Source organism: Ruegeria sp. YTSA135 (genome assembly GCF_059610165.1).
Map to the genome: position 1 here is coordinate 113,676 of NZ_JBXWNC010000003.1, position 230,686 is coordinate 344,361.

The following is a 230,686-nucleotide window of genomic DNA, read 5'->3' on the forward strand; positions in this document are numbered from 1 at the left end:
GGAAATCAGGTAGCCGAAGACCGACGCTCCGACCAAGCTGAAAAGCGAGAGCGACGCCAGCCGTACCGTTGCACTGGATGCTTCCAAAACCTTGCGCCCGTTTAAGGTGCGGTACACGACAAAGCCCAGGAACAACGCATAGAGAACCGCGATGACGGCAGCCTCGGTCGGGGTGAATATACCGATCCGGATACCTCCGATGATGATAACCGGGATAGCTGCAGCAAGCAGACCATCGCGCGCCGACGACAGAACCTCGCGCATGGGTGCTGGTTCGTGAACCGGGACGTCGTATTTGCCGACAAACCAGTAATTCACGGCAAATTGCGATAGCCCTAGCAAGAGACCGGGCACAATTCCCGCCAGAAACAACCCACCGATCGACGTGTTTGTCAACGCGCCCCAGACGATCATGTTAATTGAGGGCGGTATGATAATTCCGATCACCGAAGAAGCGGCCGTTACCGCAACGGCAAATGCGGTGGGGTATCCTTCGCGTTTCATCGACGGAATAAGGATTGCGCCAACCCCGGCACTGTCCGCGGTGGACGAGCCCGAGACCCCCGCAAACATGATCGAAACAGCGACATTCACATTCGCAAGCGCACCCTTGAACCTGCCGAAAATGTTCAAGGCAAAGCGGATGAGCTTGTCGGTAACTTCGGCCTTATTGATCAGGTTTCCGGCCAAAAGAAAAATTGGAACGGCCAGAAGGACAAAGCTGTCCATACCGTTGTACATCCGTTGAAACACGACCCAGGCGGTGACGCGATCATCCAGGAACACCATGGACATCGCCGCAAGCACAAGGCTGAAGGCAATCGGAATACCAAGCGTGATGTATAGAAACAGCAGGCCAAAAAGCAGCCATGGAAAGATGAAGTAGAAGTCAGGACCCAACATCTCAGCGATCCTCTGATTTAGTGTCAACGGCAATGCTGGGGACTGCATCGCTTTCCTGTAACGCCACTTCTTCTGGTGGTGACGCGTTCAGCTCATGCTCCATCGCGTCCAACCCTTTGGTCACAAGCGTCAGCAGTCTTTGAAGCGAGAACAAAGCCATAAGAACGCCGGATGCGAAAAAGCAGACATAGACCCAAAACATCGGAAGCTGTGCCGCAGTAGACCGACGCCGCCAGCCGGTCTCGGCGAATTCCCAGCCGCACCAGATGAAAAAGACCGCGATGATGACAAGGACGATTTCGCGTGAATACCGCGTGAACCGGTCAATCCGCGAATTCTTTGGGAAAGCATCCAGCACAAAGTGGTCGAAGTGATAAACACCAAGCGCCGTGCCCAACATGATCGCCCATTGGAAGGAAAAGCGCGAAAACTCTTCGGTCCAATAGATCGTAGGCAGGACCGGCAGGTTGCGACTGACGACCTGATAGAGAATGAGGCTTAGAAACAGTCCCAGCAGGCCGAGCAGAACCCACTCCAAGACTTTTTCCAGCCATTTGTTAAAGGCGTCGAGACCACGAAGCATGACGCACCCTCCTTGTCATCTGCATGTGCAGACGTCCGCGAAGTTTCGTTGTTATGAAAAGTGGGCCAACCCGCATCTGGGGCTAGCCCGAAAGATCAGGACGACTTAGCTGCCGCTTGCGTCGTCAGCCGCGCTTGCCTGAATCCGATCATAAAGTTCCGCCAGCCCCATGCGTCCGGCAACGTCGAGCACTGCGGGGCGAACCATTTCCTGCATTTTTTCGCGATCCATTTTGTACAGGATTGCGCCTTCGGCTTTCAAAAGCTCCATGGCTTCTGCGTCCTGGCGAAGTTGAACCTCGCGGGCGAGGGCAGACGCTTCGGCACCTGCACGCAGGACGACGTCGCGCTGTTCGTCGGTCATACGGTCCCAGGTCGCACCCGAGAATGTAACCAGACGCACAGTGATGTCATGTTCGGACAACCCGATATGCGGTGCCACTTCGTGGAACCGCATCCGGTGAATCCACTCGGCTTCGTTCAACAGCCCGTCGATCGAGCCCAGTTGAAGACCTGTGTAGATTTCTTTCCAGGCAAAGTTCGTCGGACGGGTGCCCAAAGCACTCCAGGACGCAATCAGCGGGTCGGTCGGGTTGGTCCGCAGTTTCATATCAGCCAGGTCTTCAAGCGACTCGAGCGGACGGTTGGACACGACCTGCCGCTTACCGCCACCGAAATACCCGATGACCTGAACGCTGCTTTCCTCTTTCAAAATGTCGGCAATGTCGCGGCCAACTTCACCCGAAAGAACGGATTTCCAATGGGCTTCGTCCTTGTAAAGGAAAGGAAACGTAAAGATGTTCGCGGTCGGCGCGAAGTCCGTTATGTTTCCTGGGTTGATGACCGAGACATCAAGAGCGCCTGCCATTTGTTGTTCAAACATCTGGCTTTCACCACCCAGAACGCCGTTTGGGAAGATCTGAACCTCAATGGCACCATCCGAATACTCTTCGGCCAGCCGTTTGAACTCCAGCGCACCCGCCTGGTAAGCCGTGTCTTCGGCGCCAAGATGGCCAAATCGCAACGTCAGGTCTGCTGCGCTTGCGCTGCCAGCGGCAAAGGCCAGCGTCGCGCTCGCAACGAGCATTGAGAGTTTCTTGGATAATTTCACAGTGGGTCCTCCCTACTTGTGGATTGGCGTTATTGCCTAAGCGAAAGTGCGGTGTGTCGGTCTGGATCAGGTCTCGCCTGTTCCCTCAATGTCTCTGGACGCAAGCGTCGCGCCGCAGGACTCTCGGATGATCAGCCGTGTGGGCACGATGATCCTTTCATTCGACATGGTGGGGCCTTCAATACGACGCAACAGAAGCCGCCCGGCCTCACGCCCGATATCACGCGCATGTGTTTCGACAGTCGTGAGGGCGGGGTATGCTTCGGCACCGGCATTGATGTTGTCAAAGCCTGTCACTGCAATGTCGCGCCCGGGTACAAGGCCCGCTGCACGTACCGCTGCCATTGCGCCAAGTGCGACGCGGTCGTTGAAACATGCGATGGCCGTGGGTGGGTTCTTGGAACTCAACAACTTGGCCGCGCCGTCGCGCCCTCCGCTACTGTCGCTTGCCGTTTTCACGATCAAATCCGAAGGCAGTTGAGCCCGGTCGAGCGCGGCCTTGAAGCCTTTGATGCGCTGGCGCGTGGCCGAGTGATCAAGGTTTCCGCCAAGAAATGCGATACGCTTGTGGCCAAGTCGGATCAGGTGAGCGCACAGCGTCTCGATGCCGGTTTGGTAGTCCGCGCTGACGAAGTCACCCTTAGTGTCAGAAACAGAACGCAGCATCTGAATGACGGGTATGCCCCAGTCATGCATCGTATCAAGAAGGTCGCTGCGTGTTCCAGGGGCCGGACACAGGATCAGCCCATCAACCGATTGCTCACGCATCCTGACAAGTAATTCTTTTTGACGCCCTGCGTCTTCGCGGGTGTTCAGAAGAAACGAGATTTTTCGCGCTTCGCCGATTATCTCGTCGACACCACAAACGAGCTCACCGAAGAAGCTATTGGACAACGTCCCAATCACGACCCCAACGGTATTTGATTGACCAGTGCGTAGACGCGCTGCGCCCCTGTCGTAGACATAGCCCAGTTCCTGCGCTACCGCTTCGACCCGCTGTTTCGTCGCCTGAGAGACGCCCGAGCCGCCACGTAACGCCATCGAGACCGCAGCAGTCGATATACCGAGGCGCTGTGCGATGTCGCCAAGCTTTATCCGTCGGGCGGGATCGGAGGAGGACTTCATCGGTTAAACTGTTTGCCTTCATGCTAGGCGGTCTACGTTGGGTGAGTTTTGGTGAATTAACTTAAACGATTAATGTTGTCAATCACAGGCCCGAAAACAGTGTGACCAATGGTGAGCTGAGGGGAATGGCCCTGCAATCCCAGTAACGTTATTATATTTAAATCAGCAGGTTGCGATGGTGAGACTGTCACGGAACGGTGGTTCACGAATGCTTTGGTTTCTAAAGTCTTCGGCCGCTATCGGTTCACCTTCCATCGTTGAGTCGGAAATTACTCGGTCGGTCGGGTTGCCTTTTCGCCAGACCTAATTCCTCTGGAGCATGACACTCAAACTGAATGTAAACGAGTCGCCCGCCAGCCCCCTTGGTGCAGCTGGGAATCTGCCAGCGCGCTGAACTGCGGCCACGGCGGCTTGATCGAGTTTTGTGTTTCCTGACGACCGGACAACGTTAACAGCCAAAAGACGACCATCGCTGCCTATGGATATTGTCAAACTGACTTCGCCTGGCTCGCGCGCGCCGCGTGGAAAGCGCTTGGCCTGCTCAATCCGTAATCGAATTTTAGCCCCCCAGATTGCCTCAAGCTCTGCCTGCTTTCCTGTTGATGCAGTCGTTGCCTGCGCCGAGCCGGAATTGCCGGCTTGGGCGCCACCCCCTGTCCCGGCGGCTTTTTGGGCTGCGCGCCCCGCGCTGGCTTGGTTGGCTTTCTGTGCTGCTTCAGGCTGCGGTTCAGGTTCCTTTTTTACCCGCTGTTCGGGCCGCTCCGACGGCCTCGGAGACGAGTCAGGAGCAAGCTCCGATGGTTCACGCTCGGTTGGGGGCGAAAGTGGGTCAGGCTCTTGTGTTGCGGCTTCTTCAACTTCGAATTGGGGTTCGGTCGGCGGTGGAGGTGGTTGTGGAATATCCAGATTCAACTCATCCGGCTCAAGCGTAGGCAAAGCAGCAATTTTCAGATCAGCGCGCGGGGCCTCGGGAAGTTCAAGATTGGGAGCCTGGAGGGAGTCCAAAGGGTCAGGTAAAAAAGGTGCATTGATCGGCTGTGGAATTTGGGGAACAGGGCGTTCCCACTGTTCGACCATCTCTGTTATGGCGGGTGTAGCCCCTTCGATCGAGATAGTGGCATCACCGTCGACGCCACCGGCCTCAACTCCGCCTGTGGGCCTCAAGCCGAACAATATGACGTGGATGGACAGCGCCAGGGCGACAAAAACGGCAATTTCGATCCACCGGCTCATTTCTTTGACACCACGAGTTCAACGCGGGACAGCCCGACAGCAGCAAGGTTTTGTAGAATTCGCGCAAGCACAGCGGCTTTTAGATTTGCATCAGCGCGAATCCGGATGACATCCGATGCATGGCTTTGCGCGGCGATGGCGGCAATTGCATCCTCGCCTTCGGCGCCTTCATAAGACAGCCGCCCCTCAGAGGTGACAAACAAAATCGGCTCGGCCTTCACCTCGGCCTGGGTGGCAGCCTCTGGCAGGGTGACTTCGAATGGTTCGGGGCGCAACAGCTGTGATGTCATCAAAAAGAAAATCAACAGCAGAAAAACCACGTTAATCATCGGCACGATGGATTCGGCACGTCGCTTCTTTGGTGGTTCGTTCAGATCCATCCCGGTTATTCCACCAATACCAGCGATGTGAACCCCGCCGCACGCAGTTGTTCGATGACTGTAACCACACGCTGCAGGGTCGCATCGTCCTTTCCGCGTAGGATGATCAAGTCCGTGGGCTGCATAATCAATGGCTTGAGTGCCTCAGGCAGGTTAGCAACCGGCTGCCCATTCAACATCACACCATCCGGCAAAATATCCACAAGGCGGGGCGGACCATTGTAACTTGCCCCTCCGGACGAGGCCAAGGGCAGCGGCAACATCGCTTCAACGCCAAAACGGGATGCCAACATGAAAAACACCAACAGCAAAAAGACCACATCGATCATGGGGGTCAAGCTGGGTTTGCGCCGGGGACGAGCGGGTTCGGTAAGATTCATGACTCACGCTGCCGCTGTACTTATTTTGTCTGGGCGAGCCGCAATAAAAATGCGCGTTGCATTGTCTTCCACATCTCTTCGCATACGTTCGATGACTGCCTCAAACCATGTCAGCGACGCAGATGCAGGTATCGCCACAGCCATGCCAGCGGCGGTGGTCAGCAACGCCTCCCAGATGCCACCGGCCAGCAATGCCGGGTCAGCTTGCGACCCTGCTGCCTGCAGCGCCTGAAACGCGGCAATCATGCCAAGCACTGTGCCCAGAAGGCCCAATAGCGGTGCAATTGTCGAAATCAGTTCCAGTGCACCCAAGCCGACCCTCGCCGATGCCAGTTCTCGCTTGGCAACACGTGCGGTTTCTTCTCTTACGCTGTCTTCGGGCAGGCCTTCGAAACTCTTGAGTGTCGTTTCCACAACCCGCGACCGTATTCCGCGGCGTCCTTCTACAAACCCAAGCGCTTGTGCTTTGTCCCCCCGCTCAAAGGCTTCGACCGCGTCGATCGCCTTGCCGTGCGACCATGCGCCGACAAGCGCCAATCGCCAGGTTTTCCAAAAGATAAGCGCAAGCGTAACAACCGAAAGGGCGAAAATGGCCCAAATCGCCGGGCCACCGTTTCGAAGGAAGTCCATCATCCGCTTTATGGCTTGTTCAGCTTGGAAAACAGGTTCACTCGGAACTTGCTGTTGATTGTCTTGTGTCAGAGTTTCCCCAGCCGCATCCTCACCCAGATTAATCAAAATTTCCGCAGGATTTACAGCTTTGGGCTGCTCTGTCAGGGGCGCCTCTGGTGGTACTTGTGGTTCCGTGGGCAAGACAGAAGTTTCCTGGGCATGCGCAGCGCCCGCGCACAGAACCGCGATTGCAACCATTAAGCGCGCCCATGTTGTGACTTTCATAACTTGCCGTGCCCCTCTTTTCACCTCAGATGTGCTGAATGTATTCGCGCCATCGACCACATCACCGTTGTTGCCAAATGTGCGGTGGGCCCTGCAAGTCCTGCTTGCCTAAATACTGGACTGGCTTTGTTTGCAGGCGTTGCGATAGTCAACTTGACTATTATTGTCAAGAAATTGAGGTCTACTGTATCCCGGCATTCAATGGGTGCAAAGCCAATCAAAGATGAATTATCGACGCCAAGAACACGTAAAGAGACATCCTTGTTCAAAAGAATACGACCTGCGGCAGGTTATGAAAGGCCGTGCGACGGGGTCGGCTGGCCCATGACCTTGTTCGGGTTATCAAAATTCATTTCAACTGGATCACTCGGTGGGGCTTCAAACAAAGTGATACCGGAATCTTCGCCGCGACTACTTTTTAAGCGGTAGCCATGAATGTGTTGCGAATAGCTGCTTTCATGGCGTCCCGAGGCCCGGTATCCTGCGAGTTGCTTGCCGCCATGACAAGTTTCGATGTCGGCACCTGACCGAAGCCCAGGGAATTGCTTACAATGGAAAGACCAGGATGAAGCGCGGATCGGCCCATCAGACTGACCGCAATCCCCGCTTCAACTGCAGCCATGACGCCATGGACGCTTGGGCTTGAATACACCACCCGATAGGGTTTTTCCCTCTTATTCAAGGATTTAACCGCCACGTCACGCCACCAGCAGGCGTGGTCGAACAAGGCCACCGGCAGGACGCTCTCTGTGGTAAAGTCCCTATGCACAGATGATACCCAGGACGTCGGGTCTTCGAATAGAACCTCTTCATTCTGTGCCGGATTTTCCACTTCATAAATTGCAAGGTCCAGCGATCTTTTCGCCAGCGCGTCCGGAAATCCCGTGCTTGATGCGCAAGTTACCTCTAATTCCACTTTCGGATGCTGCCGGGTGAATGCGGCTATGATTTCGGTCAGCTTCGCCTTGCCGTGATCGTCCGGTATGCCAAGGCGCAGTTTCCCGGTTACCGCATTGAGCGAGATTTCTTGCAGCAGCGTGTCAAGGCGTTCTGTCACGTCCCGCGCGACCGGCAACAATTGACGGCCAGTATCGCTCAGCGAAACTCCACGCCCGTGTCGTTCAAAGACCGGTTGCCCGAGAATGGCCTCAAGACGCTTTATCTGAAGGCTGGTGGCGGATTGAGATCGGAAAATACGGCTGGCACCGTCGGTAACGCTGCCGGCTTCCGCCACGGCGACGAAGGTGCGCAATAAATCGCTGTCCAGATGTTCCATTCGTTTTCTCGATAGCCGAAATTAGAATTATGCGTTTCTCAAATGTCAGTCTCGTTACTACTTTTCAATGCCGAAGGGGAAGCCAATGACCGATATCACCGCTGATTTCAAGAAATCGCCAAGGAAATATGTCCTTTGGGGCCTGTCATTTGTACTTTTAGCGGCGCTTGGCCTTACCTGGCCGAACCACATCGGGAGTGTTGCAAGATTCGTTTTCTGGAGCCTTGTTGTCGTCGCCCCGATCGTCATTCCGGGAATTCTTGTTGCAGCATGGATCATCGCCAGCGGAGCCGATGCACACATATCCAAAGCGTTTGAGGGAAAGACGTTTCGAACCGTAGTGGCGGCATCCTTGATTGGCGCTATTACACCCGTCTGCGGTGTGACCGTTTTGCCGTTGATGGCAGGATTGTTGGCGGCGGGTGTACCGCTTGCCCCGATTATGGCGTTTTGGCTGTCCTCCCCGATTACAGACCCAGCAATGCTTGCAACAACGGCTGCGACCCTTGGTCTGAGCTTTGCAATTGGCAAATCCCTTGCAGCAGTAGGGTTGGGCTTGTTCGGCGGCGCAATCACAGGATTGTTCGCCAGATCACCTTGGGCGCTGAACGCGCTGCGCGACAACGGATTGGCACGACAACTCAGCGCTGCGCGCTGTGGCGGTGAAGAACCTTTTGATCCGTGGGTTTGGCGAACAGAGACGCGCCAACGGTCCTTTTTTGTTCAAATCCGGGCGACGACGCGGCTCATACTGATCTGTTTGATCCCCGCGTTCGCGGCAGAGTATGCCTTGAATGCGGCGCTCACCCCGGGATCGCTTGCTGTTTATGTGGGCGAGGATCAGTGGTGGGCGATACCGGTTGCAGTTTTCATCGGTGCCCCGGCCTATGTAGATGGGTATGCGGCGTTACCGTTGACGCGTGGATTGCTTGACAACGGAATGTCACCCGGTGCCGCCATGGCCTTCCTGATCTCGGGTGGTGTTGTCAGTATTTGGGGGGCACTGGCGATTGCGCCCATTCTCAAGCCTAAACCGTTCTTGCTTTACCTTCTGCTCGCGGTTCTGGGATCACTTCTGGCGGGATATGTGTTCGGCTGGGTGATGTGAAATTCGCACGGATGCTGCAAAGGCCCATGAAATCTCAGAGGCTTGAGGTGGTGATAGCAAACTTGTTTATCTGGAGAGAGTTTTCTTCCCGACCATTAGCATCACTGCGGCGCTTGACAGTATGATCAGACACCCGCTGACAACGGGCCACGACAGTGTTTCACCGAAACCGACGTATCCGATGACTGCCGCGTAGAACAGGGAAACGTAGAAGAATGGGGCCAGGAAGTTTGCGTCCGCAAGCTTTGCCGCGCGGATAAAGCAGGCTTGGCCAAGGATCGCGACTGAACCAAGCAGCACCAGAACAATTACTTGATGCAGCGCGGGCCAAACAAAGTCCGAAAGCATGAACACCGCCGAAACGAAGGCGCCCGTTAGATTGCTGAAAAACAATATGGTAACCGGCCCGTCCGTCGTTTGAGCCAACCATTTCACACTGACGATTTCGGCACCCATGAATGCCGCCGCAGCAAGCGCGATGAAGGCACCACCGATTTCGATACCGGAAGACGGCGATGCGATGATCAATGCGCCAATAAGCCCGATGGCTGCTGCCGACCACCTGAGTTTCGGTACACGTTCTTGTAAGAAAAGGGCGGAAAAAACCATCGCAAAGATCGGGCTGGTAAAACCAATCGCAGTCGCAGACGCGAGCGGGATTGTTTGAATCGCTGCAAACATGAGTGCAATCCCCCCAAATCCCGCAATTGTCCGGACAAGGTACCGCGATGGTGACACAATACGGAACCGCTTGGACCGGAAAAACATGAACGGTAGCATGGCCAAGGCCGCGACGGCATAGCGTGCAAAGGTGATCTGGAAAACGGGTATCGACTCGACGGTGTCTTTGACCTCTGATGCAGTTTGCTGACCTGAAACGCCAAGATGCTTGGCTACCGCATTCATCAAGGCAAAGAACAGCGCACCCAGCAGTGTCCAAATCGCTGCCCGGACGTACGACCCTGATAGTGAAGAGCCTGTAGAAGGTTGAGGTTCTGATACCATCAAGCGCAATACTGCCCAAAGGGACGCATCGGTCCGGCTGTGTATCTGTTGCCACTACCGGCGTTCAAGGCCACGGACAGAAAGGCTTTGTCAGTTGCAAGCCATAGAATGCAAAATAATCTAGCGCCGGTACAAGCTTCAAAGTCGGTTCCGCGACCCTCTGTGTAGGCAGCGCAAACTGACACAGTCTTCGACCAATTCAAAACATGCATTGTTCCCTCAAGATGGGGTTCTTCAACAGTCGCATCGCGAGCGAGATGACAAACCCCTGTGCAGCGGTTTGTCCTTGAATGCGTTACACCATAGGTAAGGTCACCGTCGAAATTTTAGAAATGGGTCCTTCCAATTTCAGAAATTTGAATTCCGAATATCACGCAACTGGCTTGTGAGTTTCTTGCACGGTATTGACTTCGTGACGGGCCACAGCCGGTACGATCACTTTTGCGGCCGTTTCCCATCTTCTGCCCGGCATATGTGGCGGTTGCGTCGTCATACAACGCGCCAGCTGTCCTGATACAGGTTACACAATCCGTTAGATGGTATCAAAGAAGGTCGAGATCCATTCGCTGAACCAACTGCCATCGGCTTGTTGGCGGAGAATGACCGCATTCAACAAACATTGAGATTGCGCAGGAAGCTCAGGATGCACCAGGCCAGTATCGTCTGTTTCCAGCAGGGCTGTTTTCACCTCTCCGCCCTCTGACGGGCGGCAATACAGCCAAGCAGGCTGGTTTTCGACAGTCTTTCGCCCAGAGTAGAGCCGGAACCCGACTTGCTCGCGCACCCACTCCTTTTCCAGCCCTACGCGTTTGTCAGACTGGTTCTTGCCATCGAAACGTACGAGAGTCTTTGCATAGCGCTGGTAAGATTCGTGAACGTACCCGTCCTCTGTGACGCTTGGTTGGGCTGTGTTCACATGGCCTTCAAGCCCGACAGATCGTATAAACTTCAGAAACGCGCTCTCGGTAGGATACAAGTGCTTGCCCGGATAGCTTTGCAATGCGAGGATGTGCAGCCCATCCCCAAAAGCAACAAGTTGCACGTCCCCCTGCGATCGCGCGTTTGCACGTAAATCATTTGTTGTCTCTGGCCCGGCCCAGATGGCCTGTTCAAACTTGACCGGATCAAAGAAATAGCGTTTTCCTTCGAGTTCTTCGCCAATGAAGACAACGGGTGTTGTATAGCGGCCTTGAGGCGAAGTCATGGCGGGGGCCTCGATCCACATTTCATGGGCCGTAACCGGCAAAGCACCTATGCAAACCCAAAGAATGGCCCAGACTAGATTATACATCCTGCAACGCTCCTACTGCGATGACGGCGCCGGTTGGTGCTCCGGTGGGTGAACCGCCCTGCGGTTCAATGCTTACGGCAAGCGTTGAACCCTCTATAAGCGTTAAACGAAGGGGCAGGGACCCATCGTCAACAAAAGTTCCCAGCGAAACAGGCGGTGCACCGTCCTGCACTGTCCACAGTTCAAAGACCGACCCACTGGGCAGCCCGCTTAACTGTGACGAGATCTCGTCGACGCTCTGATGGGTGAAGGTCCGTTCACTGTATTTGCCCCAGTCAACGCCGCTTTTGATGCGTTGCCCGAAGGTACGGTCGAAACGCTCTTGAAACCCGAAAACAAAGACACCCTGACTAAAGTGCTGACCGCTCATGTCGTTGCGGGCAAATTGTCAGGTGCTGATCTGATGAAAATGGCCAAGCAAAACCAAGACGGCTTTGTGCATCTGGACACCCTTTCCGGTGATGCTTTGTCAGCGCAGGTGCGGGGAAACACTCTGTTTGTTTACGATGAAAGCGGCAACGCCGGAAAGATCACAATTGCAGATGTTAACCAGTCCAACGGCGTCATTCACGTAGTGGCCTCGGTTCTGGTCCCTAAATAAGCAAATGCTTTGACACAGGTTGAAGGCGGTTCCCGCCTTCGCCCATCTTTTTGTTCTAAGGCCAGTAGAACCCACCTCTGGCTAGTCCCCCAAGGCCTTAACTCGACACACAGCATGCCGCAATGCGCTAATCACGCACCACGCTTCGAAAAGCCGCAGCAAGCGCCGCGATCGCTTCTTTGGGCTTGCCATCTTTGAGTCTGGAGTGAAGCAGGACGGGCAAGCGCGGCAGTTCCGGAAGCCCCAGTTCTCTTCCGACATCTTTTGCGCCCAACGGCAACATCCTTTTCGCCAACGCTGAAACACCCAGCCCGGCTGTCACGGCGGCTGAAACGGCAGCTACGCCGCCCCCAACAAAAACCTCGGTCCAGGGAACGCCTGCATCATCCAAAAGCTGTCCTGCCAAGACCCTGACGCCACAAGGTTCCGCCAGTGTTGCAAGGGGCAGCGGCTCTCCCGCGCGGCGCTTCCAAGTTGGTGCCGCATACCAGCCGAATTTTTCTTGGGCAATAAGCTGACCGTCGCTTCGACCGACATGCAGGCGCAAAATCGCCGCATCAAGTTCGCGGCGGTCATAACTCTGTAGCAGATCGCCTGAAGACCCGATCCGTACTTCGATCAAAAGCCGAGGGTCTTGTGCGTTCATTCTTGCAATCAATGTCGGAAGTTCCGGACCAGCAACGTGATCGCTTATTCCAATGACAATCCGTTGTCTGGCCTCGGCAAAGGCTGCGCAAGCGCGGTCGTGGGCCGCCAAAAGCTCGCGGGCATGAAAAAGGAATGCCTCTCCCTTCGGTGACAATTGCACGTGACGGGGGGATCTTTCGATCAATCGACAGCCAAGTCTTTCTTCCAGGCGCTTAAGCTTCAAACTTACTGCTGATTGCGTCGTGCTCAAAGCGCCGGCTGCGCGCGTGAAACTATCCAGCTCGGCTATGTAAACAAATGCCTGCACAGCATCGAGATCAAGGCGGCGTTCTATCATTTCCCACACTTATCTTTGATGTTCTTATGGATCGCGTTTTTTAATGTATAAGCTCTTGATCCTGTGGGCCAGAGATTATCGAGATGATGAGCGCCCCAATAAGATGCGCGAGACAAAAGTGACCTGAAACATGATTGGTGCTTCATACCCTGCAATTGCGAAAATTAAGTGCCATCCAATTGATGTCACAACGATCGAACTCTGATCATCGCCGCATCAAAATCTCCCAATCCGAAACAACAAACTGCAAGCAGAAAGGAACAGAAATGCCGCTAGTTCAAATTTCGCTTCGCAAAGGGAAGTCCGATCATTACCGCCAAGCTATTTTCGATGGCGTTTACCAAGCGATGCGAGACACGTTTAGCGTGCCGGAAGATGATCAGTTCATGACGATCACAGAGTACGATCCATCAAACTTTCGCTACGGCGCGAGTTACCTGAACATCGCTCGAAGTTATGATGTCATCTATATCCAGATCAGTGCAATGAACAGCAGGACCCCCGAGCAGAAAAAGGCTTTGTACGCGAGGACGGTTGAACTGCTTTGCCAAAACCCCGGTATGCGCGCCGAGGATGTTTTCTTCAACATCGTGGAGGGGGTCAAAGAAAACTGGTCGTTGGGCAATGGAGTTGCGCAATATACTAACCACCAGGCCCAAAACCTTTGATCAGTGTCAGCCGTCTTTCTGCGTCCTGCGCTCCGCGCCGCGACGGTCAAAATATGCATGGATGGGGGAGGGCCAAGATCGCGTTCCGCCAGTTGACGGAACGTGCGGATTTCCCGTGAAAGCTTAGACGGCCCTTGGCAAAACTTTGCAACAGATCATTGGTTTTTCAGTGCTGACTTCAACGCATCGGCAATTGCATTGTTTTGCGCTGTGTTTGCAGATTTTGCGTGTTGTGGTCTGTTGGATTTTGACTGCGAGACATTCTTTTTTGCGCCCCGGCTTGCCCGATCTTCGCGCGCGGACCTCCCTCCGTCCTTGCGCATAGTTAAGCCAATCCGTTTGCGGGCCACATCCACCTCGACAACGGTCACCTTCACCACTTGGCCGGTTTTAACCACTTCGTGAGGGTCTTTGACGAACCGGTCCGCCAGTTGACTGACATGAACCAACCCGTCTTGATGCACCCCGATATCGACAAACGCGCCGAAGGCCGCGACATTTGTCACAGTGCCCTCAAGCACCATTCCAGGTTTGAGATCGGTGATGTTCTCGACGCCATCGGTGAAAGAAGCGGTGACAAAACCGGGGCGGGGATCACGGCCCGGTTTTTCCAATTCTGCGAAAATGTCCTGTACGGTTGGCAGGCCAAAGGTGTCGTCAACAAACTGCTCAGCGCGCAAGCCTTTCAACGCACCCTCGTGCCCCATGATTTGACGGATGTCCCGGCCGCATGCCGAAACAACCCGACGCGCGACGTCATAGGCCTCGGGGTGAACCGACGATGCGTCCAGCGGCTCTTGTCCATCACGAATACGCAAGAAACCTGCGCATTGCTGAAAGGCGCGCGGGCCAAGGCGCGCCACCTTCAGCAATTCTTTGCGCGATTGAAACGCACCGTTCGTATCGCGGTGCATCACGATGGCCTCGGCCAGCCCCGGCCCAAGGCCCGAGACATGCGAGAGCAGGGGGGCAGACGCTGTATTCAGATCGACACCCACCGCGTTCACCACGTCTTCGATCACAGAGGCAAGAGATTGCGTAAGCCTGTGCTGATCAACGTCATGTTGATACTGGCCAACCCCGATGGATTTAGGCTCGATCTTGACCAGCTCGGCAAGTGGATCCTGCAACCGGCGCGCGATCGAAACCGCCCCGCGCAGTGACACATCAAGATCGGGAAACTCGCGCGCTGCCAGTTCTGAGGCGGAATACACCGATGCACCGGCCTCGGACACGACAACCTTGGTCGGTGCGGTCACGGCCTTGGGCAACAGTTTCAGTGTGTCAGCCACCATCTTCTCGGTTTCGCGGCTGGCCGTGCCGTTGCCGATTGCGATCAACTCGATCTTATGTGCGGCAATCAGGTTCAGAATGGTCGCCTGTGCACCGCGCAGGTCATTCTTGGGCTGGAAGGGATAAAGCGTATCCGTCGCAACAACCTTGCCCGTGGCATCGACAACCGCGGCTTTGACACCCGTTCGAATGCCGGGGTCCAAACCCAATGTCGCCCGTGCCCCCGCCGGCGCGGCAAACAACAAATCCTTTAGGTTGCGCGAGAATACTTGAATAGCCTCTTCCTGCGCACGGCTGCGCAGATCGGCCATAAGTTCAACCATCATGGACAGAGACAGCTTTACCCGCCAGGTCCACCCTGCCACTTTGCGCAGCCAGACATCGCCAGGCCCGTCACCACGCGTTTGCAGATGGGCCGCAACGATGGCCTCGGCCCGGGCGGCTCCAGTCTCAGGCTCTGGCGCGATATCGAGCGTAACTATTCCCTCTTTCGAAGCGCGCAGCATCGCCAGCGCACGATGCGAGGGGGTCTTGGCCCAAGGCTCTGAATGGCTAAAATAATCGCTGAACTTCGCGCCTTCCTGTTCCTTGCCGTCGATCACCTTGGATGTCAGCAAAGCTTCACGCTGCATGAAGCTGCGCAGCTCTCCTAAAAGTGCGGCGTTCTCGGTCAGGCGTTCCGTGATGATATCCCTTGCGCCGTTCAGCGCGTCTTTGGTGGTTGGCACAGCCTCGGACATATAGCGCTGCGCCATCACTTCGGGGTCGGCTGAGCGATCGGCCAGAATGGCATCAGCCAGCGGCTCCAGCCCGTTTTCCCGAGCGATCATCGCCTTGGTACGACGCTTGGGTTTGTATGGCAGGTAGATATCTTCCAACTGCGCCTTGGTTTCAGCCTGCGCGATGGACCGGGCCAACTCATCGGTCAACTTGCCCTGATCCTTGATTGAGCCAAGGATGGTTGCGCGCCGCGCATCCAATTCCCGCAGGTAGGTCAGGCGGTCAGACAGCGTGCGCAGTTGCGTATCGTCGAGGCCACCTGTCACCTCTTTGCGGTAGCGGGCGACAAAGGGCACGGTTGCCCCTTCGTCCAACAGTCTCACCGCGGCACCGACCTGTTCCGGGCGGGCGTTGATCTCGGTGGCGATGGTGCGGGCGATGCGGTCCAAGGGGGCCTCCTGCAAGTAACTGGAGGCACTTCTTAGCCAGCCGCATCACCAAGGGGAAGAGGGTTTTACACTGCCCGGACGTCTTCGGCCAATGCTTGCAGATCGTCATGCAGGGTTTTGGCGATTTCGACATATCCGCGTTCGGTATTCCGCGCCCGCGCCGCGAACCGTCTTTGTGAGGGCAAGCGGGCCCCCTGATCGGTAATGTCGGCAAACAAACGCTCGGCGCGGGCATCGTTGTCGGACGCCCGGCCGCCGCTGAACTGCGCAGGGTCGAACGCAAGGATGATTTCGCCGTGATAGGGCGCGCCGCCTGCACCTTGGGCAAACTCCATGCTCTCAAGGCTGGTAAGGTCGTCGATCAACGGGCCTGCCAGCAACTCGATCATGATCGACAAGGCCGAGCCCTTGTAGCTGCCAAATGTCAGCATCGCGCCATCCATTGCCGCTTGTGGGTCGGTGGTCGGATTGCCGTGTTTATCAATGGCAACACCCTCTGGCAGGGGCTTTCCAGCACGGCGGTAGAGTTCGATTTCACCGCGGGCAAAGGCGCTGGTGGCAAAATCAAAGGTGAACGGATCTTTGCCACTGCGCGGCCAGCTAAAGGCCAGCGGGTTGGTGCCAAGGCTACCGCGCGTGCCACCTGCGGGGGCAACCCAGGAATGGCTGGGAACCATCGCCATCGCTGCAAGACCGACCGAGGACAGGCGTTCCACCTCGGGCCAAAGGGCCGAGAAGTGAAAGCAGCGGTTGATTGCCATGGCGGCAATACCGTGGGCGCGGGTCTTTTCAATCAAGAGCGGCAGCGCCTTTTCAAACGCCAACAAAGACATCCCCGCATTTGCGTCCACCCGAGCAATGGCATTGTTCGATGGCACCAGAACCGGGGCAGCATGGCCGTCGACCTTGCCTGACTTCATAGTGTCATGACACATGAACAGACGGAACAGACCGTGAGACTGACAATCGTCGGTCTGGCAGGTGGTCAACGTATCGGCGATAGCTGCGGCATGCTCGGGCCCAAACCCGGACTTGGTCAGGATGGACAGGCTGAGCGCCCGAACCTCATCCAATGTCAGTTTGACAATCTCGCTCATGCTCTACACCTCCTCTGCCGTGCGCGCGACTAGGGATAACGCGGCAGGATGGGAAAAGGGAACAAGGTTTCTATAAGATACGTGATCATTCCTGAGACTTCGCCTGATATTGAATAACCGGACAGACGATGTGCGGGTCATCCGAACGACACACGGCATGTTGTAAGCGGGAATTGTTGACACAATCCGTTTCCTATTGGCCGGAAAAACGCCTTGTGAACTTGCGCAAATCGCCGAACTATAGAGGCCATGACAATCAAGCCCGTCACACCTGATCCGGACGAAGATGCCGATAACGTCGGCCCTCGCAGTATTTATGATGTAGATCCGCCAGAAGATGACGATCTATGGTTTCTGCCGCCCGAGGATGAAGAGCGGATCGAGGATTTTCAACCTCCCGGTCCGATGGCCGATCGGCGTTTGCTGTTCGATCCCCGAGACTGGCGCGCGGCGCAAGCGGATCTGTCTTTCGAGCTGGCCGATCTGGCGGCGATCTTTGGCGCCCTGGATGAACGGCTAAGGGCCGGGCCGGATGGATGGACCCATCGACTAGCCCTTATGGACGTATCCGATCTGGGTTGGTGGACGGGCGACCGGATCAGCGTGGACCGTCTTGCCCTGTGGACTGGTTTGCGGATCGGTGCAACCGGAGACGACGTTCAGGCCTTGTTCCGGGCTGGATGGGCGGTGCGTCGGTTGACATCCGGTCCTGGCCCTTCGGACGGGGGATGGGACTCGGGGCTTACTGCTTTTCTGGATCGCCTCGCGCAAGGCATTGAGGATATCCCCGAAGCCGTGGCCGACCTGGCCGAGGTGATGCGAAATGCCGAAGGATTACACCCGGTCACGCAGGCGGCGATCGGGTTTCACGCCTGGCGTGCCCTGTCCCCGGGGATTGGACAGGATACTGAGGCCGCGATTATTGCGGCACGTCACGCGGCCTCCATGGGGCGGGGCGGGGCAAAATTCATGCCATTGGCGCTGTCTGGGCCAGGCGCTTTGCGCGGAGTGGGCGAGGTTGACGAAAAGCTTGCTGCGTGGATTCGCGGGGCGGGGCAGGCAGCTTTGGCGGCGTTGATGCACCTGGATCGTGTCAGCGCATGGGAACAGCGCGCCCGCGCGGCAACCGATGGGCTTAGCGGCAGGACACCGCCGTTGTTGATCGACGTCCTCACAGCGTGGCCGATGGTGTCCGCGCCGTTGGCCGAAGAATTGACAAAGGCGTCGCGTGCAGCAGTGCAACGCAACATTGACCGTTTAACCCGACGCGGCCTGATCCGCGAGGTAACGGGGCAGGGGCGTTACCGGGTTTGGACCGCCGCGCTGTGATCCAGCAACCAGTCGCGAAAGGCGCGCGCGGGTGGTCGCAAGGCTGTGCGGGATGGGTAGACCAAGTGATACGCCTCTTGCCCTGCAACGTGAATGTCGGGCAGGCAGGGAACAAGGCCGGACAGGTGCATGATCCGATCCGATGCAGGCGCGCGGGCCAGGGCGATGCCTCCTCCGCTGGCTGATAGCTCGGCCGCCATGATCGAATTGTCGGCGAAAAAATACCGCGCCTGACCGGTGGGCAGCCGCAGAGTTTCGAACAGATGCGGCCAACTTGCGCGATGGGTCGAAACCTCGATCAAAGGGAATTGGAACAGGTCTTGGGGCTGGCGTATCTGCGCTGCGACATCAGGTTTAGCAACCGGATACAAGTGTTCGTGCAACAATGGATCGCTTTCTGTACCAAACAGGGTCGGGTTCCCGAACACGATCTGCAAATCGGTGAATTGGTTGGCGAAATCCGATACCAGGTTACCAGTGGTCAGAGACAAACCGATCTGCGGATGTGCTGCGCGGAAATCGGGCAGGCCATTGGCAAGAACCCCATGCGCATAAAGCAGAACGGATTGCACGAAAAGCCGCTGCTCGCGGGTTTCCCCGAAAAGGCCTGTGGTGGCGGTTTCCAGCATGAGCAGGGATTGTTGAACGGACGGCAGATAGGCGCGGCCAGCCTCGGTCAGCGTCACCGCATGTGCGTGACGGTGAAAAAGCGGTGTCCCCAGCCGGGATTCTAGCGCTTTGACCTGCTGGCTGACAGCCGCCGCTGACATGTTCAACTGCGTGGCGGCACGGGCAAAGCTTTCGGTCCGCGCGGCAGCCTCGAATACGCGGAGCCAGTTGAGGGAAGGGATACGGGACGACATGCAGACAGGCTAAGCTGAACTTAGCCTTACCGGCAAGAGGTGCCACGCTGCTTTGTAATTATCTCGGTTTAAGCTGGGTGGACCAAATTTCATGAGGCTCACCATGCTGCAAACCGCTCAATCTTCACACGCCCTAACAGCCGACCGAACCGCGCAGTACTGGGAAGACGGCTATCTATTTCCCATGACGGTCTTCTCGGAAGCAGAAGCCGCTGAGAGCCGTGCAGAATTTGAACGGCTTGAGCGTGACTGGCTGTCTGCCGATCTGCCGCTGCCGCTGAACACGTACAAACGCGTCAATGCTCACCTTGTGATACCGCTGGCCGCACAGATCGCCTTGGATAAAAGGGTTCTGGACGTGGTTGAGCACATTTTGGGACCTGACATCATGGTTTGGTCCGCCGAGTTTTTTGTCAAAGAGGCCCATACTGAACACACTGTAGGCATGCATCAGGATCTGACCTATTGGGGCATGGGCGAAACTCCGGATCAGGTGACAGCCTGGATCGCGCTGTCGCCCGCCACGGTCGCAAGCGGATGCATGGATTTCGTTCCGGGCAGCCACAAGAACCCGATCCTTCCGCACACCGACACGTATTCTGACACAAACCTGTTGTCGCGTGGGCAGGAAATTGCTGTTGAGGTCGCAGAAGAGGAAAAAACCCATATTGAATTGGCTCCCGGTCAAATGTCGCTGCATCACGGGTTGACCATCCATGGCTCGGGGCCGAACCGGTCCGATGACCGTCGTATTGGTTTGGCAATCCGGTATCTCAACCCGAATGCGCGACAATTGGTTGCCGATCGCGACTATGCGATGCTGGCACGCGGTCGGGACGGGCAGTCGAACTTTGTGGCGGTTGGCCCTCCGCAAGAACTGTTTTCAGAGCAGTCACTGGCCTTGTATGAACAGGTGCGCCGCGATCAGAGCAAAGCGTTGGCAGCTGGTGCAAAAAACGCTGTCCCGCTGTACGGAGGGACCTGACACGCCCTGAGCGACCGTACAGGCCGAACCGGCCTGTCCTTTCATGTTTTGTGAAAGCTATCTTATAGGTCAAATTTCTTGATGGGTTTACAGGCAGGAAACAGCCGCTGACACTCGTGGTGTTCATAGCCTTGGGTTGCATTCTGGGACGTCTTGCTGTTTTTGAGATGGCAATGCTTCAAAATGGATTCCGCGGGAAAAGAAGATGACAAAAAAGGCGTTGATTACCGGCATTACCGGGCAGGACGGATCTTATCTTGCAGAATTTTTGCTTGAGAAAGGATACGAGGTTCACGGGATCAAGCGCCGGGCGTCTTCATTCAATACGCAGCGGATCGACCACATCTATCAGGACCCGCATGTTCCGAACCCGAAACTGCATCTGCATTACGGGGACCTGAGCGACACGTCGAATCTTACCCGGATCGTCCAAGAGGTGCAGCCGGACGAAGTATATAACCTGGGCGCGCAGTCGCATGTTGCGGTCAGTTTTGAATCGCCGGAATACACGGCCGATGTTGATGCCATTGGCACATTGCGCTTGCTGGAAGCGATCCGGTTTCTGGGGCTGGAGAAGAAGACACGGTTCTATCAGGCTTCGACGTCGGAACTTTATGGTCTGGTGCAGGAGACTCCACAGCGCGAAACAACGCCGTTCCACCCACGTTCGCCTTACGCGGTTGCCAAGCTGTATTCCTACTGGATCACCGTGAACTATCGCGAAGCGTATGGCATCTATGCCTGCAACGGTATTCTTTTCAATCACGAAAGCCCGCGCCGTGGTGAGACATTCGTGACCCGCAAAATCACACGCGGGCTGGCGAATATCGCACAGGGCCTAGAGGACTGTCTTTACATGGGCAATATCGACAGTCTGCGCGATTGGGGCCACGCGAAAGACTATGTACGCATGCAATGGCTAATGCTGCAGCAGGAAAAACCCGAAGACTTCGTCATCGCCACCGGCGTGCAATACTCGGTGCGGCAGTTTATCGAATGGTCGGCTGCCGAGCTTGGTATCACGTTGGAATTCACGGGCGAGGGCGTCGATGAAATTGCGACTGTAAAAGCGATCCAGGGTGAAAATGCTCCGGCGCTCCAACCGGGGGATGTGATCATGCGCATTGATCCGCAGTATTTCCGCCCTGCCGAGGTTGAGACGCTGCTGGGGGACCCATCGAACGCCAAGACCAAGTTGGGCTGGGAGCCTGAGCTGACAGTGCAGGAAATGTGCGCCGAGATGGTCGTCGAGGATCTGAAAACCGCCAAACGCCATGCGCTTTTGAAAGAGCATGGGTATGAATTGCCGGTGAGCCTGGAAAACGGCTGAGGAGAGCGCCATGCGCAAGATCTATGTAGCTGGCCACCGCGGAATGGTCGGCGGCGCAATTCTTCGACGTTTGCAGGATCGTCAGGCCGCGGGTGACGCGCTTGAGCTGATAACCCGCACCCATGCTGAATTGGACCTGACAGATCAGGCCGCCGTGCGGGACTTCATGCAGACCGAGCGACCGGATGTGGTGATTCTGGCCGCCGCCAAGGTTGGTGGAATTCACGCGAACAACACCTTTCCGGCGGATTTCATCTACGACAACCTGATGATTGAATGTAACGTGATCCATCAGGCGTTTGCGGCGGGGGTAAAGAACCTGCTGCAGTTGGGCAGCTCTTGCATCTATCCGAAGGCTGCGACGCAACCGATGCGAGAAGACGCTCTGCTGACCGGTGTTTTGGAACCCACAAACGAGCCTTATGCGGTAGCTAAAATTGCAGGGATCAAGCTGTGTGAAAGCTATAACCGGCAGCATGGTGTCGATTACCGCTCGGTCATGCCGACGAACCTTTATGGTCCCGGGGACAATTTCCACCCTGAAAACAGCCACGTCCTGCCCGCCCTGATCCGCCGTTTTCACGAGGCAAAGCGGGACGGGTTAGCAGAGGTGGTGATCTGGGGCACCGGCAAACCCCGCCGTGAATTCCTGCATGTGGATGACATGGCCGAGGCATCTTTGTTCGTGCTCGATCTTCCGCGCGACGTCTACGAAGCAAACACCCAGCCCATGTTGAGCCACATTAATGTGGGGTGTGGCGAGGATGTTTCGATCGCGGAACTGGCAGCTTTGGTGGCTAAAACGACCGGCTTTACCGGGCGCATTACGCAGGATGTCAGCAAACCAGATGGCACCCTACGCAAATTGATGGACGTGTCCCGTCTGGCCGATATGGGTTGGCGCGCGCGCATCGGGTTGGAAGACGGTATTCGAGAAACTTATGCCTGGTACCTTGCCCAGGCAGATGCGGATCTTCGGGCCAAGTGACGGCCCGGACAGGCGTCCGGGCAGAATTTCAGATCAGAACCAGCGGCCTATTGCGACGCCCGTTGGGGCCAGTGCTGTTGTATCAAGTGTGGTTGCCATGACCTTGAAGCCCACATCTGTCGCGGTCGGGGCGTCAAAGCCGATGAACCGGGTGCTTGCCCCACCTCCGCCGCTAACCGAAACCGCCGGGCCGGATGCGAAAGCAATCGGGAAAACCCAGACTGCGGCGTCGCTTGTAAACAACGCCCCATCGGCATTTGCACATCCCGTTGCAGGCAGCTTTGTAGTGCATATTTGTGTTCCATCTGCAAAGCGTACGTAGTCTCCATCGGCAGTCGACCCGCGTTCAATCACGGCACCGGTCGGCACGCCGCCGCTTTCCGATACGAGACCGATAAGGTTACCCGGACCATAGCCGAAATCCGCCCGCATCAGGCGACCAACAGTTGTGTCGTCAGGGCTGTTCTGAACGGCGGCACCGCTTGCGGTACCCGTGGTCGGGTCAAAGCTGAGCGCGTCGGTCCAGGTGCCGCCGTCAGGCGAGACCTTGATCGAAAAGCTGGTATTGCCGGACAAACCCATCTCGGCGTGACCGGTCCAGTTGGACTGAAACAGCAAAGACGCTGTTTCGCCTGCGCTGGCCTTGTTGATTTTTAGCTGATGCCCACCGCCTTCGTGGCTGAGCAACGTCGCTGGCGACCGTACGGACAGGCGGTTCGTGCTGTCAAAGCTTGCCGCAATTCCCACGCCATCAAGATTCTGCGTCGCGACCGGCGGCTCGATCCACGCGCTGCCATCCCAGACAGTCAGTTGCCCGTTGGTTTCATCCCACGCGCGCCAGCCGATGCGGGGGGCGACGAAATGCCAGGAGTTGTCCAGCCACGCGGCAAGCATCCCGGCCTGGCCCGTCCAATCCCCGGTCGGAGCAGAACCGAGGGCGTGAACCTCACCCTGATCAGGAACGGTCGGAGGGGTCGATGCGTTTGTCGAGGCTAGGCTAAGTTGGGTAACAAGATCCAACTGCCGCAATGCCTCGTTATGGGTCACGTGTTTCTGTGCCTGCGATGGTTGCAGAAACGGTAGGTTCAATCGGGGTGAGTTCTGTGACAAGAGCGTCCTCCAGTGGCTTTCGGTGCGACAATTGAATTGCGCGCCACATTACCGGGTGGTGGATGAATCCCGTCTGACCGGGGCGAACGCCTAATAAACATTTTGCTAACCGTGTTCTGGGCGATAAAAAATGGGCCAAAGCGCAGAACGCTTTAGCCCATCGGAGCATCTTGCACATTCACCGCAAACGCGCATGTGCTGCGGAGAATGCGTCGGTTACTCAGCAGCCTGCCCTGTGGCGACAATATCGTGCAAATATTGGCTCAGGTCATCACGCAGGTCGCTTCGGGCCAAGGCAAACGCAACCGTTGCTTGCAAGAACCCGGATTTCGAGCCGCAATCGAACCGCTGACCATCAAATTTGTAACCAAAGACCGGCACGCCGTTGCCAATGTCTTCGGCAATGGCATCGGTCAGCTGAATTTCTCCGCCGCTGCCTTTTTTCATCTGGTTCAGGTTGTACAGAACCGACGGACCAAGCACATAGCGACCAATAACGGCGAGGTTCGAGGGTGCCTCTTCCGGTTTTGGCTTTTCGACCATGCCCCGCGCGCGTACGACAGGGCCGATATTTTCACCCACATCCAGCACACCGTATGCACTGGTTTTTTCCAAAGGGACCTCCATGGCTGCAACCATGTTGCCGCCAGTTTCCTCATAGGCTTCGACCATTTGTTGCAGACATGGCTTGTCGGCGGCTATCACGTCGTCGGGCAGCATTACCGCAAAAGGTTCATCACCAATCAGGCGACGGGCACACCAGACTGCATGGCCCAATCCCAGCGCCTTGTGTTGGCGGATATAGGCTATGGCCCCGCTTTCCATATTGGTGGCGCTCAACGTCTCCAGCAGGTCATCTTTGCCTTTGGCTTTAAGCTCCTGTTCAAGAACCAGGTTGTGATCGAAATAGTCTTCTAGTGCGGACTTGCCGCGCGACGTAACAAAAATGAATTCGGTGATGCCGGCAGCACGAGCCTCGTCGATAGCGTACTGCACCAGTGGGCGGTCGACCAAAGTCATGATCTCTTTCGGAACGGACTTCGTGGCGGGCAGGAACCGGGTGCCAAGCCCTGCGACTGGAAAGATCGCCTTTGTGACCTTGCGTACCATATAACCTCTCAAGCTAGTAGAACAGTGTCGTTGGTTAGTGTCCCACGCGGACCTCTTAGGGGCTACACTGCTAACAATCAACGCCCACAATCAACCCGTGCAAATTTCCCAAAGATGGTGCCACCCAAGGGGGTAGAAGTCAAAACGATCACGTTTCGACCACGAAAACCCAGCGGTGTTTTGCTGCGATATGCGGCAAAAGAAGGCATCAAGTTCCGGCGTACCGAGGTCGTTCTACTAACTACCGTTCTGTAAGCGGGACCAAAGACGCCCCGAAGCTGTGTAAATTGGCTTCGGGGCAGGGCCCTCAAACACCGTTCAAAATGGCATCCAGCGGATCGTGCTCGGCCACAAAGTGATCCGGTCTCACCTCGCTCAATTGGGGGACATAATCGGACTGACCCGCAGCTAAACGACTGGGCAGAAACCGCAATGCCGCCCTGGGATCCATGGGCGAGGGCAGCTCACCAGGCAGCTTCAACCGTCGCCGCGTGCGTTCGACGTCGGGGTCCGGTATTGGAACGGCCGAGATCAGGGACTTGGTGTAGGGGTGGATCGGATCAGAGCAAATTACTTCGCCATCCCCAAGTTCGACAATCCGGCCAAGATAAAGGACCATGATCCGGTTCGAGACCGCCCGCACCACAGAAAGATCATGGCTGATAAAAATCATCGACAGCCCGAACTCTTGTTGCAGTTCTCGCAACAATTCCACGATTTGCGCCTGAATGGACACGTCTAGCGCCGAAACCGCTTCGTCGCAGATAATTAACTTGGGTTTGTTGATCATTGCCCGGGCAATGCCGACTCTTTGGTTCTGCCCGCCGGACAATTCATGCGGATATCGGTTGATCATGTTGGATTGCAAGCCCACCCGCTCCATCATCTGCGCGACCATGTCTTTGCGTTCGCGATCCGTCAGGTCAGGGCGATAGGTTTTAAGAGGTTCCGCAATCGAGGCGGAAATCGTCATCCTCGGATCAAGGCTGGCCAGCGGGTCCTGGAACACGATCTGAAGGTCCTTGCGGTATTTGTTCAGTTCGGCTCGTTTCAATCCGACGATAGGATGTCCTAGCCAGCTGACATTCCCCGCACTGGGTTCAATCAGTTGCAGCACGGCGCGGGCGAGGGTGGATTTGCCGCAACCGGATTCACCCACAACGCCCAGCGTTTCACCCTTGCGGATGTCAAAACTCACGCCATCCACGGCCTTCAACGGCACCTTGTGGCCGAACAGCCCGCCCGAGACATGGATCGGGAAATGGACTTTGACGTCGTCGACCTTCAGCAGAGGTTCTTCGGTTTTCTCCAGCGCTTTGGGCGCATCGCCTGCATCAATGCGGGGCATCGCCTCCAGCAGAGTTCGTGTGTATTCGTGCTTTGGCGCGCGGAAGATTTCACGCGCGTCTCCGGCCTCGACAAACTGACCCAGACGCATGACCTGTATTCGGTCACACATCCGTGCGACGACGCCCATGTCATGTGTAATCAGGGCAATTGCGGTGCCTTCGTCTTTTTGCAGCCGCACCATCAAGTCCAGAATGTCGGCCTGAACCGTGACATCTAGCGCAGTGGTTGGCTCGTCCGCGATCAGCAGTTTTGGATTGCACAGCATGGACATGGCGATCATCACGCGTTGGCGCATCCCGCCCGATAGTTCATGTGGGTATTGATCGAGACGCCGATTTGCCTCGGGGATACGCACACGGTCAAGCCATTCAAGGCATCGCTGTCGGGCGGCAGAGCCTTGTAGCCCTTCATGCACTTGCAGAACTTCGCGCATTTGCTGGCCGACCCGCAGATGCGGGGTCAAAGCGGTTAGTGGGTCCTGAAAGATCATGCCGACATCCGAACCACGGATTTTGTTCAGTTTGCCAACGGGCAGGTTGAGGATTTCCTTCCCATTCAGCATGGCCGAGCCCTCGGCCCGCCCCGCTGGCGGCAACAGCCCCATCGCGGCCATGAAGGTCTGGCTTTTTCCCGATCCGCTTTCGCCAACGATGCCAAGGCATTCGCCCGGGTTGATATCGAAACTGATCCCTTTGACAGCCTCGACCACGCCGTCCGGGGTTTCGAACTGGACGCTCAGGTCTTTTATGGAAAACAGGCTCATATCAGCGATCCTTCGGGTCCAATGCGTCACGCAGACCATCGCCGATGAAGAACATCGAGATGATGATTGCGACATAGAATGTCAGGGGGAACATAAGCTGCCACAAGGTGCCATAGGCCATCGTCCCGGCACCTTCGGCGATCAGTCTGCCCAACGAGGTGTAGGGTTCTGAGATACCCAGCCCCAGAAACGAGATGAAGCTTTCGGTCAAAATCATCTCAGGCACCAGAAGCGAGGCATAGACGATCACCACCCCCAGTAGATTGGGTAGGATATGACGGTACATGATCGTGAATTCGCTGACACCGGCGGCGCGGGCAGCCTCGATGAACTCGCGGTTTTTCAGGGTCAGGGTTTGCCCTCGAACGATCCGTGACATGGTCAGCCAGCCGACCGCGCCAAGAGCGAGAAACAACATGAAAAATGACCGTCCAGCCACGACCAGCAACAGGATGATGATCAAGGTTGCGGGGATCGCCAGAAGAATATCGACAAAGCGCATCATCACGCTGTCAACACGCCCGCCGATGTAACCGGCGGCGATGCCGTAACAGGTACCGACGATCAGCGCCGTGGCCGCCCCGATCAGGCCAACCAAAAGCGATGTGGTCGTTGCCTGAATGACGCGGCTATAAAGGTCGCGTCCCAGATCATCGACACCGAAAAAATGCCCGGTTTCGAAAGAAGGCATCCCCATCCCGCGCACGTCCCCCATGACGTTCCAGTCGATTTCTTCATTGTCCCAGACAGCGAAGTACGGTCCGATGATTGTGAACAGAACAATCAGGCTTAGAACAAAAACGCTGGCCATTGCGGCCTTGTTGCGAACAAACCGCATCCGAGCGTCCTGCCACAGCGAGCGCCCCTGAATGACCGTATAATCGGTGACATCATCAGCCAGTTGGGCGGCTTTTTGTGATTTTCCTAGCATTGGTTCGCCCCTCAGTACCGAATTTTCGGATCAAACCAGGCGTAGGCCAGGTCCGTCAGCAGGTTCACGACGACAGTCAACGCGCCATAAAGGATCGTGACCCCAAGCAGCACGGCATAGTCTCGCGACAGGGCTGACCCGACATAGGCTTGCCCCAGCCCGCCGGTCGAAAAGTAGATGTCGACGAAAACAGAACCTGTCAGCACATAAACAAAGACCGGCCCAAGGTATGAGACGACCGGCAACAGCGTTGGTTTCAACGCGTGACGCCAGATCACGGTTCTGGTCGGCAGACCTTTGGCCCGCGCGGTCCGGATGAAGTTCGAGTTCAGCACCTCAAGCATCGAGGATCGCGTTATTCGCGCGATGGATCCCATATACGATGTCGCAAGCGCAATCACGGGCATGATGAGGTAGGGCCATTGCCCGCCATTCCAGCCCCCGCCCGGCAGCCATCCCAGCCATAGGGTAAAGGTCAGGATCAGGATCGGACCCATGATGAAGTTCGGCAGCGCTTGGGCCGCGATGCCCAGCCCCACGGCGAAATAGTCGATCCAACTGTTGTGTTTGATCGCGGCGGCAATTCCTAGACCGACACCAACGGACGTCGCGACGAGGAATGACAGTGACCCATAAGTCAGCGAGATCGGAAAGCCCTGCGCGATGATGTCATTCACGTCCCGGTCCTTGAACTTAAAGGACGGGCCAAAGTCGAAATGCACGACGATATTGTAGAGGTAGTCCCACAACTGCTTCCACAGTGGTTGGTCCAGCCCGTACCGCGCCTCGATATTCGCCAGAACCGCCGGCGGAAGAGGTCGCTCAGACGTGAATGGCCCACCGGGCGCGAAGTGCATCAGAAAGAAACAGGCGACGATCAGCAGCAGGATCGTCGGAATGGCAACCAGCAGTCGCCGCAGACTATAGGCAAGCATTTCATGCCCCCATGCTTATTGGCCCTGCCCCGGACGCTTCCGGGACAGGGCGTGGTTCAAAGACGATTATTCAGCAAGCTTGTAGAGGTTTTTCGAGTACCAGTTCTGCTCGACATTGTTGATCGGCCAATTCCCGACATCGGTGTCCATCATGTAAACACCCGCATAGTGGTAGATCGGGATCACAGGCGTTTCCTGTGCGATGATGCGCTCAACCTCGGTGTACAGAGGCGCCGGATCGTCAGCAGTTTTGGCCTGTGCCAAAAGCTCGTCAACGCGGGCATTGCTGAATTTGCCATCGTTGTAACCAGAATCCGACTGCAGCAGGTCCAAGAAAGTCGAAGCTTCGTTATAATCGCCGCACCATGCGCCACGGGCCAGTTCGAAGTTCTGATTGCCGCGCTCTTCCAGGAACACTTTCCATTCCATATTGGCCAGTTCGACATTCACACCCAGCTTCTGCTTCCACATCTGGCTTACAGCAACTGCGACCTTTTTATGGTCTTCGTTGGTGTTGTAGACCATTTCAAAGCTCAGCGGATTATCCGGGCCATACCCGGCACCGGCCAGCAATTCCTTGGCCAGTTCATCCCGTTCAGCTTGGGTCATTGAGGCCATCTCAACCTCGGGAACGGTAAACCCTGCCGTCGCTTCGGGCGCGAATGTATAGGCCTGCGGCTGACCTCCGGCCATTACTTTTTCAGTGATGATTGCACGATCCACCGCCAGCGACAGGGCCTGACGCACGTTCGGGTCTTTAAAGGCCTCGGGGCCATCTTCCGTCAGGTTGAAGGTGTAATAATAGTTGCACAGGCGCGGAAAGCTGATTGCTTCGTCCGGATGCTCTTGGCTAAGGCGGGGGAATTGGCCTGCTGGAACTTCCGTGCGGTCCAATTCACCAGCCATATAACGCGTCAGGGCAACGTTTTCGTCATTGATGATCAGCGCGACCACCTTGTCGAGAATTGTGTTCTCGTTGTCCCAGTACATTTCGTTCCGTTCACGAACCGAACGTTCCTGCGGTACGTGCTCGGTCAGGATGTAGGCACCATTCGACACGATATTTTCGGGGCGGGTCCAGGCGTCGCCATGTTCCTCAATGACCTTCTGCGGAGCCGGGAAGGTGGTTGAATGCGTGGTCATCTGCGGGAAATACGGCAGCGGTGCGCTGAGCGTGACTTCCAGAGTGTGATCGTCGATTGCCTTGACACCCAGCTCGTCAATCGGCTTTTCGCCGGCGATAATATCGGCGGCGTTTTCAATCGACATCAGTTCCATGAACCAAGCATAGGGTGACGATAGTTCGGGGTCGACGGCACGTTTCCATGCATAAACAAAGTCACCAGCGGTCACCGGGTCGCCATTCGACCACTTGGCGTTGTCACGCAGAGTGAAGGTGTACACATCCTTGGTGTCATTGGTTGTATAGCCTGTGGCGACGCCCGGAATCAGGTTGCCGTCTTCGTCCTGATTCATCAGGCCTTCGAACAAATCCCGTGTGATTTCGGCGCCGTAGGTATCTTCGACAACCTGCGGGTCGACCGAACTGTGCTCATCCCCAAGGCGATAGATAAAGGTCTGGTCTTCGGCCAGCGCTTCGCCGGTTTCCGGGTGAGTGCCAGCGGCAAAGGCAGCACCGGTGATCATGGTCGAGGTCATGAGCCCCGCCAGAGATGTCCGAATATACTTGTTCATTTTTGTCTCCCATTTTTTAGGTGGCAAAGCGCGCGCCATTCAGGATGGCCGCTGCCACCATGTTTGTCCGACCTTGAACAGGACTGACACGGATTCAGATTTCGCTTTTTCAGATCGCACTGAACACCGCATCACAGTCATTTGGTTTGCAGTCAGGAACGTGTTTGCGAAAGTCGCCTCTCACTGGCGCAGAAGGTGACATTATTTCAAATCGGGATAAAGATGCTGCCTGCGATTAAAGCAACTATAGGTGGATAGTGAGCGAAACCGGCGTTAGTGCTGAAATTAAATAAGGAAACTTGACCTGATCGTGACACTTTCGTGAAGACGTATGTTCAAACTTGACCCGAGGGAAATGCAGCGATGGTCGGTAAAGGCAAGAAAAACCGGCGAATCGCTACTGTGTGAGGGCGGCTTTCATACCTTGTTTTGGAAAGCAGGTCGGCGGTTGCCCTTTGCCCTCTTGCCACCGCCCGATTGAGCGTCGGGTCTTGTACCCGGGCAACCCATCGACACCGCCGACATCATGCCCGCGGCTTTCAAGCGCCTGTTGCATGGCGGCGATTTCAGATCGGTACAGGGTGCCGATGTTGTCCCAGCCCGTAATGAAGTCCTGGATGCCGAATTGAATGCGGTCGCCGACATGACCCACAAACAACGCATAAAGGTCGCTTTTGTTGTAATCTTTCAGCACATAGAAATTCGGTGTGACGATAAAGGCTGGCCCATGGCGTCCAGCGGGCATCATCAAGTACACCTCACCTTGTAATTCGTGCTGGGGAAACGGCTTACCCGAGACGCGGGTTATTCCCATGTCGACCCAGTCCTGAATGGGCCGCCCTTGGTCTGGTCCCTCCAATGCGCAGGAAACGTGAGCTGGAACCGATACTTCAAACCCCCAATCCCTTTCCGCAGCCCAACCATGCGCCGACAGAAAATTCCCGATGGATGCAATTGTATCCTCAACCGAGCCCCAGATATCGAGCCGCCCGTCCCGGTCCCCGTCCACTGCGTAGGCCAGAACGTTCGAGGGCATGAATTGCGGTTGACCCAACGCGCCTGCCCAACTGCTTTTGAGTCTTCCCGGCGGAGCGTGTCCGGCTTGGGCGATTTGCAGCGCTGCGATCAATTCTTCGGTGAAATAGGCCGACCGGGTGCTCATGAACCCCTTTGTGGCTAACACCTGAAAGGCGTCGTGCCGAATGGCTACTTGGCCATAGCCGCTCTCGCGTCCCCAAATCGCAAGAATGATCCGTCCGGGTACACCAGTTTCCGCCTCGACCTGCGCAAGGATCGTCGCGTGACGCCGGGCCATTTGCCGACCAACCGCAGTAGCGCCTTGAACCGAGTTTGCGTTGAAATATCGCCCCGGCGATCCGAACTCGGCCTGTTTATGCTGTTGGGGCGTTTTGGCAATCGACCCCGGCGGTACAAGATCAGACAACTTCCAGTTGAGCGTCACGCCCTCAAAGGCCCGCTGCATCGTCAGCCGAGAAACGCCCTTGGCCTTGGCCCGCGGCCAGACCGTTTCCTGTAGCCAGACTTGGAACTGATCCTCAACCGCAGAACGATCCTGTGCGCGCGCGTCTGTAAGAAGGCATGTCAGGCAAAAGGCGAAAACAATCCAACGCATTGTTGGAATATGTCATTAGACTAAGAGGGTGTGTCAACCGCGTCATAGACACGCTCTTACGTATCCGCTTCTTCAAGGGCTGCCCGACAGCGTGCGCGAAAAACCGAGACGTTAGGAAAAACCTTGAGAAAACTGGCGTCCCTGCCGATAGTTGGCAGAAACGAAGGCTTCAGAGGATGAATTGGCGTGGCCTTACTCAGACCTTCAGCATGGCTATGGGCAGGATCGGCTGCGGTTGTGCTTGTGGTCGTCTCCGGGCAGGTCTCATGGGCCAGTGACAGTTTCTTGGACCCTCAAGGCCCGATTGCTGCGGCACAAAAAACGCATTTGCTGCGGGCGACCGCCCTCATCCTGATCGCAGTGATCCCGGTGCTGGTTCTGGTGCCGCTGATTGCTCTGCGATACCGGCGGCGTAAGGGCGGGTCTGCACAGTACAGGCCCAAGTGGGACTTCTCGGCAAAGCTGGAATTTGTAATGTGGGGTGTCCCGGTCGTAATCGTGGCGCTCTTGTCGTTCTACTTATGGAAGGCCACGCACCGTCTGGACCCATACTCAAGCAGTTTTGGTGAAACTCCGGCTTTGGCTGTTCAAGTCGTCGGTCTGGATTGGAAATGGCTGTTCATCTACCCGGATCTTGGCATTGCCAGCGTCGGTGAGCTGGGCATCCCGATCAAACAACAGGTCGCGATGACGTTGACCACGGATACGGTGATGCAGTCCTTTATGATTCCCGCTTTGGCCGGTCAGATCTACGCCATGCCGGGAATGACGACCAAACTGCATCTCGTTGCGGACACACCCAAGACGATGCAGGGCAAAAACACGCAATATAGCGGGCGCGGGTTTACCAAGCAGAAGTTTCAGACCCTTGCGATGCAACCCAATGAGTTCGATGCCTGGGTCGAAGGGGTCCGTGCCAATGGTATTCCCCTTACCGCCGAAACCTATCGGACCCTTGCCATGCGCACCGACCGGGATGAGGTTCAAGCCGCGCTTGGGACCGCAAAAATGCCAGAGCGTGCGTTATACTTTACGCTTGAAGATGGTGATCTGTTCCAGTCCATCCTTCACCACTATCACGGAGGGCAGCCGCTGCCGGTTGATCAGCAACCGGGCACCGTTCAGTTTGGCAAGAAGGGCGCGCAATGACCGAAACCGGTTTCTTTGGCCGCCTGACCTGGGACTCTTTCCCGATTGCTGGTTTAATGAAAGACCCCAATGCCAATGAGATCGTGGCAAACGCAGCCGCAGGCGTTGTGATTGTTGGGGTCATCGCAGTCGTCGGGTTGCTGACCTGGTACCGATTGTGGGGGCCATTATGGCGCAACTGGCTGACCAGCGCAGACCATAAGAAAATCGGGATTATGTATATCGTCTTCGCCATCGTCATGCTGGCACGTGGGGTGCTGGAGGGCGTTGTCATGCGTGCCCAACAGGCGGCAGGTCCGGGCGAGGGTTTCCTTGAGGCCGAACATTTCGCCGAGTTGTTCAGCACGCACGGCACCATCATGATCTTTTTCGTGGCCGTTCCCTTCGTTTTTGGGATCGCGAATTTCCTGATACCACTGATGATTGGTGCGCGGGATGTAGCCTTTCCAGTGATGAACCAGATCAGCCTTGGCCTCACGGTATCGGCTGGCATGATGCTGATGGTGTCGTTGGTCGTGGGGCAATTCTCGACCGGTGGCTGGACGGCCTATCCGCCTTACACGGGCGCGGCATTCAACCCCGGAGTGGGTCCGGACTATTGGATTTGGGCCATCGTCGTTTCCGGCATCGGAACCACGCTGACCGGGATCAACTTTGCGGTCACGATCTATAAACTGCGCGCACCTGGCATGACGTTCATGCGGCTGCCGATCTATTGCTGGACGATCATCAGCAGCTCGATCCTAATCGTCTTTGCCATGCCGCCGCTTGGTGTGGCGGCGCTGATGCTGGCCGCAGACAGGTATCTGGACTTTCACTTTTTTACCAACGACCTGGGCGGTAACATGATGAATTATGCCAACTTGTTCTGGTTGTTTGGCCACCCCGAGGTATACTTGCTCGTCCTGCCTGCCTATGGCATTTTTTCCGAGGTTTTTGCCACGTTTTCGGCCAAGCGCCTGTACGGCTACAACTCGTTGGTCATCGCCACCATGTGCATCGCCGTTTTGTCATTTACCGTCTGGCTGCACCATTTCTTTACTATGGGCCAAAGCGCTCTGATCAACGCAGTGTTTGGCATCGCCACCATGTTGATTGCGATCCCGACCGGGGTCAAAGTCTATGACTGGATGGCGACCCTGTACCGTGGTCGTATCCGGTTTTCGGTTCCTATGTTGTACGGTTTGGCGTTCCTGATGCTGTTTGTCATTGGCGGTTTGTCAGGTGTGATCCTTGCCAATCCCACGGTTGATTATCAGGTGCACAACACGCTGTTCCTGGTTGCCCATTTCCATAACGTTCTGCTGCCCGGTGTGCTGTTCGGGTTGCTGGCCGGGTACAACTACTGGTTTCCCAAGGCTTTTGGCTTTCGTCTGAACGAGCTGTGGGGCCGGATCTCGGTCGTCTTGTGGACGGTCGGCTTCATGCCGACCTTCCTGCCGCTTTATTTTGTTGGCCTCATGGGTATGCCGCGCAGGTCCTACAGTTGGGAGGACCCCAGTTTCCACCCCTTCATGATCGTCGCCGTTGTTGGTGCATTTGTGATCCTGTCAGCTCTGTTCTCAGTGATCATTCAATTGTGGGTCAGCATCCGCGACCGCGAGAAAACCCAAGTACCCGTTGGCGATCCCTGGGATGCGCGCACGCTGGAATGGTCAATTCCGGCACCGCCGCCGCCCTATAATTTCGCTGTTATCCCACAGATCACAGACCGGGATGACTTTGCCGCCGCCAAAGAGCGGGGCGAAGCCTATCCGAACCCCGACCAGTACGAAGACATTTCGATACCACGCAACACCGGGATTGGGTTTGTCCTATGCGTTCTCAGCGGTATCTGGATGTTCGCGTTGGTCTGGTGGATCTGGTGGCTGGCTGCGCTGGTGACGGTGCTGATACTTTTGTCATTCATCCTCTGGACCTTCCGGCTGAATACCGAAGAGGTCATTCCGGCCGAAGAGGTTCGCATACAGCACGAGGCCTGGCTGGATTTGGTAAACAGAGCCAAACCGGTCGACCGCGATCACGAAACTTCCCCGGAAAACCGCGGTCTCGCCCGGCCTGATCTGAAGGCGGTGACATGAAGCGTGCACCAACCCATAGCTACCCGGGCCTGAACCTCGGGCGACGTCATGCCAGTGCCGACAAGGCTAGCGAAGTCGTCACCTTCGGCTTCTGGGTCTTTCTGATGAGCGATCTGGTCTACTTCGGGCTGATGTTCGCGATCTACATCACCATGATCGACGCGCAGGCTGGCGGGCCCGGCCCACATGATCTGTTCAACATGACCAGCGTATTTGCCCAGACCCTGATCTTGCTGACCAGCAGCCTGACCGTGGGCCTCGCGATGCTTGCACTGAAATACAATCTGCCCCGGTGGCGGATCGTGTTCTGGTTCAGCGTCACTCTGGTGTTGGGAATTTGCTTTTTAGTGCTGGAAATCCGCGATTTCATGGACATGGCCGAAAAGGGAGGCATCCCTCAGCGCAGCGGGTTCCTGTCCGCGTTTTATGGTTTGGTTCCGTTGCACGGGTTGCACGTGGCTGCGGGGTGCCTGTGGCTTGTCGTTCTTGGCATTCAGCTGCGGGTTTTTGGTCTGACAGACCTTGTGATGTCGCGCGTCGTGCGGCTTGCACTGTTCTGGCATTTCCTCGATCTGATCTGGATCGGAATCATCACCATCGTTTACTTCGGAGGTCTAGCCTATGGATAAGCGCAGCGAGATGCATCGGCGCGAGCAACGGCGCTATGTGATCGGTTATGGCTGCTCTCTTCTGCTGACTGGGACGGTTTTTACAATCGCCTACGTGTTCGGGATTGAGACTAAAGGCGTCTACCTTGCCATCGCGATGCTAGGGTTGGCGCAACTGGTCGTGCAACTGGTCTATTTCCTGCATATCGACCGTCGCCGCAGCAGCCGTGAAGACCTTGACCTGATTCTGTTCTCGGTGCTGGTCCTTTTGATCATCATACTCGGGACTGTCTGGATCATGGGAAATCTGGCGGTACGTATGCATACTTACCCAATGTAACAAAACGCGGCTTCCGCCAACTCTCTGCACGTGGCCGAGTACCGAAGCGCAAACTGTTGGTCTACTCCCTAGCGTATCATCACGAGACCTAGCCAAAACGCAAACCAACACAAACCAAGGCTAAGCAGAATATTTCCGGCAGCCAGCATAATCGTGCGCTGGCGCCGAAGTTCAAGCGACTGGTATGCAAAGCTTGAGAACGTTGTGAACCCGCCACAAAAACCAAAAACCAGCCGCTTTTCTTCTTCGCCCATGTCGACTGGCCCGCCCAGATATCCGACCCAAAGTCCCAGTAGAAGACTTCCCAGAACATTCACGATCAAGGTTGCAAAAGGCAGGTCATGCCGGACCCGCAAGGCAATCCAATGGCGTAGCACAGCGCCAAGACCACCACCCAGCCCGAACATGGCATGAAGATAAAATTGGCTCATTCCGGCACCTGCTGGTCGTGCAAACGCCGCCCCAAACCCTCACCCAGCATCGCGGCGCCGAGGCCGATGGCAATCTCCAACCCTGCAGCAGACACAGCACCCCAAAGGTTGGAGACGGCCAAGCGTTCAAGCTCGGCCACGAAGGACGAAAACGTGGACAGCCCGCCGCAAAAACCAACCGCCCCAAGATGAACGACATGCGCATGCACGCGATGCCGTACCGCATACAGCCATCCGAGAATGAAGCAGGCGAAAACATTGATACCAAACGTCGCCGTCAGGATCGGGGCACCAGGAATCTGCGACGCGAACGCTTCGCGCAGCAGCGATCCTATTGCGCCACCCACAAAGACGGCGGCGAACATGATAGCCGTGGTCCGGACGGTGGGTGAGGTCTGTGTCACGGTCAATCATCCTGCCCAAATTCGTCATTGTTTTGGCATATATACTGCCGCTCGGCGGATCAACAGTGGTCAATATCCGTGGACATATCGCAAACCGGCCCATTCGCATATTGCCGGGCACAAATGCTTGCAATCAAACGCCGATTTGATCCACGTTTGTCACAAGCCAATCCGGCGACACCTTGGGAGAGCACAACATGGTTGTACGCAGACTCTATTTCTTTCTAAGTTTCGTTTGTCTGCCGCTGACCTTGCTGCTGGGGTTTTACTGGCCGCCCGCCTATTGGCTTTTGGTTGTTCTCATCCCCTACGCCATAGTTGGCATGTACGACATGCTGACCACCAAGCACAATGTACTGAACAATTATCCTGTTTTGGGCCACTTCCGGTACATGCTGGAATTCGTCAGCCCAGAAATCCGCCAGTATTTCGTGGAAACCAACGAAAACGGCCGCCCTTACAACCGGATCATCCGTAGCCTTGTGTATTCCCGCGCCAAAGGGCAAATGGATACGCAGGCCTTTGGCACCCAGTACGATATCCTGTCAGCGGGCTATCACCGGGCCAACCACTCGCTCGCGCTCAAGGACGTGCCGGAAAGTGAGGAACGTGTCATGCTTGGTGGGCCGCAATGCACCAAGCCTTACAACGCCTCGCGCCTGAACGTATCTGCCATGAGTTTCGGTGCACTCAGCGCGAACGCGATCCGGGCCTTAAACGGCGGTGCGAAGGATGGCGGTTTTGCCCACAATACGGGCGAGGGCGGTCTGTCGCCCCATCATTTGGCCGAGGGCGGTGATATCATTTGGCAGATCGGCACCGGCTACTTCGGATGCCGCACGCAAGACGGCGGGTTTGATAAGGATAAATTCGCCGAAAAGGCACAAAAAGACGTGGTTAAGGCGATCGAGATCAAACTTTCACAAGGCGCGAAACCCTCTCATGGCGGGGTGCTGCCTGCGGCCAAGGTTGATGAGGAAATCGCTGTAATTCGCGGTGTCCCTGTGCACCAGGATGTTATCTCGCCACCCACCCATTCAGCCTTCGAAGGCCCAACGGGTCTGATGCATTTTGTTCAGCACCTGCGCGAAATGTCGGGCGGAAAACCCATCGGGTTCAAACTGTGCATTGGCCGTCGATCCGAGTTCATGGCGATCTGCAAGGCAATGCTGGAAACCGGAATCCTACCCGATTTCATCACTGTTGATGGTGCGGAAGGAGGGACCGGGGCAGCACCGGTTGAGTTCACCAACCGACTTGGCATGCCGCTGAACGAGGCGCTGATCTTCGTCAACAATTGCCTGCGCGGGGTTGGTCTGCGCGACAAGATCCGGATCATCTGTTCCGGCAAAGTGGCGACCGGCTATGATATGGTTGAGAAATTCGCGCTTGGTGCCGATATGTGCAATGCCGCACGTGCGATGATGTTTGCTGTGGGCTGCATTCAGGCGCTGCATTGCAATACGAACCGCTGCCCGTCGGGTGTGGCAACGCAAGACCCCATCCGGGGCCGGGCGGTGAATGTGCCGCAAAAGCGTAAGCGGGTGCAGCGGTATCATGACGCCACCTTAAAGAGCTTTCGTGAGCTCCTTGGGGCCATGGGCAAGGAAAAGGTCGCGGACCTTCATCCGGGCGACATCCACCGTCGCACGGCGGATGAAACGGAACGGTCTTATGCTGACCTTTATGCGTTTGTTGACGAAGGCGTCTTGCTGAACGGTCCAGTCCCAGACGTCTTTGCAGCAGATTGGAAAACGGCTTCAGCGCAACATTTTTAAGCCATCGGCTCTTACCGCTACGGCTTGGCCATGAAACAGTCCGGTCCGGATGTAAGTAAATCCAATGGGTTTGGAAATATGATAGCCGGCCATTCCGATGGGGGTATTTCGGCCAGCTATTCTGGAATTACGAACCCTCAACATCGAATGTCCCAGCGGCGCGGTCTTCGGGGGTTGGGGTTTCAAAAAAGGTCACGCAGGTCTGAGCCACTGACCACGCCAGATCCGACACGACGTGTATGCGCTCATGCTGTATGGCGGCACTGCAGCCGACCGAATTGCCAACGACATTGCCCGACAAGCAGTTCTCAACAACGCGAATTCGGGCTTGTCGGCCAAGTCTGTTAGAGTAGCGTATTAAGAGGCGTAAGTATGATCCCCGTACCGTGAAGGAACGGCCATTCGTCGTGGACCGGTCGTAGACGGGACATTAGGTCAAGGTTTATCTCCATTGCGGATACATGAAACAGGACCGCGCCAGCCGATCTCAAGATCACAGGCAGTTGACCTTGCGCCCACCACTCTTCATCCTTCCAAAAAGCCTGTAACTGAGGGGCCAAGATGCAAACTCGTAGCCTGCTGTCCACCATTCTTGTGGCAGTTTCGATTGGGAGTGCGATTCCTGTCGTTGCGCAGACTGTCGCGCAAGACCCACGTGTTTGTGTCGTGCAGCATGTCGACGGCATAACAGAGGTATCGGACCGAGGCGCAAATGTGCGCCCTGCATCTGTCGGGCTGGGATTGGGGCGAAACGCAATACTACGCACCGAAGCCGGTGCGCGTGTTACAATGAGCTGTTCCGGCGGTCTAAAGGTCGTTTTGGGCCCTGATAGCGAAGTAGAAGTGTTTGGCCTTTTATCGGGGGGATCGCGACCATTTGGCCTACGCTTAATCGACGGTATTGCTGGCTTTCTGTTCTCCAGCGATGCCGGAAACGGAGTGCAGGTACGCACGCCCTCGGCAGTCGCGGCCGTGCGCTCTACGGAGTGGGCTATGCAGGTGAAGGACCGAGCGAGTGCAGTTTTTGCGCGCGAAGGTATCGTCTTTGTCTTCGCTAATGGGGAAAACAAGCGACTTGACCCGGGCGAAGGGATAGATGTGGCGCCGTCTGGCACGATGGGAAATGTCACAGCTTGGGGGCAGGCGCGCATTGATCAGTTTGATGCTTTGCTTGGCTCGGATTGGTAGGGCGCGACAAGTTTTCGTTCGAAAGGCGCATTGTCGGCGCATTTGTGACGCTGTTGAGCTTGGCCGTTGCCCTTTGGCATCCGGGTGATCGGAACGCGTTTTGGCAGGGGATCGAAGGGCGCTTGCTTGACGCCCGGTTTATTTGGCGCGGGGAAACGAAACCCCCACCGAATGTCGCCATAGTTACTTTTGACGATCTGGCGGTTTCTCAACTTGGCAAGTTTCCACCAACGCGCACAGCGCTGGCAGCGGCAATTTCAGATATTTCCGAGGCCGGAGCGAAGGTGATTGCCTTGGATTTCCTGTTGGTGGAACCACGTGAGGGCGACGAGGATCTTGCCAGAGTTTTGTCGGAAACCGATGCGATACTGGCTGTTGCCGAGGCAAATTCGGGAACGCCCTTGCACGATCTCGATGGTGGCGATTTCAGTGTACTTGTAAATTCGGCTTATCGTAATGCATTACCCGCGCTGGTGCCGGCAGTGACCTTGCGCAGCGAAACAACACTTGGGCACGTGATCATACAGCATGAGTCCGATGGCTCAGTGCGCAGAATTGACGCCGCAACACCATTTCTGACTGAAAATGGCACTTCTTGGCACCCGTCACTTGCAATTGCAGCCGTCGCAAAAGCGGCTGATCAATCGGACTTGCAACTGCGAACGTTCCGCACTGGCGGGCTTTTGTCTGTCGGTGACACTTTCGTTCAACTGGACAGACAAGGAGCAATTCCCTTGGTGTTTTACGGCAAGGCAGGCACGATACCGACCTTTTCAGTCGCGGCTGTCAACGAGGCAGAGCTGGACGGCAAGGTGGTGTTTCTTGGTGCATCAGCGACCGGGTTCGGTGATAGGCACGCGACGCCCTTCGATTCAGCTTTTCCCGGAGCAGAGCTGCATGCGACGCTGGCAGCAAATATTATCGAACAAAGGTTTCTGCGCCGCGATGCTACCTCGTGGATGATGGATATCGCTTTGGCGCTTACCGCAGCCGTTCTTGGCTTCATTACCGCAGGGATGGACCGACCGTGGTTTGTGGTCTTGGCGACCGGGTCCCTGACCTTGGCGATCATGATCGTTTTGCAAGCCGCATTTAATGCCGGGTGGTGGCTGGATGCGACCACGGTTTTTCTTTCCCTTTTTCTTGGCGTCGGTTGCGGTGGTGGGCTCCGGCTATTGCAGCACCGGCGACGGGCCGCCAATCTGGCCTTGTACCAATCGCCTTTGATTGTTGAACGGCTTGCCAGTGCGTCCGAGCCCCATTTCGAGGCGACGGCACGGCCCGCTGTTGTCCTGTTCGTCGATGTAGCGGGCTTTACCGCGCATTCAGAAAGCCTTGGACCAGAAGGAACAGCTGAATTTTTGCGCGTCTTTCACGAACTTGTCGAACGGGCCGTAGATCCTTTGGGCGGGATTATCGCGTATTTTGCCGGCGACGGAGCCATGGTCGTGTTTGGGCTGCCAGACCCCCAACCAAACGATGCGATACAGGCGTTGCGATTTATTGATGCCTTATACGCCGCTGTTCGTGCCAGCCCCAAGTGGCCTGGACTGGGGTTGCGCGTAGGTGGACATAGCGGACCCGTCAAAGCCGGGGTTGTCGGTGGCAGACGTCACAGGCAAGTGACCGTGAGCGGCGATGTCGTCAATACAGCCAGCCGCCTGCAAGACTTTGCAAAATCCCAAAAGGCGGCAATAGCTCTTTCCAATGCGCTTGTTGAGGCTAATCCGGAAACTCGGTCTTGGGCTGTCAATGCTGGGATGCGGAACACCGGTGAACACACGCTGCGCGGACGGCACGCGCCGATTGGCGTTTGGACGTGTCCTCCTCCGATAAATTGACGCGGGATTATGGCAAAGACCTGAACGGCCAAAGTCCACGTCAACTGGGCGCTAATGATGTGAATACCCTCTGATCCAGCCTTGGTGGCTGCAACCGTGAATTGCGGCGGTTTGGAACTCAATTTACCGCAAAAACCCACGGGCCCGTCCCAATCCGAATAGCCGACGACCAAAGGCAAACGACCAATCCCTTGAGCCGGGAAAGGGCAGAGAGGTTCAGCGTTGTGTTTGGCGGCACTGTCGAGCTGGCATCAACACCCTGCCGATAGCGATTAAGGCATTTCTTTTCACAAATAGCAGGATCGTCGGGCGTCAGGGTAGGGCAGACCACCCGCAAGGATCAGGGGTCGAGGCCAGCAATACCAACCTTCTGAATATCTTGTTAGATGTTGACTTTATCCTCGGGAACTTTTCACATTGATAAGACATTTTATAAAAATTCACAGAAATATGACTAGACAAATTTAAAACCCCGTTCGAGGTCGTCATGTCCAAGTTCAAGTTTCCAACGGCGTTTACAATCTTGTTTGTGTTGATAGCCGTCGTTGCAATTCTGACATGGATTATACCTGCAGGCGAATACGAACGTCAGATGAACGAGGCGCTTGGCAGCGAAGCCCCCGTGCCGGGCACCTATCGCGAAGTGGAGCCTAACCCCCAAGGAATTACATCAATTATTCTTGCTCCAATTGCGGGCATGTACGACCCAGGAATTCTTGGCAGTTCGTCTAGCGCCGCAATTGATGTGGCACTTTTTGTTTTGATAATTGGCGGGTTTCTGATGGTCGTGACCAAAACCGGTGCAATTGATGCTGGTATCGGATGGTTGCTGCACAAACTCGCCGGTCGCGAAATCCTGATGATCCCGCTCCTGATGGCCGCATTTGCATTTGGCGGCACCAGCTATGGCATGGCGGAAGAGTCGCTGGCTTTCTATGCCTTGATCATTCCGGTCTTCATACGTGCGGGTTATGACTCGCTTACGGGTGTGGCTGTGATCTTGCTGGGCGCAGGAATTGGTACGCTGGGCTCGACCTTCAATGCGTTCGCGACTGTCGTGGCCTCTCAGGGCGCCGGTATCCCGTTTACTGATGGGATCGTTTTACGGTTTATCATCCTGGTGCTGTGCCTTGCGGCGGGTGTCGCATATGTCATGCGTTATGCGACCCGGGTGAAGGCTGATCCATCTGCTTCGGTGGTCGCGGATCAGGCCGAAGAGAACAAAACGCATTTTCTGAAAGGATCTGAAGGCGATGATGCCTTCCCCGAAATGACGTCGACGCGGTCCGTATTGCTGGCTCTGTTTGGCTTGACGTTTGCCATCATGATTTACGGTGTGGTCGCCCTGGGGTGGTGGATGGGGGAAATGTCCGGCCTGTTTCTTGTCATGTCGATCATTGTCTGGTGGGTCGGAAAATTCGACGAAGGCTCGCGTATGGATGAGGCCACGTTTGTGGAAACATTCGTGGATGGCGCTCGGGACCTGCTTGGGGTTGCCCTGATCATCGGTGTCGCGCGGGGTGTCGTTGTGGTCATGGACGCCGGTAAGATCACGGACACGATCCTTGCCGGGGCCGAAGGCTTTGTCACTGGCCTAAGCGAGTTTGCCTTTATCAACGCCATGTTCGGCATTCAGGTTTTGATGTCGTTCCTTGTTCCTTCGTCGTCGGGGCTTGCGACCTTGTCGATGCCGATCATGGCGCCCCTTGCAGACTTCGCCGGAGTAGGGCGCGACCTTGTGGTGACTGCCTATCAATCGGCCAACGGATGGGTGAACCTGTTCAACCCAACCTTCGCCGTGGTCATGGGCGGGTTAGCGATCGGGCGGGTTTCCTATGATCGATGGCTAAGGTTTGTATTCCCCTTGTTGGTAATACTTGCGGTCATCATCTGCGCCGCACTCACGGTTGGAGCGTTGGCTGACCCGGGCATTGACGGACCCGCGACAGAGACGTCTGAACCCATCGCGAACTGAGCTGGCGTCATGACCGATCGCCCCCTATCAGAAGCAACTTCAACCTCCGGAGCACTCGGGCTGACGGCTTGCATCGCGCTGGTGGTGGGAAACATGATCGGGTCCGGAGTTTTCCTGCTTCCGGCGTCTCTCGCACCCTTTGGGCCAATAGCGATAGGCGGGTGGATACTGACGTCGGCCGGAGCGCTGGTTCTGGCAATCATCTTTGGTCGATTGTCGCGTGTCGTCTCCAAGCCGGGCGGTCCCTACGCATACTCGCAGGAAGCCTTTGGTGACTTTGCGGGCTTCATCATCGCCTGGGGTTACTGGATCGCGCTTTGGACCGGGAATGCCGCCGTCGCAGTGGCTTTGGTGGGATACCTTGGGTTCTTGTTTCCGATAATCGCCGAAGTTCCGATGTACGGGCTCGCCACGGCATTGGTCGCTATCTGGTCACTGACTTTGATTAACATTCGTGGGGTCGAGGAGGCCGGGCTGGTTCAGATTGTAACCACCGTGCTCAAGCTCGTACCGCTTTTCCTGATTGGTACGCTGGGCATCTTTTGGATCAATCCCGAAAACTACGTGCCGGTCAACCAGAGCGGGACAACTGCAGTTTCTGCGATATCGGCGGCTGCGGCTTTAACTCTTTGGGCTTATCTGGGGCTCGAGTCCGCCACCGTTCCGTCCGGCGATGTGATTGAGCCCGAAAAAACCATTCCACGCGCCACCGTCATCGGCGTCATCATTGCCGCATGTGTGTACATATCGGTTACGGCCGTTTCGATGGGGGTCCTTCCAGCGGAAACCCTGGGCGTTTCGGCAGCCCCGCTGGCCGCGGTCGGCGAGGTGATGTTTGGAACGCTCGGCGGCATCCTCGTGGCCTGTGGCGCAGTGATTTCGACTTTTGGCACCCTTAACGGCTTTACGCTTCTCAGCGGGCAGGTCCCATATGGCGCGGCATTGGATCGTGTTTTTCCTGCTGCCTTGGGTCAAAAATCCAAATTCGGCACCCCGGCCAACGCATTGATCCTGTCGAATGTACTGGCATCCATACTGATTATCCTGAATTTTGCGCAGGGTCTGGTCGCGGCTTTCAACTTTGTCATCTTGCTTGCCGTTGTTGCCAGCCTTCTTCCCTATGCCATTTGCGCGGTTGCCGAAATCATGATCCGTCTTAATGGCGGGGAACTTCTGCGCGGCCCGGAGTTGGCTAAAGTTGTCGTACTGGGCGGGCTTGGGTTCGTCTACTCGGTTTGGGCGTTCATCGGGTCCGGTGCTGAAACTGTTTTACTGGGCTCGGTCCTTCTTCTTGCGGGCGTCCCCATCCACGTCTGGGTCCGCTGGAGTCAGGCCAAAAGTTTTGAAGACATTCAGAAAGATGCAATTTCAAAAGGAGAGTAGCCATGAAGCTTGGCGTTCATTCCGAGATCGGAAAGCTCAACAAGGTGATCGTTTCGCGCCCATCCCTTGCGCATGACCGCCTGACACCACGCAACTGCGAAGAGCTGTTGTTCGATGACGTCATCTGGGTCGAACAGGCCCGGAAGGACCATGCCGAGTTCTGCTCGTTGATGCGCGAACGCGGGGTCGAAGTTTACGACATTCAAGATCTGTTGGCTCAGGCCATTGCGAAAGATCCAGGCGCACGCGCTTTTCTTTTGGATCGTTTGGTTACCCCAAACATGGTAGGATTGGGCTTTTCTACCGAGATGCGTGCCTGGCTAAACGAGATGGATGCCAAGCTGCTGGCCCGGCACATGCTAGGCGGCATCATCTTCGCGGACCTGCCGCAGGGCATGATTGACGAGCAATTCAAAGACCTTATCGCGCTAGGCGATTTTATCCTGCCTGCGATCCCGAATGCGCAGTTCCAGCGTGACCCGTCCTGCTGGATATTCAACGGCGTGACCACGAACCCGATGTTCTGGCCAGCCCGCAAGCCGGAAACGCTGATCATGCGCACGGTTTACAAGTTCCACCCGATGTTCAAGGAAGCCGACTTTGAAATCTGGTGGGGCGACAGTGACGAAGATTTTGCCCATGCCTCTGTCGAAGGCGGCGATGTTCAGCCCGTTGGCAATGGCACCGTGTTCATCGGCATGGGGGAACGCACGACCCGTCAGGCGGTTGCTCAGGTTTCCAAATCTCTGTTCGAAAAAGGCGGGGCAGAGCGTGTGGTTGCATGTGCCATGCCAAAAAGCCGGGCCGCCATGCATCTGGACACGGTATTCACCTGCTTGGACCACGACAAGGTAACCGCATTCTCGGAAGTTGCGGATCAGATCACCTGCATCTCGATCAGGCCCGGAGAGCGTGGAGACTTGGATATCCGCGTCGAAAAGGGTCATTTGTTCGACGTCTACAAAGAGGTTCTGGGCCTGAATTCGCTCGAAGTGATTTCAACCGGCGGCAACGAGTTTCAGGCCGAACGCGAACAGTGGGACGATGGCAATAATGTCGTTGCTTTGTCACCCGGCGTTGTCGTGGGCTATGCGCGTAACACGTTTACGAACGGCAAGATGCGGGATGCGGGTATCGAGGTGATCGAGATCTCGGGTCAAGAATTGGGCCGTGGCCGGGGTGGGGGGCATTGCATGACCTGTCCGATCGACCGCGACCCGGCGTACTGAGTTTCAATTCGGCGCCAGTTTGGGCGCTACCTTTTTCGATAGGGAGAAGTAAAATGGCATTCAATCTCAAGGGCCGCAGCTACTTGAAAATCGCGGACTTCAGCCAGCGTGAAATGTTGTACCTTCTGGATTTGGCGCGCGACCTGAAACGCGCCAAATATGCCCGTGCTGAACAGCCGTCGCTGAAGGGCAAGAATATCTGCCTGATTTTTGAGAAAACCTCGACCCGTACCCGGTGCGCCTTTGAGGTAGCTGCCTATGACCAGGGCGCGAACATTACCTATCTTGATCCGTCGGGGTCGCAGATCGGCCACAAGGAATCCATGAAGGATACAGCCCGTGTGCTTGGACGCATGTTCGACGGGATCGAGTTCCGCGGTGCTGGGCAGAAAATGGTCGAAGAGCTTTCTGAATACTCTGGCGTGCCCGTGTATAACGGCCTGACCGATGATTGGCATCCGACGCAGATGCTGGCCGACATGCTGACTATGATCGAGCACGCGGATAAACCACGCAAGGATATCGTCTACGCCTATTCCGGCGATTGCCGCTCGAACATGGGTAACTCGCTACTGATGCTGGGCGCGTTGATGGGGTGTGATGTTCGCATGATTTCGCCGAAGGAAACACAGCCCCATGAAGATGTGCGTGAACTGGCGATGAAGAGAGCCGAAAAATCCGGAGCACGCGTAACCATCACCGACGATACCTCAGCGGTTGAGGGCGCGGATTTCATCCACACCGATGTCTGGGTGTCGATGGGTGAAGCTAAAGAAGTCTGGGCCGAACGCATCAAATTGCTGAGCCCGTATCAGGTCAACATGGATCTGATGAAAAAGTCCGGCAACCCCAACGTCAAGTTCATGCATTGCCTGCCTGCATTCCATAACCTTGAGACGAAGGTGGGGCAGGACATCCATGAGCAATTCGGCATCTCGGAAATGGAAGTTACCGATGAGGTTTTTGAAAGCGACATGAATATCGCCTTTGAGCAAGCTGAAAATCGGATGCATACCATCAAGGCGATCCTTGTCGCCACACTTGGAGCATGATCCATGGGACGCATTGTTGTAGCACTTGGCGGCAACGCGCTTCTCAAGCGGGGTGAAGAAATGACAGCGGACAATCAGCGCAAGAACGCTAGGATTGCCGCCCAGGCCCTTGCCCCCCTATGCGAAGCGCATGAGACCGTCATCACCCACGGGAACGGGCCGCAGGTCGGGATGCTGGCCCTTCAGGAAATCATGTATACTGATGTCAAGGAATACCCGCTTGATGTGCTTGTCGGTGAAACGATGGGTATGATCGGTTACATGGTCGAACAGGAGTTGGGAAACATCCTACCATTCGAGCATCACATAGCCACTTTGCTGACAATGATCGAGGTCGACCCGGACGATCCTGCCTTTGACAACCCGACCAAGTTTATTGGCCAGGTTTATTCCGAAGCCGAAGCCAAGAAAGAAGCAGCCGAAAAAGGCTGGACCGTAAAGCCGGACGGAGACTACTGGCGCCGTGTGGTGCCTTCTCCAAAACCGAAACGCATCTTTCAAATCGAACCGATCCGCTGGATTCTGGAAAAAGGCGCGACGGTGATTGCCGCCGGTGGTGGAGGGATTCCTACGATGTATGAAAAAGGTGGTGAACGAAAATTGGTGGGTGTCGAAGCCGTTATAGACAAGGATTTTGCATCTTGCCTGCTTGCCCAAAACCTCAACGCCGATTTTTTTGTCATCGCAACAGATACTGACGCCGTATATCTGGAATGGGGGTCACCTGATCAAAAAGGCATCAAATCCATCACGCCTGATGCACTTAACGCATTTGATTTCCCGGCAGGTTCCATGGGTCCAAAGGTTCAAGCAGCCCAAGACTTTGCAAGGTCTACCGGGGGCCGCGCCATCATCTGTTCGTTGGCCGATGTACCCGCGGCGGTGAATGGAGAAAAAGGGACGACTGTGTCCAACAATGCGGGAGATACGCAGTTTCATTAGATGTGACTGACGTTTACCTTTAGGCGATCGCCCATCCCACGCTCGATTTCTCTGCCTGTTACAATTACAGGCCAGAGTGACGCTGCTGTATTGCTCATGGCTGACATATTGGAATTGCTGCTTCATTTCTCATAAGGAAGATTATGTTAATTTCTTGAGGGCGTAACTCTTTAATATGTGTGGAACATGCTAATCAGCAGTACGCAGAAGTCGAAATCGGACAGTAGACCTTCGCCCAATCTGAAAAAGAAACGGTCTCGTTACGACGTGCAGAACGTCCCGCGGTCACCAAGCTGAATACCGCAGCAGTTGACCAAACGGGTATGTTCCATCATCTTGAACGCTAACAGACTGAACCGGCGATAGTATTTTCACGTCGGGATCAATTATTAATTCACAAGGCCCGTAGCATGCCCGATGGATCGCAAAAGCAATACGTGCTGGACACGCATCGGTTGCGCGATCCCGAACAGACGTTGGAAATCGTAAAACCGTTTCTGAAGGAAATGGGCATCACACGTATTGCCAATCTGACCGGTCTGGATCGGATCGGATTACCGACGGTGATGGTCGCCCGGCCCAACTCCCGGTCGGTTGCGGTTTCTTTGGGTAAGGGACTGTCCCTGCGCGCGGCTGAAGCCTCGGGCGTGATGGAGGCAATCGAGTCGTGGCATGCAGAACGCGTACGGCTACCACAGCGCCTCGCCAGATATGCCGAGCTTTCCGATGATACGACCGTAGTTGACGTGGCAGGGCTGCCGCGTGTGACAGGTCGGCAGTTTGATCCGCATGCCAACATGTTATGGGTACAGGGGCACGATCTGTGCGCAGGGTCGGCGTGCTGGGTTCCGCTTGAAATGGTCGATACCGACTATACCAGCGCTCCGGTTGGCGGTCAGGCGGCCTTCCCCCGCACAACCAACGGATTGGCCTCGGGGAACAACCTGACTGAGGCAAGCTGCCATGCCATCTGTGAACTGATCGAAAGGGACGCGACAACGCTCTGGCATCATCGCGCGGGACAATCGCGTCTTGATCCGGACAGCGTTGATGATCCGCGTTGCCAAAAAGCCATGGAAATGATGGCCGCAGCCGGGTTGGAGACTGGGCTTTGGAACACGACATCGGATATCGGCATCGCCAGCTTTCGCTGCGTGATTTGCGAGGGCGGTGGACAATTCGGTCATATTGGCATCGGGGATGGTTGCCACCCGGATCGGGCCATCGCCTTGCTACGGGCCTTGACTGAGGCAGCGCAGACGCGGCTGACCTATATCTCGGGTGCGCGGGATGATCTGGACCCCGAAGAATTCACGGATCAGGCCAAAATGGAACGGGGCCGTTATGTCCGTGATCTGATTGAAAGCACCCAAGCTGATCAAAACTTTCGCGATTGCCAATCGCACGTGACCGGGACATTTGAAAATGACCTGGGTCTGATACTGGAGCGCCTTTCCTCAGCGAATCTTTCGCAAGTTGTGACAGTTGATCTATCGCGCCCGGAATACGACGTCGCCGTGGTCCGGGCCGTTATTCCCGGGCTTGAGGCACCGCATGATGATCCGGACTATGTACCTGGCCCGCGGGCGCAGCGTATTCGGGAAGGTCTGGCATGACTGCTATGGTTTTCGTGGGCCCAACACTTTCGCCCGAAACCGTGGCAGACCATCTGGACGCCACTATTCTGCCACCTGTCCGGCAGGGTGATGTGTATCGTGCAGTTCAGCAAAACCCGTCCGCCATTGGGATCATAGACGGGTATTTCGAAGGCGTCCCATCGGTTTGGCACAAGGAAATCCTATGGGCCATAGAGCAAGAAATACCTGTTTTTGGCAGCGCCAGCATGGGTGCCCTGCGCGCCGCTGAACTGGCCGACTTCGGGATGATCGGAGTTGGGCGCATCTTCGAAGATTACTACTCCGGCGTTTTAAAGGATGATGACGAGGTCGCAGTATTGCACAGCCCCGCCGAGCTGGGATTCCAGCCGCTTAGTGAACCGATGGTATCGATCCGTGCGTCGGTAGCACAGGCGCAGGCTTTAGGCTTATTGCCCTCGGAAACGGCGGCAGAAATTTTGCGCGCTGCCAAAACGATGCAGTACCGCCAGCGTATCTGGGCTAATATTCTCACTTCGGTAAAGGACTTACCGGGCGTTGCGGAATTCAGTGATTGGTTGCCTACTGGTCGTATCGACGCCAAGGCCGAAGACGCCCGTGCAATGCTGACGCGAATGGCCGACCATCTCAGTACCTCTCCCCTGCCCCTTCCAAAACCAACGCGCACCGAACCAACACTGATGTGGAAAGCGTTGCGTGCACGGGTGGATGCCGGTGAGCCGGGCTCTGACCGCTCGGTAATTGACGAGTTGCGACTAAACCCCGAGCTGTATGCCCGATACCGGGATCGGGCGGCCCTGGCTGTGCTTGCGCGCGAGGATGCGGCTAGCTGCCAGTATACTCCGACGCGCGACGATTTGGTCCGGTTGATGACCGATCACAGAGCGGATACAGGTCTGTCGCGGCGATCAGATCTGATGGACTGGATCAAGGCAAACGACCTAAACCCCGAAAGCTATGAGAAGATGCTTGCCGACACCGCGCGGGTCGAGGCCGCTGTCGCGTCGCGGGCGGATCAACTCGAGACGCAGCTCTTGTCAGAGTTACGCCGGACAAACCAATACTCAAACCTGCGGGATCGTGCCGCCAACAAGCAAGACTCAGTACGTCCGATTGGGTCGCCGGGGGTGGATCGTCTTCGTGCGCTGATGTGGTACTTTGAATACCGTCTTGACCAAGAAGTGCCCGATGATTTGGACGCATACGCGCAAGCGCTCGGTCTGACTGGGCGCGACGCCTTGTTTGAACTGATAGAAACAGAATTTTTGTATTGTAATAAAGGTGCCGATGCCGGAGCCGCAGAATAAAGGCCAAAGATTTTAACGGGCACGCAACGGGAGGGTATTCAGTGACTAACCCCGAACAAATCGAACAGGAAGAACCTGGAACCCGGTTCTTGCTTTACCCGCAATCGCCCTTTCTAGAGCCGAATGCCCCGTTGGAATTGGTCGAAATCTCGGCACCACAGGGCAGTATCGGCCCTGGGCCATCGGGGCCGCGAATGTACACGGTCAATCCCGTTGGCAAATCCACACCCTATGGCGCGATCGTTCCGGGACCAGGCGGCCCGGGCATGTACCTGCCACCCTGGGATGGCTATATCCAACCCCCCGCGATGCCGGATGAGTTCGGTAATTTTATCCATATCGACCCGACAGACCCCGCTTTTGAGGCCGCGCATCTGTTTGGCTCTGCGCATTTCACGATGGATGTCTGGCAGGGATATTTTGACCGCCCGATCCCATGGCATTTCGCCCGTGACTTCGACCGTCTTGAACTGTCGCTTCTGCCCAGCCTCGACAACGCTCATATCGGTTGGGGGTTTTTGGAAACCGGGGGTACACACGAACACGGCAACGAATATCGACCCTATAGCCTGAACTTCGATGTCGTCGCGCATGAGATCGGCCACGCCATAATTTACAGCGTGATCGGGATGCCGACAGACGGAGATGCCGCGGGAGAGTATTATGGGTTTCATGAATCCGCCGCTGATCTGGTGGCGCTGCTTGCGTCTTTGCATTTCGGATCGGTGATTGACGCGCTGCTGGAAAACACGCGAGGGAACCTCTACACTTTCAACCGCCTGAGCCGGTTTGCCGAGTTGTCAGACAATGCCCAAATACGCATTGCGGCCAATGATCGCCCGCTTTCGGATTTTGCCGCCGGATGGTCCAGCGAGCATGACCTCTCTGAGCCCTTGACCGGCGCGATGTTCGATGTGTTTGTCGACATTTACCACGAACGGCTGCTGGTACATGGTCTGATCACGGCCGAGGAAGAAGACCTGTCGGATCAGCTTGAAGGCTCGCCTGATTACAGCCGCGTCATGCAGAGCATTTTTGACAAGCGTTATGCCGAAAATCCCGAAGGATTCCGCATTGCACTGCTTGAAGCGCGCGATTTCCTTGGGTCGTATCTGGCAGATGCGTGGGAAAGGCTGGACGCGGACATGCTCAGCTATTTCGGGGTTGAAAAGGCTTTGCTTGCCGTGGATCAAGAGGTCACCGGAGGCGCTTTTCGCCGCATCATCGAAGGCAACTTCCGTATGCGCGATATCGGTCTGACAACGGCAGGCCCGCGCCTGCCCGACCCCGATAAGGACAGTCATTCGAATTCGGTCCGGACGCAAGTACCAGACTGAAACTGAAAAATCTTTATTTTTAAGCGGTTTCATGGCATCTAGTAACGGGATGATTTTTTGGATTTTCTGATCCGGTTTACAACTGGGTCTCATTGAGGGGGGTTCAGTGACCAAACTGCTGAACCCGCAGATGGGAGATGAGTTTATGGCAGAGACATTACTCAGTTTTTCTGAAGTGCTGATTTACGGACGTGAGCTATCAGACTTGATTTACAACCGCGTTCCAAAAGGCGGTAAGGGCGATAACAAACATTTGGATAAGCAGTTTGCGGTTCAGGGTAATGATAAGCCTCGATTTGCAAAGATTTACGGCTTCGCGTTTGAGGGCACTTACTACGATTTGCCTGAGCCCGTGATTTTTATGGTGCATGGCGACGGAGAAGAAGTCGCCAAAACGAATGAACCGCCCAATCACGCCTCTCGAGCGCCGCAAGAGCCCGGCTTGGGCGGCGTGGCAGCAGCGGATTATCAAATGGCCGACGACATCAGGGTCTGGCGGTATGACAAAGCCGACCAGACAATGCGTATGGACGTTATGACGGGTCAGTTCGAGCAAGTCTTGCTGGATATCTACTTCGGTTTCGACAGCCCGGCGATCAGCGGAGCCAAGGTTTCGGGCGCAAAGGTAAGCGGCGCAAAAGTCTCCGGCGCAAAAGTCAGTGGCGCTAAGGTGAGCGGAGCTAAAGTCAGCGGTGCGAAGGCGCGAGGAGGCGATTGAGCCCGGTTTTCATTGCAAAAAAGATGGGCGCGTGAATGACGCGCCCTTTTTTGGGTCATCAGAATCCGGCCTTTTTCAAACCTTCCACGAAATGCTGAGTGTCTTCCTCCAGTCGGTCTGGCAGAACCGAACCCCAACGCTTAAGAGAGAAATTAGGATGCACGGCGCGGTGTTTCTCGGCGATCTGACGGGCCAACTCGGTTTGACCAAGCTGCGCGTAACTGGCAGCCAACATCCGCTGCCCTTCGGTCGGGTTGTTCATTTTGTTGACGGTCTCAATCACGTCTTCATAGCGTCGCAGATTGTAATACGCGCCGCCCAGGTGCCACAGATATTGGTCAGGGAAATAAGGGTTCAGGCGCATCGCCTGCTGGATATGCGTGATCGCCGTTTCGTTGTCTCCGGAATGCGCCAAAGCATCAGCAAAGTCCGAATGCATGTCCGCGTCATTCGGGTTCAACGCCAGTGCCCTCCGGTAAGACTGTATCGCGGCGTCATGTTCCTTGCGGTAAAGATGCACATAGCCCAATTCTCCAAAACCACGTGCATCGGTTGGATCGAGTTCGATCGCGCGTTGTGCAAAGGTCAAGGCTTGGTTTAGGGCGTCCGAGGGGTCCTCAGTCCATGAATAGCGCCAATCGATGTTCAGCGTGCGTGACAGAGCGGCAGCAGCGCGCGCATAACCTTCATCTCGTTCAAGCGCGTTTTTGTAGAAATCCTGCGCCTTTCGGTTATCGTTTCTTGTGTATTTGAAAATGTGGTGTTGACCCTGAAGGACAGAGCCATACGCCTCAAGGTCGGATGGCGCCGACTGGATCATCCGTTGCTTTTCATGTGACTCGATCATCACCGCAGTTGCGGCAACTATGCATTCCGTCACCTCGTCCAAAATATCAAAGATATCGTCAATCTTACGGTCAAACCGTTCGCCCCAGATCGTCCGCTCAGTGCTGGCATCGACCAGTTCTGCGGTGATTCGAATGCGGCTGGCCGAACGGCGCACGCTACCGCGCGCGACATAGCGCACATTCAGCTTTTGCGCGGCCTCTTTCGGAGGCATAGCCTGTGTTTTAAAGAAAAAAGATGAGTTCCGAGCGATCACGAACAGATTGCGGAACTTGGACAGGTTCATGATGATGTCGTCGGTCAGACCTTCGGCGATCCAGCTGTCTGTTTCGTCCCCGCCGTGGCTGGCAAATGGCAATACAGCGACCGAAGGTGCATCCGGGCGTTCAAGAATATCGCCGGGCATACCGGGCCGCATGGTTCCCGCCATGGTGGCCCCGGCGACTTCGCTGCGGACACAATAGGTCGATACAGGCGCAAGAATGTTCTTGAGCTGTTTTGGCCCCAGGAACTCATAGCCATAGCGCAACCTGTTGCAGACCTGGTCGTAGACGGCAGAACTGACATATACCCGTTCAGGTTCGGCAATTTCCTGTAGGCGGGCGGCGATATTTACATTGTCGCCATGAATGCCTCGATCGTCGATCAGAATTTCGCCCAGATGGACGCCTGCACGAAACTTGATTCGCTGGGTTTCGGGGAGCGTCTGGTTGTGCTGGCTGGCGATGCGGTGCAGCTCAATCCCGAATTCAACGGCGCTGGTGGCGGTTTCGAACAGGGCTAAGATGCCATCTCCGCGCACCTCAATCACCCGGCCCTGGAAACGAGCACAGCTTTGTTCGAGTTTTGAAATCAATGATTTCAGCGCGTTATATGTATCCAACTCATTTTCGCTCATCAGGCGCGAATATCCTACGACGTCGGCAAATAGGACTGCGCCCAGTTTCTGCGTCATGGAAGAGTTTGGACTCGTGGTGTTCACATTCATAACTCGCCTCAGGGGGTGCAATTGAACCCTACGATAATTTGTATCAAAAAGTGCTTTTGCATTCTGAGAGCAAAATCACACCCCAATATCCGCATTTGATAATGTCAAACTTGTTTAGTCAAACTTATCAACCTGTGGTGGCCAAGACCAGAGCGGGCACCCGTATGACCCGAATGTTACTACCGTGTCCGATTTAAGCTCTTTAGCCAGGGTCAAGCGCCGGGCCATCCAGTCTTGCCTTAGAAGACCAACCACGACCATATCGTGAAATGTTCCGTCTGAATACCACGCCTGACGCAAGACCCCTTCAACCTGGCATCCCATGCGCTCTACGAGGTCGCGACTGATCGTGTTGTCCTGCCTGTAATAAGAGGTCAGCCGGTTCAGACCAAGCTGGCGAAACGCAAAGTCTCCAAGCAGTGCCGTGGCCCTGATCCCAAGACCCAACCGTCGCGCTGATTTCGCGACAAACATCGCAATTACAGCGTCACGGTTGATCGGAGAAATGGCCTCAAGCCCGCTCATTCCCAGAATTTCACCGCTTTCGGACTGAACGACGAACCAACATTTGCCACTGTTGCCAGAGGGATTGAAAGCATCACGCCAAGCGTCCTCGGTCTGCGCCAGGTTGAGCGGAACCCTTGATGTTCTGTCAAATCGGCCAAGATCCTCAATATCTTGAAACCAAGGAGAGATAACCTCTAAATCGGCCTTTTCTAGCGGGCGCATCCTGAATACGCGATCAGACTGGTCTTCCACCGGGTCAACTACCTTAAATGAAAATCTGAAAATATACACTATTTTAGACATTAGCACAGATAGGAATAAAACACGAAATGAGAAAACCAAAATGCTTAAGACAGAGACTCCGATAAGTGGAAGGTGGCTGACCTGGCTTTGTAAACAATCCTATCAACCATGAATGGAATAATGGTCAGCCGTGTAAGGTTCAGGACTCATAGTCAATAGATGACGGTTGCCGCGGCTCAGACCCGGTATGACCAAGGAATCGGTTCTTCCGCTGGTTAAGAGTTTCATCGCCTCAAGGACGCCTTCTTTGGGTTTACCACCACTGTCCTTTATGCAGCCGAGTGGAGACATTTCGACGCGATGGCCGGATTGTTCCGAGATATTCCGGGATCAGACGTGCAGGTTGTTGTTTCAGGCAAGCCCGCGGTTCAAATCGTTGGTGCAAACACCCGAGGACCGGCGGAACTCAGTGCCGTTCGATATTTCCATACCCTTGGCGTCGTCACGCGGCCAACGAAGGATGGCTACGATGGGGCCAAAACTCTGATCCATCATCAGCACGCTGTTATGCCGCACCTTGTCGACGACGATGGGTGGACGAGGCGCAGGTTACCGGCCCTGAAGGCACGTTTTCCGCACAGCTCGGCAGCATCGCCATGATTCATGCAGTCCAACTGGGCCTCGGTGTCCTTCGGATCACCGAACCTATCGGCCACAGTCTTTTCCAAAACCATCGGAAAGAATTTATTCACCATCCTGTTTTGCACGAGACTGCGTTTGATGAACGGTCATATCTTGGTCAATTGGCAAGATAATGCAGGAAAAAAAGCCTACGCTTGATTAGGGCAACTGGGCTGGCGTAATTTTGTGCTGGACTCAGTCAAAATAGGAACAAGATACTACAGTTGCTGCGTCTTATCTGTTTTGGGGATGTGTGCGTTTGTTTATCCTGCTCAGCCCGAGTGCTAATTTCGCATCCGGCGGGGAATTCGTGTCGATGCTTTCATAAGGACCTCGGTATCTGGGGTCATATTGGCGGAGGGTCTCTGTCTGCAATGCAAAAAACAAGATGCTCAGCCCGCCGGGTTCGGTCCCAAACATCCTTGTCCAGAATGCGAAATATTGCTTCGGTTTTACCAAAACGCGCTTGTCCGGTGCTGATTTCAATCAGATATGCCCCGTTTCACCCCGGCAATGAACGAACCGCAATCACAACTGTGACCAGGCGACTCAGTTGCAGGGGCAATAGGTTGAGCGATGCGCGTTTTTGATGTTGCATTGATAGGCGCAGGACCGGCGGGGTACGCCGCGCTGACCGCGTTACGGAGCTTCTCAGGGTCGGTGGCTGTCATAACCGGCGCGACGCCGGACCCGCTAAAGGGCGGCCCTGCAAAAGTAGTTTCAGTGGCTTTTGAGCGGCAAAAACCGGCCTGTTTGGCGGATCGCTTGCCGGTATCCGGTGATGCACCGCCCATGTATGCCGCCGCCGAGGTGGGTGGTCTAGCTAACTACTGGGGCAAGCAGTTGCAAGTTTACGGCAGCGACGACCCATGGGGCCAGAGCCTGTTCCTGAAAACCTGGAAAGCTTACAAAGCTGCGTGCGATGCAGTTCAGGCGGATCTCGAGGTTATAGGTGGTACGCAACAAAAAAGCCTGGATAGCGACTTTGAAGCCAGCGCCCCTCGCCTGCTGGTTGGAACCAAGGATGCGCCGGACAGTCAGCTAAACGCCATGGCGCTGGCCATCGAAAAGCGCCTGCAAGAGATCACGAGTGTCGAAGTTCTGTCCGGCCGCGTGCAGCAGATCGAAGCTGAACAAGATTACCTGCGCCTCGACCTTGGCGGAGGCACCCAGGTGCGTGCACGACGCGTGTTTCTGGCAGCGGGTGTCCTGGGAACAGCCGCCGCCTTGGCCCGCAGCATCCCAGAGGTGTCAGAGATCGGATTTCGCGATCACGCTCCGTACACCATAAACTGCTTCCGGCTCGACCGTATTCTTGGGCCGACGTACAGCTATGCAAACAACGGGAACTTCAATGCTCTGACCGTAACGATGAAGAACGGCGGGCGCTGCGATCTGTTCGCCTCGGTCTATGCGGTTTCGCAGGCCCCGATCAGTTTGCTGACGACAAATTTCGGGCTGGGTCCACACTTCCGCGGGCGGCGGATTGGCCGGATATTCGACTTTGTGCAACCGATCCGTCTGTGGACTCCGAAAACCCAGGTACAGTTCCGACACTGCCCCAAGGCCAGCCAAACCAAGGCCACCCCAACACTGGACAGCGAACCGGACCCAACCCTTCAGCAGTTTCTGGATTGGCTCATCGCACATGGGGTTCGCCTCAAACTGGGACAAACGGCACCGGGCCAGGGTTTTCACTACCACAGGCTGACGCTGGGTGCCGATCACAGCGGCGTTGACGATGTCGTCGAGTCCGCCTTTAGCGGACGGCTGCGCGTTATCGACGCCTCGTGCCTGCAGACGATTGGCTGCCCACCCCATACTTTGACCGCAATGGCTCAGGCCTATGCCCGCGTTCGGCACGATCTGGATCGTCCTAACCATCACTAAGGAAGTCCGGCTCTGGGTATGGACTTGCCTGACCTTGATCCAAACCCCATTCCTTCGCATGATCTATTTATGGGTTCCAAGGTAGAAGACTGGCTGAAAGAACAGGGGTTGGAGCAATATGTGGACGCATTTGCCCGCAACGACATCGACGCGCGTGTGCTGCCCCTTCTGACCAATGATGATCTGCGTGAAATCGGTGTATCGCTGGGGCACCGAAAAATCCTATTGGCCGCGTTGCAGGGATTTGATGTCGATACGCCCTCGCCTACCGAGCCTGACAGTACGTCCGTACGCCCAGTGACGCAGCACTCGACGGTTGCCGAACGTCGCCATCTGACCGTTCTGTTCGCCGATTTGGTGGGGTCGACCGAATTGACGAACCGACTCGACGCTGAAGACATGCGTGGTCTCTTACAGAGTTATCAAGATGCAGTGGCCGGCGCGGTTACGAGATACGGCGGCTACGTCGCAAAATACCTGGGCGACGGATTATTGGTTTTCTTCGGCTGGCCCCGGGCCTACGAAGATCACGCCATTCGCGCCGTAAAGGCGGCGCTGGATGCGGTAGAGCGGGTAAAGGCCTTGCACACCCCTGATGGCGAACCTCTTTCTGCTCGGGTCGGCATTGCCAGCGGCGATGTTGTCGTGGGTGATACGATCGGCGAGAACACCTATGAAGAAGGGGCGATGACGGGGCCAATCCTGAATCTTGCGGCCCGGATACAAGAAAAAGCGGCGCCAAACACAATTGTTGTTCCGAAAGAAGAAACCGAAGCTGCACTGCACAGCATTTTCAAGTTCTCATCCTTGGGAAGCGTTTCGCTGAAAGGGTTCGACAGCCCCCGTACCCTACTGCAGGTCGTGGCAGAGCGGAGCGCGGAAAGCCGCTTTCGCGCCGTACATCATGATGATGCCAGCAGCACTCTGATCGGGCGGGACTCTGAAAAGGGTATTCTGCACCAGATCTGGCAACGCGCAAAGGGTGGGTTTGGTGAGGTGGTTTTGCTTGCGGGCGAGGCCGGTATCGGCAAGTCACGTCTGACCGAAGAGTTTTTGACGGAACCCGAAATCGAGGCAGAGGCAGACATCATACGGCTGAATTGTTCGCCTTACATGACCAGCAGCCCGTTTCATCCGGTCGCGGAGCGTATTGCGCAGGATGCCGGTGTTGGCCCGGACTACGAGGATGATCAGGTTCTGAACCATGTTCGCGCCATGTTGGAAACCCGACCGGGGATCGAGTTGGAGAATGTGCTGCCAGTGTTTGCAGCACTGGTCGCCCCCGGCAGTGAGTTGGCGCAAGAAGTGCTAAGCCTGTCGCCACAGGAACAGCGGGACATGACAATTCAGACCCTGATCAACGCGGTCAAAGCGCGCTCGGTCTTTCGTCCAGTTATCCTATGTGTCGAAGATGCCCATTGGATTGACCCTTCAACCAGTGCTTTGCTGCATCGGTTTAAGTCTATTTGCGCCGATTTGCCGCTCATGATGCTGATTACGCATCGCCCGGGATGGGATCTGGAACGTGGCGACGGGGATGCCCATGTACAGACGTTGAATTTGCGCCGGTTCGATACGGGTCATGTTGCCAATTTGATCCGAAATATCTTGGGGAAAGAGCCTGACGATCATCTGGTGGACCTAATTGTCGAAAAGACAGACGGTGTACCCCTGTTCGTCGAAGAGCTGACTCGCGCCGTCATGGCCTCGGACGGTCGAGGACAGATCGCTGTGCCCTCCTCACTTAAAGGTGCTTTGATGGCGCGGCTGGACGCCGTTTCATCCGGAGCCAAACAAGTTGCTTTGACCGGGGCCGTCATAGGCCGTGAATTTGAACCTGCATTGCTGCAAGCTGCCATGGGTGCCGATGCGACCACCATGCACGCCGGGTTAGATGAGCTTTGTAAATCCGGGCTGATATTTGAAAGCGGCCACAACAAAGATCATTTTGTTTTTCGCCACGCCCTGATCCGTGATACCGCCTATCAATCGATGCTCAGCAGCACACGTCGTAAACAGCATGCGGCAGTGGCCAACGCATTGACACACCTGCGCGGGGCCGAGATTGCGCGCCGCCCGGAACTTGTTGCGCATCACCTGACGCAGGCCGAAGATTGGGCAGCCGCCTTTCCACGCTGGCAATCTGCCACCGAAATGGCCTTGGCGCGCTCAGCAAGTCACGAAGCGATGGCGAATGCACAAGAGGCCTTGAACGCGGCACAGAAACTGGGGGGAGAGAATTCGATTGAAACGATCCGCGGGCAAATTCTGATCGGGCGAAGCCTGGACAGCGTTGGTCGGCTGCAGGAAGGGATCAGCATTCTCAAAAAGGCATCAGACGCCGCCCGTGCAATCGGAAATGTGAAATTGGCAGCAGATGTGGCCGAATACTTCGCTGATGCTTGTATGATGTCCGGTCAACGGCATAGCGAAGCCATAGATCTTTGTATGGACGCGTTGCAAAACCTGCCCGAACGGGATGAGGTTCGAAAATGCCGGCTTCTAAGTCAACTGGCGCGGGCCTGCATGTTTATAGGTCAGCACGCTGAAGGCGCGCGTTTTGGCGAGCAATCAATGGAATTGGCGGCGCGGCTCGGTGACAACAAGGCCCAGTTTTCTGTCATGATGACGCAATTTGGTGCGCCATTTATCGCACGTCGCGAACATGAGGCACGCAATTGGCGTGAAAACCTTGAAGCCATGCACGCGGTGGCCGAAAAACTGGGCTCGATCGATCAGGGCCGCGATCGAACGCTCAGCTTGTTTGTTGGTGCAGAAATGGCCGACAGGGCGTTGATGGACAATTCGTTGGACTTGCTGACCGAGATTTCTCAAAAGGACAATCACAGGCATCTCTACTGGGTGCAGACCCACGCGCGCGCCATGGTTTCGATCATGGATGGCGAGTTCGAGCAGGCCGAAAAATTCGCAAATGAGGCTGTCCGAATTGGCAAGCAAACGCATGGTAAACATGTCGAGGGTGTTTTTGGGGTTCAGATGTTCACCATCCGCCGCGAACAGAACCGATTGCACGAGGTTGCACCCGTCATCAAGCAACTTATGTCCGACAGCCCAGGCGATCAGGCCTGGAGACCCGGTTTCGGCCTGATTGCGGCTGAACTTGGCTATAAGGAGCCCGCAGAACGTATTCTTAACGAGATTGCAGAGAATGGTTTCACACTGCCACTTGATGCGATGTATTCAACAACACTGTCTTATCTGGCGGATATCTGTGTTGCTGTTGATAACAAGCCACATGCACAGACATTGCGGGATATGCTGTCACCGTTCGAGGATATGACGATAACGGCAGGGGCAACGACTGTGTGCACAGGTTCGGCCGCGCGGCGGCTGGGTAGTCTGTCTGCATTGTTGGGTGATTGGCCAACCGCCGAACATATGTTCACAAAAGCCATTGAGATCGACACCGCAATGGTCTGCCCACCGTGGATTGCGCACAGCAAAGCTGCATTTGCGCGGGCCTTGCGCATGCGGGGTCGCAAGCAGGATCACGAGCAGGCGCTGGGTCTGGAAGCCGACGCATTGGCAACAGCCCAGAAATTAGGTATGGTTTCCCTGAGGTCAAAACTTGAAGGACCGGTGAGTTAGAACCCTGTCTGCATGCTCTGGGGGGTGCATATGCCTAGGTATATTATCGAACGGAATTTCGCTGAACAGCTTGATATCAGCGACGATGACAAGATTCACATCAAAGAAATAAACGATGACACTGGCGTTGAATGGATTTTCTCATTTCTCAGCGCCGATAAACGCAAGACTTACTGCCTCTATGAAGCACCCGATGAAGAAAGCCTGCGACGGGCAGCAGAGCGGCTCAATATACCTGCGGACGTCATCACGCCTGTTGATAAGATCGACCCAGGTATCTTTGCCTGACGCGGTCACTGCGCGGTATCACCGGAAACAGGTGAGCGCTAAGCCTATGCAACCGTAATGAGGCAGCCAGACAAGAAATCTTCCCTATTCACGGAAGGTTTGTATTCATGTTTGATCTGAGAACATTGGATGGCCACTCGGCCACCGTTGATCAGGCCGCGCTGGACTCGTTGGACGCATCGCTTAGGGGATCGGTCTTTTTGCCGGGCAGCCCGGACTATGATGCAGCGCGTGTAACCTGGAACAGTATCGTCGACAGACGCCCTGGTTTTGTTATCCGTGCCCTCGGTGCCAGCGACGTCCAAAAGGCAGTGAATTTCGTGCGTGAGACCGGGCTGATTATGTCTGTTCGGTCCGGTGGCCACCAGATCGCAGGTCACGCTGTTGCGGATGATGCGGTCATGCTTGACCTGTCGCATATGCGGTCGGTGCATGTTGATCCACACGCCAGAACGGCACGCGTGGCGCCTGGTGCTGTACTGGCCGATGTTGACCGCGAAACACAGGCGCATGGCTTGGTGGTGCCGGTTGGGATCAATGGCACCACGGGGATCGCTGGCCTGACCCTTGGCGGGGGATTCGGCTGGACGACTCGCAAATTCGGCATGACCATCGACAATTTGATATCCGCCGAAGTGATCACGGCAGACGGATCCATTGTGACTGCGTCAGACAGCAGCCACCCTGATCTGTTTTGGGCCATTCGCGGTGGGGGCGGTAATTTTGGCGTGGTGACTTCGTTCGAGTTTCAATTACACCCGCTTGGACCCGAGGTCCTATCGGGGCTTGTGGTCCACCCGATTGAGGAAGCGCCCGGCCTGCTGGCGGAATACTCCCGTATAGCCGACACTGCGCCAGACGAACTGACCGTCTGGAGCGTGATGCGAAAAGCCCCTCCTCTCCCCTTTCTGCCCGAAGAATGGCACGGGCGCGAGGTGCTGATTTTTGCGGCGTGCTATGCAGGCCCGATAGCAGATGGTGAAGCGGCCCTTGAAGGATTGCGCAGCCTTGGCGACCCAATTGCGGATGTGATCTCACCCCATGCGTTTGTCGACTGGCAGGCGGCGTTTGACCCGCTGTTGACAGCGGGCGCGCGGAACTATTGGAAAAGCCACGATTTCAGCACCCTGCCCGCCGAGGCGATCTCGGGGCTGCTTGAAGGGATCGCGACCCTGCCAGATCCCGCATCCGAGGTGTTTGTCGCGCATGTGGGCGGTGCAATGGCCCGTGTTGCCGCCGATGCAACAGCGTACCCGGAACGGTCGGCGCATTTCATCATGAATGTTCACACCCGGTGGGAAGACCCTGCAAAGGACGAGGCCTGTGTTACGTGGGCCCGTGCCCTCTATGAACGAATGACTCCGCATGCTAATGGAAGCGCATATGTCAACTTCATGCCGGCGGATGAGGCCGACCACATGTCCGGTGCTTATGGCGCTAACGGCAAGAAACTGGCGCAGATCAAGGGGCAATACGATCCGGATAACTTGTTCAGGATTAATCATAATATCCAGCCCGGCTGAACCGTCTGACTGATGCGTCGCCCAAGCTGGTGTTTTCCAGCACCCCACCCCAGCCTGTCAATGGGTCGATCCGGGTCGCGACGGGTACGGCCCTTATGGGATACTGCTGTCAAACAAGTTGGGAGCCTATATTTTTTAGCGCACTACTGGCGCAGCCGTGCTTTGGTCGTTGACAGCCAGAGGCTTGTAGCTGATCCAATAAATCTTGCATTTTATGAATATCTCCAAAACTTTAGAATACAGCTAAGTGCAAGGATTCTCGCTGCGCTCAAAATTGGACACCAAAGGCACTTAACGTGACTAACGAAAACCGCATGATGATACCGCGCCGCCACGAGTTACGCGGTGTAAGCAGTAAGGGAATTACGTCTTTGGCGCTGGCGTTTTTGTTCAGCATCTTCGTAAACCTTCTGATGCTGACCGGACCATTGTTCATGTTGCAGGTCTATGACCGGGTTCTTAGCTCGCGCGCGGTTGAGACGCTGACGGCGCTGTTTTTGCTTGTCGCACTCCTGTACGCCCTTATGGCAATGCTGGATTTTGCCCGTGGCAGAATCGTGGCCCGATTCGGAGCACGGTTCCAATCGCAACTGGATGAACGTGTGTTCGATGCCACCATGCGTCGATCATTGTTCCCGCAGGTGCGGTCAGCCCCGGCGACAGCACTTCGGGATCTGGAGTCCATTCAGAACCTGTGTTCCTCACCCGTTCTGCTTGCCGTGATGGATATCCCATGGACCCCGGTCTTTCTTGCCGCAATTTTCTTGTTTCATCCGTTGCTTGGTTGGTTGGCCGTCGCAGGTGGAACTTTGTTGATACTGATCGCCCTTTTGAATCAATGGCTGACACACCGAAAGGTGGCCGAGGCGCAAAAGGCTGCAGCGCAGGCCAATGCATTTTCCGAACATGCAAGGCAAGCAGCCGAAGTGGTGCGGTCCCAAGGCATGCAGGGCGATATTACCCAACGCTGGCAACGGCAGCGCATCAGTGCCCTGCGCCAGACCATTTCTGCCAGCGACTGGACCGGCAGTTTTACTTCTTTGACCAAATCGCTACGGCTGTTCCTGCAATCGGCGATGCTGGCTCTTGGTGCGTGGCTGGTGCTGCGCAATGAGCTGACGCCCGGCGCGATGATTGCCGGGTCAATCCTGCTGGGGCGGGCGCTGGCACCGGTTGAACAGGTTATCGGTCAATGGGGAATGGTCGAGCGCGCCCGGATGGCGTGGTTCTCGCTGAACCGTTTTCTGGATGCAACCCCGCCCGAACAGCCGCGCACCAAGCTGCCAGTCCCTGCGGCCAGTCTGACGGCCAAGGGCCTGACGGTTATCCCGCCCGGTGCAGACAAACCGACTTTGCGCAATGTCACGCTGCGCGTTGAACCCGGCAAGGCGCTTGGTGTTATCGGCAAAAGCGGATCGGGTAAATCGACAATGGCCAAGGCTTTGTTAGGTCTGTGGAAGCCAGCGGCTGGAGAAATCCGGTTGGGGGGTGCCACGCTGGATCAATACGACCCCATCGATCTGGGGCAGCATATCGGATACCTGCCCCAAGAGGTTACCCTGTTTAACGGATCAGTGGCTGAAAACATCGCTCGCATGTCGGAAAACCCTGATCCAGAAGCGGTTGTGGCCGCAGCCAAGAAAGCAAACGCACACGAGTTGATCCTGTCCCTTAGCAAAGGCTATGACACGTTTTTGGAGGGCAATGACAGCCAGCTCTCGGGCGGTCAGAAGCAGCGTATCGCGCTGGCCCGGGCCTTATATGGGAACCCGGTTCTGCTGATCCTTGACGAGCCGAACTCGGCCCTTGATGCCGATGGGACCGAAGCGCTGAACGCCGCGATACGTGACCTGAAATCCGCCGGTAAATCTGCTATTATTATGACCCATCGCCCTCAGGCGATCTCGGAATGCGACGACCTTGCAGTTGTCGAAAACGGGCAAGTCGTGAAATCCGGCAGCCGGGATGAAGTATTAGCCGCCATGGTACAAAACGCCGGTGCCATAAAACGGGGCTTCAGCCAGGTGAACAAAAATGCAGGATAGTGCGGCGTTTGATACGCGACCGGTTTGGCGCATAACGGTCCCAGCCATTATAGGATTTGTGGCGCTGGTGATCTTGGTCGGAGGGTTGGGCATCTGGGCTGTACAGACCCGGTTGGCCGGTGCGATCATCTCGCAAGGTGTAATTGAGGTTCAGAGTAACCGACAGGTGGTTGAACACCCTGACGGCGGCGTTGTTGGTGAAATCTATGTGCGCGACGGAGATGCAGTTTCTGATGGTGATTTGCTGGTGCGCCTGGACGACACGTTTTTGTCGTCGGAGAAAACCATCGTTGAAACTCAATTGTTCGAGTTGCTGGCGCGCAGAGCCCGATTGGAGGCAGAACGCGATGGGGTCAAGGCCAAGGCTCTAGCGGACAATCTGGCAGAAATTCAACAGCAGGAGAACGTGGATCCTGACCTGATCGCTGGTCAACAACGTCTTTTTGAAGCCCGATTGGACACCTTGAACCAACAAACGGAACAGCTTGGCAAGCAATTGAATCAAATTGAAAGTGAGATTGAGGGCACCGAGGCGCAACTTGTCTCGCTACGCCGTCAAGTTGACCTGATCCAGAACGAACTCAAGGACCAACAAAGCCTGTTTGACCGCGGCTTGACCCCAGCCAGCCGCGTGTCGGCCTTGCAGCGAGAAGAAGCCAGCCTCACAGGTGAAATCGGGCGCCTTGAAGCTGCAGTTGCGCGTTTGGCGGGCCAGATTGCGGCGACCGAGATCGAAATTGTCGAGCTGACAGCCACCCGCCGCGAGCAGGCCATCACCGCGTTGCGGGACGTTCAGACCCAAATCTCGGAACTGGCCGAGCGCCGCTTGTCTCTTGACGTGCGGCTGTCGCGGCTGGATATTCGCGCGCCGGTCTCGGGCACGGTCTATGGCAGCCAGGTTTTTGCGCTGCAATCCGTAATTCAGCCTGCCGAGCCGATGATGTATGTGGTACCGCAGGACACCCCCTTGCTGGTTGCCGCGCGCGTGGATGCAATCCATGTGGATCAGTTGCACATAGGTCAGCCCGTTTCCCTGCGCTTTCCTGCTTTTAACCAACGCGAAACGCCCGAGATTGATGGCCGGGTCGTCACTGTCTCGGCCGACACTTTTACCGATGATCTAACGGGGCAGACATATTATCGTGCCGAGGTCGCGCCCGAGGAAAATCAGATTGATCGCCTACAAGGCCAGGCCTTGCTGCCGGGCATGCCAGTTGAGACCATGATCAAGACCGACGAAAGAACACCGTTATCGTATCTGGTCAAACCGATGACTGATTACTTCAACCGGGCCTTCCGCGAGTAGTCTTGATCGCGGTTTCACCCGGGTTCCAGATTCCCGAGTAGGATTGAGGTCATGTCCGTGGTCAGGATATTGTCCATAACGGTGACATCAGTTCCGGTTTCATAGCGCACGTTTCTTGCGGTTATGCCTGACAGGTCTGCATCATCGTCCAGAAACACCCATTTCGCATCATATGCCGTCGGCAGTTGAACAACGGTCTGCAGAATCACCAATGCATCCAAGGCCGTGACCCTACCGTCCTGCGTAATGTCAGCTGCAATCAGGTTTTCGGGTGTCGCTGGCCCCCAGGTCGGGTCCAGTCCGACCGAGATTCGCAGAACCTGCAAGGCATCCAACGCCGTGATTTTCGAACTGGCTGTTGAGTAGGTTTTGATCATATCCAATTCACCCTCGAATGTCCCAGAGGGCAGGCCAAGATCAAACCGGCCATCTTCGTCAGCCCGAACGCTGATGGTGCCGCCACCATCTGGGGTGAACCTGATCTCAGCGTCTGACAATCCGGTGTTCCCGGTCTCAGAGTTGATCGTCACGTCACCGAGCACGCCGTTCGAACTGCCCGGGTCCAAACCGCCAAAATCCCCGAAGTCGACAGGTATGTGATCTGGCCCCTCAAAGTCCGCCCCGAATACTTCGGCGCTTGTTAAAGGACCGCCGGATGACGAGTTAAGCAAAACGACTTCGTCATAATATTCGATCCGCGCACCTTTGGCCGTGGCTGTGAACGACAGTTGACTGGGTGAGCGCAGCAGCGGATAGTCGAACATATCCAACCGGTCGACGTCAGCTTCAAACCCGTTGATCGTTGTTGGATCGCTTCCATACGTCATCACGAAAATATCCGCGCCAGCACCCCCGTTCATGGTGGTTGCACCAATGCCAGCGATCAGAATGTCATCTCCTGCGCCACCAAAAAGGGTGGTGTCGAGGAAACTGCCGCTTAGCATATCGTTCTGCGCCGTACCGGTTATCGTGCCAAACCCTTCGCGGACGATACCAAGGTCTGCGATTGAAACGCTAAGCTGCGTCAGCCCTGCATCCTGCTGCGAACTTACAAGAATTTGCAGCTCGTTCCCAACTTGGGCAACGCTCAACGTTTCGACATTTTGCAGTCCGCTATGCACCGTGTCTTCGAAACTGTGCAAATGCACCAGCTGACCCGTGGGCGTCAGTGTGAAAAGGGATACGCCGTCATCTCCGCCACCGGCGACGGCAAACACATGCCCGTCTGCTTCGATGATCGCAAGGTCCTGCACCGACTCAAAACGTGTATGCAGCGAGTCCAGTACGTGGTCCGTGGGAACCAGACGCCCGTCACTGCGAAGCTCCATCACGCTAAGCGAGTTGCTACCCGCCCCCGCCACCACGACCCAAGACCGGTCGTAGGCCTGAACCACTTCGACCGCCGTGGGCATCGTAATACCGAGTGTCGAGATTGCATCACTGTTGTCGACCACTGACATCGCCCCGGTCGTCTGATCAACATTGAAGGTGCTGATCGTGTTACTGGCGGCATCTGCCGCAATTACATAATGATTCGCCCCAGCCCTGAGCACCTGCATCGAATCCGCCAATCCCGAGATTGATGCCGACAAGGTCAAATTGCCATTGGTGCCAACGGTATATGTCGCAAACTGCGCTGTTTTTTCATGTGCAACTGTCAGAACGTCTCCGAACTGAACAAGAGTTGAGATATCTCCGCCACCGGACAGCGAATCTACCTCTGTCAAAGCACCCAACGTTCCGTCGGGGTGCATTTCAAATCCCACCAATCCGGTCGCCAAGCGTACATCCAGTGCAAGCAGATCACGCCCCGCCAGTGATACAGGCACACCGATTTCACCAACCTGAAACGTGATCGTACCGCTGAAATACTCGGTATCCTGCAGCTGCGGCAGAGCACCTTCGACCAGTTTCCAAACCGCAATTCCGCCCCCCGGGCCGGTCACCCCATACAGGTACGTTTCGCCATTAAACGTTTTTAAAGCCGTATCAGCGATACCTGTATCGAGCGCTGCGCTCCCCGTTGCAACCACACCTTCGAACTGAAGCATCATGTTCAATTACTCCACACCACACCTGACACCGACTTAAGGATGATCTGATGCGCCGCGCGAAACCAAAGCTGGATTGTGGAAAAAACGAGAAGTTCGGCTTCAGTTTGTCTCAAATTTTCTACTCGGACCGCATGAGCCTCAGAAGGCAAAGACAGACGAAAAAACCTGAATCCATCCGGCAAATGCGGACACCACACGTGAGGGCAAGATGACCAAAGCACCTGAAACCCAGATCACCCCGAATGACGTTCAGCCTGATTTCGAGCGTAAGCAAAAAATCCGTCAGTGGATCGACGGCAAGATGCGTCGATGGGCCGGGCGCAGCATTGCAGGTGGGCTTGGCTCGACGATTCTGGCGCTACCGGCATTGGCACAGGCCACAATCGAAGAGCTGTATGCATTTCAATTCGCAGAGACCATTCCAGGCGTGCGATCGGTCAAGCTGTTGGACAATGGGGATGTCGTTTTGAAATTGGCGGACGGCCGAAAGATGATCGTTGCGGCCGAAAATGTCCAAGTGCTGGACAGCGGCGCAATCATGATTGCCGAAGGGGCAGTCTCCGAGATTGTGCAGTTGAGCCTTGCCGAAGCCGGCGGTGCCGCTGCCGCTGCTACAGGTGGTGTCAGTGGTGCAACCGTGGCTCTGGGCGGGATTGGTCTTGCTGGTGCCGCAGCGGCAGCAGCTGGTGGCGGTGGTGGAGGGAGCGATGATCCAGTCGCCGCACCGACCTATCCGGTTCTCAACCTTGCAGGCGCGCAAAGCAATACCCTAAGCAGTGCCGGCACGGGCTTTGTTGCGCCAGCAGATACCGACACTATCGAAATCACCATCGGGGCGATCACCAAGACTGTGACACCCGATAGTGAAGGCATGTGGACCATTTCGCTGAGCGCATCCGAAGCCGCCAGCCTGCCGCAAGGCGTTCAGTCCGTGACGGTTCGCAATCTCGACTCCGAAGGCATGGAACTGGCGACCGAGATGTTTACATTCGACGTCGATACAATTCCTCCGACCCTGACCATCACGGGGTTTTCCGATGGGCCGGTGATGAACGCCTCAGAGCAGTCTACCGACCTGGCGGTAACCGGTACAACAGATGCCGAAGACGGACAGAGCGTTACGGTTACGATCAATGGGCAGACCTATTCGGGCACCGTTTCCGGAGGAGCGTGGAGCGTGACCGTTCCCGCCGCCGATCTGGCTGGCCTTCCAGACGGCGCAACCGTTGCTGTCACTGCTGACATCGAGGATCAAGTCGGCAACCCCGCAATGCAGGCCAATGGCAGCTTTGATACAGATTTCACCGCCCCCACCATCTCACTCGACCCGGTTGCGGGCGGGTCCATTGAACTGATCGACGTTAGCAGCGACCTGATCCTTACCGGATCGACCAATGCGGTTGACGGTCAGCCAGTGACGGTTGTCTTCGACGGTCAAAGTTATTCCGCGATAGCGTCTGGCGGTGCTTGGAGCGTAACAATCCCAGCCGCCGATATTGGAGGGTTGTCAACCGGTGTGCCTGCTGCGGTCAGTGTTTCGGTAAGCGATGCGGCCGGCAACATATCAGTCCCTGTTTCAGCCTCGGTGCCGGTGGACCTGACGGGACCGTCCGTCGCGATCTCCCCCCTGTCTGTCGGCGAAGTTCTGAATGCTGTCGAGATTGGATCGGATCTGACCATCTCAGGAACCACCGACAAAGTAGGAGACGGACAGCAAGTTACTGTCACCCTGAACGGTCAAACCTATACCGGCTCAGTCACAAGCGGCAGTTGGAGTGTGGTTGTACCGGCTGCGGACCTAGGGGCGCTTGCGGACGGTGGAAGCTTTTCCATCACCGCGGACGTCTCAGACGCTGACGGGCTAGTGGCACCTCAAGCCAGTGTGCCTCTTTCCAAAGATGCCACCGCTCCGATCCTGTCGATCGACAGTTTCTCAGGGGGTGCCTTTTTGAACGCGACTGAGCAGGGTATCGATCTCACCATCACAGGGTCTACCACTGCAGAAAACGGTCAGACAGTGACCATTTCGACGAACGGTAGCACCTATACAGCCACGGTGTCCGGCGGGGCTTGGTCAGTCGCCGTACCTGCGGCTGACCTGGCTGCTTTGTCCGATGGGGCGACTGTGTCAGTCACAGCAGACGTGTCAGATGCGGCAGGGAATCCTGCCGTTCAGGCCACAGGCGACTTTGACACTGATTTCACCGCACCGTCGATTAGCATCACAAGCGTGCCGGATGGCGCTGTCATGAATGCTGCGCAACAAGGGACAGACCTGATTGTCACTGGTCTTTCCGATACCCCGGATGGCACTGTCATCACATTCGAAATCACGCGACCCGACGGGACAGTTGACGTCAGCGGCACCGCAACAGTTAGCAGCGGCGGCTGGGCCTATACCGCCTCGGCCGCAGATCTGAGCGCTTTGCAGGATGGCGTTGCTTATGAAGTCGCGGCTTCGGTGTCTGATGCAGCAGGTAACAGCGCGGTCGGTACTGCGAGTTTCAGCACGGATTTTTCCGCGCCAACCGTTACGATCGACCCCCTACCCGTTGGATCAGAACTGGACTTAGTCGAGCAAGCAAGTGACCTCGTGATCACGGGAACAACCAGCGCGGAAGACGGGCAAACTGTTACTGTTACTTTGAACGGTCAAAGCTATACCGGAACCGCTTCCGGCGGAGTCTGGTCCACAACTGTGCCATCAGCTGATTTGACCACGCTCTCAGACGGTATAAGCTATCCGATCTCGGCCAACGTGTCTGACCTCGCAGGGAATCCGGCGATACTGGCCGCGACAGCGTTCACCACGGATTTTCGCCCGATCTTGACGATCAACGCTGTTGGAACGAACAATGCGGTTTCGCTGGCCGACGCACAGGCTTCGGGTGTTATGGTTTCCGGTACCTCGCTTGGGCTAAGTGCAGGTCAGATGGTGGATGTTACGCTGAACGGAAATTCGGTCGGCCCCGCGACTGTTGGCGCCGATGGAACCTGGTCTCTGGCGGTCCCGGACACAGAGTTTACCAACATCAATGCTGGCGATGATTTGAACTTCACCGCGAACGCCGCAGTGTCCGGTGGCCCGGATTCGTTGCCTGCGTCAGATCAAAATGCGGCGCATGAATCGGCGGCCTATGTGATTGCGCAGACAGGGATGAGCGGAAACACCCTGACGTTCGCAATCTACGCCGATGCTGACCGTGATATATCGACCGGCTTAGACTTTACGGCTGACCTCGGCTTTGACCCATCCGTTGTGACCTTTAACACCGGATCGGACATAGGCAATGCGTCGTTCGACTTGTTTACATCCAACCCTATTGGTGGCTCGATGATCAGCTTCGGTGCCGCTGCAACAACTTTCACTGACCTCAGTCAGCCTCTGGTGACGTTCGACATGACCGTAGTCGACCCCAGTCAGCCTATTGAGCTGTCGATCACCACCCCCGAAGGCGGGCCATCCGTCCTCCAGATCGGCACAAATGGGGACGATACGTTAGTTGCAACCGCCGTCGACAACGTCATTCGCGGACAAGACGGGGATGATATGATTGACCTCTCGGAAGTCGGGCGCGACCTCGTTGTGTTCGAAGCTGATCCGGCTGCAAACGGTGTTGATACCATCACGGGATTCACAATCGGCGACGCAAGCGATGTGACTGATGGGCTGATGTTTAGTGGGCTGAACGCAGAGGACCTGCGTGGTAACGGAACCGGATTTGAAAGCCTGGCCGATGGAGACGCAGTTGGCGCAGATACCGGATTTGTTGGCCTGACAACGGTCCTAGGCGATCTGTCCGAAAACACAATCGAAACCGCCGTTGAAAACTTCGCTGGAATTCAGGCCGGTGATGAGCTTTTTGTGATGGCTACAGACGGGTCGGACAGTGCCCTGATCAAGGTCGATTACACTACTGCGGATTCTGCGTCGGTTGAAACGATTGCACATTTCAGCGGGCTTGATGCCCTGAATGGTCTAAGTGCGGACAACATCCTTCATACAGACCCCACCGGCGCAACTGCTTAACCATTTTAATCGGCTGCCGCTCAACCTGATCGGCAGCCAATCATTTTTACAGGGAACAACATGGCGCAGAATGGCCACGTTCCAGTTACTTTCACCCGACATGGGCGTATGTACTGGAGACGGTTCACCTCTTACGAATTCGCGGTGGACCGCACTGATTACGCAATTGTCCTTCAAGAAGTCTTGCAGGCAGCGTCGGCTTTTCCAATTTTTTTCAAAAAAGACCAAGCTGGTTTCGAGCCGCACGTTATATTGTCGTTCTTCGCGAACATGCCCACCCCTTTCGTATCCCGAGATGGACGATGGATGGCAGCCTATGTTCCATCAGATTTGCGCTGCTATCCATTTCGGGCTGAACCGGTTGGGCGAGATTCGTCAGATAGTAAATCGATGTTTAGGTTATGTGTAGATGAAGCATCAGGCCTAATCAGCAACGATCCAAACGACGAAACGTTCTTTGACAAGACCGGTGCCTTGTCACCCGCCCTACAAGAAGTACAAGCCTTTTTGGGTGCTCGCGCAGCTGCGCGAGAGGCAACCCAAGCCCTTTGTCAAATGGTGAACAAGCTTGGGCTGTTTGAACCACTTGCTGCATATGACGGGATCGACTTAGCCCCCGGAACGTTTGCAGTGTCGGTACAGCGACTAAGCACTTTGACGCAAGCTGAAAAACTTAGGCTGGTCGATTCTGGCACGTTGCAATTGATCCACGCGCATCAGGTTTCCCTTGCGCATTGCAGGTGGATAGCACAGGCGCAGCAACAACTAAGGCAGGAAAAATCGCAGGAAAAATATACTAAAAATTTACAAACTTCCAGTTTCCTTCACGCCATGGCTAACGCGCCGACTGACGATTTTCTCGGAACTAATGGGGTGTGAAGCACCTATGCTAATAAGCAACCGCAATGCTAGTTTTGCACTCTTTATCGGCTTTGCCACACTGTGTTCGGCGTGCACATCCACGCCAGACCTGACCGGGGTTGAAATGTCACTGTCCCGTGGATCTGTCGGCGTTGGGGCAAGCGTTCCGTCGCCTCAGCTTGCGCAAAGCGCATTTGGGCAGCGTGTTCGGGCCGCTGTTGAGTCGAGTCCCGAATTGGCACAGAGTGCCACGCGACTTGAGGTAGCTGCAGCCAATGAAGACGCCGCCAAAGGCGCTTTCCTGCCGGAATTTTCCGTAGGCGTAAATGCCAGGTCCGAGCGAATCGACACAAACACAGCCGACGTTACTCCGTACCTGCGCATTTCGCAGCTTGTCTATGACGGCGGTGCTGCATCGAATGATCTAGCTGCGGCGAAAGCAGGTGTTCTGCAAAGCCGTGGCGATCAATTGCAAACCGCTGCAGCACTCGCGCTTTCGGCGATCGAAGCGTATGTCGTGGTTCTGGACAGGCGCAAAATCTTGGAAATATCTGCCCGAAATGTCACGGTTCTCGAAGAGTTAGAGCAGCAGATTACGGAGCGGACGGAACAGGGTGTTGGGTCCAGCGCCGATGTTCTGACAGCCCGTTCGCGTATGGCTGACGCGCGGACAAGGCTGGCAGATGCCCAATCGCGTATGGATCGCGCGGATGCCCAGTTTCGTGAGCTTTTTGGCTCCACCCCGACAACGCTACCGCCGCCTGTCGCCGCACCCTCATTGCCCAGAACCGATGCGCAGATTGTCTTAGACAGCCCACAGGTTCGCCGGGCAGACGCAGCGTTGCTATCTGCGAAGGCGGCGCAAGCGGCTGCCCTTGCGCGACGCCAACCTGAGGTTCAGCTGGCAGCCTTTGCCGATATGGACAACACCAGTGATGCAAATTTCGGTGTCGATCTATCGCTCAACTACGAAATCGACAGCACAGGCCAGCGTCGCGCCACGATCGCTGCCGCCGAAGCGCAGGTCAAAGAGGCTGAATTCGCCCGTGACTCGATCATTCGGGGTATCCGTCGCGAACTCGAACTCGTTCGGTCAGATCAACAGGCAGGCGCGGTTCGTTTGCAGACCGCTCGGGTTGCAATTCAAGCTAACGCCGACAGTGTGGCTGCGGTGCGGGCTCAATTCACAATTGGACGGCGCAGCCTAATCGAAATCCTTGATGCCCAAAGAGACTACGTAAACGCGCAGGAAAGATTGATCCTGGCCGAGCAGAGCTTTTTTCTTACCAATTACGCTGCGCTTAGCCTGACGGGCGACATTCTGGATTTGCTGGGCATTTCAACAATCGAATGGCGTGAGGACGGCCCATGACAGAGCCAGAAACCATTTCGCACGGCGCTGAGCTTTCGCCTCTTGAAGCCTGCCTTTTACACGTCGCGGCCCAACTTGACCGCCCGATAACACTTGCAACTTTGTATGCCGCGCAATCTGGACCGACAGGAGAGCTTACCCTTCGCAACGCCATCGAGGTTTCTCAGAGAGCGGGTTTGCAGGCCGGATATGGCAAACGCAAGTTGGGGGATTTTGATGCAAACTTGGCACCTGCGTTATTGGTTTTGGAAGATGAAAAGGCCATTGTCTACCATGGCCGCACAAAAGATGGGCACCTCTTAGTATTTGATCCGGCTCTTGGTGATGGAATCGGCGAAGTTTCGGAAGACAAGCTAAGGCAAATATACACCGGATATGCCATATTGTTTCGTCGCAATCATCAAGAAGACGTGGCAACTGGCGACGCCCCTGTTTCCGGCCACTGGTTCTGGTCGGCAATGGCAGCGAACCGATGGTCCTATACACAGGTGGGTCTTGCCGCAGCGCTTGCCAACTTGCTGGGCCTGTCGACCTCGATCTTCATCATGGTTGTTTATGACCGTGTGTTGCCAAACGAGGCCACCGAGTCCCTTATCGCTCTGACGGTCGGGGTCGGCCTCGCGCTTGGGTTTGATTTCGTTTTGAAACTTTTGCGTGCAGGGTTCATTGATCGCGCCGGACAAAAGGCCGATCTGCTGATGGGACGGCGCGTGTTCGATCAAATTTTGAACATTCGCATGAAATCCCGAACCGGATCCACCGGCGCCATGGCAAGTACCGTTCGTGAGTTCGAAACGCTGCGAGAATTCTTCACTTCGGCAACACTCGTTGCATTAGTTGATCTACCATTCATCGCCCTGTTCGTCTTTGTCATTTACCTGGTTGGCGGACCATTGGCGCTTGTCCCGGCGCTCGCTGTTCCGTTTGTCCTGCTGACCGGTGTCGCAATACAGCCCCTGTTGTCGCGCCTTGCAGAAAAGAGTTTCTCAGACGGCCAATCCAAACAATCCGTCCTTGTAGAGACCGTATCAGGGCTTGAGACTATCAAAACCACCTCAGCCGCCCGGCAAATGAGGACACGCTGGGAAAACGCGATGGAACGCCAGTCTTCTCACGGCATTCGCAGCCGGACGGTGACACAGTTCGCATTGAATTTGACTGGTTTCACCCAACAGGCTGCGCAGGTGCTGATCGTCTTCTTTGGCGTTTTTCTGATAACGGACGGTCAGGCCAGTATGGGGGCATTGGTCGCTTCGGTGATGCTGACGGGGCGCGCCCTGGCCCCATTGGGCCAACTTGCCCAGACGTTGACACGCGTCAATCAGGCGCGAAGTGCCTACCGTAGCCTGAATGAACTGATGCAGGCCGAAAGCGAAAAACCGCCGGGGCGCACCTGGGTCAGTCGGGACGGTTGCGAAGGTCGTATCACCTTCAAGGATGTGCATTTTGCTTACCCGGATCAGCCCCACGACACATTGGCCGGAGTTTCATTCTCGATCGAACCGGGTGAGAAAGTCGCGATCTTGGGACCAATCGGCTCCGGGAAAAGCACTATTGGTCGCCTGTTGCTTGGGCTGTACGAAGCGCGTGCGGGGTCGGTCATGTTGGATGGGGCAGATATACGTCAGATTGATCCCGGCGATTTGCGTAGGAATATCGGATCCGTGCTACAGGATATCTGGTTGTTTTCCGGCACTGTACGCGAAAACATAAAAAGCGGTGCTGTCAGAGCGCGTGATCAGGACCTGATCCATGCAGGTAAGGTGGCAGGGGTTGAAGACTTTCTAGCCGATACACGCAGTGGATATGACCAGAAAATAACAGAGCGGGGTGAAGGCCTTTCAGGGGGGCAGCGACAAGCCATTGCATTGGCCAGGGCGTTAGTCGGGCGTCCTCGGGTTTTGCTACTGGATGAACCGACCAGCGCGATGGACGTAAAAACCGAAGCAAACGTGATCCAACGCCTTAAACAAGCGACGCAAGACACAACAATGGTAATAGTGACACACCGCACCAGCCTGTTGGAACTCGTCGACCGAGTCATTGTAGTCGAGAACGGACGCATTAGCGCTGACGGGCCGAAAAGTATGCTTTCCCAACATGCCCGCAAATCACGGAGGCACCTGAATGTCGCGGCATCCTGACCTTGCCACGCTCGCCCGTGAAATGCGCGGTCGCTCACCCATACGTGGATCCTTGCTTTTGTTGGTTATCACTTCTTGCCTAGGCGCACTGGGACTCTGGGCGCATCTGACCGAGCTGGACGACGTGACCCGCGTTGACGGCCGAATTGTCCCCTCGGCAGACATTCAGGTGATTGAAGCCACTGAACCCGGCGTTCTGCAGTCATTGAAGATACGTGAGGGGCAAGTGGTTGAAAAAGGCACACTGCTGATGGAGTTTGAGACAACCCAAATCGACAGCCAACTGGGCCAGGAACAGCAGCGCGCATTTGGCTTGATGGCGCGCACTCAACGCTTGCAGGCCGAGATTGATGGTACTGACCTTCAGTTTACGGCGGCCCTGGTCCAAGGCGCTCCTGAGGTCGTGCGATCAGAAACCGCACTCTATCAGGGGCGACAAGCCGAGCTGAGAGCAGAAATCGCCATTCTGCAACGTCAACGGCAGCAACGACAACAGGAATACGAAGAAGGCCTTGTGGACCGTGTCACCGCGGACCAAACGCTCAACTTGCTAGCTGAAGAACGCGCTATGATGGAGCCGTTGGTCCAAAAGCGCATGGAGCCAGCCACAACGCTTCTGACCCTTCGCCGTGGTGAGGCCGAATGGGAGGGTCGTCGTACCCGGGCCATCGCCGCAACCAACAGGTTGAAAACCGGGCTTGAGGAAATCGATGATCGCATCCGCGCAACCCGCAGCCGGTTTCGGAGCGCGGCGCTGACTGATCTGGCGCTGGCAACCACGGAACTTGCTGCCTTGCAGCCAGCTTTGCCCGCCCTGCGCGATCGGGCTGAACGGGCGCAGATAAGATCTCCGGTCCGCGGCATCGTTAACCGCATTCATCGCAGCACGATCGGAGGGTTGGCACGCAGCGGTGAGGAGTTACTGGAAATTGTTCCTTTGAACGACACTCTGCTTGTCGAAGCCTATGTGCGACCGGATGACATCGCTTTTCTGCATGCCGGACAATCGGTCAAGGTCAAAATAACCGCCTATGACTTTGCACGTTACGGTGCATTGGACGGTCAGATCACTCGTATCGGCGCCGACACAATCACACGATCCGAGCGCAATGACGAAGAGGTTTTCGTTGTTGAGATTGAGACCAGCAATTCGATGTTGGACGCCGATGGACTGGCCGTAGAAATAATCCCCGGAATGATTGCAGAAGTCGACATCCTGGCAGGCCGGAAAACGGTTATGGAGTATCTGCTTCAACCGGTTGTCAAAATCAAAGACAGGGCCCTGCGTGAATAGAGAAAAGCGGTTGGAACCCATTCTAGCGCGGCAAATGAACGGGGCCTTGTACACCGAACGATTGCTCCCTTAGGAAGCTGGTTGCCTGAACTGTTTGTCGAACAATTGCCGGAACACACTATCATTCTCGATCAGGGTGTCCAGATTGCCTTCTTCGATGACGGCACCCTCCTGAATGACAACGATCTTGTCCGCCTCAAGCACCGTCGACAGCCGATGAGCGATAACAATCGTTGTTACATTCTCGGTCAGCTTTTCCAGCGCCGTTTTCACTAGCGTCTCGGATTCCGCATCAAGGGCACTGGTGGCTTCGTCCAGCAACAGGATTTCGGATTTGCGCAAGATCGCGCGGGCAATGGCGAGCCGCTGTTTTTGCCCACCGGACAAAAATGCCCCGTTTTCGCCAACCTGCGTGTCGTAACCATATTCCATCTTACAGATGAATTCGTGCGCATGGGCCGCACGCGCCGCTTCCACCACTTCGTCGTCTGTCGCATCTGGACGCGCGAACCTCAGGTTCTCCATGATTGAGGCTGAGAACAGGAACGTCTCCTGCCCTACATAGGAAATTTTTTGGCGCAACGACTCAAAAGTTGCGCCTTGCAGATCCTGGCCATCTATTTCGACCGCCCCGCTATCTGGATCGTAAAACCGCATGATCAGGCCGAAGATTGTCGATTTACCGCCACCGGACTGACCGACCAGTGCCGTGGTTTTCCCAGCTTCAAACGTCAGGTTCATATCCGAGATGACGTTGGGTTTTCCCGCATACCCAAAGGTCAGATCCCGAAGGCGGATTTCCCCGGGACCAGGGGCAAGGGGCTTAGCGTCAGGGCTTTCCCGCATCGGCTCTTCTTCGTCCAACAATTCGAACATCATGCCGATAGGAATCAACGTCGTTTCGATGACGACTCGCATTTTTGAAAGACGTTTTGCCGGCTCATACGCCATCAACAGCGCGGTGATAAAGGACATTAACTGACCGGCGGTCGTGGGCTCGCTGCCTGCGAAGCCAATCGTGCTAACCACAAGTATGGCAGCGATCGCGAGACCCGCAAGGAACTCCATCAGCGGGCTGGCGATTGACTGCAGTTTCGCAATCGAATTCGCGCGTTTTTCAACCGAACGGACAGCGGTGTTCATACGTCCCGCCATGTGGTCTTCCAAGGCAAAGACCTTGATGATCGTGATACCACCCGACGTTTCCTGCAGGACCTTGTAGATCTCGGACAGTGACTTCATCTCGGATTTCATAATCGACCGAACTTGTTTGAGCAGGAAACGTACGCTGATCAATGCCACTGGGCCAACGACGAAAAACAGCACCGAAAGCAGCGGCTGCTGATAGATCATCACAAAAACCAAGCCGATCAATGTCAGCAAATCGCGCACAAAGCTAGTTACGATGACATTAACCAAACGCCGGGCCGCCTGTGCACCCTGTGTGACGCGCATCAAAAGGCTGGACGACTCGTTCCTTGAGAAAAAGCCGACACCGCGTTTGATCAATTTCGCATATAAACGTTCCTGCTGAACGGCAATTATGCGGTTGCCTGCCCGCGCCAGAAAAATAGCCTGAACATAGGACGCGGCGGCCTTGCCAAAAAACAGGGCAAGCACAGCTGCTGCAATTAGAAAGACCTGAGCCCGCATCTCGGGTTCGGTCATCGCGTTGACGATGTTTTCCATCATCCACGCGGTGCCAGCCGTGGTCGCGGCGACCACGACCATGGCAATCATCGCGATTCCGTATAGCCAACCCTGGCTTCGGAAACTCTCGCCCAACAGACGACCAATATGGCCCGACTGCCATTTGGCCCAGGTCTTTTTGATCATTTCGTTCTCCAAAACCTTATGAACGCTCTTTTCCGAAGCACAGTAATGGCCTTATTTCTTTACCAACCCACGACGGCTGGACAAGTTGCTGCTTGTTACGCCCGACCGCTGCAAGAATCCATAGCCCGCGCCCAGATTGTCTACGCGCTGTGACTCGGTAAACATCAGGTATGAGCGACTTTATCCCGTTTAATACTAAAATACTGTCTTTTAACATAAAACTCACCTCATCGGCTTTTATGTTTAGCTGTTCCACGGGAGTTTATAGGCGCTTTATCGCCATTCGACATCACCCAGGAATATATACCCGGCCCCGTAGATTGTCTTGATCAGGCGTGGGTTTTTGGGATTCTCCCCCAGCTTGGTCCGCAACCGAGAGATGCGAACATCCATCGCGCGATCAAAGCTGTCTCCAGCTGCACCGCCAAGGGCTTCTTGCATCTGTGCCCGGCTGATCAGACGTTTGGGGCTGTCTAAAAACAGGCGCAGAACTTCGCCCTCGGCATGACTAAACGGTGTTTCTTTGCCGCAACCATCGATCAGAACATATCGGTCAAAATGCGCAGTCCAGCCATTGAAACCGGCCACGTTCGACTGAGAGTTCTGTATTCTGGGGGATCGCAACCTGGCACGGATGCGGGCCACGACCTCAGCCGGGTCAAACGGCTTGGTGATATAGTCATCTGCCCCAAGCTCCAGCCCTGTCACGCGGTCTTGCACCTGCGCCCGGCCAGAGATGATAATCACAGCTGCCCCCCGCTCTAACGCCAGTCGATGCACAAGCGCCAGCCCGTCCGTATCGGGCAAAGACAGATCAACCAGACACACATCCGGCGTCACACGTTTCAGCGCAGCCTCAAACTCCCTTGCCCGCGCAAAGCTTTGGGTACGAAATCCTGCCTCTTCCAAAGCATCGGTCAGAACGCGACGAATTTCTGGTTCGTCATCGACAATTGTGATCAACGGTTGCGTCATGAGGGGGCCTCGGTACGGATTAGTGCAGACAGTTGCGCACGGGTGAACGGTTTACTCAGGACCGGGGCCAGAGTCAGCGCCTGCTGGTGCAACGGGTCAGAAAACGGCAAAGACGTCATTAAAATACACTGCAAACCCGGTTTAAGCTGTGCCAGCAACTCAAGGCCGGTTCCCTGCCCTTCCAGCCGAATGTCCGACAACACCAAGGCGATATCCTGTATATCGGCTGTCAGGGCCAGCGCTTCGTCGACGGATGTGGCCTCGATCACGGAAAACCCCAACTCCACAAGCATGTCACGGAACTGCCCGCGCAGATCGTCATTATCTTCGACCAGCAGAACCAACCCGTCCTGAATTGGCGGAGCAGGGCGATAAGGCAAACGCATTGATACCATCGCACCCGAAGGCGTGTTACGCAGGCTCAAATCGCCGCCCGCCAGTTTTACAGTGTCGTACACCATCGGCAGACCTAGCCCCGAGCCCTTGCTGCCCTTGGTCGTAAAGAATGGGTTCAGCGCTTTTTCCAACCCTTCCTTTGAAAATCCCGGCCCCGTGTCCGAGACCGAGATTTCGATCCAGATGTCACCAATCTTATGCGAACTGATTGTGACTTGTCCGAACCCGCCACATGCATCGCGTGCATTCAGAACAAGGTTCAACAGCGCGTCCTGAACCATGCCCGGATCCAACAGCAGCGCCTCGTCCGGCAGGGTGTTTACCATCGATAGGCCGACACCGCGCGGCAAAGAAGGTGAGGCGAGAACACGCAAATCTTCCAACAAGCTGCGCATATCGGTTGCTTTGGGCTGAAACGTTCGGTTTCCGGTCATATCCGCGATCCGGTTTAGCAATTGTCCACCCCGTCGGGCGGTTTTTTGGGTCGCGGCCACCAGTTCATGCGCCTCTGTGGGAAGATCCATTTTTTCCAGTCGGGACTGCATGCCCAAAATGATAGTCAGAAGGTTCGAGAAATCATGCGCCAAACCGCTGGTCATTTGCGCCGCCATTGCCCGGCGTCGTGTCTGTTGCAGGGCCACACGTGCTTGCGTTTCCTCGGTGATGTCGACCGACATGACATAAACGCCGCCCTCTTCATCCGGAGAAAACGAAACGCGGATACGGCGCGAATCCTGATCCTCGGTAAACTCAAACACTGACGTTTCGCCGCCATAGGCTTTTTGCAAGTGGGGTTCGACGCGGGCAAAAGCCGAAGCGCCCAGTGCTTCCGAGATATGCATGCCCAGGATTTCGGACGGGCGGCCCGGCATGACCGAGCTGAGACGGCGGTTGGAATGATCATACCGCCCGTCGGAATTTAGATGCGCGATATGGGCCGGCATCATTTCGGTCGTCATACGGGTCCGGGCTTCGATCTCGATCAGTTGGCGTTTTGCTTCCTCGAGGGCTGTGTTTGTTGCGGCAAGCTTCCGGTTGGCGGCAGCAAGTTCCTCGGCCCGGACAAGCAATTGGCCTGACAGCACCTCGGAACGCGCGCGCAGCAGTGCCTCGGCCTTTTTGGTGCTTGTAATATCGGTGTAAACGGACACCCATCCACCTTTGGGTAGCGGCGCACCTTCGACTGAGATCACGCAGCCATTTGCCCGGACACGCTCCAAGTAATGCGGCTCAAAGGTCAGCGCCTGTTGAACGCGCTGATTGACGGCTTCTTCTATGTTGATATCCGTGCCGTACTCACCCTGTGACGCAAGATAGCGGATCGTTTCGGCGAACAACGCTCCGGGCTGAACCAGTTCATCCGGCAGATCAAACATATCCTGAAAGCGGCGATTACTAACCACCAGGCGCAGCTGACTGTCATAGATCGACAGCGCCTGTCCGATCAGGTTCAAGCCCGCGCTTGTCATAGACTTTATCTGTTGATCTGTAATGTCCAACTTCGCCCTCCCGACAAGTTATGCGTAGCATTGGATTAATCGAGGGTGTAGGGGGCAAGAACACCGCAGGTTGCGTTAGTAACGCGGTTTGGATTTTGCGCCGTCCGGCGTTAGCGAATGCAGCGACAACGTGTGATCCATATTGCGCATCCGATGTCGCAGCATCTGCCGCCCTAAACGCGCCAAGTCCGCGGCATAGGCCGGGTCGTCCGCAACATTCTGCAATTCTCCTTCGCCCTCATGATCGAACAACAGTGGCGGTAGGTCAGCGGCGAACTCGACCAGCGTAAAGCGCTCGTTGCGCAGAATGCCCAGGCACGACTCGCTGAAGCCTGTTCCCAGCTTTTGTTGCCACACCGATGGGGCTTCAGGATCGGCGAAATCCAATTCGCTGAAAGTATAGCCGCGCCAGTCTTCAAGTTCCTCGCCTTGTAACAAGGGCATCAATGACCGCCCGTCCATTGCGTTCGGGGCAGGTTGACCGACCCATTCCAGAATAGTCGGAGTGATGTCGATCGACTCGGTCGGTGCAGTTACCACCGATCCTGACAGCGCTTCGTTACCTGGCAGCCGGATGATCAAAGGCGTATGATAGGCCGCGTCATAAACGGTCATTTTGCCCCAGCTGTGGCGATCACCCAGCATCTCTCCGTGATCTGACGTGACCACCAGCAGCGTGTCGTCGTATTGACCGCTTTCTTTGAGGAACTGGATGATGCGCCCGATATGGTGATCCACTTCGGTCGCGAGCCCCAGATAAACGGATCGCAGAATCTGGATATTCTCAACATTGGGATCAACGCTTTCGAAACCCAGGACGACATCCGCAGCCGTTTGCTTGTCTATTGCCGGACCAAAGAAGGGATGCATGGCCAGTTCCTTGGCCTTATCAGGAAACCCGGCCGGTTCAGGCAGCGCGGCTGGATCGTACATATCGTTATAAGGCGCGGGCGCGACAAGCGGCGGGTGTGGCCGGATATAGGTTAGATGAGCGAACCAGTTCTGGTCTTTGTAGGCCGCAATACTGCTGAGAAACGCGTCCGTCAAAAACGCCGTGTCGCTGTCTTCGGCCCGATAAAGGGCCGGGTCGTTCAGGCGCGGCGTACCACCGTTGGGGGCGGTCGGTTTGTGCACATCCCAATAGGTGTCAAAGCGGTAGCCCCGCCTCATCAGATGCGATCGCCAGGGATAGGATTCCTCTAACCGCATTTCGAGAAATTCATCGAATCCTGCCATGGGGTTTTCATAAGATTTCAGAACCGGATCGTTCGGATCATGCACGCGGGGATCGGCAGAGGTGTCGGTATAACCGAACAGCATGGGCAGGTAGCCGGCCTTGCGCATTTCAGTTGCAAGATTGGGCGTGTCGTGCCGCAGTGGCGTGCCATTGCGGACGGACCGGTGGTTCATCGCGTACTGCCCGGTCAGGATTGAGGCCCGCGACGGCCCGCAGGGATTGGTGACGGAATAGTGGCGGTCAAAACTGACGGCTTCGCCCCGAAGCGCGCGCAGGTTTGGCAGATCGACATGGGCCGCCAACGCACCGTGCAGGCAATCCGCCCTCAACTGATCAATGATAATGAACAGAATATTTCCCGGTTTCTGCATTCTGCCAACTCTGATTCTAACACTGTGCTCCTGCCGCAAACCCTGTCTTGGTTCTCTGGTCTCCACAAGCGCTTCGGTGTGCTGAGTTTTGGGTGACCCTAAACTCTGCGCCCTTCGGAAAACAGCTCGGTCGAAATGGGTGTTTAAACAGGCACGGGCCGGGCACAAATTGTTACACCACTGCCTATGCGCGGCGACGAATCCTCAAACATTCTAAAAATGCGTTGCAGCAAGGCGCTGTTTCACATCACATACACCCATGACGCAACCCATGATACATTCGGACAGTGACGCAGATGGCGTCTGCCTGCGTATTTCGGGTGAGATGCTGACCCAATCGCTGGACACCGTCGAACAGGCTTTTGCCGCAGTTCAGCCGCAAGGGGGCAACATTACGTTTGATCTGTCCAAGGTCGAGGCGTTGGATACTGGCGGCGCGTGGTTGATTGCCGATCTGGCGCGTCGCTCGCGGAAACTTGGCGCTGAGATCCGGTTTGAAGGGTTAAGCCCTGCACAATCCGCCCTGCTTGACACGGTGGCCGAGAATATTCCGGACGAACCGGGTACCGAGGTCCAACCCCGCAGCTTTGTCGATTGGGTAGCTGCCGTCGGTGAACGCACAGCCGGAGCATGGAAGGACACCATGTCCATGCTGGGCTTTTTGGGTCTGACATTGCACCGGTTGACCCGTACGATCGTTATGCCATGGCGACTGCGTCAGGCGGCATTGGTGTCGCAGATGGAAGAGGTCGGATTAAAAGCCATCCCCATCGTTGCCCTGATGGGGTTTCTGATCGGCGTTGTGCTGGCGTTTCAGGGCGCGACCCAGCTAAAACAGTTCGGAGCCGAGATTTTTGTGGTTGAGCTGATCTCGATCTCGGTCTTACGCGAACTGGGTATCCTGCTGACCGCCATTATTGTCGCGGGCCGCTCTGGGTCTGCATTCACCGCATCCATCGGCTCGATGAAAGTGCAGGAAGAGATTGACGCCATGCGCACGCTGGGTCTGGACCCAATCGAAGTGCTGGTGATCCCGCGAGTTGTGGCCTTGCTGATCATGCTGCCGATCCTTGGATTTATTGCTGATATGGCCGCCCTGATCGGTGGAGGCTTGATGAGTTGGATCGACCTTGACATCAGCCCAGGCATGTTTGTGACCCGTTTGAAGGAAGGCACGGGCATCTGGCATTTCGCCATCGGCATGATCAAGGCACCGTTCTTCGCTGTCGTCATCGGTGTAATTGCTTGCTGGCAGGCGATGCAGGTCAAAGGTTCGGCTCAGAGCGTTGGTCAAAGAACGACGGCATCTGTGGTTCAATCAATCTTTATGGTCATCGCCTTGGATGCCCTGTTCTCGATCTTTTTCGCGACGTTGGATATCTGACATGGACGGGACCGTGCTGCAGCAGACTTCGGGCACCGATACTCAGCGCGAGGCAGTGATCCGTGTGCGCAACCTGACCAACCAGTTCGGGTCGCAGGTTGTTCACCAGAACCTGAACTTGGATGTCTGGCGGGGCGAGGTGCTGGGCATCGTGGGCGGTTCGGGCACAGGCAAGTCGGTTTTATTGCGCACGATTGTCGGGCTTAACAAACCCGCCGCTGGCAGTATCGAAGTGCTGGGTGTCGACGCACTGAACGGCCCCGAACAAGAACGGCGCAGGATAGAAAAACGCTGGGGTGTGGCGTTTCAGGACGGGGCGCTGTTTTCCTCTCTGACCGTATTGCAGAACGTCATGGCCCCGTTACGCGAACATACCGGGCTGAGCGAAAAGCTGATGCAGGCTTTGGGGAGCCTGAAGATCAGCCTGGTGGGGTTACCGCAACTCAGCTGCGAGAAATTTCCATCAGAACTGTCCGGTGGCATGCGCAAGCGTGCTGCTCTGGCGCGCGCCCTGGCGCTGGATCCCGAAATCGTATTTCTGGACGAACCCACCGCCGGATTGGACCCCATTGGAGCCGCTGCTTATGACGAGCTGATCGGTGAATTGCAGCACGCATTGGGATTGACGGTTTTCATGGTGACGCATGATCTGGACAGCCTGTATGCCATTTGCAACCGCGTTGCCGTACTAGCAGAAAAACGCGTGCTGGTTGAGGGGCGGATTGAAGAAATGACCAAAGTCGACCATCCTTGGGTGCAAGAGTATTTCACCGGCCCCCGGGCGCGCGCAGCGCAAGAGAAGGGGCACGATAGGTAGAGATCATGGAAACCCGAGCGAATTACATCCTGATCGGCGCTTTCACCCTTGCGGGTATCCTCGGGGCATTCGGATTTTTCCTATGGCTCGCAAAGTTCGAGGTCTCGCGACAATACGCTTATTATGACGTTTTGTTTGACAACGTTTCGGGACTTTCAGCAGCAGGCGGCGTAAGTTTTAATGGCCTGCCGGTTGGGCAAGTCATTTCGTTGACCCTCGACGATGACGACCCATCCAAAGTGCGGGTCAGGCTTGAGATTGACGCGGAAATCCCGGTGACCGAGGACACGATTGCACAGCTGCAATCCCTGGGTGTGACCGGCGTCAGTTATGTGGAATTGACCGGCGGGTCCGCCACTGGTGAACGGCTGCCCCAGAACAGTGTCATCCAAAGCAGACGCAGCGCCATCCAGTCGCTGTTCGAAGGCGCACCCAAGGTGCTGGATGAGGCTGTAACCTTGTTGGAAAACCTGAATGCCGTCGTCGACGAAGAAAACCGCCAGAGGGTCAATAACATTCTGGACAATCTCGGCGCAGCCTCGGGGCGGTTGGACAGGACACTTTCTGATTTTGAGAGCCTATCCGGGGATCTAAGCGGCGCTGCCAAGAAGATCGGGGATTTCACCGATGGGTTGGATAATCTGGTACAGACCGCTGAAACAACACTAAACACAGGCAACGACACACTGGAAAGCGTCAAAGCAGCGTCTGACTCTGCCACTGCGGCTTTGGACAGTGCAAAAACTGTGATTGAAAGCGCGGGTGAGGTGATACAAGACGATGTAAAACCGTTCATCGACCGGGCCTCAACCCTGGCTGAAGACCTGAACGTGCTGACGGATGAGGCCGAGATGTCGCTGGACGTCATTACCGAGACATTCGAGAATGCAAACAGCACCCTTGGTTCGATAACGGTTGCGATGGACTCGACGAAAGGCACGCTCAGCGCCGCCGAGCGCGCCTTTGACTCGGCCAACAGGATTCTTGATGAAGATGTCGGTGTCGTGATGGACGATATCCGAACAGCGGCCAACGAGGTTTCTGCGACCGTGAAGAATGTCACCGAACGGCTGGATGACATCTCGGCCGATGTACTCAGCGCCTCACAATCAGCCTCAGAACTGTTGGGAACGATAGATGCCATAGTGCAGGACAATCGACGCCAGCTATCGACTTTTTTGCGAGTCGGCCTGCCGCAATTCACCCGCTTTATCGAAGAGTCGCAACGGCTGGTCATTAATATGGATCGCCTGGTCGACAGAGTTGAACGTGATCCCGCGCGTTTCCTTCTGGGCACACAAGCATCGGAGTTTGGCCAATGATAAGGCATTTTCTTGTGGTCCTTGCCCTTGTGTCGCTTGGGGGATGCGCAGGTCTGGGAACACTGCGGCAGGCGTCCAAGCCGAACGACCTGTATCTTCTGACGCCCAAAAGCACATTTTCTTCGGCTTTGCCGCGTGTTCAAAAGCAGATCGTGGTACAGGAACCGACGGCGACGGCTGCGGTCAACACGGATCAGATCGCAATCCAGCCGACGCCGTTTCAGGTGCAATACCTGCCGCGCGCCCGCTGGGTGGATCGCGCGCCGCTGATCGTTCAGGCGTTGCTGGTCGAAAGTTATGAAAACAGTGGCAAGGTGGCGGCCGTGGGCCGGTCAACGGTCGGTTTGCGCCCCGACTACGTCATCGCGCCTGATATTCGGGAATTCCAGGGGCTGGTGGTTAATGAGACCGAAGGCACCAAGACCATTCGGGTCGAAGTTCGCATCAATATCAAGATCATTGACGAGTTTGACGACAAGATCATCGCATCCAACTCGTTCCGCGAGTATGTGGTTTCGGCCAGCGACCAAACCCCGGATCTGGTCAAGGCGTTTGACGACGCTCTGGGTAGAACCATGCGGGATGCCGTCGAATGGAGCGTGCGCAGGATCAGCGCCCATGCCGCCAACAACCCTCGGCAAAGCTGAAGCCACCAGCGCCCACCATCTTGCCAAGAGGCCTTTGCGTCCGCAGCGTGAAACGCACATCATGAACCAGACGGAACTTATGTTGCAGTCGGATACTGAGCCGGCACCCCGGCTCAGATTCCAAGTGTTTTGAGAGGCCTCAAGGCATCATGTGGTTGGCCGCTAGGCTGCGTTTGTGAATTCCCTGACGAACTGTGGATAGTCGGTATAACCCGTCGACCCGCCCTTGTAGAAAGTCGACTTATCAACCTTGTTGAGCGGCAACCCCTCCTTAAAGCGGCGTACCAAGTCCGGGTTTGAAAGGAACGCGGCTCCGAACGAGATCAGGTCGGCGTGACCGCTCTGAATGGCCTTTTCCGCGCGTTCTTTGGTGTAGCCATTGTTGGCAATATAGGGGCCAGAGAAAAGCTTACGCAGTTTGCCGTAATCAATAGTCCTGGATGCGCCAGCAACATGCCCACCAAAATCCATGCTGGTTTCCAGTACGTGAAGATAACCCAGACCTCTTCCAGAGAGGACGGCGACAATTTCCTCGAAATGCCGTTGCGGATCAGAATCCGACATGCTGTTGAAGGTGTTTTCCGGCGATAGCCGCACACCGATCCGACCTACCGGTAAGACGTCAGTCACAGCATCAAGAACTTCGTTCAAAAAACGCATCCTGTTTTCGATGCTTCCCCCATAGGCATCTTCGCGTTTGTTCGTGCCATCGCGCAGGAATTGATCAATCAAATAGCCGTTTCCGGCATGAACCTCGACTCCATCGAAGCCAGCCGCCAAGCAATTCTCGGCTGCTTGCCGATACTGCGCGATAACATCCTTTATTTCCCCGACTTCCAAAGCCCGTGGTGTTTCAAAAGGTTGATATCCCGTCGCGGTAAACGCAACGCCATCCGGCAAGACGGCAGATGGTGCGACGGGCACGCAGCCGTTGGGTTGGTGACTATTGTGCGAAATCCGGCCGCAATGCTGCAGCTGCGCAAAAATTCGGCCGCCTTGCGCATGGACTGCATTCACGACGCGCAACCATCCTGCGGTTTGCTCGGGCGTGTACAGGCCGGGTGTGCATGGGTATCCAACCCCTTGGTGCGATACGGGTGCAGACTCTGTGATGATCAAACCGGCTGATGCGCGCTGCCGATAGTGCTCGATCATAAGGGGGGTGGGGACGCCCTCGGGGGTTGCGCGGCTACGCGACAACGGTGCCATTACCATTCGATTGCGAAGTTTCAGATCGCCGATTTGGGTGGGTGAGAACAAGTTGGGTGTCATAGTCATCTTTCTTAGGTCATTTGTCCTATTTTTTTAATAGGTCAAGCGTCCTAGGTTTGTAAAGTTCTATTTTGAAATACTTTTAACGATTGACTCCTTAGGACAGTAGACCTAATACCCACTACAACAACTAAGTTCGGTTCAGACTGTATTATGGTCAAGCTTGGAAGGACGCGGGCATGAAAGCATCGGATACGCGCGAAAAGATTGTAACCGCTGCGGACAAGCTGATCTATGAACGCGGGTTCGACTTTACGTCTTTCGCAGATATTGCAAGCGTCGTGGGAATCTCGCGCGGCAACTTCTATTACCACTTCAAGACCAAGGATGAGATTCTGGATGCTGTTATCGAGCGTCGAATTCGCGACAGGTCAGAAATGCTGGGAGGATGGGTCGAAGCCGGCCATTCCCCTAAACAGTGCGTCGCAAACTTCATCCGAATCTTGTTGATGAACAACCAAAAGATCCGCTCCTACGGGTGCCCCGTCGGGACGTTGTTTCTGGAATTGTCAAAGCTGAACCATCCCGGCGAGTCCGGTGCGCGCGATCTGTTCGATCTGTTCCGAGTCTGGCTGGCTCGGAGGTTCAAGGAAATGGGCAGAGAAGAGGATGCCGATGCACTGGCCATGCATATTCTGGCGCGAAGCCAAGGTGCGGCAACCCTTGCCAACGCCTATCCCGACGAGCCGTTCCTTGAACAAGAAGTGCAACAAATGCTGGCCTGGCTTGATGCGGTGGCCGATGGCGCAATTATCAAAACCTAGACGGAAATATCATGTATATCATCACCCTCAACCTGACAGAAAAGAAAAGCAAAGCGGCAGAGTACATGGCTGCACATAACGAGTGGATTGCAAAAGGGTTCGATGACGGGACTTTCCTTATTGTCGGCAGCCTGAAACCTCAGGGTGGCGGTGCAATACTTGCCGTTGCGAGTAGTCGGGACCAACTTGAAGAACGGGTGGCGGCTGACCCGTTTGTTGCGGAAGGCATTGCGACGCCCCACATTCAAGAGGTCGCACCCGGCCGAACTGACGCGCGGTTGGCGTTTCTGAAAGGCGCCGCTGCATGAGCGCGCTTTTTGTTGGACCTGATGGGCGCACAAGATGTAAATGGGCTGGCGCCGCACCCGAATTCTTGGACTATCATGATAGGGAATGGGGTTTTCCCGTTGCAGACGATACCCGTCTCTTTGAAAAGCTGTGCCTAGAAAGCTTCCAATCAGGGTTGAGCTGGCGGACAATCCTGAACAAGCGCGAGGGCTTTCGCGCCGCCTTTGACAGGTTCGATTTTCGGAAGATAGCAACATATGGGCAAGCGGACGTAGATCGTTTGCTAACTGATGAATCCATCGTGAGACACAAGGGCAAGATCGCTGCGGTGATCAACAACGCCGGGCGTGCTGTTGAAATGGTTGAGGCCGAAGGATCACTGGCCAGCTTTTTCTGGCGCTACGAACCGCGACCTGAAAATCTCGCACCGCCGCAATCCCGGTCAACCAGCCCGGAATCCGAGGCAATTGCACGAGAGTTAAAGCGCAGGGGGTGGAAATTCCTGGGGCCAACAACGGTCTATGCATTCATGCAAGCCATGGGGTTGATCAATGATCACGCTGAGGAATGCTTTGTGCGCGCCAAGGTTGAGGCGGCGCGGCGCGTATTCAAACAGCCATAGCACCCGATGTCGCCTGGCAACAAATGCGCCCAATAATTAGGCGTTCATGCCGGAGTTGACCGGAAATTCGTCAGCCCGCATTTACAATGTGCATCCGCGATCCTTTACTTTCAGGCAAATGAACGACTCAGCCGCACATGCCCTGCCCCTATTGGTGTTTTCTGATTTGGATGGGACGCTATTGGATCATTGCGACTATGGCTGGGACGCGGCCAAACCCGGTCTTGAGCGATTGAGAGATCTGGGGGCCGGCCTTGTTCTGGCCAGCAGCAAGACAGCGGAAGAAATTCGTGTCCTTCAGCAAGAGATGGGTCTGACTGATATGCCCGCTATCGTCGAAAACGGTGCAGGCATCCTCTGGCCCGGCAAACCCGATTCAAAAGACGACGATTATACTCGCCTGCGCGCCGTTGTTGAAATGCTGCCCAAGGGGTTTCTTGGGTTAGGAGACATGACAGATTTCGACGTCGCGCGGGAAACGGGCCTCAGCCCGGCGCAAGCGGCCCTTGCACGCCGACGCAGGTTCAGTGAACCCGGTCTCTGGACGGGGTCTCAAGCCGGCTTGCAGGCATTTTTGAAAGAAGCGGCACGTAACGGAGTTACGGCTCGGCAAGGTGGTCGCTTTCTGACCCTGTCTTTTGGTAGAACCAAAGCTGACGCGATGGCCGAAGTGATCCGGCACCTTAAACCCATCCGCACCATTGCGTTGGGTGATGCACCAAACGACGCGGAAATGATCCAGGCTGCCGATCAGGGCGTTGTTGTCGCCAATCCAGATGGACCGTCAATTCCCCCTTTTCCACCAGACGTAGAAACACAGATACTGAGAACAACACATACCGGGCCGCAGGGCTGGTCAGAGGCGATCCTGACCCTGACTGCGGACCTCTGATCACAAAAGGCATTCGGCATGGCGGATTTTCATCAGAACGGTAACATAACCACCCTGCACAACCTGCGCAGCCGGCCTGCCGGACATCTGGCCCATGAAATTTCGGTTTATGCCGAGACCCGCAAAATCACCCTGATCCTGCCGTGCCTTTACTCCGAACTGGAAGGCCCGGCGCTGGCGGGTATCTTGGACGAATTGGCGCAGGTGAGCTATCTTCACCGTATTGTCGTCGGGCTGGATCAGGCCGACGAGACGCAATACCGTCATGCACGCGCGTTTTTTGCAAAGCTGCCGCAAAACCACACCGTGATCTGGAATGACAGCCCGCGCTTGACCGCACTGCAATCGCACCTGAACGATTTGGGCCTCGCCCCGCAGGAACCCGGCAAAGGCAAGAATGTCTGGTCCTGCATTGGATATCTCTTGGCCTGCGCAGACAGTTCGGTTATGGCGATTCACGATTGCGATATCGTGACTTACGACCGACAGATGCTGGACCGTTTGGTCTATCCGGTCGTGAACCCTACCTTTCCGTTCCAAATGGCCAAGGGTTTCTACCCGCGCATTGGTGATGGCAAGCTGAACGGCCGTGTCACGCGCCTTTTAGTCAGCCCGCTGTTGATTGCATTGAAGAAGGTGGTCGGAGATCGGGATTACCTCGACTACCTGCGCAGCTTTCGTTATCCGTTGTCGGGCGAGTTCGCGATCCGCACCCCTACCCTGCCCGATCTGCGCATCCCGTCAGACTGGGGGTTGGAGATTGGCGTACTGTCCGAGGCCTGGCGCAATCTGGCACCAAAATCCGTCTGCCAGGTCGAAATCGCCGACAACTACGATCATAAGCATCAGGACCTTTCGCCCGAAGACGCCAATCAGGGTCTGAGCCGCATGTCCACCGACATCTGCAAGGCAATCTTCCGCAAGCTTGCCGCAGATGGGACAGTCTTTACCCCGAACACGTTCCGCACTCTGAAGGCAACCTACTACCGCTCAGCGCTGGATTTGCTTGAAAGCTACTACACCGATGCAAGGATGAACGGGTTAGAACTGGATCGCCACAAGGAAGAAAAATCAATCGAGCTGTTTGCCGAAAACATCATCCGCGCCGGTCAGGTTTTTCTGGACAACCCGCATGAGACGCCGTTCATCCCGACCTGGAACCGTGTCCATTCAGCGGACCCTGAATTCCTGCTGCGTCTCAAGGCGGCGGTGTCCGACGATCTTGCAGAATTCACCCCGCATTCGTGATCCAGCGGCATTGATACGGGGCCAGCACGATATCCGGGCCGTTAGTTGCAAGGATTTCCTCAGTTAAGGCATCGGTCCAGGTTTCTTCGGCAATCATGTTAAACTCGGTCGGGCTGACATTCACTGGCTCTGACGAGACATTGTGTAAAGCAAAAATCGACTGGCTGCGATCCAGGCTCTGCCGCCAGATGCCAAAGACACGATTGTCCAACCGCAAGGTGAATTGCGTCGCGTTGGGATGAAAGGCGGGTTGCTGCGCGCGTAGTCGGAGGCGTCGCGACAGTTCCGACAACACCAAGGCCTGATTTGATCCCGGATCAGCCAATCGCGCCAGCAGCTCTGGGTAGTGCCAGCGATGTCGGTTGATTGCCCGATTCATGCCGCGCCGAGCGACCCCCTCATGATCGTTGGGCGTTGCCAGCAGGGAATGGATGTAGAACGCCGGTATCCCCTCCAGCGACATGACAATCGTCTGAGAGCAGATGAAACGCGCCAGATGGTACTGATCCTCTCCGTCAAACGTTTCTCGCATCGCCTCGAAATACCCGCAGTTCAGCTCATAGGGTTCCTCGCGCCCGTCCGGCAGTGCCCGCATTGAAACCAACCCGCCAATACGTCGGACAGTGTCGATCATACGTGTTTTTTCATCAGGCGGCAGAACCCCTTCGGCGGGGCGCATGCCGATGCCGTCATGGCTGGCCGTAAAGTTCAAATAGGCGCATCCCAACTGCGCAGGAGGCATCGCGGCCTGCCATTCACGCAGATATTGTGCTGTCCCCGACTGCATCGCATGCAGGATCAGCGGCGGCAGAGGGAAGTTGTAAACTGCATGCGCCTCATTCCGATTGCCGAAATAGCTGAGGTTCTCAGTTCGGGGAACATTGGTTTCGGTCAACAGGACCAGTGTTTCCGTTGTAAAGTCGCAGAGCAGCCGCAGCAACTGAACGATGGCGTGGGTCTGTGGTAAATGAATGCAGCTGGTACCGATCTCTTTCCAGACAAAAGCCACCGCATCCAGCCGCAGAATCCGCACCCCTTTGTCTATGTGGAGGCGGATGATTCGCAACATCTCCAGCAATACCTCGGGATTTGAAAAATCCAGATCGACCTGATCGTGACTGAAGGTACACCAAACGTATTTCTCGCCCTGATTGGTTTCGACCTGCCGCAACAGGGGCGTGGTGCGGGGGCGCACGACCTGAGACAGATCATCCTCGGGCGAGGCTTCGACAAAGAAACGGTCGTGTGGGGGTTTTCCCTGCAGGTAATTGGTAAACCACGCTCCTTGGCTGGACACATGGTTCAGCACTAGATCGGACATCAGATGAAAGTCGTTCGCAATCCGCGTGATGTCGGGCCAATCGCCCAGCTGAGCACTGACGCTATAGAAGTCAGACACCGCAAACCCGTCATCCGAGGTAAAAGGAAAGAATGGCAGGATATGCACACCGTTGACGACACCTCTGAGGTGGCGGATCAGGAAGTCGTGCAAAAGGTCCAGCGGTTTATGGGCCTGATCTTCGATCGAGTTTCCATAGGTGATCAGGACGCTGTCTTTTTCCGACCAAAGCTTATTGCCGGGCTTGCGGCCTTGTTTCCGCCGATGCGTGCCCGCGGGCCAGAAAGCATCTGTGATCTGCCGCGCCAGTTCAGTCTGATCGTGTTCAGGATAGATCTGAACAAGCAAGTCGTTTAAACGTTTGGAAAAATTGGCAGTCGCACGGGTCAAGGGTCATAGAGCCTCTGCTTTATCCGCTTGATGGTTTTCCAGAATTCGCCACCTGTCAAACATCAATTTCGCCATTGGCGCTTGTTTCAGCGAACGCTTGCGCGGCTGCTCAAATCTTGGTCGTGCCCTCTTGGTCAGACACCGTATCGCGCCATGAACATATCCACGGCCTGTAGCGCGATCTCGTCGATTTCCGATTTGCTGAAACTTGTCTGAATGCCCAATGCTGCCTTGGTCCAGATGCGGACCTTGCACAACTCTGAAAACTGTTCCGCCGCGATCTGCACATCTTCGATGGCGAGTTCACCCTTTGCGACGGCCTTCTCAAGATACTCTACCATGTGGCGCTGACCGTTCTGCGGCCCGGCCTCAAAAAAGGCCATACCAAGTTCCGGGAACCGATCCCGTTCAGCGACGCAAACTCGGAACACCTGCTGCGAGAAATCGGACACCAAGAACGCGGCCAGCTGAGTTGCCGCGATTGTCAGGACCTCGCGCGCAGGTTTGGAATCGTCGATCATCGAAATGACGTTTTCAGCCAGTCTTTTGCACTCGGTCTGGGCCACTTCGGTGAACAGCAATCGCTTGTCCGGGAAATAGCTGTACAACGTTGCCTTCGAAACGCCAGCCGCCCGCGCGATGTCATCGACGCTTGCGCCTTCGAACCCATCCGCCATGAAAACCTCTCGGGCGCCGCGCAGCACCTGATCGAATTTGCGGCCCGTCCGAAGGATGGCGGCTGTCTGAGTCATGGGCTCTCCTTGGGTAGCTGATCCCAACAAACTATAAACCGATCAGTTCAGATACAACGATTCGCGCAGTTTTGTTTGGAAATGGCTAATAGTCACTCATTGTTTTTACGCTAGGGCGCTTTGATTTCAGGTGATTTGCTGCGCGGCAAAACAATGCTAACACTCTGCCCATGGTCGAGATTTTTCTGCGCACCCTTCCGTTCTTTGCGATCATCGGCCTGGGGTACTGGGCCGGGCGCAGCCGCTTCTTTACCGAAAACGCGACGGCTTATCTGACCAAGTTTGTTTTCTATTTTGCGCTTTCAGCGATGCTGTTCCGCTTTGCCGCAACGTTGCCTTTTACCGAAATCTTCAACGGGCGGCTGGTTTTGGGCTATCTGCTGGGCACCATGGCAGTCTATCTGTTGGCCACATTTGTGGCTTGGATACGGGGGCTTGATATCCCCACCGCCGCAGTCGAGGCGCAATGCGCGGCGATTGGCAACGTTGGCTTTTTAGGCTTGCCGATGTTGGCCCTGCTGTTATCCGAAGCAGCCATCGGACCCGTTATGCTGGTATTGGCAGTTGATCTGGTGGTTTTTTCCTCACTCATCGTGATCTTGATCAATGCCGGGCGCGACGGGCGCCTCGGCTTGGCGACTCTGCGTCTTATCGGTTTGGGGTTGGTGAAGAATCCTATGATCGTGTCAATTTCTGCGGGCATGCTGTGGTCGGCCTTTCAGATGCCGGTCCCTGACCCGCTGAACGATTTTCTGACCCTTCTGGGCGGGGCAGCAACGCCCGGTGCATTGTTCGCGATCGGAGCATCGCTGGCGTCCAAATCCGCCGAGCGGGTCCAGATCGCGGCCTGGCTGAGTTTTTGCAAGCTGGTCATTCATCCGGCCTTTGTGGCCATTGCCTTGATTTGGCTGATCCCGGTTGCAACTTTTCCAGCCTCGGTCGCTGTTGCTGCAGCTGCGTTACCGGTTGCGGGCAATGTCTATATGCTGGCGGCACATTACCGCGTGGCCCCGCACCGCGCATCAGCGGCAATTCTATTGTCGACCGCGGCCAGCATCTTGAGCGTGCCTGTTGTAATAGCCTGGCTCACAACACTCTGAAAACTGACTTTCAAAAAATGCGTGCGTCCGCCGCCGGCGGTCTTTACGCCACGACCGCGGGTCGTTAGCCATGTCGCAACCCAAGTGAAGGATTTTGCCAGATGGAAACCCTTTCTGAAAATGCCTGTTTCGGGGGTGTTCAGGGCGTTTACCGCCATGCCTCCTCAGCCTGCCAATGCGATATGACCTTTGGTCTGTTTCTGCCCGCCGAGGCCAAGGACGGCCCTGTGCCTGTGCTGTGGTATCTGTCCGGTCTGACCTGCACCCATGAAAACGCCATGACAAAAGCAGGTGCGCAGGCCTGGGCGGCAGAACAAGGCATCGCCGTTGTGTTTCCCGATACCTCTCCGCGGGGTGGAGGTGTCGCGGATCACGAAGACTACGATCTGGGTCAGGGTGCAGGGTTTTATGTCAACGCGACGCAGACGCCGTGGGCACCGCATTTCAAAATGTGGGATTACGTGGCCGAGGAACTGCCCGGCTTTCTGACTGAAAACTTCCCCATCGACGGGGATCGACAGGCGATCACCGGGCATTCGATGGGTGGCCATGGCGCCTTGACGCTGGCGATGAACCTGCCCGGGCGTTTCCGATCCGTTTCGGCCTTTGCGCCGATATCGAACCCGACACGCGCGGATTGGGGTCGCAAGCAGTTGAGCGCCTATCTGGGTGATGACGAGGCCGCATGGGCCAAGCATGACGCCGCGCTACTTATGAAAGAAAAGGGTTTTGATGGCCCGATCCTGATCGACACTGGCGCGAATGATCAATTCATCGACCTTCTGCGCCCCGAGGCGCTCGCCTCTGCAATCGCTGAACGCCGCCAACAGGCCACGTACCGTTTGCAGCCGGGGTATGATCATTCCTATTTCTTTGTGTCGACCTTCATGGAAGACCACATCACCTTTCACGCCGAAGCGCTGTATGGGGATTAACGGATGAGCAAATACGACTTTGACCTGATCATCATCGGGTCGGGCCCGTCGGGACGTTCCGCAGCGATACAGGCGGGCAAGCTAAAACGGCGCGTTCTGGTCATTGACCGCAAGGACAGGTTCGGCGGCGTGTCCGTTCACACGGGTACTATTCCTTCGAAGACCCTGCGGGAAACCGTTCTTAACCTGTCCGGCTGGCGCGAGCGCAGCTTTTATGGGCGCTCATATCGCGTCAAGGATCAGATCCGGGCCGAAGACCTCAAGGCGCGTCTGCATATGACTTTGGACCACGAGGTCGACGTGCTGGAGCATCAGTTCAACCGAAATCACGTGGAAACCCTCAATGGTCTTGCAAAATTTGTCGGCTCGCATGAGGTTGAGGTGGCCACTGATGCCGGGGACAAAACCCGCTTGACGGCGGCCAAGTTTCTGATCGCAACGGGCACCAAAACCTATCGACCGGATTACGTGCCTTTCAACGGCAAGACCGTGGTCGACGGCGACGATTTTCTAGAAATGGCAGAGATCCCGCGATCACTGGTCGTGATTGGGGCCGGTGTTATCGGGGTGGAATACGCCACCATGTTCTCGGCCCTAGACGTGAGGGTGACGCTGATCGAACCGCGCGAAACGTTTCTGGATTTCATCGACAAACGGCTGATCCACGACTTTACCCATCAAATTCGCGAAAACGGCGTCGATCTGCGGTTGGGATCGGCGGTAGAAAAAATCGACGATGCGGGCGATCATGTCGAAGTGACCCTAGACAACGGGCGGCATGTTCGGGCGGAAATGCTGTTGTTTGCAGCCGGACGCATGGGTGCAACCTCGGCGCTTAATCTGGATGCGGTCGGGCTTGAGACGGACCACCGCAACCGGATCAAAGTGGATCGCAAGACCTATCAGACCTCTGTGCCGCATATCTATGCGACGGGGGATGTAATCGGGCATCCCTCGCTGGCCTCAACGTCGCTGCAACAGGGGCGAGTGGCTGCCTGTCACGCTCTGGAAACGCCGACGCTGCCAGAAAGCCCGTGGTATCCCTATGGCATTTACTCGGTGCCCGAGATTTCGACCTGCGGCATGTCAGAGGAAGAGCTGCAAGAGCGCGGTATCCCGTACGAGGTTGGCGTAGCCCGCTTTCGCGAGACATCGCGCGGTCACATTATGGGATTGGAGCACGGGATGCTGAAAATGCTGTTCTCGTTGAAAACCCGCCGGGTTCTGGGCGTGCAAATTGTTGGTGAAGGCGCGACAGAGCTTATCCATATTGCGCAGGCCGTGCTGAACCTCAAAGGCACCGTGGACTATTTCGTCCAGAATACGTTCAACTATCCAACCCTGGCCGAAGCCTACAAGATCGCCGGTTTGGACGCGTTCAACCGAATGCCAATCCCCGAGGAGTTCAAGGTACGCAAGAAACCCGCTGAACCTGAAAAGAAAGAGGCAAAGAAGGCGTGACCACGCTGTACGTCGACGGCGATGCCTGCCCTGTCAAGGCCGAAGCCGAACGGGTGGCCACACGACACAAGGTGCCGATGGCGCTGGTGTCGAACGGCGGGTTGCGGCCATCGCCGAACCCTCTGGTGCAGGTCGTGGTCGTATCCGAAGGTGCCGACGAGGCGGACAAATGGATCGCGGAACGGTGTGGGGATGGTGACGTTGTGATCACTTCGGACATTCCATTGGCTGCGAAATGCGTGGAAGCCGGTGCACGAGTCCTGCGCCCGAATGGTGAGGCGTTTACAGCCGCCAATATCGGCCAACAACTGGCGATGCGTGATCTGATGGCAGACCTGCGCGCAGCCAACCCCTTGGGAATCGGCGGTGGCGGTAAACCTTTTGGCAAGGCGGATCGTTCGCGCTTTCTGGACGCCTTGGAACGCGAGTTGCGTGCGGCGCGGCGCGGGTAGTACTCCCGCCCGTCGGTGACGCATCAAAGATGCATCGCCTCCCGTTGGGCGAGGCAGCGCTGCGCGCTGCTGTTCCGTCTTGTAAATCCAGTCCCGGATTGGTTCAGTCGGCGCGAGCAAAGGTAAATCGACAGGGGCGCTACATGCCAATTGAAGCCGTAATTTTCGATGTCGGAAATGTTCTGATCGAATGGCAGCCTGAACGCTACTATGACAAGGTAATCGGCGTGGAGCGTCGCCGCGCTATGTTCGCAGAGGTTGATCTGCACGGGATGAACGATTTGGTCGATCAGGGCCATCACTTCACCGACACAATCTACAACTGGGCCGAGAAATACCCCGATTGGCGCGACGAGATCAGGATGTGGCATGATAAGTGGATCGAATTGGCCGCGCCGGACATCCCACACTCCGTCCGTCTCCAACGCGCTTTGCGTGCTAAGAAAATTCCCGTTTTTGCACTAACCAATTTCGGCGTACAGAATTTTGACTACGCCACCACGATCTACCCGTTCCTGAACGAGTTTGACCGGCACTACGTCTCGGGCCGAATGAAAACGGTGAAGCCGCATCCACCGATTTACGAGATGGTCGAGGCCGATTGCGGCTTGCCACCCGAGGCGTTGCTGTTTGCGGATGATCGGATCGACAACATCGAGACCGCGCGCAAGCGGGGGTGGCAAACGCATCTCTTCACGGGGCCGCAAGGCTGGGCGGACCGGCTGGTGGCCGAGAGGTTGTTGACTTCGGAAGAGGCCAGATAGGTCAGGCGGGAATTGCAGCGGTCCGATTTTCCCGAATAGGAAGGTGAACAATTGCGCTAAAGGCACCCACGGCCACACCGATCCACCACACCATCGTGTAGTCGCCGTAGATATCGTACATCCGCCCGCCAAGCCAGACACCGAGGAATCCTCCGATCTGATGGCTGAGAAAGATAAACCCATAAAGCGTTCCCATGTATCGCAGGCCATAAAGATGCGCGACGAGGCCTGAGGTCAGCGGCACCGTCGCCAGCCAGAGCGACCCCATCACGATCGAAAATACGATAACCGACATCGGTGTGATTGGCAGGATGATGAAGATCGCTGCCGCAAAGGTTCGGCACGTGTAGATCCCCGCCAACAAGTATTTCTTCGGGAAGTGGTTTCCAGCCCAGCCCGCCAAGAGGGTGCCGCCGATATTTGCTAATCCGACCAAGGATATTGCCACGGCACCCAATGCAGAGGTGGTGGTAATGCCCAGCGAATGCAGGACGCCCCCGGGCTGGATGGGGCCGCACATTTCGGTCACGAAGGCAGGAAAATGGGCGGTTATGAAGGCCAATTGGTATCCGCAGCTGAAGAACCCAAGGAATATCATGGCATAAGACGGGTCGCGGAAGGCACGTCCTATGATCTGGCCCATGCTCTCTTCCAACTCGGCTTTGCTGACCGGTTGTGGCGCGCGCATGAAGGGTAGCGTCAGGACCAGAGCCAGAACCGCAACAGCAAAGACAATAAAAACCTGTTGCCAGGGCAGGAAAGTTAGCAACCACTCGGCTGTCGGTGCACCGATTACCTGCCCAAAGCTTCCCGCCGCCGTGACAATCGCCAAGGACATTGAGCGGTTCTTGTCGGACGAGGCGCGTCCGACCACGGCCAGCACAACGCCAAAACCGGTGCCCGCGATACCGAACCCTACCAGCCACGCATACATCTGATGCCCAAACGGTGTGATCGACCAGGCCGACAACACCATGCCGGCAGCATAAGTCAACGCTCCCAGAATAATCGCTTTCCTGTCACCGATTTTCTCGGCAATCGCAGCGAAGATTGGTTGACCGATCCCCCAGGCCAGGTTCTGAATTGCAATTGCCAGCGAGAAATCGGTGCGGAGCCAGCCAAATTCGCTGGCAATCGGAATCTGGAACACCCCGAACGAAGCGCGCACGGCAAAGCTAACCGTGATGATGATACATCCAACGATCAGGATCGGGTTCAGCAGGCGTGCTGTATGCGGCATTGGGGCCCCGGAGTTATGCTTCGACGGACGTTAGCGAAATTGAACTGCCGGTCAATTCAACAGATTTGAGGTCAAGGATAAGGAAATTTGATGTGTCAGTGAGAATGCCCGCTTTTCAAGGGGCAACGTGGGCGGTATGGCTCGGCCCCATGACGGATTTGATTTCGCTTTACGACGCTCGCATTGCCGAAGGATCCCTAACGCGGGATGATGCGCAAGAGGCCGTCTTGCCCCAGTTCGAGCGTATCCGGGCAGAGCTGTCGGCCCCGGTCAAGCGAGGGTTCTTTCGCAAGGCGCCGCCACCGCCAAAGGGGTTATACCTTTGGGGGGGTGTGGGGCGCGGGAAATCCATGCTGATGGACATGTTCGTTGACGCGATGGATGACATTCCAGTGCGGCGGGTGCATTTCCATGCCTTCATGCAGGAAATTCACGCAGGCATGCACAAGGCACGTCAAGACGGGGTCGAGGATGCTTTAGCCCCGGTCGCACAAACGATTGTTAAATCAGTCAAGTTGCTGGCCTTTGACGAAATGCAGATCACCGATATCACTGATGCAATGATCGTCGGACGTTTGTTCGATATGCTGCATGAGGGCGGCGTTGTGGTTGTGACCACCTCGAACCGGCACCCGGATGATCTGTACAAGGACGGACTGAACCGCCAGCTTTTCTTACCGTTCATCGCCCATATCAAGGAACAGCTTCAGGTTTGGGAGCTGGTCTCGCCAACTGACTACAGGCAAAACCGGTTAAAGGGCGCGCCTGTTTACTTTACTCCGATCGGGCCTGAGGCGCGACAGGCCATTCGCAGCGTATGGAACGATCTGTCAGGTGGTGTCGCGGAGCCTTTGATGCTGCAGGTCAAGGGCCGGACGGTTGAGCTGCCCGCATTTCGAAACGGTGTCGCCCGCGCATCGTTCTATGATCTGTGCGGCAGGATGCTTGGGCCAGCAGATTACCTAGCAATTGCAGAGGTGCTAAAAGTTCTGGTGCTTGAGGATATCCCGCTCCTGTCACGCAACAATTTCAACGAGGCAAGGCGGTTCGTGACGCTGATAGATGCCCTGTACGAGGCAAAGGTGCGCCTCATTTGTTCTGCCGCTGCCCAGCCGGAAATGCTTTATGTTGAAGGCGAAGGCACGTTCGAGTTTGAGCGCACCGCCTCGCGTTTGCGCGAAATGCAGGATCAGGATTGGGGCAGGTAAAACACGCCGCTCCTATCAACCACCGATAGGTTCAGCCGTTTTCGCGCAGGATATTGCCCGCAAGGTACAGCGAACCGCAGATCAGAACGCGGGCTTGCGGGTTTTGTGCAACAATCGACTTGAGCGCATCCGTAACGCTATCCGCGGTTCTTGCCGGCAGGTTAACCTTGGCAGCGGCAGCTGCGGTCTCTTCCGCACTCAGCGTAGCTGCCTCACCCGGTATGGAAACCGCAGTCAAGCTTTCGGCTTGTTTGGCCAGCGGGGCCAGATATCCGGTCACATCTTTGGTGTTGAGCATTCCGCAGATCATATGCGTTGGACGTTCGGGTAATTTTGCCAGCACGTCGGCCAAAGCAATACCGGCGGCGGCATTGTGGCCACCGTCCAGCCACAACTCGGCCTGCGGTGCGGCTTCGACAAGCAGGCCGGTTTTCAGGCGTTGCATCCGCGCGGGCCATTCGGCCTTGGAAACGGCGGCTTCGTAGGCATCATCGCCGAGGTTCAGGTAGCGCAGAACAGCAAGCGCGGCGCCTGCGTTTTGAATCTGGTGTGCGCCCAGAAGGCTCGGCATTGGCAGATCGCGCAGACCAGTCTCATCCTGATAGATCAAGCGCCCGTTTTCTTCATGCACATGCCAATGCTGCCCGTGGATCAACAACGGTGCCCCCAGACGCGCAGCTGTATATTCGATAACCTCAAGTGCTTCATCTTCTTGAGGGCCAACGATACAGGTAACGCCGGGCTTGATTATACCCGCCTTTTCCGCTGCGATTTTTCCCAGAGAGTTGCCAAGAAATTGCTCGTGATCGATCGAGACCGGGGTAATTACCGTCACAGCAGGTTGAGGAACGACGTTGGTTGCGTCCAGGCGCCCGCCAAGACCGACCTCAAGTAACGTGTAATCCGCCCGCTCTCGGGCAAAGGCCAGCAAAGCCGCACAGGTTGTAATCTCAAAATAGGTGATATTCTCACCATCATTGGCAGCGTAACACTCATCCAGAACGGCGGTCAGGGCGGGCTCCGAGATCAGCTTTCCCGCCAAGCGGATGCGTTCATGGAACCGCGTAAGATGGGGCGAAGTATAGGCATGGGCCGACAGCCCTGCCCCCTCAAGCCCGGCGCGGATCATTGCCAGGGTCGAACCCTTGCCGTTGGTCCCGGCAATGTGGATCACGGGCGGCAGACTGTCCTGCGGATTGTGAAGGGCCGTAAGCAAACGCCAGACACGATCCAAGGTCAGATCAATGATCTTGGGGTGCAGCGCCATCATCCTGTCGAGGATGAGGTCAGATGTCTGGCCAGTCATTATTCGGCTGCGTCTTCGGTCGACGCCTCGACCTTGGTGTCTTCGGGCGCCGGGGCAGGCAAGTCGCCTTTGACCGCAGGCGGCTGTTTGAGCAGCATGCGCGTGATGGTGATCAACTCATCGCGCATCTCGGTCCGTTTGGTGACGCGGTCCAACATGCCATGATCCAGAAGGTATTCGGCGCGCTGGAAGCCTTCGGGCAGTTTTTCGCGAATGGTCTGCTCGATCACACGGGGTCCGGCGAAGCAAATCAGCGCATTGGGTTCCGAGATATGTACGTCGCCCAGCATCGCATAAGACGCAGTCACGCCGCCGGTGGTCGGGTGGGTCAGAACGACGATATAGGGTAGGTTCGCCTCTTTCAGCATCTCAACGGCCACAGTCGTGCGGGGCATCTGCATCAGGCTGAGGATACCTTCTTGCATCCGCGCACCACCTGCGGCTGAGAACAGGATCAACGGGCGTTTGAGCTTTACCGCCTCTTGCGCGGCGGCGATAATCGCGTTGCCGACGTACATGCCCATAGATCCGCCCATGAACGAAAAATCCTGCGCAGCAGCTACAATCGGGGTGCGCCCGATTTCACCAGTGGCCACAAGCATCGCTTCTTTCTCGCCGGTCTTTTTCTGGGCGGCTCGCATGCGATCCGGGTATTTCTTTTGATCCCGGAACTGCAGCGGATCGGCAGTTGGCACAGGAACGTCAACCTCGGTGAAAATACCGCCGTCAAACAGGTGCCTGAACCGGTCACGCGGCGTGATCGCCATATGGTGACCGCACTGCGTGCAGACGTTCTGATTTTCCGCCAACTCGCGGTGGAACAGCATCGTGCCGCACTCGTCGCACTTGTGCCATAGGTTTTCGGGCACCTCCCGGCGCGAGAAGATCGAGTTGATCCGGGGGCGGACGTAGTTTGTGATCCAGTTCATGTCGGAACCTTGTTATGCGGCATTGACGTCAAATAAAACGCCGGAGAAGGAATTGCAATCAACGCCTGAGCGCAAGACGCGCAGTTAGCCAACTCACGATCATCACAACGAAATCCACCAGCAGCCATTGGCGCAGCATGCCGGTCCCGGACATATCGTAGGGCAACAGGTACAGGGCTAGGCCACTGAGGGTTTCGGGCAACGAGATAAACACCAGCGCAACGGTATTATTCAGGAAATGCATCGCGATAGCGGGTCCGAGCGTCCCTGCCCTTGCAGTCAGGTCTGCTGCCAGAACGCCAAAAATACACGCCCAGAGCGCGACCAGCAGCGCGTTTTCACCACTCACACCTGGCGCATAATGCCCCGCGGCAAACAAAACCGAAGGGATACCTATCCAAATCACCGGAGACCTAAACCGCGCCGCAAGGGATTGCTGTAGATAGCCGCGAAACAGCACTTCTTCGGCACTAGTCTGGATCAGCACCGCAAACAGCGATAGCGGTAGCAACAAGAGCCATTTAGAAAAGGACAGGTTTTGCGTCAGGGGCTCACCCATCCCATAGGGTGGCAGGGCCATCAACACCAACCCAAGAATCACCAAGGCCCTGAGAACGCGCCAGAACTGTTGAAGGCACAGATCGCGCGGGCCTAAAATCCCGATCAATGACCTTTTTTGCATTTGGCGCGCCGCCAATCCGACGCCCAGCGTCAGGAACCCGAAACTCAGCAGCAGAACCAGGGTTGCAAGGCTTGAGGAGCCGCGCAGCAGGGTCTCGGCCTGACTCGGTTGCAACATGTTGCCGATGGCCGCAAACAGGATAGAATTGAGCGCCACATACAGTACAACGACTACGGCCAATCCCACTGCAAGACGCCACAGTTCAGGCCGCGCGCGGGCGTCACGAACAAGCTGTTCGTGGGCGGAGTAGGCGCTGGTGTCACGCATTATTGCCTGTGCTCTCGCCTTGGATGGGTTGCGGTGCCTCTGGGAAAAGGTCCGAAGGGTTCTGGGCCGTGTTGATCCTGTTGGACAGTTTCGAAAAATATCCGGCCACAGTTTGCAGCAATTGAACCGCGACCGAAACATCGCTTTCGATCACGGCGCGCAATTCTTCGGCGCCAATGCGCAGAAAGATACAGTCCGTAGTTGCAGTAAGGTCCAGTTGACGCAACTCGCCCGTGATAATCGAAAGGTCGCCAATCAGACGACCGGGTTCAATGGTGGAGATCACGCGATTTCGTCCGTCTTCATCCGACCACTCCAGCGTGGCATTCCCTTTTATACACAGGTAGGCAGCATCTGGCGCCTGCCCACGAGAAAAGATCATCTGGCCTTCCGCGACCTCGTACCATTGTGCCGAGAACGCCAGAAGCCGCTGGTTCCGTGCGTCGATACCGGAAAACAACTCGGTCGATGAGATGATCCGCAGTTTGTTGCTCAGGTCAGCCGTCGTGCTGTCTTCCGGCTGGGTCCGCGTACGTGAAACGCCATCAATGCGACCTTCCTTGATTTCGACAAACAGATCATAAGCTTCTGGATGTGCAAAATGATCTTCCATGAAAATCATTATTGAATCGGGCAACAATTCTCGCAACCGCAGACGCGTGCGCAGGCGGCTTTCGGAGTCGTGGCTTGCCAACGCCTTATCAAGGATCAGAATATCGGGGCGCTTGATACCAGCACGGGAAAACGCCGCACGTTCCTGAAACACAGTCGGTAAGTTGTTTCCGCCCAGCCCGGTTGGCAGATCGAACATTGTGGACGCAGCCCTGCGGCGCAGACCGGCCTCGTTCATCGCCTCGGCAACAACATCCTCGATCTCGTCTGCGTGGGCGCCCGCCATCAGCGAAACCCGGCCATAAAGCGCGTTCTCCATAACCGTGAGTCTTGGGATATAGCTATCTGGCGACAACTGCACGAACATGCCTTCAAGCGCCCCGCGCAGCCTTTCAGCCTGCTCTTTACGGATGGTGAGGATCTTTTCCTTATATTCTTCCGGGAAATCCGGTCCGATTTGTTCGGCCGTCAGCAAAAACGGAATCGTCAGCAATAAAGCGCGTTCTGCCTCGCTTATCCCACCCTCACCCTTCGACTTGCGGCGATCCTTGATGTCCAAAAGGCGATGAAACATCTCTTTCGACATGCCCAAACGCAGGAACAGGGGGTGATCGGTCCCGTCGCGGCCAAAGGCTTGATCCAGCGTTTCCACGACCGCGCTGGCCATCGCCATTGCGTCGTTGGCCAGATCATACATCCCGAACATTTTTTTAAAACGGGCATCATCGGCCAAAGATTCCGGGTTAATATCCCGCGATGGTGCAGCAAACAGCAGGTTGCCGCCAAGCGGAACAGCCGGGTTAAAACGCTCAGGGTCAAAGCGGTAAACATGCCGATCCAGCCCGCGTTCCTTTAGTCGCTCGGCAACGGTGTCGCGCAGCTTGACGATATCTTCCGCCAGCGAGGGGTGCAGATCAGGATCAAAGCGCGTCCGCAAGGTGCGCCGCAGCATGAATTCGTCGATTCCCATCGCTTCGACCAGTTGGAACCACCACGCGCGAATATCATCGATATCCTCAAGCCCGGCTATTCCTGGATCAATCCACTCCTCGCTCAGCATATCAGTCGAGTTGCCCGCGCGGGCGGCTTCGATCTGCCACCGGGTTGGATTAGCCTCTGCCCCTTGCTGCGGGTGGGTACGCAGCGGCATCATAAGATTGCTGCCCAACGTACCGCTGAACAGGTAGGGCCGCGAATAGGCATAGCCGATCCGCGCGGCGATTACCGCCTGATGCAGGTCTTTCAGGTTGTGCCCCGCTATGATTACCTCGCCCCGGGCTGGCAGGACTTCACGCGTCAGCACCTGCGCCAACGCATTGCGTTCCGAGGCATTGGTGGACTTGATCGCCACCCGCGCGCCCTTGGGGATTTTTAAGTCGACATCCTCAAGTATGGTCTTCCCGTCATCGTCGCGCACCGTCACGTTGCGCAGCTCGATCTCACCGGTCAGATGTGGGATCGCCTCGGGTTCACCTTCAAACAACTCTTCCGGAATCATGTTCGAGGGCGCAAAGCGTTCTGTCACTACCTCCCACCGCAGCGACATATCCTGAACCTGATTGTAGTAGGTCAACAGGTCCTTCCACGGGCCGCTCAGGTCCTTGTACGCACCAAGCGCCGCTACAAGCGCACCGACCGTCACCTCACCCGTAATCGCCAGATAGCCACCGACCGAATAGAACAGGAACGGTGTCATCTGCGTAATCAGGTTGTTCAGAAACTTCATGAAGAATTTCTTGTTGTAGATTTTGAACCGGATCTCGAACAAAAGCCCCAACCGGTGACTGAACTGCGCCAGCCTGTAGCGCCAACCGCCATTGGTGCGCAGATCGCTAATACCCGCCGCGCTTTCACCAATCTCGGAACTAAGGCTGCGGACCTCTTGAATACGCTCTTTGTTCAGCAGGTTGATCTGGCGTTGCAGCTTAGGAATCAGCCAGGCCTGTAAAGGGATCAGCGCAATACTGGCGAGGCCAAACCACACGCTTTGCATAAACAGGAACGTGACGATGGTCATCATCTGCCCAAACTGGAACACAGGCTGCGCAATCGCATCGCCCATCAGCCCGCCCATAGGCTCAGCCTCAGAAGTGATCATCGACACCAGCTCACCCTGGCTGGTTGTGGCGAAATAAGATTTCGGAAAGCGCATGGTGCGTTCAATCATAGTGAACCGCAACCGGCGCAGCATGCGTTCGGCCAAAATGCCCTTCATCGTGTTGATGCGCATCTTCATCAGCCCGCTGGCAATGACTGTGGCCAGAAACGCAAAACACAGGATCATAAGATACTGCACCTGTGTCACGGTAACGCCAAAAGTTGTCACCGTATCACTGGGGGCACCGATGGCCCCGTTGATGATCTGCTTAGGCAATTCAAGCGAGGCGTATAGGAATGGAAATGACAGAACCGTCAGTAACAGCAACACAAGCTGTTGTTTTTTTGAGTATTTCCAGATGAAAGCAAAAAGAGTGGGTTCCATGCCCCGGCCCTGTCTCAAATTAAGTGGATGCGTTTGTCGAATAACCCCTTGCGACCAGGTGCAGACGGTACGCACTGACCCGTGTGATTGCAAGAATGGCGCTGCTAACAGGTTTCGCAGGGTTTGCCCATCCGTCTTTGCCTTCACGAATTAGCGATTCTTGACCCAAGGTTTCGGTTATTTGTCTTTAAACCCTCTGCGGTTTTTGACTAAACAGAAGCACAATCCAAGTGATGGGGACATGGGCAGGCTTCTGGATCGCTATATCCACCGCAAGGTCGTTGAGCGTTGGCGCAAGGCTGTGCGCGGCGCGGCGGATTCGCCCGAACCGAAGCTGCGCCGACAACGTGACCAAGCACGGAAACTACGCTTACATCTAGATATGTTACTTCATGAAGCCGAAACACGGCTTGCCCGCCCCAGGATAGGCTCTAACCAAATCCCCAAACCTTTAGGGGCGGACTGGTGTTGGCGGCCCGACTTGTGGCGCGGACCATTGGCGCGCCCGGGTGTCGCCTCGGCCCCGCGCAGGGCGCGGATAGATCGGCAGGTCACTTTGTTCCACGACTGCTCTCTGGCTGAGATTGGCATGCGGCAAACCAGAAACAGCCAAGATCAGGATTTAGCCGCCTTTGGCCTGCAGGTTGAGGTGTTCGGCTTTGCCGGTGCATTTCTGTCGTTGTCGGTCGATCTGCCCACTGAGGCCGCGAAAGACCTGACCAAACAGCACTTGATACGTGTGGACGTTCTGATTGACGCAGAACTGCCGGTTGAGCTGTTTGCGCGCCTCAACATTCTTCATGGCCCAAACACCGATCAGGTTTTGCGTACGCTGGATCCTTCTGCGCAGTCCCACTCGGTCGATTTCGACCTGGCGCACTTACCCCTGAACGAGGCCCGGATTGAAAAGATATGGCTGGACCTGATTTTTGAAAATCCACAGATGAACTGCATTTCGCTACGTGATCTGACCTTCTGCCGCCACCACCGCGCTGATTTGTGAGAGTTCTGGCATGACGTCACCAACACTGACACCCATCCGCTTTGAAAACGGCCTTTGGCTCGGGCACATAGAGGCAGAAGCCGACCCGAAGGTTCGCGTACAGTATCTGGGCAAACCCCTCGCGGATGTACGCGTTACGCCCTCAGATAGCGGATGGTCCGTGGAAATTCCTGTACCACAGGCGGCCTTGTCCGATGGGGTGCATTGCTTTGTGATCGAGAACGCCGAAACATCAGAAAAACTGGGGGATTTCACGGTTATCGCGGGCGTCCCGGCAGCGGATGACTTGCGCGCCGAGGTCGAGTTGTTGCGCGCCGAAATGGACATGCTAAAGCGGGCATTTCGGCGGTCGCAGAACGCAAGCGACTGATCTGCGCGCGGCAAATTCCTATCTTTTCCACCATTTCCGTGCATCATTGAGCGATCCAAGGCAATCTGGACAAGCTCATGGACCGCAGCAGTATCATCAAAATCATTGCGCTGATGGTGACAGGGTTCGGGATCGGGATCGACTTCACCGGCGCATTAATCCTTGTTCCGGCAATCGAAAACAGTTTCGACACCGATATTACCAGCACGCAGTGGGTCCTTAACATCTATGCACTGTTTTTCGCCATGACTATGGTCGCCGGAGGTCGTCTGGGCGACATGTATGGGCATCGCAAGATGATGCTGATCGGGCTTTCGATCTTCTTGTTCTCTTCCATCATGTGCTTCGTATCGCCAACTTTGGATTTCCTCATTGTCGCCCGCGCGCTGCAAGGAATTGGCGCAGGGTGTGTCTGGCCATGCACGCTGGCCTTCGGTGCAACCAAGGTTTCACGCCCGGAACATCGGGCAATGATCATGGGTCTGATCCTGGCGGGTGTAACCTGCGGCAATGTCTTTGGTCCGCTGATCAGCGGGACAGTTGTCAACCTAGGGGATTGGCGGTTGTTCTTCCTTGCAAACGTCGTGTTCTCCACCATCTCGATGGTCACGGCCTTGCTGCTGATGCAACGTGAAACCCATCACAAACAGGGTGAACATATCGATTTCACGGGTATAGGCATTCTGTCTTTTGCCGTCTTGCTGCTGCTTTATGCACTGGATGTTGGCGCAGATTGGGGTTGGAGCTCACCCCCATTGCTGATGTTGTTTTTCGTCAGCGCCGGGCTTTTCTTTCTGTTCCCCAAAGTGGAAAAACGCGTGAAAGAGCCTCTGCTTCTGCCGCAGATGATTGCAAACCGAGAGTTTCGTATCACGCTGGGCCTGAATATGTTTAACGTGTCTGCGGCTTTTGTGGGATTGATGTATTTCCCCCAATACATGCAAAAGGTTCTGGGGTGGTCGACCCTGCAATCAGCTTTTGGTTTGGCGCCTTTGACGGTGTTGCTGGCTGTAGGCTCAATCGTATCAGGCAAGCTATACAATGATTTCGGCCCCAAGCGGTTGTTGTTCTGGGGATATCTCTGCGCCACCATTGGCGCGGCCAGCGTCGTCGCGATGCCGGCAACATTAGGGTACTGGCAGATATTGCCCGGTATGGCCATGATCGGCTTGGGGGCCACACTGACAGTTGGGCCCTCGGGCACTGCTGCCGTCTGCGCGGTAAAGCCGGAACGCGCTGGCTTGGTCGGCGGGCTTAGTTTCATGACCCATCTTGTCTACGGTGCCATTTCAGTCGCGTGCGCGACGGCAATCATGTTCCTGGTCAGCCTACGTAGTCTGGGTGAGCAGCTTACCGCCGCAGGGATTGATATGTCCGCTTCTGATCAGCGGGCTATCAATGGCGGCACTCTGACTACCGCGACAGCCCGCGACGTCATGCAAAAACTGACCAGGCCAGAGGTTGAAAAGGTCAAAGACGCAATCGCCTCTGCCTTTGATACAGGAATGAATATGGCATTTATCTTCGCGACCCTGTCCGTTTCAGTAGGGATTGTGCTGGCCATGTTGCTGGACGAAGACAAATTGCACAAAGTCGAGAACTGATCGCGACACAAAAACGGGGCCGCCCCTCGGGACGGCCCTTTTGTGTTATTGCGACGGCCCGCTTGGATTGAAGGCGGACAGACCTTTGAGGATGTCGATCGCATAAGCCAGCTGATAATCCTCTTCGCGGAGTTCGGCAGTGGCTGCCGCACGTGCGCGGTCTTCCTCGATCTGGCGGATTTCGTCCTCGCTCAGGCTGTCATTGTTCAGACTTCCACGCAGGTCTGCCTCTGAGCGCGTCCGAGCATCCGTTTCTTCGTCATCCGCGGCGGGCGTTGGGCGGGGTTGTTCCACTATGATGTCGGGGCTGACACCAAGCGCCTGAATCGAGCGACCCGACGGCGTGTAATAGCGCGATGTTGTCAGACGCATCGCACCATCCCCACGTAGCGGCATCACCGTTTGCACCGAGCCTTTGCCAAAGCTTTTGGTTCCGACGACGATGGCCCGGCGGTGATCCTGCAGAGCGCCCGCCACGATCTCGGAGGCCGAGGCAGAACCGCCATTGATCAACACCACAATCGGCTTGCCTTCAGCCAGATCTCCGGCTGTGGCGTTAAAGCGCTCACCCTCGCCCGGATTGCGGCCGCGGGTCGAGACGATCTCGCCTTCGTTCAGAAACGCGTCGGACACTTTGATGGCTTGCGTCAGCAGACCACCGGGATTGTTGCGCAGGTCCAGAACAAATCCGTTGATCTTGTCGATGCCACCAGCCTGTTCAATCTGTTCTCTCATCCCCTCTTGAAGGTTGGGGAAGGTCTGGTCGTTAAATGTGGTGACACGCAGCACGACGCTGGGTCCTTCGGTCCGGACGCGCACGGCTGTGAGCTTGATCGTGTCACGAATGATGGTGACGTCGAACGGGTCTGCTTCACCTTCACGAACGACGGTAATCACAATCTCAGACCCGACCGGACCGCGCATCAATTCTACTGCCTTGTCCAGTGTCAGGCCCAGAATGCTTTCACCATCGACATGGGTGATAAAGTCGCCAGCCTCGATACCCGCAGCATCTGCCGGGGTGTCATCGATGGGCGAAACGACTTTTACAAAACCCTCTTCCTGCGTCACCTCAATGCCCAGGCCGCCGAACTCTCCCCGCGTTTGCACGCGCATCTGTTCCGCATCGTCGGGCGACAAATAGCTGGAATGTGGGTCCAGCGAAGTCAGCATTCCGTCAATAGCAGCTTCGATCAGCTCTTCGGGCTCAACCTCTTCGACATACTGCGCGCGAATGCGTTCGAAAATGTCGCCAAAAAGATCAAGTTGTTCATATACGCTGGCCTTGTTCGCGGCCTCTTGGGCGAGCAATGGGCCTGCGATCTGAGTCGTTGTTATTACACCTGCCACGGTTCCGGCCAGAGCGGCCATCACAAATTTCTTCATATGTTCTTATCCATCCTTGCCGGTCCGAAACCAAGATTCCGGGTCCACGGGGCTGTTGTCTTGTCTTACCTCTATATAGAGCGTTTCTGACCGATCAGTTCCAGTGCCATCACCGCTTGTTGACAAAATAGCGCCGATTCCCGGAGTTTCACCCGGCATCAAACCAACCGGTGTACCTTCGGGAATGACTTGTCCTATATTCCCATACACCTCCTGAAGGCCAGAAAACACAAATAAAAGCCCTGGTTGGGGTTCAAGGATGACCAGATTCCCAAGATCGAGCAATGGACCGCGATACCGGATTGTGGCTGCGGTTGGCGATGTAACAATCGCGCGCGGCCGGGTGCCCAGCACCATTCCAGGGCGTTTGACGCCCGCTGCATCGGTTTCGCCGGCGCGGTGAAGCAGAATACCCTGTACAGGCAGGGCGATATTGCCTTTACGGCTGGACACATCCGCATTGGTTGCCGCGATTTCCCCATCAGAAATTTCCGTCAGACCGCGCGCGAACCCGTCCAGCGTTTCTGTTGACGAGATCAGGATCGCCGTTCGCACCGGGTCTTCGACAAACCGCACCGGCAGGTCGGTTCGATCAGCAATGGCGGTGCTGAGTTGAGTGCGGGCGGATTGAACGCCAGTCAAGCCTTCGGTCAGGGTTTCCGCGGCACTTTGCTGAAGCTGCCTGAGGGTCTGAACCTCTTGCAGGTCATGGGCCAGAGCCTGTGCATGGGCGTTCAGGCCGGGCGTGACCTCGGATAGCATCATGCCGGCTCTGGCGGTGCCAAGCGGGCCAGATGGGTGAAGCATCAAAACGGATGGCGCGGTCGTTTCGATGGTTTGCAGCACGCCCAAAAGCTGCGCGATTTCATCTTCGCGGCTGCGTAATTCTGCGGTTAACTGCGCCTCGCGCGTGGCGGCGCGGCGCAACCCTTCGCGCATGGCGGCCAGACCGGCCTCGTAGGCCTGAATTGTTTCTGTCAGAGCGCGCACCCTGTCGCGAGCGTTTTCGGCGTTGTTTAGCGCGATCGAAGCCTCTTCCAGCATCTGCACCGCATCAAGGGCGGCTTTCGACGGGTCAGTCTGGGCCTCGACGGGCATTGCGAACAACGCGGCAAACAGAAACGCGCGCAGAGTCATAAGAGCAGGCTCTTGCCCGTCATTTCAGGCGGTTGTTCCAGACCCATCAATTGTAACAAGGTAGGGGCAAGATCAGACAAACGGCCGTTGCGCAGCGTGGCACCCTTGGGCCCTCCGACCAAAACCACAGGTACGGGGTTCAGTGTATGCGCGGTATGCGGCCCGCCGGTTTCAGAGTCTACCATCACCTCACAATTGCCGTGGTCAGCGGTGACGATCATTGCGCCCCCTACCTTTTTCAGCGCAGCCAAGACCTGCGCCAGCCCTTGATCTACAGCCTCACAAGCCTTGATAGCGGCTTGTAAATCTCCGGTATGCCCAACCATATCCGGGTTGGCATAGTTTGTGACGATCAGATCATACCCGGCCTCAATCGCCTCAACAAATTTTGCCGTCACCTCGGCCGAGGACATCCCGGGCTGTAGATCGTAAGTTGCCACGTTGGGAGATTTCGGCATGTATCGATCTTCGCCCGCCTCGGGCGTTTCCTTGCCGCCGTTCAGGAAGAACGTGACATGCGGGTATTTTTCGGTCTCGGCCAGACGAAACTGGCGCAGTCCCTGTTTGGCTACCCATTCGCCCAGAGTGTTCACGATGTTCCGCTTGGGAAACACGGTCGTCATGTACGCGTTGTGCCCGTCCGAGTATTCCACCATTCCAATCAATGCCGACAACTGTGGGCGGGGACCAGTATCAAATTCGGCGAAACTGGGCTCACCAATCGCGCGCAGAATTTCGCGCGCGCGGTCAGCCCGGAAGTTGAGACAGAAAAACCCGTCGCCATCCGCGACACCGTCAAAGCCCTTCAGAACCGTGGGTTCGATAAACTCGTCGGTTTCCGACTTGTCGTAGGCCTGTTCGATTGCCTCCCTTGCAGATGAAGCGACCCGGCCTTTGCCGTCGATCATCGCCTTGTAGGCTTTAGCTACACGCTCCCACCGATTGTCACGGTCCATCGCGAAATATCGCCCACTGACCGTCACGATCCGCGCGCCTGCCGGCAGACGGCCTTCAAGTTCGGCGACATAGGTCAAGGCCGACTTTGGGGCCACATCGCGGCCATCGGTCACCGCATGAAGCGCGACAGGCACATCCGCATCGGTAATCGCTTTGGCCGCAGCAACGATGTGGTTCAGATGTCCATGCACACCGCCATCTGACACCAAGCCCATCATATGGGCCGTCCCGCCAGCGGCTTTCACGCGGGCAATGAAATCCTGCAAAGCATCGTTTTCAAAAAATGTGCCATCTTCGATTGCCAGGTCGATCTGACCCAGATCCATTGCGACAACGCGCCCTGCGCCAATATTTGTATGGCCGACCTCGGAATTGCCCATCTGTCCGCTGGGCAAGCCAACATCTGGTCCGTGGGTGATCAGAGTGGCATGCGGTTCGTTGGCCATCATTGCATCAAAAGTGGGCGTATTGGCCAGATAAGGCGCGTTGGCCCTGGTTTCGTTTGACAGTCCCCAACCATCAAGAATGCAAAGGACGACGGGTTTCGGGACGGTCATTTTTGAACTCCGGGTTTCTGCTCTTGGACGCTCTTTTATCGCCTGACCCACGGCGGGTGAACCGCCTTTCGGCCCCGTTACGCCAAATTTAATGACGGGAAGGCTTATCCGTGCCGATGTAGCCGGCAAAAGGCCGGGCTTTTCGCCCCCGGTACTTTACGGTCAGCTCAAGCGGGGCATCGTTTTCGTCATATACACCGACTACTACACCCCTACCCCGGCTTTTGGTCCGCATCTCGATCAATTGCTGCGCCGAACGTGTCGTGCGCTGCGACGGGCGTCGGGCCCATGCGAAGAGGTGGTCGTACATTCGGGCGATGACGTCAGCATGCTTGTCACTCTCCCCCAGATCGTTCAATTCGTCCGGGTCGTTTTCCAGATCGAACAGCAGTGGGCGGTGGCCGCCTTCACAATGGATCAGCTTCCAACGCTTGTCGGCAACCATGAACATCACCGCATCCCGTACCGACGCATTCAGCGCATCGGCAATGGGTGAGGCGGAATAATCATACTCACAAATCACAACATCGCGGGGTGTCTCATCCTTTTGCCCATGCAATATCGGCAACAGGGAATGCCCTTCGAGGATATGCGAGGCCACCTCACCCCCGGCCACCTCGACGAAGGTCGGAGCGAGGTCGATGGACTCAACTAGCGCGTTACAGATTGTGCCTCGGGTCGCGTCAGATTCAGGTGACGGGTCGTAGATAATCAGCGGAACCTTAGTCGAGGCGTCGTGGAAAAAGGTTTTCTCGCCCATCCAGTGATCCCCAAGAAAATCACCATGGTCCGAGGTCAGCACGATCATCGTGTCCTTCATGCGCCCGGTTTCTTCCATCCAGTCGAACAGGCGTCCCATCTGATCGTCGGCCTGTTTGATCAGACCCATATAGGCAGGGATTACCGCCTCACGCACATCTTGACGTGAAAATGCCTGACCGACTTTTGTTTCCATAAACGCACGCAATACCGGGTGCGCATTCTGGCGTTCAACCTCGGATCGCACGACAGGCAATACAAACTCTGGCCCATACAATGAGGCATAAGGTTCGGGCACGATATAGGGCCAATGCGGCTTGATAAAGCTTAAGTGGCAGCACCAGGGGCCACCATGCTTTTCCATGAACTCGATACCGCGGCCGGTCAGATAGGGGGTTTCGCTGTCTTCCTCAGCAATATTTGCGGCTTCGTGTGCGTTTTTCAGAAACCACCCAGACAGCACGTTTCCGTCCGCGTCCAATCCAGAATTGGCGAAGTCGTGCCAGGGATTGTCACTTTCATACCCCTTGTCGGTCAGGTATTTGTTGTATTCTTTCGCTCCGTCAGGGTCATAAAATCCATCTGGACCTTCTGGGCGCATACCATCGTCGCGTTCGAACACGTCAAACCCGCATTCCGCCACCCGAGCGCCGATCAAGCTGTCGGGCTCCAGACCCAGCCGCGCCATCCCGTCGGCATCCGCGCGCATATGGGTTTTGCCGACCAGCCAACAGTCCATACCGGCTTTGCGCAGGTGATCGCCCATCGTCATTTCACCCACTTTCAGGGGGATACCGTTCCAGGATGCGCCATGCGAATGAACGTAGCGCCCGGTATAGGTCGACATGCGTGAGCTGCCGCAAATCGGGGACTGAATATAAGCCCGGTTAAACCGCACACCGCGCGCGGCAAGGCGGTCAATGTTGGGGGTATGCAAATGTGGGTGACCGTAGCAACTCAGGTAATCCCATCGTAGCTGGTCGAACATAATAAACAGAATGTTTTTGGCTTTGGCCAAGGTTGCGCCCCCAATATAGTCAAGGACCTAGTTAGCCAATTCCGGGCGATCAACGAAGCATAATCTGCGCTCAGGCCCGACGCTCCATCTGTTCCAGCATCTTCTTGGCGCGCTTGCACTGTAGCTGATCGCGCAGTGGGCTGTCGGGGTCAACGTCCTTGTGACACACCAAACACTTGTCCGCACCCGAGATCGCATTGAGACCGCCACAACTGCCTTTGATGGTTTTGCCCATCAGCATGACACCCAGCGACATGCCCACCATCACCAGGGCCAGCAAGACAAAGGCCAGAATAAAGGTACTCATTGTGATTCCTACCGATCAGTTGGGTTCAAGCGCATCTTTGAACGCGGTGCTTTGTACTGTGATATACGCATCTTCGCCGCCTGTCACATCCCTAGAGATGAAGTACACGGCAAGTTTATGCTTTTCGGCCAGTGCCAAACCCTTTTCCTGCCCCAAGGCCAGCATCGCGGTCGCCCAGGCATCTGCCATCATCGCGTTTTCGGCCAATACCGTGACAGAGGTTGTACGGTGCGTGATTGGACGCCCGGTTGTCGGGTCGATGATATGCGAATAGCGCGCACCATTATGTTCGAAGAAATTCTTGTAGTCACCGGAACTTGCCATGCCCCGATCGCTCACAGATACGATCAATTGCGGTGACTGTGCACCGGCAAGCGGTTTTTCGATGCCAATTCGCCAAGCCTCACCCTGATCATTCTGGCCGCTTGTGACCAGATCGCCGCCGATCTCGACCAGATAGTCCTCGATACCTGCTGTCCGCAGAGTTTCAGCCACGGCGTCAATACCATAGCCTTTGGCAATAGCGGACAGGTTTATTCCGACATCGGGATCGGATTTCGCCAGCGTCCCGGCGGCGGTGTCGAGGGTCAGCAAACGGTTCTGTCCCACATTGTTCAATGCTGCCCGAATTTCGGCATCCGAAGGCACCGGGTCTTCGGGCGTGCGCGGCCCAAAGCCCCACAGTTCGATCAGCGGGCCTAGCGTAACATCGAATGCGCCGCCGGTCTTTTCGTGAACGGCATTCGCGGCGGCCATGACATATGCGAATTCGGCAGAGACTGGCATAGGGTCCGTGCTGGTCGCGGCTGAGAAGGTTGAGACTTCGGAATTCGGATCCCAGTTGGACATTTTGGCGTTGACCTCCGCCAGAGTCTCTTCGACAGCGGCGGCCAAAGCGTCCTGATCCAAATCCTCGCCGATTGCGGTGACGTTGAACGTCGTTCCCATCGTCTCGCCCGACAGTCGAACCACCTCAGGGTCGGTGTCGAACAGGCAGCCGGACAGAACTGTGAAAAGAGCCAAAACAGGCACAAGACGCATGGGGCGACCTCCTGAAAATAAGTGTCCGGCGTATGCCAGCCACCCCGGCCAGAGTCAAACCGGCATCACGGCTTTAGCGGCAAAAAGCCCAGGACCAATAAACCGATCCCTGCGGGGAGCCCGAACAGCCACGCCCGTTTTCGCCAACCCGGCGGCTGTTGTTTCCACAGCATGCGGAAATTGTGACCACAGACAACGACCACAAAGAAAATCAGGGCAGCCACCGGCGGGGTGAGATACAGATTGTTCAAAGGCTTGTGCCTCCTGTTCAGGTCCGGGATTCTGCCCATCAACGCAATTGCACCCTATACAGGTCGTTTAGCTGCGCTAAGGTGAAAGGGAAAGGCATTGCAAGACCAAAAGGAGATTGCCCATGGCTCCAAGCTCTTACCAGGCTCCGATGCGCGGCGACAAGGAAGACAAGACCACGTACAGCCAGTCGACAGAGTCAAACCTGTCGCACTCACAAACAACCGTGGCAAAACTGCTGGAAGGCAAGGGTGATGCGGTGTTTTCGGTGCGGCCCAACGAAACGATCCATTCCGTTGTCAACACGCTTAAAGAAAAGCGTATCGGTGCAGTTCTGGTGACTGATCAGAACGGTGCCCTTCACGGCATTCTGTCCGAGCGTGACATCGTGCGGCGTATGGCGGATACGCCCGGCCAGACCTTGCCGCAAGCGGTCGAGGACCTGATGACGCGCGAGGTAAAGACCTGCACTCCGGACGACCTGTTAAACGATGTTCTGAAAACCATGACAGAAGGCCGCTTTCGTCATATGCCAGTCCTGCGTGATGGCAACCTGTGCGGCGTGATTACCATTGGCGACGTTGTTCATTTCCGCTTGAAAGAGTTGGAATATGAAGCCCTTCGCATGAAGCAGATGATCGTCGGCTAAGTGGCTTTGCAGAAAATACCCTTGACCTTGCCCTTGCGACAGTATCCCTGAGGCGCCAAAGGCTGCAGTGAGGTCGAGGGATGCAAATAATATGCTCCGGTAACAGGCACCAAGTGATCAATTGGGCTCAATCCGACGAAATTCACGCACTCCGAAAAGGTGCGGACCTTATGTCCAAGTTGCTATGATGATTGCGTCCGATCCGAACGCACGTCGTATCGCGGTGATTGGCCTTGGCTATGTGGGCCTGCCGTTGGCAGTGGCCTTCGGCAAGGTTGGTCCTGTGTTGGGCTATGACATCAACATGAACCGGATCGATGCCCTATGCGCCGGACTCGATGCAACACAAGAGGTCGAGCCCGAGGATTTTGCAGCAGCCTCCGGGTTGGTGTTCACGACTGATCTGAGTGATCTGGCGGACTGCGATACCTACATCATAACGGTGCCCACCCCGATCACGGTAGGGAAGCAGCCGGATCTGTCCCTTCTGCTGCGCGCGTCCGAGATGGTGGGTGGTTTGCTGAAACCCGGCGATCTGGTGATCTATGAATCCACAGTCTATCCCGGAGCGACTGAAGAGGACTGCGTGCCCGTGCTGGAACGCGTCTCCGGGTTGACGTTCAATATTGATTTCTTCGCTGGCTACAGCCCTGAGCGGATCAATCCCGGCGACAGGACGCACCGAATCTCGGATATCTGCAAGGTTACATCCGGCTCGACTCCCGAAGTGGCTGATCTGGTAGATGCGCTTTATGCTCGTATAATCTCGGCAGGCACTCACAAAGCTGAAAGCATACGCGTGGCCGAAGCGGCCAAGGTCATCGAAAATACGCAACGCGACCTGAATATCGCTTTAGTCAACGAACTGGCGATGATTTTTGGGCGGATGGATATCGACACCGAAGCCGTGTTGCGGGCAGCGGGAACCAAGTGGAACTTTCTACCCTTTCGCCCCGGCTTGGTGGGCGGGCACTGCATAGGGGTTGACCCCTATTACCTTACCCATAAGGCCGAGGCCGTTGGACATCATCCCCAGATCATTCTGGCAGGTCGACGACTGAATGACAGTATGGGTGGCTATGTCGTGTCGCAACTGGTCAAGCGGATGACGCGCAGCGGGATAAACGTAGGCGCGGCGCGGGTTCTGGTAATGGGCCTGACTTTTAAGGAAAACTGCCCCGACCTGCGCAACACGCGTGTCGTGGACATTATAACCGAGCTTCAAAGCTACGGGGTGACAGTCGATGTGCATGACCCGCATGCCGATCCTGCGGCGGCGCAATCCGAGTATGGGTTGTCTCTGATCCAGCAGCCAGAGAAAGGAATGTATGACGGTGTCGTTCTGGCTGTCGCACATCAGGAATACCGAACGCTCGACCCTGCGCAGTTCCGCGCCTTTGGCAAACCCAAAAGCGTGGTTTTTGACGTCAAATCCTGCCTACCGCGCGAGGCCAGCGATCTGAGGCTTTAGACCAGGCGTTGTTGCCTCAAATGAAAACCGGCGCCTGATGCGCCGGTTTTTTTCGCCTTACCCGCCGAAGTCGTCGAGCATGATGTCTTCGCGGTCCACGCCCAGATCTAGAAGCATGTTAATAACCGATTGGTTCATGATCGGCGGGCCACACATGTAGAACTCGCAATCCTCAGGTGCGGGGTGGTTCTTGAGGTACTCCTCGAACAAAACATTGTGGATGAAGCCGGTATAGCCTTTCCAATCATCCTCGGGCTGCGCATCGGACAGGGCAACATGCCATTCGAAATTGTCGAACTCTTCGGCCAGCTGGTCGAAATCCTCGACAAAGAACATTTCTTTCTTCGACCGGGCACCGTACCAGAAGCTGATCTTACGATCGCGGTTTTCCAAGCGTTTGAGCTGGTCGAAGATGTGGCTGCGCATCGGAGCCATACCGGCGCCACCACCGATGAAAACCATCTCTTTCTGGGTATCGCGGGCAAAAAACTCGCCAAACGGACCCGAGATCGTGACCTTGTCGCCCGGCTTGAGATTAAAGATGTACGAGGACATCTGCCCCGGGGGGATACCTTCGGAGCCCGGAGGTGGTGAAGCAACCCGGACGTTCAGCATGATCATGCCCTTCTCATCCGGATAGTTGGCCATCGAATAGGCGCGTTCGATTGGCTCGCTTACAACGGACTCGTACTGCCAGAGATTAAAGCGATCCCAGTCTTCGCGGTATTCTTCTTCGACGTCGAAATCGGTGTATTTCAACTGGTGCGCGGGTGCTTCGATCTGGATATAGCCACCAGCGCGGAAGTTCACGTCCTCACCTTCAGGCAAGTCCAGCGTCAGCGCCTTGATGAACGTGGCCACGTTCTCGTTTGAACGGACGGTACATTCCCACTTTTTGACGCCGAAGACCTCTTCGGGAACTTCGATATCCATATCCTGCTTGACCGCGACCTGACAGGATAGGCGGTCTCCGCAGGCGGCTTCGCGCTTGGTGATATGGCTTTCCTCGGTCGGCAGGATTGATCCGCCGCCAGAATGTACCCGCACGCGGCACTGTGCGCAGGTCCCACCGCCGCCACAGGCTGACGGCACGAACAGCTTCTCGGCTGCCAGCGTTTGCAGCAACTTGCCTCCCGCCGGGACTGAGATGGTTTTTTCGCCGTTGATCGTGATGTTCACGTCACCGGTAGAGACAAGCTTGGATCGGGCCGCAAGAATAACTGTTACCAGCGCGATAACGATCAGAGTGAAAAGGACAACGCCAAGGCTAAAGGTTTCCATCAACGCCTCCTTACAGCTTCACGCCCGAGAAGGACATGAAGGCCATCGCCATCAGACCTGCGGTGATAAACGTGATGCCCAAACCCTGCAAACCGTCTGGAATATCAGAATATTTCAGCTTCTCACGCACACCCGCCATGGCGGTGATCGCCAGTGCCCAACCAAAGCCCGAAGACAGACCATAAGTCGTAGCCTCGGCAAAGTTGTAGTCTCGTTCCACCATGAACAGCGAGCCACCCAGGATGGCGCAGTTCACCGTGATCAGAGGCAGGAAGATTCCCAGTGCGTTGTAGAGAGGCGGGAAATACTTATCCAAGATCATCTCCAGAATCTGCACCATCGCCGCGATCACGCCGATATATGAAATCAGGCCAAGAAAGGTCAGGTCCACATCCGGAAACCCCGCCCAGGCCAGCGCTCCCGGTTTCAGCAGATAGGTAAGCAGCAGATTGTTGGTCGGGACGGTGATCGCCTGAACTAGCATCACAGAAATACCCAGCCCCAGCGCGGTTGAGATTTTTTTCGACACGGCGATGAACGTACACATGCCAAGGAAAAAGCTGAGCGCAAGGTTTTCGACAAAGACGGCCTTTACGGCCAGTGAGATCAGACCTTCCATCAGTGGGCCTCTACCTGCTGAATTTTATATTCACGTTCTTCTACCTGTTTCGGTTTCCATGTGCGGAAGGCCCAAATGATCAGACCGATGATGAAGAACGCCGATGGGGGCAGCAGCAGCATGCCGTTGGGCACGTACCAGCCGCCATTGTTGACAGTTTCCAGGATGGTGACACCGAACAGCGACCCCGCGCCGAACAGCTCACGAATGAACCCAACCAGCAACAGGATCAGGCCATAGCCCATACCGTTGCCAGCACCGTCGATGAAAGATGCGACCGGCGGGTTTTTCATGGCGAAGGCCTCAGCCCGCCCCATAACGATACAGTTGGTAATGATCAGACCAACGAAAACCGACAGGGTTTTCGAAATCTCGAAGGCGTAGGCTTTGAGAATCTGGTCCACCAAGATCACCAGCGAGGCGATGATTACCATCTGAACGATGATCCGGATCGAACCCGGGATCTGATTGCGCAGGCACGAGATGAAGAAGGATGAGAACGACGTCACGAAAATCACCGCCAGTGCCATTACGATGGACACTTGCAGCGACGACGTCACCGCCAACGCCGAACAGATGCCAAGCACTTGCAAGGTGATGGGGTTGTTGTCGACAAGCGGGTCGACCAGCATTTCTTTCTTGGTCTGGGACATCAGAACTCTCCTGCTTGCAATTTGGCCAGGAAGGGGCTGTAGCCCTCATCACCCATCCAGAATTTCACAAGGTTGTCGACACCAACCGAAGTCAGCGTCGCACCAGCCAGCGCATCGACATAATATTCAGGGCCAGCAGCCGGTTGCGACTTGGCTACCGTGATCTGCAAATCTCCTTCGTCATCGCGCAACTTTTTACCATTCCACAACGCTTTCCAGCGTGGGTTGTCCACTTCGGCCCCCAGGCCCGGCGTCTCACCGTGCTGATAGAATTGCAGACCGAAGATATCATTGCCGTTGTTTTCCAGTGCGATGAAGCCATACAGGGTCGACCACAGGCCGTAACCATGCAGCGGCAAGATCACCTTGTTCAAGTCACCAGACTCGTCGCGCAGCAAATAGACCACGCGGTACTTGGACTTGCGGCCAATGCCCGCCGGGTCATTTTCCAATGCCACGCTCAGCTCTGGGTCACTGGCGGCGGCCAGATCGTCAAAGGTGGCGGCGTCAAATTGATCGTCAGCAAACTCACCTGTCGCGAGTTCAAGCACATGCGGCTCGAATGCGGCGAACGCTTCGGATACGTCGATGCCGGGCTCGTACACGCCGGCGACCTGCAGAACGTTAACCTGTTTGTCTTTCAGGCGGTTGGCTTCCTGCACTGGACGCAGGCTGACCGCTGCCGAGGATACAACCATCGACGCAACAAGACAGACGGCGACGGCGATGAAAATCGTTTTACCGACCGAATCCGGCGAGGCCGCCAGAAACCTTGCGATCGCGCCCTTGGGTTCGTGGGGTTGCGTATCAGACATGGCGGCGCGCCCTCCGTTTAATGTTGGCCTGAACCACGAAATAGTCGATGAGCGGAGCGAAGACGTTGCCAAACAGAATGGCCAGCATCATGCCTTCAGGGAAAGCCGGGTTGATGACGCGGATCATCACGACCATGATGCCGATCAGCGCGCCATAGATATAGCGGCCAATGTTGGTGTGACTGGCCGAGACCGGCTCGGTCACCATGAATGCCAACCCAAACGCGTAGCCACCGACCACAAGGTGCCAGTACCACGGCATTGCGAACATCGGGTTTGTATCCGAACCGATCAGGTTCAGCAGAAGCGTAAAGCCAATGGTGCCTGCCAGACAGCCGACGATCAGGCGGTAATTGGCGATACGCGTCATCAGCAGAAAGCCCAACCCGATCAGGCAGGCCAGTGCCGACGTCTCACCAAAGCTGCCCTGCATCAAGCCAAGAAACGCGTTCCACCAGGTCAGACCCTCGGTAGCCAGAGACTGATATCCCTGGGACGCTGACACCGACAGTGCAGTCGCGCCAGAAAACCCATCCACGGGGGTCCAGACCGTGTCGCCTGACATATTCGCCGGGTAGGCAAAGTACAAAAAAGCCCGACCCACCAAAGCGGGGTTGAGAAAGTTCTTGCCGGTGCCGCCGAACACCTCTTTGCCGATGACAACACCAAAGATGATGCCCAACGCCACTTGCCAGAGTGGCGCACTCGCCGGCATGATCAGTGTATAAAGCATTGAAGTAACGAGGAAACCTTCGTTTACCTCATGCCCGCGCACGGTTGCGAAGATCACCTCGAAAATACCGCCGGCAACAAGGGTCACGATGTAGATCGGAAGAAAATACATCAAGCCGTGCATGACGTTGGCAAAGACGTTACCGGGATCCAGCGGGATACCGAACGCTTGCAGGATCGCAATCCGCCAACCCGTCGCCGAATCCGGACCAAGTGCCACAATCGCGGCATTGGACTGATAACCGGTATTGTACATCCCCCACAGGATGCAGGGGATCGTCGCGATCACGACATAGGTCATGATCCGCTTCATATCGATGTATGACCGCGCATGAGGCGCGACTGTGGTCACGGTTTTCGGAGTGTAAATAAAGCTTTCGACCATCTCGTAGATGGGAAAATACTTCTCGTATCTGCCGCCCTTGGTAAAGTTTGGCTCGATCCGATCAAAGAAGCTGCGCAAACCCATTTGGATCAGCCCTCCTTTTCGATTTTTGTCAGGCAGTCGCGCAGCGCCAGCCCGTATTCATATTTTGCCGGGCACGCAAAGCCGACAAGACCCAAATCTTCTTCGTCCAGTTCCAACGCGCCAAGGGCCTGTGCAGTGTCTGTATCCATAACCAGAAGCGCACGCAGCAACTGCGTCGGCAGATAGTCCTGTGGCATCAACCGCTCGAATGTACCGGTTGGAACCATGGCGCGTCGACCGCCGTTCAGGTTGCTGGTCAGGGTGAAAAGCTTTTGCGAGAAGGCCGAACCCAGCACCGGCTGAACCGAGAATTTCGACGGCATTGGGCGAATCCAACCCATCGGGATCTGATCGTGATCCTCGCGGATGATGCAGATTTGGCGCGCAAAGCGACCCAGAAAAGCCGTCGGACCTTCGGCCTGCGCTCCGGACAGGATCGAGCCCGAGATGATCCGCGGTGTACCGTCGAGGTTGATTTCGTGAGACGTCAGGTCATCCGTTGATACGCCCATCACGGTTCGGATCAAGCGCGGTTGCCGCGCGCCCGGACCGCTTAGCGCAATCACGATGTTTGGATCCAGGTGCCCGGTCAACATCAGTCGGCCAATGGCGATCACATCCTGAAAGCCAATGGTCCAGACCTTTTTGTCGCCGGTCAGCGGCTCAAGGAAATGAATATGCGTTCCAGCCAACCCCGAAGGATGCGGACCAGAGAAAGACGCCGCCTCAACCCCAGAAACATCTGCGCCCGGAACGCTGTCACCCTCCTTGTGGCAAAGATAGGTTTTGCCCTCGGTCAGCTTGGTGATCGCGCCAAGACCAGTCGTGAAGGCCTCTTCCGCGTCCGAGATAATCACGGCCGCGTCGGCGGCCAGCGGCTCACTATCCATGGCAGTAACGAAAATCGCCGCAGGTTTGCTGCCCGGCTCGGGCATTTTCGAATATGGCCGTGTGCGGAACGACGTCCACAGACCCGCCGCACACAATTTCTCGGTAACACCTTCGGCGCTGTCCGAATTACCCACGCCCGAGAAATCCAACCCCGTATCATTGGGGTCTGATACCTCGATCACAACGCTCTGCAGGACACGGCGTGCGCCTCGGTTAACTGCCACGACCTTACCACTCATCGGGGCGACCATCATCGCCTCTGGCGCGTCCTTGTGGCAGAACAACGGCGTACCACGCTGTACCGTCTCGCCCTCCTGCACCAGCATACGGGGTTTTAGACCCATGTAGTCGCCACCCAAGACGCCAACGGTCTTGAATTCCGGTCCCGGATGAATGGTTTGGTCAGGCGCACCCAGCACCGGTAACTCCAACCCTTTTTTCAGTTTGAAAGTTTGCATGTCGCTACGGTCTTCCAAGCCTCTTTATCTGCGCCAGCTTTGCCGACACCTTATTAGGGTCAGACAATAACGCGGGTCTTCTGCACAGTCGTCGTAAAAGCGCCGAAAGGTGTCTATGATCCACGGGCGTAATCCTGATTGTGGCCCCTTTACGCGGGGATTATGCCGAAAGCAAACCTGTTACCGCCAAAATTGAACATTCCGTGTCAATTTCCTTTAATACTATATGTATCGTCACAAAAAAATTGCATATCGCGCCCGGGTTGCTTCCGGTGTAAGCACGTCCAATGGACGAAAAGCACGATCTTGAATATTTTCTGGTGGCCACCCCTGGGCTTGAGGCCCCTTTACATGCCGAGGCTGTTGAGAAAGGATTCGCCGGTGCGAAACGCGTTCCCGGTGGAATAACGTGCCAGGGTGACTGGTCAGAGGTCTGGCGCGCCAATCTGTGTCTTCGCGGGGTCAACAAGGTTCTGGTACGAATAGCCAGTTTTCCCGCGGTGCACCTAGCCCAGCTGGACAAACGGGCACGTAAGGTCCCTTGGTCTGATTTCTTGCGGCCCGACATACCGGTGAAGGTTGAAGCCACAAGTCGAAAGTCACGCATCTACCACGCCGGGGCTGCACGTCAGAGGATCGAGACGGCGATCTCGGAAACATTGGAGACACCAATTTCACCCGAGGCAGGTCTGCGTGTTTTGCTGCGTATTGAAAAGGACATCTGCACCCTCTCGATCGATACCTCTGGCGAGCCTTTGCACAAGCGTGGTCACAAGCCGGCTGTGGCAAAAGCACCAATGCGCGAAACAATGGCAGCAATGTTTCTGCGTGAATGTGGCTTTGACGGGTCCGAGCCTGTTTTGGACCCGATGTGCGGTTCAGGCACGTTCGTAATAGAAGCAGCCGAGATGGCGATGGGGCTGAACCCCGGCCGATCGCGCCGTTTTGCGTTCGAAGATCTGCGTGGATTCGACGCACAAAGATGGGCTGAGATGCGAGACGGCAGCCCTCAAGCGCAGATTGACGCGGTATTTGTTGGATCAGACCGCAACGCCGGAGCCATTGAAGCGGCCAAAGCCAATGCCGAACACGCTGGGGTAGCTGAAAATACCCGTTTTTTCTGCCGATCTGTCAGCGACATCAAGCCACCACCGGGTCAGGCGGGGCTTGTCATCGTCAACCCGCCCTACGGTGCAAGGATAGGAGACGAAAAACGTCTGCGCTCGCTTTATGGCAGTTTTGGCAAGGTTTTACTGTCGCGGTTCACAGGATGGAGGGTGGGCATTGTAACCAGCAGTCAATCTTTGGCGCGGGCTACGCGCCTGCCATTGCTGCCCGCAGGTCCGATTGTCGATCATGGCGGTACTAAAATCCGGCTGTATCGAACTGATCCTTTACCGTGACGGCATGCCTAACGACGGGCTTAGCGTGGTGACGGACGTACTAGAGTTCCAGAGTTTACCGTCAGAATACCCCTTGCACATCAAAACACCCGGGTATAGATCACCCGCCACGGTCGGAGTGTAGCTCAGCCTGGTAGAGCACTGTCTTCGGGAGGCAGGGGTCGGAGGTTCGAATCCTCTCACTCCGACCAATAAAATCAATCAGTTAAATGCGAATGAACTGCGCCATTGCCGCAGCACACCCGGATTTTGTCCGGATTATTCTGTTTTTGAGGTCCGGTTTCCGCCGAAAAGTGAAAGAAAAACCGCTGAGGGGGCGGCCACCCACCTCAGCGGCAATGCAAATTTATCTACTCGAACAGATTACTAAATTGAAAGCCTAACCGCAATTGCGGGAGGCGCATCTGTCTACGGCTCACTTTGACGTCTATCCCCAAACTCTCAGCATAGTCTATCGCAAGCTGAATTTGGTTAAGCGCGTCGTGCGTTTCGGCTGATCTCAAGCGCACCAAGAATTGCCTTGCCAAACGCTTCGTCCGACACGTCTTCCGGTAAGACAGTATCTTCATCGCCGCGAATGCCCTCCGAACTGGAACGCCCGCGATATCGCCATGGCTTGAGCCTGATCTTTGCGTCTTGCAAGGTCAGCGTCACGCTCCCTGCGCCGTTGTACAGCGCTTTCAGGGTCTTGACACCCGCGCGCGCTTTGTCGGCTTCAGCCAACGCCTTGAGTTCTTCTTTCGTCGGAAATCGCATCACCGATTCCCATTCTGGATGATCGGGCGTTATGAAGCGGCTCGCCATGAGTGCCGCACGCGCTTCACGCCCCATATCTTCTGCATTCATGTTTGGCTCGAGGAATTCATTGTAACCCTTGGGGTCAGGGCAACCCCGCCGATAGACCGCAAATGAGACAATCTTCGTGAAGGCGCGATGCACATTAATGATTGCGTCCTTGGACTCATTGGGAGTCTTGGAGCGCTTTTTTCGCTCCGCCGCCTCCGCGCGCCGTTTTGCGACCCATTCATCTGTGGTCAGGACTTTTCTCATCGGATGCGGCTCACTTTTACGTCGATCCCCAAACTCTCTGCATAGTCTATCGTGCGTTGAATATGAGTAAACTGTTCAGGTGTTGTGTCATTTGGAATGACGAGTTCAAGGCGCTGGAAGTCGATTTGGTCAGGACGCAATGGGAAGGAATTGGTATTGGAACCATCAAAGCCGTCGATCTGGTCAATGTATCGCTTCAATGCTCCGTAGATACAGCTGGGTCGGTCCACATATCCCGGCGCGCGCGTGTCCAATGTCTTTGCGCTTGTGGCAAGGCCTTGATCGTCGTCGAAGAAGTCGAAGGTCTTGAAGTTGTCCGGTGTACGGCCCCCAAATGCCCCGGCAGTTCCAAGCGATCTTCCCAAGGTCCTCCCTGCTCCTTGATCGGACCACCCCAACGGATGCCGGGATTGTTGATTGTGTCCCAGTCGGGATCGGATGGCAGACGACGGGCGTTTTGCGCTTCGTCCAATAGTTCGTCACGCATACAGTCGGCCGCTCCTCCCTCTGCGGCGCAACAACTTCGCGGCCAACCCCGCAAGGGCCACGTTCATGGCGATCAGCGTATTCAGATAGGCCCGTTCCCGCGCGTCCTCTTCCACCTGAGCCAAGGTCGCAAGACACTGGGCGTACTCGTCCATCACCATGCCGGGGCGGGTCTCAACAGCGTAGACATATTCCGCGAACGCTTTCGCCGTTTCCGGGAAATCGCGCCAAAATGCCTTGATTTCCTCGATACGGTCTTCAACCGCTTGGCGCATTTCGTCCAATTCGGCCTGTTCTTCGTCAGAAAGCGTTCCAAACCGTTCGCGCACCGACAGAACGCCCAATCGGGTGACCCATGCGAGGTTCTCAGGGATTTCACTCAGCGTTTGCCAAATGTCCGCCAAGGTGTCTTTGATGGCTTCCCAGACACCCGTATCCACTCCACGACCATGAGCGACCTGAGCCGCCACGAAATCAGGCTCACATTCCGGTTAATCAAGGAGGTACGGTTCGGCAAAACATCGGCAATTATAGGCTTGTCCGGCATGGCCGGTTTTGGGCGGATTGTCCCAGTCAAAGACCTTGTCGTCATGTTTGGCATGCACATGGCGTACTTTGTCGTCGTCACGGGACCGCCAGATGTACTGATCAATCCCCAGAGCGCGTTGCCCGCGTTCATTGATCAGCCCGGAGAATGACGTGATCAGGTTTTATTCCATCGCACGACGGACGGAGTTGAAGCGGCTTAACCGCTCGCGTGGTCGGCCCAGATCGCTTCCAACCGCTCCGACCACGCTTGAATCGCGGCGGCCTTGTCGCCGGAAACATCCGCCAAGTCGGTAGCGGAAAGAGGGGCACCAAATCCGCCGTGCGTGAGCCGCAGCAGAAGGTCAACATTGATCTGATCCGCAAAATCCAGATTGGTGGCAAATTGTTGCTGCAATGCGGAAAGGCCGGGGATATCTGCTTTGCGCGATAGCGGGCGCGCAACCACCCCATGCGTGTGGCGCGACAATACATAGCCGCCGTTCCCACCTGACCTCAGAAATTGGGTAAACTTCGTTTCCACGAACCACGCCGCATCCGAATGAACGGGGGCAACATCGTAAAACCCGGTTAACAGGTCGAAATCAGACCGTGCGGTGCTAGTTAAACAGTTGAGGCAACGGGTTTGGCGAATGGGAATCAGTTGCAACCCCTGTCTCGCAGCGAACGCAGCCAAGCCCGTCTTGCTTAATCGGTTGAAAAGGCGTCGTAGCCCCGCACCATTTCTGCCTGTGTCGGGCATGTCGGTCTTGGACGACTAGTACGAACCACCGATCCCCAAGAGATACCGCCAACCGGCAGTTCACTGTCAATCACTGCTCCGTCCGCGTCACTCAGGAAATACGCAAGTTGGCCCGCGTCTTCATTGGCAGCCCTCCAAAGCTGCGCCCCGCAACTCGTTCATAAGAGGTAATATTCTCGACATACAGAATTCTGTGCTCTTGCACTTCATCGCGCAGAAAAGCCGCGACATCGTTCGCAACCAAAGTAAGATCACAGTCAAAGGCTTCCAGGACATCGTCAATGGTGTCAACAAATGCCGCAACAAATCTGTTGCCTACACTACCAAGTGCCTTGCTCGCACCGAAAGCGGAAAACGCCGGATTGAGGTGGCAGAACTCGTTGTCATCTGCCGCACCCTTGGCGCTGACATCTACGGTGTGCTTGACTTAGTCGCAGATGCCGTTCTGACGGATGAGGGCCTTTGATTTGCACGCCGCGGAGAAACCGGCGCTCTTTTGCTAGCACTAGCAAAAATTGGTCCGGTATTTGCTTGAGGCAACTACGTATGCGACCTACCCCCACTGGGACACCCCCCTTGGGTCCCCTGCGCCCTTTTGTGACGCATCGCACACTCCGACACATTTCCGAACGCGAACACTTACAGCGCGCTTCTCCGCCAGCCTGTGGGCGTCTGCCCCGATGGAGCACATTTCGTTAGAAGTCAGACAGAATTCTAAGTGCAGCAAGTAGAATAACGAAATGAACGGTCCCGAATGCTAATTGCATGTTTGATCCCCAATGCAGACCGCGTTAGCGGCCTTTACTCCGACAAGCGATCAAGTGTGTATTTCACCATGATGGACCCCAAGCGCCTCCGCGCGCCGTCGCCACTCTGGCGGAGTTCAAAGCGGCCGATCAGCACAGAACCGTTGGCCACAAGACGCCAGGTCGCCCGCTGTGTGCCTTGTTTCCGGTCCATTCCATGACCGCTTAAGGCACTTTCACGGGTAATTGACATGGGTCAGTTCACCAGCGAGAATTTGTTGGCACACTCCCGTCACATGTCTTCATCCAACGCCAGAGAATCGTGCTTTACGACGAAAACCACGCAGGCAGCGGATTATTGTACCGGTCGCAGTTCATAAGTTTGTGTCACCGCGCAAGACCCAGAACGGAGAAACCCGATGACTGAATTGCCTCCAGGCAAACCGATTGCCGAAGACAAGACGACCCGGGCGGAGCCTGATCCGGGCACCGGGGGCCACCCGTATGAGAAACTTGACCGCGCAATGCGTGCGGCAATGGCGCGTGCCACGGCAGGGGTTTCCCCGCATTCGATCATGGCCACTTGGATGGATTGGGCCCTTCATCTCAGCCGGTCGCCGGGACGTCAGTTCGAACTGGTGGAACATGCTGCAAAGAATACGGCCAAGCTCTCGGAATATGCCAGCAAATTGGCAGCAGGGTCAAAACCCACCCCGCCCTTTGAAACCCGAACACAAGACCACCGCTTCAGCGATCCGGGCTGGCAGAAAGCCCCTTTCTCGCTGTGGCAACAAGCTTTCCTGAGCACTCAGGATTGGTGGCAGGCTGCGACGGACAGCATGCCTGGTATCGCGCCCCGCGACGCAGAACGTGCGCAGTTTCAGGTTCGGCAAGCCCTTGATTTAGTGTCCCCGTCGAATTTCCCGTGGTCAAATCCTGAAATCATTAGGCGTACCATGCAAACGGGTGGTCGCAATCTGATCGAAGGCAGCGCGCATTTCCTAGAAGATTTTACGCACGCCGCGACGCAAAAGCATGACCTTCCGCCGAAAGGATACGAGCTTGGCACAGATCTGGCTGCAACCCCCGGCAAGGTCGTCTACCGCAATGCTCTGTTCGAGTTGATTCAATACGCACCAACCACCAACAGCGTACAGGTCGAGCCAATTCTGTTCGTACCCGCCTGGATCATGAAATATTACGTGCTTGATCTGTCGCCGAAAAACTCGATGGTTCGCTATCTTGTTGATCAGGGGTTCACGGTTTTTATGATTTCGTGGATAAACCCTACGGCAAAACAGGCCGATCTTAGCCTAGAGGATTACCGCCTGAACGGCGTCATGGCGGCGATTGATGCCATTTCGAAATTCGTTCCGGGTCAAAAGATTCACATCAATGGATACTGTCTTGGCGGCACCCTTTTGGCGATTGCCGCTGCCGTTATGCAACGCGACGGAGATGACAGGCTGGCCAGCATCACCCTTATGGCTGCGCAAGTCGATTTTGCCGAAGCAGGTGAGTTGTTGCTTTTCATCGACGACAGCCAAGTTGCGTTTGTCGAAGATCTTATGTGGCTGCAGGGCTGTCTGGATCGACCGCAAATGGCGCGTACGTTTACGACCATCCGTGCCGAAGACCTGATCTACGCCCGCGCCGTGCGGCGTTATTATCTGGGCGAGGCGGATTTACCGACGGATCTGACGGTTTGGAACAACGACACGACACGCATGCCTGCGCGAATGCATTCGGAATATTTGCGGGGTCTGTTTCTGGAAAACCGCCTGAGCGCCGGGCGATTTGCCGTTGAAGGCCGCGTTGTCGCACTGAAGGACATTCGCGTTCCCATGTTCGTGGTGGGTACAGAATCCGACCATATTGCGCCGTGGCGGTCGGTCTACAAAATCAGGCTGTTTACGGATGGGGATCTGACATTTGTGCTGACCAATGGCGGCCACAACGGCGGCATCCTGAGCGAGCCGGGGCACAAGAACCGCCACTATCGGCTGGATCACAGGGAAGCTGATGCGCTGTATATATCTCCTGATGAATGGTTTGAAACTGCAGAGGTGCGACAAGGATCCTGGTGGCCCGCTATGGCTGCTTGGCTAAAAGAGCACTCAACGGGCGAGGCCAAACCTCCGCCTATGGGTGGGGAACGGCGAAGCGCCAATAAGCTGCCAGATGCGCCCGGCAGCTACGTTCACCAAACCTGAAAGCGGCGCAAAAGCTGGACCAAAAGCTCAGGCCACTACGGAGCGCTCTCAGATCGTCGGATCATGTCAGCTCATACGGGCGATCGACCTACGAAACATGACCAGGCTTGTGATCAGCAAGGCCAGGCCCAATGCCGCCATCGACGCAAATTCCAGCCAGACGGTTTCTATCCCGGCACCCTTGAAAACGATTGCCTGGCTGGCCGACATATAGTGGCGCGACGGAAGGAACAGCGTCCCGGCCTGTAGCCAGGCCGGTTGACCTTCGACCGGCGTCTCGCCGCCTGATAACATCAGCATGGGTAGGACAATCAGCATAACCAAAAGCGCAAACTGCGCCATTGACCGTGCGATGGTGGCAAGGAAAACCCCCAATGCGGTAGCTGTAAACAGAAAGAGAGCAGTCCCTAACAGGAACAAGGGCTTCGATCCGGCAATGGTGATGTCCAACACACCCTGCATGACAAAGACAAGCGACACCCCTGCCGCGATCAGCACAACCGCCGCATTTGCCCAGATCTTGGCCATTGCAATATCGAACGGGGCCAAGGGCAGCGCCAGAAGATGTTCTATCGTCCCATGCTCTCGTTCCCGGATCATGGCAGCACCGGTCAGGATCGTCGTAAGCCACATGATCTGGCCGATCAGGGCCACGATACCCGCAAAACGCACTGTATCCCTGTTTGGGTTGAAGGCGCTTCGCAGGATAAGATCTACCGGAGGCGCGTCGACGAGATCGACGCCGGCTGCGAAACGATAAATCTCGGCGCTCAGTATGTTGGTTATGTAGCTTGCGCCAATACCCGCCTGCTCCATGGCTGTGGCGTCGATCAGTACCTGGATCTCTGGTTGGCGCCGCGCGCGCAGGTCCTTCTCAAACCCCGGCGGTATGGCAACAACAAAGATGAAGCGCCCCGCATCCATATGTTCAGGGCCGGTCCCGGGTTCGATCTGAACAACCTGCTGGAATTCGGGCGGGAAAAACGCAGTGGAAAGCGTGCGGGAGAGCGGCGAGTTGTCCTCGTCCGCAAACGCGATCGAGGCATTGTTCACGGAACTTGCAACACCCGTCGCCTCCATGATCGGCGCTAGTGTGAACGACCAAACCAGCAACGCCATCATGACCCAATCACGGCGCAGGCTCATCATCTCTTTCAGGCCCAGCCAGAATATGCAGGAAATGCGCTGCATTCACTTCTCCTGCGCACGCAGGCAGAGGACGGCAATCAGCGTCAGCACCGGCCCGAAACAGGCCAGCGCCAAAATGTCTGGGGCAAGCGCCTCCCAACCCAGCCCCTTGGTAAATGCACCGACATTCAGGTGCAAAAAATAGGACGACGGCCAGAATGAGCCGATCACCTGTGCGCCCCCTTCAAGGGTTGAAACAGGCTGCAATAGGCCCGAGAACTGAATGGTTGGCACAACCGAGGCAATGGCCGTCGCAAATGTAGCGGCCACTTGACTGGAGGTCATGGTCGCAATCACCAATCCGTAGGATGTCGTCGCCCAGACATACAGGAACGCACCAACAGCCAAGGGAAAGGGATCCCCCTTAAGTGGCACGCCAAAGATGAAAATCGTCATCCCGGCCAAAAGCAGGAAATTCGCGTAGCCAATCACAATATATGGGATTTGCTTGCCGACCAGGAATTCAAGCCGCGTCGTTGGTGTGACGTAGAAATTGACGACAGATCCCAGTTCCCGCTCTCGCGCGACACTGACCGCCATCAGGACGGCTGGCAGCATGATAAGCAGGATTGCAGGCATCGCCGGGGCCATTGCGGCAATGCTCTCAAAGCTCTGATTATATCGAAACCGGGGCTCGATTCTGGCAATCTCAACCGGGGCTTTGCCAGTGTTGCGTGCCTGGTCATCCAGAAATGTCTGGTGCAGCCCGGCAACGTAACCCTCAACCGTCTCACCTTTGAACGGAATGGCCCCATCGACTGTGGCCAGGACGTTGGTTGTTTCTCCCGCCCGCAACTTACGGCCAAAGTCAGGCGGCAATTCAATAACCAGCGAGGCGTCTCCGGCCTGCAACCGGCTACGTCCTTCCGCAGCACTGTCTAGGGGAGGTGTGGGTTTGAAATAAGATGATCCTGCGAACTCTGCCGCATAGGCCCGGCTTTCAGGACCTTGAGACAAATCGAGAAGTGCGAAATCAAGTTCATCAATATCGAGCGTGATGCCAAAGCAAAAGACCAACATCAAAATGGCAGACCCAAGAAAGGCAAAGGCAAGCCGAACCGGGTCACGGGCCACTTCGACGGCTTCGCGCCGTGTGTACGCGAAGGCGCAGCCAAAGCTTGCCCGCGCATCTTTGGTTTGAGCGCTCATATCCACTTTTGGCGCGACAACCGGTGGCGGTTCTTCCTCTGCTTCAAGAATTGAAATGAATGCTCCTTCAAGGTTGTCCGCGCCCTCATTGGCGATCAAGTCCGCTGGCGTGCCTTCTGCCAGAACCCGGCCTGCATGCATGAAGGAAACCCGGTCGCACCGTTCTGCTTCGGGCATGAAATGGGTGGACACAAATATCGTAACCGAATCTTCGCGCGCAAGTTGGACAAGCAAGGCCCAAAACGTATCTCGTGCCGCTGGGTCAACACCTGACGTTGGTTCATCCAGAATAAGAACACGCGGGCGATGGATGACGGCAACCGCCAGCGACAGGCGTTGTTTGATCCCAAGCGGCAACGTGGCCGCCAGCGTATCGCGATGGCCGGTTAGTCCAAAACGATCCGTCAATTCCACGATACGCTCCTCTCGGTCAGAAAGGTCGAACACGCGGGCATGCAGCCGAAGATTCTGAAGCACCGACAATTCACCGTAAAGAGAGAAGGCCTGGCTCATATATCCGATCTGCCGCCGCATTTCCCGATCGCGGGCGTCAACGGGCTTGCCGAAAAGCAAGGCCTCACCTGAACTGGCCGGCAGCAACCCTGTCAGCATCTTCATGGTTGTGGATTTGCCGCATCCATTCGATCCGAGGAACCCGAAAATCTCGCCCCGCTTTATCGAGAAATCCACGCTGTCAACAGCCGTGAAATCGCCAAAGCGCCGTGTCAGCCCGCGCGCGGTGATCACCGGGTCTGTTTCAATCTGGCGGGCTGGACTTTCATCCAACGTAATGGCAGGTGCGCCTTGCGCCTGCAAGCGTCGGTACGCGGTTTCCAGGTCCTTTTCGTCCCCCTTCAACCTGGTAGGTTGCCCCTGAAAGATGACCCGGCCAGCGTCCATCGCGACGATCCAGTCAAAACTCTCTGCTTCTTCCATGTAGGCTGTCGACACCAGAACCGAGAGCTTTGGGTTTTCGGACCGGATCGCATTGATCAAAGCCCAGAACTGTCGCCGCGACAGCGGATCAACCCCGGTTGTCGGCTCGTCCAGAACCAGAAGTTTCGGATCATGAATCAATGCGCAACACAAGCCCAGCTTCTGTTTCATCCCGCCAGAGAGTTTGCCCATCAGGCGATCCTCAAAAGGCGCAAGTCCGGTTGCTGATAGCAACGCCTCAATCCGGGCATCACGCTCATCCTGCCCTTGACTGAAAAGGCCCGAAAAGAACTCCAGATTCTCGCGTATCGATAGTTCAGAATAGAGGTTGCGCCCCAATCCTTGCGGCATGAATGCGATTGCCGGACAAATGCGGCGGCGATGTGCGGGTGCGTCTATCGATCCGCCCAGAACGTCGATTGACCCTGATTGCAACTTTTTTGCGCCGGTAATCAAGCTAAGCAAAGTGGATTTCCCGACCCCGTCCGGCCCGATGAATCCAACAAGCTTGCCGGTCGGAATGTTTAGGGAAATAGACTCCAGCGCAATTTGTTTTCGATATCTGTGCGTGACATCGGCAACGCGGATTTCCGGCGCAGAGACCTTGGCATTCATTCGAACAGCTCTTGTGGTATGCGCCGTTCAAGGGCTTCGGGCCAGGCGCTGCTCGGGTCGACCCGGATCACTGCAACGCCGCGAAGACCGGTTTTGACATGCTCAATCCGGCTTTCGACCAGATCCTCAGGTATGCGAACGCGGACGCGAAACACCAGTTGCTCGCGTTCATCCAGAGTTTCAACCTGTTTCGGTGTGAACTGCGCTTCGGGCGACACAAAGCTGACATATGCAGGTATCGCGTAGTCCGGCAACGCATCGAGCACGATCCGTGCCTCGGCCCCGATAGGCAAAAGTCCGGCTTCGCGAGCTGGAAGAAATACCTCCATGTACACCTTCTGGAGGCTGAGAAGGGTCAGGATCGGCTCACCCGCGCCGACAACTTCACCGGGCTCTGCAAGACGATAAAGCACGCGACCGGGCATCGGTGCCAGCAGGAGGCTATCTTCGATCTGCGCCTCAATCCGGCGCACTTCGGCCTCAGATGCGGCAATACGGCTTTCTGCGGTTGCCACACGGGCCTTGGCCGCTCCTAACACAGCCTCAGCAACCTGATGAATGGTCTCACGTTCTTCAAAAACGGTTTCAGAGATATTCTGCCCGGCCAGCAACGCCGTTGCGCGATCCAGCTCCTGCTCGGCCCGGCGCTGTTCACTCTGACGTTGCAGAACAAGCGCCTCGGCTTCCGCCTTGGTCTGACGCGCCAACGCCACCTCGGCCTTGGCCCTGTCCAATGCCGCCGACAATTCATCAACGTCCATCTCGGCCAGAATGTCCCCGGTGGCGACCATATCACCTTCGGCCGCCAATACATTCACGACACGCCCCGCGATCGTGGGGGCGATCTCAACCTGCTCGGCCTCAATCCGTCCGTTTCCCTGAACAAAACCATCCGGCAACTGGTCACCATTCGTGGACATGACGGCATACATTATGCCGCCCGTAATCACGAGCGCAGCCAGAGCAAAATAAATAAGCGAACTCTGCTTCATAGCTTTTCCAGGTGGTTGATTTTGACAAGACCCTAACGTGCGGCCAAATCGACGGCCTTGCGATGGATCAAGCTTGAATCCTGTGGCCTCGTGCTATGGTAAGTTGAGGTTGCGCTAAAGGAGTGCCTTAGCCAGCGTTGGCCCTGCCCCGAACTGTAGGAATGCGCCAATGAGGTTGAGCGGTCATTCACGGGGAGCACTAGGATGACATTTGCAATGGTCTTTACGGGGGATGGTAGCACGCTTCGTCAAGAAAACATCGAACTTCCGGTAACTGGCCCCCATGATGTACTCATCCGGATTGAGGCCTGCGGTGTCTGCCGCACTGACTTGCACATCCTTGATGGTGACCTGACAGACCCCGAGCTTCCGTTGGTTCCTGGGCATGAAATTGTCGGGCGTATCCTGCGCAAAGGCGAAGCGGTCACGGATTTGAAAATCGGCCAGCGTGTCGGCGTACCTTGGCTTGGCTCAACGTGTGGGCAGTGCCGTTATTGCCGGGACGCGCAGGAAAACCTGTGTGATGCGCCGCTCTTTACCGGATACACGCGAAACGGCGGTTTTGCCGAAGCTTGCATGGCCGATGCGCGATATGTTTTTGCGTTGCCCGAGTCCGCTGATCCGGTTGCGCTGGCACCGCTGCTGTGTGCAGGGCTGATTGGGTTTCGCAGTCTGCGCATGGCAGGAGATGCACAGGAAATCGGCTTCTACGGCTTCGGGGCCGCTGCGCATATCCTGGCACAACTGGCAATCTGGCAAGGCCGTAATGTCTATGCGTTGACCCGGCCCGGCGATGTTGAAGCACAAAGCTTTGCGAGAAACCTGGGGGCGGTATGGGCAGGCGATTCCGACCAACTGCCTCCAAAAGAACTGGATGCCGCGATAATTTTCGCACCCGTCGGCGCGCTTGTTCCAATGGCTCTCAGAGCCGTCCGAAAAGGAGGTCGGGTCGTTTGCGGAGGCATCCACATGAGCGATATCCCTGCCTTTCCATACCGCGATTTGTGGGGTGAACGACATGTCCTGTCGGTCGCGAACCTGACCCGACAAGATGGGGAAGAGTTTTTTTCCCTGGTCGAAGCGGCGGGCATTCGAACGCAGACCCAACAATATCCGTTGATCGACGCCAACATAGCAATCGATGACCTGCGTGCGGGGCGTTTGCAGGGGGCAGCGGTCTTGGTGCCCTGACCTTACTTGCAATAAATTTCGCGAGTGTTGAAGCCGCGGATATAAAAGACCTACAGGTATTGCTTCTTGCTGACTTTTCGTTTGTGTCCCTTTAAACCGGTTTACCATTTTTCTCCGAAAGGCCGCAGTTCCACATCGAATGACCAAGTGGATCGGTATTAATGCGCGGTACGAAAGACCTCTTCCGCAGTAGCGTTCGACTTGGGGACCTTTCCCGATACAGGACACTGCTGCCCGGAAAATGCGCCGCAATGTCCGGTATCGAGTCCGACTTCATCACAAGTACTTGAACGGTGGGTGCTTAGCATGAGTTTGCTTCTGGGCTTTTCCCGACGCAGAAACAAAAGTGGAAAACAAAATTCGCGCAACTCAGCCGAAACACGGTAAGCAATACCCGCCATCGTCTGATCTGCTATCAACACCGTAGCGTTTTCAGAAAGGAAGTGCACAATGCAAGGGCCTAAATTGGAAGAACAGCAGCTACTCAGCGATGCAGAGGCCAGAGCCGCGCGCTACATTTCCAAAGTGGAAGACATGCCTGTTTTTCCCGACAGCGCTTCCTTGCAGCAACTTGCGCGGTTTGACGAACCTTTGCCCGACGGCGCTGGATCCGCGAAAGACACACTGGCCCTACTGGACGAAGCTGGCTCGGCAGCGACTACGGTATCAAACGGTCCCCGGTATTTCGGATTTGTGATCGGCGCAACGCTACCAGTCGCCGCCGCCGCACAGCGTCTTGCTTTGGCTTGGGATCAATGCGCGTCCTCTCAGGTAAATTCGCCGGTTGCCGACAAGATTGAGAAGGTGGCCGCGCAGTGGTTGCTCGAAATTCTGGACCTGCCGCGCGAAAGCGGTGTGGCGTTTGGAACATCGGCAACCGCCAGTACGCTTGTCTGCCTCAGCGTCGCACGTCGCGAGTTGTTGAAGAAATGCGGGTGGGATTTTGATGCCATGGGGTTGCAGGGCGCGCCAGAAATCAAGGTTGTCGTATCTGAATTGGCACATATTACCGTTCTCAAGGCCTTGAGAATTCTTGGTTTCGGCCAAGCCCGTCTGATCAAGGCACCAGTTGACAACGCTGGTCGCATCGATCCGGCAAGGCTCCCTGCATTGGATGCACAGACCATTTTGTGCCTACAGGCGGGCGAGGTTAATACAGGCAGCTTTGATCCCTTTGCTCCACTGATTGAAAAAGCGAAACAAGCCGGCGCATGGGTGCATGTTGATGGTGCCTTTGGGTTGTGGGCGCGCGCGGCCCCGGCAAAGCGTGAACTTACCACTGGTGTCGACGGTGCGGATAGTTGGACGACTGACGGCCACAAATGGCTCAATACCCCGTATGACGGTGCTGCTGGCATCTGTCGCGACCGTGACGCAATGGCGGCTGCCATGAACAGTGACGCAGTGTATTCCACCGCATCCACCGAGAGTCAGAAGAACCTTGGCATCGAGTTTTCCCGCAGCGCCCGCGGCATACCGATCTGGGCGGTTTTGCGCACGCTTGGCCGCGCCGGCGTTGCCGATCTCATCGAAGAACACTGCGCCATGGCTGACTGGATCGCAAGGACTCTGCCCTCTCTTGGGTTTGAACTGCTATGCGAACCTGCGTTGAATCAGGTCCTGTTCAGATGTGCCACTGCGGCACAGACAAAAGAGCTTCAGCAACTGGTGGAACGCTCTGGGAAGGCGTGGTTCGGCACCACAGTCTGGGACGGAAAGCTGGCCCTGCGGATAAGCGTCTCATCCTGGCGTACCAGCGATCAGGATATCGATATTCTGTTGAACACGCTGCAGGCGGCGCGTGAGGGCTTGGCCACTGCCAATCCATAGTGCCGAGGCGGCGCGCCAGATGGGCAGAAGTTTTCCTGTCGGCAATCTTGTGGTCGGCTACCCTTTTGCGTTGGATGTACATTAGCTCATCCACTGTCAAAGTGTTCTCCCCCAGAATTCGGGCCAAACTTTACGACCACGACATTGGCATCGCGTTACGGGTGCAAAGATTTACGCGAGACGTGCAGCCAGTCGATACAAAGCGACGGTGTTTGGCTGTCCTGCAAAAAGCGCCGCACATTCCATTTGCCGTAGTGGCCCCCGCAGAAGCTTGCTGAACTGGTCGGGATCGACCGTGCTGGTCACCTATGGTTCAAATCGATTTGATTCAGATCAGTTCGTTGCATATGCAACGAGCTATAATATCAGCAAAAGAGGCGTTCCAATGAAGCTTGAAACATATTTCCCTTATCAGCTTGCATCGACAGCCGAAGCGTTTTCGCGCCAGCTTATTCAGGTCTATGGCCGCACATTTGGCTTATCGAGAGAGGAATGGCGCCTGCTGTTTTTATTGGCCAGCGCCGGTCAGTTGAGCTCACTGCAACTGGCGCAGCGCACCACGCTGGACAAGGTTCAGGTAAGCCGCGCTGCGACCCGACTTGAGAACAAAGGCCTGATTGCCCGTGCCGTGGCGGATAATGACCGGCGGTTGCGCCAGTACACCTGTACAAAGGCGGGAAGATCTCTTTTCAACCAAGTTTTTCCGGCCGTTCAGAGCTGTGCTGACGCGATATTGGAGCACATGAGCGAGGAAGACATAAGCAAGCTAAAGGAAGGGCTTCGCGCGCTTCAACGGGCTGTTGCTGAATATGGGCAGGATCAGGTAAAAATGGACGGTTAGTGCGGGCTGTTATCGGGATGAGCATCCTGAAAGGCCGGAATCTGATCCAATCTTTCCTTGATCCGCGCAATCTTGGGAAGACCAGCCAGATCAACACCCCACCGTTGCGCATTGTAAAGCTGAGGCATCAGGCAAACATCGGCCAGCGTTACACGGTCACCGTAAGAACACCTACCGCCCTGAAGCATGGCTTCGTATGCCATCAACCCTTCACCGATAAAATGCTGCATCCAACCTTCCATCGTGATCTGTTTTTCTGATTGTTCGACGGCCCATTTCGCAACCCGTAGATTACAAACCGGATGGATTTCCATCGCCACCGCATAAGCCAAAGCGCGCACTTCAGCCCGGTTCGCGGGGCCCGACGGCAAAAGGCCAAGGCCTCTGGTTTCGTCAATGTATTCGATCTGCGCCAGAGATTGGGTAAAGCTGTGTCCATCTATTTCCAGCACTGGCACAAGGCCCTGAGGATTTCTGGCCAGATGTGCCTCGGAACGCTGCTCGGCATTCAGCAGATCTACGATGACGGCTTCCCAATTCTCGCCGGCAAGGCCAAGGGCGATCCGAACGCGATAGCTGGCTGACGAGCGCCAATAGTCATAAAGTTTGATCATTCAATCTTCCAACAGCAGATCGAGCGCCTCATGCAGGGTGGCCTCAGATGCACCAAGTTTGTTTTCGAGGCTGGATTGAAACGACAGCGCGATTGGGACCAGCCGGCTAAGAAGGTCAGCGCCTTTTTCTGTCAGATCGAGCTTGACCAGCCGCCGGTCATTGGGGTCTTCAACCTTGGTGATCAGGCCGCGGGCTTCAAGGCGTGCCGCTGCCCGACTGACCTTGGACTTTTCCAGACTGACCCTTTTCTCGATGTCCCTAACAGATGGATTTTCCGCATATCCAACATTCACAAGAACGCGCCATTCGGGGTTCGAAATGCCAAACTCATGCTTATAGTGCTGCGCCATTTCCGCGCTTAAACGCGCGGCCAAAACAGTAAACCGGTACGGCAAAAACCGTTCCAAATCGAATTCTGGCAAGTCTGTGGAGCTCATGCATCGAAGTCCTTTCGACGCTATTGAAGTCAGATTTTCGTTGCATCTGCAACAAAAATATTGACAACGTTGCAAATGCAACAAATATTTACTGCAAGCTCAAAATCTACCGAATCGAGTGAGTGGGAGATCCAGATGAATGAACTCGTGAAACACAGCGGATTGACTGTCGCCGATGATGGAAACGCTATTTCCAAGGGCTACATGCCCGGATGGGCCAATGATTTTGAGACCGAGGCCCTGCCCGGCGCATTACCGCAGGGAATGAACAGCCCGCAAAGATGCAACTATGGCCTGTATGGCGAACAGCTAAGCGGTACGGCTTTTACCGCCAATCCGCCCGAGCGCACCTGGTGCTATCGCATTCGCCCATCGGTCAAGCACTCGCATCGATACGAAAAGATCGACCTGCCCTATTGGAAATCGGCCCCCTGTATTGACCCGGATGTCATTTCTTTGGGTCAGTACCGGTGGGACCCAGTAGAACACACGGATCAGCCGCTGACCTGGGTGACAGGCATGCACACAATGACCACAGCAGGCGATGTGAACACGCAGGTGGGCATGGCCAGCCATGTCTATCTGGTCAACACGTCTATGGTGGACGACTATTTCTTCTCGGCCGATTCCGAGCTGCTGGTTGTTCCGCAGGAAGGCCGCCTGCGCTTTGCGACCGAGCTGGGGATCATTGATGTAGAACCGAAAGAGATAGCGATCATCCCGCGCGGCCTTGTTTACCGGGTCGAAGTGCTGGAAGGTCCCTGCCGGGGTTTTGTCTGCGAGAACTACGGCCAGAAATTCGAACTTCCCGGTCGCGGCCCGATCGGAGCCAACTGCATGGCCAACCCGCGCGATTTCAAGGCCCCGGTGGCCGCGTACGAGGACCGCGAAGTCCCCTCGACCGTGACGATGAAATGGTGCGGCCAGTTCCACGTCACCAAGATCAATCAAAGCCCGCTGGACGTTGTGGCCTGGCACGGCAACTACGCGCCGTACAAATACGATCTACGCGCCTATTGCCCGGTCGGAGCGATCCTTTTTGACCACCCTGATCCGTCGATCTTTACCGTCCTTACCGCGCCTTCGGGACATCCCGGAACAGCCAATATTGACTTTGTTCTGTTTCGTGAGCGCTGGATGGTGATGGAAGACACTTTCCGCCCGCCCTGGTACCACAAGAACATTATGTCCGAGTTGATGGGCAATATATACGGCCAGTATGACGCGAAACCTCAGGGCTTCGTTCCGGGCGGTATGAGCCTTCACAACATGATGCTTCCACATGGGCCAGACAAAGAAGCCTTTGAAAAGGCGTCAAATGCCAACCTTGGGCCGGACAAGCTCGACAACACCATGTCGTTCATGTTCGAAACCCGCTTCCCGCAGCACCTCACCGGGTTTGCTGCGAAGGAGGCGCCGCTTCAGGACGATTACATCGACTGCTGGACGGATATTGAAAAGAAATTCGACGGCACGCCCGGAAAAAAGTGATGCAACACGACGGCATCGACGAGTCCCGCTCTCGTGCTAAAAGTCAGGAAATATAATGCCTTTGATGAAATCCTGGGTGAACTCAGCCAATGATGAGGCCCATCCCTTTCCTCTGAACAACCTGCCCTATGGGGTATTTTCGACCGAAGATGGCGAGCCGCGTTGCGGTGTGGCCATTGGCGACATGATCCTGGACGTCTGCGCCGCCGAGGCCGAAGGTCTGATTGCGCTGATCGACGAACCCCTGTTCGATTTACCCTTCTGGAACCCGTTGATGGAAGAAGGCCCGGCTGTCTGGACTGCGTTGCGAGACCGGCTGAGAAGCCTGTTGGCCGAAGGCTCGGAAGACCAAACTAGAGTTGAGCTTTTGCTTGTCGCACAAGACGATGCCGAGATGCATATGCCTTTCGCGGTCAGCGAATACACTGATTTCTATGCCGGTCGTCATCACGCCCAGAATGTCGGCACAATGTTTCGCGGTCCAGAAAACGCGCTGCCGCCGAACTGGCTGCATATCCCGATCGGCTACAACGGGCGAGCATCATCGGTGGTTGTCTCGGACACGGATATTCGCCGACCGTGGGGACAGCTGAAAGGACCGAACGACGCACTGCCCCGGTTTGCCCCGTCGCAACGGTTCGACATTGAGCTTGAGATGGGTGCCATCGTTGGCACCCCCTCTGATGGTCCCATCTCGGTACAGGAGGCAGATAACAACATCTTTGGATACGTGCTGCTGAACGACTGGTCGGCGCGCGACATTCAGGCCTGGGAATATCAGCCCTTGGGGCCGTTTCAGGCCAAGGCCACCGCGACCTCAATCAGCCCTTGGATCGTGACCAAAGCTGCGCTGGAGCCGTTCCGCTGCGACACCCCTGCGCGGGAGTTCGAGTTGCTGGATCACCTGCAAGATTGCGGCCCGATGCTGTATGACATCGACCTGTCGATAACGATGGCCCCCAAGGGCAAGACGGCCACAACCATTGCCAGGACCAACTATAATGAGATGTATTACTCGGCGGCGCAGCAATTGGCCCATCACACCACATCCGGCTGCCCGATGAATACAGGCGATTTGCTGGGCTCCGGTACGATCTCCGGCCCGGAAAAGCAGAATCGCGGGTCCCTTCTGGAACTCAGCTGGGGAGGCAAGGAGCCGATTACGCTAGACACCGGCGAGACCCGCAGCTTCATCGAAGACGGCGATACCCTGACCCTTTCAGGCGCAGCCAAAGGCGATGGCTACACAATCGGGTTCGGTGACTGCACAGGGCAGCTTCTGCCGGCGCTCGACGATCCATACGGCAGATGACGGTCTGATCATAAGCGTTTCAAGAATACCCACGCCGGAGGCTTCGCGATCCAACCACCGGCGCAACGTCAGAAGGATAAAACCACATGGCCAAGGCATTTGCGTCGCAAGGCGACCTGACCGAAAAGAAAATCACCTTTGATGAGATCGGCGATGGCCTGTGGGCCTTCACCGCCGAAGGCGACCCGAATTCGGGCGTCATCATCGGCGATGACAGCGTCATGATTGTCGAAGCTCAGGCCACACCGCGTCTGGCGAACAAAGTGATTGAGAAGGTGCGCGAGGTCACCGACAAGCCGATCAGCCACCTGGTTCTGACCCATTACCACGCAGTACGGGTTCTGGGGGCCTCGGCATACAACGCACCGCAAGTGATCATGTCCGATGTTGCCCGTTCGATGGTGGTAGAACGCGGGCAGGAAGACTGGGACAGCGAATTCCAACGCTTTCCGCGCCTATTTGAGGGCCATGAAAGCATTCCGGGTCTGACCTACCCGACCACCACCTTCAGCGACAGCATGACCGTCTATCTCGGCAACCGTCGCGTCGATATCAAACAGATCGGCCGCGCCCATACTGCAGGCGATGCGGTGATCCACGTGCCCGACCAAAACGTTATGTTTACCGGCGATATCGTCGAGGACCATTCGGCCTGCTATTGCGGCGACGGCTACTTTTCAGATTGGTGTCAGACACTGGACAATATCAAAGCCTATGATGTCGACGCCATCGCCCCGGGCCGCGGCGGTGCGCTGATCGGCAAAGAGGCGGTCGAGCGCGCGATCGAAAGTACACGCGACTTCGTCAACTCAACCTATGAGCCCGCAAAGAAGGTGGCCATGAAAGGCGGCAGCCTGAAAGACGCCTGGGACGCGGTCCGCGATGCCTGCGACCCCAAGTTCAAAGACTACGCCATCTACGAACACTGCCTGCCGTTCAACGTCTCGCGCGCATATGACGAAGCGCGCGGTATCTGGCACCCACGCATCTGGACCGACAAACGGGATCTCGAAATGTGGGAACAACTGCAAGGGTGATCCCAGATCATCTCAGCCATATTCTGCAAGGTAGGTACGACGATGTTTCAAGACCGATATTCCCTCGCCTTCAAGCTTTACCCGTATGAAAAGTCCAAGGATCAGGACAAGTCTGATGCGGTGCGACACCCGGTCGTCATCGTTGGCGGTGGCCCAATCGGTCTGGCCACAGCGCTTGATCTGGGTCGGCAGGGCATCCCGGCCCTGGTTCTGGACGACCATGAAGGAATCGGCATGGGCAGCCGTGCCATCTGCTTTGCCAAGCGGACGTTGGAAATCGCAGACCGCTATGGTTGCGGCGCACCCATGCTGGACAAAGGGGTGGTCTGGAACGTCGGAAAAGTGTTTCAGGATGACCGGCAGGTTTACGAATTCAACCTGTTGCCCGAGTCCGGACATCGCAACCCTGCATTCATCAACCTTCAGCAGCCATACTTTGAAAAGTTCATTTTCGACGCCATTTGCACTGAACAGGAGCGAGGCGCGCCGATCGAGATCCGTGGCAAGAACCGGGTCGATGCCATAGATGTGAAAGACGACCATGTCGTTCTTTCCGTCGAAACCCCGGACGGGCCATATCAGCTTGAGGCAGACTGGATGATCGCCTGCGATGGCGCTGGTTCGCCAACGCGTGACATGCTTGGTCTAGGCTTTGAAGGTCGTGTGTTTCAGGACAGTTTCCTGATTGCCGACATCAAGATGAAGAGTACCGAGTTTCCGACAGAACGCTGGTTCTGGTTCGAACCATACTTCAAATCCGGCGCCTCGACCCTGCTGCACAAACAACCCGACGACGTGTGGCGCGTTGATTTCCAGATCGGCTGGGATGTCGACCGCAAAGAGGAACTGAAAGAGGAAAACATCCGCAGGCGGCTGGATGCGATGCTGGGCGATGATGTTGACTATGAAATGGTCTGGTCGTCTATTTACACCTTCCAGTGCCGCCGCATGGATAAGTTCCGCCACGGTCACGTTCTGTTCGCTGGTGATGCCGCGCATCAGGTGTCACCGTTCGGTGCGCGTGGCGCAAATTCCGGGTTTCAGGACGTCGATAACCTTGGTTGGAAGCTTGGGCTTGTGATCTCGGGCAAAGCCCCGGAAAGTCTGCTGGACACCTATGATGACGAACGGATTTACGGCGCGGATGAAAACATCCTGAATTCGACCCGATCAACCGATTTCATCACTCCGAAATCAAAGGTGAGCAAGTATTTTCGGGATGCTGTCCTCAATCTGGCAGAACGCTTTACGTTTGCGCGGCCTCTGGTGAATTCGGGACGTTTATCAGTGCCTTGCACCTATGATCACTCGCCATTGAATGGTGCAGACGATCTTCCCGGAGGTCCTGTTGCGTCCCGGGTGGGGTCTCCGTGCAAAGACGCGCCGGTTGGTGATGGCTACCTGCTTGATCAGCTTGGAAATGACTTTGTAATTTTGGCGATCAACACCGATGTCCCGAACGGCGTCGATATCGACGGGATCAAAGTCAGAAGCGTATCCCTGAACACCACTGATGATCCTACGGGCGCTTTGACGGACCGGTATCTTGGTTCGGAAAGCCAGGCGGTCTACCTCATCCGCCCTGATCAGCATGTCACGGCGCGCTGGCGTGAATACGACGAGGATGCACTGCGTTCAGCAGTCCGGAAAGCCTGCGGAAAGGAATAAGCCGATGCCCCTGATTACTGAACCCAACCTGTATTCACCGGATGATTTTTACGCAGACCTCATTGCCGCGCATGAGGGGTTGTCGGATGAGGAAAGCGAGGCGCTGAACTCTCGCCTTATACTCATCCTGTCCAATCACATCGGAGAGCGGGAAACACTGAAACAGGCGCTAGAGGCTGCAAAGAAAACCTGACCTCTTTTTGGTTTGCCCGTCAATTTTCGCGCAGAAACACCCCCGAGCCCGCGGTAGGAAAGCGCCACCTGTTTTTCTATGTCCTGCGCAATCGGGCCTGTCGTCTAAACCTGCGGACTGGCCCGAGTCCTATCTGTTCATACGTTCTGTTCGGGTTTTTTCATTCCCAAGGTTTTCAGAGTTTCAGCCGTTGTTTGGCTCCAGCGGTCCCGCAAGGAACTGTTTTTATTCCGCCGCAGGCCAAGGGATTTTAAAAACTCAAACCGTTTTGGATCGTCGCCTCCGAAAGACACTGCGACGCGAGGCCACCAGTAGTCCACCGAGTCCTGCATATGCTGGTCTTCGCCCTTTTCGATCAGCTTCGTCGCGCCTTCCAAGGCCAAATCGCCGTGGTGCGCTTCGCTTGGGGCAATCGAACGGAACGCTTCGGCCAGGGGTTGGTAGGAAATCGTTGAATACTCGGCCAATTGTTCAGCTACGGCTCGGCTCATGAGTAGGTTCATAATCACAGCGTCCGTCCAGCCCGAGAAAGGATAGTTGAACACGGCCAAACGCATGTCATGCTCGGAACGTGTCGCTCCGATATCCGCGTCGCGGCCTAGCCGCGCCGTCCAGGGATGATGGTTTGCGTAGCGGTCCGTGTCGGCTCCGAACTCTCCCATGATGTTCAGAACACGGTGCGCATGGTCCGTTTTCTCAAGCACGATCTTGGCCGCGGCGATACGTTCTTTGATTCCCGGCCCAAGATTAATGATGTCAGCAAAGCCCGCAGCCCCGGCCAGCTCACTGTCTACAAAAGTCGCCATCAGTTTCAGCAACTCAGCGCGATAGCGTGGGGGTACATTCGACGGGTTGGTCAGCACGCCACCTGCGGCAAGATAGCTATCGAGGGTCATTGTGTCGGTCATGTCGGCCTCCCGTTTACTGGTCATAGTCAACGACCACGCGGTCTGTTACGGGATAGGCTTGGCAGCTCAGCACATAGCCTTTCTCAACTTCGTAATCTTCAAGCGCGTGATTGGCGATCATCTCGACCTCTCCTTCTAGCACTTTGCAGCGGCAGGTCGAACACACACCCGCCTTGCAGGCATAGGGGGCATCCATTGCATTTTCCAAAGCGGCATCCAGAATGGACAGGTTCTTCGGAATAGTCAGCGACTGCGTAGACCCATCCAGCGTAATGGATGCACTGGTCTGATTGTCTTTCCTGTCAGCATCCGCCGAACTTGTCTTGCGTTTTGCGCGACCCGGCTGAGCGCTGGCAAACAGTTCGAATTTGATCTGACTGTCATCAAGCCCGTGTTCGCGAAGGGCAGCGGCAATGCCCAGCATCATCGGCTCGGGGCCACAGATAAATGCTGTGTCGACGTTGTCGATATCGACCCAGTGTTTGAACAATTCTGCGCATTTTTCCTGTGTGACCAACCCTGTGAAAAGGTCGATGTCTTGAGCATCGGTCTCAAGAATATGGATCACGTTGAAACGACCCATGTAGAGGTTCTTGAGGTCCTCCAGCTCTTCCCGGAACATGATCGTGTTGATGCCTTTATTGGCATAGATCAGCGTAAACTGCGATTGGGGTTCCCGCGCGAGGGTCGTTTTGAGGATCGACAAAACAGGTGTAACGCCCGAACCTCCGGCAAAACCAAGATATTTCTTTTCGGCGTTCGCATCAATCGGAGCGTGGAAACTGCCCATCGGCGGCATGGCCTGTACGATATCTCCGACGCTCAGTTCTGTGTTTGCCCAGCCTGAGAAGGCCCCGCCCTCGACCCGCTTGATTCCGACCTGCAATACGCCATCGTCTTTGCCCGCACAGATCGAGTAGGACCGGCGCAATTCCTCGCCGTCAAAATCGCGGCGGAAAGTCAGGTATTGACCAGCGGTGAAATCAAATTCTTCCGCCGCACCGTTCATGGGCTCCAGCGTCAAAACCACCGCATCACGGATCGTTTTGTGGATATCGGTGACTTTCAGGTCGTGAAAACGTGCCATCCGGTGCTCCTCCTCAGATGCACTTGAAATAGTCGAAAGGTTCAAGACAGTCCGTACAGCGCCAGTGCGCCTTGCACGGGGTCGAGCCGAACTGGCTGACCTTCTCAACCGCCTTGCTGCCGCAATGTGGGCAACGTTCCGGACCGCCCGCCGGTTGCGGAGGGGCGATGCCATATTCTTCAAGCCGTGCGCGGCCTTTTTCACTCAGCCAATCGGTCGTCCATGCGGGTGAGATACTGGTTTCGATCCGCAGATCCTTTATCCCGTGATCCCGCAGCGCCGTTTCGATGTCCATGCTGATGACGGATGTCGCCGGACAGCCGGAATAGGTCGGTGTGACCGTTACCTTCAACGTGCCACCATCCCAGCAGACATCGCGCACAATACCCAAATCAACCACTGAAATGACCGGAATTTCGGGGTCCGGAACGGCATCCAGCCACTCCCAAATCTGGTCTGTCGGCACCTGGTTCATTTTGGCTTACCAGCTTGCGCCGGGATAGGCGCGTTGCAGCCACTGCATCTGCGTCAGCAAGTGCCCCAGATGTTCAGTATGCATCTTCCCGTTGCGCCCGCCGTTGTGTGCAAATTCGCTTTCCGGGATTGTGAGCGTTGCATCCGCCAATACCCGCTGGACCAAAGCGTCAAACTCGGCGCGCAGATTGGCGGGGTCAGGCGCAATACCTGCCTTTGCCATCTCGGCGTCGATCTCGTCGCTGGCGAACATCTCACCAACGTAAGGCCACAGGTAGTCCAGCGCCGCTTGCATCCGATCATGGCTTTCAGCTGTTCCGTCGCCCAATCCGACAACCGTGTCGCTTGAGCGTTCCAGGTGATACGCAACCTCTTTGCTGGCCTTGGCCGCAATTGCTGCGACTCGTTCGTCTAACGATTTGATCAGACGCCCCAGCATGATCGAGTGCCACGCATCAAACAGGAACTGACGCATCATGGTCCGGCCGAAATCTTCGTTCGGAACCTCGACCATCAATACGTTGCGGAAATCCCAGGCATCGCGAAGGAACGCTAGGTCATCTGCGCTTTTGCCACCATCTACTTCACCGGCAAGGCCCAACCACATCTGGGTTTGGCCGATCAGGTCCAGCGCGGTGTTGGCCAATGCGATGTCTTCTTCGAGCACTGGCGCATGGCCGCACCACTCACTCACGCGGTGACCAAGGATGAGCGTGTTGTCACCCATTCTCAGCAGAAACTGCTGGAAAGCTTCGTCGCGGGTCATCACATCGCCCCCACTTCGTCGGGGATGTCAAAAAATGTCGGGTGACGATAAACCTTGCTTTCGCTGGGCTCATAAAGCGGGCCTTTGTCACTGGGTGACGAGGCCGAGATGTTGTTCGCTTCGACCACCCAGATCGATACGCCTTCGTTGCGGCGCGTATAAACATCGCGCGCATTCTTGATCGCCATTTCCGCATCTGGGGCGTGCAGCGAACCGACATGACGGTGGCTCATGCCATGCTGACCGCGGATAAAGATTTCCCATAGGGGCCATTCGTTTTTCATAGGGTTTCCTCCTCAGGTCAGGCTTATTCAGCAGCCAGATGGCGGGCACGTTTCTTCTTTGCGTGAGCCAATAATCCATCACGGACCCACTGCCCGTCGTCCCAGGCTTTGTTCCGCGCGGTCAAACGATCGGTGTTGCAAGGACCGTTGCCTTTGATGACGTCAAAGAACTCGGACCAGTCCGGTTCCGAGAAATCGTAATGGCCGCGCTCTTCGTTCCATTTCAGGTCCGGGTCCGGGACGGTCAGCCCAAGGTATTCGGCCTGCGGCACGGTCTGATCAACGAATTTCTGACGAAGTTCGTCATTGGTGTTTATTTTGATCTTCCAAGCCATGGATTGAGCAGAATGCACCGAGTCCTTATCTGAAGGACCGAACATCATCAGCGAAGGGTACCAAAAGCGGTTCAGGGCATCTTGTGCCATCTTCTTCTGCTCTGGCGTGCCCTCGGCCATCTTGCGAATGGCATCGTATCCCTGACGCTGGTGAAAGCTTTCTTCCTTGCAGATACGGATCATGGCGCGTGAGTAAGGCCCGTAAGAGGTGCGCTGCAGCGGGACCTGGTTCATGATCGCGGCACCGTCAACCAGCCAGCCAACTGCGCCGATATCGGCCCAATTCAGCGTAGGATAGTTGAAGATCGACGAGTATTTCATTCGGCCGTCCAGAAGCATCTCGGTCAACTCGTCCCGGCTGACGCCCAGTGTTTCCGCTGCGCCATGTAGGTAAAGCCCGTGCCCGGCCTCGTCCTGAACCTTGGCCAGCAGGATCGCCTTGCGCTCCAACGTGGGTGCGCGGGTGATCCAGTTGCCCTCAGGCAGTTGTCCGACGATCTCAGAATGGGCGTGCTGACCAATCTGGCGGATCAGTGTCTTGCGATACCCTTGCGGCATCCAATCCTTCGGCTCAATCTTGATGTCTGCGTCAATCTTTGCCTGAAATTCGGCAAGCTTTTCGGGGTCGTCATTCGTGGCCTCGGACTTAACCATTTGTGCGTACATCGTTTTTCCTCCTCTCAGGCTGAGCCAGAATTGAACCAATGTGCGCGGTCAACTCTGTGATCTGCCTATCAAACCCGTTCCAAAATCAAAGCTGCGCCCTGCCCTACACCCACGCACATTGTGCACAGCGCATACTGCCCGCCTGTCCGGCGCAGTTGGTAGGCCGCAGTCAACACCAGTCGCGCCCCGGACATGCCAAGAGGGTGGCCAATAGCAATGGCACCGCCATTGGGGTTAACGTGTGGCGCATCGTCCGGCAGACCCAATTCCCGAAGCGTCGCCAACCCCTGAGACGCAAATGCTTCGTTCAACTCTATCACATCCATCTGTTCAATAGTCAGTCCGGCCCGTGCCAATACCTTGCGGCTGGCGGGAACAGGGCCAATTCCCATGATGCGCGGTTCGACACCGGCAACCGACATCCCCACGACCCGAGCAATCGGGGTAAGACCGTTCTTTTCCGCCGACGACTCATTCGCCATCAAAATGGCTGCCGCTCCGTCATTGACCCCGGACGCATTTCCAGCCGTGACAGTCTTATCTGGTCCGTTCACGCCCTTGAGACCCGACAGTTTTTCTGCCGTTGTCCCCGGTCGAGGGTGTTCATCGGTGTCAATCACGATCGGATCACCCTTCCGCTGCGGAACCGAGACCGGAGTGATTTCGTCCGCGAACAGCCCGGCCTCATGCGCAGCTGCCCAACGGGCTTGGCTGCGTGCAGCAAAACTGTCCTGATCCACGCGGCTGATGGCATAATCAGCAGCCACATTGTCAGCGGTTTGCGGCATCGAGTCGATGCCATAATCCTGTTTCATCTTGGGGTTCACAAAACGCCAGCCAATGGTGGTGTCGTAAACCGCGTTGCTGCGTGTGAACGCAGCTGTCGCCTTGGGCATCACGAAGGGCGCACGGGACATGCTTTCTACGCCACCTGCGATCGCCAGGTCATAGTCACCCGCCTTGATTCCCCGAGCCACCATCCCAACCGCATCCATACCGCTGGCGCACAGTCGGTTTACGGTGGTTCCCGGAACATCAACCGGCAACCCGGCCAACAAGGCCGCCATCCGTGCCACGTTCCGGTTGCTTTCACCGGCCTGGTTTGCATCCCCATAAACAACATCATCCACACTTGACCAATCAACTTGCGGGTTCCGCTCTTTCAAAGCAGCGAGCGGAATGGCCGCCAGATCATCCGCGCGGACCGACGACAAAGCACCACCGTACCGACCAATCGGAGTGCGCGTCGCGTCGCAAATGAATGCATCCATGTGTGAATTCTCCCGTACGTTCACGTTCATTCATAGACCGTATGGTCGGTTTATATTGTCGCGACTGATTCGAAGCAAGCGTCATGTTACCAAATTTTGGTTAACTTGCCTAACTTCGTAACATGTAACATGATCAGCTTGCCACGATGTTTTCCCGCACAAACCAAACCTGCGCTCTCCTCAACATCAGAAGGGAAATTTTGTCAGAACCTAGCTACTCAGTTCTGTTTCCAGAGTTGCAAGTTCTGGCCGCGGCAACCTTTCCAAAAGCTTGGATACGGACTCGCGGCAGGCTGGACCCTTCCAGTCAGTCGGCAGAAAATGCGCTGGCAAAACCGGGTGCCGCAGTATGATGCGGCGCCATTTATGGACGATAAGAACGCGCAGCATTGCCCTTTTCATCGGGTCATCCACCCCGGCCTGCGGCAACAACTCATCAATAGCGCAAGCTGTTTTCCAAAATTCATCATATGCGCGTTTCAACTGCTCTGGCCCGAACAAGTCTTGTAACCACTTGGGAACAGAAACCGCACTGGTTTCAAAACCCAACAAGTCTTCCAGATCGTCCGGCATTGGTCCCGACGCCATCGCCGTTGCGGGATTCAATGACACATAGTCCCCTGTCAGCAACAGATCTGCGAGTTCCTTTCGGGATGAATCCGAGCTACTTGAAATCAGCACATGCCAGATTTCTGGCGAGCTTGTTTCGCGGGCATAAATTCGCGGCGCGGCAGTCGCGCTCTGATTACGGCCATATTGAGTAAGACGATGAACGCTTGCCCGTCCAACACGCGTACTTTCGATCCAGCCCTCTTTGCGCAATCGGTGCAATGCCACCCTGGTCGCTTCGGCCTTGATACCAACAAGACTTGTCAACGCCGTAATCAGTGACCCGCTTATTTGATCCGATTTGTTTTGCGCCAGATCGCCAAAAATCGTGACAAGCACCGACCACACCCGCAGGGAACCCTCGGACGTTAAATGACTGACACACGTGTCGAACCAGTCTGAGGCAGCGTCTTTCATGGGCCCAGTATAAGCGGGCCGGATTGAATTACCATCCGGCCCGTCATCATCAGTATGCCACCATTGTCAGCAGCTCGTATTCTGCAACCAGTTCATCATCCTGCTGGGTCAGGGTGACGTGCCAGCGCACTTCGCCATACTGATCGTTTCGTTTTGTCTTTGACTTGACGGTCAGGCTAACCTTGATGCTGTCCCCTGCCACGACGGGTTTCATGAAGCGCAACCCGTCCAAGCCCGTGTTGGCCAGGACCGGTCCTTCGTTCGGCTCGACAAACAAACCGGCTGCGAACGACAACAGAAGATATCCATGCGCGACACGACCCGGAAAGAACGGGTTGCGTTTCGCGGCGGCCTCGTCGGTGTGCGCATAGAATGTATCGCCGGTGAAGTCCGCGAAATGCTGGATGTCGTCGATCGTTATTGTCCGCGGCTCTGTATGGAGTGTCTCACCAATGGCCAGATCATTGAACCGGCGGGTGAATGGATGGGCAGGACCCTTAATCTCGGTCGCGCCCGGAACCCATTTGGATCCAATCGCCGTCAACAAGTCGGGTGAACCCTGAATGGCCGTGCGCTGCATGTAGTGTTTCACACCACGCACACCGCCCATTTCCTCACCGCCACCAGCACGACCGGGGCCACCATGAACCATATGCGGCAAGGGTGAGCCGTGGCCGGTGGACTCTTTCATCGAGTCGCGGTTGTTGAAGTAAAGCCGCCCGTGAAAAGCCGCGGCACCCAATGCAAAACTGCGCGCCACGTCTGCGTCTCGGGTAATGACCGAAGCGACCAGAGAGCCCTGCCCCTGGTTCGCCAGCTCAATCGCGTGATCCGTGTCCCGATACCCCATGATGGTACTGACGGGGCCGAAGGCTTCGGTGTCATGAACGCGCTTTGCCGTATCGGGGTTAGCGCAATGGAACAGCATTGGCGGCAAGAAAGCCCCCTTGTCACTATCTGCGCCGTCAACGTCGAACGCGTCCGGGTTGCCAAACACGCGCTCCGCCTCCTGGCCAATGATCGCCGCCTTTTCCAGTACGTCCCGTTTCTGGCTATTAGAGATCAAAGCACCCATGCGCGTGGTTTCAAGTTTCGGGTCACCAATGACTGTTTTTTCAAGCCGTGCGGAAAGGGCTTCGATCACCGCCTGCACATGGGTTTCGGGTGCGATTATCCGGCGGATTGCGGTACATTTCTGACCCGCTTTCGTGGTCATCTCGCGCTGAACCTCCTTGACGAACAGATCAAACTCAGGCTTTCCGGGTTCCGCATCAACGCCCAGAACTGAACAATTCAGGCTGTCCTGCTCCGCCACAAAACGCACTGAGTTTTCAAGAATAACAGGATTGGACCGTAACTTCAGCGCGGTATCGGCGGATCCGGTAAAACTGACCACATCCTGCATGGTCAGATGATCCAGCATATCACCCAGTCCACCTGACACGAGCTGCAAAGCTCCGGCAGGTAGAATGCCTGACTCCAGCATCAGCCGCACGCACAGTTCGGTGACATAACAGGAATTCGTCGCCGGCTTGACGATGGCCGGCACACCCGCCAGCAAAGTCGGAGCAAGCTTTTCCAACATGCCCCAAACCGGAAAGTTGAACGCGTTGATATGGACTGCCACACCACGCAGCGGTGTGCAGATGTGCTGACCCAGAAACGTACCATTGCGCGAAAGCTGCTCGACATCACCATCCAGATAGACGTGACCATCCGGCATATCGCGGCGGCCTTTCGAGGCAAACACGAACATTGTGCCGATCCCGCCGTCGATATCGATCAGATGATCCGACTGGGTCGCGCCGGTATTGAAAGACAGGTCGTACATGACCTGTTTGTGCTGACCCAGATGCTGCGCCAGCGCCTTCAGCATCTTGGCGCGCTCGTGAAAGGTCAACTCGCGCAACGTCGGTCCACCGACATTGCGCGCATAGTCCAACATTCCCTGCGCATCCAAACCGTTATTGCCTGCAATCGCGAAAACCTCTCCTGTCACGGCGCTGGCAATATTGCGGGCCCCTTCACCCGGCGCGATCCACTCACCGGCCGCGAAACTTGAAATTTGCTGGATCGTCATGAGTCTCTCCTCAGTCCTGAGATGATCTTCGCGGCCCTATGCGCGCGGTTATGATTATCATATTATTCACCGTATGGTCGGTCATTAAATTGACCGGGCTTTTTCTTGCCTTGGCCACCTCAAACCTGCGCGGGTAGCCGGGCGAACCCGCGAAATCGAATACGCCTTCCGCGTTTTGCTCCGTCGGTGATCTGATAATCTGGAAAGCGGTCCAAAAACCGGCTGACTGCAATCTTGCCCTCCATCCGGGCTAGAGTCAGACCGACGCACGTGTGCGGACCACCGGCAAACGCGTGGTGCTTGTTGGGTCGGCGGTCCAGTAGCATGTCGTCTGGCCGCTCAAACTGCCGTGGGTCGCGGTTGGCGGCCCCTATGCACAGGTGAATATCCGTGCCCGCCGGAATGGTGAAACCGTGAAACGTTACATCTTCGGTAGTCAGACGGTTCCCGAACTGGTTCGGGCTTTCCAAGCGCAAGAACTCATCCACTGCCGTGGAGATCAGGTTGGGACTGCTCAGCAACTCGGTTCGTTTGTCGCGGTGCCGATCTAGCAGCTCCAGCGCATTGCCGATTAGGTTCGTCGTCGTTTCATGCCCTGCATTCAGGATGAAGATGCAGTTTTGATACAGCTCGACCTCCGTCAGACCACCATCCGAGTCATCCTGTATCAGCCGTGTCAGAACATCCGTCTCGGGGTTGCCGGGATTGGATCTTCGGTCATCAATGATATGCCGCAGGAACGCCTTGAATTCCGAGACTGCGCGGTTGCCCCACTCTTCTTGTTCCGGCGTCAGTTCCGGCTCCAATGCGCCGAGTATAGCCAAGGACCAGTCGCGCAAGGGCCCGCGCTCGGATCTGGGAATACCCAACAGGTTGCCGATGATTTCAATCGGAATCGCCCCCGCGAAATCCTCAATCAACTCGACCGCGCCCTTGGCCTGCATCTGATCCAGCAAACTGTCGACAAGCGCGATCAAGCCCGGCTCCATCTGCGCCAAAGCGCGCGGATTCATCGCGCCGACCATCACCTTCCGGACGCGGGTGTGCAAGGGCGGGTCGTTGAACACCAGACTGTTGGTGTGGTGTTCGTAAAGCGGACTGTCGACCCCGAATTTGGGGCCAAACACCGGTTTCTTGTCTGAGATGAAGCGCGCCGTATCCCGGTAAACCAGATCCAGATCCTCGTAACGCGACAGGATCACCGAGCCGTCGGGCTGAAGGCAAACCGGTGTCTCTTCGCGCAGGGCGGAATAGGCTGGATAAGGGTCTTCGTGAAACCCATCCGGAAGCGAAGTCAGTGAGAACATCAGTGACCCATCGCCCCCATATGCTCGGGCAGCACCAGCACCAGCCACGGTATCAGGACAATCAAAGCCAGGCGGAAGATGTCGGCGATCCAGAACGGAGTAACACCTTTGAAGATCGTTCCGGTCGAAACATCCCCAACGACACCTTTCAAGATAAACACGTTCAGACCAACTGGTGGGGTGATCAGGCTGATTTCCGTCACGACAACAACCACGATACCGAACCAGATCGGATCATAGCCCAGCGACGTCACCAGCGGGAAAAAGATCGGCACGGTCAGCAAGAGCATCGACAACGATTCAAACACGCAGCCCAGGATGATGTAGATTCCCAGAATCATCAGGATCACCACGAAAGGTTCCACGTCATATGCCGTGACCAATGCAATCAGCGCCTCGGGCAAACCAGCAAGATTGATGAAGTTCGAAAATATCTGCGCCCCGATCAAAACCGAGAACAAGGCCGCGGCGGTATAGGTTGTTTCTTTCAGAACCTCGAAGGTCGAAGACAGGCTCAACCCGCCACGCGACAGAGCGATCAAGAAGGCCCCCATAGCTCCCATGCCGGCCGCTTCCGTCGGGCTGAACGTCAGGTTCAAAGGGTGGAAATCGAAGGCACCGTAAAGCCCACCGATGACCAAGAAGAACAGCAACAAAACCGCCCACACCGAACGCAACGCTGACAACCGTTCGCCCCAACCGTGTTTCTCACCGGCCGGGCCGGATTCTGGATTGCGCCAGACGGTCCAGCGGACGGCAAACAAGTACAGCAGGATGCCAAGCACACCGGGAATGATACCGGCGACAAACAGCTTGCCGATGGATGTTTCGGTTAACAGACCATAAATTACCAGGATCACGGACGGCGGGATCAGAATACCCAACGTACCTCCGGCGGCAATTGACGCAGTCGAAAGCTCATCCGAATACCGATAACGGCGCATTTCCGGCATGGCGACTTTGGACATCGTTGCAGCCGTTGCGAGGGACGAGCCGCAGATGGCCGAGAACCCACCACAGGCTGCGACCGTAGCCATCGCAATCCCGCCTTTGAAATGCCCGAGAAAAGCGTTCGATACGGCGTAAAGTTCGCGGGCAAGCCCGCCCTTGTTCACGAACAATCCCATCAGGATAAACAGCGGAATAACCGAAAGGCCGTAGTCCTGTGCTGTGTCGGTGATCTGGCGGCCCACCATTGACATTGCTGCCTTTAAGCCGCGCTCCGAGAAAATGCTGTCGCCACGCTCATATGCAAAACCCAGCGTCCCGACGAGGCCCATTGCGAAAACAATCGGCAAGCGCAGAAGCACGAGAACTAGAACAAGGGCAAAACCGATCAGCGCGGCAGTCATTGGTGGTGCTCCGACAAAGTGTGGGGGGCGAAGATATACAGAAGGCCGGTCACAATCATCGCGACGGCCGTGATTGCGGTGGACGCAGCAATGAACCAGCCGACATAGAAAACGGGGATCGCCAAATACTCGGTAACATCACCATAATCCCGCGCCCGTTCAGCCAGAACCCAGACCCTTTGAATGGGCCAGAAAAGAATGATGCCCGAGAACAGATAGACAACTGCATCCCGTGCACGGCTCAGACGAAGTCGGGAAAACAGTCCATCCGTCAGGTCGACCGCAATTTGGCCCTTACCAGCTGAGATCATCGGAAGAACCGAGAAAACGAGGATGGCCATTAGAATGCGCGTCAGCTCGGTCGCCGCTTCGATCGGCGCGTTGAACACGGACCGAAGGATAACGTCACAAAACGTCATGACCATAAGGATAAACAGCGCCACACAAGCCATCAGCGTTGGAAAAACACTGATGCGGCGCGCAAGTGTTACGAGAGATTGCATTTTGAGTCCCCGTCGGAGCGAAATGGTTGGCGGTCTGATACCGCCAACCGGGTCGCGCTATTGCGCGGCCATTTCCTGTACGATCATGTCGTATGCGGCCTGAGCATCGACACCGGCTCCGTTGACTTCGTCCATGACCTTGGTGCGCACATCGACGGCAATCGCATTGAACTTTTCAAGGTCTTCCGCAGATGCCGTGTTGATTGCATTGCCTTCCGTGCCTTCGGTTTCTTCGCGACCAATCGTATCAATCTCATCCCAGATCTTTCCGATTTCACGGCTCAAGGGCTCTCCGAAAACATTCTCTTCCAGCGCCTGCTGAAGATCGGCAGGCAGATCGGCAAACGTGTCCTCGTTCATGATAAAGGCAAAAGACCCGCGATACAGGCCGCCCGGAACTTCGTAAACATTCTGCGCGACTTCGGTCAGTTTAAAGCCTTTGCGGGATTCAAATGGCATCACAACACCATCTGCCGCCTTCGAAGCCAGAGTTTCGTACACTTTCGGAGCCGGTACCTGGATACCCGTTGCACCCAGCGCCGTACCGACATCACCTCCAACGCCGCCAGGTATGCGAACCTTCAGCCCCGATACCTCGTCTAATGAGGTTACAGCGTTGCTGGTATGCAATTGGGCCGGACCGTGGGTGTGCAGGGCAATAACTTTCACACCGCGATGCTCATCTGCTTCTTTGAGGTACTTCTCATAAGCACGCCAATAGGCAACTGATGCCGCCTCGGCCGAACCCTCGAAACCGGGCAATTCGATCAGTTTAGTGGTCACGAAACGACCCGGCTGGTAACCGTGAAAGATGATTGAAGCGTCCGCCGCGCCATCCATGATCAGATCCATCTGGGCAGGCGGCGGTGCAATGCCAAGCTTCAATTCGGCAGTGACCTGTCCATCTGTGGCCTCTTCCACCATCTCGACGAATTTCGGCCACATCTTGGCGTTGATGCCGTGGGTTGGTGGTGCCCAGCTGGAAATGGTCAGCGTGTAGTCAGCGGCAAAAACCGCAGAACCAGTCAACGCCAGTGTCGCACCGGCCAGAAGCGAAGTGAGTTTTGTAAACTTAGCCATTGGATCCTCCCTGATTATGGCAATTTGAGTTCAAAGCCCATGAACCGGGCTTAAATGCAGTAAGTGAGTTGAGCGCCTTAACAGTCTCCTCTCGCAACCTTCCATGAGCCAGGACTTTCAGCATCTACAATATCCATCATTGCACGAGACACCTTAACACCGATTTCATTTTGGTAATTCATTGGTCCCCCGCGCCAGCGTGGAAAACCGTAGCCATGAACCTGAACCATATCCACAGCTTCGGCGTTTTCGGCGACGCCTTCTTCAATGATCAAGCGACCCTCATTGGCCAACACAGCCAGCATGCGAGAAGATATATCCTCTGCCGAGAAGGCTCGGCGGGTTATACCCTGTTCCGCAGAATAGTCTTCGATCAAAGCCTCAACTTCGGGATCTCGGATCGGTGTCCGGTCCCCCTTTTCGTATCGGTACCAACCTTTGCCTGCGCGCTGACCAAATCGCTCCATCTCACACAATTGGTCCGCGATGGGGACATAACGTTCGTTCGGATCGCGCGTGGCCGCGTTGCGTTTGCGATTGGCCCAAGCGATTTGTAACCCGGTCAGATCCTGCAGCTCATACGGCCCCATTGGCATTCCAAAGTCCCGCATCGCCTGATCAATTTGGTAAGGCAGCGCCCCGTCTGCCAGCAGATAGTCAGCCTCGCGCCGATAGGCGGACAGCATTCGGTTTCCGATGAACCCGTCGCAAATGCCCGACAGGACCGACACCTTACGCAACCTCTTGCCAAGCGCAAATCCTGTTGCCACCACTTCGGGTGCCGTGTGCGGGGTATGCACGATCTCAAGCAGCTTCATGACATGGGCCGGACTGAAGAAATGCAAACCGATGCAACGCGCTTGATTCTCAATACCTGCGAATATTTGGACTGGGTCGAGATAGGAGGTGTTGGTAGCAAGAATGGCGTTGGCGTTCATATTTTGCGCCAGTTCTGCAAAGACCTGCTGCTTCACCGTCATGTCCTCGAACACCGCTTCGATCGCCAATTGTGCGTCAGTTGCCGCGGCATAGCTGTCGACGGCGCGAAACCGGGACACGCAATTCTGGAATTCTGCCTCGGTCATCTTTCCGCGTTTGACCGCACCCTTCAGCAAGCCTTCAACCCGTTCGCGGGCCGCTGATGCGGCTTCAGGGTCGCGTTCGATTAACGTGACGGACAACCCGCTGCTCAAGGCAGCAGTTGCGATCCCGGCCCCCATCAAACCACCGCCAACAACGGCTATAAGATTGATTTCACGCGCATCGATATCTTTAATCAATGACGGTTTGGACACGACTCGTTCGGCGAAGAATGCGTACCGCAAAGCCCGGCTTTCCGCGCTATCGCGAAGCGCTAGGTGAAGGGCGCGCTCTTTCGGTTGTGCTTCGGTGAATGGCTCATTTGCCCAGCTTAGCGCGGTCAGGACTTCCAGCGGCGCCTGTTGTCCTTTGGCGCACTTTTTCAATGCTGCGCCAGAGGCTTCAATTAGATCAGGCGCGAAATCAGGAACAGGTCGCTGACTAACCGGCACCGGGCGTTCCGGCAAGTCAGCCACAAAGCTTTCAACCGCGGCTTCAAGATCGTCAGTCACCAGATCGACGCCGCCTAGCTGCTGGATAGCCTCAGCCTTGAGCACCTTGCCCGTGCATGCCATGTCAATCGCTGCTTCCATCCCCATAAGGCGCGGCAAACGTTGCGTCCCACCCGCGCCGGGGATCAGCCCCACTTTGACTTCCGGCAATCCAAATCGAGTTTTTGATACCGCAATCCGCCATGCGCATGCCATCGCCACTTCGAATCCGCCACCCAGAACATTTCCGTGCATACACGCGACAAAGGGAACTTCACTGTCTTCAATCAGCTGAAGGACGTTGGGCAAGTGGGGCTCGACCGGCGCCTTATCGAATTCGGTCATGTCGCCGCCTGCGATAAAGGTTTTACCGGCGCATCGCAGCACTGCCACGCGTGCACCTCTGACAGCAGCAACTGCGTCCGCCAGCCCCTGTCGAACACCAATCGAGGTTGCATTCACTGGCGGGTTGTCGATGGTAACCCACGCAACATCGCCTTTAAACTCAACAGCCACAAGTGACGTATGCGACATTGCCATGCCCTTAAAACGGTTCAGATTCGAGACTCGTATATATATTGACCAACCGTTCGGTTAATGCAATGATTAAATTATGACGACATCAGGTAGAACGGTTATGAGCGATACGATTCTTGTGAAAGATCACGGAAACTGGGTTGAAATCACCCTGAATCGTCCCCACAAGCTGAATTCCTTCAACGATGAGATGCACAACGCGCTTCAGGATGCGTTCAAATCCGCACGCGACAACGGTGCGCGCGCGATCCTGTTAACAGGTGCGGGACGCGGATTCTGCGCCGGGCAGGATCTTGGCGATCGTGACCCATCAAAAATGGATAGCCCTCCTGATCTGGGCAAAACCGTAAGGACCTATTATGCGCCATTGGTGCGTTTGATCCGCTCACTGAACTTCCCGGTCATTTGTGCAGTTAATGGGGTTGCCGCTGGTGCTGGAGCCAATCTGGCATTGGCCTGCGATATGGTGTTGGCCGGTGAGAGTGCCAAATTCATTCAGAGTTTCGCCAAGGTCGGCCTAATCCCTGACACTGGTGGTAGCTGGCACCTGCCTCGCCTGCTGGGTGAGGCTAGAGCCAAAGGGCTGGCGTTAACGGCCCAACCCTTGCCCGCGAAGCAAGCGGAAGACTGGGGCTTGATCTGGAAAGCGCTACCAGATGAGCAATTGCTGACCGAGGCCCGTTCTTTGGCAAGTCAATTCGCCGAAGGTCCGACCCTTGGGTTGGGAAAAACCAAGCAGTGCATCCAGTCTGCTGCGACCAACACGCTTTCGGACCATCTTGAGATCGAAGCGGACGCTATGAAAATCTGTGGGGAAAGCACGGACTATGCCGAAGGCGTGTCCAGCTTCCTCGAAAAACGCGCGCCACGGTTTCAGGGAAAATGACGATGACCCCGAAAGAACGCGCCGCCAAATCAGCCGCTGTGATGTGGGCCAATGACGAAGCCAGCAAGTGGTTCGGCATGGACCTTGTCGATGTCGATGAAGGTCGCGCCGTTCTGGCGCTGACTGTCGCGCCTCATCATTGCAACGGGCACGGCATCTGCCATGGCGGTGTCACGCACGCCCTGGCAGACAGCGCCTTTGCCTTTGCCTGCAACAGCCGAAACATGGCGACTGTCGGACAACACACGATGATGAGTTATCTCGCACCCGCAAAACGAGGTGACCACCTGACTGCGACAGCCACCGAAACCGCTGTGGCGGGTCGCAGCGGGATCTATGATGTGCGCATCACCAATCAGGACAACATCACTATCGCCGAATTCCGCGGAATGTCCCGTGCAATCGGTGGTCAGAATTTTGACGAATAGAACGACGCAGGAGGAGCAACGCAATGGATGACATGTCCCCGAACAAAGGCGATTTGGATCCGATAGAAATCGCCTCGATTGATGAAATCCGAGCGACTCAGCTTGAACGCCTGAAATGGTCCCTTCGGCACGCGTATGATAACGTGTCGATGTACAAACAGCGCTTTGACGAAGTTGGCGTACATCCCGATGACCTCCAACAGCTCAGTGACCTGTCGAAGTTTCCGTTCACGTACAAAACCGATCTTCGCGACAACTACCCCTTTGGTCTGTTTGCGGTGCCACGGAGTGAGCTAATCCGACTGCATGCGTCCTCGGGCACGACCGGTAAACCGACAGTGGTGGGCTATACCAAGGGCGACATCGACAATTGGGCAGATCTGGTCGCGCGTTCGCTACGGGCGGCAGGTTTGCGAAAGGGCGATATGGTCCACAACGCCTATGGCTATGGTCTGTTTACTGGCGGTCTGGGCGCACATTACGGAATCGAACGCCTGGGCGCGACCGTTGTTCCCATGAGCGGGGGTCAAACCGAAAAGCAAGTCGGCTTAATATCGGATTTCCAACCCGATGGAATCATGGTGACCCCTTCCTACATGCTCAATATCCTTGAACAGTTTCACAAAGTGGGGCTCGACCCCAGGAAAAGTTCTCTCAAGGTCGGGATTTTTGGTGCTGAGCCCTGGACAGACGCGATGCGCGCTGAAGTCGAAGCTGCGTTCGATATGCATGCGGTCGACATCTATGGCCTTTCCGAAATCATGGGCCCCGGCGTCGCAAGCGAGTGCGTCGAAACAAAGGATGGCCCTGTGATATGGGAGGATCACTTCCTTCCCGAAATCATCGACCCCGCCACTGGCGAAGTTCTGCCGGACGGTGAAACGGGCGAGCTTGTGTTCACGACCTTGACCAAAGAAGGTTTGCCAATGATCCGCTACCGAACGCGCGATCTGACCTGCCTGCTGCCCGGCACTGCACGTTCCATGCGACGGATGGCAAAGATAACCGGCCGCAGTGACGACATGATGATCTTGCGGGGCGTAAATGTTTTCCCCAGCCAGATCGAAGAGCAGGTCATGGCGACCGGCGGGCTGGCTCCTTACTATCAAATCGAGCTTTACAAGTCCGGTCGCATGGATGCGATGCGGGTGTTTGTCGAAGCGTCGACAGATTCGACCGACGAGATGTCCAAAACGGCCGCAGCCCGAATGCTGACCAAGCGCATCAAGGACATTGTTGGCGTTTCAACGGAAATTGTTGTAGGTGATCCGGGCAACGTCGAACGCTCTCAGGGCAAGGCGAAGCGCGTCATTGACAACCGCGATAAGGATTGAGCCGTGGCACGGACAATTGCCAAAGACCACGACCAGAAGCGGGAACAGATTCTCACTCGAGCTGCGAAAATCTTTGCGGACCAAGGGTTTGACCGCGCCTCCATGACGCTGCTGGCAAAAGAATGCGGGATCTCCAAGGCGAACATCTACCACTATTACGATAGTAAGGATGCCATCCTGTATGACATCCTTGAGACCTATCTTCGTGAACTGCGCGACCGCATTTGCAATGTGGATTTTGACGGGCTTGAGCCAGAAGAAAAGCTACGAAAAGCCGTACGCGAAATCCTCTTTGCGTACCAAGGGGCCGATGACGAACACCGGGTCCAAATCAGCGGTATGAATGCTTTGACGGACGAGCAGCAAAAGAAACTGCGCGAGTATCAGCTTGATATGGTCAACTTCATCCGCGGGATTCTGAGGGAGCTTTCTCCAGAAACCTTGGGGAATGACAAGGTCAAGCTACGCGGTGCCACGATGTCCGTCTTTGGGATGCTGAACTGGTACTATATGTGGAACACCGGCGCGGGGACCAAGGCGCGCGAAGACTATGCTGATCTGGTCTGCACTCTGACTGTCCACGGGATACAAAAGCTTTAAGCGGGAAGCAGTCTTCTGCCGCTACAAGTTATCAATTGCTTTATTGCAGAGGCTGCATCCCGGACAGGCGTTTTGAACAGCCGGATACGATGAGACCCAAGATCGGAAATGTACCTTTTGTTGAACCATGATCATATCAACTTTCGACAGCCGGTTTGCATCGGGCAACTGGTAAGGTTCGCTGCTGAGGCAAGCGCAACCGGCCGTAACTTTTTGCAAGCCAGCACACGGATCGATGCCGTGTCCATTGGTGTATCAGAGGGTTAGGCGTATGGGTGGTTTTTACGCTTTCGATGGTATCGTCCCTGTCGTTGCGCCGTCGACGTTTGTGCATCCGGATGCCGTTGTCATCGGGGACGTAATCATCGCAGAGAGCTGCTATATCGGTCCGGCAGCCGTTCTACGTGGTGACTTTGGGCGCATTGTTATCGGAGAAGGCGCCAATATTCAGGAAACCTGCGTATTGCACAGTTTTCCAGGGCGGGATGTGGTCGTTGAACGGTTTGGCCATGTCGGGCACGGAGCCGTTCTGCACGGATGCCATCTGGAAGAGAACGTTTTGATCGGAATGAACAGCGTCATCATGGACGAGGTGCGGATCGGACAGGAGTGTATTGTCGGCGCGCTCAGCTTTGTGAAAGCAAAATCCGTCTTTGAACCACGGCAGATGATCGCAGGCTCACCAGCGCGGGTCCTGCGACCTTTGACAGAGGCCGAAATCGACTGGAAGACCCGTGGAACTGGTGTTTATCAGGACCTTGCGCGCAGGGCAGCGGATGAGGTTGTTCCAGTTGATCCGTTGCGCAACGTCGAGCCGGATCGGCGGCGTGTGCGCGTGCCGGAATTTGACCCATTGGTGTTGGACAGATTGGCGAGCCAGAAAACAGATTGAAGCGCTGTGCTATGTACGCGTGGGAATGCCAAAGCAGCCCATTCGGGCGATGCTACATCAGTCTGACCTAGTTTATGCTGACACCGCGCGCCCCTCTGACGCAATAAGAAGCTCGTAACCCCTACCCCAGATAGTCACGCAGGCTGGGTGGCGGGTTGTCGAAAAGGACCGTTGTTGGTGCAGGCGGATAGGCCTGATTCTCGGCCACAAGGATAGTTTTTTGGGTGATACGGCGGGCGTCTTGCGGGTCATGGCTGACCATCAACAAAGTAGTTCCGGTCTCAACCAGCAACCCGGCTACAAGATCAAGCATCTCAGCTTTCAATGCCGGACCCAAAGCCGCGAATGGTTCATCCAGCAGTAATAGCTGACGACGTTGTACAAGCACCCGGGCCAGTGCCACCCGGCTTTGTTGACCGCCGGACAGTTCCGCAGGTTTTCTTCCACCCAGTCCGCGTAAGGAAACCCGATCCAGGGCGTTCTGAACCTCTGCTTGTTCCTTGGTTGAAAGACGCCCACTTGGACGCAGACCTAAGGCAATATTCTGCTCGACCGTCAAATGGGGAAACAGGTTACCGTCCTGAAACAGCATCGCCACCGGACGTTTGCCAGGGGTTAGATTGGATATCAGTTCTCCGTCCCAAAAAATTTGCCCACGCGTCAGATCGCGGAACCCTGCGATCGCCTCAATCAGCGTCGATTTGCCTGCCCCTGATGGGCCGACAATGGCCACGCTTGCACCCGTCTCAACACTGAAATCTGCCCGCAACGAAAAGCTTCCGTTTTGGACAACGCAGTTGTCAAGTTTCAGCATGATGCCGCCCTCCGCGATCCAAAAGCCAGAATGCACCCATCGACAGCAGTAAAAGCAACAACGCCGCTCCGGCGGCCGCTTGCATCTGGTACGCGCCCATCAGCCTGTAAATCTGCAACGGAAGTGTTGCGATCTGTGGATCGGCAAATAATGCAATGACCCCAAGATCACCCATTGACAAAGCAGCCGACAGGCCAGCGGCAAACTGAATTTGTGGCCGCATGCGGGGCAGCAGAACAAGAGTGAAGAATGTCATCTTGTTCATCTCCAGAGACAGGGCCAACCGCCCGTGCCGCGTCACCACATCCCGCGCAGCTGGCACCAGAATACGCAGGCCGAATGGCAGCGCCATAATCGCGTTCACAAGCGCCGTCACCGGCAGCGCCAGCGTCGCCGGCTTTACCACTGGGTAAATCAAGATGAACAGGCCCGTACCAATAACCAACGGCGAAGCCGCCAACCCCAGAATGCCACTAAGTTCAACTATTCCATAGCGTCCGGCAGCAACAGCGAAGGCCATCGGCAGCGCCAGCGTCAGAAACACTACCGTACTGACGCAGGCGACAAGCACCGAGGTCAGCGCGGCGCGAAGAACCTGGCTCGGCATCTCAAACAGGCCAGCTAGACCTGAGATTACAACCGCAACCAGAGGCAGCAGAAGAAACGCCGCTGCCGCTGCAATCCAGAACGCATCGCCAACGGGGGCGCCACCGTCCCAGCGACGGATGGCACGGTCCAGACCTGCGCCGAACCCGTCACGCTGCGAAAACCTTAACGCGGCCAAAGCGGCAGCAACCGTCAAGGCAAGTTGCAAGGCAGACAACAATGCGGCGCGGCCAAGGTCAAAATCATATGTAAAGGCTTGATAAATGGCGAGTTCAAGTGTCGTCGCGCGGGGTCCTCCGCCGAGGGTCAGCGCCACCGCAAAACTTGTCAGGCAGATCGCGAAGATCACGGCAAGAACGCCGGGTAAAATACGCCTCAGCATGGGAAGCTCGATCAGACGGAACATGGCGCCACCGTCGCAGCCCAGTTGCGCGGCCAAACGAAATCGTTCAGCAGGGATTTCTTGCCATGCCTGCAGAATCAGGCGCGTAGCAAGAGGCAGATTGAAAAACACATGGGCCAGCACCACCCCGTGTAACCCATAGATACGTAACGGAGGCAACCCAATCAGTCCTAAAACATCCGATATCCAGCCCGCACGCCCAAAGACCTGCAACAATCCAAGTATTGCCACAATGACAGGAAGAATGAACGGAGCACCCAATAAGGCAATAAGAACCCGCCGCCCGCGAAACCGGCGTCGGGCAAGCGCCCGCGCGACCGGGATGGCAAGTGCCGCGCTGAACACCGCTGACAAAACTGCCTGAATCAAGGTAAAGCGCAACGCGGACCAGTCAGCTGGGCCGAAACCGCCCGCCGTTTCTGCACGCAGGGCCACTGCGGCAAGGGTGCCAAGGATGAGCGCGGCAACAAGCCCGGCCGCGCCAACACCCGGCCATGTGCTTACTGGCTGAGCGCGCCCAACCATTCCGCAAGCGCCTCATCCCGTGCCAAAGCCGCCTCTTCCGGGCTAAACAACAAAGATTGTTCCGGAGTAATCAACGCTTCAAACCCGTCTGGCAATCCCGTCGAAGGGATCACCGCAGGATACATCCAGTTCGTGGTTGGAATGATTTGCTGGAAAGTGTCCGAGACCATGAATTGCAGAAACTGGTCCGCCAGTTCAGGTTGATCGGTTCCGGCCAGTTTCGCAGCAACCTCAACCTGCATGTAATGACCTTCGTCGAATGCCGCCGCGGCCTTGCTGTCATCCTCCTCTGCGATCAGGTGATAGGCAGGCGACGTGGTGTAGCTAAGGACCATGTCGGCTTCACCGTCCAGAAACAGGCCATAAGCCTCGGACCAGCCTTTGGTAACGGTCACGATATTGTCGGCAAGTCCGGCCCAGATTTCGGGTGCTTCATCCCCATAGGAGGCTTTGACCCACAACAGCAGCCCCAAACCCGGTGTCGATGAACGCGGATCTTGTATGATGATCTTGGCCTCACTATCGGCCAGATCGCGGAAATTGGCCGGTGCCAGCGCATCCGCATTATGTACAAACGCGAAATAGCCCCAATCGTAAGGTACGAACACGTCATCCGCCCATTCGATCGGCAAGTCGTATTCGGCACTCACTGAACTAGGTGCAAACAGGCCGGTTTCCTTCGCCGCTGCGATCAGGTTGGTGTCGAGGCCAAGTACTAAGTCGGCATCCGAGCTCTCACCCTCAAGCCGAATACGTGACAACAGTGCCGCGCCGTCTTCGACGCCGACAAGGTTCAGGTCGCAGTCGCATTGGGCTTCGAAAGCTTCTTCTACCCTCGGCCCCGGACCCCAATCCGAGACAAAACTGTCATAGGTATACACGGTCAGCTGAGGTGTATCGGCCGCCATAGCCGAAGTTGCGCTCAGAATTCCCGCAGCAATCATCAGATGTTTCATATCATCCTCCATTGCGGCGAGAGGGCAAGGATGGATGAAACCGTAACCTTCCCTCCGCCGGTTCTAGCCGGTTCAGGTTCTACGGGTTCGTCAAAGACGTCTCAGCACGGCAGACCGCGCACCCCGAGGTAGGCTTGTAGTTAGGGCGAAACAGAGCAAAAGACAACCAGATTGGCGTGCTTACTTTAAATAAAACCGGTGCAAGGGCGACCAGCCCCAAGTTTCGCCACCCGTTCGATCGAGATTCAGGCGCTTGGCAAACGGCCCCTATCCGTTGGCCCGATCCGCGCCTGCTGCATTTGGACGGTAATAGTCGCGATACCATTTCACGAATTCTGCCACGCCCTCCTCCACCGACGTTTTGGGCTGATACCCGGTCAAATCCCTGAGCAGCGAAGCATCCGCCCAAGTCGCGGGCACATCACCGGGTTGCATCGGCAGCATATTTTTCTTTGCCTCAATGCCAGTGGCCGCCTCAATGGCCTTTATAAACGCAGTCAGATGGACGGAATCGTTGTTGCCGATATTCACCACCCGATAAGGGGCAACGGGCGACAGGCTGTCCCCTTCCGGTATCAGCCCATCCACGGGGCGCTTGGGGATCGCATCCATCAACAGTCGGATTGCCTCAACCAAATCTTCGACATAGGTAAAATCACGCTTCATATCGCCATGGTTATACACGTCGATCGGACGGCCCGCGAGGATCGCCTTGGTGAACTTGAACAGCGCCATGTCCGGACGTCCCCAAGGGCCATAGACGGTAAAAAAACGGAACATGGTGACCGGCAGATCGAACAGATGCGCATAAGAATGCGCCATGCTCTCGGTCGATTTCTTGGTCGCGGCGTAAAACGACATCTGGTGATCCGCGCGCTGTGTTTCCTTGTAAGGCATCTCGGTATTGGCCCCAAAGGCCGAAGACGTGGAAGCCAGCAGCATATGTTTCGGAGGATAAGCACGCGCCGCTTCGAGAATTTCGAATGTTCCGATCAGGTTGCTTTCCAAATACGAACGCGGATTTTCGATCGAATAGCGCACACCGGCCTGCGCCGCGAGATGGATGACATAATCAAACCCGTGATCCCTGAACAGATCCATCAGCAAACCGGGGGTTTCGACTTTGCCAATCACCGGCGTGAAGTTTTCACCGCTGGGCTCACGCGACAGCATGTTGTGACGGGCTTCTTTCAAAGAAACGTCGTAATAGTCGTTCAGGTCATCCAGACCCACCACGCGGTAGCCATGTTCCAGCAGCAGCTTACTCAGATGAAAGCCGATAAAGCCGGCCGAGCCGGTGATTAGAACACTCTGCATGCCACTGTCCCCAAGATAGGTGAAAGTCCGGCCCTATTTAGAGCCAGAACAAGAGGAGTTTCCACCATAGAGATTGCGATGGTCATCAAATTCGCCATCCTCTCGAATAGTTTGAGGTTGCTTTGCCACAAAATTGCGCTGGTTCCGGAAAGGGACCAATTGGCAGCAAGAGATACCACGACGTCAGAGACGTGGGTTGCGCATTTCTTCGGACTTGAGAAAGCAAATGTTAATTCGTGGCCGCTAATCACCTTCGAAGTGCCTGTTGTCTCTGGCACGCATTCGGAAGCGAGCGGTCTAAGATGAGCAAACCTGTTAGAACTTATGAATTAACGCAGTCAGAAGCGTCCGGCGACACTGGGCCGATGGTCGAGTTTCTGCAAATCGGGGCGATCCAACCGGTCTCGATTGATTGCTCGGACCTGAGGCACATTCCGACCCGCTGCCTGCAAATCCTGCTTGCTGCTCGCCGCCATTGGGCGGCGGCCGAACAAAGCTTCATTCTTACAGGCGTTGGCGATGAATGCCGACATGCGCTGCGCACCCTTGGCGTAAGCGAAACGACATTTCAATTCGAGGGCATCTGATGAAAACCAAAGTACTTGCGATTGACGACTCCAGAACCATCCGTTCCTTGCTGAGTGAGACGCTTTCTGAGGCCGGTTTCGAGGTCATTACCGCTGAAGATGGTCAAGAAGGTGTAGAGACCTTTGCAAAAACAAAGCCGGATGTCGTGATCACGGACATAAACATGCCTCGGATGGACGGATACGGTGTGATCGAAACGTTGCGCGGCAAGAAAATCGCAACGCGGGTTCCGATTCTTGTGCTCACTACCGAAAGCTCGGCTGAGGTGAAAGCCCGTGTGAGGGGCGCAGGCGCAACAGGCTGGATTGGCAAACCCTTCGATGACGAAGCTCTGATCTTTGCCATCAAACGTGTGGCAGGAATGGCGGGTTAACATGAGCAGTTCAATTCAAGACACGTTTTTTGAAGAATGCGAAGAACTCCTCGAAGCTATTGATGAGGGTCTTACAGCCATTGATGACGGAAATTGGGACGGAGAGACGGTGAACGCCGTTTTTCGCGCCGTTCATTCCATCAAGGGCGGAGCCGGCGCCTTTGGGCTCGATAAACTGGTGGGGTTTGCCCACACGTTTGAAACCGTGTTCGACGGCCTGCGCTCGGAAAACCAGAAGCTTGATGGGAAACTGGCGCAACTGCTTTTACGGGCCAGCGATAATTTATCCGATCTGGTGGTTGAAGCGCGGGGAGGTAAGCCTGCAGATCCGGAAACACACGGTGCAGTGACAAACGAGCTGCAAGCTTACCTCGAAGCTGAAGGGCTTGGCGAAGAAGTTGACCTGTCGGATTTTCAACCGATGGTGCTGGACCTTGGTTTTACAGAAGATCAGCCAAGCCAAGCCTCATTTTTTATCCGTTTCCGTCCGCATGCGACATTATACGACAGCGGTAATGAGCCGCTCTTTCTGTTCCAGGCATTGGCCGAATTGGGCGAGATCGACGTCACTTTGGACGAAAGCCGGCTGCCAAAGCTAGAATCATTTGACCATGAAGAAGCATATCTTTCGTGGGATATCAGACTCACAACAGACAAGTCCGAGGCCGTCATCGATTCTGTTTTCGAGTTTGTCCACGGCCTGTGCGATCTGGAAATCTCAGAAGAAGTTGCCGGATCAAAAGAAGACTTGGGTTTGGATACTTCTGTTGATGCATCATCTGTCAAGGATAATTCCTCGGAACGCATCAAACAGTCGTCGAACACTTCAACGCCCAACGCCAAGGCTTCTACGAAACCGGACGCCAAGGCTGTCAATTCGACGCTCCGGGTGGATCTTGAACGGGTGGATCGGCTTATCAATACAGTCGGAGAGTTGATTATCAATCACTCGATGCTTGCGCAGCAAATTCACAACCTGGATGTAGACGACTTACGCGCGGTAGAAAACGAACTTGAAGCTTTCAAATCGCTGGCGCGGGAAATTCAGGAATGCGTTATGGCCATCCGTGCGCAACCTGTGAAACCTCTATTTCAGCGCATGGCCAGAATTGTGCGCGAGGCTTCAGCGGCGACCGGTAAAGTAACGCGGCTAGTAACAGAAGGTGACGCCACCGAGGTGGACAAAACCGTAATCGAGCGTCTGACGGACCCGATGACCCACATCCTCCGCAATGCCGTGGATCATGGCATCGAAAAACCCGAGGCAAGGCTTGCCGCAGGAAAATCCGAGGATGGTGAAATTCGCCTGACGGCATCGCACCGGTCCGGAAGCGTTTCCATAGAAATCAGAGACGATGGAGCGGGCTTAAACCGCGAGAAGATCCGGGAAATAGCCGTTGAGAAAAATCTTATTCCCAGAGACGCCGATCTTTCCGACAGCGAGATAGACAGCCTGTTATTTCTGCCGGGATTTTCTACTGCTTCAGAGGTTTCGAATTTATCCGGGCGCGGTGTTGGAATGGATGTTGTGCGAAACTCAGTCATGGCGCTTGGCGGTCGCATCACGATTTCGTCGACACCTGGTGCGGGCACGGTCTTTACCATCATTTTACCACTAACGATGGCGGTGATGGATGGGATGGTGGTGTCCGTTGCGGATCAAACGATGGTTGTTCCCATAACCTCGATCATCGAAACAATCCGAGCGACCGAGGGCGCGGTTCACTGTCTTGGTCCAAGAGAGAACATGCTTTCGGTCCGGGGAAGCTTTGTACCAATTTTCGATGTTGCCCAAATGCTTGGCCTGCGCGCCGAAAGCCGCGACCCCCTGAACGCCGTCTTTTTGTTGGTTGAAACTCAAATGGGAGGCTGCGGTGCGTTGGCGGTCGATACAATCCATGACCAAAGGCAGGTGGTAATCAAGAGCCTGGATGGAGTTTGTGGCGAAACTGCCGGTGTGGCCGCGGCAACAATACTCGGAGACGGCAAGATCGCAATGATTTTGGATCCCGAAAGCATATTGGCAGAGGCGCCGACTGCCAAGGCTCTGGCTTAATGTGAAAGGAGGATTTCACATGCAGGTACAACTAGAAGAACAACACAGCGCCGTTCAGGAATACGTTACGTTTTCTGTGGCAGATCAGGTCTTTTGTCTCAGGATCAATCAGATTCGCGAGATACGACGCTGGTCCCCGGTTACGATCTTGCCGCATGCCCCGGATTATGTGCTGGGGGTCATGAACCTACGCGGTGCTGTGATCCCGATCTACGATTTGGCGTCGCGCTTGGGTTTGGCGCGGTCCGACGCGAGTGAGCGTGATGTTGTCATCGTGGTCAACTTGGATGGCAACCTTTTGGGGCTGCTCGCCGAGGCTGTTTCGGAAATCATCTCGATCAATCCGGAAGAAATCCAAGACACGCCATCAGTCGATAGTCGAGACACGATGGAATTCATTCAGGGCATCATCTCGAAGAATGATCAAATGATCCGTATCGTTAACCTGAACGCGGTCGGATTTCCAGACAAGGACGAGGTTTGATGCGATCTGTATCAACAGCAGCGTCGAACGCGACCGAGGAAGTTCAGCTTGGTGATCGAGAGTTCGCAAAGATTGCAGTCTACGCAAAAAAGCATTTCGGGCTCAGCCTGTCGGACAACAAGAAACCTTTGGTTCGTTCGCGATTATCAAGGCGGCTCCGAAGTCTGCAGATCGGGTCGTTTTCGGACTACCTTGATATTTTAGATGACGTGAGTTCCGCTGAAGAACGTACCGAGTTGTTGTGTTTGCTGACAACCAACGTCACGCAATTTTTCAGAGAAGCGCACCATTTCGAAACGCTCAGGTATGAGGTTCTTCCACCACTTTTGGATGCCGCACAGAATGGCAAACGTGTGAGAATTTGGTCGGCGGGGTGCTCTACAGGACCCGAACCCTATTCGATTGCCATCGTTCTACACGCTCTATGCCCAAATGCACACAAGCTGGATATCAAGGTTTTGGGAACAGATATCGACCCGGTTGTTGTACGTCAGGCGATTACCGCAGAGTATGGACCGAAAGACCTGGCGCAAATTCCCAAGATCTACGCCAACATTGTGACGGGTGGCGGCAGTCTTGCGCCACGCCTGCCGGATGAAGTGACCAGCCTCGTTCGGTTCGGAACACTCAACCTTATCAAGCCGTTTCCGTTTTCTGGCAAATTCGATGCGATTTTCTGTCGAAATGTCGCCATTTATTTCGATAAAGAGACGCAACAAGACGTGTGGATGGCTTTCGCTAACGCTCTGACACCGGATGGATTTCTGTTCCTCGGACACTCTGAGAGGCTTTCAGGCCCGGCGCTTCAACGCTTCAGAGGAACCGGCATCACCACGTATCAACGAATTTCGTGACCGGGGCGAGAACAGGTCTGAGTGAAAAAAAGAAGGAATATCAAAATGAGCCTAAAATCGAGTCTGCGTGTGATGGTCGTTGATGACATGTCGACCAGCCGTGGCGTCATTACCCAGGCGCTGGATGAAATAGGGATTGCGAACTATTTTGTAGAAAACTCGGGGGAAACTGCGCTGCGGAAGCTTGTTGCTAACCCAGTACATTTGGTTTTGTCTGATTACAACATGCCGGGTATGGATGGCCTTGGTCTTTTGAAATCGTTGCGCACAACAAGGGTCACACAGAGAATTGGCTTTATTCTTATTACAGGCAAGCCGACGCAAGAAATTCTGGATGCAGGGCGCCGATTGGGAATGAACAACCTCGTGAAGAAACCTTTTACTGTATCGTCTTTAAAAACAAGTATCGAGCAGGTGGTGGGTCGGCTATGAGGGATATTACGACGGAAGAGCAAAAAATCTTTGCGCGTTTTTCGCCGGAAATGAAACGGCTTCGCAAGCAGGCTTTGAACCTAGAAGAGATGATCCTGGAAGGTTTTTCTTCTCAGCAGGCAGCATCATTAAAGCAAAAAACGAAAACGACTCTGCAAAGCTTGGACCTTATGGTTCAAACACTTGCCGCGCTGGAAGAATTATTCGAGCGCCTTGCGTTACAGGCAGAACCAAACCTGCAAACCGCAGTCCAAAAGATAAAACTACAATCGTTGCGAGATCGGTTGGAGTTTCCCGAAGAACAACACCTACAGGCAGAGAAGGGTTAAAAGCCGATCAAGTAGCTACCGTGCCGAAGACTGACTCAGAAGTTCAAGAGGTTACGATCTGACCTGACTGTCACCCACATTCACTGCGGCGACTGTCAGGTCAAGTTTGGCTTAAAACTTATTCCCTCCGAGATTGTTTGCCTGCGACCATGACCTAAAACACTGTTTTTATATATTTTTTTTGCTCAAACCAGTGCGCACCCGGTTGAATTGGCTAGGTCGGTGGTTCGCAGCTGAAGCATTGTCTCAAAGCTGTCCGCCCCAGCTGTTTTTACTTTTTTATTCTGAAGCCCAGCCTTCTGCCGCATGGGCATGGATTTATCAACATTTTCTCAGAACGGCGGTCTGGGATCGCTATTTGAGTTTGCTTGCCTGCCTGTGGGATCTTCCCGACACCGCTTTGTGATCTTTCTGCGTTGTATTAAACACGCCACTCTCCCAAGCATCTGCCAGCGACAGGTGCAAGCCGCTTCTTGCCCGCCTCCAAAAACTCTTTGGACCAGCTGTAGTAGGGGCTTTGTGCAATACCTTCACGGCGGCAGAGTTTGGCATTGCTGACCTCACCCTTCAGGCCAACCTGAACGATCCTGATCTTTTCGTCTGCGGAATACTGTTTGCAAGTCGCACGGCAATGTCCTTTGCGGCCTTCTCACCATGGCTCGGCTTGGTTCCGGTCATGCGCTTTCACGCCTACGCCTAGCGGTAGCCTCGCGCCTTCGTGTGGTGATCCTGTTTCTCGTCCAAGGGACTGCTCCTTCAATCACGGACTCTTTCACCACAACCGTCCTCGGACACTGGCACCGAAACCCTGTCCTTCAAAACTAAAGCCTAAAAAAAGTTACATATGTGAAGCCCATACTTCACCCCTAAAAAACCGAGATCTAAAAAAGATCGCACGGTACGGAGATCAAATGCAAAGGCAGACCGTTTACGTAGTGCGAAAAAAAGTACAGTCACTCGACCCAAACCGCTTGGTGTCTATTGAAGATTCGTAAAGCACTTCCTTTTCAAGGTAGACTCCAAACGGAACGTGTCCCACGGTCTTTTCTTGGGTCTGAAAATTTACCGGGTTGATCAAGTAACGCCTACCTTGGGCTTTATTGACATGAGTAAACGGCCCAAGGCGCTTTTTTTGCGCCCTGGACCGCACGGGTCTCTGGATGGGTCAAGTCCGCAAGGGCTCTGCCCTGCTGCGACCAGTCACCAGTTTTACTCGCTTTCTTGCTCTGCTCGGCATTCCAAATGGCCGGCTCGTGTACTCTTTAACCCTTATTGGCGTTCAGGATCAGAACTCTTGCCAAATCGGTGTTGAGGACGAATCCCCTACCGCCATCGCCATGGGTTGATGCTTTGGCACCTCATCTGACCAGTCTCTGCCATGCGTTGCAAAACCGGGCAGCTCGGCGTGAGTATCCGTGCCACGGTGGCCATCAATGGTGAAGTGTTTGACCATCTCCGTAAGCCGCTCTGCATCACCTTTGAGCATATGCCCGGCGGCAGTGGCTTCTTCGACCATGGCCGCGTTCTTTTGCGTTACCTGATCAAGTTGGTTGACGCCCAAATTGATCTCACCCAATCCCACGGACTGCTCGGCTGCGCCTTCGGCAATGTCAGAGACCAATTTCGAGATATGAGTAACACGCTCCATGATGCTGTTGAGCGCCTCTCCGGTTTTGCCAACCAAAACAACACCTCGCTGGACGTTTTGCGCACTTTCTCCGATCAAAGACTTAATCTCTCTCGCCGCCTCTGACGATCGTTGTGCCAATGCTCTTACCTCAGAGGCAACCACCGAAAACCCGCGGCCAGCTTCACCCGCACGCGCCGCTTCGACACCGGCGTTAAGTGCCAGCAGATTTGTTTGGAACGCGATGTCGTCAATCACCGAGATAATCTGGGAAATCGAAGTTGAGCTCTGCTCGATCTCGTGCATGGCCTCGATTGCGTTTTGCACAACCTCGCCACTTTCTTCGGCTTCGCTCTTTGCAACAACCATAGAGCTTTCTACGTTGCGGGCACCTTCGGCAGCAGATTTAACCGAGGCGGTTAGTTCATCAAGCGCGGCCGCCGTCTGCTCTAACGTCGCCGCCTGACTTTCGGTGCGCTGCGATAGCTCGTCAGAGGCTTGGCTGATCTCAACAGAGCCATCGCGGATTGACCCGGCGGCGTCAACAACCTCACCAATTGTGTGTTTAAGTGTGGTAACGGTCGCGTTGAAATCCTGACGCAGCTTTTCGTAACGCCCTGGCATTTCCTCGTGAATTTCCGCTTCCAACTGACCTGCCGCCAACTGTTGCAAACCCTGAGCCAGCGATTGCACAACATCTGCTTGTTCGCTCTGTTCGTTTTGTCTGGCGATTTCCAAGGCTTTTTTCTGTTTCAAACCCTGTCGCAACGTTTCGACGGATACAGAGATATCGGCGATCTCATCGCGGCGTGACTGCAGATCAATGGGTTCGTCTACATTGCCTGCAGACAGATTTTCAACCATACCCCGAAGTTTTCCCAGCGGGTGGCTTACCAACGCCTGCACCGAAAAGAAAATGGTTGAAAGGGTCAGCACCAGCAGAAAGAACCCTGTGATCAATTGCTCCGCCACGATCCAGCGCACCGGGTTGACGAATACGTCACGCGGGATTTCCAAAACGACAACCCAAGTCTTGTTCATCCCATATGCCGTAAACGGCAGGAACAGACGTGCGGCGCCACTTTCAAGCCCCGAATACACTTGCGTTTCGCCCGTCTCCATCGCGGCGCGATACGCCGCCTGCCCCTCACCCTCAAAGGGTTTGGTCAACATGTTGGCATCAGGATGAGCCAAAAATTTACCGCCCTGCCCAATAAGCATAACTTGGCCGCCTTCGTATACCGAGACGTCGTTCACCAGCTGCGTCAGCTCATCCAAAAGAATGTCGACACCGGCAACACCGATGATTTGGTCCTGCGCAAAAACTGGAACCGAGATTGATGTCAGCAACCGCCCTGCTTCTGACAGGTAAGGCTCGGTGATTGCGCTTCTACCGGTGTCAATCGGAAGCCTGTACCATTCGCCAGTTTCGTTGTGACCCACCTTAAATGTTTCAAAAGTCAGCTCGCCCGATTTGGACTTGGTCCAATATGGCGTAAAAACACCGTCATCATTTCGACCCTCAAGACCCCGAATGAATTGCTCGGTAATACCGTTTGGGATGCCGCTCATGTAGGATGAAAACACCAGATCGTATCGTTCGGGCACGCCTTCCATCAGGTTGATGACCTCATCAGTTGTGGCATTTCCGTCATCTACCAACCCCGAAATCGCGCCCCCCAGCGTAGCGGCGGCTGAACTTGCCTCGATCAACTCTGTCGAGAGCTTCAGAGCAAGCTCGTTGGCATATCCAGTGGCGCGATCCAACACCTCCTTTTCTACTTCTTTGGATTTCTCAAACGCTGCATACGCCGTGAAGCACAGCATCAGTACGGTAATCGCGATGGTAGTGGCCGCAAGAAGCTTTGCCGAAATCGTCCCAAACCTAACGCCCATTTTCTAATCTCGATCCTGTTAGTCTGTTCTTCTCGCCACATCCCATGAATAGTTTAAGGAATAATTGAACGCGCACCTGCGAAGGTTGTTGCTGTTGCCACAACTCCAACCCCAGGTACGGGCAGCGGCTGTCTTAGTTCGCGAATTTGGTCAGCAAGGATCGCAACGGCAGTTTCGCCTTCAACCGGGCTGCAAGCAGGAACATTCCGCCAAATTTTCTTTGCAGGTAGAGTATATCCATCGGAATCTGCGGTGGAACATACCCAGCCTCGGCCAGAGCGACACCTTCCCTGTGCAACTGTTCAGCCAAAGATCGATCCGCAAAATCAAATTCTTCTCTAGAGACGATCGCGCCAAAAACGGATCGAATCATCACGAGTATTTGAGTGTCAAATGCGCTGTCGCCCTCAATTATCTTCATCTGAACCGCCGCGTCACGCAAACCCTCGCAGTCTTCCTTCAGACCTGCGCGCAACAGGCGGCGATAGCCATCAATGCTTGACGAATCCAGGGTTCTTGTCGCGCCAAAATCCAAGAGTATGGTCTTGCCAGTCACGGGATTGTAGCGGTAATTGGCAAAATTCGGATCGCTTTGCGTCACGCCGAACTCGAAGACCTCTTTCAGAGTCAACTCTATCAGCGCTTGTGCAACATGGTTGCGTGCATCGCTTGGCATGTCGCTCAGCGTTTCGATGGGCAGACCTTCGAGGAATGACATCGTGAGTATTTCGGGCGTGCTCCAATCGGCATAAAAACTTGGGATTTCAAATTGATCCGCGCCGTCCAGCAAATCCGTGAATTGCCTTAGGTGGGCGCCCTCTTTTTCATAATCCGTTTCTTCGTGCAGCTGGCTCCGGGCTTCTTCAACATAGGGGTTCAGGTCAAAGTTTCTTGGAACGAGGCCGGACATTCTTACCAACGCCGCAACATTGGCAACATCGCTATCAATACTTCGCGCGATGCCGGGATATTGCACTTTGATCGCGACATCCCGCCCATCTTTCAAAGTGGCCCGATGCACCTGGCCAATGCTTGCCGCAGCGATTGGCCTTACATTGAAGCTCTGAAATGATTGCAGCCAATCAGGTTTCCAATTTCGATTCAGCACCTGCTGCAATTGCTTGGGTGGCATGAAATGCGCCTGGTCGCGCAGTCGTGCCATGATATCTGCCAACTCGGGCGGTAACACATCGCCGGCGTCCATTGACATGAGCTGTCCAACTTTCAGCGCGGCCCCGCGCATGCGGGCAAGCTGATCTGCAACCCGCCGAATGTTATCCGGAGTCATCAACAAACTGCGCATATCCGGCCGCGACCCGCGTCGTACCTGGCCCAAAGCCTGCGCGGCCACGTTTCCAGCTATGCCCGCGGTCATACCACCCAGCCCTGCAATTCGAACCAATCGGCCTGTTGGTACCGCCATCGGGCCGGAAAGGGGTTTGCGCGCAGTCATTCAGTTTGTGCCCAGAGAGGTTGGTATTATTCCAGTGTGGGCGATGCCCGAAAATTCACAAAACATCACCAGAACTCCGTTCCGGGCGCACCTTTAATACGCCCGCGCAGGTTATCTGTAACCCAGCCCCCGTAAAAATCGCCGGGTTGAGGGCGAACACGATAGGCACCAACAAAACAGGCGCCCATCAAGCCTGCGTAAAAGGCGTAGTAGCCTGCGATTTTTGCGAATGCAGCAGTGGGTTCCGAATAGCTCCACGCAGATTTTGGCACTGTTGTTTTGTCAGATTCTACGTCCCAATACCGCGCAACGCCCTTCCATTCGCAAAATGTTCGTCCAGAAACTGGAACAAGACATGCCTTTATGTCGTCGGGCGGCAGGTAGTATGTCGGAGCATGATGAGTTTCGAGCACCCGAAACGCCCGACCCGTTTCAGCAATCGTATCGCCGCCAAACTCAATACGCACGGTGTGCGGCACAGCCTCTAGCACCGGGGGCCGCGGATAGGATTGCACGTTCTCGATTTCAAGCGATGTCATACAGTACCCGCTGCTATCTAAGATTAACCTTGTTGCTGCCCATGAACTAAAACAGAAGCCTGCGTTTTCTAGCGCTGAACTGGCTACGCATCCCATATGGCGGGGATTGGGCAGGAAAACACACACCGTCAAACGCGCCGGCTGAGCTCGATTCGAGCGGAATTCCGCCCTCTGCAAACCTTCTAAAGATGGCCCGGAGGTTGCAATGATCTGATCAGCCACGCAAAAATGGCCGCAGTATCGTACCATGTTGGCAAGGAACTGGATTTTTCCAACGACAATTCGGCCTGCCTTTTTCGCGCGCCTGCATCTTCCAATAAGCAACGCAATTTGGCGCCAAAGGCATCCGCATCATCGGGTGGCACCAAAATACCAGCGTTTCCAACCGTTTCCGGGACCGCGCCCACATTGCAGGACAGGATTGGCAACCCGAACAGCATGGCCTCACTTAAAACCATGCCATATCCTTCATAGCGTGTGGCAAGCGCAAAGATACTTGCCGCGTTGAACAACCAGTTCAGGCTGTCTTGGTCCAATTCTCCCGTAAATCTTACCCGCGTGTCTAGATCCAACACACGTGCCTGTTCATACAGGTCATTGGCGGTGGGCTTGTCATGTTCTTTCCCGACAATCACAGCCTGCCACGGAACGTCCCTTATTCCCGTCAAAGCCTCCAGCAATGTGTCGTGCCCTTTTCGGCGCGCCAGAAGACCAACGGATAAAACCAACGGCGGCTGAATTGGCTGCCTGTTCACCTTCGGTCGATCAAAACCCGGTTCGGCGATCGTAATCAGATCCGGCTTGGCATCGAAACTCTGAACAAGGACCCGGGCAGTCTCGGGGCTTGGAACCACAACACGAGACGCATGCTGAAGCGCCGCCGCCTCATTGCGCATCAAAAACGCAGCCCGCTCAGCCGTTAACCCGGTTTCCAGCCCCAAGGGGTGGTGGATCATCGCGATAATCGGAGCCTTGACCTGTGCGAGCCCGTCAGGGTCGATTGATCCGAACACCAAGCCATCCAGAATAATCGGGCGTGTCTTGGGTACCGCGCAAAGGGCTTTGATCGTGGCGGCCATATCTTGCCGCGTTGGTTCAGGAAAGCTGTCGGGCAGTTCCAGATGCTGGGTTTCGCAGCCGATTTCGTTCAACAGGCGCAGTACCGTGGCCTCGTAGATAAATCCCCCAGTACGCCGGTCCTTGTCGCCGGGAATTGCGAAGACCGCCTCAGTCATGCCAATTGCTCATTTGCATATATCCCTAGGACCTTTTTCTCGCACCACGCGACAAACGCATAAGACACAACCGCCACAAGGCAAAGCACGACGACGCACGACCACAGCATATTGTAGTCTGACGTGCTGGAGGTCAGCGCCATCAGGACACCAATACCCCGGCCGGTCGCCAACCATTCAGCCGTTGTTACAGCCAACAAAGCCGCCGGCACGGCCATGCGGGCGGACGCAAACAAAGCAGGTAACATGGCTGGTATCTGTGCAGAGCGCAGCAATTGAAATCGGCTTGCGCCATAGCTGTCGAAAAGGTCCACAATTTGCGCAGGGGTCTGACGCAGCCCTTGAAGGCATGCGACAAGAGTTGGGAAGAAAATCATGACGGCCACGATCGCCACCGTTCCGGTAAAACCGCGTCCAAAGGCAAGAACCAAAAGCGGAGCGGTGGTTATGATTGGAACAGCGCGCAGAGCAATCGCGGTAGGCATGGTCGCTCGCGCGACTGGCGGCCAAAGCATGAGCAAGATTGCAAGCCCCGCCCCAAGGCCCAGACCGGCCAAATACCCCGGAACAGCATAGGCCAAAGTCGCCCCAAGCGCCGTAAGCAAAGTATTCAAATGTGCTGGTTCGGACAGAAACCTAAAGATGTCGCCGGGCCGCTTTGCAAAAAAGGCGTTCAGACCAAATGCGTCCATCGCGCCTTGCCACACCACGATGACCAGACCAACGACGGATACGAAACCAATCAGCCGGATCGTAATGGACTGCCCAAAATCCAAACGCTTTGGCGAGAATAATATCACCGGTGCATGCGGCGTGAATTCTTGCCTCAGCGCTCCGAGGCATCCATATCCAAGCATTGCAATCGCCGCCGAAACGCAAGCCAAGGCCCATGTTGCATCCGTTTGCAGCCCCCGCATGGCGCGAAGGGTAAGAACACCCAGACCACGCTCTGCACCGGTGAACTCTCCGATCATTGCGCCCAGATACGCGGCCGGGGCTGCAATCTGCAATCCAACGAACAGATAAGGCACACTGGCCCTAAGGCGCACCGTGAACAACGTCGCGACACGACCCCGGCCATAGACGGCCATCAAGTCTGTCCAATTCTGCGAAACCGCCTTCAGGCCGACCAAAAATGCCAGGAACGTTGTGTAGTACACCGCCAAAGCAGCCAGCGTGATCTGCGGTCCCGGCCCGGGTCCGAACAATACGCGCAGAATAGGGCCACTTGCGATCAGGGGTATGCAGAACACGAGCAGGGCAAGCGTTGAAATGGTCCATTCGGACCGTGGCAGCAAGATAACGATAACCGCCAGCATCATGGCCGCCAGGTTTCCCCAAAGAAAACCTAGTACCGCGTTGGTGGTTGTTTCGGTGGCTGCCCTCACAATCAAGCCTGAGTTATTGGTGAGGTAATCGGCGATGGCGACTGGCCCGCTGATGAACATACTGCCCGGTTGAGCGCGCGCCAAAAACTCCCAAACCAAGGCGAACACAACCGCAGTTACGATGAAACGACCAAAGGCCATTCAGGCGGCCTCTTCCAACGCGGTCAAAACGCGCATCGCAAGGTTCCGAAAAGCCGGTGCATTTGTTTCTGGCAAGGCGCGATTGTGGTGCAGGTCAACGGGAATGTCCGCCAAAACGCGCGCAGGCCGCGGAGACAGCACGATGACGCGGTCGGACAGCAGCACAGCCTCTTCCACCGAATGTGTCACAAGCAGCGTGGTCGTCTTGTTTTCGCGCCACAACGGAGGAAGATCACGGTTCAATCGTTGACGAGTGATCGCATCGACAGCGCCGAAAGGCTCATCCAGCAACAAGACATCGGGTGCCGAAATCAGGCTGCGTGCGATTGCAGCGCGCTGGCGCATACCGCCAGACAATTCGGCAGGCCGATGATCAGAAAATCCGACAAGTCCGACAAGGTCGATAAGCTCATCAACGCGGTCCACGGGCTTGCGCGCCAATTCGGCACCAAGCGCGATATTGGAGCGCACACTACGCCACGGCAACAGAGAGGAATCCTGAAACGCCATCGACAGCCCTCCGCGGCGGGCAACCTGCCTGGGTGTCTCTTGCCCTATTCGGATACTTCCCGAACCGGGCGTTTCCAGACCTGCGATCATGCGTAGGATGGTTGATTTTCCACACCCAGACGGACCAACCAATGCTGTCGTCTGCCCGGATTTGAATACAATCGAAAGCTGCGACACTGTTTCGACAGCGCCAAAGCTTTTCTGGATGTTGTCACAGTGGATATCGGCCTTGGTCACAATCCAATCCTCGGATCAGCCATAAACCTCTTCCAGCACCGAGCGATCCCACAGGTCTGCCGTAACCTTCCGCCCCAACAAGCCCAGGGTTTCGATGTTCTCAGCAACGGTGTCTTGCGTGAACCAACCGAACCCATGTTCGGCCGTCAGGTCCGAGAACATGAGCGGCACCTGCCGGGCTGCTTGAAGTTTCTGTACGGCGGGATCAAGCCCGGCATCGGGAAACATTTCTACGGCAAGTGAGGCCGCAGCATCCGTATCTTTGTAATAATCATTCCACCCCATAACCTCGCCTTTGAGCAACGAGACCAGCGTGTCGCGTCTTTCGGTCAATGAATCTTCGGTAACGATGTACGTTTGCGAATGCACGGCATAGCCGTAGTCCGCCATGAGCATCGTGGTGTTTTCAACGCCCTGCACCGTCATGGCGACAGGTAAATCGGTTTCCCAGCACAAGAGACAATCTACCTGCCCGCTGACCAGGGGTGCAGGGTCATATTGCGTGGGAACGATTTCAATTTGGTTAATGTCTACGCCGTTCAAAGTGCACAGCGCCTGCAGAACCGGTGTGTTGGCCACCGCCATGCCAATCTTTTTCCCGATCAGATCAGCAGGTTCATTCACCGGATTGCCGCTCAATGACGCGATCGCAAACGGGTTCTTTTGCATCGCAACCGCTATTATTTTAAATGGGGCGCCCTGCTCTACCGCGGCAGCTGTGTAGTCGGCGGCTGAAATTCCAACCAAAGCTGTTCCCGAAACCACCGGCGGCTCAACCGGCGCGTTTGGTCCGCCTTGTGCAAGTGAGACATCCAAACCCAGATCGGACCAATACCCGTTCTTCATCGCGATGTAGCTGCCGCCGAACTGAACAGAATGCAACCACGACAGCTGAAAGGTCACCGGCTGCAGATTGGCCGCGAGCGCGGGCAAAGCGGTCGCAGAGGCAGCAAATCCTGCCGCACTGGTTTGCAGGAAAAATCGACGTGATAGATGTACAGGCTTAATCATGGTGAACTTGCCTTCCCTTTTGATGAATGAGATCCGGTAATTCTTGGCCAAAGCACAACAAAAACAGCAGGCAGCGTAGCAACCAGAACAACGGCACCGTAGGTGATGCTGGATGCAAGGCCTTCACTGGAGGTTAGCCCGATGGTCGGGAAAAGAGCGGCAGCCGCCCCCTCTCTCCAACCCCAGCCACCGATGGATAGCGGTATGATCATGGCACACAATATCAACGGAATGACAGTTACCAAGCTCTCTATGGGTATATCGGCCCCAACTGCGCGGGCAGACGTGTAGAACCCGAAGATGAGACAGAAAGAGCTTACAACGCCTAACAAAAGAAACTCGGTTTGCGATTGTAGCCTGAGAAGGAACGAGACAAATCTGCCAACCGCTGTGTTAAAGCGCGACAAAGCGACAACGGTGATCAGGCCACATCCAAGCGTCAGGACGACCGTCCAGCTCAGCACAGGCATGTTGATCCCCAAAGGAAACATAAGCGCAGCAGAAAACCCAACGGAAAGAACGCAAATTATTGCGACCTGCCCCAGCAAACGCTCGGCAAGAACAGACTGCGCCGCAAGCCGCAGATCTGCCTGATGGCGCGTCCTGAAGGCGCGGGCAATATCCCCGGTGACCCCACCCGGCAGCACCGAGTTCGTCAATTGTGCAATATAGTACTCGCGCAAGGCGAACGGGTAATCAAACTGGATCTGCAATGCACGGGCAGTCAGCTGCCAACGCAGAGCCATCGATAAGGTTGCACCTGTCACCGCAAGGAGTGAGATGCCAATCCATCCCAGATGCAATGACATCAAATGCTCTGAAACCTTGGCGGCATCGGTCCACCACAACAGCGCAAAAATGACACCGATCGAAACAGCCAACCTGATCCAATAGCGTGTCATTTCGCCACCATGGCGGTCGAGGTCACCCCGGAAAATGCTGCAATGAAATCATCCCGGAAACTGTCCATGCGACGGACCGGCACGTCCGCACCGGGTACAAGACCGTCCGTCCAACCCCAGTGTTCCATCCGGTCCAAAACGTGCTGTGGACCGATCATGTGAACCGCGACATCCATGTTGTCGCTGCCCGATACGAACCCGGCTGCCTGATGGTCGCCGGCCACGACAATCAATGGGGCGTCATCAGCCAATTGTGCGACGTGGGAAAAGACAGCGTTCAGGACATAGTCCACCGATCTGCCGTAGGCATCCCGAACGGCGTCCTTGTCTTTCCACAGCACCTCCGGCTCTGGTCCGCGGGCCGCCATTTCGTTGAAAACGGTACCCTTTCCGACATCCTCCCACTGGATCAGTTCGGGGATTGGCGTCCATGGGGCATGTGATGATATCAAAGCGATCTGGATAAAGTCAGGTCGTGGGTCCGGGGGCAACAGATCGGGGTAGGCGGCCAAGGTGAACTGATCAGGCATCGTTACCCATCGGAAGGGTTCACCTTCGTACCCCAGCGCATCTTTGTTGAGGATAAGGTCAAACCCCATCGCGTCGCTTTCGGGCCAATCGCGTGTGATCGCAGGCATGATTGCCGTCGTGCGGTAACCGGCATCTTGGGCGATGTGAAACAGCCATTTCTTGCCGCTGTCGATCATCGCCTGATACCGGCCATTATCCGTGGTCCACAAACCACTGCCGAGCGACCCGTGCGCCAGCCAGCTTTGTCCACCAGCAGTTGGCGAGGTTAGCCAGCCGCTTTTCATAACAAACCCCAGGTCGGACAAGTCGTCCTGTGCGTAGCGCAGCGTGGCCAAATGCGTCGGCGCATAAAGCGGGTTGTCGAAACTCGCGCGACCGTAACTTTCGATCCAGATCAGGATCACGTCACGCCCGTCCAATTGGTTCAACAGCCCGCTGCGATTGGCATAGATATCTGACAAAGCCGCTTCGCGAAACTGTACCAAGTCCGCCGACGTCCTCTGCATCTGGTCCACGCGGTCAATCGCCAAACGTGTTGTCCAGGTGGTTCCCGGGGGGCTGGCTTGGAGTTTCCAGAAATTCATATGGTGCCCGGCGTCAGCCACCGCCCACCCGAAACATCCCAGCGCAGCTACCCCTGCGGCTTGCGTGGTCTTTCCGCTCGGGCTCAATTCCGCCCAAGAGGCCAAACTCCGGAGCAACACCAGAAACCAAAAAGCCAGCAGTAAAGCGGCGAAAACCAACGCGACACCAACCCAGGTGACCCCGAGACTGTCCCGTGCAAATTCAAACCCGGCATTGATCAGCGATCTGTCCACAATCGGGTTGAATGGCCGATTATAGGCCGTGAACATCACGTAGTCGGCAAGCTTCAAGGCAGTGAGGATGACAAGCACCGACGCCACCAGATACGCCACACCCGCGCGGCGACCCAAAAGCACCATGAACAGCAGCAGAACCGGCAACTCCAACGGCCAACGGGTGAATGCGCCCCACCCCATCGCATCAGGATGATTGGGCAGTGCGAACACAACAAAAACAACTGCCGCTCCAAGGGCCGGGATAAGGGCTTGCTTCATGTTGCGCGCCTTAGAAGCCAATTGATATCCACTGCGAAGGACCAGCATAGCAGAATTGCGGCAAAAATTGATACTGGCGCTGCCAAGAACTTTGGTGTCATTGGGAACAGCAACGCAATCAGCGCGCCGATCTGTATCACGCAGATGGCTTTACGCCGAAACGACTCGGGCAGGTCTGCGCGCAATGGTGTCACGAAAAAAGACGCGGCACTGAAAAGGTATCGCATGAACCCCAAGACGAGGATTTCAGGGCCCGTTGTGCCCGTTGCCAAAAGCCACATCGCCAAAACAGCAGCCAACAGCGCGTCAGTTTCCATGTCAAATCTTGCACCGAACTGAGATGTCAGGCCTGCCCGCCTTGCCAACCAGCCATCGATCCCATCCAGCGAAAACGCAGCGGCTGCCACCCAAAATACCAGCCAACTTGATACGGTTGCGTCAATCACCGCACCTGCAAGAAACGCAACCATCGCAGCACGCGCAAGGGTCACGACGTTGCACAACCCGAATATGTCGTGGGGATAAGAGTACCGCAAACCGCGCATCACCAGGACCACAGCGACCCCGAAAATCAACAAAGGCACCAGCGCGGACCCATTGGTTAGTAGCGCGGCGCCGACAATGCCGAGCGCGAGAAAACCGCTTGAAATACTCAGACCAACTATCGGCGGATCTAGCTCAGCGGTCCTTACGTTGTTAAAAATATCACTGTCAAACATGCACTTCACCAAATTGCTTTGATAACAAACCTAGTACAACAATCATTTACGGGTACCCTCCCAAAGTCTTGTGCGCGTCGGTCCGCCTGCAAAGCATAGGGACGCGGACAAGTTTCATGGGTGCAAGGCTTGTTTCAGACGTACCAAGCAGCCCAGCCGAACCTGTTGCGCGATGACTTTTCCATGTCGTGCAGCACATTTTTTTGGTGCTCATGTTTTTTCGGCCTTTATCCTTCGCCAATCTATATCATAGTTATTGAATATATTGTCCGGAGGGCCGCAGGCGATGAGAATTACGCAAAAACCAAAGTTTGCGCTTGGCAGAAGACCAATTCAGCAAATCCTTTGTACCACTGCCGTCTTCGGCGTATTCGCAACGGCGTCTCTGGCCGATATGGCTCGATACGACCTCGACCCCGATCACACGACGGTTTACTTCACGATTGATCATATCGGCTATGCAAAAACCCTGGGCGTATTCACCGAGGTCACCGGCAGTTTTCTGTATGACACGGAAACTCAGCAACTTAGCGATGTTCAGGTCGCCATCCGAGCAGAATCTGTCACGACCTTCCACGATGCGCGGGATAGCCATGTTCGCAACCGCGACTTTTTGAATGCGTCGACCTTTCCCGAAATAACGTTCACGGCAAATGGCGGTAATCCTACCAATACAAACTCTGGTACTGTCACCGGTGATCTGACCATTCTGGGCCAATCCAGACCAGTGACCCTGAACGCAACGCTCAACAAAGTTGCGGAATATCCGTTCGGACACAGCCGTGAGGTGCTTGGGCTTTCGCTGAATACGTCGATTATGCGGAGTGACTTTGGAATGACCTACGGCGTTGACAACGGGCTTGTCGGTGACGAAGTCACTATCAACATCGAAACAGAAGCAATCAAAAGCGACAACTGAGACCGCATGTACCGCATTTGCCCCTAAGGCCAATGCGCAAATTGGAACGACCGAGGCGTTCAGGGGCGGGTGACAACAAAGTCAGGCACAATGCCTGCCCGTTCGATCGCGTGCCCTACGTCATGCCCTGCGAAAAAGCCAAAACCAGAAATAAGCGCCGACGCCACACCAGCGGCACGGGCGCCCAGAATGTCTGTATGCAAGCTGTCGCCGACCATCAGGACGCGAGATTTGTCAACAGTGCCGAGGCGTTGAAATGCAAGATCAAAGATATTGCCAAACGGCTTTCCGAAGAACTGCGGGACAACTCCGGTCCGGTCGGCCAGGCGGTGCGCAAAAAGACCAGGTTCTTTTGAAAAGCCATCTTCGCGCGGCGCAACAATGTCCGGATTGCCGACCCAGACCGGGCGCGGTCGCGCAAGTAAGGCGGTTTCCAACATTGCCTGTCGCTGTTCGGTCCAAGCTGCCGACCCGACCAGCAAGAACCCATCTACGGCGTCATAGGCGTGCTGATCATCCTGTAGATAAGTCAGATTCAAACCTTCCAGATCCCGAAGGCCCGCGCTTGGTGTCGCCATCAAACCCCAATGCAGCCCGCTTTGACCATTGAGTTCGCTGAGCAGCGTAGCCCGGCTGGTAATCACATCACGCGGCGCAAAATCATAACCAAGCCGTGTATATTTTTCCATAAGGGTCGCGTGCGGAAATCCCGCGGCGTTCGACACAACCAGCACGCGCTTGCCTGCGGCTTGCAGCGACTTGACGCGCTCAGGCGTTTCAGGGATCGCGGTTTCCCCGATATTGAGAACTCCGAACGCATCAAGTAGGAACACGTCGAACTCATCCGCGATATCCTCCAGCGTATCGGCGTGTCGATAGGTCACCTCAGCCGGGGCGATCTCCGGCAGCCGGTGGCGCACGGCTTCGTAAGCGTCAAAAGCGTCCTGAGTTGTGACCCCGGTCAAATGATCGCTCCTCGGACTTTTGCCGAAACCCACTCACTGATCATGACCGCGACGAGAATTACAATCAGGATCAGGCTGACCTGCGGCCACGCCAGAACATTAAGCGAGGCCGACAATTGCAACCCGATGCCACCAGCACCAACCAGCCCTAGAACCGTGGACTCGCGGATATTGATATCCCAGCGGAACACCGCAATGCCAGCAAACGCGGGCAGGATTTGCGGCACGATCCCATAAGCCATGACCTGCCACCGCGACGCACCTGTCGCCGTGATGGCCTCGACCTGGCTGTGATCGATTTCCTCGATAGCTTCATAAAGCAGCTTGGCGCAGAATCCGATTGACCGGATGGCGATTGCAATGACACCCGCAAAAACGCCGGGCCCGATGATTGCGATCAGCAAAAGCGCCCAGATCAACGAGTTGATCGAGCGTGTCGAAACGATGACCAACAGGGCTATGGGTCGGATAAACAGCGCCGATGGCGTGGTGTTCCGCGCGGCCAGAAAGGCCACGGGCACTGCCAGGATCAAGGCAATGATCGTTCCAAGCGTGGCAATGTTGAGCGTATCCCAGATCGGGCGGCCCAACTGGGTAATATAATCCCATTTGGGCGGTGTCGCACGCGTCCATATGTCATTTGCAATGCGGGGTGCGTCCCAAACAAAGAACCAGGTCGTAGACTCTGAAATCAGCTGCCAGCAATAGACAAAGACCGCCACGCCCAACAGCCACCCAAACCAGCGAACCAGGCTTTGGCCCGTAGTCCGCCTGCGCCAGATTTGCGCATCGTCGCGTTCAAGTACGGGCATTACTGGACCCTCGCTCGGATAATGCCTGAAAGGTATTCTAGCGCCATAACGATCCCGATGATCAGAATGAGGATTGCGGCGGCCGTGTCGTATTCATACCTGTCAAACGCGGTATTAAGTGTTGCGCCGATCCCGCCAGCCCCAACCAATCCAAGGATCGCGCTTTCGCGAAAGTTGATATCTATGCGGTACATGGAAAGCCCGACGAGGCGCGGCATGACTTGCGGCTGAACCCCGTAGTTGATCCACTGCATCCAACGCGCGCCAGAAGCTTTGATTGCCTCGGCCTGAACCTTGTCCATCGCCTCGATATCTTCGGCGAGCAGCTTGGACAGAAACCCGATAGTGGCGAAGGAAAGTGTCAGGAACCCTGCCAGCGGGCCAAACCCGAAGATGGCCACCAGCAAAATGGCGACGATGATCTCTTGCAAGGCCCGGCTGATGGCAACGATGCCGCGGCACACGATGTAGACCGGCAGCGGGGCAATGTTGCGTGCCGCGCCCAATCCGATTGGGATCGAAATCAAGATACCCACAACCGATGCAGCAACGGTCATTATGATACTTTCAAGCAAGCCACTCCAGATATCGCCCCAGCGCGAAATAAAGTCCGGGCTCGTGAAAGCCATAACAAACGCCCAGCCCCTGTCCAAACCTTCGTAAACCCGACCCCAATCGACGTCGATGGTCAGAAACGCTGCGATCAGATAGGCGAAAAAACCCACAATCAAAGCCCAGCGGAGCCATGCATTTTTGACAAAAGCTGGTTTACGCCAGCCTTTTCCCAGCATGTCATCAAGTTCTCTGTGGCTCATTCTGCAGCCTCGACTTCTTCGTCATCGTCCACTTTTTCAATGGTCGCTTCCCAGTCTTCTTCGCCGTAAATCTCGGTCAACTTATCTGGGGTAAGGCCTGTCGGTCGACCATCGTAAACAATTTCTCCAAACCGAAGACCCACGACACGGGGCACAAACATTTGCGCAAGGGCCACATCGTGAATATTGATGATCGCTGCCAAACCGCGCTCATGGCATAGCTCGGTGATCAGCCGCATGATCTGACGGCTGGTTTTCGGGTCCAATGAGGCTGTCGGTTCGTCAACCAACAAGAGTTTCGGGTTTTGAATCAGGGCACGGCAGATACCGACCCGTTGACGCTGGCCGCCTGAAAGCTCATCTGCGCGTTTGTCGGCCATGTGCAGCAGACCCACCCGATCCAGCAGGCGGAAGGCCTCATCAACGTCCGACTGCGGGTACCGCCGCAGAAAACTGCGCCAGAAACCGACATATCCCAGCCGCCCCGACAGGACGTTTTCCATCACGGTTAGGCGTTCGACCAACGCGTATTCCTGAAAGATCATGCCCATCTCGCGGCGCGCTTTCCGCAATGCACCTGAACCCAGCCGGGTCAGGTCCACATCGTCCAAAAGGACACCGCCGCTGGATGGTTCAACCAGGCGGTTGATACAGCGGATCATGGTTGATTTGCCCGCGCCAGACGGCCCGATCAACGCAAGCACCTGCCCCTTTGGCACCTCAAGATCAATTGCCTTAAGCGCCTGATCCCCGGTTTTGTATGTTTTCGTCAGCTTTTGAAGACGCAGCATGTATTGCCCCTGCTTAGGGTGGAAAGCGGGCCGGTCAGGCCCGCTTTGGATAGGTATTACTCGCAGGCGTATGAGACGCCATTTGCCGCGTCAATCTTGCGGATCACGTCCCAGAACTCCTGGTACGTCATTTCAAGAAACTGTCCTTCGTTCGACTTCGAGAACTCTTCCTCGAGCGATGTACCCTCCCACTCGAAGCTGAAGAACGCATTGCGTATCTTTTCCTGCAACTCTGGCTGCAAGTTATACACAGTGCCATAGCCGGTCGTTGGAAAGGTCTGCGATTTATAGATCGTGACAACGTCATCTTCGCTGATGACATCGCGCGAGATCATGCGGAACTTTACCGAGTTCGCAATAGAGGCCGCCATGTAATCCTTGTTGGCCACACCAAGGATCGAGTTATCGTGCTTGCCCGAAAAGACCGGCTCGAAATCACGCTCAGGCAGCAAATCGAAATCGCCTTTCAGAATTGCTGAAGGCGCTTTGAAGCCGGAATTCGACGTAGGCGAAGTAAAGGCAAGTTGCTTGCCCTTGATGTCCTCGACTTTTTCGATTCCCGAGCCGGGATATGTGATGATTTCCATCTCATAGCCGAAACTGCCGTCCTTTGCTGCCATGATTGTAAATGGCCGGAAACCGGCGCAGTTCACGGCCAGCGGGTTCGAACCTGTATTGAAACCTGCAATGTGCAGACGACCAGATCGCATCGCCTCAATCTGGGCAGCGTTGTTTTGAACCGGGAAGAAAACGACCTCTTTGCCGGTTTCTGCCGAAAGATGATCAAGGAAATCCGACCACGCCGATTTGTATACTGCGGGGTCTTCAACGGGAGTAAAGGCAAATATGAGGGTGTCGGGGTCAATTAGTTGCGACGGATCGGTTGGAATATCTGCGATCAGGTCGCCGTCAGCGTCGCAAAACCGCTCATCTAGATCACCGCGCGGGCAGTCTTGTGCCGAAGCCGTGCCAGCCAACGACAACAGCGAAATTGCCGAGACCCCGATAAGTAGTTTGATGTCGATTTTCATGTTTTCCTCCCAGGTTTGCGCGGTTTTTTTGCAGACCGCGATTAATCTTCCAATTCAGTGTTTGCCGGCTACGAGAATATCGACCTCGGCTCTGTTTATCGCCCTGAGCAACTCGCCCTTCGGCTTTGCGTCGGTGATGATCGAATCCAGTCCGGGAAAGCCCTGAACCAACGTCAATCCCTTGCGGCCGAATTTCCCGGACGCAATCAGAAGGTGGCGTTTCGTGGCGCGCGTCAGCATCATCCTTTTGACTGCGGCAAAGCCCCGAACGGTTTCCGAAGGTCCCTCTGTTGAAAACCCCGAGGATCCGATCATGCACCGGTCGACGTCGAAACGGGACAGGAATTCCAGCGTCTCGGTTCCAATTGTTGCGGATTCAGTCGCCAAGTATTCTCCGGGGCACAGCAGAACCTGAATAGCACCGTGGCCAAGGGTCATTGCAACGGGAATGGAGTTGGTAATCACCGTACATTCAGTTCCAAGATAGGCCAGCGCGCGCGCCATCTCGATGGTGGTCGAGCCGGAATCGATCATGACCGTCTCGCCATCCTGCACCAGGCCAGCCGCACAAATGCCTATTCGTTCACGCTCTTCAAGCTGGGCGCTGGTCCGTTCATCCAGACTTGGATAATGCCCTTGCGTCGGGGCCGATGCGCCACCGTGCGCGCGTGCGATCAGGCCGTCACTGGACAGGGCTTCGAAATCCCTGCGCACTGTCTCGGTCGAGACGTTGAAACGTTGCGCCAATTCGTTGATGCGAACATGCGGGCGCAGCTTCAACTCCAGCAAAATTTGCTGGCGCCGGTCGGATTTCTTGACCCGGTCCTGAGGCTTTTCATGTTTCACAATGCGCGGTTTTGTTTCGGGCATCCCATGGCTCGACCAAATTTCTTGTTCACTTTTGTGGGCTTTCGGTCATTTTGCAATATTATTTGTTGCATAGCCCTCATTGAATGTGAGAATTCGACAGACCGAAAACGCTGTTCAACTAAGCGAGCATGATCAGGTGGAACACATTGAGAAAGTCAACCGACCGGCGTATGCACCGGGCTCGTCAATGTCAGGTTGGCTATAAAACGATTGGCAGAAACGTAGGAATACATGCGCCAGAATGAATGGACAGAGCAGATCGCGGCACTTCCGATCCGCTGGGACAAGAGCGGTAATCTTCGCGTTCTGATGGTCACGTCTCGTGACACGGGACGGTGGGTTGTTCCAAAAGGATGGGTGGTGGACAGTAAAAAGCCCTGGCGAACCGCTGAAATCGAAGCATTGGAAGAAGCAGGTGCGGTTGGCGTTGTCTCGAAACGACCAATCAGTCATTTTTTCTATGACAAACAGTACGAAGACAAAAGTGATGTCCGCTGTCGTGTAACTGTTTTCCCCATGGTCGTTGAAAAGCTAAAGCGACGCTGGAAAGAAAAGGATGAACGTACCCGTGACTGGTTTTCGCCTGACCAAGCCGCAAAGCTGGTGGCGGAACAAGACCTGTCGCACTTTTTTAGGGATTTGTCAGACAATCAAGAAGCTCAGGCCGTCATAAAGCGACTTCGAAAAGCTGCGTAGGCAGGGGTGCCGAAGATGCAGAAATACGGCCGCATTGGGTCCATACTATTAGGGCCGCAGGCATTGGCGACCCTTTAGTACAGGTCGCAATCAATTCAGCATTCGTTCCGCAACATCGTCGAGAAGAGTTTGCAAGTCGAACTCCTCACCTTTTTCAGCAAGACCATGGTCGCGCAAGATGAATGAAAGACCGTGAACAAAACTCCACAGTAAGAAACCACGCCGACGCACCTCTGCGGTTATTTCCGACTCACCCAGGCACTTGGCGACCTCTGTCAGTAGAATCTCAAAACTCTGCTGACCTCCTTCATCCAGGCGGGGGTCAGAAATACGATCCGTGAACCCGCCAAATTTCAACCGAAAAATACCGGGCTCGTTCAGCGCGAAGGCAACATATTCCATCCCGATCGCCGTAATGCGTTCTGGTGATCCCTCGGGGATACCCTCAAGCGCGGCAAGCATGTTTTCACGATGCCGCGCCATCCCCTCAAGCACGACCGCCACAAGCATTTCTGTCTTATCTTTAAAGTGTTTATAGGGTGCTGCCGTAGAAACACCTGCCAAGCGGCAAGCGTCTGAAACCGAAAAACTGTCCGGCCCTTTTTCTTCAACCAACTGCCGGGTTGCGTCTATTAAAGCCGCGCGAAGATCACCGTGGTGATAGGCCTTTTTGCTCGCGGTTTCAGGCCGCGCGTTTCTGTCTTTGGTCAAAAAATTTTTTGTGCTTGTCATGATCCAAGATGTCGCAGATCACGGACCTCTTGTCAAAGTAAGGCGTTCTAACATATGTTAGAGACACTAACTTGACGAGGTTCCGATATGCCGAATCCAGACACAAGCCCGTCCGAGCCAAAAAGACCAAAGCTGTTGTCACGCCTTTTGCGCGGCACGGTTCGGGTTGGCCTGACCGTCAGTGTCTTCGCCATTGCGGCGGGGGCGGTATATCTCGGGGCATCCGAGTTGACGCGCCGGGCAAATGCCGTACCGGCACCAGATGCTGCCGCGGTCACGCCTGTATCGGTGACACCGATCAAGCAAGAAACATCTTTCACCGTTGACCGGATTTTCATCGGCCAGGTCGAACCACAGCGGTCCGCCGATATATCATTCGAACTGAATGGCCGGTTGGACAAGATACTGGTGGATGAAGGGGAAGAGGTCGCAAAAGGTCAGTTGCTGGCAACCCTTGATATCGCATTGCTTGAGGTTGAACAGGATCGCTTGACGGCCTCGCGCGATGCCATCGCCGCCCAGCTTGCTTTTGCCGAAAAGACAGTCGAACGGAATACCAAGCTCATTGGTCAGGGCTTTACCAGTCAGGCCCGTCTGGACGAGGCCGTCGCACAACAGGATGAGTTGCTTTCCAGGATCGGAGAACTGGACGCAACCCTGCGCGACGTGACCGTAAGAATTCAAAAATCCAGCATCGAGGCTCCTTTTGCGGGCCGGATAACTTCACGCCACGTGGATGGCGGCGAAACGCTGCAATCAGGTGAGATGGTACTGGGCATGGTAGAAGTTCTTTCGCCCCAGGTTCGGATAGGCATACCGCTTGATGTGAACCCGTCGATTTTGTCGAACGTAGAAATTGAAATTGCCGATGTGCTTTACCAAGCAGTACTTGCAACGCTGCGACCGGATATCGACCCTCTTACCCGCACCCGAACCGCATTGTTTGATCTCAAGAACGGGCTCGACGTTGCATTTGGTCAGACGGCGCGCGTTCACGTCCACGATCCGGTCGAAAGTGTCGGGACCTGGGTGCCGACCACCGCTTTGAAAGAGGGAGCGCGCGGACAGTGGACGCTGTTGGTGGCAGATGCGCAAAAAACCGTTCGCGTGGCGAGCGTTGAGGTTTTGCACGCAGAAGATGAACGCGTTTTCGTTAGGGGTTCATTCCCAGACGGCACTGTCCTGATCGACCAGGGGCCACAGCGCGTCACGGTTGGTCAGCGCGTCACATTCGACCCCAGTGAGTGACGGAGATTGGCCATGGAAACTCTTACTTTTCGCCACCCAAGACTGGTCGCTTTGATCGTCCTAGTATTGGTTTCCGCCGGGTTGTCGTCTTTCCTGTCGCTTGGACGTCAGGAAGATCCGACCATCACCAATCTTTTTGCTACGGTCACAACGCAATTTCCGGGCGCCGACCCGGAGCGGGTCGAAGCGCTTGTCACCGCAGAAATCGAAGAAGAGCTTCGAAAAATAGCCGAGGTGGATGAAATCCGTTCGGTGTCGCGGTCCGGTGTATCGGTCGTGTCCGTAGAGCTGCTTGAAACACTGGACGAAGCCACCATTGAACAGGTGTGGTCCGAAGCCCGTGATGCCATTGATGATGCTAGCCAGAATTTCCCTGCCGGTGTTCTAACACCAGATTTCGATGCCGAAGGTATCTCGGCCTATTCGGCGGTTATCGCTGTGTCGGCGGACAGCAAAGACTATCCGGTCACTCTCCTTCGGCGTCACGCCGAATCCTTGGGTGACAGGTTGCGCACAATCCCCGCCACACGCGCGGTGGATTACTTTGGACAGCCCGAAGAAGAGGTTCTGGTCAGCGTCAATATGGACAAGGCCGCGGCTTTGGGTCTGAGCGCGGCCGAGATTTCGCAGCGGATTGCCGAAGCTGATGGCAAGGTTCAGTCGGGCCGACTGCAATCCGACGTGGATCTGACGATCAACATAAGCGGCGAGATCGAAACACTCGACCGTCTGCGCAGCATCGTTCTGCGCCAAAGTGCCGAAGGGGCCGTGGTGCAGCTTGGCGACATCGCCAGCGTTGATCGTGGCGCGCGAAACCCGCAATCTGCTCTCGCCTTTGCCAATGGAATGCCCGCCGTACTGGTCGGAGTGCTGGCACAAGACGGTGTTCAGATCGACCGCTGGACCGGGTTTTTGCGTCAGGAGCTTAAGGCTGGCGCCGCTATGGTTCCGTTGGGAATTCAGGAGATATTGCTTTTTGATCAAAGCCAATACACGTCGGATCGCCTGACCGAGGTTGGCAAGAACATGGCAATTGGCGTGGCGCTCGTGGTTGGTGTTCTATTTATAACGCTTGGCTTCAGGGCCGCAGCAATCGTGGCCCTTGTTCTTCCCGTCGTGTCTTTGGCGACGCTGGCGACTATGAACATGATCGGCCTACCCATTCACCAGATGTCTGTAACCGGTTTGATCGTCGCATTGGGCTTGCTCGTTGACGCGGCGATCGTAATGACCGACGAAATCCGGCGTCGTCTGCAGGACGGGATGGCGCGCGTCACCGCCGTTCAGGATGCCGTCCGTCGGCTGGCTGCCCCCCTGTTGGCGTCCACCGTCACAACGGCGCTGGCCTTTATGCCGATGATCCTTCTTCCCGGGCCTGCCGGTGATTTTGTTGGTGCCATCGCAATCGCCGTGGTTCTTATGCTGGTGTGGTCGTTGGTTGTTGCCCTGACTGTGACACCGGCGGTTGCAGGTTGGCTTTTGTCAGATAAAACCGACGCAGGTGTACTGAGCCGCGGCATCAGCATCCCTCCCCTCGCCCGCGTTTTTGAAGCGTCCATCCGATTGTCGGTTGCAAATCCGGTCCGGTCCATCGCATTGGCATTGGTCCTGCCGGTGCTGGGTTTTGCCGCATTCCCAACACTTACGGCGCAGTTCTTTCCGGGCGTGGACCGCAATCAGTTCTATATCGAGGTCGACATGCCGGGTGGTACGTCGATCACGAAAACTCAGGCAACGGCAATGCAGATCGATCAGATGCTGTTGGCTGATGAGGGCGTAAGCAGCGTCTATTGGACGATCGGAGAATCTGGGCCAGCCTTTTACTACAATATCGTTGGCGACCGCTCACGCGAGCCGGGTTTCGCGCAAGCGATGATCACGACCCACACCGCGGACGACGCGGCCCGACTTGTCGCCGATTTGCAGACCCGTTTGGACACAGATTTCCCCGATGCGCAGATCATTGTGCGCAATCTGGTGCAGGGCCCGCCGGTTGCCGCGCCGGTTGAGGTCAAGATACAGGGACAAGACATCACCGTTCTACGCAACCTTGGCGATGAAATCCGGTCAATCATGGCGAACCTTGATCTGGTGACGCAGGCCAGGGCCAGCGTCAACGGCGGCAATCCTCAGATCCGGTTCGAGATTGACGAGGTCAAAGCCCGGCTTCTGGGATTGGACGTTGCCGATATCGCCGCCCAACTGGATACCGCGCTTGTCGGTGTGACGGGAGGGTCGCTGATCGAGGGGACAGAACAACTGCCTGTCCGTGTGCGGCTTGGGGATGAGGTCCGCTCGGATCTCAGCACGATTGTGAGCATGCCCATCCTGCTACCGAACGCGGCTGCTGTCTCGGCCACAGGTGCGTTTCCGGCCGTGCCGCTTTCGGAATTGGCCCAACCCGTAATTGAGCCGGCCGAAAGCGTGATAACCCGCACGGATGGAATTCGCGAAAACACGATTCAGGCGTTCATCGTTCCGGGAGTTCTGCCCGAAGAAGCCCTTCGGGACGTATTGCAGGCGCTTGACGCGTCCGGCTTCACTCTCCCCAACGGCTACACGATGACCTTGGGCGGCGACAGCGATGCGCGGTCGAGTACCATTGGCAATCTGATGGCTTCGGTCGGCCTGATCGTAACACTTTCGATTGCAACCATAGTGCTGACCTTTAACTCTTTCCGACTTACGGTTGTCACCTTGGTGGTCTGCGTATTGTCAGCCGGGCTGTCCATGCTGTCCCTGGCCATCATGCAATTCCCGTTTGGTATCCAAGCCATAATCGGCGTCATCGGGTCAATTGGTGTTGCGATCAACGCAGCCATCATCATCCTGACCGGATTGCAGCAAGACGCTCAGGCAAGCCGCGGCGACAGGAATGCCATGGCACGGGTTGTCACCGGATCAAGCCGCCACATCATCTCAACCACCGTGACGACGTTTGGCGGATTCCTTCCCCTGATATTGGACGGCGGTGCCTTCTGGCCGCCTTTTGCCGTCGCCATTGCGGGCGGAGTTTTGCTGTCGACGTTCGTGACATTCTACTTCACGCCACCAGTCTTTGCCTTGGTCTACCGCGGACGGTTCAGAAAACAGGGTCGGTCCAGCCCAAACCCCGGCGCAACGGGAAACGCCGTTGTCTCGCTTGCCGCGGAATAACTGCGGCGGCGTTCTTGACCCTGCAGAAAGACACCCAAGGGGTCACTCCGGCGTTACCAAACCGGCAAACTTGTGACGCGCGACTGAGCGGATAACTGACGCAATGCTATCAATGGTCCGCTTATGCGCAGAACGTTTGCGCCAGACCAGCCCGACGGAGCGTGTGAAACGGTCCTTTCGAAACGACAGAATTGCGACATCGCCCGTGTCAGGCGAAACCTCGGACCGCACGTATAGCGCAGGCAAGAAACAAACGCCCATGTTCAGGGCCGTCATTTGCCGTAACGCGTCCAGACTGGTGCCTTCATAGTCCTGCCGCGGGTTGGCACCCACCTCCTCGCACAAGGCGACAATCTGGTTATGCAATGCATAGCTTGATGTCAGCGCAAGAATATCCTGCCCCGCCAGATCGGCATCGCGCGCTTGCGACTTGGCGGACAACGCGTGATCCTGCGCCACGGCCAGCTTCAGAGGCTCGCGAAACAGGCGTTCGACCGCTACGTCAGCTGATCGCACCGGAAGCTGCGTCAGGATCAGATCGTGTTGACCCAAAAGAAGCTCTTCCTGCAAAACAAGCGGGGCGGCGTCACGCACAATAAGTTTGAGCGACGGATAAGAGGTTCGCAGACGCCGCATGACATGAGGCAAAAAGTAAGGGCCGAGCGTCGGCGATGTCCCCAACCTTATGGTCCCGCTTACACCGGCACTGGCATCCCTGGCCAACGCGTTGAGCGCCTCAGTCTCTTCCAATATGCGCCGCGCCTGCGCAAGAATTTCGCGCCCGCCGGGGGTCAGGATCGCCCCGCGCTGGCCACGTTCAACCAATTCGACGCCAAGTGTCGTTTCCAAACCGGCAATCTGCTGGCTTAGCGAAGGCTGGCTGATACCAAGGCGTTCGGCCGCGCGCCGGTAGTGCTGAGCCTCGGTCAGTGCCACGAAGTAAGACAGTTGCTTCAACGTCACGCCGCTTGCCACGACATCTCCTTTAAATAGGTTTTTCCGATCAATTCCACATATATGATTATCTTTTTCAAGGTTCAATTCGACCCACATCTGTTCAGGGTAGCGGAAAATGCGCCCCTGATCAGAAGACCGCGTGGCGAGCTGACCCATGCACCCTCGAACACCAACAGCGAAAGGAGACTAAGATGCCCCCAACTGCCCGTGTCAAAACCTTCTCCTTAAAAACACGTCTGGCTGAACTCAACATAAAGAACCGCGAAGTGAAAAAGCTGATCGCGGATGAGCTTAAGCGGCCTTTGCCTTGCAACATATCTTTGCAACAGCTCAAACGCCGTCGGCTTAAGCTGAAGGACCAGATGTCACATTACGACGGACTGCTGCGCACGCTCAGCGCCATGAACCCGAACCAGCCCCCACACCCGCAGAGGTAACCCATGTTTCCACAGATGTATCAAATGACAGGGCTCAAGTATTTCCACAGCACGGACCTTACGGACATGAAGCAAGCCATTCTTGACGATGGCGAAACCGGGCAAAAAAACGAACGCCCGAAAGCCAGCAAAAAGCCTGCTCAGAACCAAGACAAACGTCCGACGCTGCGCAAGACCAACGACCGCTAGAGCCTGGGTCGTTTGCCCCGCGCGACCCCTCTCGTGCGGGGCTTCGCCTTTTCAGTAGAACCCAACTTCGCTGACATCAATTTTCGCGTTGTGGTCCCGGCCAAACGCGACAACGGCGATTGATTTCAGACTGCTCGCACGGGGTACAGCGCGAAGAAGCTGACCAGATCGTTCAAATGCTTCAAAGGGAAGGCGTAATTCGCTCCAGCCTTCTTTCGCATCAAAACCTGCTTGGTAGTATTGCCATGGAAGCACGGTTCCACTGGTGCGAAGATGCACAAAATACCGCTGGCTGTTGCCGCGCACAACAATGCGCACACCGGTTGCATCTTGTGGCGCCCCATCAGGCAAATCCATCCGGATTTGGATGAACCCACCCTTGTTTTCGGTGCTCACACTGCCAGTCATGCGCGCATAAGTCGTGTCGCCCTCGGTCAGAAAAGCGACCGTCCCGGTAGAAACCCCGCCCATCACATTATCGGTAAAAAAGCGCCAGCGCGTCTCTGGCTGCGCCTTGAAATTCTCAATCATGATGTCCTCAGCAACGACAGTGATGGGTGCAAGCAAACACAAAACTACTATGAATGACCGTTGCAAAAGCAGCCGCATCAATAAAACTCCCAGCTAATAAGTGTTCGAAAACCCTGCCGAGTATTACCCCGACTGGTTATGAATACAAACCTGGACTGACGCCCCACGCCAGCAAGTCTGGGCCACGCGCGTCCCGCAACACTGATGAAACCCAGACCATGCGTTGCCAAAACAGGCAATCCGAACGTTTGTTTGGCACCAAGCCTTCAGTGCGCGTACAAAAATGAACCCGCGTGGAACGGATTGGTCGTTGGCGGGCCTGCTCTCGGCTAGATCAAAAAAGCGTCAACGCAATCGAAGACGATTGACCCCCTGAGGTCAGCTATGTACCGAGCGTTACAGTTTGGAATGATCGTTACAGGAACTGCTATGCACCGTTACTTTGAAAGAAGCCTCCCAACGCCAAGTGTCAGGCTCATTGTTCTTGCAGGTATAGGTGGGCTTCTGGCTATAGCCTGCCTGCGGCTTTTGACCGACAGCGCCCATCTGGCGCTCATTATGGCACCCTTCGGCGCAACCTGCGTCCTTTTGTTTGCCGCTCCGGCAAGCCCGTTTTCACAACCCATCAATGTCGTTGGCGGCCATTTTGCAGCCAGCCTGGTTGGCCTGCTCATGCGCCTTTGGTTGCCTGACGAATGGTGGGCCTTGGCCTTTGCCGTGGGGCTTGCTATTGCCGTTATGGTTGCTTTGCGCGTGACACACCCCCCGGCAGGCGCCAACCCGCTGGTCGTTTTCGCTGCTGACCCAGGGTTCCTTTTTCTGGTATTTCCCGTTCTCTCTGGGTCAATAGTTCTTGTAATTCTGGCGAGTTTCTTTCATCGGCTGAGTGGGCAGGTATATCCACAAGGGGCCGGTAAATGACACGCACCGTCGCGGAAAGAGATGACGTCATCCCTATTCTTGCCGAAGTCTTCCGACATCACGGATATGATGGGGCAAGCATCGGCATCATCTCTGCCCGCACCGGACTGGGCCGCAGCAGCCTTTACCACTTTTTTCCCGGTGGAAAGAAAGAAATGGCGGCCGCGGTCCTTACGCATGTCGCGCAGTGGTTTGAAACAAATGTGTTCACCATTCTGGACTCTCTGCCGCCGCCAGCCGCTATAAACAAGATGCTGGATGCGGTTACGGCCTATTTCGAAGGTGGCAACCGGATTTGCCTTGTTGGCGCCTTCGCACTGGACGCGACCCGGGACCAGTTTACTGATGCGATCCGGTCATATTTTAACAGATGGATTTCATCACTTGCCGCGTGCCTTGAAAGGCTGCAGCCCACAGTTTCAGACGCCATGTTTCAGGCTCGAAGGATTGTCGCGACAATCCAGGGTGGCATCATACTGGCCCGCGCCACTGATAAAGCCGAAACGTTCCACGCGCTCATCCGAGATTTGCGGATAAAACCGGGCGCAAACAAATAGCGTTGACAGGGCTCTTGGCGGGACATTTGCAAGTTGGTAAAAGACCTTGCCCCTTTGCCACACTCCCCTGCCTACCGTGAATGCCACATTTTAAAAGCTTTCTTCTCCTCCGCAAAATCGTCGCTGATGCAGTGTCGACCTAAGCTGTGACCCAATCAGCGGATTTGCGGCATATTGGCCAAAGCCTCGCTGACATCGTGCAGTTTGACGGTTACTATTTTGGTGCCGCCGACCCGACCAAACAACCGAGGTTTTTATAATGGAACACAAAGCGCAAGTTGTGCATGTCGATGACGACGCAGACATCATCTCGATTGCGCGCATGTCGCTTGAGGTGGTCGGGGGATTCGACATTGCGCAGTTCAACTCGGCCCGGGCTTTGCTGGATAACCTGACCGGGCTGAAGCCGGATCTTTTTCTGCTTGATGTAATGATGCCGGAAATGGATGGGGTCGAGCTGTTGCGGGAATTACGGAAACTTGACCCTTACAAGGAAACACCTGCGGTTTTCATGACGGCAAAAACAGATCAGGCCTTTAAGGAAACACTTGTCGGATGGCACAAGGTGGATTGCATCACAAAACCCTTCGATCCAATCGCCCTTCCGGATCAGTTAAACGCGATATTGAATAAGTGAACCGTTTTCCTATCGCAGTTTAGATGGCCCCGAACAGCCTTTTGCACCGGGCACAAACAGATTGACCGTGCCGCTTGTTCTAAATGTAGTATTTGTGCAAGGTTTTTACCCTACCCCTGACCACTTTTCCGGATATACTGAGCCCGAACATTTCAACCTTTGCGGGTGTGGCAGCCAAGCAGCACAGGTTATCGAATTGCTATCGGGCAAACAAAGGACGTGGCGTTTGACGAATTTGCATCCGGCCGTGAAAGAGCCTGTAGAAGAAAACCAATCCCTCCTGCTTGTGCAACAAATGCGAGACTACTGCCACGTCGGCGTCAAACTCGTGTGGCAAAGGCAGATCATCTACGTCGCGACCCTTGGCCTTGCCGCATTTTACTATGACGCACAGTTTGCCGGTATTCTTGCGCTATTTGTCATCGCATCCGAGATCTTTGATTTTTGGTCTTTTAAACGAGTTCTAAAACTTGATCCGGGCGATGTTGCCTCGGCGCGAAAGCGGTTACCATTTCTGTATGCAGGCGCGCTGATCAATACTGCCATCATCGTGACATACTCGATCGGGATCGCGGTCATTCAAGGCCCGACAACGCATTTCATGTCACTGTTCTTTCTGTTTTCCGGCGCGCTGTTTGCAGCCATGCACAGCCATCATTTGCTGTCGGTTCTCATCATACGACTGGTGATTTTTACAGCCGCCTTCCTGTTCATTCCACTGCGCGACATCGTTCTGACCGACGCGCCGATCAAATCCGAACTTTGGGCCCAGTTCTTTACCAGCCTCTTTGTACTGACCTTCGTTCTTGACAGTTCCCGAAGCTATCTTGGGTTTTACCGCACGCAACTTGGCCAAATGGACCGCCTGAGCAAGGAACATGAGAAATCGAAAATGGCGTACAAGGCAAAAACCGAATTCGTCTCGACGATGAGCCACGAGTTGCGCACACCGCTAACCTCAATCAAGGGATCGGTTGATTTGGCGGCCTCGGGGAAACTGGGTGCCTTGCCGGACAAGGTTGGCTTTGTCCTCGACGTGGCCCAGCGAAACTGCGACCGGCTGTTGATGTTGATTAACGAAATACTTGATCTTCAGAGCGTCGAAAGTGGAAAAATGAAAATCTCACGCGAGAAATCCAACCTTGTGGACGTTATCGCGGACTCTGTTGCCGAAAATCAGCCTTTTGCAGACTCCTTGGGTGTGGCCATTGAGTCGGACCTACACCAGACACCGGTTTGGGTGAATGTCGACGAAATCCGGTTGAAACAGGTCTTTGCCAACATTCTTGCAAACGCCGCAAAGTTTTCACCACCGGAAAGTACAGTTTTGGTTTCGCTTCAGGAAGGGGATGGCAAGGCCCGTGTTCTGTTTCGCGACCACGGGATCGGTTTGGCAGAAGAGGATCATGAAATTGTTTTTGACCATTTTTCTCAGATCGATGCATCGGACACACGCAAGATCGGCGGTACTGGCCTTGGGATGAATATTTCGATGCGTATCATGGATGCTTTGGGCGGCTCGATTTCCTACACCAAGAACACCGGCCCCGGCACAACATTTATCGTCGAGCTGCCGACGTCTGGCCCGGTCTTCGGTTCCTGAACCACCCGCAAACCTGCTGACAGGCCACGAGGCTAATTTTCAAGACTGCTCAGGTCCGCCCCATGCCCTGTTCGGCCCAGATCGTTTTGAGCTGGTCCGCGATCGTCAGGGGATCGAACGGTTTGATGATAAAACCGATCACTCCGGGTAACTCTGTGGCACCCTGCCCGCCTGATGCAACGCTACCGGTCATGAATACGGCTGGCAGGTTCACAAATGCAGGCATCATTCTGATCTTTGACAAAAGCATTATGCCGTCCAAATCCGGCATCATCATATCCAGCAGCAAAAGATCAGGGTTCACAGAACCAATCCTGTCAAGCGTATCCGCTCCGGTCCTGCATTGATGGACACTGAAGTCGCCTGTTATCTCGAACCCCATTCTGGCCAGGACCAGAATGTCGTCATCATCATCAACGTGCAGGATGGTTCTTAGTTCGCCCATTGATCGTCTTCCGCGTTCCCCAACTTGGTGCTTCCTGATTTACTTCGCGCTCACCGACGCGGCGCCTTCGGCGATTTCAGATGTCTGCACGTCGATGCACGGCAACTCCACAGTAAAGATACTCCCTTCGTTGGGGTTGCTACGAACATCTATGTGACCGCCATGCAGCTTCACGAAACTGTTGCTGATGGCCAACCCCAGGCCCGTGCCTGCGTGGTTGCGGCGTGATGACTTGTCGACCTGCGCAAAGCGTTCAAAGATTTTATTTTTCTGGTCTTCGGGAATCCCGGGCCCGGAATCCTGAACCGTCACATAGGCCCGGTCCGCCACTTTGGTCATGGATACGGACACACAACCAACCTCGGTGAATTTCAGCGCGTTCGACAGCAGGTTCAAAAATACCTGCCGCAGGCGTAGCTCATCCCCGTCTAACCAAACCTCGCACAAGGATACCCGCAGTTCGATGCCTTTCTCCTGCGCCTTTTGCTGCAAGTCCTCAACCAGCGATCCCAGAAGTTGCTCCAAGTTCAAGCGAGACCGATTCAGTTCAACGCTGTCTTCGCTAACCACGGCCCAATCAAGGACCGAATTTATCAGATCCTGAAGGTGCTTTCCTGATCTTTCGGCCTTCCCCGAAAATGTTGCAACTTCGTCCGAGAATTTTTCCAATGCGGCCAGAGCCTTGGGATTGTCGGCAAGTTCCAAGGCCAGAGTCTTGTAGCTTGGTAGATAGTTGTTGCTTTTCAGGAATGACAAATAGCCCACGATAACCGACAACGGCGTACGGAATTCATGGCTGATGTTATTCAGAAAATCCGATTTTGCCTTGTTTGCCGTTTCCGCAGCTCTCTGCGCATTTTTTAGCTGAGTCACATCGACCCTGAAGCCAACAGTCTCACCACTGCGGGTCTTGGCTTCGGCAACTTTGAGCCAGCGACCATCGCTCAGGAGCTGTTCAAACGGTTCACCCGGATTCTTGTGACGCTCGATACGCTGGGCGACCCATGCCTCTTCGTTTCCAACCGCCTCCGGGTGCAGCCCACGATCAACGGCAGCACGGATTATGTCCTCGAACTTGGCGCCGGGTTTCATCAGATCAGCCATCTCAGCGTAATAATTCAAATACTGGTCATTGCACATCAACAGGCGGTCATTCGCATCATAGATGACAAACCCGTCTCTTATGGATTCTATAGCTGTCATCAATTGGCGCCGCGCCTGGGATCGGTCCCGGATCAGGCGACGTGCGTAATTGACGCCGAACATTCCAATTGAAGCAAGGAAAAGGATCAGGGTTCCAATGATTTGCCGACCCTGCAGCGGCGCGTTCCATCCATTTGCAGGTGCCATTCCGTACTGAAGAGAAATCTCACCCAAAGAGATATCTGTCACAACCGGATCATGCCCCCATACCGAAGGGTCGCCAAAAACGTGATCCAAGCTGCCCCCCTCGGCATTCGTTTTTCGAACGGCACTGAGTGACTGCAGATTGGTGTCGTCAAGTCGAATTCCTATTTCGCTCAAAAAGGACTCAAAATCGACGACGATAGAATAGACTACATTCTCACCGATCATGGGTGCGCGACGAAAAATCAAACCACGCCCTCCTAGTATCAGATCAATAGGGCCAGAGACGACAAATTCCCCTGACGCGATTGTCCTATCGTGGCTTTCCTTCACCTCGGGGAGATCCTGGAAATCCACCCCAACAAGGGCGGAGTTGTGAGCCGTAGGATAGGCATCGGTAACCACATAGTCCTGCGCACGGACAACACTGATGATGCTTGGGTTGTCTTGGATCACGATATTCGCCAGAGCATTAAAGTCATCCTGACTAAGCTGGCCGTCAAACGCCAGAATGTTCACCAGTCCTTCAACGATCAGCCCATAGCCGCGCAACCTTTCGTCCGCGCGCACCCCGACCATCTCCACAAGTTGCTGCATGGAGTCCTGTTGCGCTTTGCGTGAGGCCGAAACATAGGCGCGATCCAGAATGAACCATGACGCGATGGCGATCAGAATGATGCCTGAATAAATGGCTGTCAGAATTCGCAACTGGCGCCGGGCCGAGCTTTTGTGTCCTGATGCTATGATCATCTGCCGAACATCCTGTAATTCCGACTATTTTCAGTGCGTGGCGCGCAATCCAAGAAAGATCGTTTCAGCTATTGGTCTGAGCGTTGTCCAGCAAGTCTTCCATTTCGTTCATGAGGTCTTCCAGTGACTCGGAAACCCCGTCCCGCGTCATCGTACCCGAAGTTATGGCCGTATCGATTTCACTTGCGCGCGAACCGATATCGGGAAACCCGAAGGACGCTGCGACACCTGCCAGTTTGTGACACTCGTGCCGGATTGCATCCAATACTTCATGATTGTTTTCACCCGCCCTGAATTCGATTGCATACTGCTCAAGAGTCAGAATGCGGGTGTGCAGCCCCTCAATGAACTTTTGGCGCAACATCTGAAGTTTGCGCTCGTAGATCTGTATGTGTTCTGGCGACTGTGTCATGTGCTTTACAATGGTCGTCTCACACGAACCCGCCTTTGGACGACGCGCTTGCAGAATTATCGCGCTGCGCGCTTCTTGCCCCGGTTATCGCCACATCCAGTAAATCATCCGGCGCTTTGAATGAGAATAGATTGCGATAAATCGGATCGCCAATCTGAACCACCGGTCCAACTTCACCTGCGCTCTTGTACCAATCGGTCAGTTCACTGAACTTGAGCTCCAACTGATCCTCGAACGCGTCTTTGTCGAATCCGCGCGCCCGGGGCAACAACACGACGTAGTCGCCCTGCCCCGCGTATGACATCAGAAATTCTGCGCCGCCAAAGCTTTCGCTGATCATTTCCGCAACGTCCATCAGCGCATCCATTTGCCCACTTTGGTCCTTATTGGCAAACACGTCCGACAGGTTCACGATATGGATGCCAAACGCGATAAAGCTGTTAATCCGCAACGACCCAAGTTTGAGGACATAGTTCTGCATCGCAAGGTAATCGATGCAATTGGGGATCTCGGACAGGCTGACCGGATCCATTGCGTCTGTTTTGTTTTCACTGGCGAAGGTCGGTTTGTGCTTCTGCGCCGCCAACGCCTGAACCATCCGCATGCGGCCTTGCAGCTCACGCCGTTGCAGGGGTTTGTTCAAATAATCCGTGGCACCTTTCGCGAAAGCGCCGTCAATATGCTCCAGCGACGCGCTTGAACTGACCATGATCACGGGCGCGCGTTTGGTCAGAGGGTTTGTCGTTATCCTCTCACACAGCTCAACTCCGTTCATGCCTGGCATTTCCACATCTACCAAATAGCAATCATAGGGCATCTGTGACGCGGAAATGCAGTCCAACGCATCTTGCCCGGAATGAACCACATCAACAGAATCCAGGCCAAGCAGCGACAATTCTGCCACCATCAGCTCGGTAAAAGTTGGATCATCGTCGACAACAAGAAGTTTCATTTTCTACTCTGACCGTAGCAAGACGCCCCACCTTATAGGGGTGCGAGGCGACGAGATTCAATCCAGAGTTTACTGATCGGGTCACTTAACCTTTGTAAGGTTGTAAATTTGTCAAACTATAAAGAAGGGCTGTAGAACACCATGTCACGTGGTCACGTTGCGACACTGACACGCCAGAAGTAACAAATTATCTGCGCAGAAACGAAATAGGCTGGCCCCCTGATGAGAGCCAGCCGAGGACCGGCTTTAAAAATGCGCCGATTTCGTGTTTTCCGGTGTCGCGGCCGGTGCAAAGCGGGTCAGGTCGATGCCTTCGACGGCCTCTTTGTACTCATCGATCTTCGGTGTCCGGCCTAGGATTGCGGACAGAACAACAACCGGTGTTGAGGCGAGCAGCGATTCACCCTTCTTCTCGGCTGAGTCTTCGACCACGCGGCCTTGGAACAGGCGGGTCGAGGTCGCAAGCACCGTATCGCCCTTGGCTGCCTTTTCCTGGTTGCCCATGCACAAGTTACACCCCGGACGTTCCAGGTACAGGATATTCTCGTACTCGGTGCGTGCCGCGGTTTTCGGGAAAAGGTCGTCAAACTCAAAGCCCGAATACTCCTGCAGAGTGTTCCACTCGCCCTCTTCCTTCAACTCATCAATGATATTGTAGGTGGGGGCCGCAACAACCAGAGGCGCCTTGAATTCGACCTTGCCGTTTTTCTTCTCAAGGTTCTTCAGCATCTGTGACACGATGATCAGATCACCCTTGTGCACCATGCAAGAGCCAACGAAGCCAAGATCGACCTTTTTCTCACCGCCATAGTAGGACACCGGGCGGATCGTGTCGTGGGTGTACCGTTTTGAGACGTCCTCGTTATTCACATCCGGGTCAGCGATCATCGGTTCGTTGATCTCGTCCAGATCGACTACAACTTCGGCGAAGTACTTCGCATCCGCATCCGGGGTCAATGCAGGCACCTCACCTGATTTGATCTCGGCAATTCGCTTGTCGGCACGGTCGACCAGGCCTTGCAGAGTGCCAGCCTCATTATCCATGCCCTTGTCGATCATGATCTGAATACGGCTTTTTGCGATCTCAAGCGATTCAACCAGCGTTTCATCCTGTGTGATACAGATCGACGCCTTGGCTTTCATCTCGGCCGTCCAGTCCGTGAAAGTGAACGCCTGATCCGCCAGCAAGGTGCCGATATGAACTTCGATGATGCGGCCCTGGAAAACGTTGTCTCCGAATTGCTTCAGCATCTGTGCCTGAGTTGCATGCACCACATCGCGGAAATCCATGTGGTCGGCCATCTTGCCCTTGAATGTCACCTTGACCGATTCCGGGATCGGCATCGTGGCCTCACCGGTCGCCAGCGCCAGCGCAACGGTGCCCGAATCCGCACCAAACGCCACGCCCTTGGACATCCGCGTGTGCGAGTCGCCACCAATGATGATCGCGCGGTCATCCACGGTGATGTCGTTCAGCACCTTGTGGATCACGTCGGTCATGGAATGATACTCGCCCTTGGGGTCACGCGCGGTGATCAGACCAAACCTGTTCATAAAAGACATCAGGCGCGGAATGTTGGCCTGCGCTTTCTTGTCCCAGACCGAGGCGGTGTGACAGCCCGACTGATACGCGCCGTCCACGGTGGGCGAGATGACGGTAGCGGCCATCGCCTCAAGCTCTTGCGAGGTCATGAGGCCGGTGGTGTCCTGCGATCCGACGATATTCACCTTTACGCGCACATCCGACCCGGCATGCAGGGTGGTGCCTTCCGGGACACCAACTGCGTTGCGGTTGAAAATCTTCTCGACCGCGGTCAGACCCTGACCTTCGTGGCTGACCACTTTTGATGGCGCAAAAGCCGATTTCAGTTCAACACCCAGTGTTTGCGCGGCAAATGTCTGAAGCTTTTTTCCAAAGACGATGGCATACGACCCGCCAGCCTTCATAAACTCCAACTTTTGTGGTGTGAAAGATGCGCTAAGGTCGACCAGTTCCTTTTTGCCATCAGCGTCAAAAAGCTTTTTCGCTTTGGTGTTGATGGTCATGACTGTGCCGGTATCCACCGAGTATTCCTGCTCGAGGATCGGGCTGTCATCGTTGTTCAGGATCGGGTTGCCCTGGGAATCCACTTTTTTGACCCAGTTCTTGAGGTCAATCCCGATACCGCCTGTCACACCTACAGTGGTCAGGAAGATGGGCGAGATGCCATTGGTGCCCGCGACGATGGGTGCAATATTGACGAACGGTACGTATGGGCTTGCCTGCTTACCGGTCCACAGCGCGACGTTGTTGACGCCCGACATCCGCGATGACCCAACGCCCATGGTGCCTTTTTCGGCGATCAGCATAACGCGCTTGTCAGGATGCTGCAGCTTCAGCGCCTCGATTTCATCCTGCGCCTTTTGCGAGATAAAGCACTTACCATGCAGTTCCCGGTCAGACCGCGAATGCGCCTGATTGCCCGGTGACAGCAGATCGGTCGAAATATCGCCTTCCGCAGCGACATAGGTCACGACTTTGATCTCTTCTTCGATCTCGGGCAGTTTCGTGAAAAACTCAGCCTTGGCATAGCTTTCCAGAATGTCTTTTGCGATCGCATTGCCGGCCTCGAAAGCCTGCTTCAACCGGTCCGTGTCAGCATCATACAGGAAGACCTGCGACTTCAGCACCTCACCCGCCTGCTGTGCGATCTCGGCGTTTTCACCCAACGCCAGATCCAGAAGAACCTCAACCGAGGGACCGCCCTTCATGTGTGACAGCAATTCGAATGCGAAAGGAACTGAGATTTCGTCGACGACCACGTCGCCTAGGATGATCTCTTTCAGGAACTTTGCTTTCTCACCTGCGGCGCTGGTTGTACCCGGCAGCGTATTGTAGATGAAGAAGTTCAGCGATTCAGCCCGGTGTTCGTTACCGGGTTCCTTGATCTGATCGACAATCTCTTTCACAAGGGCACCGTCGTCGACGGGTTTGGGGTGAAGCCCCTGCTCTTTTCGGGTTTCGATCTCGCTTAGGTATTCTGTGTAAAGACTCATGGCTGTTCCGGCTTTTGCTATTGGTGGCGGTTTGGATCGGGTTTACGGCAGCTTGGCGAAGCCCAGTCGAAATTTGTATGCAGCGGTATACTAATTTTTTTGAGGTTTCAATAGACCATCTCATGACGACGTGAAGCGACGCGAGCACGATCAATGCAAAGCGCGGACTCAAGCCAAGCAATGAGTGACCGGCCCTGATCGCTTTAACTGTCCACGTTCAAAGTAGCCTTACTTGCGTAATGGTCGCAAAATAGAGTTTTTGACTATTACTGATAGATGGACAAATGAGTTGGATAGTTCACAAGCCGCTATTCTGCTGCCTCAAAACGAAGGCTGCGCACCGAAGGGTCCACGCGACTGTACGCTGCCAACAATCGACCGGACCACTTCTGCGCGATGTAATCGGCCATAAAGCGGGATGGAGCCATCAGAATCGCGACCCCCCCTATCCTGTCCAGCTCGGTCAGATGCTGGAACCAACTGGCCCAAAGTTCAGGGTCGCGCCCATGCAGGATCGATTGCACTTGCGCCCAAACATCCCCTTCCTCTGCATCGGACGGCGCGGGTTTGGCCTGGAACGGAACAATATTGGTATCCGGCTCGGGCTCGTCCATCATCCGATCACGGAAATCAGGACCGATCGTGGCCCAGTTTTCAGAGGTGTCCAGCAGCATTTGCTTCAGATCCAATTCGTAGACCGCCACCCTGCCCCGTGCCGCCGGGCGTTTTACAGCAATCCATCCCATCGTTCGAAACTTCGCCATTTCACGTTTAACGGTGCGTTCATTCACCGACCAAAGCCGCGCGATCTCTTGCCGCCCGATTGAAAGTTCGTTGTTTCGCCAATTGTAGCGGGTGGTGATCAGGACGATTATTCGCAGTACGCTGCGCTGAAGGTGCTTGTCGCCAGACAGGGCGTGAACGGTCAGAGCCGATAATATATCATATTTTACAGCGGACGCATTTCGCCCAACCGGTTTTGCAAGTTGCATTGCTGCTCTCACTGCTCTGTCTGCCTAGGTGGAGTATACCACCAGTGTCACGCTGTTTGCCAACGCTTTTCATTTCGATGTGCTGATTAGCGTCCAAACTCTCGATTCTGTCAAGCGGAGTCTGAGTTTGATGCGATGGTGCCGTAATGCCGGCTCAATCAAAATTAAGAAAATAGGTGAAGTAATGGTGATAGGGGACATTCAGGCTGCCCCCCTATTTCTCTGTTGTGTCCCCCTAAATGGGGTATTTCGATGCTTAGTGACCCCCCAAATCGGGGGTCGTTAACTGTATCGAGCCTCGCATCGCTGTCAGCCGTCCTGCGAATCGGTACGAGCCCCGGAAACCCCTATTTTCTTACCCGTGGGTAAGTTTTAACTTCGATCATATTTTCTTTTGCGTAAAGTGCAAATCAAGCGTAAATAGAAAAAACATACAAAATAGCGTCCCAAACGATGAGACCCGAGGCATGTACACGCACGAAGACCTGAACGCATTGCGCAATCAGTCCCTCAAACTTCAGGGCTGGATCCGCCAGCAGACATTCAGCCCAGAGATGGAGAAGACCCTTCGCCGATTTTCCAGCTGGGAGGTGTCCGAGTTGATCTTTCGCGTCAACCAATCGACCTTTCGCGGAAAGCTGGCGGCAGACCCAACCTTACCTAGTGGTGAGGTTGAGCCAGAAGGCCGCCAACGCTGGTTCAGTCTGGAAGAGGTGAATGAGCTGCGCCGACGGCTCAGGGTGAACCGCAAATCCCTGATGCCACCACGCCCCGTGGGCAAACGTGCGATCCGCGCAGCGGTGGCCAATTTTAAGGGTGGCGCGGGAAAGTCGACTGTCGCTTTGCATTTGGCGCACGCCGCCGCGTTGGACGGTTACCGCGTGCTGGTGGTTGATTTCGATCCGCAAGCGACGCTGAGCCATTCGATGGGTCTGACCGATGTGGCAGAGGATTTTACGGTATGGGGAATCATGGCCCGCGATCTGATCCGTGAGACCGAGAGGATGAACAACCGCCCTGCTGCTGCTGAATCCGGTACCGCCCTGCCCCGCCGCGAACTGCCGCCCTCAATCACCGATATGGGGTTGGGGGATCTGCGTATTGCGGATTTTATCAAGCAAAGCTCGTGGTCGACCATTGATGTCATCCCCTCTTGCGCCAACGCTGCATTTGTCGAGTTCGCGTCGGCGCAGTACCGTCACCTGAATCCAGAGTGGTCGTTCTTTGCCGCAGTGTCGCGTTATCTGGATCAGATACCCGACGACGCTTACGACCTGATCCTTTTCGATTGTCCGCCTGCGATCGGTTATCAGTCGATGAACGCGGTCTTTGCGGCTGACATGCTCTATGTTCCGTCTGGCCCCGGATACTGGGAATATGACTCGACGACCTCATTCATTGGACAGTTGGCCGAGGCGCTTGAGGACCTCGCGTATGGTTTCGATAAAACCTTACCCACGGGTAAGATCAGCCTTCCCAAGACGTTTTGCGAGTTGCGCTTTCTGTTGACGCGATACGAGCCCGGCAATGCCTTGCACCTTGCCATGTTCGATGCCTTCAAAAAGGTGTTCGGCGATCACGTTGCCGAGCATCCTGTTGAGATGACGCGTGCGGTTGAACAATCTGGCCGCTTTCTAAGTTCAGTCTATGAGATGGATTACCGTGAGATGACGCGCGAGACCTGGCGTCGCGCGCGGTCAACATTTGACAACGTGTATGAAGAATTCCGGGGCGTGATGCTTTCGGCCTGGGACAAGCTGGAGGATGACGCATGAGCCGTAAACGCAGAATGTTCGACATCGATATGCCGGTGATGGATGACATACCGGTTGGGAAAGCTCCCGATAAGGTGCTAGAAAAGCGACGCGGACCGATGGCCGCTGCAATCTCTGAGAACGCGGACGCCCTACGCAATCAACAATCCACCGAAGATACCATTCGCGCCGAAAACGACCGATTGGCTCATGAGTTGGTTCGCCTGCGCTCCGAAGGTCTAGTGACGGAACACGTTGACTTGTCGGATGTTGTCACCGACAAACTGACGCGTGACCGTAAGCCGGGTCCTGACCCAGAGCTGGACGAGCTTAAGGATTCGATCCGCGATATTGGCCTGTCGAACCCAATCCGATTAGAGCGTCGGTCAGATGGACGTTTCGATTTGATCCAGGGCATGCGTCGCTTGTCCGCCTATCGAGCGTTGCACGAAGAAACAGGCGACGAGCGGTACGCCAAAATCCCTGCGGGTATCTCTGCCGCGACCGATGTGAATGACAGTTATCGTCGGATGGTGGATGAAAACCTGATCCGAAAGGATATCTCGTTTGCCGAAATGGGCGCTTTGGCACGCGCCTATGCAGAGGATCCGTCGCATGATTGCGACAGCGTCGACAAAGCGGTTGCGATTTTGTTCAAGTCTGCCAGCTACACCAAACGCAGCTATATCCGGGCATTCGCGAGTCTTTTGATGATGCTGGACAAGGTTCTGATGCATCCAAACGACATTCCCCGGAATTTAGGGGTGGAACTTAAGCGCAAGATTGATGCTGATCCCGGTTTGGTGCGTCCCATCAGTACAGCAGTGATGAGTGAGCCCGACCGTGATGCGGCGCGCGAAGTGGCGATCCTTCGCCGTTTTGTCGAACCCGATGCTGTGGCACCCAAGAAGCCGACAGCGACAAGTGGTGGAAAAACACGGCGGGCAAAAACGACGTTCCAAGTGTCGGGACGGGTAGGGGTCGCGAAATGCGCCGCCTCAAGCGGGCGGATCGAAGTTCGCTATGACCTTGACTTTACTCGGGTTGATCGGGCCAAGCTAGAGCAGGCGATTGCCACAATGCTTGAGGACCTTCAGGAAGAGGATGATCTTACCCACGGGTAAGGTTTTCCCCCAATTAAAAGGGATAGGCGCCGGGCTCATGGCCCGGCGTTTTTTATCCAAGTAAATCCGCTGCCAGGTTTTCTGCGATATCGACGTCATCATAATATTTCTGCGCTTGGGCCATGGAACGGTGCAGGGACAAGCGCATGGCGGCCTGAATCGGGGCGCCGTCGAGCGCCGCCTGGGTCAGGAATCCCGAGCGCAACCCGTGTGGCGAGGCAAAATCTTCCGGCAGCCCGGCCAGCGCCAGCCGATGTTTGACGATCTGGTAAATCGAATCCGGGCTGAGGCGACGTTTCAGCACCCGGTCCGCTTTGGAGACGGGGCGGAACAACGGTCCTTCCGTGATCTGCCCGATCTCGATCCAATGCGCCAGTGCCTGGGCCGCACGGCCCTTGAGAACCAAGCGCGGGGTTTCGCCCTTGGCCGTGGTCTTGGTCTCCAGCAGCGAAATCCAGATCACCCGGGTCTTGTCGAACTCCTTCAGTGAGACATCCTCTCGCCTCAACCCGGTGATCTCGGACCGCCGCCGGCCGCCGCTGGCCCAGCCCAGCATCAGCAGTGCCCGGTCGCGGCAATCGCGGCGCGAGCCGCGGCAGGTGGCGAGCAGCTGTTCCAGCACGTCGCGGGTGATCGGATGGGCGGATTTCGGGGCAGGGGGTCGGGCCGCGGCCCGGCGCGCCTTGGCTCGGGCCTGTTTCACCAAGGCGCCGTCAAATGGGCTGGCGAGGTTCTTCATCCGATGAAAGGCGAGCCAGGAGGCGATGCGCCGGTCCAGCGTCGACGGGGCAGGGCAGGCCAGGGTCTTGCGCAGCCCTTGGGCAATCAGAGCCTCGGCAGCCTGACGCGCGACGTCGCCGTCTGCTGCACCGTCCAGATCGCGGGCGTGATCGAGGATGAAGGCGAGGGCGACAGCCTCGGCCTCGGGCCAGTCCGGCGCCACCCCGAACCGCGCGGCCTTCCAGGCGGTGATGTAGAGCAGGTCGCGCTCATAGGCGCGCAACGTGTTGGCGGGGGTGCCGCGCACATAAAGATCGGTCAATGCGTCCTGATCCGCCTGAGACAGGGCGGGGGAGGGGCTAGGCAGATAGGGGGCAGGGGCTGTCATGGGACGCAGTCTGCGCCCATTCCGCGGCGAAATCAATCACAACTGATAAGCGATACTTATCAGCAATGATAGGGAATTGATTTTTTCAAATGTAACGAGCAAAAAGTGCAAGTTTTGCGCATAATGCCGGTAGGGGCTTGTAAGGTATTACCAAGTCGTTGTTCTGTCATGACTTGATTATCTGCGGGTCATGGATATTCCGCCTAAAATACCGCGCCTGAAAGGGCTCCGCCATCCTCGTGCGATCATTGCTTATGCAGTCTGGACGTAACACCGCTTTGCACTGAGCACGGCAGATGTTGAAGACCTGTTGGCAGCGAGGGGCGTGATCGTAAGCCGGGAAGCGATCCGGCTATGTGTTAATCGGTTTGGGCAGCATATCGCAGACCGCATCCGTCGACATCGTTCGCGACCGAACGACAAGTGGCACATGGTCGAAGTCGTGATTTCGATCCGCGGCAGAAAACACTGGCTGTGGCGCGCTATCGACACGAACGGCAACGTACTCGACATTCTGGTGCGAACACGTCGAAACGCAAGATCTGTAAAGCGGTTCTTTCAGGGGCTGGTGACCCAATTAAGTGAACCTAGAGTCGTAATCACTGACAAGCTGCGCAGCTAAATAAAGCCGGTCAACAAGCTGGGGCCGGAAAGCTGGCCATCGCGCCCACAAGGGCCTAAATAACGCCATCGAAGTGTCGCACAGGCCGACACGAAAGCGAGAAAAAATGTTTGGCCGGTTTAAGTCACGCCGACAGGCCCAGAGGTTCCTGTCTGCACATGAGCAGTTCAACTTAATCTTCCGTCCCCGTAGATATCAGCTCACTACAATCTTACACCCCCACGCACGTTCAGATGCGTTCACTCTCTGGGACGAGTACGCCGCTGAAATGGAAGCCTGAGCGCTGCACAACGTCACTTTTCATGCAACCTCAAATAACTTGGCAATACTGCGAATTCAGTTCGAATAATCGGTGATACATGACCTCAGGGTGTCAAACCGCACTCAGCCGGAACAGACCCCACCTTTATGAAACCTTCGTCAAGATACCAGACGTCTTCGGGCCACCCCTGCCGCTGTCGCAAGTTCCGGGCGATTTGCGGACCGACCTTGGCAGTCCAGCGGCGGATCGTCTCGTAAGAGACATCGATCCGGCGAACCAGCAACAACTCCTCAACTTCCCGAACGCTCAGATTGGAACGAACGTAAAGCCACACCGCTTGTGCGATGATCTGATGATCTAAGGATAAAACCGATGACGCTTGTAGCTGTCGGATGATGAATTCATCGATGTCACCTACGTCCAACTACGGGCATAAGCAACCTGACGAAAGTTAATGTGATAATACCTGAAAGCCTGTTTTGGGCAGCAAAAAATTGTGTTGACAAAAAAATTTTTTTTACCACGCTGTCAGCCGACACCAAACCTACAACCCCGCGACGGATACGTGCAGAACAAAGTTGACATAACGACCGTGAACAGCCCGGCGGATGAGCTGGGGCGGCGCATGCGAGTGCGCCGTCAAAGGCTGTCGATGACACTGCAGGAAGTATCAGATGCGTCGGGTGTTTCCGTTGGCTACCTGAGCCAGGTTGAGCGCGGCAACGCAACACCCACGTTGGGCACGCTAACCCAGATTGCCCAGGCGCTTGATGTTGATACCGATTACTTCATAAGAACCCCTCACGCGGTCGACAGTCTGACACGCGGTGACAGCCGACCGAGATTCGCCGTGGCAGGTTCGTCCATCGAATACGAGCAGATCGGGACGGAACGCGCCGGGCACGAGCTGACGTCATACGTGATGAACGTCCCGCCCGGCTACGAGTCCGAGTTGGTCACCCATGTCGGGGAGGAGATCATCTATATCCTCGAGGGCACGATTTCGCAGATTGTCGGCGAAAGAGAATACATGTTGGGTCCGGGTGACAGCCTTCATTATCTGGGAACCACACCACATTGCTGGTCCAACAAGACCGGCAAGCTGGCCCGCATTCTTTGGGTCGGGCGGATGCAATACGAGAAATCCGGAGAAATCAGGCATTCGGAGGCTGCCCAACCTAATGCGACACGGGAAATACTGCCGCTCAAGCGCTGATAACGTGGCGATTTCGGGCAAAAAAGCCGCGAGAAGCAAACAACTTACCAACCAGGAGAGAAAAAATGTCATTGAATAGAGTTTTGGCCACTGGCCTGTTGCTGAGCGTGATGGGCGTGTCGGCTCAGGCGCAGAACTTGGTCTATTGTTCCGAAGGATCCCCCGAAGGTTTTGACCCCGCCTTGTACACGGCGGGCACCACGTTCGATGCTTCCAGCCACCCGATTTACAACCGCCTGGCCGAGTTCAAGGTCGGCACCACGGAAACGATCCCCGCTCTGGCGGAAAGCTGGGAGGTGTCCGATGACGGCAAGACAGTGACCTTCAAGCTACGCGAAGGTGTGAAGTTTCATTCCAATGATCTGTTCACCCCGACGCGCGACTTCAACGCCGATGACGTGATCTTCAGCTTTGATCGTCAGGGCAACGAAGAAAACCCTTATCATACGGTTTCCGGCGGAACCTGGGAATATTTCGGCGGTATGTCGATGCCGGACCTGATCGACCGCATCGAAAAGATCGATGACTACACGGTTGCTTTCCACCTGACCCGCCCCGAGGCACCGTTCATCGCAAACATGGCGATGGATTTCGCGTCGATCGTGTCAAAGGAATATGCCGACGCAATGCTCGAGGCCGGAACGCCCGAGATGCTGAACCAGGCGCCGATCGGCACCGGTCCGTTCGTGTTCCAAGCGTATCAGAAAGATGCTGTCATCCGCTATTTGCGCAATGACGACTATTGGGGCGACAATGCCAAGGTTGAGAGCCTGATTTTTGCAATCACGCCGGATGCCTCGGTCCGCTATCAGAAAGTTCAGGCGGGCGAGTGCCATGTGATGGCCTATCCGAACCCCGCTGACGTTCAGGCGATGAAGGATGCCGAAGACATCGTGGTGATGGAGCAGGAAGGTCTGAATGTCGGCTATCTGGCCTACAACACTCAGGTGGCGCCGTACGACAACCCCAAAGTGCGCAAGGCGCTGAACATGGCCATCGACAAGCAGGCCATCATCGACGTCGTGTTCCAGGGTTCAGGCCAGATCGCCAAGAACCCGATCCCGCCGACCATGTGGTCGTACAATGAAGCGATCGAGGATGACAACTATGATCCCGAAGCCGCCAAGGCCGCGCTTGAGGCCGAAGGAATCTCGGATCTGTCGATGAAGATCTGGGCGATGCCGGTGCAGCGGCCCTACAATCCGAATGCCCGCCGCATGGCCGAACTGATGCAGGAAGACTTTGCCAAGATTGGCGTGGACGTGGAAATCGTGTCTTACGAATGGGGTGAATACCTTGAGCGTTCGAAAGCCAAGGACCGTGACGGAGCAGTTCTGCTGGGCTGGACCGGCGACAACGGTGACCCGGACAACTTCCTGGCCGTTCTATTGGGGTGCGACGGGGTCGAAAAATCCAACCGCGCACAATGGTGCAACGAGGAGTTCGATGCGGTAGTCCAGAAAGCTAAGGTTCTGTCTTCTCAGGAAGAGCGCGAAGAGCTTTACAAGCAGGCGCAGGTAATCTTCAAGGAACAGGCGCCCTGGGCCACGATCGCGCATTCGGTCGTGTACATGACCATGCGTCCCGAAGTTGAAGGCTATGTCGTGCACCCGCTGGGTGGTCACATCTTTAACCAGGTTGGCCTGTCGCAATAAGCGACCAGCACATGATCAACCGGGGCGGCGCAGTTTGTGCCGCCCCAACTATCATCTGACGATGACCGGGGGCGCACCGTCTATGTCAACGACTCTATCTGATCGGCTTTTCGAATATGCCGGTGTCGCCTGCAAGCTGGGTGTGGATGCTGTGGCGCTTGTGCCCGGTCCGAATTTCACCCGCGCGCTTGGCCAAAGTTTCATGAGCCATGAGCGGCCATTCCTGCTGGTCATTCCTGCCAACGGTCCGGCCGCCGCCCTTGTCCCGAACCTCGAATTGGGAAGCTGGGCGCTGACCGGGTTCGCCGGCGCAGTCTTCGACTGGCGGGATCAGACGGGTTATCAAGACGCCTTCGCGGCCCTGATGGATCACCTGCGGATCTCGTCGCTGGCGGTCGAAGGGCAGGTCATGCGGGTATTTGTGCATCATGCCCTGATGGCTGCCCAACCGGGCTTGCGCATCATTGACGCCGAACACGAGATTTCCGGCCTGCGCATGATCAAGACGCCCGGGGACATCGCGGCGCTGCAGCGCGCCATCGACATCTCGGAACGGGCACTGACGCGCACGCTTGAAACCGTCGCCCTGGGGCAGAGTGAGAAACAGATCGAGCAGACATTGATCCGGTTCCTGTTCGAGGAAGGTGCCGATGGGCTGGCCTTCCACCCCATCGTAGCCGCCGGCGACAACTCCGCGCGCCCCCACGCCCATGCGCGCGCGGACTACGCTGTTCAGGCCGGGGATGCGCTGTTGATCGATTTCGGCGCGCGCAAGGATGGTTTTGCCGCCGACATCACCCGGACCGTTTTCCTTGACCATGCATCGGACGAGGCGCAGGCCGTATATGACACTGTTTTGCAGGCCAATCTGGCCGGGCTTGCGGTCACCCGTGCGGGTGTGACGGCGCACGAGATCGACGACGCCGCCACCAGTGTGCTGGAGGCATCCCCCTTTGCCGACCGCATTCGCACGAAAACCGGTCACGGGTTGGGTCGCGCCGTGCACGAAGCGCCATATATCATGCGCGGCAACATGGCAGAGCTGCCCGCCGGAGCGGTTTATACCAATGAACCGGGCCTGTATCAGATAGGAAACTTCGGTGTGCGGATCGAAGACGACGTTGTGATTACCCAAGACGGCTGTCAGGTTCTGACCCGCTTTCCGAAAGACCTACAGGTGATTTCATGCTGAACTATGTTCTGGCCCGACTGCTGACTTTCATCCCCACCTTCATCGGGGTGACGCTTGTGTCTTTCAGTTTCATCCGCGCCTTGCCAGGCGATCCCATTATGGTCATGGCGGGCGAGCGGGGCATCTCCGAGGAACGCTATGCCGAGCTTGCGGCGCAGTTCGGGTATGACCGTCCGATCTTGGTTCAGTATTGGGACTACCTGACCGGAGTGTTGCAAGGTGATCTGGGGGTCTCCTTCGTCACCAAACGCCCGGTCTGGGATGAGTTTTTCTCGTTGTTCCCAGCCACGCTGGAACTATCGATATGTGCCATGATCTTTGCGGTTGTGCTGGGTTTGCCCGCTGGTGTGATCGCGGCCGTGAACCGTGGCAAGTTCTTTGACCGGGCGCTGATGTCGACGGCGCTGGTGGGGTATTCGATGCCGATCTTCTGGTGGGCGCTGCTGCTGATCATCGTGTTTTCAGGCAACCTGCAATGGACGCCGGTTTCCGGGCGTATCGGGTTGCAATACTATTTCCCCGATCCGACCGGGTTCATGCTGATCGATAGCCTGGCCTCGGGGCAGAAGGGGGCTTTTCTTTCAGCGGTGCGGCATCTGATCCTGCCGACCATTGTGCTGGGCACCATCCCGCTGGCCGTGATTGCGCGCCAGACACGGTCTGCGATGCTGGAGGTGCTGGGCGAGGATTATATCCGTACCGCGCGCGCCAAGGGGCTGACGCCCGCGCGGATCAACGGCATACACGCCCTGCGCAACGCCCTGATCCCGGTGATCACTGTAATCGGGCTTTCGGTCGGCACCCTGCTGGCCGGTGCGATCCTGACCGAGACGATCTTTAGCTGGCCCGGCATTGGCAAATGGATGGTCGACAGCATTTTCCGCCGCGACTATCCCGTGGTGCAGGGTGGCCTGCTGCTGGTGGCGGTGCTGGTCATGGTGGTGAACCTGATCGTCGACATGCTTTATGGCCTCATCAACCCCAAGATCCGGAAGCGCTGACATGGCTGATACAACGCAAATCGCAACTGCTCCGACTCGCCCCAGTGCGCTACGCGAATTCTGGTACTATTTCCGTGAAAACCGGGGTGCGGTCATCGGTCTGTATGTCTTTTCTGCGCTGGTGCTGGTCGCCCTGTTCGCAGGTATCATTGCGCCGCACGACCCCACCGCACAGAACCGCGCCGCCACGCTGCTGCCGCCGGTCTGGCAAGAGGGCGGAAGCTGGTCCTACATCCTGGGGACCGATCCGCTGGGTCGCGATCTGCTGTCGCGGCTGCTTTATGGTTCGCAGCTGACGTTTCTGGTGGGAATCATGGTGGTTGTGCTGGCCTCGGCCGGCGGGATCATCATCGGGCTGATTTCGGGGTTCGCGCCCAAATGGGTCGACACGATCATCATGCGGATCATGGACATCATCCTTTCCTTCCCGGCTCTGTTGCTGGCCCTGGTGCTAGTGGCGATCCTTGGTCCGTCACTGATCAATGCGATGATCGCCATTGCTATCGCCTACCAGCCGCATTTCGTACGCCTGACCCGCGCGGCGGTTCTGGCCGAGCGCTCGAAGGATTATGTGATTTCCGCCCGCGTCGCCGGGGCGGGCCGGCCGCGGCTGATGTTCATCACCGTCTTGCCCAACTGCGTCGCGCCAATCATCGTGCAGGCGGCGCTGTCATTCTCGAACGCGATCCTCGATGTTGCGGCGCTGGGATTCCTGGGCATGGGGGCACAGCCGCCCACACCGGAATGGGGCACGATGCTGGCCGAATCCCGCGAGTT

Annotated in this window: 202 protein-coding genes, 1 tRNA gene, 3 pseudogenes and 1 riboswitch (2 of these 207 only partly in view); of the genes and pseudogenes, 97 read left to right on the top strand and 109 right to left on the bottom strand. The window is 55.7% G+C overall.

Features of this window, described 5'->3' with window-relative positions; genetic code table 11:
• From AC2FIT_RS05355 to AC2FIT_RS05395, 9 genes are all read right to left on the bottom strand, one after another.
• On the bottom strand, positions 1–903 hold the 5' portion of the coding sequence (locus AC2FIT_RS05355; protein ID WP_496827371.1) for a TRAP transporter large permease. Its footprint begins 414 nt before the window's first position; only the first 903 of its 1,317 coding nucleotides appear in the window; its start codon is at positions 901–903; its stop codon lies off the left edge, out of view.
• Position 904: 1 nt separating this feature from the next.
• Complete coding sequence (locus AC2FIT_RS05360) at positions 905–1,486, bottom strand: TRAP transporter small permease (protein WP_496827373.1); 582 nt, start codon at positions 1,484–1,486, stop codon at positions 905–907.
• A 105-nt stretch (positions 1,487–1,591) separates the two neighbouring features.
• Positions 1,592–2,572, bottom strand: coding sequence for a TRAP transporter substrate-binding protein (locus AC2FIT_RS05365; RefSeq protein ID WP_496827375.1), 981 nt, complete (start codon positions 2,570–2,572; stop codon positions 1,592–1,594).
• A 90-nt stretch (positions 2,573–2,662) separates the two neighbouring features.
• Complete coding sequence (locus AC2FIT_RS05370; RefSeq protein WP_496827377.1) at positions 2,663–3,721, bottom strand: LacI family DNA-binding transcriptional regulator; 1,059 nt, start codon at positions 3,719–3,721, stop codon at positions 2,663–2,665.
• Positions 3,722–4,024: 303 nt separating this feature from the next.
• Positions 4,025–4,954, bottom strand: coding sequence for a TonB family protein (locus AC2FIT_RS05375; protein WP_496827379.1), 930 nt, complete (start codon positions 4,952–4,954; stop codon positions 4,025–4,027).
• Positions 4,951–5,334, bottom strand: coding sequence for an ExbD/TolR family protein (locus AC2FIT_RS05380; RefSeq protein ID WP_496827381.1), 384 nt, complete (start codon positions 5,332–5,334; stop codon positions 4,951–4,953). Before AC2FIT_RS05380 ends, AC2FIT_RS05375 begins: the two co-directional genes overlap by 4 nt.
• A gap of 5 nt (positions 5,335–5,339) precedes the next feature.
• Complete coding sequence (locus AC2FIT_RS05385; RefSeq protein WP_496827383.1) at positions 5,340–5,714, bottom strand: ExbD/TolR family protein; 375 nt, start codon at positions 5,712–5,714, stop codon at positions 5,340–5,342.
• A gap of 3 nt (positions 5,715–5,717) precedes the next feature.
• Positions 5,718–6,611, bottom strand: coding sequence for a MotA/TolQ/ExbB proton channel family protein (locus AC2FIT_RS05390; protein ID WP_496827385.1), 894 nt, complete (start codon positions 6,609–6,611; stop codon positions 5,718–5,720).
• Positions 6,612–7,029: 418 nt separating this feature from the next.
• A complete protein-coding gene (locus tag AC2FIT_RS05395) occupies positions 7,030–7,887 on the bottom strand; it encodes a LysR family transcriptional regulator (protein WP_496827387.1) in 858 nt (285 codons plus the stop codon).
• A gap of 85 nt (positions 7,888–7,972) precedes the next feature.
• Between AC2FIT_RS05395 and AC2FIT_RS05400 the strand changes: the two genes are divergently transcribed.
• Complete coding sequence (locus tag AC2FIT_RS05400) at positions 7,973–8,995, top strand: permease (protein ID WP_496827389.1); 1,023 nt, start codon at positions 7,973–7,975, stop codon at positions 8,993–8,995.
• A 66-nt stretch (positions 8,996–9,061) separates the two neighbouring features.
• On the opposite strand, the gene AC2FIT_RS05405 is transcribed toward AC2FIT_RS05400, so the two are convergent.
• The 3 genes from AC2FIT_RS05405 to AC2FIT_RS05415 all read right to left on the bottom strand — a co-directional run bounded on the left by AC2FIT_RS05405 (position 9,062) and on the right by AC2FIT_RS05415 (position 11,583).
• A complete protein-coding gene (locus AC2FIT_RS05405; RefSeq protein WP_496827391.1) occupies positions 9,062–10,000 on the bottom strand; it encodes a DMT family transporter in 939 nt (312 codons plus the stop codon).
• Between the two features lie 532 nt (positions 10,001–10,532).
• A complete protein-coding gene (locus AC2FIT_RS05410) occupies positions 10,533–11,291 on the bottom strand; it encodes a hypothetical protein (protein ID WP_496827393.1) in 759 nt (252 codons plus the stop codon).
• Entirely contained in the window at positions 11,284–11,583 is a 300-nt protein-coding gene (locus tag AC2FIT_RS05415) for an anti-sigma factor domain-containing protein (RefSeq protein WP_496827783.1), read from the bottom strand. Before AC2FIT_RS05415 ends, AC2FIT_RS05410 begins: the two co-directional genes overlap by 8 nt.
• On the opposite strand from AC2FIT_RS05415, the gene AC2FIT_RS05420 reads away from it, so the two are divergent.
• A complete protein-coding gene (locus AC2FIT_RS05420; RefSeq protein WP_496827395.1) occupies positions 11,533–11,892 on the top strand; it encodes a fasciclin domain-containing protein in 360 nt (119 codons plus the stop codon). The genes AC2FIT_RS05415 and AC2FIT_RS05420 overlap by 51 nt on opposite strands.
• Before the next feature lie 127 nt (positions 11,893–12,019).
• Here the strand turns inward: AC2FIT_RS05420 and AC2FIT_RS05425 are convergent, their stop codons facing one another.
• Entirely contained in the window at positions 12,020–12,877 is an 858-nt protein-coding gene (locus AC2FIT_RS05425; RefSeq protein ID WP_496827397.1) for a LysR family transcriptional regulator, read from the bottom strand.
• Between the two features lie 137 nt (positions 12,878–13,014).
• On the opposite strand from AC2FIT_RS05425, the gene AC2FIT_RS05430 reads away from it, so the two are divergent.
• Entirely contained in the window at positions 13,015–13,545 is a 531-nt protein-coding gene (locus tag AC2FIT_RS05430) for a tautomerase family protein (RefSeq protein ID WP_496827399.1), read from the top strand.
• Between the two features lie 155 nt (positions 13,546–13,700).
• Here the strand turns inward: AC2FIT_RS05430 and AC2FIT_RS05435 are convergent, their stop codons facing one another.
• Together AC2FIT_RS05435 and AC2FIT_RS05440 are read right to left on the bottom strand one after the other, a co-directional pair.
• Positions 13,701–16,007 (bottom strand): Tex family protein, encoded by a 2,307-nt coding sequence (locus AC2FIT_RS05435; protein WP_496827401.1) that lies wholly within the window; start codon positions 16,005–16,007, stop codon positions 13,701–13,703.
• Between the two features lie 65 nt (positions 16,008–16,072).
• The gene (locus AC2FIT_RS05440) at positions 16,073–17,104 is read right to left on the bottom strand and encodes an Ldh family oxidoreductase (RefSeq protein WP_496827403.1); all 1,032 of its coding nucleotides are present in this window, start codon (positions 17,102–17,104) and stop codon (positions 16,073–16,075) included.
• Between the two features lie 249 nt (positions 17,105–17,353).
• Between AC2FIT_RS05440 and AC2FIT_RS05445 the strand changes: the two genes are divergently transcribed.
• Positions 17,354–18,433, top strand: coding sequence for a helix-turn-helix domain-containing protein (locus AC2FIT_RS05445; protein WP_496827405.1), 1,080 nt, complete (start codon positions 17,354–17,356; stop codon positions 18,431–18,433).
• Here AC2FIT_RS05445 and AC2FIT_RS05450 read toward each other — a convergent pair.
• On the bottom strand, positions 18,406–19,296 hold the full coding sequence (locus AC2FIT_RS05450; protein ID WP_496827407.1) for a LysR family transcriptional regulator: 891 nt from the start codon (positions 19,294–19,296) through the stop codon (positions 18,406–18,408). The two genes, AC2FIT_RS05445 and AC2FIT_RS05450, sit on opposite strands and share 28 nt — an antisense overlap.
• A gap of 103 nt (positions 19,297–19,399) precedes the next feature.
• On the opposite strand from AC2FIT_RS05450, the gene AC2FIT_RS05455 reads away from it, so the two are divergent.
• The 3 genes from AC2FIT_RS05455 (at position 19,400) to fcl (ending at position 22,599) form a co-directional block, all read left to right on the top strand.
• Complete coding sequence (locus AC2FIT_RS05455) at positions 19,400–20,281, top strand: phytanoyl-CoA dioxygenase family protein (RefSeq protein WP_496827409.1); 882 nt, start codon at positions 19,400–19,402, stop codon at positions 20,279–20,281.
• 205 nt (positions 20,282–20,486) lie between these two features.
• Positions 20,487–21,611: a GDP-mannose 4,6-dehydratase gene (gmd, locus tag AC2FIT_RS05460; RefSeq protein ID WP_496827411.1), complete on the top strand. Its 1,125-nt coding sequence runs from the start codon at positions 20,487–20,489 to the stop codon at positions 21,609–21,611.
• A gap of 10 nt (positions 21,612–21,621) precedes the next feature.
• Entirely contained in the window at positions 21,622–22,599 is a 978-nt protein-coding gene (fcl, locus tag AC2FIT_RS05465; RefSeq protein ID WP_496827413.1) for a GDP-L-fucose synthase, read from the top strand.
• A 33-nt stretch (positions 22,600–22,632) separates the two neighbouring features.
• Here the strand turns inward: fcl and AC2FIT_RS05470 are convergent, their stop codons facing one another.
• The 7 genes from AC2FIT_RS05470 to AC2FIT_RS05500 form a co-directional block, all read right to left on the bottom strand.
• Entirely contained in the window at positions 22,633–23,709 is a 1,077-nt protein-coding gene (locus AC2FIT_RS05470) for a DUF2793 domain-containing protein (protein ID WP_496827415.1), read from the bottom strand.
• 216 nt (positions 23,710–23,925) lie between these two features.
• Positions 23,926–24,819, bottom strand: a complete 894-nt coding sequence (gene galU, locus AC2FIT_RS05475; RefSeq protein WP_496827417.1) for a UTP--glucose-1-phosphate uridylyltransferase GalU — start codon at positions 24,817–24,819, stop codon at positions 23,926–23,928.
• 307 nt (positions 24,820–25,126) lie between these two features.
• A complete protein-coding gene (locus AC2FIT_RS05480; protein ID WP_496827419.1) occupies positions 25,127–26,932 on the bottom strand; it encodes an ABC transporter ATP-binding protein in 1,806 nt (601 codons plus the stop codon).
• Between the two features lies 1 nt (position 26,933).
• Entirely contained in the window at positions 26,934–27,863 is a 930-nt protein-coding gene (locus AC2FIT_RS05485; protein ID WP_496827421.1) for an ABC transporter permease subunit, read from the bottom strand.
• 11 nt (positions 27,864–27,874) lie between these two features.
• Positions 27,875–28,798, bottom strand: a complete 924-nt coding sequence (gene oppB, locus AC2FIT_RS05490; protein ID WP_068333192.1) for an oligopeptide ABC transporter permease OppB — start codon at positions 28,796–28,798, stop codon at positions 27,875–27,877.
• A gap of 66 nt (positions 28,799–28,864) precedes the next feature.
• Positions 28,865–30,493 (bottom strand): peptide ABC transporter substrate-binding protein, encoded by a 1,629-nt coding sequence (locus tag AC2FIT_RS05495; RefSeq protein ID WP_496827423.1) that lies wholly within the window; start codon positions 30,491–30,493, stop codon positions 28,865–28,867.
• 397 nt (positions 30,494–30,890) lie between these two features.
• Entirely contained in the window at positions 30,891–32,126 is a 1,236-nt protein-coding gene (locus tag AC2FIT_RS05500; protein WP_496827425.1) for a lytic murein transglycosylase, read from the bottom strand.
• 186 nt (positions 32,127–32,312) lie between these two features.
• Between AC2FIT_RS05500 and AC2FIT_RS05505 the strand changes: the two genes are divergently transcribed.
• Genes AC2FIT_RS05505 through AC2FIT_RS05520 form a run of 4 tightly spaced genes read left to right on the top strand, consistent with a single transcriptional unit; the run spans position 32,313 to position 36,304 of the window.
• Complete coding sequence (locus tag AC2FIT_RS05505) at positions 32,313–33,275, top strand: cytochrome ubiquinol oxidase subunit II (protein ID WP_496827427.1); 963 nt, start codon at positions 32,313–32,315, stop codon at positions 33,273–33,275.
• Positions 33,272–35,356 carry a cbb3-type cytochrome c oxidase subunit I gene (locus AC2FIT_RS05510; RefSeq protein WP_496827429.1) on the top strand — a complete coding sequence of 695 codons (2,085 nt, stop codon included), beginning with the start codon at positions 33,272–33,274 and terminating at the stop codon, positions 35,354–35,356. Before AC2FIT_RS05505 ends, AC2FIT_RS05510 begins: the two co-directional genes overlap by 4 nt.
• On the top strand, positions 35,353–35,985 hold the full coding sequence (locus AC2FIT_RS05515) for a cytochrome c oxidase subunit 3 (RefSeq protein ID WP_496827431.1): 633 nt from the start codon (positions 35,353–35,355) through the stop codon (positions 35,983–35,985). The genes AC2FIT_RS05510 and AC2FIT_RS05515 overlap by 4 nt, the downstream gene beginning before the upstream one ends.
• Complete coding sequence (locus AC2FIT_RS05520; protein ID WP_496827433.1) at positions 35,978–36,304, top strand: cytochrome o ubiquinol oxidase subunit IV; 327 nt, start codon at positions 35,978–35,980, stop codon at positions 36,302–36,304. Before AC2FIT_RS05515 ends, AC2FIT_RS05520 begins: the two co-directional genes overlap by 8 nt.
• Before the next feature lie 68 nt (positions 36,305–36,372).
• Here the strand turns inward: AC2FIT_RS05520 and AC2FIT_RS05525 are convergent, their stop codons facing one another.
• Both AC2FIT_RS05525 and AC2FIT_RS05530 read right to left on the bottom strand, forming a co-directional pair.
• Positions 36,373–36,735: a fluoride efflux transporter FluC gene (locus AC2FIT_RS05525; RefSeq protein WP_068333175.1), complete on the bottom strand. Its 363-nt coding sequence runs from the start codon at positions 36,733–36,735 to the stop codon at positions 36,373–36,375.
• Positions 36,732–37,139 carry a fluoride efflux transporter FluC gene (locus tag AC2FIT_RS05530; protein ID WP_496827435.1) on the bottom strand — a complete coding sequence of 136 codons (408 nt, stop codon included), beginning with the start codon at positions 37,137–37,139 and terminating at the stop codon, positions 36,732–36,734. Before AC2FIT_RS05530 ends, AC2FIT_RS05525 begins: the two co-directional genes overlap by 4 nt.
• Before the next feature lie 197 nt (positions 37,140–37,336).
• Here AC2FIT_RS05530 and AC2FIT_RS05535 point away from each other — a divergent pair, with 197 nt between their 5' ends.
• From AC2FIT_RS05535 to AC2FIT_RS05590, 12 genes are all read left to right on the top strand, one after another.
• Complete coding sequence (locus tag AC2FIT_RS05535) at positions 37,337–38,917, top strand: FMN-binding glutamate synthase family protein (protein ID WP_496827437.1); 1,581 nt, start codon at positions 37,337–37,339, stop codon at positions 38,915–38,917.
• 561 nt (positions 38,918–39,478) lie between these two features.
• Positions 39,479–40,105 carry a FecR domain-containing protein gene (locus tag AC2FIT_RS05540; protein ID WP_496827439.1) on the top strand — a complete coding sequence of 209 codons (627 nt, stop codon included), beginning with the start codon at positions 39,479–39,481 and terminating at the stop codon, positions 40,103–40,105.
• Positions 40,106–40,149: 44 nt separating this feature from the next.
• The gene (locus tag AC2FIT_RS05545) at positions 40,150–41,946 is read left to right on the top strand and encodes a CHASE2 domain-containing protein (protein WP_496827441.1); all 1,797 of its coding nucleotides are present in this window, start codon (positions 40,150–40,152) and stop codon (positions 41,944–41,946) included.
• Between the two features lie 487 nt (positions 41,947–42,433).
• A complete protein-coding gene (locus AC2FIT_RS05550) occupies positions 42,434–43,921 on the top strand; it encodes a YfcC family protein (RefSeq protein WP_496827443.1) in 1,488 nt (495 codons plus the stop codon).
• A gap of 9 nt (positions 43,922–43,930) precedes the next feature.
• Positions 43,931–45,304: an amino acid permease gene (locus AC2FIT_RS05555; protein WP_496827445.1), complete on the top strand. Its 1,374-nt coding sequence runs from the start codon at positions 43,931–43,933 to the stop codon at positions 45,302–45,304.
• A 2-nt stretch (positions 45,305–45,306) separates the two neighbouring features.
• Complete coding sequence (locus AC2FIT_RS05560; protein WP_496827447.1) at positions 45,307–46,533, top strand: arginine deiminase; 1,227 nt, start codon at positions 45,307–45,309, stop codon at positions 46,531–46,533.
• A 53-nt stretch (positions 46,534–46,586) separates the two neighbouring features.
• Complete coding sequence (gene argF / locus AC2FIT_RS05565; RefSeq protein WP_496827449.1) at positions 46,587–47,585, top strand: ornithine carbamoyltransferase; 999 nt, start codon at positions 46,587–46,589, stop codon at positions 47,583–47,585.
• A gap of 3 nt (positions 47,586–47,588) precedes the next feature.
• The gene (gene arcC, locus AC2FIT_RS05570) at positions 47,589–48,527 is read left to right on the top strand and encodes a carbamate kinase (RefSeq protein ID WP_496827450.1); all 939 of its coding nucleotides are present in this window, start codon (positions 47,589–47,591) and stop codon (positions 48,525–48,527) included.
• A gap of 410 nt (positions 48,528–48,937) precedes the next feature.
• Complete coding sequence (locus AC2FIT_RS05575) at positions 48,938–50,143, top strand: YcaO-like family protein (protein WP_496827452.1); 1,206 nt, start codon at positions 48,938–48,940, stop codon at positions 50,141–50,143.
• A complete protein-coding gene (locus AC2FIT_RS05580; protein ID WP_496827454.1) occupies positions 50,140–51,450 on the top strand; it encodes a TfuA-like protein in 1,311 nt (436 codons plus the stop codon). The genes AC2FIT_RS05575 and AC2FIT_RS05580 overlap by 4 nt, the downstream gene beginning before the upstream one ends.
• A gap of 41 nt (positions 51,451–51,491) precedes the next feature.
• Positions 51,492–52,787 (top strand): gluzincin family metallopeptidase, encoded by a 1,296-nt coding sequence (locus AC2FIT_RS05585; protein WP_496827456.1) that lies wholly within the window; start codon positions 51,492–51,494, stop codon positions 52,785–52,787.
• A 106-nt stretch (positions 52,788–52,893) separates the two neighbouring features.
• Entirely contained in the window at positions 52,894–53,505 is a 612-nt protein-coding gene (locus tag AC2FIT_RS05590; RefSeq protein WP_224890005.1) for a hypothetical protein, read from the top strand.
• 58 nt (positions 53,506–53,563) lie between these two features.
• Here the strand turns inward: AC2FIT_RS05590 and AC2FIT_RS05595 are convergent, their stop codons facing one another.
• The 3 genes from AC2FIT_RS05595 to AC2FIT_RS05605 form a co-directional block, all read right to left on the bottom strand.
• Positions 53,564–55,306 (bottom strand): tetratricopeptide repeat protein, encoded by a 1,743-nt coding sequence (locus AC2FIT_RS05595; protein ID WP_496827458.1) that lies wholly within the window; start codon positions 55,304–55,306, stop codon positions 53,564–53,566.
• A 147-nt stretch (positions 55,307–55,453) separates the two neighbouring features.
• The gene (locus tag AC2FIT_RS05600; protein ID WP_496827460.1) at positions 55,454–56,098 is read right to left on the bottom strand and encodes a GNAT family N-acetyltransferase; all 645 of its coding nucleotides are present in this window, start codon (positions 56,096–56,098) and stop codon (positions 55,454–55,456) included.
• Positions 56,099–56,500: 402 nt separating this feature from the next.
• A complete protein-coding gene (locus AC2FIT_RS05605; RefSeq protein ID WP_496827462.1) occupies positions 56,501–56,644 on the bottom strand; it encodes an aldehyde dehydrogenase family protein in 144 nt (47 codons plus the stop codon).
• Between the two features lie 38 nt (positions 56,645–56,682).
• Between AC2FIT_RS05605 and AC2FIT_RS05610 the strand changes: the two genes are divergently transcribed.
• From AC2FIT_RS05610 to AC2FIT_RS05640, 7 genes are all read left to right on the top strand, one after another.
• Positions 56,683–56,904: a hypothetical protein gene (locus tag AC2FIT_RS05610; protein ID WP_496827464.1), complete on the top strand. Its 222-nt coding sequence runs from the start codon at positions 56,683–56,685 to the stop codon at positions 56,902–56,904.
• Between the two features lie 442 nt (positions 56,905–57,346).
• On the top strand, positions 57,347–58,660 hold the full coding sequence (locus AC2FIT_RS05615; RefSeq protein ID WP_496827466.1) for a hypothetical protein: 1,314 nt from the start codon (positions 57,347–57,349) through the stop codon (positions 58,658–58,660).
• A gap of 18 nt (positions 58,661–58,678) precedes the next feature.
• Positions 58,679–62,269, top strand: a complete 3,591-nt coding sequence (locus AC2FIT_RS05620) for an ATP-binding protein (protein WP_496827468.1) — start codon at positions 58,679–58,681, stop codon at positions 62,267–62,269.
• Between the two features lie 30 nt (positions 62,270–62,299).
• On the top strand, positions 62,300–62,557 hold the full coding sequence (locus tag AC2FIT_RS05625) for a DUF4242 domain-containing protein (protein ID WP_068333996.1): 258 nt from the start codon (positions 62,300–62,302) through the stop codon (positions 62,555–62,557).
• Positions 62,558–62,664: 107 nt separating this feature from the next.
• Complete coding sequence (locus AC2FIT_RS05630) at positions 62,665–64,080, top strand: FAD-binding oxidoreductase (RefSeq protein ID WP_496827470.1); 1,416 nt, start codon at positions 62,665–62,667, stop codon at positions 64,078–64,080.
• 314 nt (positions 64,081–64,394) lie between these two features.
• Complete coding sequence (locus tag AC2FIT_RS05635) at positions 64,395–66,125, top strand: type I secretion system permease/ATPase (RefSeq protein ID WP_496827785.1); 1,731 nt, start codon at positions 64,395–64,397, stop codon at positions 66,123–66,125.
• A complete protein-coding gene (locus AC2FIT_RS05640; RefSeq protein WP_496827472.1) occupies positions 66,115–67,431 on the top strand; it encodes an HlyD family type I secretion periplasmic adaptor subunit in 1,317 nt (438 codons plus the stop codon). The genes AC2FIT_RS05635 and AC2FIT_RS05640 overlap by 11 nt, the downstream gene beginning before the upstream one ends.
• A gap of 14 nt (positions 67,432–67,445) precedes the next feature.
• Here AC2FIT_RS05640 and AC2FIT_RS05645 read toward each other — a convergent pair whose 3' ends face one another.
• A complete protein-coding gene (locus AC2FIT_RS05645) occupies positions 67,446–69,485 on the bottom strand; it encodes a dockerin type I domain-containing protein (RefSeq protein ID WP_496827474.1) in 2,040 nt (679 codons plus the stop codon).
• 208 nt (positions 69,486–69,693) lie between these two features.
• Between AC2FIT_RS05645 and AC2FIT_RS05650 the strand changes: the two genes are divergently transcribed.
• From AC2FIT_RS05650 to AC2FIT_RS05670, 5 genes are read left to right on the top strand one after another with little or no spacing between them, the layout of a single operon-like run.
• Positions 69,694–73,515, top strand: a complete 3,822-nt coding sequence (locus AC2FIT_RS05650) for an adhesin (RefSeq protein WP_496827476.1) — start codon at positions 69,694–69,696, stop codon at positions 73,513–73,515.
• Positions 73,516–73,575: 60 nt separating this feature from the next.
• On the top strand, positions 73,576–74,394 hold the full coding sequence (locus AC2FIT_RS05655) for a SapC family protein (RefSeq protein ID WP_496827478.1): 819 nt from the start codon (positions 73,576–73,578) through the stop codon (positions 74,392–74,394).
• Between the two features lie 7 nt (positions 74,395–74,401).
• A complete protein-coding gene (locus tag AC2FIT_RS05660) occupies positions 74,402–75,748 on the top strand; it encodes a TolC family protein (RefSeq protein WP_496827480.1) in 1,347 nt (448 codons plus the stop codon).
• On the top strand, positions 75,745–77,892 hold the full coding sequence (locus AC2FIT_RS05665; RefSeq protein WP_496827482.1) for a type I secretion system permease/ATPase: 2,148 nt from the start codon (positions 75,745–75,747) through the stop codon (positions 77,890–77,892). The genes AC2FIT_RS05660 and AC2FIT_RS05665 overlap by 4 nt, the downstream gene beginning before the upstream one ends.
• Complete coding sequence (locus AC2FIT_RS05670; protein ID WP_496827484.1) at positions 77,876–79,186, top strand: HlyD family type I secretion periplasmic adaptor subunit; 1,311 nt, start codon at positions 77,876–77,878, stop codon at positions 79,184–79,186. Before AC2FIT_RS05665 ends, AC2FIT_RS05670 begins: the two co-directional genes overlap by 17 nt.
• Before the next feature lie 69 nt (positions 79,187–79,255).
• On the opposite strand, the gene AC2FIT_RS05675 is transcribed toward AC2FIT_RS05670, so the two are convergent.
• From AC2FIT_RS05675 to AC2FIT_RS05690, 4 genes are all read right to left on the bottom strand, one after another.
• The gene (locus tag AC2FIT_RS05675; RefSeq protein ID WP_496827486.1) at positions 79,256–81,022 is read right to left on the bottom strand and encodes an ABC transporter ATP-binding protein; all 1,767 of its coding nucleotides are present in this window, start codon (positions 81,020–81,022) and stop codon (positions 79,256–79,258) included.
• A gap of 273 nt (positions 81,023–81,295) precedes the next feature.
• Positions 81,296–81,997, bottom strand: coding sequence for a response regulator transcription factor (locus AC2FIT_RS05680; RefSeq protein ID WP_496827488.1), 702 nt, complete (start codon positions 81,995–81,997; stop codon positions 81,296–81,298).
• The gene (locus tag AC2FIT_RS05685) at positions 81,994–83,892 is read right to left on the bottom strand and encodes a PAS-domain containing protein (RefSeq protein WP_496827489.1); all 1,899 of its coding nucleotides are present in this window, start codon (positions 83,890–83,892) and stop codon (positions 81,994–81,996) included. The genes AC2FIT_RS05680 and AC2FIT_RS05685 overlap by 4 nt, the downstream gene beginning before the upstream one ends.
• Before the next feature lie 75 nt (positions 83,893–83,967).
• Positions 83,968–85,500 (bottom strand): alkaline phosphatase family protein, encoded by a 1,533-nt coding sequence (locus tag AC2FIT_RS05690; RefSeq protein ID WP_496827490.1) that lies wholly within the window; start codon positions 85,498–85,500, stop codon positions 83,968–83,970.
• Between the two features lie 259 nt (positions 85,501–85,759).
• Here AC2FIT_RS05690 and AC2FIT_RS05695 point away from each other — a divergent pair, with 259 nt between their 5' ends.
• Genes AC2FIT_RS05695 through AC2FIT_RS05710 form a run of 4 tightly spaced genes read left to right on the top strand, consistent with a single transcriptional unit; the run spans position 85,760 to position 89,670 of the window.
• Positions 85,760–86,884, top strand: coding sequence for an MlaE family lipid ABC transporter permease subunit (locus AC2FIT_RS05695; RefSeq protein WP_496827492.1), 1,125 nt, complete (start codon positions 85,760–85,762; stop codon positions 86,882–86,884).
• Between the two features lies 1 nt (position 86,885).
• A complete protein-coding gene (locus tag AC2FIT_RS05700) occupies positions 86,886–87,701 on the top strand; it encodes an ABC transporter ATP-binding protein (protein ID WP_496827494.1) in 816 nt (271 codons plus the stop codon).
• Between the two features lie 5 nt (positions 87,702–87,706).
• Positions 87,707–89,023 (top strand): MlaD family protein, encoded by a 1,317-nt coding sequence (locus tag AC2FIT_RS05705; protein WP_496827496.1) that lies wholly within the window; start codon positions 87,707–87,709, stop codon positions 89,021–89,023.
• The gene (locus AC2FIT_RS05710) at positions 89,020–89,670 is read left to right on the top strand and encodes an ABC-type transport auxiliary lipoprotein family protein (RefSeq protein WP_068333074.1); all 651 of its coding nucleotides are present in this window, start codon (positions 89,020–89,022) and stop codon (positions 89,668–89,670) included. The genes AC2FIT_RS05705 and AC2FIT_RS05710 overlap by 4 nt, the downstream gene beginning before the upstream one ends.
• A gap of 162 nt (positions 89,671–89,832) precedes the next feature.
• On the opposite strand, the gene AC2FIT_RS05715 is transcribed toward AC2FIT_RS05710, so the two are convergent.
• Positions 89,833–90,942, bottom strand: a complete 1,110-nt coding sequence (locus AC2FIT_RS05715) for an alkene reductase (protein WP_496827498.1) — start codon at positions 90,940–90,942, stop codon at positions 89,833–89,835.
• Between the two features lie 179 nt (positions 90,943–91,121).
• Here AC2FIT_RS05715 and AC2FIT_RS05720 point away from each other — a divergent pair, with 179 nt between their 5' ends.
• The 5 genes from AC2FIT_RS05720 (at position 91,122) to AC2FIT_RS05740 (ending at position 94,756) form a co-directional block, all read left to right on the top strand.
• Complete coding sequence (locus AC2FIT_RS05720) at positions 91,122–91,706, top strand: TetR/AcrR family transcriptional regulator (protein ID WP_496827500.1); 585 nt, start codon at positions 91,122–91,124, stop codon at positions 91,704–91,706.
• An 11-nt stretch (positions 91,707–91,717) separates the two neighbouring features.
• Entirely contained in the window at positions 91,718–92,014 is a 297-nt protein-coding gene (locus AC2FIT_RS05725; RefSeq protein WP_496827502.1) for a YciI family protein, read from the top strand.
• On the top strand, positions 92,011–92,616 hold the full coding sequence (locus tag AC2FIT_RS05730; RefSeq protein WP_496827504.1) for a DNA-3-methyladenine glycosylase I: 606 nt from the start codon (positions 92,011–92,013) through the stop codon (positions 92,614–92,616). Before AC2FIT_RS05725 ends, AC2FIT_RS05730 begins: the two co-directional genes overlap by 4 nt.
• A gap of 118 nt (positions 92,617–92,734) precedes the next feature.
• On the top strand, positions 92,735–93,508 hold the full coding sequence (locus AC2FIT_RS05735) for an HAD-IIB family hydrolase (RefSeq protein WP_496827506.1): 774 nt from the start codon (positions 92,735–92,737) through the stop codon (positions 93,506–93,508).
• A gap of 18 nt (positions 93,509–93,526) precedes the next feature.
• Positions 93,527–94,756: a glycosyltransferase family protein gene (locus tag AC2FIT_RS05740; RefSeq protein WP_496827508.1), complete on the top strand. Its 1,230-nt coding sequence runs from the start codon at positions 93,527–93,529 to the stop codon at positions 94,754–94,756.
• Here the strand turns inward: AC2FIT_RS05740 and AC2FIT_RS05745 are convergent.
• Together AC2FIT_RS05745 and AC2FIT_RS05750 are read right to left on the bottom strand one after the other, a co-directional pair.
• Positions 94,740–96,443 carry a sugar phosphorylase gene (locus AC2FIT_RS05745; RefSeq protein ID WP_496827509.1) on the bottom strand — a complete coding sequence of 568 codons (1,704 nt, stop codon included), beginning with the start codon at positions 96,441–96,443 and terminating at the stop codon, positions 94,740–94,742. The genes AC2FIT_RS05740 and AC2FIT_RS05745 overlap by 17 nt on opposite strands.
• A gap of 176 nt (positions 96,444–96,619) precedes the next feature.
• Positions 96,620–97,237, bottom strand: coding sequence for a TetR/AcrR family transcriptional regulator (locus tag AC2FIT_RS05750; protein WP_224889978.1), 618 nt, complete (start codon positions 97,235–97,237; stop codon positions 96,620–96,622).
• A 170-nt stretch (positions 97,238–97,407) separates the two neighbouring features.
• On the opposite strand from AC2FIT_RS05750, the gene AC2FIT_RS05755 reads away from it, so the two are divergent.
• The 5 genes from AC2FIT_RS05755 to AC2FIT_RS05775 all read left to right on the top strand — a co-directional run bounded on the left by AC2FIT_RS05755 (position 97,408) and on the right by AC2FIT_RS05775 (position 101,949).
• Complete coding sequence (locus tag AC2FIT_RS05755; RefSeq protein ID WP_496827512.1) at positions 97,408–98,337, top strand: AEC family transporter; 930 nt, start codon at positions 97,408–97,410, stop codon at positions 98,335–98,337.
• Between the two features lie 101 nt (positions 98,338–98,438).
• The gene (gene fghA, locus AC2FIT_RS05760) at positions 98,439–99,272 is read left to right on the top strand and encodes an S-formylglutathione hydrolase (RefSeq protein WP_496827513.1); all 834 of its coding nucleotides are present in this window, start codon (positions 98,439–98,441) and stop codon (positions 99,270–99,272) included.
• 3 nt (positions 99,273–99,275) lie between these two features.
• Complete coding sequence (gene sthA, locus AC2FIT_RS05765) at positions 99,276–100,733, top strand: Si-specific NAD(P)(+) transhydrogenase (protein WP_496827515.1); 1,458 nt, start codon at positions 99,276–99,278, stop codon at positions 100,731–100,733.
• Positions 100,730–101,185, top strand: coding sequence for a YaiI/YqxD family protein (locus AC2FIT_RS05770; RefSeq protein ID WP_496827517.1), 456 nt, complete (start codon positions 100,730–100,732; stop codon positions 101,183–101,185). Before sthA ends, AC2FIT_RS05770 begins: the two co-directional genes overlap by 4 nt.
• A gap of 143 nt (positions 101,186–101,328) precedes the next feature.
• Positions 101,329–101,949 carry an HAD family hydrolase gene (locus AC2FIT_RS05775; protein WP_496827519.1) on the top strand — a complete coding sequence of 207 codons (621 nt, stop codon included), beginning with the start codon at positions 101,329–101,331 and terminating at the stop codon, positions 101,947–101,949.
• 1 nt (position 101,950) lies between these two features.
• On the opposite strand, the gene AC2FIT_RS05780 is transcribed toward AC2FIT_RS05775, so the two are convergent.
• Entirely contained in the window at positions 101,951–103,189 is a 1,239-nt protein-coding gene (locus AC2FIT_RS05780; protein WP_068333035.1) for an MFS transporter, read from the bottom strand.
• A 149-nt stretch (positions 103,190–103,338) separates the two neighbouring features.
• On the opposite strand from AC2FIT_RS05780, the gene zapE reads away from it, so the two are divergent.
• Positions 103,339–104,397, top strand: coding sequence for a cell division protein ZapE (gene zapE / locus AC2FIT_RS05785; protein WP_496827521.1), 1,059 nt, complete (start codon positions 103,339–103,341; stop codon positions 104,395–104,397).
• Between the two features lie 31 nt (positions 104,398–104,428).
• Here the strand turns inward: zapE and AC2FIT_RS05790 are convergent, their stop codons facing one another.
• The 4 genes from AC2FIT_RS05790 to AC2FIT_RS05805 are packed head-to-tail and all read right to left on the bottom strand — an operon-like array spanning position 104,429 to position 110,675.
• Positions 104,429–105,703 carry a bifunctional folylpolyglutamate synthase/dihydrofolate synthase gene (locus AC2FIT_RS05790; protein ID WP_496827523.1) on the bottom strand — a complete coding sequence of 425 codons (1,275 nt, stop codon included), beginning with the start codon at positions 105,701–105,703 and terminating at the stop codon, positions 104,429–104,431.
• Positions 105,703–106,632, bottom strand: a complete 930-nt coding sequence (gene accD, locus AC2FIT_RS05795) for an acetyl-CoA carboxylase, carboxyltransferase subunit beta (protein WP_496827525.1) — start codon at positions 106,630–106,632, stop codon at positions 105,703–105,705. Before accD ends, AC2FIT_RS05790 begins: the two co-directional genes overlap by 1 nt.
• Positions 106,633–106,690: 58 nt before the next feature.
• Positions 106,691–107,581 carry a CPBP family intramembrane glutamic endopeptidase gene (locus AC2FIT_RS05800; RefSeq protein ID WP_496827527.1) on the bottom strand — a complete coding sequence of 297 codons (891 nt, stop codon included), beginning with the start codon at positions 107,579–107,581 and terminating at the stop codon, positions 106,691–106,693.
• Positions 107,574–110,675, bottom strand: coding sequence for an ABC transporter transmembrane domain-containing protein (locus AC2FIT_RS05805; protein ID WP_496827529.1), 3,102 nt, complete (start codon positions 110,673–110,675; stop codon positions 107,574–107,576). The genes AC2FIT_RS05800 and AC2FIT_RS05805 overlap by 8 nt, the downstream gene beginning before the upstream one ends.
• 241 nt (positions 110,676–110,916) lie before the next feature.
• On the opposite strand from AC2FIT_RS05805, the gene AC2FIT_RS05810 reads away from it, so the two are divergent.
• The 3 genes from AC2FIT_RS05810 to AC2FIT_RS05820 all read left to right on the top strand — a co-directional run bounded on the left by AC2FIT_RS05810 (position 110,917) and on the right by AC2FIT_RS05820 (position 113,652).
• Positions 110,917–111,678, top strand: a complete 762-nt coding sequence (locus AC2FIT_RS05810; RefSeq protein ID WP_496827531.1) for a DUF6478 family protein — start codon at positions 110,917–110,919, stop codon at positions 111,676–111,678.
• Positions 111,679–111,688: 10 nt separating this feature from the next.
• The gene (locus tag AC2FIT_RS05815) at positions 111,689–112,048 is read left to right on the top strand and encodes a hypothetical protein (protein WP_496827533.1); all 360 of its coding nucleotides are present in this window, start codon (positions 111,689–111,691) and stop codon (positions 112,046–112,048) included.
• A 77-nt stretch (positions 112,049–112,125) separates the two neighbouring features.
• Positions 112,126–113,652 (top strand): MFS transporter, encoded by a 1,527-nt coding sequence (locus tag AC2FIT_RS05820; protein WP_496827535.1) that lies wholly within the window; start codon positions 112,126–112,128, stop codon positions 113,650–113,652.
• A 45-nt stretch (positions 113,653–113,697) separates the two neighbouring features.
• Here AC2FIT_RS05820 and AC2FIT_RS05825 read toward each other — a convergent pair whose 3' ends face one another.
• The 6 genes from AC2FIT_RS05825 to AC2FIT_RS05850 all read right to left on the bottom strand — a co-directional run bounded on the left by AC2FIT_RS05825 (position 113,698) and on the right by AC2FIT_RS05850 (position 120,814).
• Positions 113,698–115,038, bottom strand: a complete 1,341-nt coding sequence (locus AC2FIT_RS05825) for a S41 family peptidase (protein WP_068333009.1) — start codon at positions 115,036–115,038, stop codon at positions 113,698–113,700.
• Positions 115,039–115,044: 6 nt separating this feature from the next.
• Positions 115,045–116,175: a murein hydrolase activator EnvC family protein gene (locus tag AC2FIT_RS05830; RefSeq protein ID WP_496827537.1), complete on the bottom strand. Its 1,131-nt coding sequence runs from the start codon at positions 116,173–116,175 to the stop codon at positions 115,045–115,047.
• A complete protein-coding gene (gene gpmI / locus AC2FIT_RS05835) occupies positions 116,172–117,689 on the bottom strand; it encodes a 2,3-bisphosphoglycerate-independent phosphoglycerate mutase (RefSeq protein WP_496827540.1) in 1,518 nt (505 codons plus the stop codon). The genes AC2FIT_RS05830 and gpmI overlap by 4 nt, the downstream gene beginning before the upstream one ends.
• A gap of 88 nt (positions 117,690–117,777) precedes the next feature.
• Entirely contained in the window at positions 117,778–119,466 is a 1,689-nt protein-coding gene (locus tag AC2FIT_RS05840) for a sulfatase-like hydrolase/transferase (RefSeq protein ID WP_496827542.1), read from the bottom strand.
• A gap of 70 nt (positions 119,467–119,536) precedes the next feature.
• Entirely contained in the window at positions 119,537–119,773 is a 237-nt protein-coding gene (nqrM, locus tag AC2FIT_RS05845) for a (Na+)-NQR maturation NqrM (RefSeq protein ID WP_496827544.1), read from the bottom strand.
• Positions 119,774–119,788: 15 nt separating this feature from the next.
• A complete protein-coding gene (locus AC2FIT_RS05850) occupies positions 119,789–120,814 on the bottom strand; it encodes an FAD:protein FMN transferase (RefSeq protein ID WP_496827546.1) in 1,026 nt (341 codons plus the stop codon).
• Positions 120,815–121,187: 373 nt separating this feature from the next.
• Here AC2FIT_RS05850 and AC2FIT_RS05855 point away from each other — a divergent pair, with 373 nt between their 5' ends.
• Positions 121,188–121,712, top strand: coding sequence for a CBS domain-containing protein (locus tag AC2FIT_RS05855; RefSeq protein ID WP_224889958.1), 525 nt, complete (start codon positions 121,188–121,190; stop codon positions 121,710–121,712).
• Positions 121,713–121,899: 187 nt separating this feature from the next.
• Positions 121,900–123,183 carry a Vi polysaccharide biosynthesis UDP-N-acetylglucosamine C-6 dehydrogenase TviB gene (tviB, locus tag AC2FIT_RS05860; protein WP_496827787.1) on the top strand — a complete coding sequence of 428 codons (1,284 nt, stop codon included), beginning with the start codon at positions 121,900–121,902 and terminating at the stop codon, positions 123,181–123,183.
• 57 nt (positions 123,184–123,240) lie between these two features.
• On the opposite strand, the gene nqrF is transcribed toward tviB, so the two are convergent.
• The 6 genes from nqrF to AC2FIT_RS05890 are packed head-to-tail and all read right to left on the bottom strand — an operon-like array spanning position 123,241 to position 129,101.
• Positions 123,241–124,464, bottom strand: coding sequence for an NADH:ubiquinone reductase (Na(+)-transporting) subunit F (nqrF, locus tag AC2FIT_RS05865; protein ID WP_496827548.1), 1,224 nt, complete (start codon positions 124,462–124,464; stop codon positions 123,241–123,243).
• A 10-nt stretch (positions 124,465–124,474) separates the two neighbouring features.
• Entirely contained in the window at positions 124,475–125,083 is a 609-nt protein-coding gene (gene nqrE, locus AC2FIT_RS05870; RefSeq protein ID WP_224889955.1) for an NADH:ubiquinone reductase (Na(+)-transporting) subunit E, read from the bottom strand.
• Entirely contained in the window at positions 125,083–125,736 is a 654-nt protein-coding gene (locus tag AC2FIT_RS05875) for an NADH:ubiquinone reductase (Na(+)-transporting) subunit D (RefSeq protein WP_068332984.1), read from the bottom strand. The genes nqrE and AC2FIT_RS05875 overlap by 1 nt, the downstream gene beginning before the upstream one ends.
• Positions 125,736–126,551: a Na(+)-translocating NADH-quinone reductase subunit C gene (locus tag AC2FIT_RS05880; RefSeq protein ID WP_496827551.1), complete on the bottom strand. Its 816-nt coding sequence runs from the start codon at positions 126,549–126,551 to the stop codon at positions 125,736–125,738. Before AC2FIT_RS05880 ends, AC2FIT_RS05875 begins: the two co-directional genes overlap by 1 nt.
• Positions 126,544–127,752: an NADH:ubiquinone reductase (Na(+)-transporting) subunit B gene (locus AC2FIT_RS05885; protein ID WP_496827553.1), complete on the bottom strand. Its 1,209-nt coding sequence runs from the start codon at positions 127,750–127,752 to the stop codon at positions 126,544–126,546. The genes AC2FIT_RS05880 and AC2FIT_RS05885 overlap by 8 nt, the downstream gene beginning before the upstream one ends.
• A 5-nt stretch (positions 127,753–127,757) precedes the next feature.
• Entirely contained in the window at positions 127,758–129,101 is a 1,344-nt protein-coding gene (locus AC2FIT_RS05890) for a Na(+)-translocating NADH-quinone reductase subunit A (protein WP_496827555.1), read from the bottom strand.
• A gap of 287 nt (positions 129,102–129,388) precedes the next feature.
• Between AC2FIT_RS05890 and AC2FIT_RS05895 the strand changes: the two genes are divergently transcribed.
• The gene (locus tag AC2FIT_RS05895) at positions 129,389–130,504 is read left to right on the top strand and encodes a THUMP domain-containing class I SAM-dependent RNA methyltransferase (protein WP_496827557.1); all 1,116 of its coding nucleotides are present in this window, start codon (positions 129,389–129,391) and stop codon (positions 130,502–130,504) included.
• Between the two features lie 114 nt (positions 130,505–130,618).
• A tRNA-Pro gene (locus AC2FIT_RS05900) sits at positions 130,619–130,695 on the top strand.
• 280 nt (positions 130,696–130,975) lie between these two features.
• On the opposite strand, the gene AC2FIT_RS05905 is transcribed toward AC2FIT_RS05900, so the two are convergent.
• The 5 genes from AC2FIT_RS05905 to AC2FIT_RS05925 form a co-directional block, all read right to left on the bottom strand.
• Positions 130,976–131,554, bottom strand: coding sequence for a contact-dependent growth inhibition system immunity protein (locus AC2FIT_RS05905; protein ID WP_496827559.1), 579 nt, complete (start codon positions 131,552–131,554; stop codon positions 130,976–130,978).
• Complete coding sequence (locus AC2FIT_RS05910; RefSeq protein WP_496827561.1) at positions 131,551–131,919, bottom strand: endonuclease toxin domain-containing protein; 369 nt, start codon at positions 131,917–131,919, stop codon at positions 131,551–131,553. Before AC2FIT_RS05910 ends, AC2FIT_RS05905 begins: the two co-directional genes overlap by 4 nt.
• A 114-nt stretch (positions 131,920–132,033) precedes the next feature.
• Complete coding sequence (locus AC2FIT_RS05915; protein ID WP_496827563.1) at positions 132,034–132,510, bottom strand: hypothetical protein; 477 nt, start codon at positions 132,508–132,510, stop codon at positions 132,034–132,036.
• A 21-nt stretch (positions 132,511–132,531) separates the two neighbouring features.
• Positions 132,532–132,747, bottom strand: a complete 216-nt coding sequence (locus tag AC2FIT_RS05920; RefSeq protein WP_496827789.1) for a phage minor head protein — start codon at positions 132,745–132,747, stop codon at positions 132,532–132,534.
• A gap of 38 nt (positions 132,748–132,785) precedes the next feature.
• Positions 132,786–133,109 carry a hypothetical protein gene (locus AC2FIT_RS05925; protein ID WP_496827565.1) on the bottom strand — a complete coding sequence of 108 codons (324 nt, stop codon included), beginning with the start codon at positions 133,107–133,109 and terminating at the stop codon, positions 132,786–132,788.
• A gap of 412 nt (positions 133,110–133,521) precedes the next feature.
• Between AC2FIT_RS05925 and AC2FIT_RS05930 the strand changes: the two genes are divergently transcribed.
• Together AC2FIT_RS05930 and AC2FIT_RS05935 are read left to right on the top strand one after the other, a co-directional pair.
• Positions 133,522–133,794: a hypothetical protein gene (locus AC2FIT_RS05930; protein WP_496827567.1), complete on the top strand. Its 273-nt coding sequence runs from the start codon at positions 133,522–133,524 to the stop codon at positions 133,792–133,794.
• Positions 133,795–134,493: 699 nt separating this feature from the next.
• Complete coding sequence (locus tag AC2FIT_RS05935) at positions 134,494–136,287, top strand: PHA/PHB synthase family protein (RefSeq protein ID WP_496827569.1); 1,794 nt, start codon at positions 134,494–134,496, stop codon at positions 136,285–136,287.
• Between the two features lie 66 nt (positions 136,288–136,353).
• Here AC2FIT_RS05935 and AC2FIT_RS05940 read toward each other — a convergent pair whose 3' ends face one another.
• From AC2FIT_RS05940 to AC2FIT_RS05950, 3 genes are read right to left on the bottom strand one after another with little or no spacing between them, the layout of a single operon-like run.
• Positions 136,354–137,478 carry an ABC transporter permease gene (locus tag AC2FIT_RS05940; RefSeq protein ID WP_496827571.1) on the bottom strand — a complete coding sequence of 375 codons (1,125 nt, stop codon included), beginning with the start codon at positions 137,476–137,478 and terminating at the stop codon, positions 136,354–136,356.
• Positions 137,479–140,175, bottom strand: coding sequence for a ribosome-associated ATPase/putative transporter RbbA (rbbA, locus tag AC2FIT_RS05945; RefSeq protein WP_496827573.1), 2,697 nt, complete (start codon positions 140,173–140,175; stop codon positions 137,479–137,481). It abuts the gene before it with no gap.
• Entirely contained in the window at positions 140,172–141,167 is a 996-nt protein-coding gene (locus AC2FIT_RS05950; RefSeq protein WP_496827575.1) for an HlyD family secretion protein, read from the bottom strand. Before AC2FIT_RS05950 ends, rbbA begins: the two co-directional genes overlap by 4 nt.
• 204 nt (positions 141,168–141,371) lie before the next feature.
• Between AC2FIT_RS05950 and AC2FIT_RS05955 the strand changes: the two genes are divergently transcribed.
• The 3 genes from AC2FIT_RS05955 to AC2FIT_RS05965 all read left to right on the top strand — a co-directional run bounded on the left by AC2FIT_RS05955 (position 141,372) and on the right by AC2FIT_RS05965 (position 145,029).
• On the top strand, positions 141,372–142,358 hold the full coding sequence (locus AC2FIT_RS05955; RefSeq protein ID WP_496827577.1) for a zinc-dependent alcohol dehydrogenase family protein: 987 nt from the start codon (positions 141,372–141,374) through the stop codon (positions 142,356–142,358).
• A 450-nt stretch (positions 142,359–142,808) separates the two neighbouring features.
• A complete protein-coding gene (locus tag AC2FIT_RS05960) occupies positions 142,809–144,188 on the top strand; it encodes a pyridoxal phosphate-dependent decarboxylase family protein (RefSeq protein WP_496827579.1) in 1,380 nt (459 codons plus the stop codon).
• Between the two features lie 295 nt (positions 144,189–144,483).
• Positions 144,484–145,029, top strand: coding sequence for a MarR family winged helix-turn-helix transcriptional regulator (locus AC2FIT_RS05965; RefSeq protein ID WP_496827581.1), 546 nt, complete (start codon positions 144,484–144,486; stop codon positions 145,027–145,029).
• On the opposite strand, the gene maiA is transcribed toward AC2FIT_RS05965, so the two are convergent.
• Together maiA and AC2FIT_RS05975 are read right to left on the bottom strand one after the other, a co-directional pair.
• Positions 145,026–145,643: a maleylacetoacetate isomerase gene (gene maiA, locus AC2FIT_RS05970; protein ID WP_496827583.1), complete on the bottom strand. Its 618-nt coding sequence runs from the start codon at positions 145,641–145,643 to the stop codon at positions 145,026–145,028. The genes AC2FIT_RS05965 and maiA overlap by 4 nt on opposite strands.
• Positions 145,644–146,081 (bottom strand): MarR family winged helix-turn-helix transcriptional regulator, encoded by a 438-nt coding sequence (locus AC2FIT_RS05975; RefSeq protein ID WP_496827585.1) that lies wholly within the window; start codon positions 146,079–146,081, stop codon positions 145,644–145,646.
• 135 nt (positions 146,082–146,216) lie between these two features.
• Between AC2FIT_RS05975 and hmgA the strand changes: the two genes are divergently transcribed.
• The 5 genes from hmgA (at position 146,217) to AC2FIT_RS06000 (ending at position 151,782) form a co-directional block, all read left to right on the top strand.
• The gene (gene hmgA / locus AC2FIT_RS05980) at positions 146,217–147,572 is read left to right on the top strand and encodes a homogentisate 1,2-dioxygenase (RefSeq protein ID WP_496827587.1); all 1,356 of its coding nucleotides are present in this window, start codon (positions 146,217–146,219) and stop codon (positions 147,570–147,572) included.
• A 55-nt stretch (positions 147,573–147,627) separates the two neighbouring features.
• Positions 147,628–148,884 (top strand): fumarylacetoacetase, encoded by a 1,257-nt coding sequence (gene fahA, locus AC2FIT_RS05985; RefSeq protein WP_496827589.1) that lies wholly within the window; start codon positions 147,628–147,630, stop codon positions 148,882–148,884.
• Positions 148,885–148,970: 86 nt separating this feature from the next.
• Complete coding sequence (locus AC2FIT_RS05990) at positions 148,971–149,921, top strand: MBL fold metallo-hydrolase (protein WP_496827591.1); 951 nt, start codon at positions 148,971–148,973, stop codon at positions 149,919–149,921.
• Positions 149,922–149,963: 42 nt separating this feature from the next.
• The gene (locus AC2FIT_RS05995; protein WP_496827593.1) at positions 149,964–151,589 is read left to right on the top strand and encodes an FAD-dependent oxidoreductase; all 1,626 of its coding nucleotides are present in this window, start codon (positions 149,964–149,966) and stop codon (positions 151,587–151,589) included.
• Positions 151,590–151,593: 4 nt separating this feature from the next.
• The gene (locus AC2FIT_RS06000) at positions 151,594–151,782 is read left to right on the top strand and encodes a DUF2783 domain-containing protein (protein WP_496827595.1); all 189 of its coding nucleotides are present in this window, start codon (positions 151,594–151,596) and stop codon (positions 151,780–151,782) included.
• Positions 151,783–151,919: 137 nt separating this feature from the next.
• Here the strand turns inward: AC2FIT_RS06000 and AC2FIT_RS06005 are convergent, their stop codons facing one another.
• From AC2FIT_RS06005 to AC2FIT_RS06070, 14 genes are all read right to left on the bottom strand, one after another.
• Entirely contained in the window at positions 151,920–152,690 is a 771-nt protein-coding gene (locus AC2FIT_RS06005; RefSeq protein ID WP_496827597.1) for a Phenylacetic acid catabolic protein, read from the bottom strand.
• Positions 152,691–152,703: 13 nt separating this feature from the next.
• Positions 152,704–153,777 carry a 2Fe-2S iron-sulfur cluster-binding protein gene (locus AC2FIT_RS06010; RefSeq protein ID WP_496827599.1) on the bottom strand — a complete coding sequence of 358 codons (1,074 nt, stop codon included), beginning with the start codon at positions 153,775–153,777 and terminating at the stop codon, positions 152,704–152,706.
• A gap of 13 nt (positions 153,778–153,790) precedes the next feature.
• Positions 153,791–154,252 carry a 1,2-phenylacetyl-CoA epoxidase subunit PaaD gene (gene paaD, locus AC2FIT_RS06015; protein WP_496827601.1) on the bottom strand — a complete coding sequence of 154 codons (462 nt, stop codon included), beginning with the start codon at positions 154,250–154,252 and terminating at the stop codon, positions 153,791–153,793.
• 6 nt (positions 154,253–154,258) lie between these two features.
• Positions 154,259–155,017, bottom strand: coding sequence for a 1,2-phenylacetyl-CoA epoxidase subunit PaaC (gene paaC / locus AC2FIT_RS06020; protein ID WP_496827603.1), 759 nt, complete (start codon positions 155,015–155,017; stop codon positions 154,259–154,261).
• Positions 155,017–155,301: a 1,2-phenylacetyl-CoA epoxidase subunit PaaB gene (gene paaB / locus AC2FIT_RS06025; RefSeq protein WP_039130972.1), complete on the bottom strand. Its 285-nt coding sequence runs from the start codon at positions 155,299–155,301 to the stop codon at positions 155,017–155,019. The genes paaC and paaB overlap by 1 nt, the downstream gene beginning before the upstream one ends.
• 23 nt (positions 155,302–155,324) lie before the next feature.
• Positions 155,325–156,302 (bottom strand): 1,2-phenylacetyl-CoA epoxidase subunit PaaA, encoded by a 978-nt coding sequence (paaA, locus tag AC2FIT_RS06030; protein ID WP_496827606.1) that lies wholly within the window; start codon positions 156,300–156,302, stop codon positions 155,325–155,327.
• A gap of 68 nt (positions 156,303–156,370) precedes the next feature.
• Entirely contained in the window at positions 156,371–157,573 is a 1,203-nt protein-coding gene (gene pcaF, locus AC2FIT_RS06035) for a 3-oxoadipyl-CoA thiolase (RefSeq protein ID WP_496827608.1), read from the bottom strand.
• 210 nt (positions 157,574–157,783) lie between these two features.
• Positions 157,784–158,599, bottom strand: a complete 816-nt coding sequence (locus AC2FIT_RS06040) for a PaaX family transcriptional regulator C-terminal domain-containing protein (protein WP_496827609.1) — start codon at positions 158,597–158,599, stop codon at positions 157,784–157,786.
• A gap of 49 nt (positions 158,600–158,648) precedes the next feature.
• Positions 158,649–160,679, bottom strand: coding sequence for a phenylacetic acid degradation bifunctional protein PaaZ (paaZ, locus tag AC2FIT_RS06045; RefSeq protein ID WP_496827611.1), 2,031 nt, complete (start codon positions 160,677–160,679; stop codon positions 158,649–158,651).
• A 119-nt stretch (positions 160,680–160,798) separates the two neighbouring features.
• A complete protein-coding gene (locus tag AC2FIT_RS06050; RefSeq protein ID WP_496827612.1) occupies positions 160,799–161,986 on the bottom strand; it encodes a cytochrome P450 in 1,188 nt (395 codons plus the stop codon).
• Complete coding sequence (locus AC2FIT_RS06055; protein ID WP_496827614.1) at positions 161,986–163,338, bottom strand: TRAP transporter large permease; 1,353 nt, start codon at positions 163,336–163,338, stop codon at positions 161,986–161,988. Before AC2FIT_RS06055 ends, AC2FIT_RS06050 begins: the two co-directional genes overlap by 1 nt.
• Positions 163,335–163,841: a TRAP transporter small permease gene (locus tag AC2FIT_RS06060; protein ID WP_496827616.1), complete on the bottom strand. Its 507-nt coding sequence runs from the start codon at positions 163,839–163,841 to the stop codon at positions 163,335–163,337. Before AC2FIT_RS06060 ends, AC2FIT_RS06055 begins: the two co-directional genes overlap by 4 nt.
• 57 nt (positions 163,842–163,898) lie before the next feature.
• Positions 163,899–164,921 carry a TRAP transporter substrate-binding protein gene (locus AC2FIT_RS06065; RefSeq protein WP_496827618.1) on the bottom strand — a complete coding sequence of 341 codons (1,023 nt, stop codon included), beginning with the start codon at positions 164,919–164,921 and terminating at the stop codon, positions 163,899–163,901.
• A gap of 77 nt (positions 164,922–164,998) precedes the next feature.
• On the bottom strand, positions 164,999–167,026 hold the full coding sequence (locus AC2FIT_RS06070) for an FAD-dependent oxidoreductase (protein WP_496827620.1): 2,028 nt from the start codon (positions 167,024–167,026) through the stop codon (positions 164,999–165,001).
• A 103-nt stretch (positions 167,027–167,129) separates the two neighbouring features.
• Between AC2FIT_RS06070 and paaG the strand changes: the two genes are divergently transcribed.
• From paaG to AC2FIT_RS06095, 5 genes are all read left to right on the top strand, one after another.
• Positions 167,130–167,915: a 2-(1,2-epoxy-1,2-dihydrophenyl)acetyl-CoA isomerase PaaG gene (paaG, locus tag AC2FIT_RS06075; protein WP_496827622.1), complete on the top strand. Its 786-nt coding sequence runs from the start codon at positions 167,130–167,132 to the stop codon at positions 167,913–167,915.
• 2 nt (positions 167,916–167,917) lie between these two features.
• Positions 167,918–168,343, top strand: a complete 426-nt coding sequence (paaI, locus tag AC2FIT_RS06080; protein ID WP_496827624.1) for a hydroxyphenylacetyl-CoA thioesterase PaaI — start codon at positions 167,918–167,920, stop codon at positions 168,341–168,343.
• Positions 168,344–168,366: 23 nt separating this feature from the next.
• On the top strand, positions 168,367–169,677 hold the full coding sequence (gene paaK, locus AC2FIT_RS06085; RefSeq protein ID WP_496827626.1) for a phenylacetate--CoA ligase PaaK: 1,311 nt from the start codon (positions 168,367–168,369) through the stop codon (positions 169,675–169,677).
• Between the two features lie 3 nt (positions 169,678–169,680).
• On the top strand, positions 169,681–170,277 hold the full coding sequence (locus AC2FIT_RS06090) for a TetR/AcrR family transcriptional regulator (protein ID WP_496827628.1): 597 nt from the start codon (positions 169,681–169,683) through the stop codon (positions 170,275–170,277).
• Between the two features lie 271 nt (positions 170,278–170,548).
• A complete protein-coding gene (locus AC2FIT_RS06095) occupies positions 170,549–171,169 on the top strand; it encodes an acyltransferase (protein ID WP_496827630.1) in 621 nt (206 codons plus the stop codon).
• A 121-nt stretch (positions 171,170–171,290) separates the two neighbouring features.
• Here the strand turns inward: AC2FIT_RS06095 and AC2FIT_RS06100 are convergent, their stop codons facing one another.
• The 4 genes from AC2FIT_RS06100 to AC2FIT_RS06115 form a co-directional block, all read right to left on the bottom strand.
• Entirely contained in the window at positions 171,291–171,983 is a 693-nt protein-coding gene (locus AC2FIT_RS06100) for a thiamine ABC transporter ATP-binding protein (protein WP_496827632.1), read from the bottom strand.
• On the bottom strand, positions 171,970–173,517 hold the full coding sequence (locus AC2FIT_RS06105; RefSeq protein WP_496827635.1) for an ABC transporter permease family protein: 1,548 nt from the start codon (positions 173,515–173,517) through the stop codon (positions 171,970–171,972). The genes AC2FIT_RS06100 and AC2FIT_RS06105 overlap by 14 nt, the downstream gene beginning before the upstream one ends.
• A complete protein-coding gene (gene thiB, locus AC2FIT_RS06110) occupies positions 173,493–174,473 on the bottom strand; it encodes a thiamine ABC transporter substrate binding subunit (protein ID WP_496827637.1) in 981 nt (326 codons plus the stop codon). Before thiB ends, AC2FIT_RS06105 begins: the two co-directional genes overlap by 25 nt.
• A 32-nt stretch (positions 174,474–174,505) precedes the next feature.
• Positions 174,506–174,609, bottom strand: a riboswitch (TPP riboswitch).
• 131 nt (positions 174,610–174,740) lie between these two features.
• Entirely contained in the window at positions 174,741–175,790 is a 1,050-nt protein-coding gene (locus tag AC2FIT_RS06115; RefSeq protein ID WP_496827639.1) for a GDP-mannose 4,6-dehydratase, read from the bottom strand.
• A 302-nt stretch (positions 175,791–176,092) separates the two neighbouring features.
• Between AC2FIT_RS06115 and AC2FIT_RS06120 the strand changes: the two genes are divergently transcribed.
• Genes AC2FIT_RS06120 through AC2FIT_RS06150 form a run of 7 tightly spaced genes read left to right on the top strand, consistent with a single transcriptional unit; the run spans position 176,093 to position 180,906 of the window.
• Positions 176,093–176,377, top strand: coding sequence for an STAS domain-containing protein (locus tag AC2FIT_RS06120; RefSeq protein WP_496827641.1), 285 nt, complete (start codon positions 176,093–176,095; stop codon positions 176,375–176,377).
• Complete coding sequence (locus tag AC2FIT_RS06125; protein ID WP_496827643.1) at positions 176,377–176,751, top strand: response regulator; 375 nt, start codon at positions 176,377–176,379, stop codon at positions 176,749–176,751. The genes AC2FIT_RS06120 and AC2FIT_RS06125 overlap by 1 nt, the downstream gene beginning before the upstream one ends.
• A 1-nt stretch (position 176,752) precedes the next feature.
• Positions 176,753–178,807, top strand: a complete 2,055-nt coding sequence (locus AC2FIT_RS06130) for a chemotaxis protein CheA (RefSeq protein ID WP_496827644.1) — start codon at positions 176,753–176,755, stop codon at positions 178,805–178,807.
• A gap of 19 nt (positions 178,808–178,826) precedes the next feature.
• A complete protein-coding gene (locus AC2FIT_RS06135; RefSeq protein WP_496827646.1) occupies positions 178,827–179,291 on the top strand; it encodes a chemotaxis protein CheW in 465 nt (154 codons plus the stop codon).
• Positions 179,291–180,145 carry a CheR family methyltransferase gene (locus AC2FIT_RS06140; protein WP_496827648.1) on the top strand — a complete coding sequence of 285 codons (855 nt, stop codon included), beginning with the start codon at positions 179,291–179,293 and terminating at the stop codon, positions 180,143–180,145. The genes AC2FIT_RS06135 and AC2FIT_RS06140 overlap by 1 nt, the downstream gene beginning before the upstream one ends.
• A gap of 45 nt (positions 180,146–180,190) precedes the next feature.
• The gene (locus tag AC2FIT_RS06145) at positions 180,191–180,577 is read left to right on the top strand and encodes a response regulator (protein ID WP_068332842.1); all 387 of its coding nucleotides are present in this window, start codon (positions 180,191–180,193) and stop codon (positions 180,575–180,577) included.
• Positions 180,574–180,906: a DUF8776 family protein gene (locus tag AC2FIT_RS06150; protein WP_496827650.1), complete on the top strand. Its 333-nt coding sequence runs from the start codon at positions 180,574–180,576 to the stop codon at positions 180,904–180,906. The genes AC2FIT_RS06145 and AC2FIT_RS06150 overlap by 4 nt, the downstream gene beginning before the upstream one ends.
• 460 nt (positions 180,907–181,366) lie before the next feature.
• Here the strand turns inward: AC2FIT_RS06150 and AC2FIT_RS06155 are convergent.
• From AC2FIT_RS06155 to AC2FIT_RS06205, 11 genes and pseudogenes are all read right to left on the bottom strand, one after another.
• Positions 181,367–181,584, bottom strand: a pseudogene (locus AC2FIT_RS06155) (transposase); the annotation flags it as partial.
• A gap of 607 nt (positions 181,585–182,191) precedes the next feature.
• On the bottom strand, positions 182,192–184,429 hold the full coding sequence (locus AC2FIT_RS06160) for a methyl-accepting chemotaxis protein (protein ID WP_496827652.1): 2,238 nt from the start codon (positions 184,427–184,429) through the stop codon (positions 182,192–182,194).
• Between the two features lie 133 nt (positions 184,430–184,562).
• Positions 184,563–185,882: an ABC1 kinase family protein gene (locus AC2FIT_RS06165; RefSeq protein ID WP_496827654.1), complete on the bottom strand. Its 1,320-nt coding sequence runs from the start codon at positions 185,880–185,882 to the stop codon at positions 184,563–184,565.
• Between the two features lie 65 nt (positions 185,883–185,947).
• Entirely contained in the window at positions 185,948–186,421 is a 474-nt protein-coding gene (locus AC2FIT_RS06170; protein ID WP_496827656.1) for a DUF427 domain-containing protein, read from the bottom strand.
• 182 nt (positions 186,422–186,603) lie between these two features.
• Positions 186,604–187,656 carry a glycosyltransferase family 4 protein gene (locus tag AC2FIT_RS06175; RefSeq protein ID WP_496827658.1) on the bottom strand — a complete coding sequence of 351 codons (1,053 nt, stop codon included), beginning with the start codon at positions 187,654–187,656 and terminating at the stop codon, positions 186,604–186,606.
• Positions 187,653–189,185: an ABC transporter permease gene (locus tag AC2FIT_RS06180; protein ID WP_496827660.1), complete on the bottom strand. Its 1,533-nt coding sequence runs from the start codon at positions 189,183–189,185 to the stop codon at positions 187,653–187,655. The genes AC2FIT_RS06175 and AC2FIT_RS06180 overlap by 4 nt, the downstream gene beginning before the upstream one ends.
• Positions 189,186–189,932 (bottom strand): ABC transporter ATP-binding protein, encoded by a 747-nt coding sequence (locus AC2FIT_RS06185; RefSeq protein ID WP_496827662.1) that lies wholly within the window; start codon positions 189,930–189,932, stop codon positions 189,186–189,188. It lies immediately after the preceding gene.
• Between the two features lie 15 nt (positions 189,933–189,947).
• A complete protein-coding gene (locus AC2FIT_RS06190; protein ID WP_496827664.1) occupies positions 189,948–190,943 on the bottom strand; it encodes an ABC transporter substrate-binding protein in 996 nt (331 codons plus the stop codon).
• A complete protein-coding gene (locus AC2FIT_RS06195) occupies positions 190,940–191,845 on the bottom strand; it encodes a lysylphosphatidylglycerol synthase transmembrane domain-containing protein (RefSeq protein ID WP_496827666.1) in 906 nt (301 codons plus the stop codon). The genes AC2FIT_RS06190 and AC2FIT_RS06195 overlap by 4 nt, the downstream gene beginning before the upstream one ends.
• Positions 191,842–193,455, bottom strand: a complete 1,614-nt coding sequence (locus AC2FIT_RS06200) for a sulfatase-like hydrolase/transferase (RefSeq protein WP_496827668.1) — start codon at positions 193,453–193,455, stop codon at positions 191,842–191,844. The genes AC2FIT_RS06195 and AC2FIT_RS06200 overlap by 4 nt, the downstream gene beginning before the upstream one ends.
• Positions 193,452–194,174, bottom strand: a complete 723-nt coding sequence (locus AC2FIT_RS06205; protein ID WP_496827670.1) for a CDP-alcohol phosphatidyltransferase family protein — start codon at positions 194,172–194,174, stop codon at positions 193,452–193,454. Before AC2FIT_RS06205 ends, AC2FIT_RS06200 begins: the two co-directional genes overlap by 4 nt.
• Positions 194,175–194,460: 286 nt before the next feature.
• On the opposite strand from AC2FIT_RS06205, the gene AC2FIT_RS06210 reads away from it, so the two are divergent.
• Entirely contained in the window at positions 194,461–195,093 is a 633-nt protein-coding gene (locus AC2FIT_RS06210) for a YceI family protein (RefSeq protein WP_496827672.1), read from the top strand.
• A 59-nt stretch (positions 195,094–195,152) separates the two neighbouring features.
• On the opposite strand, the gene AC2FIT_RS06215 is transcribed toward AC2FIT_RS06210, so the two are convergent.
• Genes AC2FIT_RS06215 through AC2FIT_RS06240 form a run of 6 tightly spaced genes read right to left on the bottom strand, consistent with a single transcriptional unit; the run spans position 195,153 to position 200,377 of the window.
• Entirely contained in the window at positions 195,153–196,058 is a 906-nt protein-coding gene (locus tag AC2FIT_RS06215) for an HAD-IIA family hydrolase (RefSeq protein WP_496827674.1), read from the bottom strand.
• The gene (gene phnE, locus AC2FIT_RS06220; protein ID WP_496827676.1) at positions 196,055–196,870 is read right to left on the bottom strand and encodes a phosphonate ABC transporter, permease protein PhnE; all 816 of its coding nucleotides are present in this window, start codon (positions 196,868–196,870) and stop codon (positions 196,055–196,057) included. The genes AC2FIT_RS06215 and phnE (AC2FIT_RS06220) overlap by 4 nt, the downstream gene beginning before the upstream one ends.
• A complete protein-coding gene (phnE, locus tag AC2FIT_RS06225; RefSeq protein ID WP_496827678.1) occupies positions 196,870–197,685 on the bottom strand; it encodes a phosphonate ABC transporter, permease protein PhnE in 816 nt (271 codons plus the stop codon). Before phnE (AC2FIT_RS06225) ends, phnE (AC2FIT_RS06220) begins: the two co-directional genes overlap by 1 nt.
• A complete protein-coding gene (gene phnC / locus AC2FIT_RS06230; protein WP_496827680.1) occupies positions 197,682–198,476 on the bottom strand; it encodes a phosphonate ABC transporter ATP-binding protein in 795 nt (264 codons plus the stop codon). Before phnC ends, phnE (AC2FIT_RS06225) begins: the two co-directional genes overlap by 4 nt.
• Before the next feature lie 56 nt (positions 198,477–198,532).
• On the bottom strand, positions 198,533–199,507 hold the full coding sequence (gene phnD / locus AC2FIT_RS06235; protein ID WP_496827682.1) for a phosphate/phosphite/phosphonate ABC transporter substrate-binding protein: 975 nt from the start codon (positions 199,505–199,507) through the stop codon (positions 198,533–198,535).
• 54 nt (positions 199,508–199,561) lie between these two features.
• A complete protein-coding gene (locus AC2FIT_RS06240) occupies positions 199,562–200,377 on the bottom strand; it encodes a DeoR/GlpR family DNA-binding transcription regulator (protein WP_496827684.1) in 816 nt (271 codons plus the stop codon).
• A 231-nt stretch (positions 200,378–200,608) separates the two neighbouring features.
• Here AC2FIT_RS06240 and AC2FIT_RS06245 point away from each other — a divergent pair, with 231 nt between their 5' ends.
• On the top strand, positions 200,609–201,073 hold the full coding sequence (locus AC2FIT_RS06245) for an NUDIX hydrolase (protein ID WP_496827686.1): 465 nt from the start codon (positions 200,609–200,611) through the stop codon (positions 201,071–201,073).
• A gap of 90 nt (positions 201,074–201,163) precedes the next feature.
• Here AC2FIT_RS06245 and AC2FIT_RS06250 read toward each other — a convergent pair whose 3' ends face one another.
• Entirely contained in the window at positions 201,164–201,805 is a 642-nt protein-coding gene (locus AC2FIT_RS06250; protein WP_496827688.1) for a TetR/AcrR family transcriptional regulator, read from the bottom strand.
• Positions 201,806–201,892: 87 nt separating this feature from the next.
• Here AC2FIT_RS06250 and AC2FIT_RS06255 point away from each other — a divergent pair, with 87 nt between their 5' ends.
• The gene (locus tag AC2FIT_RS06255; RefSeq protein WP_496827690.1) at positions 201,893–203,053 is read left to right on the top strand and encodes an efflux RND transporter periplasmic adaptor subunit; all 1,161 of its coding nucleotides are present in this window, start codon (positions 201,893–201,895) and stop codon (positions 203,051–203,053) included.
• Between the two features lie 12 nt (positions 203,054–203,065).
• Entirely contained in the window at positions 203,066–206,209 is a 3,144-nt protein-coding gene (locus tag AC2FIT_RS06260; protein ID WP_496827692.1) for an efflux RND transporter permease subunit, read from the top strand.
• A 42-nt stretch (positions 206,210–206,251) separates the two neighbouring features.
• On the opposite strand, the gene AC2FIT_RS06265 is transcribed toward AC2FIT_RS06260, so the two are convergent.
• On the bottom strand, positions 206,252–207,184 hold the full coding sequence (locus AC2FIT_RS06265) for a hydrogen peroxide-inducible genes activator (RefSeq protein ID WP_496827694.1): 933 nt from the start codon (positions 207,182–207,184) through the stop codon (positions 206,252–206,254).
• A gap of 173 nt (positions 207,185–207,357) precedes the next feature.
• Between AC2FIT_RS06265 and AC2FIT_RS06270 the strand changes: the two genes are divergently transcribed.
• Positions 207,358–207,603 carry a YdcH family protein gene (locus AC2FIT_RS06270; protein ID WP_496827696.1) on the top strand — a complete coding sequence of 82 codons (246 nt, stop codon included), beginning with the start codon at positions 207,358–207,360 and terminating at the stop codon, positions 207,601–207,603.
• A gap of 24 nt (positions 207,604–207,627) precedes the next feature.
• On the top strand, positions 207,628–207,792 hold the full coding sequence (locus tag AC2FIT_RS06275) for a hypothetical protein (RefSeq protein WP_496827698.1): 165 nt from the start codon (positions 207,628–207,630) through the stop codon (positions 207,790–207,792).
• Between the two features lie 51 nt (positions 207,793–207,843).
• Here AC2FIT_RS06275 and AC2FIT_RS06280 read toward each other — a convergent pair whose 3' ends face one another.
• On the bottom strand, positions 207,844–208,323 hold the full coding sequence (locus AC2FIT_RS06280) for a CIA30 family protein (protein WP_496827700.1): 480 nt from the start codon (positions 208,321–208,323) through the stop codon (positions 207,844–207,846).
• Positions 208,324–208,752: 429 nt separating this feature from the next.
• On the opposite strand from AC2FIT_RS06280, the gene AC2FIT_RS06285 reads away from it, so the two are divergent.
• From AC2FIT_RS06285 to AC2FIT_RS06300, 4 genes are all read left to right on the top strand, one after another.
• Positions 208,753–209,244 (top strand): HPP family protein, encoded by a 492-nt coding sequence (locus AC2FIT_RS06285; RefSeq protein ID WP_496827702.1) that lies wholly within the window; start codon positions 208,753–208,755, stop codon positions 209,242–209,244.
• Entirely contained in the window at positions 209,241–209,801 is a 561-nt protein-coding gene (locus AC2FIT_RS06290) for a TetR/AcrR family transcriptional regulator (protein ID WP_496827704.1), read from the top strand. The genes AC2FIT_RS06285 and AC2FIT_RS06290 overlap by 4 nt, the downstream gene beginning before the upstream one ends.
• 259 nt (positions 209,802–210,060) lie before the next feature.
• On the top strand, positions 210,061–210,438 hold the full coding sequence (locus AC2FIT_RS06295) for a response regulator (protein ID WP_496827706.1): 378 nt from the start codon (positions 210,061–210,063) through the stop codon (positions 210,436–210,438).
• Positions 210,439–210,685: 247 nt separating this feature from the next.
• Positions 210,686–212,041 (top strand): sensor histidine kinase, encoded by a 1,356-nt coding sequence (locus tag AC2FIT_RS06300; protein WP_496827708.1) that lies wholly within the window; start codon positions 210,686–210,688, stop codon positions 212,039–212,041.
• Positions 212,042–212,090: 49 nt separating this feature from the next.
• On the opposite strand, the gene AC2FIT_RS06305 is transcribed toward AC2FIT_RS06300, so the two are convergent.
• From AC2FIT_RS06305 to AC2FIT_RS06330, 6 genes are all read right to left on the bottom strand, one after another.
• Positions 212,091–212,486: a response regulator gene (locus tag AC2FIT_RS06305; protein WP_496827710.1), complete on the bottom strand. Its 396-nt coding sequence runs from the start codon at positions 212,484–212,486 to the stop codon at positions 212,091–212,093.
• Positions 212,487–212,525: 39 nt separating this feature from the next.
• Positions 212,526–214,583, bottom strand: a complete 2,058-nt coding sequence (locus tag AC2FIT_RS06310) for a sensor histidine kinase (protein WP_496827712.1) — start codon at positions 214,581–214,583, stop codon at positions 212,526–212,528.
• Positions 214,584–214,647: 64 nt separating this feature from the next.
• Positions 214,648–214,995 carry an Hpt domain-containing protein gene (locus AC2FIT_RS06315; protein ID WP_496827714.1) on the bottom strand — a complete coding sequence of 116 codons (348 nt, stop codon included), beginning with the start codon at positions 214,993–214,995 and terminating at the stop codon, positions 214,648–214,650.
• 19 nt (positions 214,996–215,014) lie between these two features.
• Entirely contained in the window at positions 215,015–215,947 is a 933-nt protein-coding gene (locus AC2FIT_RS06320) for a response regulator (protein ID WP_496827716.1), read from the bottom strand.
• 246 nt (positions 215,948–216,193) lie between these two features.
• Entirely contained in the window at positions 216,194–218,983 is a 2,790-nt protein-coding gene (locus tag AC2FIT_RS06325) for a bifunctional aconitate hydratase 2/2-methylisocitrate dehydratase (protein ID WP_496827718.1), read from the bottom strand.
• Positions 218,984–219,291: 308 nt separating this feature from the next.
• Complete coding sequence (locus AC2FIT_RS06330; protein WP_496827720.1) at positions 219,292–219,975, bottom strand: DnaA N-terminal domain-containing protein; 684 nt, start codon at positions 219,973–219,975, stop codon at positions 219,292–219,294.
• A 467-nt stretch (positions 219,976–220,442) separates the two neighbouring features.
• On the opposite strand from AC2FIT_RS06330, the gene AC2FIT_RS06335 reads away from it, so the two are divergent.
• Together AC2FIT_RS06335 and AC2FIT_RS06340 are read left to right on the top strand one after the other, a co-directional pair.
• Positions 220,443–221,750, top strand: coding sequence for an AAA family ATPase (locus AC2FIT_RS06335; RefSeq protein WP_224889879.1), 1,308 nt, complete (start codon positions 220,443–220,445; stop codon positions 221,748–221,750).
• Positions 221,747–222,853, top strand: a complete 1,107-nt coding sequence (locus AC2FIT_RS06340; protein ID WP_496827722.1) for a ParB/RepB/Spo0J family partition protein — start codon at positions 221,747–221,749, stop codon at positions 222,851–222,853. Before AC2FIT_RS06335 ends, AC2FIT_RS06340 begins: the two co-directional genes overlap by 4 nt.
• 52 nt (positions 222,854–222,905) lie before the next feature.
• Here the strand turns inward: AC2FIT_RS06340 and AC2FIT_RS06345 are convergent, their stop codons facing one another.
• The gene (locus tag AC2FIT_RS06345) at positions 222,906–223,895 is read right to left on the bottom strand and encodes a tyrosine-type recombinase/integrase (RefSeq protein WP_496827724.1); all 990 of its coding nucleotides are present in this window, start codon (positions 223,893–223,895) and stop codon (positions 222,906–222,908) included.
• A 256-nt stretch (positions 223,896–224,151) separates the two neighbouring features.
• Here AC2FIT_RS06345 and AC2FIT_RS06350 point away from each other — a divergent pair.
• Positions 224,152–224,863 (top strand): annotated as a pseudogene (locus AC2FIT_RS06350) (IS6 family transposase).
• Positions 224,864–224,984: 121 nt separating this feature from the next.
• Here the strand turns inward: AC2FIT_RS06350 and AC2FIT_RS06355 are convergent.
• A pseudogene (locus AC2FIT_RS06355) lies at positions 224,985–225,250 on the bottom strand (IS6 family transposase); the annotation flags it as partial.
• 160 nt (positions 225,251–225,410) lie between these two features.
• On the opposite strand from AC2FIT_RS06355, the gene AC2FIT_RS06360 reads away from it, so the two are divergent.
• The 5 genes from AC2FIT_RS06360 to AC2FIT_RS06380 form a co-directional block, all read left to right on the top strand.
• Positions 225,411–226,061: a helix-turn-helix domain-containing protein gene (locus AC2FIT_RS06360; protein WP_496827726.1), complete on the top strand. Its 651-nt coding sequence runs from the start codon at positions 225,411–225,413 to the stop codon at positions 226,059–226,061.
• 65 nt (positions 226,062–226,126) lie between these two features.
• Positions 226,127–227,716 carry an ABC transporter substrate-binding protein gene (locus tag AC2FIT_RS06365; RefSeq protein WP_496827728.1) on the top strand — a complete coding sequence of 530 codons (1,590 nt, stop codon included), beginning with the start codon at positions 226,127–226,129 and terminating at the stop codon, positions 227,714–227,716.
• Positions 227,717–227,798: 82 nt separating this feature from the next.
• Positions 227,799–228,908: a M24 family metallopeptidase gene (locus AC2FIT_RS06370; RefSeq protein ID WP_496827730.1), complete on the top strand. Its 1,110-nt coding sequence runs from the start codon at positions 227,799–227,801 to the stop codon at positions 228,906–228,908.
• Positions 228,902–229,909 (top strand): ABC transporter permease subunit, encoded by a 1,008-nt coding sequence (locus tag AC2FIT_RS06375; protein ID WP_496827732.1) that lies wholly within the window; start codon positions 228,902–228,904, stop codon positions 229,907–229,909. Before AC2FIT_RS06370 ends, AC2FIT_RS06375 begins: the two co-directional genes overlap by 7 nt.
• A gap of 1 nt (position 229,910) precedes the next feature.
• Positions 229,911–230,686, top strand: the 5' portion of a protein-coding gene (locus AC2FIT_RS06380) for an ABC transporter permease subunit (RefSeq protein WP_496827734.1). 124 nt of this gene lie beyond the right edge of the window; only the first 776 of its 900 coding nucleotides appear in the window; the start codon lies at positions 229,911–229,913; its stop codon lies off the right edge, out of view.

Bases quoted from the DNA above. Each gene is read 5' to 3' on its own strand.
- AC2FIT_RS05360 (WP_496827373.1), bottom strand. From the start codon at position 1,486: ATGCTTCGTGGTCTCGACGCCTTTAACAAATGGCTGGAAAAAGTCTTG.
- AC2FIT_RS05365 (WP_496827375.1), bottom strand. From the start codon at position 2,572: ATGCTCGTTGCGAGCGCGACGCTGGCCTTTGCCGCTGGCAGCGCAAGC.
- AC2FIT_RS05370 (WP_496827377.1), bottom strand. From the start codon at position 3,721: ATGAAGTCCTCCTCCGATCCCGCCCGACGGATAAAGCTTGGCGACATC.
- AC2FIT_RS05375 (WP_496827379.1), bottom strand. From the start codon at position 4,954: ATGAGCCGGTGGATCGAAATTGCCGTTTTTGTCGCCCTGGCGCTGTCC.
- AC2FIT_RS05380 (WP_496827381.1), bottom strand. From the start codon at position 5,334: ATGGATCTGAACGAACCACCAAAGAAGCGACGTGCCGAATCCATCGTG.
- AC2FIT_RS05385 (WP_496827383.1), bottom strand. From the start codon at position 5,714: ATGAATCTTACCGAACCCGCTCGTCCCCGGCGCAAACCCAGCTTGACC.
- AC2FIT_RS05390 (WP_496827385.1), bottom strand. From the start codon at position 6,611: ATGAAAGTCACAACATGGGCGCGCTTAATGGTTGCAATCGCGGTTCTG.
- AC2FIT_RS05395 (WP_496827387.1), bottom strand. From the start codon at position 7,887: ATGGAACATCTGGACAGCGATTTATTGCGCACCTTCGTCGCCGTGGCG.
- AC2FIT_RS05400 (WP_496827389.1), top strand. From the start codon at position 7,973: ATGACCGATATCACCGCTGATTTCAAGAAATCGCCAAGGAAATATGTC.
- AC2FIT_RS05405 (WP_496827391.1), bottom strand. From the start codon at position 10,000: ATGGTATCAGAACCTCAACCTTCTACAGGCTCTTCACTATCAGGGTCG.
- AC2FIT_RS05410 (WP_496827393.1), bottom strand. From the start codon at position 11,291: ATGTATAATCTAGTCTGGGCCATTCTTTGGGTTTGCATAGGTGCTTTG.
- AC2FIT_RS05420 (WP_496827395.1), top strand. From the start codon at position 11,533: ATGGGTGAAGGTCCGTTCACTGTATTTGCCCCAGTCAACGCCGCTTTT.
- AC2FIT_RS05425 (WP_496827397.1), bottom strand. From the start codon at position 12,877: ATGATAGAACGCCGCCTTGATCTCGATGCTGTGCAGGCATTTGTTTAC.
- AC2FIT_RS05440 (WP_496827403.1), bottom strand. From the start codon at position 17,104: ATGAGCGAGATTGTCAAACTGACATTGGATGAGGTTCGGGCGCTCAGC.
- AC2FIT_RS05445 (WP_496827405.1), top strand. From the start codon at position 17,354: ATGACAATCAAGCCCGTCACACCTGATCCGGACGAAGATGCCGATAAC.
- AC2FIT_RS05450 (WP_496827407.1), bottom strand. From the start codon at position 19,296: ATGTCGTCCCGTATCCCTTCCCTCAACTGGCTCCGCGTATTCGAGGCT.
- AC2FIT_RS05455 (WP_496827409.1), top strand. From the start codon at position 19,400: ATGCTGCAAACCGCTCAATCTTCACACGCCCTAACAGCCGACCGAACC.
- gmd (WP_496827411.1), top strand. From the start codon at position 20,487: ATGACAAAAAAGGCGTTGATTACCGGCATTACCGGGCAGGACGGATCT.
- fcl (WP_496827413.1), top strand. From the start codon at position 21,622: ATGCGCAAGATCTATGTAGCTGGCCACCGCGGAATGGTCGGCGGCGCA.
- galU (WP_496827417.1), bottom strand. From the start codon at position 24,819: ATGGTACGCAAGGTCACAAAGGCGATCTTTCCAGTCGCAGGGCTTGGC.
- AC2FIT_RS05480 (WP_496827419.1), bottom strand. From the start codon at position 26,932: ATGAGCCTGTTTTCCATAAAAGACCTGAGCGTCCAGTTCGAAACCCCG.
- AC2FIT_RS05485 (WP_496827421.1), bottom strand. From the start codon at position 27,863: ATGCTAGGAAAATCACAAAAAGCCGCCCAACTGGCTGATGATGTCACC.
- oppB (WP_068333192.1), bottom strand. From the start codon at position 28,798: ATGCTTGCCTATAGTCTGCGGCGACTGCTGGTTGCCATTCCGACGATC.
- AC2FIT_RS05495 (WP_496827423.1), bottom strand. From the start codon at position 30,493: ATGAACAAGTATATTCGGACATCTCTGGCGGGGCTCATGACCTCGACC.
- AC2FIT_RS05500 (WP_496827425.1), bottom strand. From the start codon at position 32,126: ATGCGTTGGATTGTTTTCGCCTTTTGCCTGACATGCCTTCTTACAGAC.
- AC2FIT_RS05510 (WP_496827429.1), top strand. From the start codon at position 33,272: ATGACCGAAACCGGTTTCTTTGGCCGCCTGACCTGGGACTCTTTCCCG.
- AC2FIT_RS05515 (WP_496827431.1), top strand. From the start codon at position 35,353: ATGAAGCGTGCACCAACCCATAGCTACCCGGGCCTGAACCTCGGGCGA.
- AC2FIT_RS05520 (WP_496827433.1), top strand. From the start codon at position 35,978: ATGGATAAGCGCAGCGAGATGCATCGGCGCGAGCAACGGCGCTATGTG.
- AC2FIT_RS05525 (WP_068333175.1), bottom strand. From the start codon at position 36,735: ATGAGCCAATTTTATCTTCATGCCATGTTCGGGCTGGGTGGTGGTCTT.
- AC2FIT_RS05535 (WP_496827437.1), top strand. From the start codon at position 37,337: ATGGTTGTACGCAGACTCTATTTCTTTCTAAGTTTCGTTTGTCTGCCG.
- AC2FIT_RS05540 (WP_496827439.1), top strand. From the start codon at position 39,479: ATGCAAACTCGTAGCCTGCTGTCCACCATTCTTGTGGCAGTTTCGATT.
- AC2FIT_RS05550 (WP_496827443.1), top strand. From the start codon at position 42,434: ATGTCCAAGTTCAAGTTTCCAACGGCGTTTACAATCTTGTTTGTGTTG.
- AC2FIT_RS05555 (WP_496827445.1), top strand. From the start codon at position 43,931: ATGACCGATCGCCCCCTATCAGAAGCAACTTCAACCTCCGGAGCACTC.
- AC2FIT_RS05560 (WP_496827447.1), top strand. From the start codon at position 45,307: ATGAAGCTTGGCGTTCATTCCGAGATCGGAAAGCTCAACAAGGTGATC.
- argF (WP_496827449.1), top strand. From the start codon at position 46,587: ATGGCATTCAATCTCAAGGGCCGCAGCTACTTGAAAATCGCGGACTTC.
- arcC (WP_496827450.1), top strand. From the start codon at position 47,589: ATGGGACGCATTGTTGTAGCACTTGGCGGCAACGCGCTTCTCAAGCGG.
- AC2FIT_RS05575 (WP_496827452.1), top strand. From the start codon at position 48,938: ATGCCCGATGGATCGCAAAAGCAATACGTGCTGGACACGCATCGGTTG.
- AC2FIT_RS05580 (WP_496827454.1), top strand. From the start codon at position 50,140: ATGACTGCTATGGTTTTCGTGGGCCCAACACTTTCGCCCGAAACCGTG.
- AC2FIT_RS05595 (WP_496827458.1), bottom strand. From the start codon at position 55,306: ATGACGCAGAAACTGGGCGCAGTCCTATTTGCCGACGTCGTAGGATAT.
- AC2FIT_RS05605 (WP_496827462.1), bottom strand. From the start codon at position 56,644: ATGATGGATCAGAGTTTTGGCCCCATCGTAGCCATCCTTCGTTGGCCG.
- AC2FIT_RS05615 (WP_496827466.1), top strand. From the start codon at position 57,347: ATGCGCGTTTTTGATGTTGCATTGATAGGCGCAGGACCGGCGGGGTAC.
- AC2FIT_RS05620 (WP_496827468.1), top strand. From the start codon at position 58,679: ATGGACTTGCCTGACCTTGATCCAAACCCCATTCCTTCGCATGATCTA.
- AC2FIT_RS05625 (WP_068333996.1), top strand. From the start codon at position 62,300: ATGCCTAGGTATATTATCGAACGGAATTTCGCTGAACAGCTTGATATC.
- AC2FIT_RS05630 (WP_496827470.1), top strand. From the start codon at position 62,665: ATGTTTGATCTGAGAACATTGGATGGCCACTCGGCCACCGTTGATCAG.
- AC2FIT_RS05635 (WP_496827785.1), top strand. From the start codon at position 64,395: ATGATGATACCGCGCCGCCACGAGTTACGCGGTGTAAGCAGTAAGGGA.
- AC2FIT_RS05640 (WP_496827472.1), top strand. From the start codon at position 66,115: ATGCAGGATAGTGCGGCGTTTGATACGCGACCGGTTTGGCGCATAACG.
- AC2FIT_RS05645 (WP_496827474.1), bottom strand. From the start codon at position 69,485: ATGATGCTTCAGTTCGAAGGTGTGGTTGCAACGGGGAGCGCAGCGCTC.
- AC2FIT_RS05650 (WP_496827476.1), top strand. From the start codon at position 69,694: ATGACCAAAGCACCTGAAACCCAGATCACCCCGAATGACGTTCAGCCT.
- AC2FIT_RS05655 (WP_496827478.1), top strand. From the start codon at position 73,576: ATGGCGCAGAATGGCCACGTTCCAGTTACTTTCACCCGACATGGGCGT.
- AC2FIT_RS05660 (WP_496827480.1), top strand. From the start codon at position 74,402: ATGCTAATAAGCAACCGCAATGCTAGTTTTGCACTCTTTATCGGCTTT.
- AC2FIT_RS05665 (WP_496827482.1), top strand. From the start codon at position 75,745: ATGACAGAGCCAGAAACCATTTCGCACGGCGCTGAGCTTTCGCCTCTT.
- AC2FIT_RS05670 (WP_496827484.1), top strand. From the start codon at position 77,876: ATGTCGCGGCATCCTGACCTTGCCACGCTCGCCCGTGAAATGCGCGGT.
- AC2FIT_RS05675 (WP_496827486.1), bottom strand. From the start codon at position 81,022: ATGATCAAAAAGACCTGGGCCAAATGGCAGTCGGGCCATATTGGTCGT.
- AC2FIT_RS05680 (WP_496827488.1), bottom strand. From the start codon at position 81,997: ATGACGCAACCGTTGATCACAATTGTCGATGACGAACCAGAAATTCGT.
- AC2FIT_RS05690 (WP_496827490.1), bottom strand. From the start codon at position 85,500: ATGCAGAAACCGGGAAATATTCTGTTCATTATCATTGATCAGTTGAGG.
- AC2FIT_RS05695 (WP_496827492.1), top strand. From the start codon at position 85,760: ATGACGCAACCCATGATACATTCGGACAGTGACGCAGATGGCGTCTGC.
- AC2FIT_RS05700 (WP_496827494.1), top strand. From the start codon at position 86,886: ATGGACGGGACCGTGCTGCAGCAGACTTCGGGCACCGATACTCAGCGC.
- AC2FIT_RS05705 (WP_496827496.1), top strand. From the start codon at position 87,707: ATGGAAACCCGAGCGAATTACATCCTGATCGGCGCTTTCACCCTTGCG.
- AC2FIT_RS05710 (WP_068333074.1), top strand. From the start codon at position 89,020: ATGATAAGGCATTTTCTTGTGGTCCTTGCCCTTGTGTCGCTTGGGGGA.
- AC2FIT_RS05715 (WP_496827498.1), bottom strand. From the start codon at position 90,942: ATGACACCCAACTTGTTCTCACCCACCCAAATCGGCGATCTGAAACTT.
- AC2FIT_RS05720 (WP_496827500.1), top strand. From the start codon at position 91,122: ATGAAAGCATCGGATACGCGCGAAAAGATTGTAACCGCTGCGGACAAG.
- AC2FIT_RS05725 (WP_496827502.1), top strand. From the start codon at position 91,718: ATGTATATCATCACCCTCAACCTGACAGAAAAGAAAAGCAAAGCGGCA.
- AC2FIT_RS05730 (WP_496827504.1), top strand. From the start codon at position 92,011: ATGAGCGCGCTTTTTGTTGGACCTGATGGGCGCACAAGATGTAAATGG.
- AC2FIT_RS05735 (WP_496827506.1), top strand. From the start codon at position 92,735: ATGAACGACTCAGCCGCACATGCCCTGCCCCTATTGGTGTTTTCTGAT.
- AC2FIT_RS05740 (WP_496827508.1), top strand. From the start codon at position 93,527: ATGGCGGATTTTCATCAGAACGGTAACATAACCACCCTGCACAACCTG.
- AC2FIT_RS05750 (WP_224889978.1), bottom strand. From the start codon at position 97,237: ATGACTCAGACAGCCGCCATCCTTCGGACGGGCCGCAAATTCGATCAG.
- AC2FIT_RS05755 (WP_496827512.1), top strand. From the start codon at position 97,408: ATGGTCGAGATTTTTCTGCGCACCCTTCCGTTCTTTGCGATCATCGGC.
- fghA (WP_496827513.1), top strand. From the start codon at position 98,439: ATGGAAACCCTTTCTGAAAATGCCTGTTTCGGGGGTGTTCAGGGCGTT.
- sthA (WP_496827515.1), top strand. From the start codon at position 99,276: ATGAGCAAATACGACTTTGACCTGATCATCATCGGGTCGGGCCCGTCG.
- AC2FIT_RS05775 (WP_496827519.1), top strand. From the start codon at position 101,329: ATGCCAATTGAAGCCGTAATTTTCGATGTCGGAAATGTTCTGATCGAA.
- AC2FIT_RS05780 (WP_068333035.1), bottom strand. From the start codon at position 103,189: ATGCCGCATACAGCACGCCTGCTGAACCCGATCCTGATCGTTGGATGT.
- zapE (WP_496827521.1), top strand. From the start codon at position 103,339: ATGACGGATTTGATTTCGCTTTACGACGCTCGCATTGCCGAAGGATCC.
- AC2FIT_RS05790 (WP_496827523.1), bottom strand. From the start codon at position 105,703: ATGACTGGCCAGACATCTGACCTCATCCTCGACAGGATGATGGCGCTG.
- accD (WP_496827525.1), bottom strand. From the start codon at position 106,632: ATGAACTGGATCACAAACTACGTCCGCCCCCGGATCAACTCGATCTTC.
- AC2FIT_RS05800 (WP_496827527.1), bottom strand. From the start codon at position 107,581: ATGCGTGACACCAGCGCCTACTCCGCCCACGAACAGCTTGTTCGTGAC.
- AC2FIT_RS05805 (WP_496827529.1), bottom strand. From the start codon at position 110,675: ATGGAACCCACTCTTTTTGCTTTCATCTGGAAATACTCAAAAAAACAA.
- AC2FIT_RS05810 (WP_496827531.1), top strand. From the start codon at position 110,917: ATGGGCAGGCTTCTGGATCGCTATATCCACCGCAAGGTCGTTGAGCGT.
- AC2FIT_RS05815 (WP_496827533.1), top strand. From the start codon at position 111,689: ATGACGTCACCAACACTGACACCCATCCGCTTTGAAAACGGCCTTTGG.
- AC2FIT_RS05820 (WP_496827535.1), top strand. From the start codon at position 112,126: ATGGACCGCAGCAGTATCATCAAAATCATTGCGCTGATGGTGACAGGG.
- AC2FIT_RS05825 (WP_068333009.1), bottom strand. From the start codon at position 115,038: ATGAAGAAATTTGTGATGGCCGCTCTGGCCGGAACCGTGGCAGGTGTA.
- AC2FIT_RS05830 (WP_496827537.1), bottom strand. From the start codon at position 116,175: ATGACTCTGCGCGCGTTTCTGTTTGCCGCGTTGTTCGCAATGCCCGTC.
- gpmI (WP_496827540.1), bottom strand. From the start codon at position 117,689: ATGACCGTCCCGAAACCCGTCGTCCTTTGCATTCTTGATGGTTGGGGA.
- nqrM (WP_496827544.1), bottom strand. From the start codon at position 119,773: ATGAGTACCTTTATTCTGGCCTTTGTCTTGCTGGCCCTGGTGATGGTG.
- AC2FIT_RS05850 (WP_496827546.1), bottom strand. From the start codon at position 120,814: ATGCGTCTTGTGCCTGTTTTGGCTCTTTTCACAGTTCTGTCCGGCTGC.
- AC2FIT_RS05855 (WP_224889958.1), top strand. From the start codon at position 121,188: ATGGCTCCAAGCTCTTACCAGGCTCCGATGCGCGGCGACAAGGAAGAC.
- tviB (WP_496827787.1), top strand. From the start codon at position 121,900: ATGATTGCGTCCGATCCGAACGCACGTCGTATCGCGGTGATTGGCCTT.
- nqrF (WP_496827548.1), bottom strand. From the start codon at position 124,464: ATGGAAACCTTTAGCCTTGGCGTTGTCCTTTTCACTCTGATCGTTATC.
- nqrE (WP_224889955.1), bottom strand. From the start codon at position 125,083: ATGGAAGGTCTGATCTCACTGGCCGTAAAGGCCGTCTTTGTCGAAAAC.
- AC2FIT_RS05875 (WP_068332984.1), bottom strand. From the start codon at position 125,736: ATGTCCCAGACCAAGAAAGAAATGCTGGTCGACCCGCTTGTCGACAAC.
- AC2FIT_RS05880 (WP_496827551.1), bottom strand. From the start codon at position 126,551: ATGTCTGATACGCAACCCCACGAACCCAAGGGCGCGATCGCAAGGTTT.
- AC2FIT_RS05885 (WP_496827553.1), bottom strand. From the start codon at position 127,752: ATGGGTTTGCGCAGCTTCTTTGATCGGATCGAGCCAAACTTTACCAAG.
- AC2FIT_RS05890 (WP_496827555.1), bottom strand. From the start codon at position 129,101: ATGCAAACTTTCAAACTGAAAAAAGGGTTGGAGTTACCGGTGCTGGGT.
- AC2FIT_RS05895 (WP_496827557.1), top strand. From the start codon at position 129,389: ATGGACGAAAAGCACGATCTTGAATATTTTCTGGTGGCCACCCCTGGG.
- AC2FIT_RS05905 (WP_496827559.1), bottom strand. From the start codon at position 131,554: ATGAGAAAAGTCCTGACCACAGATGAATGGGTCGCAAAACGGCGCGCG.
- AC2FIT_RS05935 (WP_496827569.1), top strand. From the start codon at position 134,494: ATGACTGAATTGCCTCCAGGCAAACCGATTGCCGAAGACAAGACGACC.
- AC2FIT_RS05940 (WP_496827571.1), bottom strand. From the start codon at position 137,478: ATGCAGCGCATTTCCTGCATATTCTGGCTGGGCCTGAAAGAGATGATG.
- rbbA (WP_496827573.1), bottom strand. From the start codon at position 140,175: ATGAATGCCAAGGTCTCTGCGCCGGAAATCCGCGTTGCCGATGTCACG.
- AC2FIT_RS05950 (WP_496827575.1), bottom strand. From the start codon at position 141,167: ATGAAGCAGAGTTCGCTTATTTATTTTGCTCTGGCTGCGCTCGTGATT.
- AC2FIT_RS05955 (WP_496827577.1), top strand. From the start codon at position 141,372: ATGACATTTGCAATGGTCTTTACGGGGGATGGTAGCACGCTTCGTCAA.
- AC2FIT_RS05960 (WP_496827579.1), top strand. From the start codon at position 142,809: ATGCAAGGGCCTAAATTGGAAGAACAGCAGCTACTCAGCGATGCAGAG.
- maiA (WP_496827583.1), bottom strand. From the start codon at position 145,643: ATGATCAAACTTTATGACTATTGGCGCTCGTCAGCCAGCTATCGCGTT.
- AC2FIT_RS05975 (WP_496827585.1), bottom strand. From the start codon at position 146,081: ATGAGCTCCACAGACTTGCCAGAATTCGATTTGGAACGGTTTTTGCCG.
- hmgA (WP_496827587.1), top strand. From the start codon at position 146,217: ATGAATGAACTCGTGAAACACAGCGGATTGACTGTCGCCGATGATGGA.
- fahA (WP_496827589.1), top strand. From the start codon at position 147,628: ATGCCTTTGATGAAATCCTGGGTGAACTCAGCCAATGATGAGGCCCAT.
- AC2FIT_RS05990 (WP_496827591.1), top strand. From the start codon at position 148,971: ATGGCCAAGGCATTTGCGTCGCAAGGCGACCTGACCGAAAAGAAAATC.
- AC2FIT_RS05995 (WP_496827593.1), top strand. From the start codon at position 149,964: ATGTTTCAAGACCGATATTCCCTCGCCTTCAAGCTTTACCCGTATGAA.
- AC2FIT_RS06000 (WP_496827595.1), top strand. From the start codon at position 151,594: ATGCCCCTGATTACTGAACCCAACCTGTATTCACCGGATGATTTTTAC.
- AC2FIT_RS06005 (WP_496827597.1), bottom strand. From the start codon at position 152,690: ATGACCGACACAATGACCCTCGATAGCTATCTTGCCGCAGGTGGCGTG.
- AC2FIT_RS06010 (WP_496827599.1), bottom strand. From the start codon at position 153,777: ATGGCACGTTTTCACGACCTGAAAGTCACCGATATCCACAAAACGATC.
- paaD (WP_496827601.1), bottom strand. From the start codon at position 154,252: ATGAACCAGGTGCCGACAGACCAGATTTGGGAGTGGCTGGATGCCGTT.
- paaC (WP_496827603.1), bottom strand. From the start codon at position 155,017: ATGACCCGCGACGAAGCTTTCCAGCAGTTTCTGCTGAGAATGGGTGAC.
- paaB (WP_039130972.1), bottom strand. From the start codon at position 155,301: ATGAAAAACGAATGGCCCCTATGGGAAATCTTTATCCGCGGTCAGCAT.
- paaA (WP_496827606.1), bottom strand. From the start codon at position 156,302: ATGTACGCACAAATGGTTAAGTCCGAGGCCACGAATGACGACCCCGAA.
- pcaF (WP_496827608.1), bottom strand. From the start codon at position 157,573: ATGGATGCATTCATTTGCGACGCGACGCGCACTCCGATTGGTCGGTAC.
- AC2FIT_RS06040 (WP_496827609.1), bottom strand. From the start codon at position 158,599: ATGAAAGACGCTGCCTCAGACTGGTTCGACACGTGTGTCAGTCATTTA.
- paaZ (WP_496827611.1), bottom strand. From the start codon at position 160,679: ATGACGATCCAGCAAATTTCAAGTTTCGCGGCCGGTGAGTGGATCGCG.
- AC2FIT_RS06050 (WP_496827612.1), bottom strand. From the start codon at position 161,986: ATGTTCTCACTGACTTCGCTTCCGGATGGGTTTCACGAAGACCCTTAT.
- AC2FIT_RS06055 (WP_496827614.1), bottom strand. From the start codon at position 163,338: ATGACTGCCGCGCTGATCGGTTTTGCCCTTGTTCTAGTTCTCGTGCTT.
- AC2FIT_RS06060 (WP_496827616.1), bottom strand. From the start codon at position 163,841: ATGCAATCTCTCGTAACACTTGCGCGCCGCATCAGTGTTTTTCCAACG.
- AC2FIT_RS06065 (WP_496827618.1), bottom strand. From the start codon at position 164,921: ATGGCTAAGTTTACAAAACTCACTTCGCTTCTGGCCGGTGCGACACTG.
- AC2FIT_RS06070 (WP_496827620.1), bottom strand. From the start codon at position 167,026: ATGTCGCATACGTCACTTGTGGCTGTTGAGTTTAAAGGCGATGTTGCG.
- paaG (WP_496827622.1), top strand. From the start codon at position 167,130: ATGAGCGATACGATTCTTGTGAAAGATCACGGAAACTGGGTTGAAATC.
- paaI (WP_496827624.1), top strand. From the start codon at position 167,918: ATGACCCCGAAAGAACGCGCCGCCAAATCAGCCGCTGTGATGTGGGCC.
- paaK (WP_496827626.1), top strand. From the start codon at position 168,367: ATGGATGACATGTCCCCGAACAAAGGCGATTTGGATCCGATAGAAATC.
- AC2FIT_RS06095 (WP_496827630.1), top strand. From the start codon at position 170,549: ATGGGTGGTTTTTACGCTTTCGATGGTATCGTCCCTGTCGTTGCGCCG.
- AC2FIT_RS06100 (WP_496827632.1), bottom strand. From the start codon at position 171,983: ATGCTGAAACTTGACAACTGCGTTGTCCAAAACGGAAGCTTTTCGTTG.
- AC2FIT_RS06105 (WP_496827635.1), bottom strand. From the start codon at position 173,517: ATGGTTGGGCGCGCTCAGCCAGTAAGCACATGGCCGGGTGTTGGCGCG.
- thiB (WP_496827637.1), bottom strand. From the start codon at position 174,473: ATGAAACATCTGATGATTGCTGCGGGAATTCTGAGCGCAACTTCGGCT.
- AC2FIT_RS06115 (WP_496827639.1), bottom strand. From the start codon at position 175,790: ATGCAGAGTGTTCTAATCACCGGCTCGGCCGGCTTTATCGGCTTTCAT.
- AC2FIT_RS06120 (WP_496827641.1), top strand. From the start codon at position 176,093: ATGAGCAAACCTGTTAGAACTTATGAATTAACGCAGTCAGAAGCGTCC.
- AC2FIT_RS06125 (WP_496827643.1), top strand. From the start codon at position 176,377: ATGAAAACCAAAGTACTTGCGATTGACGACTCCAGAACCATCCGTTCC.
- AC2FIT_RS06130 (WP_496827644.1), top strand. From the start codon at position 176,753: ATGAGCAGTTCAATTCAAGACACGTTTTTTGAAGAATGCGAAGAACTC.
- AC2FIT_RS06135 (WP_496827646.1), top strand. From the start codon at position 178,827: ATGCAGGTACAACTAGAAGAACAACACAGCGCCGTTCAGGAATACGTT.
- AC2FIT_RS06140 (WP_496827648.1), top strand. From the start codon at position 179,291: ATGCGATCTGTATCAACAGCAGCGTCGAACGCGACCGAGGAAGTTCAG.
- AC2FIT_RS06145 (WP_068332842.1), top strand. From the start codon at position 180,191: ATGAGCCTAAAATCGAGTCTGCGTGTGATGGTCGTTGATGACATGTCG.
- AC2FIT_RS06150 (WP_496827650.1), top strand. From the start codon at position 180,574: ATGAGGGATATTACGACGGAAGAGCAAAAAATCTTTGCGCGTTTTTCG.
- AC2FIT_RS06160 (WP_496827652.1), bottom strand. From the start codon at position 184,429: ATGGGCGTTAGGTTTGGGACGATTTCGGCAAAGCTTCTTGCGGCCACT.
- AC2FIT_RS06165 (WP_496827654.1), bottom strand. From the start codon at position 185,882: ATGACTGCGCGCAAACCCCTTTCCGGCCCGATGGCGGTACCAACAGGC.
- AC2FIT_RS06170 (WP_496827656.1), bottom strand. From the start codon at position 186,421: ATGACATCGCTTGAAATCGAGAACGTGCAATCCTATCCGCGGCCCCCG.
- AC2FIT_RS06175 (WP_496827658.1), bottom strand. From the start codon at position 187,656: ATGACTGAGGCGGTCTTCGCAATTCCCGGCGACAAGGACCGGCGTACT.
- AC2FIT_RS06180 (WP_496827660.1), bottom strand. From the start codon at position 189,185: ATGGCCTTTGGTCGTTTCATCGTAACTGCGGTTGTGTTCGCCTTGGTT.
- AC2FIT_RS06190 (WP_496827664.1), bottom strand. From the start codon at position 190,943: ATGATTAAGCCTGTACATCTATCACGTCGATTTTTCCTGCAAACCAGT.
- AC2FIT_RS06195 (WP_496827666.1), bottom strand. From the start codon at position 191,845: ATGACACGCTATTGGATCAGGTTGGCTGTTTCGATCGGTGTCATTTTT.
- AC2FIT_RS06200 (WP_496827668.1), bottom strand. From the start codon at position 193,455: ATGAAGCAAGCCCTTATCCCGGCCCTTGGAGCGGCAGTTGTTTTTGTT.
- AC2FIT_RS06205 (WP_496827670.1), bottom strand. From the start codon at position 194,174: ATGTTTGACAGTGATATTTTTAACAACGTAAGGACCGCTGAGCTAGAT.
- AC2FIT_RS06210 (WP_496827672.1), top strand. From the start codon at position 194,461: ATGAGAATTACGCAAAAACCAAAGTTTGCGCTTGGCAGAAGACCAATT.
- phnE (WP_496827676.1), bottom strand. From the start codon at position 196,870: ATGCCCGTACTTGAACGCGACGATGCGCAAATCTGGCGCAGGCGGACT.
- phnE (WP_496827678.1), bottom strand. From the start codon at position 197,685: ATGAGCCACAGAGAACTTGATGACATGCTGGGAAAAGGCTGGCGTAAA.
- phnC (WP_496827680.1), bottom strand. From the start codon at position 198,476: ATGCTGCGTCTTCAAAAGCTGACGAAAACATACAAAACCGGGGATCAG.
- phnD (WP_496827682.1), bottom strand. From the start codon at position 199,507: ATGAAAATCGACATCAAACTACTTATCGGGGTCTCGGCAATTTCGCTG.
- AC2FIT_RS06240 (WP_496827684.1), bottom strand. From the start codon at position 200,377: ATGCCCGAAACAAAACCGCGCATTGTGAAACATGAAAAGCCTCAGGAC.
- AC2FIT_RS06245 (WP_496827686.1), top strand. From the start codon at position 200,609: ATGCGCCAGAATGAATGGACAGAGCAGATCGCGGCACTTCCGATCCGC.
- AC2FIT_RS06250 (WP_496827688.1), bottom strand. From the start codon at position 201,805: ATGACAAGCACAAAAAATTTTTTGACCAAAGACAGAAACGCGCGGCCT.
- AC2FIT_RS06255 (WP_496827690.1), top strand. From the start codon at position 201,893: ATGCCGAATCCAGACACAAGCCCGTCCGAGCCAAAAAGACCAAAGCTG.
- AC2FIT_RS06260 (WP_496827692.1), top strand. From the start codon at position 203,066: ATGGAAACTCTTACTTTTCGCCACCCAAGACTGGTCGCTTTGATCGTC.
- AC2FIT_RS06270 (WP_496827696.1), top strand. From the start codon at position 207,358: ATGCCCCCAACTGCCCGTGTCAAAACCTTCTCCTTAAAAACACGTCTG.
- AC2FIT_RS06275 (WP_496827698.1), top strand. From the start codon at position 207,628: ATGACAGGGCTCAAGTATTTCCACAGCACGGACCTTACGGACATGAAG.
- AC2FIT_RS06280 (WP_496827700.1), bottom strand. From the start codon at position 208,323: ATGATTGAGAATTTCAAGGCGCAGCCAGAGACGCGCTGGCGCTTTTTT.
- AC2FIT_RS06285 (WP_496827702.1), top strand. From the start codon at position 208,753: ATGCACCGTTACTTTGAAAGAAGCCTCCCAACGCCAAGTGTCAGGCTC.
- AC2FIT_RS06290 (WP_496827704.1), top strand. From the start codon at position 209,241: ATGACACGCACCGTCGCGGAAAGAGATGACGTCATCCCTATTCTTGCC.
- AC2FIT_RS06295 (WP_496827706.1), top strand. From the start codon at position 210,061: ATGGAACACAAAGCGCAAGTTGTGCATGTCGATGACGACGCAGACATC.
- AC2FIT_RS06305 (WP_496827710.1), bottom strand. From the start codon at position 212,486: ATGGGCGAACTAAGAACCATCCTGCACGTTGATGATGATGACGACATT.
- AC2FIT_RS06310 (WP_496827712.1), bottom strand. From the start codon at position 214,583: ATGATCATAGCATCAGGACACAAAAGCTCGGCCCGGCGCCAGTTGCGA.
- AC2FIT_RS06315 (WP_496827714.1), bottom strand. From the start codon at position 214,995: ATGACACAGTCGCCAGAACACATACAGATCTACGAGCGCAAACTTCAG.
- AC2FIT_RS06320 (WP_496827716.1), bottom strand. From the start codon at position 215,947: ATGAAACTTCTTGTTGTCGACGATGATCCAACTTTTACCGAGCTGATG.
- AC2FIT_RS06325 (WP_496827718.1), bottom strand. From the start codon at position 218,983: ATGAGTCTTTACACAGAATACCTAAGCGAGATCGAAACCCGAAAAGAG.
- AC2FIT_RS06330 (WP_496827720.1), bottom strand. From the start codon at position 219,975: ATGCAACTTGCAAAACCGGTTGGGCGAAATGCGTCCGCTGTAAAATAT.
- AC2FIT_RS06335 (WP_224889879.1), top strand. From the start codon at position 220,443: ATGTACACGCACGAAGACCTGAACGCATTGCGCAATCAGTCCCTCAAA.
- AC2FIT_RS06340 (WP_496827722.1), top strand. From the start codon at position 221,747: ATGAGCCGTAAACGCAGAATGTTCGACATCGATATGCCGGTGATGGAT.
- AC2FIT_RS06365 (WP_496827728.1), top strand. From the start codon at position 226,127: ATGTCATTGAATAGAGTTTTGGCCACTGGCCTGTTGCTGAGCGTGATG.
- AC2FIT_RS06370 (WP_496827730.1), top strand. From the start codon at position 227,799: ATGTCAACGACTCTATCTGATCGGCTTTTCGAATATGCCGGTGTCGCC.
- AC2FIT_RS06375 (WP_496827732.1), top strand. From the start codon at position 228,902: ATGCTGAACTATGTTCTGGCCCGACTGCTGACTTTCATCCCCACCTTC.